Source organism: Pseudomonas sp. PvP100, assembly GCF_017833055.1.
In the GTDB taxonomy this organism is placed as follows: domain Bacteria; phylum Pseudomonadota; class Gammaproteobacteria; order Pseudomonadales; family Pseudomonadaceae; genus Aquipseudomonas; species Aquipseudomonas syringae.
In genome coordinates this window covers 1-230,686 of sequence record NZ_JAFIBO010000001.1, presented here as the reverse complement: position 1 = coordinate 230,686, position 230,686 = coordinate 1, and the positions used below count along the sequence as shown (strand labels likewise).

Sequence of the window (230,686 nt, the reverse complement as noted above, 5' to 3'; positions counted from 1 at the left end):
GGAAAACGAAGTTGCCTCGTGGCGCTGCTTGCTCCTGAACCAACAAACTCAACTTGTGCGCCACCTGAATCATCATTTCAGCTTCGCGTCTATGAAAATAATGCCGAACTGGCTCAATGATAGACATACGGTCAGCCCTCCTGAATTAGCGTGATAACGTATTTCTTACATTGGTAAGTAACGGCCATAACCGACAATGGTACGCATGCGCCGCCGGGGGACGTGGTGTCAACGAGCTGACGAACAGCCATAATCCTTCACGATTTCTAGCCGATAGCTTCAAGACCAGGCCTCTGGCCATCTTGCAGTGGGAAGTCCTATGCGGCTCAGAAATATAAACCTCGCTCCACGCGCCACCTTGTTTTTTTCGGCCATCATTTTGCTGGTCGTGGTCTTGGGCGTCATCGCCATACTGCAGATGGGCAAGCTTCGCGATACGGAAAAGGATGTCGAACTGAATTGGCTACCCAGTATTCGGCAAACCGCGATGATGAACTCCACCGTCCTTCGCGTCCGGTTGGAGACCCAGCGGGCCGTTGCCGATCCTCAAACCGTTCAGCAGACCATCGTCAAATTTCCTGCCTACCGGAAAGCCATGAAGGATGCGGTCTATAACTATGAGACCCTCATTGCGAGTGACCAGGAGCGACAGTTGTTCTTGGCCGTGAAAAAGTCCTACGACGATTACGCAAGCCAACTGGATCTGCTGGAACCTTTGTTGAAGGCAGGCGACACCGCTTCGATTGTCAAACTCGTCGCTACCGGTATACGTCCCCTCACGAACCAAATGGAAACTCAGGTCGAGGAATTAACACAATTCAATAACAAAGGCGCTGCGCTTGCCGGTGTTCAAGCGACGCAAGTTTATGATTCAGGTCTTTACATCGTCATCGGCCTGATTATCTTCGTCGCGCTCCTGACTCTTTGTTTGGCAACTCTTCTAACCAAAACGATTACGTCGCCCATCGGGAGCGCCCTTAGCGTCGCCGAACGCATTGCCTCAAGCGATCTGACGAAGGAGGTTGAGGTAAGCGGTACCGACGAGGCAGGCAGGCTTTTGAGCGCGTTGGCCACGATGCAGCAGAACCTTCGAAGCACGATCATGCAGATCGCTGACTCCTCATCCCAACTGGCTGCCGCCTCGGAAGAAATGACCGCGGTGACTGAGCAATCCAGCCTTGGCCTGGTGTCGCAGAATGATGAAGTAAATCAGGCTGCAACTGCTGTCACCGAGATGAGCGCTGCAGTGGACGAGGTAGCACGCAATGCCGAATCAGCTTCCGAAGAGTCCAGGAAAGGTCAGGGCTATACGGAGGTTGGTTTGGAGCGTGTATCGCAGACGCTTAAGTCCATCGAAAAGCTGTCGAGCAACGTGCGCGACACCAGCGAGCAGATCACTGGCTTGTCCAATCGTGCACAGAACATTTCCAAAGTGGTTGAGGTGATCAGAGCCATTGCTGAGCAGACCAATCTGCTTGCGCTCAATGCCGCGATCGAGGCCGCTAGGGCGGGTGAACAAGGCCGAGGCTTCGCAGTCGTTGCTGACGAAGTTCGAGCCCTCGCTCACCGCACGCAAGTGTCTACGCAAGAAATTGAGCAGATGATTCAGGCCATTCAGAACGATTCTGACCAGGCCGTGAAGGCGATGGCCACCAGCAGAGAACTGGCTGCAGAATCCCTAAGCGTCGCAGGCGATGCCAGCAGTTCGCTTGACCAGATCGCGACAGCTATTACGGGCATCAACGAGCGTAACATTCTCATCGCCACCGCTTCGGAAGAACAGGCGCACGTCGCCCGGGAAGTCGATCGCAATCTGGTTAGCATTCGCGAGCTGGCCTCCCAAAGTTCTGCAGGTGCAAGCCAGACTGCAAGCGCTTGCAACGAGATGTCGAAGCTTGCGGTTAGTCTGAATCAGCTGGTCAATCGTTTCAAGGTTTAAGGTATTCACGTACGTCAGCGGACTCGTCCGATGTCCTTGGATATCGGACCTAGACTGTCGACTGTGCCTTGGCGATATACCGTCCTCCCTGAGCGTGAGCCTGCAGGGATTGCACAGTCTATTGGCTATTGGGTTGATCGGCTGTTTGTGTTTTGTGGGGTGGGTGACGTTGCGGGCCCGTGAAGATGTCCCGTAGGATCGTTGATCTGAATTGTCTTCCCATGCTGCCATCCATCCGCACCTGGATCTGCTTTGGGGATCTGAATATCGGCTCGTTGAGCTTTGATTGCCGACTTGACGATTCCCAAGCGTTGGTTGCGTTGTTGCTGCATTGCGGGATCAGCCTGGCCGTCAGCTGTGAACCCCATCATCAGTTGTGGAACACCTAGGGGAAGTGTTTTGTCTTGATCGGTGTGCCAGGTGTGCCACGTCTTGCCATGGGTATGAGCCAGTCGCTCCACCCGGTCAGCAATCTGAGTGACTCCACAGCAATTGAGCTTCATGGCCTGAAGATTGGTTGATAACAGATCGGGGATTCGCCACTTGCCTTTAGGCCTCAGTGTGGACTAAACACTATGCCGCCATTGCCGGAGCTGGTGAGGTGATTCAAAGAGACGGAACTTAGGAACTTGGGGATTTTCCGAATAAGGGAACTTCGTCACATTCCGGGAAAGGAATTGCCCATGCCACACTCCGCTCATTATCGAATCGAGTACGTGCACAATGGTGCCGACAAGAGCTTTTACGTCAGCGCGGAAATCATGAGCAATGCTGAGGCCTGGCACTGGGCTGCAGTGGATTCGGGGGTAGCGCAGATCCCGAAATATCGCCGAGACAGGGTCCAGATCGTTAGCAAGCCACTCGCCAAGCGGCACGGTATTGTCCAGGTGCAGTGGTCGCACGCTTAGTAGTCAGCTCAGTCTCGCATGGTGTATCAATGCACCATTAGAGCAAGCTGGCGGGCTTTGACGGCTGCACTGAACAAGAACGAATAGTCATCTGACCCCGTTGGGCCCCTCCAGCACTTGCCTCACCTTCTTAGCCAGATCGATGGGCACGTAAGATTTGGATAACATCAAAATCCCCCCGCATCCGTAGGCTCTAGCGAGTTTTCGGAATAACCAGTTTTCAGCGACACCTTTGGAGTGGGGTAAAAGCGCTTGGCTTCCCGGGCCAGCGTCACGCCTTTCATTCCACCAGGAATTGATCAGGTCGTAAGCGTCTGCCGAACACATCTTGTACCAGCCCGTTTGGTGTAGACGGACGCTCGAAACACCCTGTCGAGGCTATCGCGCTATTCGGTTTCGATGGCAGCTTGCTCCCCCTATGCTCTTGACTCGTCTAGGAGCAGCAACCAGAGCGAACCCCAGCAGCAGGTTCAAAAAGTGACTCAACAATCGTGCAGTCTGGAGTGTTCGAACCTAAGCATGTTGACTCACACATACCTGCCATTGAGAGCAGCTCTACCCGGATTTGCTGAAGCTTTGCTACCTTCGACTCTACTTCCGCTAGGTGCTTCTTGACCACCGAAAGCGCGTCAGCGCACGGACGATCAGCATCTGCTGCGAGCGCGATGAGTTCTCGGATATCTTCGAGCGGGAAACCCAATTCACGATTCTGCCGGATGAAGACGAGTCTTGATCGATGCTTTTCAGTATAGATTCGATGACGCCCAGTCGACCGCAGGGCGGGAGGTAAAAGGCCTATTTTCTCGTAGTAGCGAATCGTTTCAATGTGGCAACCCGTTGATTTCGACAGCGCCCCGATTCCTGACATGCAAACTCCCCAAGCATTTTCTTGAACCTGTAGCAGCTACAGATATTAACCTGTCTTCAGAAAATAATTTCACGCGCTTGAAGGGCATTTTGTGGACAGAGAACAGCTAGAGACTAACCAGATTCCCATTTACTTCGTCGCGGTCATTGTCGCGGCCCTCGGAGGCCTGCTCGCCCCCAATGCGTCTGAAGCATTAGGGTCGACGGTGACACCCACCATCGCAGTGCTGATGTACGCCATGTTTCTACAGATCCCGTTCTTGGATCTCCGTAATGGCCTCGCAAATAAGCGTTTCATGGCGGCGCTGCTCACAGCCAACTTCGTGGCCATCCCCTTGCTGGTTTGGGCATTGACGATGGGGATAACCAATCACCCGGCGATTTTGGTGGGTGCCCTGTTGGTCTTGCTGACGCCTTGTATCGACTATGTGGTGGTTTTTACCCATATCGGTAAAGGCGACTCCAAACTCACTCTGGCGGCCACCCCATTGCTTCTTTTGATGCAGCTTGTACTGCTGCCGGTGTACCTGACCTTCATGCTGGGTAACGACTCAACAGTGGTCATTTCTATAGGCCCATTTGTTGAGGCCTTTGTGATGCTGATCGCTTTGCCTTTGGTCTTAGCGGTAGCAACAGCTGCCGGGGCAAAGAGATCACGCATCGTTGAAAGCTGGAACAACGCATGGGCCTGGATGCCTGTACCGGCTATGGCGGCTGTATTGGTCGTGATGGGTAGGCTGCCCTGGGCGCTAGGCTCAGTTTCACTACACGTCGTGGGCTCGCTGGTAATGACGGCTGCCGGGCTTCTGTCCTATCAAATAATCAACACGCGCTGAGGAGAGGAACATGAAAGCTTTTCTGGTGACCTTCTTTACTCAACAGAATCGTCGCTATCAGGGAAAGATGCTCGGCGACTGGGTCGTTGATTAGGCGAAAGAAATGGGACTGCGGGGTGCGACTCTGTCCACAGGTATCGAAGGCTTTGGGCATACCGGCCGGCTGCATTCCTCGCATTTTTTTGAACTAGCGGATCAGCCTACCGAAATTCGTATGGCCATTACCGAGGACGAATCTGAACAGTTATTCAAGCGATTGGAGCTTGAAGATATCTCGTTGTTTTACATAAAAACCCCAGTTGAGCTGGGCTTCGTCGGAACAGAGGTCACCTAGTTTGGCCCTCTTTCGTAAGCGGTGACTCGAAGACGCCTTCGCTTGCCTCGTACTCCGAAACACGATTTTACATTTTGGACAGACCTAGCTAAGATCGGCGCATTGGAGATGGCATTCCTCCATTAACAAACCGCTGCGCCCGTAGCAGCTGATGATGCCTACAGAAACCTGATCAAACCAGGTCTGTAGGCGTTCGCGCTTAGAATCCCTTCTTTGGTCAGGCCCACTTATTTTTTGTGGCTGGCCAAATGTCTAAATTTCGACGACCTGAACAACTCGACTTACTGCCCTATATAGCGAAATGGCTTGCGCTTGCTGGTCTTGTAGCTCTTTTGGCAGGCTCTGCTTCTGCGTTATTCCTGCTTTCTTTGGATCATGCCACCCAGTGGCGAGAAACCCATCCCTGGGTAATCTGGCTCCTGCCAGTGGCCGGCTTTGCTGTGGGACTTGCATATCACTTGATAGGCAAACCCGTTGATGCCGGAAACAACCTGATCATCGATGAGATCCATGATCCTAAGAAGATCGTGCCTTTGCGCATGGTGCCGATGGTGCTGATCGGAACCGTGGTTTCCCACCTTTTTGGTGCATCTGTGGGACGTGAGGGGACGGCGGTGCAAATGGGCGGTGCCCTTGCCGATCAACTGACGCATGTCTTCCGTCTGCGCCGCGAAGACCGTCGGGTGATTCTCATGGCCGGTATCAGTGCTGGCTTTGCGTCCGTCTTCGGCACCCCTCTTGCCGGGGCTTTATTCGGACTTGAAGTATTGGCCATTGGACGTATGCGTTACGACGCGCTTTTCCCTTGCGTGGTTGCGGCAATCGTTGCTGACCAGGTGGGGCAAGCCTGGGGCGTGGTTCACACGCATTACGTCATTGGCGAAGTGGTTCCGGTGCAGCTGTGGAGCGTCATGGCTGTGGTGGCAGCTGGGATTGTCTTTGGCCTTACCGGCCTGCTATTCGCGACTGCGACCCACAAGCTCGGAGCCTTCGTTAAGCGGCTTATCACCTATTCACCATTAAGACCCTTCGCCGGCGGCCTGCTGATCGCAGTCGCAGTGTGGGCGCTCGGTAGTAACCATTACATCGACGTTGATAAGTACATCGGGCTAGGCATTCCGAGCATCGTCCAATCCTTTCAAATGCCAATGGCCCCTTGGGACTGGCTTGGAAAGATGGTGTTCACCGTTGTCTCCCTGGGGACTGGATTCAAGGGCGGCGAAGTCACACCGCTGTTTTACATCGGTGCCACCTTGGGGAATGCGCTGGCTCCCCTCTTGCACCTTCCCTTCGGCATGCTGGCTGGTATCGGCTTTGTCGCCGTCTTTGCCGGTGCAGCTAATACGCCACTGGCAACCATCGTTATGGCCATGGAGCTCTTCGGGCCCGAAATTGCTCCGCTTGCAGCCATTGCCTGTATCGCAAGTTACCTCGTATCCGGACACACCGGGATCTATCACGCCCAGCGCGTCGGCCACAGCAAGCATCACCGTCCTCTTCCGGAGGAAATCCGGCTCTCTGATATCAAGCAATTTCATGCTCAAAGTGAATCCGCCAGCGAGCGGAAAGTGACTCTTGCGGGGGAAGAGAAATGATTGAACATCACCAAGATCGCCTGACAGCTTTGCAACTCTATTTTCCTGGCGCTAGCCGGGCTCGCGTGACCAGCTTCTGGCACCACCTAAGCGCACCTGCACTAGCCCAGCACCTCCTTAAAGTTGCTCAAAAAGCAAGAATTGAGCAGGTCATGCTCAAGACGATTTCTGCAGGTTATTTGCCAGGCCATCGCATCTCCCATCATCACCCGGAGCTTGGCGATATGCGTCATCCCCAGTGTCTGGAATTGCTAGATACAGAGGACAAGCTGCGCGCATACCTGCGCGACCACGCTGACGAGTTACGCAAGGTGCGAGCAGTTCTTCTCTTATGTGAGTTACCGCTCACTGACGCGTCGTAATTCAGTTTGAAAACAGCTCGGAAATGAAGAGGTAAGGCCGACCGAAGCGTCGGTCACTCGCGACATTAGAGGATGTAGCTATGAACGGCTTTCAACTGACGTTTTTCACCGAACAGAGTACCAACTACCAGCACCTTCCACTGGGAGAGTGGTTGGTCGAGTTCGCCAAGCGAGAGGGCGCGTTGGGTGCGACGTTGGTGAGCGGTACAGAGGGGCTAGATCATTTGGGGCATTTGCATACGGCGCATTTCCTCGGCGGTGCCGACCATCCCGTCACGGTGACTATATCCACTGATGAAATTGGGTGCGACAGGTTGCTGGAGGCATTGGCCAAGGAGTCGTTTTCACTGAGCTATATCAAATTGCCCATCGAATACGGTCGAGTGGGCCAGGCGAAAAACTAAAAAACGCACCTTGTTGGACAACCGATAAAAAGGATAAACGCCATGTACCGAGTTTATAACCTACGTCCACAGCCAGCCCCCGCTAACTGGGCTCATGACAACAGGCAGCTCCTCGTAGGACTGGTTTTTTGGTCGCTTTTTCTGGCGGGCATCGCAGACAATCAAAAGATTTCGAGCGAGGGGTGGTACGTCGTCACCCCGCTCGAAGGCGCATTAGTCACGATGCGTATGCCCAGTGAAAAGTCCTGCAAGGCCGACGTAGCCCAGACCTGCGTACCGGGCTACGAGCTGAGAGCACAGCAACATTGAGCGCGATGGCGGTTGGCAATCCAAAGATGAGATCGCGAAATGGAGCTCACCGACGTCGGCTCATCAAAATCATTTTAGAGAATTGGGAGACCACATGAGCGCAGTGACGCTGAGCATCGTATTCGGGCTTGTGATGGGCAGGTTTTTCACAGGATCCGTCTATGAGTTCGCCGCGCTTTTCATCGTAAGCGTTGGAGTGTCCTTGCTGACCTTTCATCTGCTAAATCAAAGGCGCGTCAGGCTACAAGCCCAGACGGCGTATTGCTGCTCTGTAATGGTTGCTTCAAACCAAATGATGGAGCTTTTCCAGATGGCAAAAAGAGGGCAGTTCATGCCCTTGGTGGGAGAGATTCCTGAACTAATTATTGGAGGCTTCTTGGTTCCCGCAATTGCGGTGTCGGCAGTGCAGCTGTTCAGGATACTCATGGAGAGCTGACGTCCGACATAGAGGCCTCTCAACGGATTCAAATGGTTAATGACGCTCCCGAATCGTTACTTGGAGAAGATCAATGAAAACGCAAATCCAGGCCATTCATGCACGTGAAATTCTCGATTCACGCGGTAACCCTACCGTTGAAGTCGACGTCACCTTGGAGTGCGGCGCCATGGGCCGGGCTTCAGTACCGTCCGGTGCCTCTACAGGCGCTCACGAAGCAGTTGAGTTGCGTGACAAAGATACACAGCGGTACTCCGGCAAGGGAGTGTTAAAGGCCGTTAGCAATGTGAATACCGAAATACTTGAGTCTCTGAGGGGCATGAATGCGATTGACCAGGAACAAATTGATCATTTGATGATTAAGCTGGATGGAACCTCTGATAAATCCAGGCTTGGAGGAAACGCGATCTTGGGCGTGAGCCTCGCCGTTGCCAGAGCGGCGGCTTCTGCGCTGAACTTGCCCTTGTTCCAATATCTGGGCGGCGAGCAAGCAGCAAGAATGCCCGTCCCGATGTTCAATATTCTCAATGGCGGTGTTCACGCCAACTGGCAAGGCCCTGACTTTCAGGAATTCATGATTGCACCTACAGGGGCTGGCAGTTTCAAGGAAGCCTTGCGATGGGGCTCCGAGGTGTACCACGAGCTGAAAGCGGTGCTTAAGGACGCCGGCTATTCAACAGCGGTCGGAGATGAGGGCGGCTTTGCGCCGGCCCTCAAGAAAAACTCAGACGCCATTGAGCTGATCATCAAGGCAATCGAGAGGGCTGGTTACACCCCTGGATCTCAGATCGAGATCGCTATCGATCCAGCATCCAGCGGCTTCTATGAAAACGGCCTTTACCATCTGCGCTCTGAGGGTCGTAAGGTCGATGCTCAAGAGCTGATTAATCTCTATTCCTCCTGGGTCGACAAGTATCCGATTGCGGTACTGGAAGATGGACTCGCGGAAGACGATTGGTCAGGCTGGAAGCTATTGAATGCAGCTCTGGGTGACCGGATCGAGTTGGTTGGAGATGACCTATTTGTCACCAATGTCGAACGGATTCAGCGAGGCATCACAGAAAACGTCGCCAATGCCGTATTGATCAAACCTAATCAAATCGGAACGCTGACTGAGACCAAAGCCGCCATCGAAATGGCCTATGGGGCAAATTGGGGGGCGATGGTTTCTCATCGTAGCGGGGAGACGGTGGACAGCTCCATCGCTGATCTGACTGTCGCGATGGGGACTGGCCATCTCAAGACAGGAGCTCCATGCCGGGGGGAGCGGGTCGAGAAATACAATCAGTTTCTGCGAATAGAAGAGGATCTTGGCAGCCGTGCGTTTTATGCAGGACATGATGCATTCGTGCGCTGACGGCCTATCGCCGGTAAACCTGTTGGACTGGTTACCGTAAAAAAACGAACCACGTATAGCTGTTGGCAAAAACGTCAGTGGCATTGGCCTTTCCTAGACGCTTGGAGATATGAGCATGAGCTACACGGATATTCCAGCTGGTAACGCGATCCCCGATGACTTCTTCACCGTTATCGAGATTCCTGCAAACCACTCGCCGATCAAGTACGAGGTGGACAAGCCAAGTGGACAGATCTTCGTTGATCGCTTCCTCAGCACGCCGATGTTCTACCCGGCTAACTACGGGTTCATTCCAAATACCTTGAGCGATGACGGCGATCCTTTGGACGTCCTCGTGATTTGCCCTTACCCGGTATCACCTGGCGTTGTCATCCGCAGTCGCCCAGTAGGTGTGATGTACATGACGGACGAAGCTGGTGCGGATGCCAAGGTAATCGCAGTGCCTCATGAAAAACTCAGCTCTATGTACAGCAATGTAAAGGAATGCTCTGACCTCCCTGCGTTACTCCTCGCACAGATTCAGCACTTCTTCGAAAACTACAAAGCGTTAGAGCCGGGTAAGTGGGTGAAAATGGGCCGCTGGGGGAGCGCAGACGAAGCGCGGGAAGATATTCGTAAATCGGTAGCGGCCTATAACCTGAAGAAGGAGGCTTCCAAGTAGTGTTACTCAATCAGAAAAGCGCAGAGCAGGAAATTTCTCTTAAGGTAAGAGAAGACTTTTTGCTGCTGCCGAAAACTGCTGAATTGACGCGCTGGGTAATGGCCCAGTCCACGGGCGAAAGAACATTACCGTATTTCGATCCACTGGATGGCGGCGTCTTCGCAAGGGTATTGATCTTGTTGGAATCGCCCGCTCGAACGGTCAGTCTTCCACGGTATGTCTCAAGAGACAATCCGGGGCCTGCACAACGCAACCTGAAAGGTTTCATTGAGCAGGTTGGACTGGCACGTCACAAAACCGTCCTTTGGAATTTGTACCCTTGGTTACCAGATCTCGATAAGCCCAAGGGTCCGCTCCGCAGAGCGCAAATTGAGGAAGGTATCGAGATGCTGATCACGCTACTGACGCTTTTCCCTGATCTCGTCACTATCGTGTTTGCCGGACGTGTTGCCCAGAAAGCCATACCGCGTGTTCGGCTCGCCTTCCCTAATTTTTCATTGCTGGAAATGCCACACCCAAGCCCCCTTTCCGTTTGCACTCACCCGAATGTTAGGCAGCGCATTTTGTCCACACTGCGTCACGCCAAACAGTCGATCAAGTAGCCAAAGGCTCAGGTTTTGCTCGCCTTGCTCAGCGAGTGGATACACGGCGAGACGAACAAGTTGCCGCGATAGGCACCAGCCAGGGTTTTAGCCGCGACGATCATCCACATGACAGTCAGCATCAACACCAGCACCACGCCAAAGAAGCTAAAGAACGTGAGGTGCAGCATAGAGCCCAATTTGAGGGTTGTTACGGCGTACACTCCCAGCGGAAAGGTGAAGCCCCACCAGCCGAGGTTGAAGGGAATGCCCTCCCTGAAGTAGCGCCCGGTAATTAGCAGCGCCAATACCATCCACCACAATCCCAGCCCCCAGAACAGCACACCACCGATCAAGCCAATGCCCTCGGCTACGCCGCCGATGCTTGCCATTCCATGGGCAGCAAAGATTGCTGGAGCATCGTTGCCCAGCAGCAACATCCCCAAAGCCCCGGTACCGATCGGCCCTAAAGACAGCCAGCTCGATGCTGCCATGCTTTCATGAGGTAGTTTGTGCAGAGCCATGCGCAGTAACAGGATCACCAGTATGCTCAAGGCGACGGGCACCGAGTAGGCCCACAGCACGTAGCTGGTGATGAGCATGGTGAACTGTGCGCTCGCATCAGCGAGGTGCGGAGCCAATAGACCGCCACTGGCGGCAGCCACCTCAGCCGCAACTACTGGCAGCAGCCATACCGCTGTCATCTGATCAATGCTGTGCTGCTGGCGAGTAAACATCATATACGGGATCAGCACCCCGCAGGCCAATGCCATGGTGACATCGATCCACCACAACACTTCGGCTAAAGCGACTACCCCACCCCCCCAGCGTGGCAAACCATAAAGGAGAAAACCGTTGATGATGGTCGCCAATCCCATGGGGATAGTTCCAAAAAACATCGATACAGTGGAGTGGCCGAAGATCTGTTTGGCCTCATCGAAGAACAATACCCAACGGCTCGCGTACATCAGCGTAAACAGGCAAAACAGCACGATATTAAAAAACCACAAGGCTTCCCCTAACGCTTTGGGCCACTGCGCAACAAAGGGCAGTTGGCCCAGAGCCAGCGCCAGAATCCCGGTGCCCATCGTGGCGGCGAACCAGTTGGGTGTGAACTGCCGGATCGCTTCTCGTGGATTGGACAAAGCCGCCAGTGGATGGCTGCCGCCCATTATAGCTGCGAGTCGTGTCTCACTCATTTTCGCGCTCCCGCTTCAGTGTGCCTTCGATATGACATGGTTGAAGTATAGCTTGATGGGAATAGCGGTAAAAACGGATAGTATAGGTTTATATGACCTATAAAGAAGGTAGATTACATGAAGCTAAGCCTACGCCAGCTACAAATTTTCTGCGCCGTCGCGCAGCACGGTAGCACCACCAGCGCCGCCATTTCGGTGTCACTGTCCCAATCTGCAACCAGCGCCGCACTGAACGAGTTGGAAAGCGCCTTGGATACCAGGCTGTTCGACCGTGTAGGCAAGCGTTTAGTGCTGAACGATAACGGCCATGCCTTACTGCCTCAAGCCAGAAGGATGCTTGAGAATGCACAACAGATAGAGGCCAGTTTCTTACCCGGCCATGCCGGGCTGAAGACACGCTTGCGGGTAGGATGCAGTACCACGATAGGCAATTATGTTCTGCCATTGATTCTCGGTGAGCTACGTCAATCAACACCACATTTGAGGGTCGATGTCGACATGGCCAACAGCATGGCTATCGCAAGAAGAGTCGCTGATTTCGAGATTGATATGGGCCTGATCGAGGGGCCTTGCCACCTGCCCGAACTCAGTGCCGAGCCTTGGCTAATTGATGAGTTGCTTATTGCCGCAGGCCAACGGCACCCCTTGGCACTAAAGCAGCAGGTCACACTTGATGATCTTCGTACCGCTGAATGGCTACTGCGCGAGCCAGGTTCTGGTACCCGTGAAGAAGTCGAACAATTGCTGCTGCGTCATTTGCACGATCTCGCCGAAACGCGCCAGATCGGCAGTTCAGAGGCCATCAAGCATACCCTCGCACAAGGCATCGGCATCAGTTGCCTGTCCCGCTGGGTCGTTCGGGATCTACTGGCCTCTGAAGTCTTGGTTGAACTGCCGCACGCGTTGCCTGCACTGACCCGACGTTTTTTTCTGATCCGTCACCGGGACAAATACATCTCGCCTGGGCTTGAGCGATTCTGGGAAAAATGCAGTCAATTCGTGAGCCAGGAGTAGCTAGACCTATTTATAAAACAGGTAAGAGCTACCAAAACAAGTTGTTTGCGGAATTTATCAACGACGCATAAAGTCAACTCATTGCCCTGCAGCGATGAACGAGTTGTATATGCCAAGGCGCGACTGGGTGCCTTGCTTACCCTATGAGGAAATTCTGATGAATGTGATAAAGAAAACCGTCACAGCCCTGACGTTGGGTGTTGCGTTGGCCGCATCGATGAGCGCGTGGGCCGCGCAAGATCGCTGGACGTTTGACGGCGATATTCACAACAACTCGCTGGCCGTCAGCCCTGATGAAACGACGGCGGTGGTCTCTTACAGTCAGCGTCCAGATGTAGTGGTTTATGATTTGAAAACCGGTAAGGTTCGCCAGGTTCTCACCGGCTACGTCACGCCGCGAAATATTGTGTTTTCGCCAACTGGCGATGTGTTCTACCTCTCCGACAGCAGTTTGGGGGTCGTGCGCAAGATTGACACCAAGACTTTAAAAGTGATCGCAGATATTCCGTTGGGCGCAGGTGCTTTTGGTACCACACTCAGCAAGGACGGAAGCCTGCTCTACGTCAACAATGAAGCGGCCAGCACGCTGTCGGTCATTGACCTTGATCACCAGCGGCCAGTAGCTGTGGTACCTGGCTTCTCCCAACCGCGCCAGGGCATCCGAGTAAGTCCTGACGGCAAAACCGTCTATGTCACCAACTTTCTTGGGGACAAAATTACCTTGGTCGACAGCAAGACCAATACGATTGAAGGTGAGATCACTGGCTTCAACAAGTTGCGCGCCATCTCCATATCGGCGGACGGCAATACGCTGTACGCGGCTAACAGCGGCAGTAACAGCATCGCAGTTGTCGACACTCAAAAACGCGCCATCACAACCACCGTCATTGTTGGCAAAGACCCCTACGGCGCAGCCCTCACTCCAGACGGGCTGCACGTCTACTCGGGTAACCTCGGTGACAACAGCCTTTCAGTGATCGACACCAAAACGCTGAAAGTGACCACCACTGTGACCGGTTTGAAGGCACCCCGCCAGGCCATTGTCTTCACCAAAGACAAGTCGAAGGCGTATGTCCTCAATGAGGACTTGAGTATCTCCACAGTCGATCTCGCCAGCAACAAGGTGGTGTCGACGCTCAAGGCCGACTGATTGAACAGCGCAGGCCTTCATGGGGGCCTGCTGATACTCCACGACCAAGTGAATAATAATGAGTGAAAATGATGAGTCCTGGATGATGGATCGCCGTCGCTCATTGAGATGAGCCAATGATGCTTGACCGTGAGCGTCGCTTTGCTCAATTGAGGAAGGCACAGGGTCCGGGGGGGGGGAGAGCCCAGCATTCCAGCAAAAAATGATATCGGGACGTTTTTTCTATGGAGTCGAATTAACCTGTTTGTGGCTCGTCTATTGTCTGATCGCTTGCCGTTTCAGAGGCAGGTGGGTCTTCTAAAAATTAAAAATGACCAAAGGAAATACATATGTTCAAAAAGATGATTCTCACCGTCGCTGTTGCCGCCAGCTGCATGTCGGGTTTGGCGCTCGCCGATGCGCCAGTCAAGCTTGCTGAAACGGACAAGGGAAAAGTACTCGTAGACGCAAAAGGTATGACTCTTTATACCTTCGGTAAGGACACCTCGGGCAAGTCGGTCTGCAATGGGCCATGCGCTTCAAACTGGCCACCTCTACCGGTATCCGCAGACGCGAAAGCGGGTCATGATTACTCTGTCATCACTCGAGACGATGGCACAAAACAATGGGCATACAAAGGCATGCCACTTTACAGCTGGGTCAAAGATACCAAGCCAGGGGATACAACCGGTGACGGCGTCAACCAAGTCTGGCACGTTGCCAAGCCGTAACGTCAAATAATTAATAGGCTGGCTTACGCCACTGGCTTTGTCAGTGGCGCAAACCAGAAGAATACACACCTGATATTTTCGCCAACATACAGCCGCCGCGCCTCATAAATCTTTGATGGATCATTTCAACGAAAAATGGGGCCGAGGTACGGTACACCTTGGACGTATTCCCGTAACGCCAGCCTGAGGATTTCGTTTGGCCGGGAGTCTGTGACGATGCGCATGGTGGTTCCATCCAGCCGCTAGTGGACCGATATTCTGAGGCAACGCCAATTAGAACGGTAGGGCATCGTAAATATGCGGGCGAAGGTCTGCTTATGGCCGAAAGCTGCCGTTAATAAGCCGACCAACAGGCGTCGCTTTGTTGGTTGGTGCGCATGGCTTACAACTCAAACAAGGGTATGGTTTTGGGCGTATCAAATCGGCCCGCACAGCGCTACCTTCAGCATCTAACAAACGTACGCTGAGGAGTCGAAACAGTGGAGACTGAACGAGGTGTTGAGGAACGGAACGGTCGATGGTCGATCGTTGCCGGACGTGCTGTATGCACTGGCTGCATGGAAAGCCAAGCGCTGGAAGACTGCGAAAGCCCCTTTCTACATGCCGACACCTGTCCAGCCAGCGATGTGGAAGGTCATCATCCATGGGCAGCGTTGCACCACATCCTTGGCAGTGCGCGTGGGTGAGCTGCCGCTTAGGCCTCGATCACTTCAATTAATACTTCACTTTATAGGTGGGTGAATCCTCCGGCCGGTTCTCCCGCCGATCGTAGATCTTGGTCGTGCTGATGTTGGCATGACCCAGCCAGGCCTGGACCTTGGCGATATCGGCTTCATGCTCCAAGGCGTTGGTGGCTGCCGTTGCTCGGAGTCCATGAACCCCAAGGCCGTCGACCTCAATCCCGGCCTTTTTCGCGTAGGCCGTGACGACGGCATAGATGCCGTTTGCCGTGATACCGGCGCCGGTCAATTTACCTCGCAGCGGCATGAACAGTGGCACCTTCCGTTCGGCCAGATGATGCTCTGAGTTTTCCAGGTACTGATGAATACGCCCGGCTGCGATCGGGTGCAACGGGAGGTATCGCACCTTGCCGCCCTTGCCGTGAACCTTCAGATGCTGAATACCGCGGCGCTCCTGAATGTCGCTCACCTGCAGCAGCGCCGCTTCTTCACGGCGCAGTCCGTGATAGAGAAGAACAGCCAATAGCGCCCGGTCGCGCTGCCCTTTAAGTGTTGTTTCATCCGGCGCCTCGAGCAGCGCCTTCGCCTGGTGGTCACCCAACGCCGGCGTCTTGCCTTCATTGCTTTCTATCCTGGGACGTTTTACCCCATGCACTGGATTGCCGCCGGCGATCGCATTGTTCTCCAGGAGGTGATCAAAGAGGCTGGCCAGCGCGGCCAATTTGCGCCGGATCGTGGCTCCGGCCAAACCGCGATGCTCGAGGTGGGCTCGCCAGGCTAAAACATGCGATCGGGTCACGACCCGAAATTCATCGGCCGAAGCCAAGCCGATAAAACTACAGAAGTCTTCCAGGTCGTTTTGGTAAGCACGTCGTGTTCGAGGGTTGTCCAGGTTGGCAAACCACTCGACCGCGGCTGGAACCTTGGCCAGCGTCTGAAATTCGACCGCCGTGAGCCGACGCTGATCATTCGTATGGTTTTTCGTCAGTTCCTGCATATCGTTCTCATCATTGGCTATCCTGCAATCGCTCTCAAAGCTTTCGGTCACAAAATCATCGCTATATCAGTCCGCCGTTGCTAAAACCGATAAACGGCAATAAGTGGTGATAACCTATTTTATCACCCCTTTATCGAAAATGGCCCGAGATGCTTTTTTTCCAACGAATGGCTGCTGCCAATGGACAAACCCAGTCATTACCTGCCAGCCGCTGAATCTCGAATTGCTAACCCACACATAACTGCTACGATCATTTTTCATCATAAAAGGGACTGCCGAAATGTCAGCTAGAGTTCAGGTAATTGAATTTGTAGAAGAAGGAGAGAATCCAGATGGATTGTTTTCGAAAGCGGATTGGACTTTGAGACTACCTGAGAAGATTCAAGGCGATGATGTACGGAGGATTGAATATGTTGTAGTTCGTGATGAACATGGTGGCGCTGAACTTTACGGTGTCACAGGATGGGTACGCACGGTTGAAACTAAAAGCGTGAAGAGCAAATGGACTTTGCAGCTGGGTATCAACGCCTGTTTACACAAACCCGATTTCGAAATTTTGATGAAGGACTATGCCAGCGGCCAAGACCTAACACCTACATTCGTCAAAAGATTGAAAGATCTATTATTAGAAGGTACTCAAGCTCCACCGCGTCCATATTTTGAAGGAGTGTTGAGAAGCTCCATGTCGTTGAGCGAAGCGAAGCTGGCGGTGTCAAAATTTTATAGAGTTGAACTGGAGCAGGTTCAAATTAGCATAATCGGCTAAATGATGGCCTCCTACTGCCCACAAAAGGCGGTTTCGATAACCCAGTTGCATCAATGTAGGGTTTTCTAAGGCGCGTTCCTTCTCAAGCAGGCAATGTTTCTCCTTTGAGTACAAGCCCTCATCGGAGTCATTATGCGTTTGTATCTGTGCGAGAAGCCCAGCCAGGGTAAAGACATCGCCGCCGTACTCGGGGCCAAGACTCGAGGTGACGGCTGCATCAAGGGCAATGGTGTGGCCGTGACCTGGGGAATTGGGCACTTGCTGGAAACGGCTCCACCGGATGCCTATGGCGATCACCTGAAAAACTGGAGCCTGGACACACTTCCAATCCTGCCTGCTGAATGGAAAGTGCTCGTAAAGCCGAAAACCTCCAGTCAGTTCAAGATCGTCAAGCAGCTTCTCAAGCAGGCTACCGAGCTCGTCATTGCGACAGACGCTGACCGCGAGGGGGAGATGATCGCGCGCGAACTGATCGAGTATTGTGGGTACCGCGGACCGATTCAAAGGCTATGGCTGTCTGCGCTCAATGAAGCATCCATCCGCCAGGCGCTCAACACCGTCAAACAAGGCTCTGAAACCTACCCGTTGTATCTCTCGGCGCTCGCTCGGTCCAGAGCGGACTGGCTCATCGGTATGAATTTTTCGCGGCTATTCACCTTGCTTGGCCGACAAGCAGGGTACAACGGTGTGCTCTCGGTGGGCCGTGTTCAAACGCCGACCCTTCGCCTGGTGGTCGACCGCGACCGGGAGATCTCAAACTTCATACCCAAACCGTTCTGGAGTGTCGAGGTTCAGCTCTGGACGGCAGGACAATCGTTCCTGGCGAAATGGGTCGCAGACGAGTACGTGGTAGATGAGGAAGGCCGTTGCCTTGATCAAGCCGCTGCAGCTGCAGCACTGGCCGCGCTGAAAAATAGTCAGGCTGCAACAACTGTTTCTGTTGATACAAAGCGTGGCAAGGATCCAGCTCCGCTCCCGTTCGATCTGAGCACCCTGCAGGAGGTGTGCTCTGCAAAGTTTGGGATGGGTGTGCAAGAGACGCTGGACGTAGCACAGTCACTTTACGAAACTCACAAGGCGACGACCTACCCAAGGACCGATTGCGGGTATCTGCCGGAGAGCATGTTCGATGAAGTGCCGATGGTCCTCGATGCTCTGAACCGAACTGATCCATCCATCGGCAAGACGCTGCAACTGATCGACCCGGAACAACGTTCCCGGGCATGGAATGACAAAAAAATCACTGGTCCCCACCACGGGATAATCCCCACGCTTGAACCTGCAAACCTTTCAGCAATGTCTGAGAAGGAACGCAAGGTCTATGAATTGATCCGCGCCCACTTCCTTGCGCAGTTCCTGCCTACCCATGAGTACGACCGGACCGTGGCCACCTTCGAATGCCATGCAGTTCTACTGCAAGCAGTGGGCAAGCGAATCGTGGTCCCAGGCTGGAAGGTTCTTTTTTCTGCATCGTCCGAAGAAGAGGCTGATGACAGTGGCGGCCGCTCTCAGATCCTGCCAGTGCTGCAAATTGGCACTCGGTGTGACGTTCAGGACCTGCATCTCAAATCGCTGAAAACCGAGCCGCCCAAGGCTTACACCGAAGGTACATTGATCAAAGCGATGAAAACCATTGCCAAGCTGGTGAAGGATCCACGACTGGCTCAAAAGCTCAAGGAAACCACCGGGATTGGTACTGAAGCAACTCGCGCAGGCACGATTCAGGGCTTGATAGACCGAGGGTCACTCATCAAGAAAGGTAGCGCGCTGCGAGCAACTGAAGCAGCATTCTCGCTAATTGATGCGGTCCCTCCTGCTGTGGCCGATCCCGGCACAACTGCGATATGGGAGCAAGCGCTTACGATGATCGAGCAAGGCACGCTGACGCTCGATGATTTTATCGCCAGACAATCGAGCTGGATCACCAGGCTCGTCGAACAATACAAAGGCACCACCTTGTCGATCAAAGTGCCCGAAGGTCCCAAGTGCCCTTTGTGCAGTGCGAAAACCTCGCAGCGTAAAGGATCCTCAGGCGTTTTCTGGGCGTGTTCCCGCTACCCCGAATGCAAAGGTACGGTGAACATTGGTACAGGGAAGAAAAAATCACCTGGCAAGTCAGCCAAGCCCCGAGCCGCTAATGTCAAGAGCAGCTGAGAGGCTGGTGATAGCGGGGTTACAAATGATGTGCCACAATGGGGCTATTACCAGTTCCACCCCGCTGGTCACTGACGGTCATCAGTGACACCCTGGAGAAGTCGGCCTTGCCTTCATTCTCCTCCCCCAAAGTACGCAAAGCATCGGGAGGGGCGTACAGATCTTGTTGTGAATTCTCCCTGTGTCTCCCTGTTCAGTAGCAGACACGCAGCCGTCTAACTCGTGAAAGCGGGTTCATAGGCACACAGAGTTCACAGAAGGTTCGATGCATAGTCGTCTCAGGGCCGCACTGGTGTTGCGGTCCACTTTTTTTTAAAAACGCTTCCGACTCTCTCGGCAGGTAACCTGGTCATCTCGCAACGCTGGATGACCAGGTTACCTTCCGAGGTAGCCACTTTTCGCTGCCGGCGCCCACCGGTGAAAAAACGGGTTCCCTTTGTGCGCGAATGCGTGCCTTTTGATAACTGGCCCAAGCCACGACAACGGGCCGGGTGATGTCGATGTAGCAATGCGTGCGATCAATGCCCAGGGATCCTCGCTGAGCTAGCGCTCACAGGTGGCAAACTTTACAAGTTGTTGCAAAGTACACATCGGCTGAGAGCTAGCGTCTTCAATGAGATAGCTCTCAGCACGATTCCCAGTGAGTCAGCGTTAGAACAACATTGTTTCTCCAGCCAGATAAAGCGTCTGTTCGCGTGAAATTCATCCAACAGGTTGTTCTTTCGCGTGAATAAAACAAGCTCTAATTACGCCTCGCTTTTGCGGGGCTGAGTCAGTAAGGAACGCTGTATTTTGCGTTCATCAATATTAGGAATTAACATGAGTGTGCTGAAGGGAGTGCTTGACTGGATGATCACTAAACTTGCGTCTAAGCAGTCTCCAGTAAGACCAGAAACAGTTGAGAACCAAGCGGCTCAGGCAGCCTTAGAACTCGCTGCGATTCTGAGAGTTGGGGGAGCCTTGGAGCATGATGAGATCCCGATGATCACACGTCGACTGCAGTCCGTGATTGATGCGACAAATGCCGTGGTTGCTGCCTGCGAACCAAGTCAAGCAGAAGGAAGATACTGTCGTAGAGAGCTCTGAAACAAGCATCTCACGCTGGTCGTGGCCAAACCCGACAGCTCGTGCTTGACAAGCCTTCAAAGAATTCACATTCTCAAGACATGTACCGCTGACGTTGTCAGCAACATGCCCGGGTAGTCAGGATCTCACGACTACGATGCGTCCCACGCATTGATCCCGCCCAAAGTTCGCAAAGCTTCCGGAGGCGCGTACGATCGGTATTGGTTACCGATGGATGCATATTTCACATCGCCCGCAACGCTGCACTCGGCTTGGCTGAGTCATGTCACACAACTCACCTGCCCTCGGGGAATACTTTCCCCTAGGGACAAGTGTCTCCGTTTTCTACTATTTGAACGGAGACTGACCATGTCGAATCGCACGGCTATGCACTCAGCATCTCAGAATGCTGAAATCACGAAACGCGTTGATATGCTTTATGGCGAGGCATGCCGTCAATTTCCGACATACGAAACAATGGTCTTTGAGCATTTCTGCTCTCAGATGATTGAGACTTTCGGCGATGACGAACTGGCGCTTGAAGCAGCAGATGCGTTTAGCTATGCACGCTTGGACTATGATTATCTTTCCCCGTCAGAAATCAAGGCGGCAAGGGAAGCTAATCGAAGCCATGGAATCTGCAGTCACGGCCTTACTGAAGACACCTGCCCATGCGGTTGTTTTGAGTTCACTGGGCCAGAGGTTTATGAGCACTATGGACCTGAAGATTGTGACCTTACTGATGCTGAAGTCTTTGAAATAAGTGATCCAGCCCTCGCGATGAGTGATGAGGAATGGGAGCTTATGAATGAACAATGGCGTCAACAAGAAATGTTATACGCAAGAAGACCTATCCGTAACTTCCTCAAAGCTTTGTGGATTAAGGCGTTGAAGTTATCAACTATTCGTCGAAGGTAGTCTGGATCTCACGACTACGATGCGTTCTACGCATTGATCCAACCTAAAGTTCGCAAAGCTTCCGGAGGCGCGAACGATCGGTGTTTCAAACGCCGATGGATGCACATTAAACGCGTCACTCACCCAGCGGGGAATCACTCCCCTCTCGGGCGGTGTTCTCCGTAATTTTCCCTGGAGAAACATCATGAGTACAGCAAGCTTTCGTTTTGGCGTTATGGTTGGTACAGCATTGCGTGAATGCATCCGTGCAGTCACTCATAAGCCTAATCCTGAACCAGTGCAAGTCGCACCACAGCAAGTCAGGACAATGCCTGAACCTGTGATGTCCAACGAACAGTGGGAACAATACCGCCTGCCGGCATTGGCTCGATGCAAACACGTCGATCTTGCTGGCTGGTATGATCACCACATGCAAGAAATTCAAGCCAAACCCGTAAAGAAACCCCGGAAATCTCGCGCATCGAAGGCGCTTGAAACATCCCAAAAGCAGGATGCTGAACCACCAGTCAAGGCCCCTGTCATGGGTCCTTTGGACCAGCTCATTGCCTAATACTCCCCACCCTTGGCAAGCCCCTCATGTATTGAGGGGCTTTTTTCATTTGGAGGGTTGACAAACTAATCGCCCTTAAAGGATTCTAAAGCCATGTACTGCTGACGTTGTCAGCAACATGCCCGAGGTAGTCTGGATTTCATGACTACGATGCGTTTTTCGCATTAATCCAACCCCCAGTTCGCAAAGCATTCGGAAGCGCGAACGGTTGACCAGTTTATCTGGTTGATGGATGCACAATGATTCTCTCACCCCATCGGGACCTTTCCCGTAGGGTTGGTCTCGTGCCCAGCAGGAGACCTTCATGAAAAGCAGTATTGCGCTGTACCAAGCATTGATTTCAATCGATGTTCCGGAAGACCGCGCCGCTGCAGTCGTCGATGCTCTGGAGTCGGATATGCAAACGCAACTCGCGACAAAAGCCGACATCGACACTCTCGAGTCTAGACTCGAACTGAAACTCACCATTCGTATGGCCGTCATGCTGACTGCTGCTGTAGGCGTTATGCTTACTGCGTTCAGATTCATGCATTGATTGTCGTAAAATTTCGCTTTACCACCCATGCGGGGAATACCTTCCCCCTGGGCGAAGTGTATCTCCGCTTTGAACACTCAAAACTGGAGATACATCATGAGCAATTCTACCAACGAAACCAAATACTTCGACCTGCACACCGTCGGCATTGGCTATCTCAACCGCATTCGTGAAGTGAAGCCTCGTAAGGGCGCTCCTTTCATGGCTGTGACAGTAGCTGCCCTCAAAGGCACATCTGAGAAACCTGAGTACGCCTACATCGACTGCAACGTGGTTGGTGCTGAAGCTGACAAGCTGATTCGCCGTTGCCAGGAAGCTGTTGCTGCCGAGAAGAAGGTTCTTGTCTCTTTCCGGATCGGCGATATCTGGGCTGATGTTTTTACTTACAGCAGTGGTGCTAAGCAGGGCCAAGCAGGTGTCAGCCTCAAAGGCCGTCTCTTGTACCTTGCCTGGATCAAAGTTGAAGGTGAATACGTCTATCAGGCTCCGCAGAAAGAAGAAGCACCTGCCTCTTCTGAAAGTTCAGAGTCCGAAGCTACCCCAGTCGTTCAATCCGAGGCGTCTGCCTCCAGCGAACCAACTGACGTGGCTACTCCAGCTGCTACTCCCCCTAAGCCAACACGAGCAAAACCAGCTCGCGCAGGACGAGGAGAGAAACAAGCCGCTTGATAGATTTTTACAACCTCAAGGCGCCCTGCAGGCGCCTTTTCTTTTCTCCACAAAGTAGGTAACGACTTCATGAAATTCGCTATCGCTACACTCGTGCTTACAGTGCTAAGCATATTTTTTCTGGAATTTGGACAACAGCTCTCCGCTCAACTACTGACACAGATCGGCGCAGGAGGACTGGTCGCCACTTTTCTTGCAATGGCAGGTATGGTGATCACTTCTTGACACTAAACCTTCTACTTTACCCTTAAGGCCCCCACCCTTAAGGGACCGGGGCCCTTATATTGGAGCTCCTATGGACAGTAATACTAATAGACTTACCTTGCGACTTGAGCTCGCTTTGCTGATCTCAAAAGCACACACTCAAGATAGTATCTATCAACAGGTTTTGAACAAAGATACGCCGCCGGATCGCTTTTCCAGTTTGTATTGGGAGGATGTCCTGGACAAGCTCGAAGACTTGGCCCTATTGGACCACGTTGAGAATTTCACACCGGACCACAGCTCGTATATTGAAGATGCTGCACTCCTCAGGTCTTACTGGACTCTTCGGGAATGGTGCGGGATAGATATATATCCTGATAGCCCATCCGCTGTAACAGAAAGACTCTAACCAAACGTTCTCAAGAACGAAAACCAACCTGACCGGGTAATTCACCACCCGGTCGGGCCAGGTGGTTACCCGCACCTGGAGAACTACTATGTCCACCGCCATAAACCACTTGCCATCCACTTTGCTGAAATTGCCAGTTGTGCTGACGCCTTCCGCATGGAATGAATCTGTTCACCTGGAAGCCCCATCACATATTGCAGAAGTCGGCACTCGCCTAGGCGACGTCGTACTCGAAGCGTATCGCGAACTCCACCTGCAACCCGATGAAACCCAGATAGACTTCGGTATCTATCGTTTCCCACCTAACGGTGACCGCTCAGGGCGTGAATGGCTGGAGCTAAAACTCCATCGCATTGATGCACACGGTAATTCGTACCTGTGTATTTCGCTGAGGGATGAAAAGCCGCTCTATCTTTGCTGACCCAGTTAGCAACCTGCAACCACGAACAAGCCCGAATATTCGGGCTTTTTTTTCGGGCTCCCATATTAGTGGCCTGCCCGATAATCCGGAGTAGTCATGATCAACCTGCCCGGCTATTTGGCCATACGCACCATCAGCGGTCGCAACGGCGCTTTCAACGTTGGGCGACTTTCGACGTCCATCGGTGAGTTCGTTATCAAGGACGCGCTGCTGGACCAGTACCACGAGGGCAAATATCGAGGTGATTTTGTTATCACCGAAATTCGTCCCTCCTACTACACAAACGGCGGCAGATTGGTGGTCGAAGTCCGCGCCAGGCTGGACAGCATGTCTTTGGACGATGTGGCCAACCTGAGCGCAGACGAGGCTGAGAGGCTGTCCAACAACGAAACTGACCCACTCGACGAAGAAGCCTCGGGAGGCTCGTCGTCAACCAAACCTCGCCCGACTATTCAAACAACTCCGAGAAGATCAGTTTCTGCTGGAAGTGACGCACCGTTCGGGATGACGAGATCCGAGCCTGAGAAACAGGTCACCGCACATGAGGCTGATGCAGAGCTGTTCGGCACGATCTGGCAGATTGGACCTTCAGTCAAGCTGGACACAACTGTAGACCGTAAGCGTCTGCGGCAACAATGTGTTCGCCTTGGCGAGCTCGGGTATGAGCTTGACTTCAAGCTGCAGATTTGGAATCTCAGCACTTATTGACCTTGCTCAGAACTGAGCGTTTTCTACTTTTACATCCCCTGAGGGCTCCCTCATGGGTGCTCCTCATTACTAACTGAAGGAGCATCACATGCATCCGCTTTTCATAAATATCAAGAAAGCGATCCTGGATATCATTGAGGATCAACTCACCAACAACGAAGAAGCGCCTGACTCAGAAATCTGGAACATTCTGGTCGACGAACTTGACTTGACCGTAGAACAGGCAGACGCGGCCATAGCAATGCGACCGCGCTTCCGATGCGAGATATTCATTGCTGGGCAAAGCCCGTTGTATCAAACAAACACCGTAACCTTCGATCCGCTTGAGAAAAAACTCGTGGCTGCTGAGCCTTTGAGTTTCGATCAGATCTTAGAGATATACACGATGCTGCTGAAGAGTCGACCGGGTTACCGACTCAAACTGGGGGCTCACTGGGCAGCCGGTTTGAATTCAGAGGGTGAGCTGTATTGCACCCATCTAAACCCATGCGACAAAAACGTCATGTTTGAAGTTTACGACTTCGACCGCGATGCATTCGTTGATGGTCGCTGGCAGTACGAGACAGAAGAACAAACTCGGGCGGCAATCTATAAACCCGAATTTATCCGCTAAACACATTGAATCCCGAGGGGCATCACCGCCCCTCAGGGCGGTTCCCCTCCTGTTTTGGAGGACCTAATGCCGAACCGCACTCAACTCTTTCACATCGAAGAATGCCCGGATCTGTACGTCGACGCGTGCGTCTGTGACGAGCAGCGAAACCTGATATTTCTATCAGCCTGGGGCCGCGACACGGCCATGCAGGAGTTTCTGGCCAGACTCACACTCGGTACCACCGAGAACGGCCTGGGCCAGTTCCACATCGTCATGAATGACCAACGCATCCCGGTGTTCCCTGATACGGATCTGTTGGAAAAACGCACCACTCGCCAGCTTCGCGGAACGCTCTTCGGCAGCCTGCTGCACTTATGGCTGTTCGATCAGCGTTGCTCGCAGCCGGATAGAGCAAACCATTCTGCTTACGCGCTCATCAATCAAGCCCAAGACCCGTTCGATAGGTTGTGGCCGCTGATCGTAGACACTTGCCCTCTTCCGTTCCTTCCACATTGGCGTGAGCCGGTGATGGAGGTCCTTACTGCGCACAACATGTTGCACCCGCTACCGGGAGCTATTGGCTCGGTGACAGCCTGGCGTTTGTCGCTGCAGCTGGACGTGCTCGAAAAAGCTCTCGGCGAACTCATTCGCGCAGGGAAACTCACCACTGACGTTACGGCGTAGTTCACGCCCACCAGTCCAAGGATCCAACCATGGCTTTGATGTTCTCACGGCTTGCCCGTAATTTTGCACGCAACGGCTATTACCCGACTGACGAACTGACTCTGGAGCGCACTCTGCAGGCATTGTTGCCGGCGACCTCCGGACGGATGCGGATTCTTGATCCGTGCTCGGGAGAAGGAGTGGCTTTGGCTGAGGTCGCACACCGACTGGAGCGAGACCGAACAGAGACGTATGCAGTTGAGTACGACAAAGAGCGCGCTGATCACTCGAAAACGTTGCTGGACCGAGTGCTGCAGGGTGACTTGATGGACACCATGATCTCTCGACAGTCCTTCGGACTGCTCTGGCTCAACCCTCCTTACGGGGATCTGGTCGCTGATCACTCTGGCGCTTCACAGTACCAGGGTAGCGGCCGCAAAAGGCTGGAGAAGGCATTTTACCAACGGTCATTGCCGTTGCTTCAGTACGGAGGAGTGATGGTATTCATCGTTCCTCACTACGTGCTGGACGACGAGCTGTGTGGCTGGCTCACCAATCACTTTACCGGGCTGCGGATCTGCGCCGCGGTAGACCGGACGTTCAAACAGGTCGTGATATTCGGAATCAGGGTACGGCGTCAGGATCTGGCAAGATCCCGGGAACTGGCGGCGATGCGTGAGTATCTGCGGGCAATCGGATCCGGGGAAGAAGCTGCTGATCTGCTACCCGCCAGTTGGCCATGGGAGCAATACGCTGTCCTACCGATCGCTAATGACTTGGAACACTTCTACCGAATCACTCTTGAACCCGAGCAATTCAGTGAAGAGGTTCTTCGTCTGAGAGGCCTATGGCCTGATTTCACGCTGCACTTTGGCCAGACTGGCGCTCAACCGCGGGCCCCGGTGAAGGCACTTTCACGGTGGCACTTGGCACTGGCACTCGCTGCTGGAGCCATAACTGGTGTAGTGACCTCTCGTTCCGGGCGTGTCCTGGTGCTCAAGGGCGACACTTACAAGGATAAGGTTCCCAAGACCGAATTCACTGAGGACGAGGACGGCAACGTTTTTGAGACTCGGATCTTGACTGATCGTTTTGTGCCCAGAATCCGGGCATGGGACATGACGCCAGGCTCATCCTATCTCGGGTGCGCACTGACCATCAGCTCGGATGCGACAACACCAGCGGCACACGAAACCACCTCAAACACTGAAGCACGTAGCCAGGACGCTTTATTTGAACTGGGCCGTGTGGTGCTCACGCATAGCGTTCAAAGTCTGCTCGAAAACAACTCTCTCGACGTGATGCAGTACCTAAAGCGTCACGCGACGGGCGATTGGGGCGAGATTTCAAACGACGACTGGGACAGCAATCAGCAAGCACTGAGTGCTGAAGGTCGATTGTTTTCAGGGTATGACATCGACGCAGAGGATGAGACCAGACTCTGGATCATTACCGAGTCTGATCGCTCAGCAACAACAGTCATGTTGCCATCTCACTACTAAGAAACTTTACCAAGACCTTTCAATCATCTAACCGCACCTCAGGGTATGAACAATACCCTTGGTGGTGTCGTGCATGCCCTGTTTAACCCTATAGTGGAGAAACATCATGAACGACCTGCCTTTGGCTGCGCCTGCAGGCCACCCTTGTGTGCCAACTTTGAACATCGGGCTCACTGAGTTTATCGAAGAGTTTGGCGACGAACTCCTGGAGTCACTCAACCGCTCCAACCCACCGCTCTACGCCGGCATCGACAATCCGGCTCGGCAGTGGGTGCTGGACGGCCTCAAACGACAGCCCTTCCCTGCCCAGGCTCAAGTGGTCCAGGCAATTGCCGCGCTTTTGCTCGATCAGAATGAGCAGGCTGGCATCATCAATGCCGAGATGGGGACAGGCAAAACAATGATGGCCATCGCTCTCGCTGCAGTCATGCATGGAGCTGGTTATCGCAGGACGATGGTCATCGCGCCTCCGCACCTGGTCTACAAGTGGCGGCGCGAGATCCTCGAAACCATCCCTGACGCTCGCGTCTGGGTGCTCAACGGACCGGATACCCTGGTCAAGCTGCTGAAGCTGCGCGATCAACTGGGTGATACCTACGACGGACGTCAGGAGTTCTTTATTCTCGGCCGCGTGCGAATGCGGATGGGGTTTCACTGGCGTCTTGCCTTTTGGCAGCGACGTGCCGGCGGTGGAAGGAGCCTGGCAGCGTGTCCAGATTGTGGACGTCTGCTCCAGGACCAGGAAGGCAATCTGATCACTGCTGAGGAATTTCAGCGTGAAGAGCGACGTCGACGCTGCGACCACTGTGATGCCGCTTTATGGACGCTGATGCGTCCGGGCAAATCGGATGGCGGCAGCCGCCGTAACACGATCCTAAAGTCGATGTGTCGCATCCCTACAATCGGACCTGTTCGTGCAGAACGGCTTTTATCTGACTTCGGCGAAGACTTTCTCGCCTCGATGCTTCTGGACAATGTCTCTGAGTTCATCAACCTGATGGACGCCAAAGGCAATTTCATCTTCAGCGACCGCCAAGCCAAGCGCATGGAGCGTGCGATGGCCAACATCGAGTTCGGGTTCGGCGAGGGGGGTTACCAACCCACCGAGTTCATCAAGCGCTACCTGCCTGATGGGTGCTTCGACCTACTGGTCGTGGACGAGGGGCATGAGTACAAAAACAGTGGATCGGCACAAGGTCAGGCTATGGGCGTGCTCGCAGCCAAAGCACGAAAGACTGTGCTGCTGACCGGCACTCTCATGGGCGGCTATGCGGACGATCTGTTCTACCTACTGTTCCGGATCCTCACCAGACGTATGATCGAGGACGGCTATCAGCCCAACGTGCGAGGAAGCATGGCGCCGGCGGCGATGTCTTTTATGCGAGATCATGGGGTATTGAAGGATATCTACACCGAGCGTGATGGCAGTTCTCACAAGACTGCCAAAGGCAAGAAACTCTCAGTGCGGACGGTCAAAGCTCCGGGGTTCGGCCCGAAAGGCATTCACCGCTTCGTTCTACCCTTCACTGTGTTCCTGAAACTCAAGGATATCGGCGGCAACGTGCTACCTGGTTACCGGGAGGAGTTCATTGACGTACCGATGTCTCCAGACCAGGAGGCGGCTCACCGTAAGCTTGCCCAGACATTGACCGTCGAGCTTCGGCAGGCGCTGGCCCGAAGAGATACAACGCTGTTAGGGGTGGTGTTGAACGTGCTGTTGGCATGGCCGGACTGCTGCTTTCGACCTGAGGTGGTAAAACATCCTCGATCCAGAGACACGTTGGCTTTCGTGCCGTCGGTCTTCGATGACGACGAGCTCATGCCGAAGGAACAGGCCCTTCTGGACCTATGTCTTGCTGAAAACGCCCGGAACCGCAAGGTTCTGGCCTACTCGGTTTACACGGGTACCAGAGACACCACGAGCCGCATGAAGCGGGTGCTCGAGCAATCGGGGCTGAAGGTGGCAGTGCTGCGTGCATCAGTGGACACCGCCAGGCGCGAGGACTGGATCCTCGACCAGGTTGATCGAGGTGTCGACGTACTGATCACCAACCCGGAGCTCGTAAAAACAGGTCTGGATCTGCTCGACTTTCCGACCATTGCCTTCATGCAGACTGGTTACAACGTCTACACGGTGCAACAGGCGGCAAGGCGCTCATGGAGGATCGGACAGAAGCAGGACGTCCGAGTGATCTTTTTCGGCTACATCGGCAGCTCTCAGATCACCTGCCTGCAGCTGATGGCCAAGAAGATCGCCGTATCGCAGAGCACTTCAGGGGATGTTCCAGAGTCTGGATTGGATTCACTGAACCAGGATGGCGATTCCGTAGAGATGGCACTCGCCAGACAACTCATCAACGCTTGAACATGGCCACCTTCGGGTGGCCTTTTCACACCGCGCTGTGCAAGGTACCGCATCGACGACCTGATGTGCTTTTTGAACGCACTACCTCCTACATTTTTTGGTATATATGTAGATGGATCAACCTTCAGGTGGCTCCAAGTTCATCGTGCGTATGACACATCTATTTGCGTTATAGGCTTTACGAGACGCCTTAGCCGGACTGCCAGCTAATGAATGCGTCAGTCTTTTTTATTAATCAATGACATTTGCACAATATTTTCAAATACACCGTCTTTTTTATAGTCGTCGACAAAAAGCCCATCAAAAGTCATGCCAGCTTTTTCGAGCACTCTTCTCGATGAATAATTTCTTTCAAAGCATTGTGCAAATATCCGGTGAATCGACAGTTCATTAGCCGCAAATTGGATTACGGCTTCCAGAGCTTCAGTGCAATATCCGTTCCCCCAGTACGGCGTAGAAATCCAATATGTCACTGCGCACCTCGAATGTTGATAAGAAATACCTACCAAACTCACTGCGCCAATAACTTTTTCTTCAAAGGTAATAGCCATTACCAACGACCGCCCTGACACTTCCATCTCCTCGTGAGATTCAAACCATTTAATAGCCTCTTCTTTTGGGTAGGGGTAGCTTAAGGCCCCCATACTGGTTGCTATTTTCGGTTCATTGATCGCAGTGTAAAACGATTCAAAATCTTCTGGACGGAACGCTCGAATCTTCAATCTAGGTGTAGTTAGCGTAGGCCGTAATATATTCATTTTTATATCCTTTTGAATTTCTCCACCCACAAGCCACTGTCAATACGTTTTGAAATAGCTAGTGCATAGTAGAATGCCATAAGCAGCATCAAACTGAAATAAACAACTTCAGTAAGCATGTCGCTGAGCGTTAGTGCATAGAAAAAAACGAGCGCCACGGCTCTGAATTTAACAAATCGAAAAGTCAGGTTCTTTTGAAAGCGAGCGTCCCCCCTTAAAATAGCTTTGGAAGTGTAGCTAGTAAAAAAAGCCGTACATACGATAAGCGAAGTTACAACGCTTATATAAATCAACTTAAGACCATCAAAATACTTTGTCAGGCCAAGTTGAACAATTAAGATGACAAGGCCACAAAGAAAAACAATTATAGTAAATATTTTTGCATATATCTTTATCGCTTCTGAAACTTCTAGACAATACGGTTCGCCGATTGCATTTGCTCTCGCCAAAGCTATGCCGCCGGATGTTCCCAAAGCAAGTCCCAGCGAGTTGAAAATATTGGACACGCTACTAACTGCTGCGTTAACAATAAGTATCGTAGGCGTCAAAGAGAGCACCAGAGCTTGAGTAAGGCTCAAGCCATTACTAGCGAGAGAAGCAGAAACATAATCAACTATGTCCGAAAATAAGTCTTTGCTTTTCTCATCACTTCTATTTGCGTCGACCGTTAGGTCATGCCAAACACTTTTCAGATATGTAAGAAAAATAATGGCGTAAGCCAAAGCCATTACGATTCTCCCATAAAGCGATGCAGCAGCCAGGCTGGGTATCTGTGCGTGCAAGATGAATACCTGGTAAAAGGCATATACTAATGTTACCACCGCACCAAAGATAGCAATCATCAAAATCAGTAAATTTTTCTTGAGCGCAAGTGCTAGTAAGTATAGTGGTACAGAAAGTGTAAGGATAGCAGAGTCAGCCCAGTAAATCTTCATGTACTGTGCTGAAACAGCCAAATCAACACTAGCCGATATGGGCTTTATAGTGTATGCGTGACAATACACCAATGCAAGCCATAGAATACCTATAAGTATTAACAAGTAAGGGTAAGCTCGCGCAATTGTTATCAATGCAGCTCTATGGTCTTTTTTAGCGACATGCGAGCTTACTCGGTATCCTACAGGATTAGTGACCGCTAGCACCATCGAGGTGTAAAATAACCCGATGCTTGCAGCATAAGTAAAAATAATTGCTTGGTGTGAAAGTAGTGATATGGATATTGCAAGTAGCACAAATGCTTGAGTGCTAGAAATCAAGTTTGCGAACAGTAACGGCGAGGAGACTTTCATGTGGCTGATAAAATCTAGCCTCTCATTTGCAAATCTTGCTCGAGACAAATAAAAGTTAATCATATTCAAGCCATACACTTACATGAATAGATGGCTCATCGAAGCATTGAGCCTTGTGAATGGTGCCCTTACCCATAAAAAAGTACGAGCCGGCTTCTAAAACATGCTCTTGCTCTTCTGAAAAATTGCCTGCATGCTCCATGGAAAGCACACTTATTTGATGAGCATCTAGCCCCTTACAAGCTACCTCAGACAGAGGTCGCCAGAAAGACCATTTTTTCTTGCCTGCGATTTGTATTGCTAGAAGATCATGGTCATCTGCGTGGGCAGTTAATGCACACGACCAAGGGGGTGTGAAGAATGCATTTAGTTGTATTGCACAGTTTGGAAATTCTTTTTCCAGCTCTGTTTTGAATTTAAAGAAAGAAGGGTCGTAATTTTCAATTTTCCTCAAGTAAAGCGTACATCCTTCGGCAAGGTAAAGTCTATCTATCAAGGAAAGCATTTCTTTTTTACAAGGCCTGATATAAACAGACTCTTTACATGTGCTGCCTTTCTTTATAACTAAAAAATCCCTTAAGTCCCAGTCTCGCTGAAGAATCAATTTAAGCCAATCTATGGAAATACATGGAATACTCCATTCGGCTCTATTTATTACTACTATTGGCGTTTCCTTGTCCATCATAGTTATCGACCGATTTGGAAGTCAAAATTCATTTCCAACTGAGGCAAGTGAAGCTGAAAAAAAGAATTTAAATGGCGTGAAAGAGTTTTAAGCTTGCCTGCCTCTGGCTGCATAAATATACTTTGAAACGCTTCTATAACTGCTTGCCCACCTTTGTTTTTATTCGTCTCGAAGGCTGCTGCGTGTTTGTAACCTCGAAACAGACTGAAATCAAGAGCATAATACACATGAATGAAAGCACGGTAAGTAAACAGCAACGTATCTGCCAATGTTGCGTAATCCCCTCGCTCAAGATATATTAAAAATCCGTAATCTCTAATAAATCGACAATTATCTTCGATAACCTTAGATCTGGCTTCTTCGTCAATACTCAAGTTTCTGGTTAGCCCTTTAACGTTCAGATCGTCTTTGCAATAACGCCCTGCTTTCAATGCAGACAAATAGAGCTGACCTCGGGGCGTTAGGTCATTTCGGGATATAAAATCCTCAACGCTATTAGTCAAGGTTTTTAAACAATCCAGCCTTAAATCAATTTTCTCACCTTTAAAATTAACGCTTGATTGAATCCCCTGTGGCGTTTTTAAAATCCTTTCTGCATTTGGAATATCCGCAATGCTAATATCCCCATCATGTATGATGCAGATATCTATATCCGAAAACTTGTCATGTTTATTTAAAGCTATCGACCCACCTACATATATTGAAAAACGCAAACCGTGTAGCGTACGTATTATTTCGTCACAAAAAGCAGTAGCTATTAATTCTGCATTATTCATATTTATCTCCAACGCGTCACCCGGTGGGGTGACGCGCCTGCATATGAAATTATGCAGCTTTCTGTATGCCGTTACCCATCCAGTCGTTGTCACCACGATCAATCATCATGGTTGTAGCGTGCTGGAATAATTCCATCTCTTCCTCTGAAGGGTAGGAGACCGTATCGGCTGTCAAAGTGTCTTCAGGCACGAGTGTCAGTTTTTTTGCATCCATATCAGCGTTCATAGATAATCCCTCTATCGATTGATTGATTGGTTGTTCTTGAAAACACTCATCTGCTATTAAGCCTCTAAGAAAATGAGCGATTCAAGAACTTCAGAATACCTTTTACTGATGTCTGTTTTCTTTACAAAATGTTACAATTTGAATTGCAGTCCATTGTGCTTCTTCCAATCCGTTGTAGGTGATGGTTTTGACTGCCAGACTTGGCGATTAAGTGTGACGGCTCTCCGCGGGACCTTACGAGGTGCTATCAGGGGAAAACTCATCCATTGGAGTCTTCTGAAGATGGCTTTGACGAGTCCGCGATTCATAGCAAACACTCTTCGGCTATACATCAAAACGGTGTCAATGCTCAAAGCCAGACCTGCCCCTCATGAAACCCCATCCGATAGGAAAAGGGTTTCCTAATGCTTCAAATCATGGTTTTTGCGAACGTACCTCACATCTTGAGTGAGGTCCTCCATGAAGCTGCCACTGCGCCCTTCTCTTTCCCGCGCCACCGTACTGCAAATCCTGGCCCTGATCGTCCTGATCGGCATGCTGGTCTACCAGCAGTGGCAGATTCTCCACCTGAAGACAGGTTTTGAATCAGCTGCGAACCTGGAAACCGTCAACGCCATTACCCAACGCATCAATGGCGTGGATGACCGGCTCGATGCTGCCAGCCAGCTGAAGTCCGTGACCATCGATGATTTCAGGGCTGGCCAGCAGGCTCTTTCCAACCGCATCGATGCCGTTCAAGCCCTCCTGAAGCAGGTGCAGGAGGCGGCGAAGGACGCTGCCCAACAGGGTGCCTCAATGCAAGAAGTTGTGGTCATGAACGCTCGGATCGAGGAGCTGCAGGTGAAACTTCAGGACCTGCGTGCGGCTAAACCAGCATCTGTTCAAATCTCGGCAGCCAAGCCAAAGACTCCACCCCCCTCCCGCAAATCAACAGCACAAAGCAAAGTTCCGGAGGCTCCTCCACCGTTTTCGGTAGTGGGTGTGGAGTATCGCGGAGGCGAACGTTTCTTGTCAGTTGCCCCGCCTGGCAGCACTCAACTGAGTCAACTGAACCTGATACGCCCGGGCGACATGGTCGCGGGGAGCAACTGGCAGCTCAACAGCCTGGATGATTCGCGCGCCCTGTTCAGCATCAACGGCTCAACCCGCATTCTGCCCCTGCGCCTTTAGAGGTTCACATGACCGTTTACAACCTGCGAATGTTCACAATGACGGGAGTCATCCTGATCACAGCAGCTGGCATGGCCAACGCTGCAACCAACACCTCCGCACAGTCCACCAGTAGAGAGCACCAGAGCGCTTTGCTGGACAGCCAGTCGCAATCGAGCGACGAGATGCTGGCACGAGACTGGAACCTGAGTCCTCAGGAATGGCAGCGCTATCAAACGCTGATGCAGAGTTCACGAGGTGTGTATTCCCCCGGGCTGGATCCGCTGACTGCATTGGGTATCGAAGCCCGCAATGATGAAGAGCGCCGGCGGTATGCAGAGCTCCAGGTCAAAGCCGAGGCGCAGCGCACGGCAAAAGAATTGGCGTATCAACGCGCATATGACGATGCCTTTAAACGCCTCTATCCCAATCTGATGCCCATCGCCAGTTCGGCGCCCCAAGGGGCGACCGCAAGCCCTGCTAACCAGGGCAATGGCCGATTGGCAGTGTTCGTCAAGGACGATTGCCCGGAGTGCTCAGTTCGGGTTAAGGCCCTTCAAGCTCAGAAGCAGCCGTTTGACGTGTACATGGTGGGTAGCCAGAACGACGATGAGCGAATTCGCAACTGGGCGATTGTCTCGGGGATCGACCCTGCGAATGTCAGAACCCGACAAATCACCCTCAACCATGACGGTGGACGTTGGCTTGGCCTGAGCTTGGGTGGCGAGTTACCGGCCGTTGTGCGAGAGGTGAATGGGCAATGGCTGCGTCAGTGACGTGGGCAGGCCTTGCCCTGCTGTGCTTCGTGTTGACAAGCCATGCAGCCGAGCTTCCCCCGCCGGCTTATCAGTTGGCTGCCCGCGCAGCGAACATTCCGTCGGAAGTGCTCTACTCGGTGGCACTGCAGGAAAGTGGGACCCCACTGCGGGGCCAACTGGTCCCGTGGCCTTGGACGCTGAACGTTGCCGGCGCTAGTTATCGTTTTGCAACCCGTGCCGATGCCTGCACCGCACTTATCATCGCACTCGCGCAGGCGGGTCCCAAGCGGGTCGACGTCGGATTAGGTCAGGTCAACATGGGCTGGAACGGCCAGAGATTTAAATCAAGCAATCCGTGCGACGCGCTCAATCCCTACAAGAACCTCGATGTAGCTGCACAAATGCTCGCCGAACTGCGCGCGCTTGGCGGTGACTGGATCACCGTAGCCGGACGCTATCACCGCCCTGCCGGCGGCGCTCCAGCAGCCAATTACCGCAAGGCCTTTGCCAAACATCTCAGTCGGGTAACCGGCATCCAAATGCTGGTGACCAATCCATGACCCGATCAGTGATCCTCGGCGCAGCGCTCTGCCTGCCATTTGTGATCTGCCAAGCTGCAGAGCTCACCGTGGTTGAAGACAAAGGTGGTGACTCAGCGCTGCCTTACTATCGATCTCTCAATCCCGAGCCGTCCTCTTCTGTCTCAAATGACCTGACCTCGCAACTGGATCCTGTAGCAGCACAGGGTTTGCCGGTACGCACCACTCGAATGACTCCGGGGACAGTTCAGGGCCGAATCATCAACGCGCCAGGCCTGCAGCCTTTGTTCCTGGTCGGGGACGATGAAACTTCACGCCGATGGCTACAAGAACGCGGTGCGGTGCTGAAGCAGATGCAGGCCGTAGGACTGGTGGTCAACGTGGCCACACAAGAACGACTTGCCGTAGTCAGGAGTTGGTTGCCCGACGCGCTGGTGTCCCCCGCATCAGGTGACGAGCTTTCTCAACGACTCGGCCTGAATCACTATCCGGTGTTGATCACCCCAACCGCCATCGAGCAATAGGAGGTCGGGTTATGGCTCACGATTACGCCATTGAATCACTTCTCAGACCCGCTGTAGAGCTGTACACCGTGTACGTGTGCGCTGCAGGTGCATTCCTGTGCGTGTTCGCTCCCTGGGCGTTTGCGCTTACTCCGCTGTTCGGCATCGTGACCTCCGCGGGCTTTCTCGCTTTGGGCTTAGTGCGTCTGAAACAAGCTTGGCAGGTGCTGCGCTATCGTCTAAACATCCGTCGACTGCCTCATTACACGATGACCAGTAAAGAAGTGCCGGTGAGCAATCAACGTCTCTTCATCGGTCTTGGCTTCCGTTGGCAGCAGCGCCATACCCAGCGGCTGATGGACACTTACCTGCCGAAGTACGCCAGCTACGTTGAGGCCACCTCACTGTTCCGCGCAGCGCGTCGCTTTGAGGAGAGAGCTGAGTTCGCTCCATACCCTGTCCGGCTTCTGGCCAGAGCAACATCATGGGACGTGCCCATCAATCCTGTGCGACCTCTGCCACCCGTAGGCGGCTTGCCAAGGCTGCACGGCATCGAGCCATACGAGGAGAACGTCTCTCTCCCGTTGGGCGAGCGAGTAGGCCATTCGATTGTTCTGGGCACCACCCGTGTCGGAAAAACGCGCCTGGCTGAATTGTTCATCACTCAGGACATTCGGCGGAAAAAGCACGGCAAGCACGAGGTCGTCATCGTCTTTGATCCAAAGGGCGATGCAGATTTGCTCAAGCGCATGTATCTCGAAGCCAAACGCGCCGGCCGCCTGAACGAATTTTATGTGTTCCACCTGGGCTGGCCAGATCACTCGGCACGCTACAACGCCGTTGGGCGTTTTGGGCGGATTTCAGAGGTGGCCACCAGGATCGCTGGGCAACTCTCCGGGGAAGGTAACTCAGCAGCATTCCGTGAATTCGCTTGGCGATTCGTGAACATCATCGCAAGAGCCCTCGTCGCGCTGGGCCGTCGACCTGACTACCTGCAGATCCAGCAGCACGTGATCAACATCGAAGGGATCTTCCAGGAGTATGCCTCTAAATACTTTGATGAATATGATCCAAAGGCCTGGGAGGCGATCGTCGCTATTGAAGGCAAGCTCAACGAAAAAAACGTACCGTTCAACATGAAGGGCCGGCCGTTCCGTGTGGTGGCCATCGATCAATACCTGTCTCAGACGCGCGTGGCAGATCCAGTGATGGATGGACTGCGCAGCGCGGTCCGCTACGACAAGACCTATTTCGACAAGATCGTCGCCTCGCTGCTGCCACTGCTTGAGAAGCTGACAACAGGCCGCATGGCGGAACTGATCTCGCCCGACTATCAGGACGTGAACGATCCTCGACCGATCTTTGACTGGATGCAAGTGGTCCGCAAAAAGGCCGTGGTTTATATCGGCCTGGACGCCTTGTCGGACACAGAGGTCGCCGCTGCCGTCGGCAACTCTATGTTCTCCGACCTGGTCTCGGTCGCTGGCCATATCTACAAGTTCGGTGTCGACGACGGACTACCGGACAGCGTCCCTGGCACCAAAGTGCCTATCAACCTCCATGCCGATGAGTTCAACGAGCTGATGGGTGAGGAATTCATTCCGATGATCAACAAGGGTGGCGGTGCCGGCATGCAGGTGACTGCCTACACCCAGACAATGAGCGATATCGAAGCGAAGATCGGCAACAAGGCCAAGGCTGGCCAAGTGATCGGTAACTTCAACAACGTGTTCATGCTGCGCGTCCGCGAAACGTCCACTGCCGAGCTGCTGACAAACCAGTTGCCTAAGGTTCAGGTTTTCACATCCACCCCGGCCAGCTCGGCGAATGACAGTGCAACGGGCAATACCGCGTTCACATCCTCCAGTCATGACCAGGTGCAGCAGGTCAGCGTGCCAATGATTGAGCCAGCGCATGTCGTCGGCCTCCCCAAGGGCCAATGCTTTGCGCTCATGGAAGGCGGCAATCTGTGGAAAATCAGAATGCCTTTGCCTGGCCATGATCCTGATGAAGTAATGCCGGCAGATCTGCAGGCCTTGGCGGAAAGCATGCGTCAGACGTATCAGGTGGGCAAGGTCGACGACACTGGCTGGTGGTCAGCGCCTGGTTATCAGACGCTCAACGAGTCGCTGCCTGCAGATCTGCTCGACGACTTCAAAAAAATCGCTGTTGCACCTGAGGATGTGGCATGACTCTCGGCGGTTTGAGCGATCGGCAAGGGGGCATCTGATATGGCTGACGTTGCCGATCGCGCGAAACAGCAACAAGACCACGAACAGTCGTTCATAGGATCTCTCTTCACCCTGCCATTCCGATTCGCTGCAGTTATGTTCCTCTCTCTGGGGGGAGCCATTATCGTCGAATGGATCTGCATGTACTTCTTCTGGCCGGAGGCCGGTTGGCAGCATGCTCGTGCGATGCTCAATCATGAACTCAGTTGGCTCTCCAAGGGGTTCCTGCAGAGTGTGGTTGTTCAAGAGCCAGGCCGAACAGCGACATGGCTGGTCCAAACCACATATGACTGGCTAGTGGTCAAGACTGGGCTTCAGGACTGGGTTCAACATACCGCTGATTATGCTGCGACAGGACAACGATCACGCGGTGTCGATATGCGCTACATGCTCGGCGTGGGAGTCAGCAAGTTTCAAGATTACGGCCTTGCGGCGCTCTACACGACACTGGTGTTTTGCGTGCGCCTGGTGATCCTGACCCTCGCAATCCCGTTATTTGTGATGACGGCGTTTGTTGGTTTTGTGGACGGACTGGTGCGCAGAGACTTGCGGCGGTTCGGTGCCGGCCGTGAGTCCAGCTACCTGTATCACAAAGCTCGAGCAACGATGGTGCCGCTGGTGATCATCCCCTGGAGCCTCTACCTGGCTCTGCCATTCAGCGTGAGCCCATTGTTGGTGCTCCTGCCATGCGCAGCACTGCTCGGCCTGGCGGTCAGCATTACGGCGTCCAGCTTCAAAAAATACCTTTAGGTGCCCTCCATGCAATGGACAGAAGAACAACTGCCAGCTATTCACTCCTTCGCAAAGAAGCTACTGGTCCAGGCGTTTGCCGGTACCGGGAAGACAACGACACTCGTCGGTTACGCCACACATAACTCGTCGGTCAAAATGCTGTACCTCTGCTACAACAAAGCCGTTGAGATCGCGGCAAAGAACCGTTTTCCACGCAATGTGACCTGCAAAACAGCTCACGGCCTCGCCTACGCTGTCTATGGCAGCCAGTACAAACACAAGCAGGCAGGCAATCTGCGTTTGACCGACGTCGCGAGGACGATCAATACCCAGGATTGGGAGCTGGCCAAAGACATCGTTTCTACCCTCAATGCCTTCATGGCCAGCAAGGATCTGGAGCTGCTTGAAGACCACTTTGTGCGATTCCAGAGCAACCGCACACTGACCTCGGTCCAGCAGCAGTACATGAGTAAAGCGCTCAACCTGACCAGAGACGTTTGGGAGAAGATGGTCGATATCAACGATCGCTCAGTCCCCATGACGCACGATGGCTATCTGAAGCTCTACCAGATGAGCCAACCAGATCTGAGCCAGCGCTTCGGTGCGATCCTGCTCGACGAAGGGCAAGACGTGAACCCGGTCATTGCGAATCTGGTCCAGATCCAAAAAATCACGCAAGTCACCGTCGGTGATCGACATCAGCAGCTCTATCGGTTCAGGGGCGCTGTTGATGCGTTAAACAGCCCCGCAATGAAGGACGCTGAGAAACACTTTCTGACCCAGAGCTTCAGATTTGGGCCGGCAGTTGCCTACGTGGCCAACGTCATCCTGTCCTTCAAGGGTGAAAAGATCCCCCTGCAAGGCCTGGGACAGCCAACATTGGTAAAACGAGCCCTACCGGAGGATCTACCTCACCGAACCTACCTGCACCGCACTGTGAGCGGTGTGATCGAGAACGCGCTGCGCCTGGTCAACCAAAACCACCGCATGCAGTGGATCGGAGGGATCGACAGCTATTCCTTGCGCGATCTGGAGGACCTGTTCTATTTCAGCCGGCACATGAATGACCAGATTCAGCAGCGAAAACTGCTCACTGATTATGCCGATTACGACCAGTATGTCGTGATCGCGAAGGCCACGCAGGATCCTGAGATGCTGCGTTCGATCAAAATCATCGAAAACTACCCAGACCTACCTCACCGAATCGAGCAGCTGCGTGCTGCTTCAGTCACGTCGGAGCTCGATGCAACCGTGACCCTCAGCACCGCGCATAGAGCCAAAGGTTTGGAGTGGGACTTCGTTGGGCTTTATGAGGATTTTTCTGCGGATCCGCTCTCGCCTGACATCGATGCCGGCAAGCGCGACGATGAGCTGAACCTTCTATACGTCGCTGTCACACGGGCCATGAAGATTCTGGCCGTCAACTCGCTGGTCATCGACATCATGCAACGCTTCAAAGACAACCGATCCGTAATCGCGGCCATAGCGTGAGGCTGACCCATGAGCACTTTTGAATACACCCAGACCTTCGTCCCCCTCCCTTACAAAACCGTGACCAGCGGCGTGTTTATGTTCAAGTCGACAGATGAGACAACTCAACCGGATGTTGAGAGGTATCTGAGCAACCCTGAAACTCTGGCCGTATTGAATCGCCATGGCAAAGAAGGATGGGATCTGGTGAGCGTTCAGCAGATCAACCGCGGCCATGAACAGATCGGCAACCAAAACGCGCAGGGCTGGGCGTTTGGCTACGCGATCAGCACCGGTTTTTTGTTCTTCTTCAAACGCTGCACCACACCGTTAACTTCATTGGACAAACCCCCTCAGACCTAAAAAGGGTTTCGTACTGATTCCATCCGGGCCGATGGGCATGCTGTGGACATAGATTCCTACAGCTTCCAAGGCCCGCGACGTGAAAATCAAACTCCCCGCGATCAGATCAACGTCTTCACACGTGCAGATCTGCTTGACCGCAGTCCTCCTGTGCACGCCGATGCTCTCCACGTATGCCCGGGCGGCCGGCACGGCTTCTGAACAGGCCAACGTGGAAGTAATGATTCGCCAGCTCAATGCGCTTGAGGCCGTAGCACAGCGCAGCGCTGACCTACCCAGTGAATCGGCCCAGCGCTATCACCTGGACTACTCCAGATTAGTCAGCGATATCGCACGCATTCGCCAAGGCCTGCAGGATTATCTGACTCCCTCTCGGGCACAGCCCCGCGACCCAGTCGAGATATCAGGCCAATACAACGTCAGCGGTGATCACACGCGATGACGATGTCCTCCACCCAGATCAGTGCCTTTCAGGCCGCTGCCGGCTTTTCACCGGCCAACAGCAACACGCTGTGGACCGGGCTTGCTATGGGCATCCTGATTCTGTGGGGCGTCTGGGTGTTTACAAGCATTTATCGCGGTTGGGCGACAAGAAATCTTGCAGCTCCAGCGGCTGCAGTAGCAGCTACTCGCTGGGCGGTGCTGTTCATGATTATGACTTTCATGCTGTTGAGTTGATTTTTCCAAGGAGACAAAGATGACGCTGTATCGATTACTTTCCCAGGCATTTGCCCTTTTTCAGTCCCGCCGCTCGATCGTCCTGATGGCGGTAACCCCAGGTAGTGCTTTTGCAGCGCTACCAGGCGCACAGGCTCCGACGCGCGGCACGGGGACCAGCTTCATACAGACGATTCAAAACTACGCGTTTGATGGCTTCACACTACTGGGGTTGTGTCTCTGCGCTTACGGCATCGTGATGGTCGGACGCCATGCGCTTGGCGTCTTCCACGAAATCCATATGGGCAAAGCCAAATGGGCTGACTTGGGCAGCACTGCCATAGTCGGTGTGTGCTTGATTGGCGTCACGATCTACCTGGTCACTACAGCTTCCAACATCCTTTGAGTCGCAGAGGCTTCCATGACTGAGCTCCAGCAAGATCAGCATGAAGACGGCACCCTGCGTTTTCTGCCAAGTCGATTGAACAATCAGCCAGTGGTGATTGGCGGTCTTACGGCGGACGAGATGTGGGTCACTGTATTTGGCTGTGGTGGGTTTGGCTTTGTGATTGGTCTGCCGCTGGCCTTCATGGTGACTCCATCCATGCCGGTGGTATGCGCCCTCATAGGAGGAGTATTGGGAATGCTCATCGCATCTAGGGTCTTGCGACGCCTTAAACGCGGTAGACCAGAGACATGGGTCTACCGCAGGTTGCAGCTACAAACGGCGATGCTCGGCCCGACCTCATTCAACAAAGCCAACCTGGTCCTTCGATCAGGCAACTGGACTTGCCGCCGGAGCGAGCACCGATGAGCCGTTTCTTGAAGTTGGCCGACTCACAACGCGCCCACATCACAAGCTTGAGAATAGCCATTGTATTGCTCGCGCTTATTAATGCCGGGCTCGGTGTCGGCTGGTGGAGCGCCCCCAAGCAATTGACCGTTCACGTTCCGCCAGATCTGAGGTCTGGAAGCACGCGAATGTGGTGGGATGTCCCTCCCCAATCGGTATACACATTCGGCCTGTACATCTTTCAGCAAATGAACCGGTGGCCGGTCGACGGCGAGCAGGACTACCAAGCCAATATCACCCGTCTGGATGCTTACATCACGCCATCTTGCAAGCATTACCTGCAGAGTGATTTTGAACTGCGCAGGTCCAGCGGTGAGCTACGCAAGCGCGTCCGGGGCGTGTACGAAATTCCAGGCCGAGGCTATGGAGATTCGCCAGAGATTAGGACGGTGACCAACTCTATCGACGATTGGACCGTGACGCTGGATATCACAGCAGACGAGTATTACGGCGGGCAGTTGGTCAAGCGTGCCCTCGCGAGATATCCGCTCCACGTTGTACGTATGGACGTCGACCCCGAAACCAATCCCTTCGGTTTGGCCTGGGACTGCTACAACGGCGCACCACAACGCATCGAGGGCAACGTTGAAGCTCCTGCAACTCCGTCAAAAGGAGTCTTCAAATGAGTGTTTTGCGAGTAATCACATGCTCGACATTACTGGCGGTGTTGGCTGGCAACGCCCAAGTCGCCTCAGCGGTCGAGATTCTGCGCTGGGAGCGGTTGCCGCTGGCCATTCCTCTGCGCATCAATCAGGAACGCATCGTCTTCGTTGATCAGAATGTTCGTGTTGGACTCCCGCGTTCGCTGACTGAAAAGCTGCGGGTGCAGAGTACGGGGGGCGCGATCTACCTATATGCGAAGGAAGCGATAGAGCCAACTCGACTTCAGCTGCAAAACGCCAAGACCGGTGAGATCATTCTAGTCGACATCGCTGCTACAGAGGCATCTACGGATCAAACGCCGCTCGAGCCGGTGAAGATAGTCGAAGGTGAAACATCATCAGCACGCTATGGAGGGGCTGCTACAGCACGCTCAGCCAACGCCACTACGAAGAACACGGACTCAACCAGCCGTTCAAGCGATGAAGACGATGAACCAGAGGAAGTGGTCAAGCGAGAAACGCCCGTCCCAGTCGTCCTCACCCGCTATGCAGCCCAGATGCTCTATGCGCCGTTGCGCACCGTTGAGCCTGTAGACGGCATCGCCCAGGTGAAGGTTGAGCGCAGCCTTGATCTGGCGACCTTGCTTCCCACTCTACCTGTGAAGTCCACACCCTTAGGCGCATGGCGTCTGGATGATTTTTGGGTGACTGCCGTGAAGCTGCAGAATCAGACGGCGCAGCGGATCACGCTTGATCCTCGAGAGCTCATGGGTGAATTCGTCACTGCAGCGTTCCAACATCCTTATCTTGGATCACGCGGCGATGCCAGTGACACCACGACCTTGTACCTGGTCACGCGGGGACACGGGCTGACACAGGCGGCCGTATTCTCGGCGACCCAAACAGATCCGCGTGCAGCGCAAGGAGCGAAGCATGAAAGGTAATCCGCTGCTCAAGTACCTGGTGATTCCATTCCTCCTGCTTGTGATTTTCGTCGGCATCAAATCACTGGGAAGTGCCCCCGCACCAAGTACCGAAACCCCTGCTCCAAAACTGACGGCTGAGCAAGCCAAAGCCCTGGGTGTGGAAGGCGACACGCCGAGCGACACGCTGCGCACGGTCGTCGCTGAAGGACGCGAGCTCAAGCAACAGATCACCGACGTCATCGCACAGAACACTGCGGTCAAACAGGATAACGAGACACTCAAACAACGACTGGCAAACATTGATCAGACCGTCGACCAGCGCCTTAAAAACGCCCAGGAGCAGTTCAAGCTGGATAGTCAGCAGCAACAGCAGAGCGTGTTGGAGGGCTTGCGCAAACAGATGGATGAACTGACCCGAATGGGACAAAACAGTAATTCCAATTCGGACCTACCGATTGGTTTGGGTGTTCAGCCTGGTGATGGCCAACAGTTCAAATCGGAAACAAGCGGTTCAGACATCGTGTGGATTGATCCACAGGACGCGACGGCCCTGGACAGTAACGGTAAACCGATCACTGCCGGCAATAGCGTCCCAGCCAGCGCCTACAGCTTTCCTACAGCCTTCGGCGAGTCCGTAGACCGAGGACAGAAAGCGCTCACGACAGGTGCTCAGTCTGTCCGCGATGACATGGGTGGCCAGCAACAGGAGCGTAAGAAGGTAAGACGTGCCTACACCCTCCCTCAAAACTCGACGTTGATGGGCTCGGTGGCCATGTCCGCATTGATCGGCCGGGTTCCTGTTGATGGGACGGTTAATGACCCCTACCCGTTCAAGGTTCTGATCGGTCCGGACAACCTGACTGCCAATGGCATCGACCTTCCTGACGTAGCCGGTGCGGTGGCCAGCGGTACAGCGTCCGGCGACTGGACCCTCTCATGCGTGCGGGGGCAGATCAAAAGTCTGACCTTCGTGTTTACCGACGGCACTGTCCGCACGTTGCCGGCACCGGTTCAGGGTGGCAATCAACAGAACAACAACCAGAACAACTCTGGAGACCAACAACCCATCCAGGGTGGTCTTGGCTGGATCAGTGATCCATATGGCATTCCCTGTATTGCGGGCGAGCGACGCAGCAATGCGCAGCAGTACATCGGTTCACAAGCCCTCATCACCGCAGCAGGCGCTGGAGCAGCATCGTTGATCAAGACCGAGGGAAGCACCTCCTCATACGTCTCGAACGCATCTGGGACGCTGGGTAGCACCGGTTTGTCTGGTAACGAGGCGATGGGGAAGATCCTGACCCAAGGAGTCACGGACGTTTCGAGCTGGGTTAACAAACTCTACGGACAAGCGTTCGCGGCCATTTATGTCCTGCCTGGTGCGCAAGTCTCACTGCACATCGATCAAGAGCTGGAAATTGACTACGAACTCAAAGGCCGCAAGGTCAAGTACGCCTCAGGAGCGAACCATGCCAATGCCAACCTGGATTGATCACTTGGGCTCAGCGCGCAGCGCGCTGTTGTATTGCGTTCTCACGGCGGGATTGCTGGCTGGATGCTCGACAAACAAAGAGCAAATGCTGCCGCATGGTCAAAACACCATGATGGACGTCTGGAATCAAGGCACGACCGGTTCGGCCGGCAGCGCTAGTGGCCGGCAGCTGCTCGATGCGCGTTCGGAGTTGCGCCGTCCAATCGATGTACGCGCAACCCAGCCCTTGCAGGACAGCGCGGCCTACACCCGTACCGCTCAAAACGAGATCTACAGCCAGTTCAAACGACTGCCCAATCCGGATCTTGTCATGTATGTGTTTCCGCACCTTGCGGGCTCCGATCCAGCACCAGTCCCTGGCTACACCACTGTGTTCCCTCTCTATCAGCGTGTGCAGTACGCCATGCCTGGCGAGCGGGTCGAGGACTACTGATGACTCTTTTTCAACGGCTCAAAAGCCGCGCGTCCCTCAATTCAGCTACGCAGACGGATATAGCGGGCGACCCTCTGCTGAGCGAGCCTCCAGCGGTCGAACTTGAACAGCCTGAGGATGATCTGGTTGGGGATTTGAAAGCTTCAGATCAAAACGATGTGGATGCTGCCCTTGAACGTTACCTGAAGCGACTGGAGGATCAGGGCATACCCGCGCCGGGCGATTGGAGAAACCCGAAGCAGAAGCCTGCCACAGTTGGCGACGTCGCCGCGCTGTACGACGTCAAGCCGAGCTTTGTCGACCTCCTTCCATGGATTGAGTACCTGCCAGCTGAGCAAGCGATGCTGCTTGAGGATGGCAAATCCTTGGCAGCATTCTTCGAACTGACTCCGATCGGCACTGAAGGCCGTGATCCCGAATGGCTTCGCAAGGTGCGCGATGCCCTGGAGAACGCGCTGCAAAACAGTTTTGACGAGCTCGATACTTCACCTTGGGTTGTGCAGTTCTACGCGAAGGACGAAACCAGCTGGGATGACTACCTTCGTAACCTGCGTGAATACATCCGACCACAGGCTAAAGGCAGCCCGTTCTCGGAGCTGTATCTGGATCTTTTCAAGCATCACCTCGATGCAATCGCCAAACCTGGTGGTCTTTTTGAAGACACCACAGTTTCAAAATTGCCTTGGCGTGGCCAGCAGCGCCGAGTGCGGGTAGTCGTATATCGCCGGGTAGTCGGTGATGCAGCGTTCCGTGGCCAAACCCCTGCCATGCACCTGGACAACATTTGTCAGCGTTTCACAGGAGGTCTGGCCAACGCCGGCATTGAAAGCAAACGGATGGACGGTTACGACATCCGACATTGGCTCCTGCAGTGGTTCAACCCTCACCCTGATCACCTGGGCACGACGCTCAAAGACTTTGATCGCTTCTTTCAACTGGTGAACAAACGCACAGAGGATGCAGGCGAGGATCTCCCACTGGTCACTGGCGACGACTTCGCCCAGGGACTCTTTTATCGAGAGCCAAAATCCGACAGTCAAAAAGGCTTGTGGTACTTCGATGGCCAGCCTCACAGAGTCATCATGCTGGATCGGCTGCGCGAAGCCCCGAAGACCGGCCACCTGACTGGCGAAACACGTAAAGGCGGTGATGCCTTGCATGCCCTGTTCGACAAGTTGCCTGAGGACACTGTGTTGGCCATCACCCTGGTCATCACACCTCAAGACGTGCTGGAGGCTCATCTTGAAAAGCTGGCACGCAAGTCGGTGGGTGACAACCAGGCTTCACTACTGACCCGCGAAGCGGTAAACGATGCCAGGAAACTGATCGGTCGTGAGCACAAGCTGTACCGAGGCAGCATCGCCTTTTACCTCAAGGGAAATGACGAAGCACAGCTCACCGCGCGCAGCATGCAGTTGACCAACGCATTGCTGGGTGCCGGTATGGAACCCGTAGCATCTGACGACGAGGTGGCCCCGCTCAACAGCTACCTGCGTTGGCTTCCCGGGAATTTCGACGTCAATCAAAAGCGAGCCATGGACTGGTACGTGCAGATGATGCTCGCCCAGCATGTTGCAAACCTGTGCCCGGTGTGGGGTCGCTCCAGTGGTACTGGGCATCCTGGCATCACGCTATTCAACCGTGGTGGGGCTCCACTGACATTTGATCCATTCAACAAGCTGGATCGTCAGATGAATGCCCACATGTTTCTGTTCGGCCCCACAGGTGCAGGTAAGTCCGCCACGTTGAATAACCTGCTCAACCAGCTCATTGCGGTTTACGCACCGCGCCTGTTCATCGTCGAGGCGGGTAACAGTTTCGGTCTACTCGGGGATTTCGCGAAAAAGCTTGGGCTGACAGTCAACAGGATCAAGCTGGCCCCGAACTCAGGCGTTAGCCTGGCTCCGTTCGCCGACGCTATTCGCTTGGTAAACACACCGAGCCAGGTCAAGACCTTGGACGCTGATGACTTAGAGAGCTCTGACGAGGACATGAATGCCAAGCCCGATGAAGACGATGATGAACGGGATGTCCTCGGCGAGATGGAAATCGTAGCCCGTTTGATGATCACCGGCGGTGAGGAAAAAGAGGAAGCTCGGCTGACCCGGGCTGACCGCAGCGTAATCCGACAGTGCATCCTTGCAGCGGCCAGAATTTGCTCCGACGCCGATCGCACCGTCCTGACGGAAGATGTCCGTAATGCGTTGCGCGCGGCCGGGGAAGACACCTCCATCCCGGAGGGCAGACGCAATCGGATGCTTGAAATGGCCGAAGCCATGGACATGTTTTGCATGGGCGCCGACGGGGAGATGTTCAACCGTACCGGTACGCCTTGGCCTGAGGCAGATCTGACCATCGTCGACTTGGCCACCTACGCACGTGAGGGCTACAACGCCCAGTTGTCGATCGCTTACATCTCGCTGATCAACACCGTGAACAACATAGCGGAGCGTGATCAGTACAAGGGCCGTCCTCTGGTCAACGTGACAGACGAAGGCCACATCATTACCAAAAACCCCCTCCTCGCCCCTTACATTATGAAGATCACCAAAATGTGGCGAAAGCTCGGGGCCTGGTTCTGGCTGGCAACACAGAACATGGATGACTTTCCTCCCTCGACTGCACCAATGCTCAACATGATCGAGTGGTGGATCTGCTTGAACATGCCGCCTGACGAAGTGGAAAAGATCTCCCGTTTCCGTGAGCTCACACCTGCACAGAAGGGCTTGATGCTGTCAGCACGCAAAGAGAGCGGTAAATACACCGAAGGCGTGGTTCTTTCGAAATCGATGGAAGTCCTGTTTCGCGCTGTTCCGCCGAGCCTGTACCTGGCATTGGCCATGACCGAGCCGGAAGAGAAAAAACAACGTTACGACCTGATGCAGTCCATGGGTGTCGACGAGTTGGGAGCTGCCTTGGAAGTAGCTGCAGATCTCGACCGGAAACGAGGTATTGAACCCCTGAACATTACATTCCCACCCCCCCCTGCATTGGAGAACCTGGCATGAGAGCCATGGATGCCCTGACTCAGAACCTGATCGACAGTCTGACTCAAATTCTTACGAACCCGCAGGAAGAATCCCTGATTGCATTGAAGATCTGCGCGCCGGTACTGATTGAGCACTTGCAAGTCGTGAAACATGTAGCGGTTGATCGTCGAGAGATCCAAACCCAACTGCACAAAGCACTGGATCAGTGGCTTGAGCATCACCCTCAGCCTGAAAGCGCTCAGAAAGCTCTTCTGACGCTGCTGGATCAGGAGCTGCTGGCAAAACAGATTTTCGACAAAGAGGCCTCCGCATGAAGCGACCGACGCGCCGGCAAATCCTCTACTGCATCGGTGCGGTCGCCTTGGCTATCTCAGCTTTTCTGCTGACCGAGCTGCAGAATAAGCCTGGCGTCACAGGTGGCCCCGTGGCGCCGGCAGCCGATCAGAAGAGACATAGTGGCGGATGGGTATACGGGAGCCGTGGCGCCCGTTTCACCATCGTCGAATATGCAGATCTGGAATGCCCCTACTGCAAGGATTACTTCCCACATCTCAAAGCCTGGGTTGATCAGCATCCAGACGTGAATCTTCAGTGGCACCATCTGCCCCTACCTATGCATGAGCCTGCAGCGGGCTATGAGGCCCGGTGGGCTGAGTGCGCGGGGATTGAGAGAGGCAATGACGCTTTTTGGCTCGCAGTCGAGCTCATTTATCAGCGTACTCGGTCGAACGGTGCTGGAACTGCTGGCAATCCGCAGATCCCTGGGCTCGAAGATCGACAGCACTTCATCGATACCTGTGCTGCGAGCAACCCGTCCGTGCAACAGGCAGTCATTAGCCAGGCTCACAAGGCAAGCCAGGACGGCATCACGGCCACACCTACGCTAGTCATCAAGGACAAACAATCTGGCCGCTCGATCAAGCTGCAGGGAGCACCTGACGGTGACGTGCTTCTTTCCGCAATGGACTGGCTGGCCACCACGAGATCAAGCGGCGTCACTGAGTGAGCGCTTATAATCCGATTCTCGGGCAGTTTAAGTGGCTAGGAGGGTAGGAGGTAACCGCTTTTTAAATTTTATGCGTTGTCGCTATAGTGAATTCGATCTCTCAGATACGCCAGTGCAAACCTAAAGCGTTACAGACGAAAATCCAAACTACAACCGGGAGACTAACCCTTAAGCGCCCGTGCAAAGTTTTTACCGCCGGGAACATCAGATGCTGTTTCAGAAAGCATTACCCGAGTTTGAGGGTCGTGGGACAGGGCAATAAAACTTTCGATAGGCCAATGATTTTTAATATATGCATTTAGAACCATCAATCTTAATCGCAGCCCTAAGTCCCAGTTGGAAAACCAACCTGACTTAGGTAACCAAGAATCCAAAATTTCGCAGGCTTTTCCGTGTAGACAGTTGTCCATGAGTTTTTCATGAACTGATTCAAAAAGCAACTCGACTCCTTTCTGTCCAGTGGCACTCGAAACTAGGGAAAGAACCAATAATGAACTGTTGAAAATGTCATCACGCTCGCCATTTAAGTCGATGGTAGCCCTTGAAAGAGCAACAACCCATGGCTCTGAGCCTACTGACAGAACCGCTTGGGAAGACAACCCCAGAAGCTGAAGAAAATCATACAACGTGCTTTTATGCGAGACAGCCCCCAAGACTTCGCTTGTCAAGAGTAGCTCTGGGCGACGGACCAATTCTGCACGCCACGCTTTTGCGCATGCAGCGCTGTTTTTATTCTCAGCCTTTATAACCTGCTTCGCTGCACGCAGTGGGAAGTAATTGAATATGGGTACAATCAGCTTCTCACTCCCCCTATGTATCAGGGATTGAATAAAGTCATCCAGCCTGGAATCCCGTTCATCGAAGAGGGATAGCTTGCTAGCTAAGTTTTCATCTTCTAGCTCAAGCGCACCAGTTTCAAATAACAGTTCTGGCCGCTCATCAAGCATACGGCCCTGCAGATCTGCAAAGTGTCGAGTCAACTCCCAAAACTCTGCAGAAGATATATTATCAGTCACGGATTTTAATATCTCGCTTTCGATGGGACCGTTTTTACTGGCAGATAGCTCCGCGAGCTCAAGCAATTGTTGAGAACAACTAGCCCAAAGCTCTTTAATACGCCTGACACCTTCAATAGAAGGATCTGGCAAAGATGGAATCTTGTTTTGCTGAACCCATCGACGTATTAGCGCAGGTTGCGCTGCAGGCATCAAAACACCATTTAAAAGGTCCAATTTAAGATCAAGTGCATCTTCCAGGTTCGGAAAATTCCTCTTCAACAGCTCACCTATTTTCTCCCCATCTACACTAGACATTCGAGTGGAATCGAGCCACAACTCAACAAGGGGTTTGAAAGAGCTTTTCTGCCGTCTGACGTCCAGCCCATAATGCCAAAGAAACTTACGTAGCTCTCCTCTTGAGAACTCCACTAAATCTTTACATGCTGCGGTCACCCACTCTGGATAGCGATCGCTAAGAGCACCTAGTGATTCTAGCGGGCTCTCGATTGAGGCCGTTATATCAAAACGAGCACTACCGATAGAAGAGGTGCTGCGGACTGCAGCAGTCTGAAAACGGAAATTCCTCCTCAGTCGCGGCCACTGTTGTGACCAAACGGCAAAAAGTGGTATATCCAGATCATCGGGCGCTGCTACATGAATTGATGAGTCTCCCCGGCCATACAGCGCATTGATTAATTTTTTGACCATATTATCGCTGGGGAGATTCGTAAGTTCACAAATTGGAATATCGCGGCTATGAAGCGCGTCGTTATATCGACCGAAATCTATACTTCCCCGTGGCCGTGAGAACAATCGCTGCAGTTTGGACAAATGATCTAATGATTCAAGAAGTGAGGGCTCAATTAACAAGGCATGTGTCCACACACATCCCGGCCGTGACATCTCAGGCGCTGTCCATGTGCGCATAAGCACATAGCGTCCTATGCTAGGCGCCGGAATCCCTGTCCAATAACCTTCAGATACCCCAAACATGGTGTTGGGCGCAAGATCGCTGAGCTCGGTGAGCAGGGATAACTCCCCTCCCAATGAAAGCGAAGATGACAGGAGTTTATGCCCATCGTCGTAGCCAAAGAGACATTGATCAATTTTCATTTTATAGCCGACATCAACCAGACCAAGGGTAAGGTAAGATCGTGCCCATCACCCTCTGGACCGACGATAGAGATTCGTCTGCTTGACTGGGGAAGCTTAGCCGCTGCATCAACGGCATCAGCATTTCGGAGATCAACTCCTTGGGCCGAGACTCCGTAAATCTCATGCTCAAAATATACATTATTAGTTTTCAAATATTGGTTGACTAATGGCATGTGACAGGCAAGCCAATCACGCGGAGTCATATTCATGCCCCTAGCCAAATCCCACGCTGAAATCATAATTGCGACACGCCTGCGGCGCTGAGTAAAGGGACTGCGCTGTAGATCGCTTAGTATTTGTACAATCTTTACCTGCCTTGGCAGATCTTCTCGCCGCCAAGCACGCCCATGGCCTGCTGGGCTAGCTCCAGAATTTCCGCTCTCATCATTTCTTTCCGCAGTTTGAGTTTGATCAGCATCTATGGGTGTCTCAGTCCCTGCAAACCCCAGTCGTGCATTTAACTCTGCAAGCGAAAGAAAATCCTCATACGTATTTGCAGTGATGAAGAACAAAACGCCATCATCTGCCGACACAGCATCAACAAACTCAGACCGACAACGACGCTCAATCACCTGCCTATCAAACACCTCGCCAGCAACATCAGGGAAGAATGCAATGCCACGTTCTCCGGTTTTTTGGTTGCGAAGGCCGATAGAGACATCGACCTCTTCTCCGTAGGTAGTTCGGGGCACGTGTTGAAATGTACGCCATGCCTCCGATATTTTGTTAAGGTATTTCAGATTACCTCTGTAACCATCAAGCGCTAAATTGCAGTCGGTGTCTCCAGCCTCAACCAGGTGCCAAAGAGCAGCTAGAAAGGTAGTTTTTCCCGACTCAGGTAGCCCCATCACAACAAATTTTGCGTTCATTACAGAGCTCTTCGTAATATCAAGCGATCAAACTCATCAGTTAACTCAGGTAGAGCCGGTTCGACCAGTTCGACTATGGGGGACGGCTCTAGCCAGCTGCGAAACAACGGTGCAATTCCAGTTCCTGCGGGTAGCCCTCCAGAAGGATCGCGAGCAGCTGTACGAAAAGACTCAACTCTGTATATTTCCCCAAACAGAGTCCGCATTTGATTCTCAAAGCCATCTAGAGCAGCACGCGCGTCGACAGCATCATCCCCATCTAATAAATCGTATTTCGTGGTCACAAATTGAAGTTTAACACCTGGCCTGATTGTGCCGGTCTCGATAAGAGCACGCACGATACTTCGCGCGGACGCAAACACTTCGGTTCGTTTCCGGTCGTTTAATATTCGTTCCCCGTCTACTACGAACGCGATTGCTTTGGCTAGTTGTAACTCCAACATCTCTGTGGCGCGAGCAGGAATATCTCTAACGTCACGATAAGTTTCGCCAGCGCGCTCTGAGATGAGCAAGTCTGTACGACTTTGAAGATTTTCTAGGTCCGCTACTGCAAGGTGGAAGAATCTGAGACCATCGCGGGCAGAAGTCCGAGGAGTATCCGGACGCTCTGCGCCCGATTCGGCACGGGATTGGAAATTTTTCATCTCAAAGCCAGACAAACTCCAACTTCCGGAGAAGCATGTGCCTGCAAAGGTTCCACGAAGAAACCTTTCATAAATCTCAGAGATTAACGTGGTCTTTCCGCCATTGCGCTCACCGACCACCGCGACAATCGAAGCAGCACGCCACCTCAGAAATTCGTTGGCGGTTTCAGCTGTCAACAGCTCAGAAGAAGGAAGCTGTATCCAATCGCTATCGGTGTCAGACGGTTCGTTGCCTTGAGACTGCTCAAAAACATCAATGTCCTCGTCCACATCCTCCAGCGCATCGACCTCGTCATGTTGGTCCATTACAGTAATTGTCCTAAGAGATGTTCATGGTACAGCTGGACGGCGAGCGAAATTGGCTCGAGCTCGATAGACGCATCAACGCCTGTCAAGGTTTTGAATCTTTGATGCCATGCCCCCTTCCCAAGAGTTCGAGCCAAATCGATGGCACTTGAAACGGGGGTAATTCTTGCCGGGAGTTCAGTACTGATCTCAAGGTTATTTAGGTCGCTCTGATCGAAGCTTTCAAGCGTCGCCAGCAACGACTTCGCCGATGGCGCTTTTTGTTTTTTTGAAGATGCGATGACTCGCTCAAGCATCGCAGGCGCCGCAATTGGGCCGAGTAGCGTAAAGGTTGTCAGGTTAGCTAGATCTACCGCGCCCACTAGCGCTGCTTGATAAGAATCTAGGCAGCTAAATCCTCGACAAAGAGACCTACTATGACCACCAAAAATCCACCACAGCATTTGGGATTCTTCGCGCATGAGCTTTACATGCCTATCAAGTTCAACAAGGGCACTAGTTGTCTGAGTAGCGTTAGATTTTACAAGTAACTGCGTCTCAGACCTCATGTCGCTCAGCACAGACAACAGTCCAGCCCAATCATTTATTGCCACCCCCTCCAATTGCTCCCCTAACGCTTTAGCGGGTGTAGGAGCGGTGATAGCAGTGGTAATTTTTTTCGGAGTACGATTGGCAACTGAAAATTTTGCGAGGGCGTCCTTCGCGACCGTAATCAACCAGTCAGCTTGAGCCGGACGAAACTTCCCAGCTACATGTGTGGTGTTTACAGCTAAAATTGCTCGAGCGTTGCCTTTGCTAATCAATTGGTCGAGTGCAATTGCCGCAAGAATGCAAGCTTCACGCGCCCCAGTCATAAGGCTAAATGTCGGATCGTCCTGGGCTACTTCGTCCCGGAACCAGCTCAAATCTATATCCGGTATTTCATAATAAGCTCCGACCAGGTCAAAAATACGTGCTGGTGTCGTGCCAGCCACAATGCGTTTGATTGACTCGCCCCGAGCATTAATGATCGGGCCAGTTGTTACCAAACCAGCCTCGGCGTACCGGTCCGCAAGTGTAGGTTGACTCATATTCCTTTATTTCATCCTTGTTCGGCGGAGTATACTGCGTCACGAAGGGCGTCAAGCTGACAACGCTCGTGCGCGCGAATAATGACAAGCCGGAATCGTTCATGGTCCGGAAGACGCATATCACTTTCTTGCAAAAGGTCAAGCCGACCAGCAATTTCAGACTTTTTGTTGAAAGACAGGCGATAAAAACGCAGTCCCAGGTCTCGGAGAGTATCCATGACGTCACCTTCCCCCACTGGAATTGCCTCCGATTCGATCGTGGAGGGAGTTCGCATGTCAGGAACGCTCGCTGGAGCGGCAGGCGGTCGCCAACTCCCTAGTGTTAGGGTATGGGCAAAATAATCAACGCCCATCTTGTCTCTTTTAGCAAAAAAACCATCTGGACCAGTCTGCCAAACTCTGACGTGCGCTTTGATGTCCAGCATTCTGCCTGTCGCCCTTGTCTGAACGGCTAATTCGACTAGATTGTAGCCCGGCTCCCAGCCTTGCTCGTGTCGGTCAGGGTTGGCAGCGCTTGCGGTTAGCCTGAAGTAGTCACGGTTCATCTCTACTCGATTGGTATGAACATGACCGAACATTTGCAGGCAAGCCACATGATTTAGATGATCTTCCAGCTCCCTCGCCTGAGCCAGCCAAGATAAATGATGATGCGCGATTACTAGGTTGACTACACCCGTCTCACGGGGAATCTGCATCGAAGCTGTGTCTACGAACAAACTTCTAGGTTGATCCCGGCTGCTTGATACGAACGAGGTATTCAGCCCCCAGAGGCGAAGGGTAGAACCATCATTCATCTTCAAGTCGCGTTTAGCGCGAGTTCTCTCAGGTGGAAGCAGGCTGCAAAAAAACTGACCTGCGAACTGGTTGTAATTATCCAGACTCCGATAAAGCAAGTTGCATGCTTCCGGATCTCTGAGCTGCCTAGTGATTTCAGCCGCAGGGTTGTCAGAACGCTTAATGCTTTCGTGAACCATCTGAACAAGATTGTGATCTGCAGATGAACGAACCACATCATGATTTCCAGGGACGACGAAAACAGCTGACGTCGGGCACCCGCAGGCATTACAAAGGTCCCGAAGCCAGTTGGTGGCGAAGGTGAACTCATCTGGATCCCCTGCAAAGGCGACGTCCCCAGAAATAACGATGGCGTCAGGGGGACCGAGACGATCACATTGTTCAACCACGTCAAGGACCAGCTCATGCCGAAGATGGAAATTCGGGTCTTGCACGGTTCCGACTTCTTGCTTGCGGAAATGGATGTCGGATAGATGAAGTATCAGCAAAATGCCACTCCCTGTGTTTTTTGTATCCTATGCCATGTCCATCCCAATAGAAATAGTCAGATAGAACGCTAATCACAATGGGTGACCTATCCATCTGAGTTCTAGGGACTGGGGTAATAGATCACTGGCGCGTGTGAGGTCAAATCGCACGTACGCAAACCCCAACCGTTCCGATAACGGTTGCTTAATGAAGACCGTTGATTAATCGCGTTTTCTGTACCTGACACCACCTGCAGGTACTGCCTCATGCCCCCATCCAGACCCTATAGCTTCAGTTGCAAAAACCGCGTGGCCTTCCTGATCTTGATTGCGGCCCCACAGGTGCCCCTCGCGAACGCGGAAACGTGGATCATTACTGACCGGAACCACCCAGTTCAGGCACCTGCACATGTCCGGGTGATCCTCCTGGACGAATCAGAACGACTTGAGGCCAAGCTATCTGAAGGACTGCCGGCAAATCAGCAACAAGCCATATCGATCATGCATAAACGCCTCAAAAGCAATGACGCGCAGCGCTTGCAACGAGATCTGGCTTTAGCTCAACAAGACCTCGTAGACGCTTGGAGCATGGGGGTAACTAAGGTGCCTGCAGTGGTGGTCGACCGCAAGTTTGTTGTGTACGGGGAAACCAACGCTACGGCAGCCGAAAATCGCATTGCCCATTGGCGCGCCGCCGCCAAACCTCAGAACGCATCTGGCCAGGGAGACGCCCCGCGATGAACCTGCGAAAGCCTCCAGCCTGGGCAGCCTTGGCCTTGTCGATCTCAACCTGGCCGGCAGCAGCGGGCACGGTGACATCTGCCACCCTGGTCGCCTCAACCCTGTCGCCTGACTGCCTGGAGTATAAGGTGGTCGGAATCTGCTACTGGCTGCTCTGCACCCCGTTTGGATGCAAGGTAAAGACGTCGACCAAGGTTCGTCACTTCGTTCCAGACGCCGTGGTCTCAAGCTACTCGAATACCGGTGAAAACCCGTGGATTGAGGTCTCTTCGTTGAGCTCATCAACTTCGTTTGCCCAGGACGGCGGTGACGGAACCACCAATCACAACAATGAAGATAGCCTGGCTAAATTCAAAAACGCTGACGTCATAGGCCACCCCGGAGGAGCAACATTCAGTAAGTTTGCCAGCGCCTCGGGCTATGCCTGCCAGGGTGCTGCCACGCCCTACATGCCCTACCTGCTGAGCACTTTGGACACTGTCGCCTGGCGTTACGGCGTTCCAGAATCTGCGTATCCGGAAGCTCTGATTCCCGGCCGGCGAGAGGTGGGTGGCCTCACCTCAGGGGACATGTGGGGAAGCGTCTACCCTCGCAGTGGCTTTATCCATCAAGCCGACGATTATAAGGCAGCATCCGTGATCGCGCAGCGTGCCGGTGATGTGGTCACTCGCAGCGGTCAGGTCCACGTCTATCAACCGCTTCTGGCACAGCCGCAGCCAGGCTACTGGCCGGCAGGAGAATTGATCGAGACCGACGCTACCACCGGTAAGTGGCAAGAGCTCACGCCGACCCTCAGTCAAAGCTGCGCGGTATTTCCAAACTCCCAACCCCGTGTGCAGGCAACCGATGGTGGTTACGCCTGGGCGTTATGGCGCCCGTATTCCTGCTGCAAGCGGGAAGGACAAACCTTTCTTGGCAGTACGGACTTTCAATGATGATCAAGAGGACTTCAACTATGCGCCGCGCTGCCTTTCTGACTATTGCATTCATGAGCACTCTGACAGCCCACAGTGCTTTCGCTGAGACCCCGGGAATCAATGCAAGCTCGTCAGGCAGTGTGATCGGTGACGATGTGCTGTACAGCGTTGGCGGCGGCAACGCAGTGACGATGGGTACGGCGGGGAATATGGATAGCATCAACATCGGCGGAGGTTGGAACAGCAACCTGGTCTGCGGAAACATGAGCATGAACAACACGCTCCAGAATCAGTTGAATGGAGCAACTTCTGGATTTCAGACGATCATGGGGTCGATGATTTCTAACGCAACCAGCGCCGTTTCATCACTGCCAGGACTGATTATTCAGCGTGCTAACCCGGCTTTGTACAACCTCCTCACAAACGGCATTCTGCAAGGTCGTCTTGACTTCGACCGCTCCAAAGGCACATGCCGCGCCATTGCCGACAAGATGCTCGATGTCGCTGGAGGTCAGATGGGCTGGAACAAGATCGCCGAAGGCCAGGCTATGAGTCAGGCGGTGAAAAACGGGAACACAGATGCTGTCTCAGCCGTTGCGCAGGTCGAAAAACAAGGAGGGAATGACGGGATCACGTGGCTCGGAGGAAATAAGGCCGGCGGATCTGGCCAGCAACCTATTAAGGTCGTAGGCGACGTTACTCGCGCGGGATACAACTTGCTGAACGGACGCAGTGCTGCCGATACATCCTCCATTAGTCCTTCGGCCTGCAACAACGGCATGGTGTGTTCCACCTGGTCCTCACCTCAGGCAGCTACCACGTTCGCCAACCGGGTACTGGGAGAGCAACAACAACGCACTTGTGAGGATTGCACCAAAACAACCTCCACTGCCGGCGTTGGCCTCACACCTCTCATACAGGAATCCTACGACTCCAAGCTCAAGGCGCTGCAGGAATTGATCTCGGGCAGCAAGGCCCTCACTTCAGAAAACTTGACTGCAGCGAGCAGCGATTCTCTGCCTGTTACCCGTGGAGTGGTCGAGGCACTCAGGACTGAGCATGACCAGGACATTCTCGCAAAACGTCTTGCTTCAGAGGTAGCGTTATCTGAGGTTCTCGGCAAAGCGCTACTGCTTCAGCGCACTATGTTCACCGGCAGCAAAGAACCGAACATTGCCGCCAACGATGTGGCCCTGCAGGCGGTCAGTCAGCAGAACAGCAGCCTGCAACAGGAAATTGATAACCTCAAGACCGAGTTGGATATGCGTCGCAGCTTGGCCAGCAACTCACCGACAGCCATCCTACAGAGGGCTCAGAGCCGCAAGGACAGCTCCAAAGGCATCTTTCAAGGGGATCCAACGCCCGACCGCCTCGATCAGCTGCAGAACCCTGAGAAAGGTAACTGATCATGAGTTCATTGCCGGTTGCCAAGGGATGGCTACGTAGGGGCGCAAAGGCGCTAGTGTCGTTCACCTGGCCGGTCTTGCTGACCATTGTTCTGGCTGTGATTTTCATGACAGCCATCGTACATTTCTTTGGAGATATTGAGCAGTTCAGGGAATGGCAAAAAGCGCACTACAACTACATGCTGGCCTGGCGGCTGTCGCTTTATGCGGCGATAGGGCTCGGCTGGTACATGCTAAGGCGCACCCTTAAACAGCGAGCATTAGACACTAATCTATTCCCCTCGGGACTTCGTCGCTGCGAGGTCATGGCCATCTTCGTCATCCTCCTTTTCGAGCTTCGGCGCGCCGCCAATGTAGCGGGAGTTGACCTGCCATGATCTTGCACACGAATGACTACCTTGAGTATTACCTGACGCTGGTCGGATGGCTCATCAACGGCGGCATCTGGAACATGATCGAGGACAGCGGACTCTTCGCAGCCCCCTTTGCCGCCATTGTCATCAGCGAATGGCTCAGAGCCCGCGGTGAGGGAGCTGATGAGGGCAACAAGGGCGTCCTCTCGTTGGCCCGAGTAGAAAACCGGTTCTACACGGCAATCCTAGTCATCATCCTGGCTTGCATGCCTCTGGTGAACGTCAGCATCGATACCATCCAGTTCGACCGAAGCCGCTCTGATCAATGCCAATACTCGATACCTAATCCAGCTGACACAGGCTGGGAAACCTCCTTCAGTACGCTGAACGGCAAAAGCGCCACCGTGCCCGTCTGGTGGCTATTTGTGCATGCGATGTCCAAGGCAGCAACTGCAGCCTCAGTTGCAGCTATTCCCTGTGGAGTGGACTTGCAACAGGTCCGGATGGACGTCAACAAGGCTCGTATTAACGACCCGCTGCTTGCCCAGGAGGTCGCTGACTTCACGAACAATTGCTACGCACGTGCGCGCGCAAAGCTGTTCATGACCCAGCCTACCCTCAGCAATGATCAACTCAACGACGTCAACTGGATCGGTTCGCACTTCTTTCTGCAAACATCCGGCTATTACAGCGATGGTTTCTCTGGGTTCAGGTCACACACTCCCCGAACCAAATGGCCCTATGACGCAACCCGGGACGCGGGCCTGCCACAAACCACTGGTGGTGGTGGGTTTCCTACATGCACTCAATGGTGGTCGGATGAAAGCGTCGGGCTCAGAACCAGGCTGCTGGAACAGGTCAGTCCAGATCTGCTGAGCAAGCTTGCTCAGTGGGCAAAATTCATGACCCAGACCGAAGTGAGCGACTCGGTCATCCGGGATCTGGTCTCTCCGAGGAAGCAGCAACTGACCCAGGGTCAGGTTTATTCAGACTATGGCGGTCAAGTCGGTGGCTCTGTGCTAAATGACTTCACACGCCTTGCAGCTACAGCTGGTCAGGCAGCAGGATCTCTTGTGATGTATCCAGCCATGGACAGTGTAAGGCAAGCAGCGCCCATGGTGATGGCCTTCCTAAAGATGGCTCTCATCATCAGCATTCCATTTGTCATGGTAATCGGAATGTTTGATCTGAAGGTCGTGATGACGATTACTTTTGCGGCGTTCGCTTTGATCTTTGTCGACTTCTGGTTCCAGCTGGCCCGCTGGGTGGACAGCACGATTCTAGACGCCCTTTATGGAAACGGGATCGGCAGCAACGTCCCCCACTCCAATTTTGACCCAGTGTTTGGGGCCAGCAATGCCCAAGGAGACTTACTGCTGGACTTTGTGATGGGCGCAATGTTTATAGCACTTCCGGGGTTTTGGGTAGTCGCGCTGGGCTGGAGCGGGATGCAACTTGGTTCACTCATGACAGGACTTACCATCGGCACCAACGGGGCTAAAGATGCAGGAGGTAAAGGCGCTGATGTCGCAATTGGAATCGCGAAGGGAAGGATTTAAAATCTTGGACGTGAGACTGGTGTTGATCAGGTCCAATGATCAACACCGGGATCAATCTACGCGGACATCGTCTACGTATAGACCGCACCCTTCATACCCATCCTGCAGCTCAGCGTTGGAAGACTTCGTCTGCAAGGATCCGGACCCTGAGATAGATCCTCTACTGCCAGAGAGCAAAGCGAATGCAACAGACACCATTGCAAGCAATCCTGCGGCGTAAAGAAGCCCCCATGCTGCGAATCCTACAGTGAGCACCATTGCTGAAGCGCGAGCGGCCCACTTTACTGGAGTCAAGATTGCATTAGGTACACCGGCTCGAACCAATGTGGTCCATATAGCTTTTTCAGTATGAAGAATCCCACCCACGCCTCGGCCGAGCACATGCCCTACGCGCATTGCAGCACTACCGTTTTTGCCAGCGTTTGTGGTCATAGCCCACCCCTTGAACCAGTCATAGAACATATCGTTCTGACATCATTTATAGACCTATCCCATCTTATATTCAACCTACTTCCCCTTAGAAATCAACCTCCCGGCGAATAGCCGACCAACTGATACAAACCGTTCAGATGTTCGGTTCGACAGTGTTTTCGAATGAAATACTGTCACAGTAATCCAAGTGCATCCGCGCCTTGATCCCTAACTTTACTGGAGATTTCCGCCAATTTCTGCCTGCGGATAACGTCCGCTTTGGGTCGATTGCAGCCCTTCGCGACAGGCAGTTATCGATCTCAAAGGGACACCGGAGCAGGTTTTCTACCAGCAGTGGGTTTGGAGGTGTGTATTGTTGAATTTGCCGTTACCCTTTTGGACATCACGCAATAAGGACTTGCACATGAATGTCGGAATGGCTCATGCGATTGAGGCCGCAGAAAGCGAGTATTTGTGTGCCCGCGTCGAGAGTTTGTCTCGGATAAGTGGAAACCCTTTTGGTGCTCGTGTGTTTTTCAACGAAGCTTTTCCATGCTTTCAGGTGAAGGCATCACCTAGCCCGATGCTCAATCGCATCTACGGCGATAGTACCGACAGCCCCAAGTCACTATTGAGCTTGCTCAAGGAATCAGCAGCCTATTCGACAGTAACGCCTCTTATCGGAAAGGCCTCGACTTTGGAACAGTACGCTTTGGTGGGTGAGAAGCGGCTGGAGCGTCTGAGGGGGTGGACGCATCTGCAACTCGCGTGCACCATCGAAAATGTGGTCTTGAATCACCACTCATTCGAAATCGAAGAAGCCACCTCACAAACGCTTCCTGAGTTCGCAGCCGTGCATGCGAGTGGATTTCATACCAAGCCAGAGCATCTTCAGTTGAGCCAGGCTTCGTTCGCAGGACTGATGTCAAATGATCGTCTGAAAATCTACGTCCTTAAAGTTGATGGAAAGGTCGTGTCAGGAGCGTTGATGTACTTGGCCTGCAATGGAGTTGCCTACCTAGGGACGGCTGCCACCCGAAAAAATGCACGAGGCCAAGGCTACCATGGAGCCCTGATATCTCATCGGATAGAGCAAGCAAAAAAACACGGCAGTCTTGTGATCGCCGCAACCGCGCTTCCCAGCTCGCAAAGTCGCCGAAATTTGCAGCTTACAGGGCTAGCGACATCCCACGCTCAAGCGCTATATCGCCTGGTAGATAGCTGAAGTCTGCTCTTGGCCGAAGCCCTCTGTGAGGCCCGGTACAGAACGCCTGAGTCGCAAAGGAGCTTTATACCGCCATGGAAATTCAGCAAATAAAGCAGCTCTTGGCCCGTCCCGCTGTAAAGTTCAGCGCCGGTGGCTTCCGCCCTGCCGGTACTGACGAAGAAAGCTGGCTAGGTCGCATCTTTCTGTTTCGTCCTGATGAAGATGTACCGACCAATCAAGCCGGGCAACCGATGCTTCCCTATGCACAGTTCTATCTGCCCAGCCTGCCCTTTACCAGCCCGTTACTGACAGGAATCAGTGTACTGACGGTGTTTATTTCAAACCCGTTTCCCGAGCATTTTGAGCCGATGGGACAAAACTGGGTCATCCGTGAATATGGGCCAGAGGACGTGTTGGTACGCAAGGCATTGCCCGTGGAAGGGTCGTTCCTCAAACCCTTCCCACTAAACGCAGAGTTGGTGGCGGAGGACTTTCCGCTGTGGGATGGCGGTGGTGTCCCGGCGGACCTTGAGCAAGAGATATTGAAGCTGGAAAGCAAGGGCGCGATACAAAGCTATTACGACCTTATCACCCACACCTACGAACATAAAATCGGCGGCTACCCCTCGTTTTGCCAATCAGGGGTTGATCCCGGTGAAGGCTTCAAATTTGTGTTCCAGATTTCGTCGGATGCGAAGATCAACCTGAACGTAATCGACAGCGGCAGCCTGATGTTCTGGAAGCATGTCGAAACGGGGAAGTGGGCGCTTTATTATGATTTTTACTAAAGGCAGGTAAGCAGTTCCCTTAGGCGATGAGGTCAGTGATGGCAGCTATGGGTCGCATAGCGACGGTATCCCTCCCGCCGCCAGCATAGGCAGAAACCGGCCAAAAGCAGACGTGATGGCGTTTGTGTAGTATCTGCCACTCTTCCCACCTGTATGAGATACACGATGTCTGGCCGCTACTCTCCGTCCCCATCAAGGGCTGTACAAGACCTTCAAAACGCACGCTCGCTTTTGGGAAAGCGCCTGAGCGAGCTGCTGCACGACCAGTATTATTTCAACGACGAGAAAGAACTGGGAGACATAGGTTCTCTAGAGTGGCATTTTGGCGAGCGAGAAGTTTTATCAATGTATCTCTTGAGTGACGGCGAGAGAGTAGGCGCGGACTGGTTGCCGTCCGATACGCCAACGGCTTTCGAGATAGAGCCGAACGCGACCTGCTCTTGGAAAAGGGAGAACCTGCTCGCAGGTTTATCAGCAACGCACCTTGGGAACACAAAAATTTGCGCAGTCGAGGGAATTCTTGACTCTTTCAGCGGACACGAGCCTTGGTTGGCCGGATTCAGAGTTACGTTCGAGACTGGTGACTTCTTGATTTACCTTAACCAAGGCGACGATGCCGTCGTGTTGATTAATGCCCTACCGCCAGTAAACGTGGGCCTCGAAACGCGCTTCGTTACCTCAATTTGATGAAAGCTTTGGGTCGAAAGGCGTCTTTCGGTAACGACATTGGGACCTCGCTACGCCGCGCGCGGACTGGGTAGCAGCGTGGAGATGGGAATCGCCTGAGTCGTTGCGCGTTTGGCAGGTCATCGCCATTCTGGAAGCGACCATTTTAGGGGAGATTGAAGTGGACATTGACCGTCTGTTAAAAAAGCGGCAAGTGAACGTGCAAGAGCAAAATGCTCTTGTGGCCCACAGGCTCATGCTAACCGCCAAAGTTTGGTTGGCCAGAGGTATTCCACTCGCCTTAAAAAACTATGGCGAGTCAAAAGGCATTATATGGTCAGAAACCGTCGTACTCGACCTTGAAGTCGACTTTCCCGGAATGCCAAGCCTTTATGGTCTTTTGCTCACTCACACAGAGCGGTTCCTAGAGTTTGAAATTGAAACCGATAGCTCTCATAGGTACGTGGAATCGGTGATTCAGTGGGAGGATGTTTCTGCTAATCAAGACTACGCGCCCCGCAAGCGTGGCACTGGAAAGGGCTTCGCAGCAATTGCTCTCCAGATGAGACGCGAAATTCTATGCGGCTTGTAGGTGTGAATCGCAGAAGCTGAAATCCCATTGTTGATCTGAAGCCGCTTTGGGCCGACTGCTTCCAGCAACTGGTGTCCGCTTTGGGTCGACTCCTGCCGGTCAAGGCGCGCCCATTGCGCGGGTCAGATCCGATGCAAACAATTGGTCAAGTCGAATGCAAATGGGTGGTCAAGTCCATGCGATTACGCACGTTACAGAGCTACTAGAGACTTTTCACCTCCCACAGCTGATCGAGCCTGGTCGTATAACTTTGACTCATCAGTACGCGACGCATAGCCCACTCCGGATTGGAAGGAACACTCCCAGCTCGTAAAGTCCCTCTGCCCCAGCGTGTATTGATCTCGTCCAGGACTCCCATCACCTTCTCTGAAGATGCCGGCTGCGAAGCTGCGAACATGTCATCCGTAAATTCGCCAGGCTGTCTCAGATCCAGCAACAGAACCTCAGCTTTGCTGTACTTGAACCCTGGTCGAAACAAACTATTCACTGCCTCAGTCGCCGCCCTGGTCATCAAGCGCACGTCGTTGGTGGGGTATGGCAATTCAACCAAAGCGCCGTTGGCGTACTTGGCTTCTTCCGGATTGAACATGCCGGTACGGATGCTGACGCGGATCTTCTTGCACAGCGAGTTTTGAGAACGGAGCTTCTCGGCCGCACGCTGAGTGTAGGTGGCCACCGCCTCTTTGATAGGCTGAATGGTGGTTAGCCGTTTGCCGAACATTCGGCTGCAACAGATCTCCTGCTTGGGTGGTGCAGCTTCGCCCAGCTCCAGGCACGAAGTACCTGCCAGCTCACGTGCGGTCTTTTCAATGACCACGCTGAACCGGTCGCGCAGAGTACGCGGGTCGGCGGTTGTAAGGTCCATTGCGGTGCGGATGTTCATAGCCTCCAGGTGGGCATTCATCTTCTTCCCTACCCCCCAGACCTCTGAGACCGCCGTATTACGCAGTACCCAGTTGCGGTTATGCAGGTCGCAAATGTCTACGACACCGCCTGTATGGGATAGCAGTCTCTTCGCAGTATGATTGGCCAGCTTGGCTAGCGTTTTCGTAGGACCGATGCCAACACCCACAGGAATGCCAGTGCATTTGAGAATGTTCGCCCGGATGCGTCGACCGAACGCTGTGAGATCGCCAGGGACCCCGGTTAGGTCTGCAAACGCCTCATCGATGCTGTAGACCTCGGAGGCTGGCACCATCGACTCGATGATCGACATGACACGCTCGCTCATGTCGCCATAGAGCGCGTAGTTGCTGCTGAACACCTTTATGCCGTTGCGGCGCAACACCTCTTTGATCTGAAAATAGGGAGCCCCCATTTTTACAAACGGCTTGGCATCGTAACTTCGAGCGATGACACAACCGTCGTTATTGCTGAGTACCACGATGGGCGTCTTCTCCAGATCTGGACGAAAAACACGCTCGCAGCTGGCATAGAAGCAGTTGCAATCGATAAGCGCGAAAATGGGCTCACGCTTTTCCATGACGGCGCATGCTGTAGTTCACTACGCCCCAGATGACGAGGTTGTCACCCTCAAGGATGTGCTTGGACGGGTAGGCACTATTTTCGGATTGAAGTTTGACAACCCCATCCATCATGAAGAGCCGCTTGCAAATAGGGTCCGAATTATTGAGGGCTGCAACGACAATCTCACCATGCTCGGCAGTGCGGCTGCGGTCTACGACGATCAGATCCTTATCAAAAATACCTGCCCCAATCATGCTGTCTCCGAGAATTTTCGCCAGATACACATGCGGTGCCCGTACCTCGGCCAGCTCGTCCAGGGACACGTGCTTCTCGATGTAATCGACAGCGGGAGAAGCAAACCCAGCTGGCACCTGAAATGAGTAGAGCGGTAGCTTGATACCCCCTTCAGACAACGGACCAAGAATGACTACGCTCATGATGAAGACCTTTCGATAAGTTATCTGTATAGATATACAGTTAACTCTTCGGCCCGCGCGCGGTCAATCGTACTGAAAGGCATTTTCGACGAGTGACATTAGGGGCGACATCATGTGCGGACGCTACTCGATCTACGAATCCATGGACCACTACCTCAAGGAGCTTGCACCAGAGCAGATCGTGATCAATGGGTACGACCTCCTGCCCATAGAGCGCTACAACGTGGCTCCTAGCACTCGGGTTGAGATCATCCGTCCCACCGAGGAGGGTCTGAGTGTCGACAAGGTTCGTTGGGGGTGGGAGCCTTTCTGGGCGAAAGACAAGCGACCAGCCCCAATCAACGCTCGAGTCGAAACCGTAATGACGGGAAAGTTCTTCAAAGAGCTCTGGCCTACCGGACGGGCAGTTGCCCCAGCGAACGGTTGGTTTGAATGGGTGAAGGACCCGGATGACCCCAAGAAAAAGCAGCCCTACTTCATCCGTCTCAAGAGTAAAAAGCCTATGTTCTTCGCGGCATTGGCTCAGGTCCACAGAGGGCTTGAGCCCCATGATGGCGACGGGTTTGTCATCATCACGTCGGCAAGCGACTCGGGAATGGTCGACATTCATGATCGCCGCCCGGTGGTACTGACGGCAGAAGATGCGCGGGCATGGCTTGATTCCGAAACTACACCGCAGAAAGCCGAAGCTTTGGCAAAAGAGCACTGCAGGATTGTTGACGATTTTGAATGGTTCCCGGTTGATCGCGCAGTGGGGAACGTGCGGAATCAAGGACCGGAGCTCATCCAGCCCGTTGAGCTTTGACTGCCCCACGCCTTTGACTTCGACCCGACCAACGGCTGTCCGTATTCGTCTGCCCCCTGTAGTCCGCACCGAAAGGGCGAAATGGACTGAAGCAAATGGCAAAGCGAAGGGTTTGAATGGAATGGGGGAATAAGGGTAAGTGCCTTACCCGAAAAGGCCGGCGAGTCCGCCGGAAATGGATGACGAAAGGGTTCGAAAGCGGCCTCCATAAAAATGTATTTCAAAAAAATGTTACTTAACAGGTACTTGGAGACTACATTTTTCGACGCAAGCGTGGCAACATCCGATTACTGGCACTGTTTGGATCCCAACCAATCAAGTGACAGCTTGTGTATATAACCTTTCCAGGATGGATATAGGTTTCGACTTGTCACGCTGAGCCATATAAAGCAAAAGGCCCACCAATGACTTCATCATGGGTGCCTACATGCTTAGTTTCTTCACGCGAAGAAAAGTGTCTCCGATCTCGTCCAATACTGCTGCAGGCTTTTTCAAACCAGAATCTCCCGACGCGTTGCTGTCGACTTCCCGACGGCGCCAGTTGATTGAAAACATCTGGCAGCGGACCTCTCTGCCCCGTGAGCAGTTCGAGACGCTTTACATGCAGGCATTCAAGAGCTACGCAGCCTTGGTGCAGCATCTCCCTGCCTCTGAGAATCATCACCATGCATATCATGGTGGCATGCTGGATCACGGTCTTGAGATCGTCGCCTACGCGCTGAAGATACGGCAAATGTATCTGCTCCCCATCGGAGCACCGCCCGAGTCGCAGGCGGCCCAGTCAGAAGCATGGTCTGCAGCATCCGCCTATGGTGCGCTCGTCCACGACCTGGGCAAGATTGCGGTAGACGTCAAGGTTGAACTCGCAGATGGCACTATCTGGCATCCATGGCACGGGCCTCTGGATCAGCCATACCGATTCAAGTACGTGAAAGGTCGAGACTATCGGTTGCATGGAGCCGCTTCGTCGCTGATCTACTCCAATGTGATTCCGGCGAAGGCATTGGACTGGCTCAGCGGGTTTCCCGAGCTCTGGTCTCAACTCGTGTTCGCGTTCGCAGGTCAATATGAGCATGCCGATATCCTTGGTGAAATTGTCTCCCAAGCTGACCAGGCTTCCGTGGCACAGGAACTCGGAGGCAATCCAGGCCGAGCTATGTCAGCGCCCAAGCAGTCTATCCAACGGCAGCTGGCTGAAGGCCTGAGAATGCTCATTGCGGATAAATTCAAGTTGAACCAGCCCGACGGTCCCTCAGACGGATGGCTGACCCAGGAAGGCTTGTGGCTTGTCAGCAAGCCGGCCGTAGATCAGCTCAGAGCTCTTCTACTGTCTCAGGGTATCGAACACATCCCCTCATCCAACGCCCCGATGTTCAACCTGCTCCAGGATCAGGCGATCATTCAGCCCAACGGAGAGGGAAAAGCCATTTGGAAGGCCAGCATCGACAATGGTCGCGGCTGGAAGAACACGTTCACGGTACTGAAAATAGCGCCGGCGCTGATTTGGCCGAACACCACTGATAGGCCTGAGACCTATACCGGCACTCTGACAGTGGAATCTGCACCAGCGGCAGATGAAAACGAGCCAGCTCCTGCTGGAGGCGAAGAGTCTCAACCCGTGAACAGCAAAAATACGCCTGCAGTATCAGCAGCGCCCCCGACACCTAAGCAAGCGCCTGCTGCAGCAAAAGATTTTGATGCACTGGACGAGCTGCTCGATCTGTTCCCCGACCCGGTAGCGACAGCACCGACTCAACCAGCACCCGAGCCGTTAGACGATGATGATCAGATTCCCTTTTTGCCCCCTCCTCCGGCAGCTACCAGTCTTAGCCAACCTCGGCAGCTAGTGGGTATCAAGGCAACGAACGACAAAGCTCCGGTCGAAGAGCCGGCAAAAGTCTCGCCGGAAGGTAGCTCAAGCCACGGCTTGAATTTCCTCACCTGGCTGAAGGGGGGCGTGATCTCCCACAGGATCATCATCAATGACGCCAAGGCTCGTGTGCATACCGTGGATGGCACTGCGTTCCTGGTTAGCCCGGACATATTCAAACGTTACGCACTTGAGCACCCAGACATAGAGCGTGAGGCTAAAGAGCGGGATCTGGAAGCTTGGCAGGTCGTTCAGCGTTCTTTTGAGAAACTGAAAAAACATCGCAAGACTGGCGCAGGCCTGAACATCTGGACATGCCTGGTCAAAGGACCACGAAAAAGCAAGCAACTGCGGGGCTATCTGCTCATAGAGCCTACCGACGTTTTCAGCGAGGTGCCCTATGACAACCCGGTCATCAGCTTGGCAGAATTGGTAGACAAGGACACATCTGAATGAAACCGATGACGCTTCCGGAACTGACCCAGGAGTACATCCTCACCCATGACCTTCGTCCTGACACAGTAAAGATTTACAGAGCGGCTACAAAAGCGTACGTGAACTTTTTTGGCGAATGCCTAGCCTGCGAAACCACTCATCGAGACATGCTCGAATGGCGCCGATCAGAACTGGCACGGATCTCCAAGCGGAGCTGGAATACTTACTCAAGCCATCTGCGTACGGTGTACAGGTACGCAATGGAGCACGGGCTTGTCGAGCTGAAAGTGAATCCGCTAAAGGATACCCGTGTCATGCCTACCAAACGTCCGAAGAAGACGATTGGCAACGACGTCATTGTTCGGGCACGCAACTGGCTAAGGTTTCTCGTACAAGAGGAACTATCGACTGGAAAACGATCAGAGATCACTCCGGCATGGTTCTGGCTGGCAGTGTTTGAAACCTTCTATTACACAGGCATAAGACTCAACGCGTTGCTGTGCTTAAGGTACCAAAACGTAGATCTGGGACAGAGACTGATAAGAGTGAGGGGAGAAACAGAGAAAACGCACCGGGAGTTTATGATTCCGATACCTGATGGACTGATGCCGCATCTAGTGCTGGTGATGGACACAGCCAAGAAGGTTGGCTTTTCTAGTACTGACCAGGTTTTCAATATCAACAGATTCTCTGGTCATTACAAGCGGGAGCATATGAACTCTGATCAGGTGGAGGCCATGTACAAAAAGCTGACCAATATGACTGGCACGCGCATGACACCGCACCGCTTCAGGCACACGATAGCCAGCGAACTGATGAGGCAGCCAGAGCGCAATATTCACATCACAAAGAATCTGCTGAATCATTCAAATATAGCAACGACGATGGAGTACATAGAACCAGACTACGATCTGATGCGAGAAGTTATGAATGAAAGAGGTCAACAACAGGCCAAAATCAATTATCTAGTTAGACCGATAATCCCCAAAAGTTCAGGCCCTGCGGCTGGCAGCGCAGTACCGGGGGTGAGCTTGGTATCCGGGACAGAGCTGCAACCGGCGACGACCGAATCGAGTGAGGCCAAAAAAGCCGACGATACGGCCTCCAATCCCCCTGTAGCGGAGCGTCTCGAACTGATGTCGACCGCACCTTTGGTCAATGTATTAAAATCCACACCAGTTTCTGTTCATAGCGAGCCCGTCACCTCAAACGAGGCCAAAGCGCAGGCATTGAGTTTGATATCGGACGCACCGGAGATGGAATATGAGTTCGGCGAATTGGAGGATATTGCTCGCTGGATCAGGGAAAATGCTGCTGGCGAGATGGTTGTTCAGATTGCAGCCGGAGAAGACATAGGCACAATCAGCGAAGGCAAGGCATCTATTCAATCGCCCGACGGCTATTACAGGATCCCTTGGAGCAGTGGATCTGTAAAGTGAGTCGACGGTGCGGCGGATCCCTAAATGCCATCATCATGAGCGCTCGCCAGAGCATGTATTCAGTTTCAGTAAACGTGCAAGATAGCCGATAACAGCCACGCACTGCGTCAGGATGAAAAAATATGCGTGGCCTCCAGTAGCTCTGAAGCTGCACTCCGCCTTGCAATTTGACATCACGGCTTGCCGGCGCTATGTTTCGCGACAGACGGCTGCTTGTCTGGGTGCGCATCGCGCTCAAACGGTATCGCCTGCCTTCAGCTTCGAAAGACTAGCCAGCTGCCTTACAGATCGTTGCCTCAATGCCGTGACGGAAGCCCAATCAGCTACCCCACCTCAGGCCGGATAATCTGCAAGGCAAAAAAAAATCTGGAAATCCGCATTTTCATGGGCCTTCCAGATTTTCGAAATGGTGGGTCGTGTGGGATTCGAACCTACGACCAATTGGTTAAAAGCCAACTGCTCTACCAACTGAGCTAACGACCCTCTGTTGTGTGGCGCGTATACTACTGATTTTTATCAGTAATTCAACACCTTTTTTAAAAAACTTTAAAAATAACGAGTCGGGTCTGCGATACCGGCGGCAGTAAAGCCCTCTGCGCGCAAGCGACAGCTGTCGCATTTGCCACAGGCACGGCCGTGGTCGTCAGCCTGGTAGCAGGAGACCGTCAGCGAGTAATCGACCCCCAACGCGGTGCCTGCCTTGACGATGTCCGACTTGCTCAAATTCTGCAGCGGCGCCCTGATGGTGAAGCCCTGCCCTTCCACACCGGCCTTGGTAGCCAGATTGGCCATGCGCTCGAATGACTCGACAAACTCGGGACGGCAATCCGGGTAGCCGGAGTAATCCACGGCATTGACGCCAATGAAGATATCCCGCGCCCCCAGGACCTCTGCCCAGCCCAGGGCGAGTGAGAGGAAGACGGTGTTGCGTGCCGGTACGTAGGTGACCGGAATGCCTTCAGAAGGCGACTCAGGCACCGCAATGGAGCTGTCGGTCAATGCCGAGCCGCCAATACCGTTGAGGTTCAGGCCGATGACCTTGTGCTCCACGGCACCGAGATCACCAGCAATGCGTGCAGCGGCATCCAGTTCGGCGCGATGACGCTGGCCGTAATCGAAGCTCATGGTGTAACAGACGTAACCCTCGGCGCGTGCCATGGCTACGACGGTCGCAGAGTCCAGGCCACCAGACAGGAGGATCACGGCTCTTTTTTCAGTCTTGGTCAATTCACTCATATCAGCGCCCCGGCTCGTCATCCCAAAGAATTTTATGCAACTGCATCTGCAGGCGTACCGGCAGGTTGTCAGCCACGATCCAGTCCGCCAGATCGCGACCCTTGAGCTCGTGGTGACTGGCCGAGAACAGAACTTCGCCCGCACGACGATCGAGGCCGTACTGAATCAGCTTGGAAACGGCCCAGTCGTAATCTTCACGCGAGCAGATCACGAATTTGACCTGATCGTTGGCCGTCAGCAGCTCCATGTTCTCGTAGCGGTTACGCGAGACTTCTTTTGACCCTGGGCTCTTGAGGTCGACTACGCGACTGACACGAGGATCCACCGCCGAGATATCCAAAGCACCACTGGTCTCCAGAGACACTTCATAGCCCGCGTCGCAAAGACGCTTCAGCAACGCAATGGCATTGGGCTGGGCGAGCGGCTCGCCGCCGGTGACGCAGACGTAGCGAGGGCGATAGGAGGCCACTTGCCCAAGAATGTCGTCCAGCGTCTGAATGGTGCCGCCGCTGAACGCGTAGGCACTGTCGCAGTACTGACAGCGCAAAGGGCAGCCGGTAAGGCGAACGAATACGGTGGGCAGGCCAGCCGTACGGGTTTCACCCTGCAACGAGTGAAAGATTTCGGTGATGCGTAATGTGTCTTGCATATCAGCCACGGGCGTAACAGCTAAACAGGCCGTCCGCCTCCGTCAGGCACTTCAAGGGACTCGGCAATCGCGGAATCCAGAAAAGCGTAAGGTGTACCGGAATTTCGGGTGCGAGATTCTAACGAAAAAAGCCGCGACTAGCGCGGCTTTCTTGATCAGCGGGTCAGAACATCAAAGGCGCTGGAGATCTCGTTGCGCCAATTGTGCAGCTGAAGTGCCCGGATACTGGGCAACGACCTGCTGCAATATGCCTTTTACCTTATCGGTATGACCCAGACGGCGTTCGACATCAGCCAGCTTGTACAGCGAATCAGGCACCTTGGCATGCTTCGGATACTGCTGACTGACTTTGGCGAACGCCTGACCAGCGCCCTGAAGGTCGCCTTTGGCCAGGTTTACTTCACCCAGCCAGTATTGGGCGTTGCCCGCATAAGAGCTGTTTGGGTATTTGCGCAGGAAAGCGGTGAAGGCCTGACTAGCCTTGTCGAAATCCTTTGCCTTGATCAAATCGAAGGCTGCTTCGTAATAAAGCTTTTCCTTCGCCGGATCAGGAGGCTCGGTGCCTGCTGCCGGTGCCTGCTGAGCCGCTGAGGCCGAAGGCGTCCCGCCGGCGTCGATAGCGCCACCAGCAGGTTGGGAATTATTGGTAGCCGGAGCGGCTGCGCCACTGGCTATACGTTGATCGAGTTCCTGATAACGCTCCAGAGCTTCCTGCTTCATGCGCTGGATGTCATTTTGCTGGACCTCGACAACACCGCGCAAACGCGCGATTTCGTCCTGCATTTGCTGCAGCTGCATGAACAGCTGACCTTGTGCCGAGGCAGGGGCCGTAACCCCTCCCCCGGCATAGGCGCCGGACGTGCCATAACCCGCTGGCGGATAACTGCTGCTGCCAGAGCCAGAATTGTTATCGACCACAGGTGCCGCACCCAACGCTGAAAGCGGAAGGGCGAGGGCCAAAACGGTTAGAGCACGTCGGCACGTTCGCATGTCAAATTACTTACGCAGTTCGACGCGACGGTTTTGAGCCCAGGACTGCTCGTCGTTGCCGGTAGCAACTGGACGCTCTTCGCCGTAGGAAACCAGTTCCAGCTGAGCTGGGGAAACACCTTGCAGTACCAGGTAGCGCTGAACGGCTTTCGCACGACGCTCGCCCAGTGCCATGTTGTACTCGCGAGTACCACGTTCGTCGGTGTTGCCTTCCAGAACAACGCGAGCGCCGTTAGCTTTCAGGTCTTTGGCGTGCACGTCCAGGGAGCGCATGGCTTCTGGCTTCAGGTCCGAACTGTCGTATTCGAAGTAGAAGGTGGTGATTGCGCGCAGAGCAGCTTCTTCGCTCAGGGAGCCGTCAACAGCACCCGAGTTGGCGCCGTAACCAGCGTTAGGATCAACAGCAGCACCGCCTGCACCGGCATTGTCGCCGCCTTTGGACGAGCAACCTACAGCTACAGCCATGGCCAGAGCCAGCGCAGCAAATTTACCAAACTTCAGCATTTCCATCTTGAAACTCCTAATGAACCCCAGTGTGTTAAGCAAATCGTGTAGCGCCGCGTCAGTTCAGGTAAGGGGACCAGGAAGGTTCTCTGACTTCGCCTTGAGCGGTAGGAAGCGGGAGCCTTACGCGTCCGTTAATGGACACGAGCATCAAGACTCCCCGGCCCTGCTGGCGGGTGGCGTAGATTACCATGGTGCCGTTGGGCGCAACAGTAGGCGACTCATCAAGGTTGCTATCTGTGAGGATTTTTACGCTACCGCGGGCCAAATCCTGCACTGCTACCTTGAAATTAGTGAAGCCGTCCTGCCGGTGAATCATTACCAGCGTCTTTTCATCGGCTGACAATTTCGGGTTGGCGTTGTAGTTACCCACGAACGTTACGCGTTCGGCACCGCCGCCATTGATATTGGTCTTGTAGATCTGTGGCTTGCCGCCACGGTCCGACGTGAAGTATAGCGTAGACCCGTCCTTGCCGAAGAAAGGTTCAGTATCAATCGAAGAATCGTTGGTGACGCGGCTCAATTGACGCGACGCCAGATTGATCACATAGATCTCCGGGTTGCCATCCTTGGACAGCACGAACGCCAGCTTGCTGCCATCCGGCGACCAGGCAGGCGCGCCGTTCAGGCCTTCGAAGTTGGTGATCTGTTCGCGACGACCGGTGTCGATGTGCTGAACAAAGATGCGTGGACGCTTCTGTTCGAACGAGACATACGCAATACGCTTGCCGTCCGGCGCAAAACGCGGCGACAGGATTGGCTCACGGGATTGCAACAGGGTTACCGCACGAGCACCGTCGTAATCCGAACGCTGCAGGGTGTAACGCGTGTTGTTCTCCGAGAAGCGTTCGGCCGTCACGTAAAGCATACGAGTGGAAAACGCACCCTTGATACCGGTGAGCTTCTCGAACGACTGGTCTGCAATGTAGTGCGCCATGTCGCGCAGCTGATCATTGGTACCCGACACGTTGCCGGTCAGCACTTGCTGCTCGGTGGCCACGTTGAACAGTGCGTACTGGATCTGCAGACGTCCGCCGGCAGGCGTGATGTTGCCGACCATGACGTACTGGGCACCCAGCGCTTTCCAGTCACGGAAAATGACTTCACTGGCCTGGGTCGGCAAGCTGATCATGTTCTGCTTCGGGATCGGCGCGTAGTAGCCGGAGTTGCGCAGATCGTTGCTTATGATTTCGGCCATGTCCTCAGGCAGGACGTTACCGCCCTGCCATCCGAAAGGCACAACAGCGATGGGCGCTGCACGGTCACTGCCGCTGGTGACCAGAATGTTCTTTTCTTCTGCCGACACCATTGCGGATGCGAAACAGAGAACGACCAGCAGTCCTCGAAAAAGGTTGATCACAAGGCTAGATCTCCAGGTGTGAATGTCATCTTGAATGAACGATAGGGCGCGAAGTCAGCCGGCTTCAGACCCTGCATTTCTGTCAAACGTCCAATGTTCTTCACCGCAGCAACCGCAGAGCTGTCAAACGGTCCATCGCCACTGGATTTGGCAATCGATACAGAGGCAATCGTACCGTCGGGCAACATCCCGATCTGCAACGTTACCGACATGTTGTTACGTGCCGATGGTGGACGACTCCAGCCTTCGGAAGCCCTGACACGAATCAGGTCATCAAAACTGCCAGCCGTTTCATCGCCCCGCTCGTCAGCCAAAGCCTGTTGCCGCTCCGGTTTGTCGGACAGCAAATCGGCCAGTGCCTGCGCCTTCTTGTCTTCAGCGGATTTACGAGCTGCTTCCTGCGCCTTCTTGGCGGAATCGGCAGCGGCTTTTTTCTTCGCGTCCTCGGCAGCCTTTTTCTTGGCGTCTTCTGCGGCCTTTTTCTTGGCCTCATCAGCAGCCTGTTTCTTGGCTTCCTCGGCAGCAGCTTTCTTGGCGTCTTCTTCGGCTTTTTTCTTCGCCTCTTCTTCGGCCTTTTTCTTGGCTATATCAGCCTGTTGCTTATCTTCAAGCTTTTTGGCGTCGGCGACCTTCTTGGCTTCATCGGCTTTCTTGGCATCGTCAGCCTTTTTGGCCTCCTCTGCTTTCTGTTCGGCCTTTTTGGCTTCGTCGGCAGCTTTCTGCTCTTCGGCTTTTTGAGCAGACTCTTCTTTCTTTTGTTCCGCAGCTTTTACAGCTTCCTGTTTTTGCTGCTCGATCTTTTTCTGCTCCAGCTGTTCGACTTCTGTTTGTCGCGCAGCGGTTTTCTTCGCCTCACCGGCAATCTTCTGGTTGGTCTGGGTAGTGGCCTGGCTCTTGGACTTGAGCTGATAGAGCGTTGCCTGAACGATAGGCTTGGCTTCGGGCAAATCCGGAGTCATGGCAAAGCTGACGAACAGCATGCCGAAAATCAGAATATGCAATGCCACGGCCCAGACACTGGGCCAGAAGTAGCTTTCCGAGGCGGACGGCTCTCGAATCGGCTGCATCAGGGTGCCTCGGTAATCAAGCCAACATTCCCGACCCCAGCCTTCTGCAGCCCGCCCATCGTGCCCATGACCGAGCCGTAATCGACGGTCTTGTCACCACGAATGAAAACCTGCGTCTGCTTGCCTGCGTCACGACCGGCGGCGACGATCTTGGTCACTGCGGCGGTCAGCTGTGGCAGGGTCATTGCCTTGTCCATCTGCTTGTCGGTATCGACTTCGCTGCCAAGGTTCCAGTAATAGGTCTTGTCAGCCTTGATCGAAATGGTCAGGACCTGATTGTTGTTGTCTTGCGGCAAAGCCTCGCTGGAGACCTTGGGCAAGTCGACTTTCACGCCCTGGTTGATCATGGGAGCCGTGACCATGAAAATCACGAGCAACACCAGCATCACGTCGATGTAGGGCACTACGTTCATTTCGGCGACCGGCTTGCGTTTTCTGCGACGATCTCGAGCGATTAAAGCCATGGGGAATTACCTGCTCACTCTTCGCTGGTGTGCACTTTACGGTGCAGGATGGCCTGGAACTCGTCAGCAAACGTGTAATAACGGCTGATCAAGGTCTCACTGCGCGCGGCGAAACGGTTGTAGGCAATAACGGCCGGAATGGCTGCAAACAGGCCGATGGCCGTTGCAATCAGTGCTTCGGCAATGCCCGGTGCCACGGTAGCCAGCGTTGCCTGCTGCGCAGTCGCCAGACCGCGGAAGGAGTTCATGATCCCCCAGACAGTACCGAACAGACCGACATAAGGACTGGTAGAACCGACGGTCGCCAGATACGGCAGACCGGCTTCGAGTTTCTCTTCCTCGCGGGATATGGCAACACGCATGGCGCGCGCCACACCTTCCATGACCGCATCAGGATCGACGCCGGACTGCTGACGCAGACGCGAGAACTCCTTGAAACCGGCACGGAAGATCTGCTCGACGCCCGAGTCCGGATCGGGATTGCTGCCCGCCTGACGGTACAGTTTGGACAGATCGATACCCGACCAGAAACGCTCTTCAAAGCTGTCCAATGCACGTCGACCTGCGCGCAGCATATTGCTGCGCTGAAAAATCACGATCCACGAAGTGACCGAAGCAGCTACCAGAATCAGCATTACCAACTGAACAACAATGCTGGCATTGCTGACCAAACTCCACATGGAGGAATGGTCGACGACGTTAGCTTCCACGCTTTATCTCCTGCTCTGAATGTATGCCCGCGCCGCCCTGGTCGGCGAAGGCCGCTCGCAGAGCTTCGGGAATGGCCCGGGGTTTAAAACTATCGGCGCGTACACACGCCACCAGAAACTGCCCTTCACAGAGCAGCGTTGCATCCGACGCCCGCCTGATCTGCTGTTTAAAGCGCAGGCTGACGCGATTCAATTCGGTTACTTCTGCACTGACGAGCAGCTCGTCATCCAGCCGCGCCGGCTTGTGATAACGAGCCTCACTGGAGTGCACGACAAATAAAAGGTTTTCCTGCGCCAGTTCGGATTGGGCAAAACCCAATTCCCGTAGCCGCTCGGTACGAGCCCGCTCCATGAATTTCAGATAATTGACGTAGTAGACGATGCCGCCGGCATCGGTGTCCTCGTAATAAACGCGACAGCGATGTGCGAACGACTGAACCCCGTTTTGCGCGCGCATACTCTAGAGCTTACTCCTCAGGTTGCCAATCGGGTCAGGCAACTGTTTTTCAACGTTTTGCCACTTAGTTACAGGTATCGGCGGCAGGACTGGCAATGTGACCACAGAGACCGCAAATAAATTGCAAGCCATCGCTATAAATCCACAGGCCCATCGCCAAAATCGTCCGGTACCGGTATCTCGCCCATCCTCGACGGGATATTCAGGCCGAAATGCAGATAAGCATGCCGGGTCACCACACGCCCGCGAGGTGTGCGCATGATATAGCCTTGCTGGATCAAATAGGGCTCGAGTACGTCTTCGATTGTATGACGCTCCTCGCTGATGGCCGCCGCCAGGCTGTCCACGCCCACCGGACCACCGTCGAACTTCTCGATCATGGTCAGCAGCAAACGCCTGTCCTGATGATCGAAGCCGTGCTCGTCGACGTCCAGCAGGTTGAGGGCCTTGTCGGCTGTCTGCCGGGTAATCTGCCCATTGCCACGAACCTCGGCAAAATCCCGTACGCGACGCAACAGGCGGTTGGCGATACGCGGCGTGCCACGGGCGCGCCTGGCAATCTCGAAAGCGCCCTGCGGCTCAATGACCAAACCCAGAATGCCTGCCGAGCGCGAGACAATCGTCGAAAGATCGGCGATGTTGTAAAACTCGAGTCGCTGCACGATGCCGAAACGGTCGCGCAACGGATTGGTCAGCATGCCGGCACGAGTGGTCGCGCCGACCAGCGTGAACGGCGGCAGATCAAGCTTGATCGAACGCGCTGCCGGACCCTCACCGATCATGATGTCGAGCTGGAAGTCTTCCATTGCCGGGTACAGCACTTCCTCGACGATTGGCGACAGACGATGGATCTCGTCGATGAACAGCACGTCATTGGGTTCGAGATTGGTCAGGATCGCTGCCAGATCGCCAGGCCGCTCGAGGACCGGGCCGGACGTACTCTTGATCGACACGCCCATTTCCTGGGCGATGATATTGGCGAGCGTGGTCTTGCCCAGGCCGGGCGGACCGAAGATCAGCGTGTGGTCCAGCGCTTCGCTGCGACCACGGGCAGCCTGGATGAACAACTCCATCTGCTCGCGCACGGTCGGCTGGCCGATATAGTCCGCGAGGCTCAGTGGCCGAATCGCGCGGTCCATCTGTTCATCACGATCACGGCCACCCGTGGCGGTTATCAGGCGGTCGGCGTCTATCACTTAACCCATCCCCTTCAACGCACGGCGAATCAGATCCGCACTGCTCAAATCTTTTTCCTTGATGGCGGAGACAGCCTTGCTCGCCTCCTGAGGTTTGTAGCCCAGCGAAATCAGTGCGCTGACCGCATCGGATTCTGCCGACGCTACAGGCTCAGCCTGATTGGGGCCATTGGAAACCAGCGTAAAGGTGCCTGGCAAGGACTCCCAGGCCTTGAAACGATCCTTGAGCTCGACCAGCAGACGCTCGGCGGTCTTCTTGCCCACGCCGGGAATGCGCGTCAGCGCCGACGTGTCCTGCGCCTGCACGCAACGCACCAGCTCATCGACTTCCAGACCGGACATCAGCGCCAGTGCCAGCTTGGGGCCGACGCCATTGAGCCGGATCAGCTCACGAAACAGCTCGCGCTCGCGCTTTTCGTAGAAGCCGTACAAAAGGTGCGCGTCCTCACGGACCACCAGGTGGGTGTGCAACGTCACCGTCTCGCCGACATGCGGCAACCGGTACAGGGTGGTCATCGGCACTTCCACCTCATAGCCGACGCCGTTGACATCCAGCACCAGATGCGGAGGCTGCTTTTCGGCGAGAGAGCCGCGTAAACGTCCAATCACGTTTCAGATCCTTTCGTGTTGCCTGTCGCTCGCGCGAAGAAGTTGAACACCGTCATCATAGAAAATATGCGGACACATAATGCCAGTCAGAGCCGCAAGCGGCCGCCGCGACTGCGCGCAGTGGCCAACCCGTGAGGAATCAGACTGGAGCGCGTATGCGCGTGGCACAGGGCGATGGCAAGGGCATCGGACGCATCGATTTGCGGCTTTTGGGTCAGCTTGAGCAGATGCATGACCATCATCATCACCTGTTCTTTATTGGCACCGCCGGTTCCTGCAACGGCCTGCTTGACCTGGGTTGCGGTGTATTCGGCAATTTCCAGCGCTTCTTCGGCACCCGCCACGATGGCTGCGCCCCTGGCCTGCCCCAGCTTCAATGCCGAATCGGCGTTACGCGCCATGAAAACCTTCTCGATGCCCATCGTCACCGGTCCGTAGGTCTTGATGACCTCCCGCACACCGCGATAAACGATCTGCAAACGCTCGTGCAGCTCGCCGCTGCCAGTGCGGATGCAGCCCGACGCAACATAGACACAGCCGCGTCCGGTGTCGCGTACCACGCCATAGCCGGTGATTCGCGAACCGGGATCGATACCAAGAATAAGAGTCATAACGCCTGCAGCTTGAGGAGGTCACGCAAAACAATAGGTGCAGCATAAAGGCAGAAGCCGGGGGCCGATAGCTGCGTGTTGCTCACAGCTTCGTTCCCCCGGCTTCCGACCTGGTGTTGCCTGTGAGCGATCAGCCCAGCTGTTCCATCACTTCGTCCGGGATTTCCGCGTTTGAATAGACGTTCTGCACGTCATCCAGGTCTTCGAGCATATCAATCAGCTTGAGTACCTTTTCAGCGGTTTCCAGATCAAGCACAGCGCTGGTGGTCGGCAGCATGACGATCTCTGCATCTGCTGCCTTGAAGCCTGCTGCCTCCAATGCGTTACGCACCGCATAAAACCCGGAGAACGAGGTGAACACATCGATCGAGCCGTCTTCGTTGGTCACGACATCGTCAGCATCGGCCTCCATGGCAGCCTCGATCAGCGAATCCTCATCGACACCGGCGAAGGAGATCTGGCCCTTGCGATCGAACAGGTACGCAACAGAACCGTCGGTGCCGAGATTGCCGCCGCACTTGGTGAACGCATGGCGTACAGCCGCCGCAGTACGATTGCGGTTGTCGGTCATGGTTTCAACCATGACCGCCACGCCGCCCGGACCATAGCCCTCGTAACCCAGCTCTTCGACATCATCACCGTCGGAGGCCCCTACTCCTCGCGCCACCGCACGATCAATGGTGTCACGGGTCATGTTCGCACCAAGCGCCTTGTCCAGCGCCAACCGCAGACGCGGGTTGGAACCGGGATCACCGCCACCCTGACGCGCAGCAACGGTCAGCTCACGGATCCACTTGGTGAAAATCTTGCCTTTCTTGGCATCCTGACGCTCTTTGCGGTGCTTGATGTTCGCCCACTTAGAATGACCTGCCATTTTTCGCTCCAGATTCTTTTTGAAACACCTTCACCTTTCGCCCTGAAAAACCGGGCAAAAAGCTTCACTCAATAAGGGCAGATACAGGGCGTATCGACGATACGCCCTGCCCGGCATCACTCGGCCTTCGGCTGCTCGCGCAGACGGATGTGCAGCTCGCGCAACGCTTTGGCATCGACAACGCCAGGCGCCTGGGTCATGACATCGGCCGCGCTCTGGGTTTTCGGGAACGCAATCACTTCACGAATCGATTGCGCGCCGGTCATCAGCATCACCAGACGGTCCAGACCGAAAGCCAGACCACCGTGCGGTGGCGCGCCGTATTTCAAGGCATCGAGCAGGAAGCCGAACTTCTCCTGCTGCTCGTCTTCGGCAATGCCCAGCAGACGGAAGACCGCCTGTTGCATTTCCTTGCGATGGATACGGATCGAACCGCCGCCCAGCTCGGTGCCGTTGAGCACCATGTCGTATGCACGGGACAGCGCGGTCGCCGGGTTGGCTTCCAGCTCTTCAGGCGTGCACTTGGGTGCCGTGAAGGGGTGGTGCAATGCGGTGAAGCTGCCGTCGTCGTTTTCTTCGAACATCGGGAAGTCAACGACCCACATCGGTGCCCACTCGCACGTGTGCAGCTTGAGGTCATTGCCGATCTTGATGCGCAGCGCGCCAAGGGCCTCGCTGACGATCTTGAACTTGTCCGCACCGAAGAAAACGATGTCGCCATCAACCGCACCAACGCGATCGAGGATGACGTTCAGGTTGTCTTCCGGAATGAACTTGACGATCGGCGACTGCAAGCCTTCCGGCCCCTTCGCACGCTCGTTGACCTTGATGTAGGCCAGACCCTTGGCACCATAGATGCTGACGAACTTGGTGTAGTCGTCGATCTGGCTGCGCGCCATACTGGCGGCGCCCGGTACACGCAGTGCGGCAACGCGCCCCTTGGGATCGTTGGCCGGGCCGCTGAACACCTTGAATTCCACGCCGGTGAGCTGATCGGCAACATCCACCAGTTCCAGCGGGTTGCGCAGGTCCGGCTTGTCGGAACCGTAGCGGCGCATGGCCTCTTCGAAAGTCATGTGCGGGAAATCACCGAACTCCAGGTCCAGAACTTCCTTGAACAGCTGACGAACCATCTTCTCGGTCAGACCGATGATGTCCTCTTCGTTGAGGAAGCTGGTTTCGATGTCGATCTGGGTGAATTCCGGCTGACGGTCAGCACGCAGGTCTTCGTCGCGGAAGCATTTGGCGATCTGGTAGTAACGGTCGAAGCCAGCCACCATCAGCAGTTGCTTGAACAGCTGAGGCGATTGCGGCAGGGCGAAGAAGCTGCCCGGGTGTGTGCGGCTTGGCACCAGATAGTCGCGAGCGCCTTCCGGGGTGGCGCGGGTCAGGATCGGCGTCTCGACGTCGAGGAAGCCGTTGTCATCCAGATAGCGACGGATACTGGTAGTGATGCGCGAACGCAGACGCAGCTTCTCGGCCATTTCCGGACGGCGCAGGTCGATGAAGCGATAACGCAGACGTGTTTCCTCGCCGACGTCGGAATACTCATTCAGCGGGAACGGCGGCGTTTCGGACTCGTTCAACACCTCGAGTTCGTAACCCAGAACTTCGATGGCGCCTGACGCCATGTTCGCATTCACGGCACCTGCCGGGCGAGCACGAACCTTGCCCACGACCTTGACCACGTACTCGCTACGCACGCGATCAGCGGCAGCGAAGCTGTCGGCACGATCCGGGTCGAACACGACTTGAGCCATGCCTTCACGGTCGCGGATATCGAGGAAGATAACGCCCCCGTGGTCACGACGACGGTGGACCCATCCGCAAAGGGTAATTTCCTGGCCTTCCAGACTCTCGTTCAGTTGGCCGCAATAATGGCTGCGCATCATGATGGTGTTTTCACTTCTCGTAATTCGAATTCGGTGGCGATTTCGCTCCTGGCTTGCGCTCAGAGGTACAAGGCACTGGCACAAGACTAAATCCAGCCCTGGCCCACGCAGAGTCACGCCCGCTAGCAAGACGGAGGATTATATAGAGTTAATTGGCACCGTGCAGCCGGACGAACCTATTAACGACCGGATAAGCTCATGATCACCCCGCGCAGCCGAGCCGTTCGCTCGCGCTGCGGGGGAAAGCGCAGGCCCACCTGAGCGAGCCCACAGAAATGAGGATAAGCCCACGCTAGACGTGAGAATTTTCCAGGCAATCGCCCTTCAAAAGATGCGCCACACAGACAACACGAATCAAACCACTGAAATTCTTCACGCCCCCGTACCGTAAGTGAACCTCCCGATCAATGTAGGACAGCACCGCATTGACGGAGCACTCATTACTACTGGCGATACCTGAAAGAATGTTCCAGTACACTTTCTCCAGACGCAGGCACGTCGCCAGGCCGTTAAGTCGAACGGATTTTGAGTGCGGCTGCGCCAGCGTCATATTGAAATCCTCGACAAAAGGATCATGGCGTATTTCCACCTCTCGGCGGAGCAACTTAAGCTCTCGCTCAGCACTTCGTAACATCATAACCGCCACCTTCGAATCATTGAATTTTAAGCATCAAAAGAAATATTCAAAAACAAATAAATGTCCCGATGTATAAAACATGATTGGCGATTTTATAGCCAGAAGCCCCTACACGTTGTCACTGTAGGAGATGGCTACAGGAAACAACGGAATATCGTTATTAACCTTGAAGGGGGCGCCAATAAAAGCGAGGAAAACTGCAGAGCAGCGCGCGACTGTTGGGCCTCGGCTTGCCCGAGCAATTGCGCGATGAAAGCAGGTGCAGGAAGTGACAGGTGTGACGGGCGAAGAACAACTCAGGAACGGGACGAGTGGCACTTGAAGCCACTCGTCCCTGGCCGTTACTTGGACTCGAGCATCGAGCGCAGCATCCAGGCGGTTTTTTCGTGCACCTGCATGCGTTGCGTCAGTAGGTCAGCCGTCGGCTCATCACTAACCTTATCCAGAAGAGGAAAGATACTACGAGCAGTACGGACAACAGCCTCTTGACCCTGCACCAGACTTTTGATCATATCTTCAGCACTGGGCACGCCTTCTTCTTCCTTGATGGAAGACAGGCGCGCATATGTCGAATAAGTACCCGGCGCCGGAAAGCCCAGAGCACGAATACGCTCGGCAATGGAATCAACCGCCAGTGCCAGCTCGTTATATTGTTCTTCGAACATCAAATGCAGCGTGCGAAACATCGGCCCGCTGACATTCCAGTGAAAGTTGTGAGTCTTGAGGTAAAGCACATAAGTATCCGACAGCAGATGCGACAGACCGTCCACGATCGATTTGCGATCCTCTTCACTGATACCGATATCGATTGCCATGTTTCATGCCCTTTTGGTGAGGATTGAAAAGCAGTAAAGACGACTACTCTATCAAGAGAACCCGAATGGCGCAGCTTTCCGTTGGCAGGATGCTATCTGCTGGCAGCGAACTACGCCTCTGCCAGGGCTATTCACACGGGGCTGCAGCGGGCGTCCGGACCAGAAAATACCTGCGCGCCTGAAGGAGTCGTCAGCAAAATCCGTGAGACGCTCTGTTTCGCGCATCTACAGAGCCACTAAAGGACAGCGGGCTGCCAGCGCCGGACAGGCACGCGCACCATTATCGATTGCTGATTTGAGTAGGATCAGGCTTTGCTGTTAAATACACGCCGTGTCGCCAACGAGTTGTGATCCAGCGCTGGCACATAGGCCGGCCCAGCGTCCGTGCATCACGCCTCATCTTTTTCAGAAGCGTACCGGGCGTTACCAGCTATTTCTTGTAATCCTTCTTGCATGTGAGCTTTTTAAAATGTTGAAAATTGTCCATCTGGTAACGGGAGCAGCAGCCCTGTTGCTTTCTTTCATACCGAGCCTGCGTAGTGAAGCGGCATCTCTCTACCTGCAAAATCCTGACGCGATCTGCCTGGCTTTTCTAGGGCTGCTTAACTTGATACTCGCTCCGGTCATTCCTTACTGGAATAGAGGTCCGCGTCATAATCTGCAAAATCTGGTCAGTGCATTGCTTGTCATTGCGGTAATCGTACAAACGCTAACCTTGCTTGTTCCTCTACCCGGCATCGCCGGTCAACCGGCTATTCTGGTGAGTCTGGCTGTCGCCATCGTAGCCGTCGCCCTGCACCTGAGCGTCAGCTTCTACAGGTCTTACACCCCTTCGTCCGCGCCACAAAGCCACGACATGGGAAATCGTGATACTGGCACCGTAAAGTGGTTCAACACCTCCAAGGGCTTCGGCTTCATCTCCCGGGATTCCGGCGACGATATTTTTGTGCATTTCCGAGCCATTCGCGGTGAGGGTCATCGCGTACTGGTCGAAGGACAGCGCGTCGAGTTTTCCGTAATGAACCGTGACAAAGGCCTGCAGGCCGAAGATGTCATTGCAGCCCTGCCCCGCCGCTGATTGTTTCAAGCAACAAAAAAACCGCGACCTCCTGACGGAGGTCGCGGTTTTTTTATGGCAGCCCATCAATAATGAGGTGGCGGCGCATCTTCCTCGAAGGTCTCGAACTGACTGCCCATTTCCTCCTGACGCTTGAGCATCGCAGCCATCTGCAGTTGCAGATGATCAAGCTCGCGCTGCTGCTTTACCAGCACGTCATTGAGTGCCTGAATCGTATCGTCCTGAAAGGCCATACGGCTTTCAAGCTCCATGACTCGCTCTTCAAGGCTCATGATTGCTCCTCCTCAAATCGAAAATCATTTGTCAGTACCGGCTTCAGTTGTCGACGGATTGCCGAGAGCTGTTCGTCAGTATAAGCGATGGCAGCATGCTTGCCCCACACAGGCGCAGGCCAGGCGGCATCGTCACGTTTGCGCACGATGACGTGCATATGCAGCTGGCTCACCACGTTACCCAACGCGGCAACGTTGATTTTATCCGCATCGAAGAGCTCGTTCAGCACCTTGGCCAACGCACTCGTCTCCTGCCAAAACTGCATCTGGTCTGCTGCACTCAGCTGAAAGACTTCGGTGATATCTGCGCGGCGCGGCACCAGAATGAACCAAGGGTAGTGGCTGTCGTTGGAGAGCAGCAACCGGCACAGCGGAAAGTCGCCAATCGGCAAGGTGTCTTGTTGAAGACGAGAATCCAGAACGAACACGATAAATAGCTCCTGACTGCCAGGTGAATGCACCTGCCCTGTCGGTAACAGGGTGCTGCGATAGGCAGTCAGGATACTAGGCTTCGCGTAAGGCTTCACCTGTGCACCAGAATGCACCCACCATAAAGGTCGCCGCACCGATTTGACGCCGCTGACTGGAGGCAGATCCCACTGTGAGCAGCCGCACCTTGAAAGACTGCCTTACGATTGCCTGCCTGACCTACATGAAAATGAAACATTCATTGCCTCACCATGACCGCCAGCCAGAGCAATGCTCCAGGTTCAGGCGAACCCGATGGGGAATGCACCAAAATCACACACTGCTGTTGCGTCAGCAACACAACGGATTCGTTTTCTACTCAATGTAAGCCTGTACCGGTAACGTTTTTGGGCGAGAGGGGCAGAGAACACCCTTGGCGCAGAAAAACCAGAGGTATTTTAAAAAAATAAAAATAGTCATTTAAAACAGATAGATGGAGCAAAAATGCGATCTTGATTCTGATTTTTCACAAAATTTTTTCATTTCCGGAAACTTTGTGCACGCTTGTTGCTTTATCACCCATATGATCACGACATCCCTGGCGGAAAACAGGGGTGACAGAATCAAGGGAAACAAGGCTTGCGACCCTGAGGGACGCTGTGACAGACCGCACCTTGACCGATCCGGCAAGGTTCAGAATGCCACTACAGGCTAGCTCGGCTGCGCGTCGTAAAGATTCTGAAAGGATAAGGCTGTAGCTATAGCAACCCAAGTCAGCGTGATATAGATTCCGCCGACAAAAATAGAAAGAGCCGCCCAGATAAAAAAACAGGTGGGACGGCAGACAAATCTTCTAAAAACCAAAGGAGCAATCACGATGAGAGTGATGAAGTGGAGCGCAATCGCACTGGCCGTTACGGCAGCCAGCGCCCAAATGGCAACAGCCGCACCTTTCGTCAGCGATCAGGCTGATGCCAAGGGCTTTGTGGAAGGCAGCACGCTTGACCTGAAGTTGCGCAACTATTATTTCAACCGTGACAACAAAAACGGCAATAGTGATTTGAGAGACTGGACCCAAGGTCTCTGGGCGAATTTCAGCACCGGTTACACTCAAGGCACCGTCGGTGTCGGCGCTGAAGCTTTTGGCTATTTCGGCATGCAGCTCTGGGCTCCGGACGCATACTCGGGCTCCACTAACCTGGCGTTCAACCGCAACACCGGTGAAAATGAAAACTCTCTTGGCAAGCTCGGTGGCGCTGTCAAATTTCGCATCTCGAAAACAGAGCTGAAAATTGGCGACATGCAGCCTACCAGCCCGGTATTCGCAGTTGGCGGCTCTCGCTTGCTTCCACAAACCGCAAGTGGTTTGAGCCTGCAAAGTAGTGAAATCTCAGGCCTCGACCTTGAGGCTGGCCACTTCTACTCCGGCACCAGCCAGAACGATACTAGCCATGACGGCGGAATTTTTGCCAACTATGCTGGCGTTGAAGCCAATAGCGCGGACTTCGCTGGTGGCAAATACGCAATTACCGACAGCCTGGGCGTTGCATTCTATGCCGCCAAGCTGGAAGACATCTGGGATCAATACTACGCCAACGTGAACTACGCCCTGCCACTGGGTGGAGATCAGTCTCTGGCATTCGATGCGAACATCTATCGCACCGTTGACGAAGGCAGCGCCAAAGCCGGCTCGATCAGCAACACCGCGTTCTCCGGTTCCGCAGCCTACTCGTTCCTTGCTGCGCATACCGTTACCCTCGCGCTCCAGAAGATCAACGGTGACACTCCGTTCGACTACATCGGTATCGGTGACAACAACCGCGGTGGCGACTCGATCTTCCTGAACAACTCGATCCAGTACTCCGACTTCAACGGTCCGGGTGAAAAATCCTGGCAGGTCCGCTACGACCTGAACATGACTCCGTACGGCGTTCCAGGCCTGAGCTTCATGACCCGTTACATCAAGGGTACTGACATCGACGGCACCAAAACACCTACCGGCAGCGCTTATGCTGGCCTGTACGGTGCAGACGGCGAGCACCACGAAACCAACCTTGAAGCCAAATACGTCGTACAGACTGGCCCGGCCAAAGACCTGTCCTTCCGTATGCGTCAGGCATGGCACCGCGCCAACGCCGACCAGGGCGAAGGCGACGTCAACGAGTTCCGCCTGATTGTCGATTACCCGATCTCGATCCTGTAATCACCGCTCAGCACTCGTTAATAGAAGAAGCCCGGCATATGCCGGGCTTTTTCATGAGCCCATGAAAGCGCTTCAACGCCACCTGCAAGCCAGCCGCGCCCTGTACGCGACCGGCACAGCGCCGTACAATGCCAGGTCATTTCCTGTCTCAGCAACCGACAACGGCCAACCATGCGCACCAGTCAATTTTTGCTCGCCACACAGAAAGAAACCCCTTCCGATGCGGTCGTGGTCAGCCATCAGCTGATGCTGCGCGCCGGCATGATTCGCAAGCTGGCCTCCGGCCTCTACACCTGGCTGCCCATGGGCCTGCGCGTGCTGCGCAAGGTCGAAGCCATCGTTCGTGAAGAAATGGACGCCGCAGGCGCACTCGAAATTCTGATGCCCGGCATTCAACCCGCAGAACTGTGGCAGGAATCCGGACGCTGGGAGCAGTATGGCCCGGAGCTGATGCGTCTGGTCGACCGCCACAACCGTGAGTTCTGCCTGGGCCCGACCCACGAAGAAGTCATCACCGATCTGGCACGCAATGAGCTCAACAGCTATAAACAGCTGCCGATCAATATGTACCAGATCCAGACCAAATTCCGTGACGAGATCCGCCCACGCTTCGGCCTGATGCGTGGACGCGAGTTCGTCATGAAAGACGCCTACTCGTTCCACGCCGATCACGAATCGCTGCAGGTCACCTACGACCGCATGCATCTGGCGTACAGCAACATCTTCACCCGACTGGGCCTGAAGTTCCGCCCGGTCGAAGCGGATAACGGCTCGATTGGTGGCGCCGGCTCGCACGAATTCCACGTACTGGCCGAATCCGGCGAAGACGATATCGTGTTCAGCGACGGCTCCGATTACGCAGCCAACATCGAAAAGGCCGAGGCGATTCCTCGCGAGAAGACGCGCCCTGCCGCTACCGAAGAGCTGCGTCTGATCGACACGCCGAACACCAAGACCATCGCCCAACTGGTCGAAGGTTTCGGTCTGCCAATCGAGAAAACCGTCAAGACGCTGGTGGTGCATGCTGCCGAAGAAGGCAAGCTGATCGCCCTGATCATCCGCGGCGATCACGAGCTCAATGAAATCAAGGCCAGTCAGCTGGAACAGGTCGCCAACCCGCTGGTCATGGCGTCCGAAGCCGAACTGCGCGACGCCATCGGCGCAGGCGCGGGCTCACTGGGCCCATTGAACCTGCCCCTGCCGTGCATCATCGACCGCTCTGTCGAGCTGATGAGCGACTTCAGCGTCGGTGCCAACATCGACGACAAGCATTATTTCGGCGTCAACTGGGAGCGCGATCTGCCGGTTCCGACCGTTGCCGACCTGCGCAATGTGGTTGCGGGCGACCCGAGCCCGGATGGCAAGGGCACGCTGGAAATCAAGCGCGGCATCGAAGTGGGTCACATCTTCCAGCTGGGCACCAAGTACAGCGAAGCGATGAAGTGCCAGGTGCTGGGTGAAAACGGCAAGCCGGTCAATCTGGCGATGGGTTGCTATGGCATCGGTGTTTCCCGAGTGGTTGCAGCTGCCATCGAACAGAACAGCGACGAAAACGGCATCATCTGGAACGATACCCTCGCGCCGTTCCAGATTGCGCTGGTCCCGCTGCGCTACGAGACAGACGCCGTTCGTGAAGCGACGGACAAACTGTACGCCGACCTGACGGCTGCCGGTTTTGAAGTATTGCTCGACGACCGCGACAAGAAGACCAGCCCGGGCATCAAGTTCGCCGACATGGAACTGATCGGTATCCCGCACCGCATCGTGGTGAGCGACCGAGGCTTGGCCGAAGGCAATCTGGAATACAAGAGCCGTACCGAATCGCAACCGCAAGCCATTGCAGTCGCGGACGTGCTGTCGTTCATCCAGGGCAAAGTGAACCGCTGAGTCAAAAGGCGCACCTGCTCGCAGGTGCGCCGCTCTTCACTCGCCCAATCCGCATCAGAGATCCCATGCTCAAACGAAGCACCTTAAGCCTCGGCAGCGCCGTTCTGTGCGGCTCATTTCTCGTCGGCGGCTGTGCCAACCAGCTCTCTCAGCGCAGCGAGCACGAGGAGCGAGTCGAACGCAAACTGCTCGAACATACCCTGCAAGTCGATATCGGCGAACCCAAGACACTGGAGTTGCCGCAACGCCGCGTGCGGATTCACGAGCACAAATCGTTCGAGGTCACCGACTTTGAAGTCACCCGCCACTATGACCGCTACACGCCTTACCAACCGTGGCGGGAGGTCTACGAGATCCCGCTCGGCGCAGTCGCTGTTGTCGCAGGTGTCGGGGCCAACGTGGTCAACGTGTTTGCGCTGGGCAATTTGCCGGAAAGCATGACCAAGGACTGGATTCACTATGGCGTGGCAGGTCTCAACCCGTTCATGAATGCCCCGTCCCACGGTCGCGCCGAGCAGAATCTGGCGAGCATCGACGAGGTTCAGAAAGACAAGCGAATCGAGAACTCCACCCTGCCCTGGAATGAACGCCCGGTGATGGTCAAGGCCGGCAATGAAACTCATGAAATGAGCACTGACCGCAACGGCATCCTGCGCCTGAACCTGCTGGACAGTCCGTTTGCCGAACAGGACCTCAGCCGCATCACTCGCATTTATATCAACGTCGAAGACGATCAGGACAGCGCGCACACGAGCGCCAGTTTGCCCATCAGCCATTCGCTACGCGGCAAGCTTCTGGAGGCGCACGCCCTGATCTACGACGACCTTGAAGATGATGAGGTCAGCCAGTGGGTGCATCGGGTCAAGCGTCTTTCTGATATGGGGCTGGAAGAAGAAGCCAGCGAGCTGGAACAGAACCTGATCGAACTGACGCGCAACGATCCACAGTTGCAGGGTGAATTTCTCAAGTCACTCGCCAGAGACGCTGGCCGCCTGGTCGCCGTTCCTGCCCAGAGCCAGTAACAAGTGCCTGTAACATGAAAGGCCGCGGCGTATAACCGCGGCCAGTCATTATCGAGAGAACAATTCCAGCTGTTCATGGGCTGCACGCAGATCGTGCAGACGCACGCCTATGCCCAGCAATCGCACCGGCTTGCCACCGCGGGCGAACGCCTGAGCCAGCAGCTGCTCATAACTGCCCAGATCCCTTCCGGCTCCGGATTGTTCGAGAGTCGTCTGCGTAAAGTCGTGAAACTTCACTTTGACGAACGGCTTGCCGGGCCGGTACTGCCCTTCCATTCTGGCCATACGGCCACTCAGGGTTTCCAGCAGGTCGGGCAGTTTTTCCAGGCAGGCCGCCAGATCGGGCAGATCCGTGTCGTAAGTATTTTCAACGCTGACTGACTGACGTCGGCTGTCATTCTGCACCGGTCGGTCATCGATCCCGTGCGCCAGACTCCAGAGGCGCTCGCCAAAGCTGCCGAATTCCCGAACCAGCGCGAGCTTGCTGCGGCTTCGCAGGTCGGCACAGTCGACGATACCCAGCCGGCCGAGCTTGTCTGCGGTGACCTTTCCTACGCCATGAAGCTTGGTGACCGACAAGGAAGCGACGAAATCCTCGACCTGATCCGGCGTGATGACGAACAACCCGTTGGGCTTTTTCCAGTCGCTGGCGATCTTGGCGAGAAACTTGTTGGGCGCAACGCCCGCCGACACGGTGATGTGCAACTGATTCGAGACCCGACGACGGATGTCCTGCGCGATGCGCGTGGCGCTGCCGGAAAAGTGCCCGGCCTCGGACACGTCCAGAAAGGCCTCATCCAGAGACAACGGCTCTATAAGGTCGGTGTAATCCCGAAAGATCGTGTGAATTTCCCGAGACGCTTCTTTATAAGCATCCATGCGCGGCTTGACGATGGTCAGGTCCGGGCAGAGCTTGAGCGCATGCCGGGAGGACATGGCCGACCGCACGCCATACGCGCGCGCCTCGTAATTACAGGTCGCAATCACCCCGCGTCGCTCCGCAGAGCCGCCTACCGCCAGCGGCTTGCCAGCGAGGTCGGGCTCGTCACGCATTTCAATGGCTGCATAAAAGCAGTCACAGTCGATGTGGATGATTTTGCGCTGCGTCATGACCTGATGGGATTTTGCAATCAATGGCCGCGCAGTATCTCATTCGTACCGCCAAGTAACATCCAATGATGCGAAAGGTCGCCATGAAAAGTAGTCAAACGCCCATCATGCATGACCGAAACAGCTGCAAAGCCCCGTCATGCAAGCGCCAATACCATGCAGACCGATCATCTGGATCCGCTAAGCGTTTGAAGAAAAAGCACTTTTTTGAAACTAACCATTGACACCTAGTCATCTCTCTGTAGAATGCCGCCACACAGACGCGGGATGGAGCAGTCTGGTAGCTCGTCGGGCTCATAACCCGAAGGTCGTCGGTTCAAATCCGGCTCCCGCAACCAAACATCAAAAAAGGCTACTCGAAAGAGTGGCCTTTTTTGTGCGCGCCTGAAAAGCACCCTTCCCAAGCCCGGACATCGGGCCATGCCTCGCGCAGATATACAGCGCTCTCCGGCACCCTGCGGCGAATCCTGACGGCCTGGCCGTACGCTTTCCTGATAATGCTCCACGCAGGCATGCTGCTCTGAAAACCGGTCACCCGACCCCAAACGTGCAAAATCTGCACAATCCGCTACTCATTTGCATGCTTTGCGGATTAAGGGTTGACACTTCAGCGTTCGGCTGTAGAATGCCGCCACACAGACGCGGGATGGAGCAGTCTGGTAGCTCGTCGGGCTCATAACCCGAAGGTCGTCGGTTCAAATCCGGCTCCCGCAACCAAACATCAAGAAAGGCTACTCGAAAGAGTGGCCTTTTTTGTTTCCGGTAGAAAAGCAGCGCGGGCAACGGCTAACTGTCTGACAAAAAAGACTATTTCCAAAGCCCTTTGAAACCCTATCATCACATCTGTAACGTAATACGTGCATTTACGACAGTTTTTGCGTGCGCTGCCGATAGGTGTTACTAAGCTGAATCACGACTGAACCGTAGCTGAACAGCATCACCCGGCTCGATTCGCCATTCGCTCGTTAGACGTTGACGCGCTAACATCCTGAAATATTTTCTGCGTAGGGATTGGTAACTTGGCTGCATACCTCCATCCTGTCGCGCACGATCCAAGGAGTGATTGATGCGCGACAACATGTCCGATTCCAATGAAACCATTGATGCAGAGCAACCCGTCAGCCCACCGCGCCATAACTGGCGGGAGCTGCTGAGCAAATACCGACAGCCCATAGGGCTGGCGGTGATGCTGCTGTTGTTCAGCCTGGCCCTTATAGCCTGCCGCCACATGCTGGTCGAAATGGACTGGTATGCGCTGCACGATTCGCTGTTCGCAGTCCCCCTGCCCGCCCTGGGCGGTGCGCTGCTCGCGGCAATCGTCGGCTATATCATCCTGATGGGCTATGAACTGTCCGCCAGTCGGTACGCCAATGTCGACCTGCCAATCAAGACGCTGCTTCTAGGCGGCTTCACCTCATTTGCCATCGGCAATGCGGTCGGCCTGTCGATGCTGTCCGGTGGCTCGGTGCGCTACAGGCTTTATTCACGCCACGGCGTAGGCGCAATCGAAATCGCCCGCATGACCGTGTTCGCCAGCCTGTCACTGGGTTGTGCGCTGCCGCCGCTGGCTGCACTGGCCACGCTGAGCAACCTGTCAGGCGCGTCACTGGCACTCAAACTTCCCGTGGACGTGCTGGCTGTAGTCGCTACAGCGGTGTTAATCGGCAGTCTGTTGCTGGCGGTGTTCGTCTACCGTCGGCGCCTGCCGGAACAGGACATCCCGCACAATATTCTGGTTCGTCTGGGTCGTCGCACCTTGCGCCTTCCGGATTTGAAGCTGACGCTGATTCAATTGGTGATCACCGCGCTGGACGTCGCCGCCGCAGCGATGGTGCTGTACCTGCTGCTGCCGCATGCGCCGCCGCTGGGTGCATTCATCCTTATCTACCTGCTGGCGCTCGCGGCTGGCGTGCTCAGCCATGTGCCTGGCGGCGTCGGCGTGTTCGAAGCGATTCTGCTTGCGGCCTTTGCCAACGAGCTGGGTGCCGCCCCGCTCGCCGCTGCGCTGCTGCTATATCGCCTGATCTACGTGATCCTGCCGCTGCTGCTGGCCTGCCTTACCCTGCTGTTTACCGAGGCCCAGCGCCTGCTGCCGACCCGGCAGGCCATGCGCGTCGCTTCAGGGCTGGCGGCACCGATTCTGGCACTACTGGTTTTCTTGTCGGGGGTGGTGCTGCTCTTCTCTGGTGCCACCCCTGAAATCGACACCCGTCTGGAAAACGTCGGCTTCATGATCCCGCATCGGCTGATCGATGCGTCGCACTTCGGGGCCAGTCTGGTGGGTGTGCTGTGCCTGCTGCTCGCCCAAGGCCTGCGTCGTCGACTGTCGGCTGCATGGATGCTGACCTCTATTTTGCTGCTGGTTGGTGCAGTGCTGTCGATACTCAAGGGCTTCGACTGGGAAGAAGCCAGCATGCTGCTGCTGACCGCCTGCCTGCTGCTGACCTTCCGCCGTTCGTTCTACCGTCCAAGTCGCCTGCTGGAACTGCCGTTCTCGCCGGTCTACCTGATTGCCAGCATCTGTGTGGTCGGTGCCTCGATCTGGCTGCTGCTGTTCGCCTATCAGGACGTGCCCTACAGTCATCAGTTGTGGTGGCAGTTCACCCTTGATGCAGACGCCCCGCGCGGCCTGCGTTCGGCGCTGGGCAGCGCAGTGCTGCTGGTCGTGGTTTCGCTGACCTGGTTGCTGCGTACCGCCAGACCGGTCATCAAGCTGCCCGACGCGGCAGACCTGGACAAGGCAGCCGAGATCCTCAAAGCATCCAAACAGCCGGATGGCGGCCTGGTGCTGACCGGCGACAAGGCAATCCTGTTCCATCCGGCCGGCAATGCGTTCCTGATGTACTCGCATCGCGGCCGCAGCCTGGTAGCGCTTTACGACCCGATCGGCCCCACACAGCAGCGTGCCGAGCTGATCTGGCAATTCCGCGACCTGTGCGACGTGCACCATGCGCGTCCGGTGTTCTACCAGGTACGTGCAGAAAATCTGCCGTTCTACATGGACATCGGTCTCACGGCCATCAAGCTGGGTGAAGAAGCGCGCGTCGACCTGCGTCGCTTCGACATCGACGCCAAGGGCAAGGAGATGAAAGACCTGCGTTACACCTGGAACCGGGGTGGCCGCGACGGTCTTTCACTGGAAATCTACGAACCGGGCCAGGCGCCGATCGACGAGCTGAAAGTGATTTCCGACGCTTGGCTGACGGGCAAGAATGTCCGTGAAAAAGGCTTCTCGCTGGGCCGCTTCAGTACTGAGTACCTGAAGTACTTCCGCATTGCCATCGTGCACTTCCAGGGCAAGCCGGTCGCGTTCTCCAACCTGTTGGAAACCACCAGCCCGGAACTGGCCAGCCTGGACCTGATGCGCTCTCACCCGGATGCACCCAAGCTGACCATGGAGTTCATGATGGTCGGCCTGATTCTGCATTACAAAGCCCAGGGCTACGCGCGCTTCAGCCTGGGCATGGTGCCTTTGTCGGGCCTGCAGCCACGACGCGGCGCGCCCATCACCCAGCGTCTGGGTTCGATGATCTTCCGCCGTGGCGAACAGCTGTACAACTTCCAGGGGCTGCGTCGCTTCAAGGACAAGTTTCAGCCCGATTGGGAACCTCGTTATATGGCCGTGCCTGCCGGACTCGATCCGCTTGTGGCACTGGCTGACACCGCCGCCCTGATTGCGGGCGGCCTGACTGGATTGGTGAAACGCTGATGATTCGACGCTCCTGGCGCCTTTTGCTCGCAGCTCTGGTAATTGTTCTTTTAATCGTGGCGCTGGGAGTCTGGGTCTGGACCCGCCCCGCTCCGCCCGCATCACTGGAACACTCTAACCTTGACGGTGGCGCGCCGCTGACCAGCGTAACGCCGGCCACCAGCATCAAAACCCGTATCGCACTGGCCGTTACTGCTGAAGACATGCTGAGCGACAAGCAATTGCTGGCGATCAGCAAGGATGCGTCGGCACGCATCATTCAGGTGGTGTTGCCCAAAGACGACTGCGTCCTGCAACAGAAGACCTTTCAGGACGCTCTGACGAAGCTCGACGGCCCTGCAAAGGTCGTCGGTGGCATAGGCCCTGGCGCGACACTGGCCTGGCGCTGGCTGGCCGGACAGACCGATGACAAGGCGCAGGCCATTTCGGTAGGTTTTGCGCTTGAGCATGCCTCGAATCCGCCGCCCGTTTTGGAAGAAGACGAGAAGCCGCCACAGATCTGCGACGTCCCCCTGCCGCAAAAGGCTGAGCACGGGCACTGGCTGGCCGCCTGGAACGACGCGCCGGATGATCCGAGCGCAGCGTTCGTGCGCGACCAGACCAACGCCGACACCAGCATCAGCGACTACGACATCCCGCTGCCCCAGGTGCTCAACACCGAACTTCGTCATCTGCTGCTCGGCGAAAATGACAGTGGCGGACTGGGCATACCGACGGTCGAAGTCCCGGCCAGCCAGCCTTCCGACACCGTGACGCTGTTCATGTCCGGTGACGGCGGATGGCGCGACCTGGACAAAGTCGTGGCCGGCGACATGGCCAAGATGGGTTACCCGGTGGTAGGCATTGACGTACTGCGCTACTACTGGGAACACAAGACGCCGGAACAGACCGCCGTCGACCTCACCGACCTGATGAACCACTACCGTCAGAAATGGGGCACCAAGCGCTTCATCCTGGCGGGCTACTCGTTCGGTGCGGACGTCATGCCGGCGATCTACAATCGCCTGGCCGCAGACGATCAGAACCGGGTGGACGCGATCATTCTGCTGGCCTTTGCGCGCACCGGCAGCTTCGAGATTCACGTTGACGGCTGGCTCGGCAACGCGGGCAAGGAAGCCACCACAGGACAGGAAATGGCCAAGCTGCCAGCCGCCAAGGTGTTCTGCGTTTACGGCGTCGAAGAGAAGAAAGACAGCGGTTGCACTGACACTACCGCCGTCGGCGAAGCGGTTCAGTTGCCAGGCGGTCATCACTTCGATGAGGACTATCCGGCGCTGGCCAAACGCCTGATCGACGCGATCAACAAGCGTCAGGGCAAGACTGCCGCTCAGTAACGCTGCAGTTTGCTACCAAAAAAAATCCCGGCACCGTGAGGTTGCCGGGATTTTTTTATCTGCGCTGCCGGACAGCCCGGTCAACGTTTACATCTCCACTTGGGTACCCAGCTCGATCACCCGATTGAACGGCAGCTTGAAGAAGCGCAGGTTGCCGTTGGCGTTCTTGAGCATGAAGGCGAACAACGCTTCACGCCAGCGCGCCATGCCATCCATCTTGGACGGGATCACCGTCTCGCGGCTGAGAAAGTACGTGGTGCGCATCGGACTGAAGTCCAGCTCCGGCAAGTGACACAGGGCTAGCGCAGCCGGTACATCGGGCTCATCGATAAAGCCGAAGTGCAGGATCACCCGATAGAAGCCTTCGCCATAGGATTCGACTTCGAAGCGCTGAGCGGACGGCACACGCGGCGAATCTTCATACACCACCGTCAACAGCACCACTTGCTCGTGCAACACCTGGTTGTGCAGCATGTTGTGCAGCAACGCATGGGGCACGGCGTCCGAACGTGCAGTCAGGAACACTGCCGTGCCCTGTACCCGATGCGGCGGCTGGACGCGAATACTGCCGATGAAGATCGGCAATGGCAGGCCGCCCTCGTCGATTCGCTCCGCGAGCAATTGCTTGCCGCGCTTCCAGGTGGTCATGAGGATAAACAGCACCGCGCCCGCCAGTACCGGGAAAGCCCCGCCCTGGAAGATCTTCGGCACGTTGGCCGCGAAGAACAGACCGTCCACCAGCAGCAGGCAGATCAGCAGCGGAACGGCCAGCAACGGCGGCCATTTCCAGAGCATCAGCATGACCGTGGACACCAGAATGGTGGTGCAGAGCATGGTCCCGGTCACCGCGACGCCGTAGGCAGACGCCAGCGCGCCAGACGATTCGAAGCCGATTACCAGCAGAATCACGCCCGCCATCAGCGCCCAGTTGACGGCACCGATGTAGATCTGACCTTGCGCGTCGCTGGAGGTGTGCTGGATGTGCATGCGCGGAATGTAGCCCAGCTGGATCGCCTGCAGTGTCATCGAGAAGGCGCCGGAGATCACCGCTTGCGAGGCAATGATGGTCGCCATCGTCGACAGACCGATCAGTGGCAGCAGCGCCCAACCCGGCGCCAGCAGGTAGAACGGGTTACGAACCGCTTCAGGGTTGCCCAGCACCAGCGCACCCTGACCGAAATAGTTGAGCAGCAGCGCAGGCAGCACGAGGATGAACCAGGCACGGGAAATCGGCTTGCGACCGAAGTGGCCCATGTCGGCGTACAGCGCCTCGGCCCCTGTCAGGGCAAGCACCACAGCACCCAGAATGGCCACACCGATGCCCGGATGGATGATGAAAAAATTCACACCCCATGCCGGGTTGACCGCTTTCAGCACTTCCGGCGACTGCATGATGCCGTAGACACCCAGCGCGCCGAGCACCAGAAACCAGATCACCATCACCGGGCCGAACAGCACGCCGATGCGCGCGGTGCCATGACGCTGAATCAGAAACAGGCCCACCAGCACAACCAGCGCCATGGGCACGATCCAGTGATCGAGACCATCGAACGCCAGCTCCAGCCCTTCCATCGCCGACAAGACCGAAACTGCCGGGGTGATCATGCTGTCACCGTAGAACAACGCGGCACCGAACAGTCCGAACACCACCATCATCATTTGCAGCCGGGGATGTTTGGCCGACGCTCGCCGCGCCAGGGCCATCAGCGCCATGATGCCGCCCTCGCCCTGGTTATCGGCACGCAGTACGAACGCCATGTATTTGAAGGAAACCACCCAGATCAGCGACCAGAAGATCAGCGACAGCACGCCGAGAATCGCGTCATGGGTCACGTCCACACCGTAACCACCCTGAAACACCTCCTTGAGGGTGTACAGCGGACTGGTGCCGATATCGCCATAAACCACCCCTACCGCGGCGATCAGCAACCCGATGGGCTTGGCAGCGCCGCCGGCCTCCGCATGACTGTTTGCTTGACTCATCCACTACTCCCGGAAACCAGACATGAGGTTCAACACTGAGAACATCACAAGGCGTAACAATTCAGATTCAGCCAGGCATTGACATGCCTCGGCGCGATGGCGCGAAGCATAACGCAGCACTCGTCGTAATTCTTGGTGAAACGCAGATCATCGCAACGATCCGGCTTGCCTCCCTGCCTTGATCACTGCCTGTTGAGGGAGTTTTTCGAGGCAATATTTCTCATGGAACGACAAAAATATCGGCCGGTCATTAGTTAAGCCTGCCGCATCAGGGGTCTACAAGAACCGCATCGACGCCCGGGCACCCTGATTACCTCTGACCGAGATGCCCTGATGACCACACAAAACCTGACTGTCCAGCCGCTGCCCTTCCAGCCCTCATTTGAAGTCGTCCCGGACGATGAAGCGCAGACCAGCAAAGAGCTGGTCGAAGCCATGCACTCCATCCTGGAGACCACGTATCAAGACACAGGGCACGCCATTCGCAGTGTGCACGCCAAGGCCCATGGCTTGCTCCACGGTCAGATTCAGGTTTACGACGACCTGCCCGAGCCGTTGGCCCAGGGTGCCTTTGCCAGGCCCGGCAACTTCCCGGTCGTCATGCGCTTCTCGACCAACCCGGGCGACATTCTCGACGACAAGGTGTCCACGCCCAGAGGCCTGGCCATCAAACTGGTCGGCGTCGAAGGCCCGCGCTTGCCTGGCAGCGCAGAGGCAACCACTCAGGATTTCGTCATGCAAAACGCCAAGGCCTTTACCGCCAAGGACCCCAAGGCCTTCCTGAAGACCTTGAAGCTGCTGGCCAAGACGACCGACAAGGCGCCGAGCATGAAACGCGCGCTGTCTGCCGTCCTGCGCGGCATCGAGTCGGTGATCGAGTCTGCCGGGGGCGAAAGTGGCACACTGAGAAGTCTCGGCGGGCACCCGATGACCCACATCCTGGGCGAGACGTTCTACACCGTCGTACCGTTTCTATACGGCCCCTACTACGCCAAGCTCAGCGTCGTGCCCGTCTCCGCCGAGCTGATTGCGCTGACCGACAAGGCTGTGGACCTGAAAGACAACCCGGACGGTCTGCGCGAAGCGGTCAAGGCGTTCTTTCTTGAACACGATGCCAGCTGGGAAGTCCGCGTCCAGTTGGCCACGGACTTGGAGAAAATGCCGATCGAGGACGCCTCGGCGATCTGGCCGGAAGACCTCAGCCCTTACGTAACCGTCGCTCGAATCGATGTGCCCTGCCAGTCTTCGTGGTCCGAGCAAAACATCCAGGAAATCGACGAAGCCATGGCATTCAGCCCATGGCATGGCCTTGAGGCGCATCGTCCGTTGGGCGGCGTCATGCGCGTGCGCAAACCGGCCTATGAACACTCGGCGGGCTTTCGCAGTCAGCACAATGGCTGCCCGATGCATGAACCGCGGCGCTAAGAGCATGTGAAAGTCAGTTCAGGCCTGCACAGGTGGGCCTGGACTTCATTCAAAATGTCACCGTCACCCGTTGCAACATCGGCCATCCTCCTCGATACACTGCGTGTAACCGACTTACTGTCGGTGGTGAAGCAATCGGCCAAGCACGCGCTGGCCCCGGCTGTGTCTCGCGTACGTCGTAATTCTCATGCAAACGCTGGTCATCCTGCCCACTCGCCGCTAGAATTGCGCACTTTTTGATCAGAGGCGCAGCAAGCGCCCAGTCAGCGCCTGCGCTTCGCGCCCGGGCGCCCTTCACGCCGAGGTTTGCCATGTCCACCGTCACCACGCCGTCCGCCCCCAAGGTTGGATTCGTTTCACTGGGTTGCCCAAAGGCACTCGTTGACTCTGAACGCATCCTGACCCAACTGCGCATGGAAGGTTACGAAGTCGTTGCGACCTACGAGGACGCCGACGTAGTGGTGGTCAACACCTGTGGCTTCATCGATACGGCCAAGGCCGAGTCGCTGGAAGTGATCGGCGAAGCCATAAAGGAAAACGGCAAGGTCATCGTGACCGGCTGCATGGGCGTCGATGCGAGTGTCATTCGCAATGTGCATCCGAGCGTCCTGTCGGTGACCGGCCCGCAGCAGTACGAGCAGGTGGTCAACGCGGTGCACGACGTAGTGCCGCCCCGCAAGGATCACAATCCGTTGATCGACCTGGTGCCGCCACAAGGCGTCAAGCTGACCCCGCGTCACTACGCGTATCTGAAAATTTCCGAAGGCTGCAACCACAGTTGCAGCTTCTGCATCATCCCGTCGATGCGCGGCAAACTGGTCAGCCGCCCGGTGGGTGATGTGCTGGACGAGGCCAAGCGCCTGGTCAAATCCGGTGTGAAGGAACTGCTGGTTATTTCCCAGGACACCAGTGCCTATGGCGTTGACGTCAAATACCGCACCGGTTTCTGGGACGGCCAGCCGGTCAAAACCCGCATGACCGAGCTGTGCCAGGCGCTGGGCTCGATGGGTGTCTGGGTGCGCCTGCACTATGTCTACCCGTACCCGCACGTGGACGAACTGATCCCGTTGATGGCCGCTGGCAAGATCCTGCCGTACCTGGACATCCCGTTCCAGCACGCCAGCCCGAAAATCCTCAAGCTTATGAAACGTCCGGCCTTCGAAGACAAGACCCTGGCACGCATCAAGAACTGGCGTGAGCAGTGCCCTGACCTGATCATCCGTTCGACCTTCATCGTCGGCTTTCCCGGCGAAACCGAAGAAGACTTCCAGTACCTGCTGGACTGGTTGACCGAAGCGCAGCTGGACCGGGTTGGCTGCTTCCAGTACTCGCCGGTTGAGGGCGCGCCTGCCAATCTGCTGGACGCGGCCATCGTGCCGGACGACGTCAAACAGGATCGCTGGGATCGTTTCATGGCTCATCAACAGGCAATCAGCGCTGCGCGCCTGCAGATGAAGATCGGCAAGGAAATCGAAGTGCTGATCGACGAAGTCGACGATCGTGGAGCCGTGGGCCGCTGCTTCTTCGACGCCCCGGAAATCGACGGCAACGTGTTCATCGGCCTGGAAGACGGCAGCACCGTTCAGCCCGGCGACAAGCTCATGTGCCGAGTGACCGATGCCGACGAATACGACCTGTGGGCCGAAATGCTCTAAGCGCTCTCCCTGGTCGCAAGCGAAAGCCCTGCCCTTTAACCGGCAGGGCTTTTTCGTCTCTGGCTGCTGTCTATCCAGGACAAGCTGAAAGGAGGACACGAGATGCCGTTGTATACGCCGGATACCCACGATTACCCGGAATTGACCGAGGTATGGGAACGCTCGGTGCGCGCGACCCATGACTTTCTGCCAGACGCCTACATCACCCGGCTCAAGGTGCTGCTGCCGCAATATCTAGGCAGTGTGACCCTGTTCTGTACCCGGGATGAGCAGCTCAACATCACCGGCTTTGCAGGCACGCGTAACAGCCGTCTGGATATTCTGTTCATCGAACCTGACCATCGCGGCCAGAAGCTGGGCACACAGCTGCTGAATCATGCAATCGAGCAGTTCAATATCCGTGAACTGGACGTCAACGAGCAGAATACGCAGGCGTTGGGATTTTACCGCAGGCATGGTTTCGAGGTTGTCAGCCGCTCTGAAGTCGATGGTCTGGGCCAGCCTTACCCCATGCTCAGAATGCGCCTGACCGGCCGTCACTGACACCGATTGCAGCGCAAATGCAATGTTGCCGCGATTAACCGTCGCCGGGCGGTTACAATGGCGACTTTATTTTAGCAAACGGCTTTTTTGTCATGACAGACCCCATTCGCCTTTCCAAACGCCTTATCGAGCTGGTCGGTTGCTCCCGCCGGGAGGCCGAACTGTTTATCGAGGGTGGCTGGGTCACTGTGGACGGCGAGGTCATCGAAGAGCCGCACTTCAAGGTCAGCACCCAGAAAATCGAGCTCAGCCCGGACGCCAAGGCCGACTCCCCGGAGCCTGTGACGATCATCCTGCACAAACCCGCCTCGGCAAGCGCCGAAGAGGCTTTGCAGATGATTACGCCGGGCACGCTTTCCGTAGAGCACAGCTACAGCAAGCGTCCGCTCAAGGGTCATTTCATGCGCCTTGAGGCGATTTCAAGCCTTCAGGCCAATGCCAGCGGCTTGATGGTGTTCAGCCAGGACTGGAAGATCCTGCGCAAGCTCACCGATGACCGCAGCAAGATCGAGCAGGAATACGTGGTGGAGATCTCGGGCGAGATGGTTGCTCATGGCCTCAACCGGCTGAACCACGGTCTGACCTACAAAGGCAAGGAGCTGCCAGCCGTGAAAGCCAGCTGGCAGAACGAGAACCGCCTGCGTTTTGCGATGAAAAATCCGCAGCCCGGCATCATCGCCCTGCTGTGCGAGGCCGTCGGCCTGAAGATCGTCGCCATTCGCCGCATCCGCATCGGCGGCGTGTCCATGGGCAAACTGCCCGAGGGCCAGTGGCGCTACATGACGGCCAAGGAAAAGTTCTGACCCTCGCGCCAACCACCTTATTACAGCGCGCATGACCACCGTCATGCGCTGCCCTACGACTTATCAGGAAATACGCCTCATGATGAACAACGATGTACTGCGCAGCGTGCGCTACATGCTCGATATCAGCGACAGCAAGGTTGTCGAGATCACCGCACTGACCGGTTTTGAAGTGTCGAAGAGCGATGTCATCGCTTTCATGAAAAAAGACGAAGAAGAAGGCTACCTGGATTGCAGCGATGAAATCATGGCGCACTTCCTTGATGGCCTGGTCTACTTCAAGCGTGGCAAGGACGAAAGCCGTCCGCCACAGGCGATCGATTTGCCGATCACCAACAATATCGTGCTGAAAAAACTGCGCGTGGCGTTCGAACTGAAAGAAGACGATATGCACGCCATCCTCAAATCGGTCGACTTCCCGGTTTCCAAACCAGAACTGAGCGCTCTGTTCCGCAAGGTCGGACACACCAACTATCGCGCCTGTGGCGATCAACTGCTGCGCAATTTCCTCAAGGGCCTGATCCTGCGCGTGCGCGGCTGAACCAGCCTCGATGAGCTACAACGTCTCCCCTGTCGGCTTCGTGCGCTCCTGCTTCAAGGAGAAATTCGCCATCCCGCGCCAGCCACAGCTGGCCCCGGCGGCACGCGGAGTGCTGGAGCTGGTGGCACCGTTCGATCAGGGTGAAGCCGTTCAGGGGCTGGAACAGGTCAGTCACGTCTGGCTGCTGTTTCTGTTCCACCTGGCGCTGGAAGACAAGCCCCGCCTGAAGGTGCGCCCGCCGCGCCTGGGTGGCAACCAGTCGATGGGCGTGTTCGCTACCCGCGCAACCCATCGCCCCAACGGCATCGGCCAGTCGGTGGTCAAGCTGGACAAGGTCGAGGCCGGGCGACTCTGGCTGTCCGGCATCGACCTGCTGGATGGCACGCCGGTGCTGGACATCAAGCCCTACGTACCCTACGCCGATGCAATTGGCGATGCGACCAACCACATCGCCAGTGCTGCCCCAGCCCTGATACCGGTGCACTGGCAAAACGCCGCGCTGCAACAGGCTCGTGAACACGCGCTGCGCCTGAATGAGCCGCTGGTCGAACTGATCGAGCAGTGTCTGGCCCAGGACCCGCGCCCGGCCTACCAGCTACCCACGCCGGAACGTCGCTATGGCGCTCAGTTCTGGGATCTGGACGTGCGCTGGCACTACCCGCAGGCCGGCGTGATTTGCGTGCTGGAAGTACTGCTCGCCTGAAGCTGCTGCTGGTCTGAACTGATTGGGGCGAAAAAATCCGCGCAACAAAAACCCGCCTGATCCACTCAAGGACGAGGCGGGTCTTGTGCAGCCGGCTTACTTCTCGACGAACGCACGCTCGATCAGATAGTCGCCCGGCTCACGCATACGCGGCGAAACGGTCAGGCCGAAGCTGTTAAGCACTTCGCTGGTCTCGTCGAGCATGCTCGGGCTGCCGCACAACATGGCACGGTCGTCCTGCGGGTTGATCGGCGGCAGGCCGATGTCGCTGAACAGCTTGCCGCTGCGCATCAGGTCGGTCAGACGACCTTCGTTCTCGAAGGGCTCGCGGGTGACCGTCGGGTAGTAGATCAGCTTGTCACGCAGCGCTTCACCGAAGAACTCATTCTGCGGCAGATGCTCGGTGATGAACTCGCGATAGGCGACTTCGTTCACGTAACGCACGCCGTGGCAGAGGATGACTTTCTCGAAACGCTCGTAGGTTTCGGGATCCTGGATGACACTCATGAACGGCGCAAGGCCGGTACCGGTGCTCAGCAGGTAAAGATGCTTGCCCGGCTTGAGATCGTCCAGCACCAGCGTACCCGTAGGCTTCTTGCTGATGATGATCTCGTCACCTTCCTTGAGGTGCTGCAGCTGGGAAGTCAGCGGGCCGTCAGGCACCTTGATGCTGAAGAATTCCAGATGCTCTTCCCAGTTCGGGCTGGCAATCGAATAGGCACGCATGAGCGGACGACCGTTTGGCTGCTGCAGACCGATCATTACGAACTGACCGTTCTCGAAACGCAAACCAGGGTCGCGGGTGCACTTGAAACTGAAGAGGGTGTCGTTCCAGTGGTGGACGCTGAGGACACGCTCGTGGTTCATGTTGCTCATGTACGTGAGGACTCCTGAAAAAATAGTGCGCGCAGAAGCACTGCGCTATTGCGCGACATTCTAGTGGCAGACACAATATCTGTTAAATGAATTATCAAGATATAGGTTATCGGTTATATAGATATGCGATTTACTCTCCGTCAGCTCCAGGTATTTGTAGCCGTCGCCCGGCAGGAAAGCGTCTCCAAAGCCGCGGTACTGCTTTCGCTTTCGCAGTCGGCTGCCAGCACCTCCATCACCGAGCTGGAGCGCCAATCGAGCTGCCAGCTGTTTGACCGCGCCGGCAAGCGCCTCAGCCTTAACGCCACCGGCAGGCAATTGCTGCCGCAAGCCGTCGCGCTGCTCGATCAGGCCAAGGAAATCGAAGACCTGCTCAATGGCAAGTCAGGCTTCGGCTCACTGGCGGTCGGGGCGACGCTGACGATCGGCAATTACCTGGCGACGCTGCTGATCGGCGGCTACATGCAGCGCCACCCGGAAAGCCAGGTCAAGCTGCATGTCCAGAACACCGCGCATATCGTGCAACAGGTTGCGCACTACGAGATCGATCTGGGCCTCATCGAAGGCGATTACAGCCACCCGGACATCGAAGTGCAATCCTGGGTCGAAGACGAACTTGTGGTGTTCTGCGCCCCGCAGCATCCGCTGGCCAAGCGCGCCCAGGTAACCCTGGAAGAGCTGACCCATGAAGCCTGGATTCTCCGGGAACAGGGCTCAGGCACACGCCTGACCTTCGACCAGGCGATGCGTCATCATCGTAACGGGCTGAATGTCCGACTGGAGCTCGAGCACACCGAAGCCATCAAGCGCGCAGTCGAATCCGGGCTGGGCATTGGCTGCATTTCCAGACTGGCGCTGCGCGACGCCTTTCGTCGCGGCAATCTGGTCGAACTGGCCACGCCGGAGCTGGACCTGGCCAGGCAGTTCTACTTCATTTGGCACAAACAGAAATACCAGACCTCGGCCATGCGCGAGTTTCTCGAGCTGTGCCGCGCGTTCACCGCCGGGGTGCAGCGCAGCGACGAGATCGTGCTGCCCAGCCTGTATTGACGAGTCTGTATGAAAGGCGTCAGCCCAGCAGAATGATCGCCCACACCAGACCGATCATGCTCAAGGCGATGAACTGGGCAGCACTGCCCATGTCCTTGGCGTTCTTGGACAGCGGGTGCAAGTCCAGGGAGATACGGTCAATGGCCGCCTCTACGGCCGAGTTAAGCAACTCGACGATCAGCGCCAGCAGGCACACGGCAACCAGCAGGGCATGCTCGCCCTTGCTTACGTGCAGGAAAAACGACAGCGGAATCAGGACCACGTTGAGCAGCACCAACTGGCGGAAGGCCGCTTCACCTTTGAAGGCTGCGCGCATACCGTCCAGTGAGTAACCAGCGGCGTTAAGAATACGTTTCAGACCGGTTTGGCCTTTGAAGGGCGACATAGAGAGGCTGCTGTGTAAAAAAGATGAGGAAAGCTAAGGCAATAAAGGTCAAAAAAGCGTGAATGCTCGCAACCTGAAAGCCGTCAGCTGGACGAAATGGACTCAAGCTGCTGTAACAACAATGCTGCCTGGGTACGCGTGCGTACGCCAAGCTTGCGGAAAATCGCCGTGACATGTGCCTTGATGGTGGCTTCGGACACGCTGAGCTCGGAAGCGATCTGCTTGTTCAGCAAGCCTTCACAGACCATCGTCAACACTCGAAACTGCTGCGGCGTCAGGCTGGCAAGGCCTGCGCTGGCAGCCTTTGCTTCGTCTGAAACACTGATCACTTCATTGACCTGCGGCGGCCACCAGACGTCACCGTCAAGCACCGTGCGTACCGCCTGCTGAATGACTTCCAGCGAGCTGGATTTGGGAATGAAGCCACTGGCACCAAACTCTCTGGAGCGCACCACGATAGAAGCCTCTTCCTGCGCCGAGACCATCACCACCGGTATCTGCGGGTACTGGCCACGCAACAGGACCAGCCCGGAGAAACCATAGGCACCAGGCATGTTCAGGTCCAGCAGAACCAGATCCCAATCAGCCTTTTCCCCCAGCCGCGACTCAAGCTGGGCAATGCTTTCTGCCTCGACCAGCCTTGCGTCAGGCCCCAGGCCGATGCTCAGCGCCTGATGCAGCGCACTGCGAAACAGGGGATGATCATCAGCGATCAGGATGTCGTAGGTCATGTAATGATCCTGTTTTTATAGTGAGGGGCCGAAGAATCGGCCGCCCAGCGAGGCTGGCGAACGCTCGGCGCGAAACCCGTAGCGGGCTCCGGCGCACTGCCAGACCAGATGAATCGGCTTCCAGGCGGCGCCAAGCATGCCCAGCATGGCCATGACGGTCAAGCGCGAAGCGTCGATACCCGGGAACATAGATGGCAATTAGCCAAACCCGCGCAGTTCGACCGCCACTGGTTATGAACAGCCTTCAAATGAAGGCCTTCAAATGGGTATGCGCCACGTCGTCGGGATCAATCGGGTTCTGATACTTGGCGCCCAGATAATGAGCGCTGAACACGTCCAGATAAGCATCCAGCACGCCGCTGGCACTGGCATCACCAGCCAGTTCCAGACAGAGGGCGGCCACTTCCGCCGTGCAGAAGTGGTCGTCGCGCCTGGATCGACGCAAACGGTAGCGCGAGATCTGCTCGGGTTCCAGACTCAAGACCGGAAACCGCTCCAGATAAGGACTCTTGCGAAACATCTTGCGCGCTTCGGTCCAGGTAGCATCCAGCAGAATGAACAACGGGCGCCTGCCATCCAGGCGCGAGACCTTATTGACCACGCGCTCCTCGGCGACAAATTCTCCGGGAAAGACGATGTAGGGCTGCCACTGCGGGTCGTCCAGCAAGGCGAGCAATTGCTCATCGACCTCTATCCGCGACCAGAGGAAGGCATGAGTGTCCTGGATGACATCGGCAATCAGCCAACCGGTGTTGGTCGGCTTCAAGGGCTCAGTGTCATACATCAGCAGGCAGATGCCTGAGTCGGCAGCGACGCTGGGTCGCCATTCGCACAGACAATAGCTGGAGATAACCCGACATTCCGGACAGCGCGGCGCGCGCGAGCCACGGGCAATAAAAGGCCTGGTACTGCGGGCCAGACGCTCATCGCGCAGGCGGGAAACGGCATGGCTCATTACAGGACATGCCTGCGGGGGAAATACATCGACACCACAAAGACTCGGCAGGATTAAAGTCCGCGCAGTTTATCAGAGGCCCGGCACTTCAACGCGCTTTCGGTACGGAGGCCTCTTTTCGCACAGAGCCTAGGCCCGATCAAGGCTCCTGCTCTATACTGCTGCGCCACAGCACCCCGCGCTATCGGTGGGCTGCCCGGAACGCACTTTGAAGTCGCTGGTCCAACGGCCAGTGACTTAATCAGGAGAGTTTAATGCTGCGCCTTATCGTACCCACCCTTACGCTTTTGCTCGTTGCTCCACTGTGCGCCCAAGCGGCGTCGAAACAGGAGTTCGAACTCAGCAAGATGCTGGAAAAAGTCGCTAAGGAAAGCAGTGTCGGCACGCCGCGAGCGATCAACGAAGACATCCTCGATCAGGGCTATACCGTCAGCGGCAACCAGTTGATCAACCACCTGAGCGTTCGTGAAGGCCAGGCTCAGCAGATGCGCGCTAATCCGGACGTGATGCGCAACCAGTTGGGTAATAGCGTTTGCCACAACAATGGTTTCCGCCAGTTGATGACCAAGGGGGCCGTACTCAAGTATCAGTTCACCGAGTACAAGACCAACCGCCCGGTTGTGACGCAGACCTTTCAGGCTTCCGACTGCACTGTAAAGCCCAAGCAATAAGCCACGCCCGACATGTAGCCGCCCCCCGCGCGCCTGTCCCTCAGGCGCGTCAGTCGAGCAATACTCAAGACATCCTGCAACTAATCCACCCTGGCAATGAACAGGCAATGGGTAGCCTTTCTCTGCAAACCGGGACATCATCGGTTCAACACGCCCCACTGGGCCATTGATCCTGCAGGAGGAAAAATCCCGAATGCCGTATGTACCTGACGATCTTCTATCCCGACACTTTCAAAGCGACGGCCTCGACCTGACCAGCAAGATTGAAGAGCACATCAATGAGGTGGCTCCGGGCACGAAAAACCTGCCGCTGTACCGCGACATGATGCTCACGGTGCTGCGCATGGCCCAGGATGACCGCAACCGCTGGGACGTCAAGATAACGCTGCAAACCCTGCGCGAACTGGACAAAGCCTTTCGGGTGCTCGAACGCTTCAAGGGCCGCCGCAAAGTCACTGTGTTCGGCTCCGCCCGTACACCAATGGAACATCCGCTGTACGCACAAGCCACAGAGCTGGGTGAAAAACTGGCCCGCGCCGACATGATGGTCATCACCGGCGCAGGCGGCGGCATCATGGCGGCAGCCCATGCCGGTGCAGGCTTGAAACACAGCCTCGGGTTCAACATTACCCTGCCTTTCGAACAGCACGCCAACCCGACGGTAGAAGGCAGCGAAAACCTGCTGCCCTTCCACTTCTTCTTCACGCGCAAGCTGTTCTTCGTCAAGGAAGCCGACGCGCTGGTGCTATGCCCAGGCGGGTTCGGAACTCTGGATGAAGCCCTGGAAGTGCTGACGCTGATACAAACCGGCAAAAGCCCGTTGGTGCCTGTTGTATTGCTGGATACGCCTGGCGGGAGTTTCTGGCAAGGTGCGCTGGACTTCATCAAGCATCAGTTGCAGGACAATCACTACATTCTGCCAGCCGACATGAAGCTGATGAGGCTGGTTTACAGCGCCGACGAGGCGGTGGAAGAGATCAACCGGTTTTATGCGAACTTCCATTCCAGCCGCTGGTTGAAAAACAAGTTCGTGATCCGTATGCATCATGCGCTGAACGAACAGGCCCTGGAGCACATGCAGGAAGCGTTCGCTGACCTGTGCATCAATGAAAACTTTCATCAGCACAGTTATCAGGGCGAAGAGCACGATGAAGCGCAATTCAGTCACCTGACACGACTGGCGTTCACCTTCACAGGGCGCAATCAGGGCAGACTTCGGGAACTGGTGGATTACATCAATCAACAGGAAAACTGGGAAGACGCTTCAGCGACAAGGGACGCAGCTCGGAACCGGACGCCACAGTAAGCCCCCGGATATATCAGTCATCTCCGCCACGGCCGCTTAACAAGCGGCCGATCATTTCCAGCGGATAGCCGCGATAACTCAGAAAACGCCCCTGCTTGGCTCGCTCGCGCGCATCGACAGGCAAAGTACCGGCAAACTTGCGCTGCCAGAGCTCGTGAAGCTTTTCCTGCCAATCAACGCCGCACTCTCTGAGCGCCTGCTCAATGTCGGCACGTTGCAAGCCACGCTGACCAAGCTCTTCGCGAATACGAACAGGACCGTAGCCCGAACGTGCCCGGTAAGAAACGAAGCTTTCGAGGTAACGGGATTCAGAGAGCAGTCCTTCCTCGACCAGACGATCAAGGGCTGCATCGATAAGCTCGGGGGGAGCGCCGCGCTGACGCAGTTTACGCGTCAGCTCGACTCGACCGTGCTCGCGACGTGCGAGCAGGTCCATTGCAGTGCGCCTGACGGCGACCGGTGTATCGAGCACGGCAGGCATGGCTATCAGATATCGACATCTGCTTCAGACATGTCATCGGCAGCCACTGCTTCACGGGAGCCGACAGCCTTGGTATCGACGCCAGGGGTCAGCAGCTTGTCGCGGATCTGCTTCTCGAGCGCTTTACAGATTTCCGGGTTATCTGCCAGGAACTTGGCCGAGTTGGCCTTACCCTGACCAATCTTGCTGCCCTGGTAGCTGTACCAGGCGCCGGACTTCTCGACAAAACCATGCAGAACGGCCAGATCGACGATTTCACCGTTCAGGTAGATACCCTTACCATAAAGAATCTGGAACTCGGCCTGACGGAACGGCGGAGCTACCTTGTTCTTCACGACCTTGACGCGGGTTTCGCTGCCGACAACTTCATCGCCTTCCTTGACCGCGCCTGTACGGCGGATGTCCAGACGTACCGAAGCGTAGAATTTCAGCGCGTTACCACCGGTGGTGGTTTCAGGGCTGCCGAACATCACGCCGATCTTCATACGGATCTGGTTGATGAAGATCACCAGGCAGTTGGCGTTCTTGATGTTGCCGGTGATCTTGCGCAGCGCCTGCGACATCAGACGTGCCTGCAGACCCACGTGCATGTCACCCATTTCGCCTTCGATCTCTGCCTTGGGCACCAGCGCAGCAACGGAGTCGACCACGATCACGTCAATGGCGTTGGAGCGCACCAGCATGTCGGTGATTTCCAGCGCCTGCTCACCGGTGTCCGGCTGCGAAACCAGCAGGTCGTCGACGTTGACGCCCAACTTGCCGGCGTATTCCGGATCCAGTGCGTGCTCGGCGTCGACAAAGGCGCAGGTAGCACCCATTTTCTGGGCCTGAGCGATGACCGACAGTGTCAGCGTGGTTTTACCGGAAGACTCAGGACCGTAGATTTCCACGATTCGGCCTTTCGGCAGACCACCAATACCGAGAGCGATATCCAGACCCAGCGAACCGGTGGAGATGGCAGGAATCGCCTGGCGATCATGATCGCCCATGCGCATCACGGCACCTTTACCGAACTGACGCTCGATCTGACCCAAGGCCGCAGCCAAGGCTTTCTTCTTGTTGTCGTCCATTGAAGTCCTCACGTAATCAAATTCAATTAGGGCCTTGATGGCCACAACACCTGTATAAGTAGACAGTATTATTCCACAGCAGTGAGCGCGCGCCTACCCCTGTTTTGGCATTTCTCCGCGTGCAAGCTGTATCAGCCCGTCCAGCGCAGCTTCAACCGTCTGTCGACGGACCTGATCACGGTCGCCATCGAAGTGGCAACGCCGGGCGATCAGCGCATCATCCTTGCCCCAGCACAGCCACACGGTACCGACCGGTTTGTCCGGCGAACCGCCGCCGGGCCCTGCGACACCGCTGACCGCAACGGCGAATCGCGCACCACTTTCACGCTGTGCGCCTCGCACCATGGCTTCGACAACCGCCTGGCTGACCGCCCCGACCTGTTCGAACAACATCTCGGGCACTCCCAGCTGGCGGGTCTTCTGGACATTCGAATAGGTCACGTAGCCCGCTTCGAACCACGCCGAGCTGCCGGCAATGCGCGTGATCGCTTCAGCGATTCCGCCCCCCGTACAGGATTCGGCAGTAGTCGCCTGCGCGTTCATTGCACCCAGAAGCCTGCCAAGCGTATCGGCAAGCCCGGTTATCTCATTCACGATGTAATCATTCATGCTGGAAAGCCTGTAAAGGTGAATCCTGAGGCGGCGCATCTGCCGCGCAACAGGGCTGAGCATGCTGCTTTACTTGTCATTTTTCCTGCGCCCGGGCTTTTTGACCGTTTCCACCGTGGTTTCTCTCGGCCTTTTTCTGGCTTCTTCCAAAGGGATGAAGCGCCCGCTCACAGAATCCCTTGCTCGTTTGTTCTTCATATAAAAGTCCTTTTTTATAAGTTACCGCCCGGTGATCGAGTGGCAGCGATGAAAGTCTATACGGCAAATCGGGATGCATGGCTGTCTGGAAACGCCCGGTCACCAATACGCGGGAAGCCACGCTGTCACTGCACCACCCGGTCGAGCGTGATAACCTTGCCGCCATCGCACATACCCGGCAGACGCCCCTTGTTTCAGACAAGGGCCACCCGTCGCGTCTCAAGGTTGCCTCACTCCTCTCAAGAACTTGCCTAAGCCACTGATGAATAAAGCAATTTCCGACCTCTCCGCACACACTCCGATGATGCAGCAGTACTGGAAACTCAAAAACCAGCACCTGGATCAACTGATGTTTTATCGCATGGGCGATTTCTACGAGATCTTCTACGAAGACGCGAAGAAAGCCGCCAAGCTGCTGGATATAACCCTGACCGCACGCGGCCAGTCGGCAGGTCAGAGCATTCCCATGTGCGGGATTCCCTACCACGCAGCCGAGGGTTATCTGGCCAAGCTGGTGAAACTGGGCGAATCGGTGGTGATCTGCGAGCAGATCGGCGACCCCGCCACCAGCAAGGGGCCGGTGGATCGTCAGGTGGTACGGATCATCACGCCAGGGACCATCAGCGATGAGGCCCTGCTCGACGAGCGCCGCGATAACCTGATCGCCGCCGTGCTGGGTGACGAACGCCTGTTCGGCCTGGCGGTACTGGATATCACCAGTGGCAACTTCAGTGTGCTGGAGATCAAGGGCTGGGAGAACCTGCTGGCCGAGCTCGAGCGCATCAACCCGGTCGAGTTGCTGATTCCGGATGACTGGCCACAAGGTCTGCCTGCCGAGAAGCGCCGCGGTTCTCGACGTCGCGCGCCCTGGGATTTCGAGCGCGACTCAGCCCATAAAAGTCTGTGTCAGCAGTTTGCAACCCAGGACCTCAAGGGTTTCGGTTGCGAAAACCTGACGCTGGCCATCGGTGCTGCCGGCTGCCTGCTCAGCTATGCCAAGGAAACCCAGCGCACCGCCCTGCCCCATTTACGCAGCCTGCGTCACGAACGTCTCGACGATACCGTGATCCTCGATGCAGCCAGTCGCCGTAACCTGGAACTGGACACCAACCTGTCCGGGGGCCGTGACAACACCCTGCAATCGGTGATGGACCGCTGCCAGACCGCAATGGGAACAAGGCTGCTGACCCGCTGGCTGAACCGGCCATTGCGCGACCTGACCATCCTTCAGGCACGCCAGACGTCAATCACCTGCTTTCTGGAACGCTATCGCTTCGAAAACCTGCAACCACAGCTCAAGGAAATCGGCGACATCGAGCGGATTCTGGCGCGTATCGGCCTGCGTAACGCGCGGCCACGTGACCTCGCCCGCCTGCGCGACGCCCTGAGCGCCCTGCCCGAACTGCAACAGGCGATGACCGATCTGGACGCGCCGCACCTGCAGCAACTTGCGCAGACTGCCAGCACCTATCCCGAGCTGGCCGACCTGCTGCAGCGCGCGATCATCGACAATCCGCCTGCGGTCATCCGTGACGGCGGTGTCTTGAAGACCGGCTACGACGCTGAACTGGATGATCTGCAGTCGCTGAGTGAAAACGCCGGTCAGTTCCTGATCGACCTGGAAGCCCGCGAAAAAGCCCGCACCGGCCTCGGCAACCTGAAAGTTGGCTACAACCGCGTGCATGGCTATTTTATCGAGCTGCCAAGCAAGCAGGCTGAGCAGGCGCCGGCTGATTACATACGCCGCCAGACCCTGAAGGGTGCCGAACGCTTTATCACACCCGAGCTCAAGGAGTTCGAAGACAAGGCGTTGTCGGCCAAGAGCCGCGCGCTGGCTCGGGAAAAGATGCTCTACGAAACACTGCTCGAAGACCTGATCGGTCATCTTGCGCCGCTTCAGGACACAGCGGCGGCGCTGGCCGAACTGGACGTGCTGAGCAACCTTGCGGAGCGCGCGCTGAACCTGGACCTCAATTGCCCACGCTTTGTCGCCGAACCTTGCATGCGCATCGAGCAGGGCCGCCATCCGGTCGTGGAACAGGTGCTGAGTACGCCTTTCGTTGCCAACGACCTGGCGCTGGACGACAGCACGCGCATGCTGGTCATCACCGGCCCGAACATGGGCGGTAAATCGACCTATATGCGTCAGACGGCGCTGATCGTGCTGCTGGCCCATATCGGCAGCTTCGTCCCCGCTGCCAGCTGCGAACTGTCGCTGGTCGACCGGATCTTCACCCGCATCGGCTCCAGCGACGACCTGGCGGGCGGACGCTCGACATTCATGGTGGAAATGAGCGAAACGGCAAACATTCTGCACAACGCGACCGATAAAAGTCTGGTGCTGATGGACGAAGTCGGGCGCGGCACCAGTACTTTCGACGGCCTTTCGCTGGCCTGGGCGGCGGCTGAGTGCCTCGCACAACTGCGCGCCTACACACTGTTCGCCACGCACTATTTCGAACTGACGGTGTTGCCGGAAAGCGAGCCGCTGGTGACCAATGTGCACCTCAACGCCACCGAGCATAATGAGCGCATCGTGTTCCTGCACCGCGTCCTGCCAGGGCCTGCGAGCCAGAGTTACGGTCTGGCCGTGGCGCAACTGGCCGGCGTGCCGGGCAAGGTCATCAGCCGCGCCAAGGAGCACTTGCAGCGTCTGGAAACCACCAGCCTGCCGCACGAGCAGCCGCGCGCCAAACCCGGCAAGCCCGCAGTCCCGCAACAGAGCGATATGTTCGCAAGTCTGCCGCACCCGGTGCTCGACGAGCTGTCGAAGGTCAAGGTCGACGATATGACCCCGCGGCAGGCGCTGGATTTGCTATACACATTGCAAACTCGCCTGTGACGCGAAGCGTTACATACTGTTAGAATCCCGCGCGGTTTGGGACGCTCTCGGCTTTTAGCCTGGTCGAGGCGTTTTTCGAGCCGCGTGAAAATGCAGCGAACCGCCGGTAGGTAGCAGGGACAGGTAGTAGACGACGCAGTCTTACTGCCTCAAGGCCACCCACCAAAAGCACGTGTTTTCATAGGGCCGGGAAACCTCCCGAACCTGGCACCCCTGTCTGGAAGGGCTCTGCCGCAGCCGCCTGAGGAGAAAATTAGAAATGACCTTCGTCGTCACCGACAACTGCATCAAGTGCAAGTACACCGACTGCGTAGAAGTCTGTCCGGTGGACTGCTTTTACGAAGGCCCGAATTTCCTGGTGATCCACCCGGACGAGTGCATCGACTGCGCGCTTTGCGAGCCAGAGTGCCCTGCCGTAGCCATCTACTCGGAAGACGAGATCCCTGCCGGCATGGAAAACTTCATCGAGCTGAATGCCGAGCTTGCCGAAATCTGGCCCAACATCACCGAGAAGAAAGATGCGATGCCGGATGCGGCAGAGTGGGACGGCAAAACAGGCAAGATCGCTGATCTGGAACGCTAGATTCCATACAGACAAAAGGCCCTCAAGAGGGCCTTTTTTGTCGGATACGATTTTCTGCAGACAAAAAAAGGGGCGGTGTGACCCGCCCACATTTTTCCTTGATCCCTGTATTCCCTTGTCATCATCCTGATGAATCGCATCCCGCGATGTCCTTGGCCGTCATCCTTGATAGCCTGTGCCGGTCCGTTGGCACAGCTCCGATATTAGAGATATCACGCGGGAGAGCAACACCCGAAACGCTCCAGAATATTTCCTGGACAATTGCCTTTCAGAATTAAAACTCATTCTAAAACAACATCTTGCGATAAAAAAACCGATGAATTGGCGACAAGCCTCACTCCGGTTACCTGAATGACTTACAGCAAGCGTGCGCAATGACTTACAGGCTTTGAGCTCTCTGAGTACAAGCATGCCGCTGCCGTCCAAGCAGAACTGCGTTGGCTGGCAGGGTGCTCAGTAAAGTTGAGATGACGAAAGACATATAAAAAGGCCGATATACACGCACTGTGTTATATCGGCCCTGGATGGATGCTGAGGAAGGGGACTACTGGAAGAGAGACTCGCTGGACAGACCGTTTTTCTCGAGGATCTCGCGCAGGCGCTTGAGTCCTTCGACCTGAATCTGCCTTACACGCTCACGCGTCAGACCGATTTCAAGCCCTACATCTTCAAGCGTGCTGCTTTCATGCCCGCGCAAGCCAAAGCGGCGAATCACTACCTCGCGCTGCTTCTCGGTCAGTTCAGACAACCATTGATCGATGCTCTGTGAGAGATCGTCGTCCTGCAGCAGCTCACAGGGGTCTGTCGGACGGTCGTCGGTCAACGTATCAAGCAGCGTCTTGTCCGAATCCGGTCCTAGCGAAACGTCCACTGACGAGACACGCTCGTTGAGGCCCAGCATGCGCTTGACCTCGCCTACCGGTTTTTCCAGCAGGTTGGCGATCTCTTCAGGAGAAGGTTCGTGATCCAGCTTCTGGGTCAGCTCTCTGGCCGCACGCAGATAAACGTTCAGCTCCTTGACCACATGAATCGGCAGTCGGATGGTCCGCGTCTGATTCATGATCGCGCGTTCGATGGTCTGACGAATCCACCAGGTGGCGTAGGTAGAGAAACGAAAGCCGCGCTCCGGGTCGAACTTCTCGACCGCCCTGATCAACCCCAGGTTGCCCTCCTCGATCAGATCAAGCAATGACAGTCCACGATTGACATAGCGTCTGGCAATTTTCACTACCAGCCGCAGATTGCTTTCAATCATGCGTTTACGCCCGGCCGGGTCTCCACTTTGCGATAGACGCGCAAAATGAACTTCTTCTTCCGGGGACAATAGAGGAGAAAAACCGATTTCATTGAGGTACAGCTGGGTAGCATCGAGCGCCCGCGTGTAGTCAATGTACTTGTGTTGTTTGAGCGATGTTGAATGCTTGACCTTGGTACGTCCCGAGACAGCGGCTGGCTGCTTCTCGTTTGACGCTTCCTTCAGGACAATGCCGGCTTCCATAAGGAGCACTTCATCATCGATGTCAAACTCCGGCGCTTCGTTGCCAAGAGCCATTGTTTTAGTCCTTTGGTGAGTTCGACCTCAAGCTCCAGCATCGCCTGATTCCATGGCAACGCTTGAGCCTGTTCCTACTACGCCAGGAACAGGCTGACAACTATCAACGACGTGGCAAGAATCCTAACGGATCTACAGGTTTCCCTTGGCGGCGAATCTCAAAATGCAGTTTCACCCGGTCAGTTCCTGTTGACCCCATTTCGGCAATCGTCTGCCCTGCCTTGACCTGTTGTCCTTCCCGTACCAAAAGCCTGCGGTTATGACCGTAGGCACTGACGTAGGTATCGCTGTGTTTGATGATGATCAATTCGCCGTAGCCCCGTAATCCACTTCCGGCGTAAACAACTGAACCATCAGACGCTGCCAAAACAGGCTGTCCCAAATCACCAGCGATATCAATTCCTTTATTCAAACTGCCGTTTGAGGAAAATTTTCCTATCAAAATGCCACTCGAAGGCCAGGTCCAACCCGTCGGAGACTTGCCGGCCGGGCCTGTCCCGGTGGTCGCCGACGGCGGTATAACCACAGGTACAACCGCAACAGGTTTGGACATGACCGTGGTTTTGACGGATCCGGAGCTGCTGGTGGTGGTCGATGTGGACGTCACTGGACGCCCGGCGCCCGACGTTGAAGCCACGCTCGGCGTTGACGAGGAGCGCCCGTCAAAGCGAATTGTCTGACCTGGCTTGATGGTAAACGGCTCAGGGATCTGGTTGCGGGCAGCCAGCGCCTTCCAGTCCCAGCCGTAACGAAATGCAATGGAAAAAAGCGTATCGCCGCGCCTGACCACATATTGGCCAGTGGTCACTGTCGGGCGCTGGGCCACGGCGTTGCCGTTGCGATCAACGACGCGAACGCCGCCTGAAGGCGAGCTGGAGCAGCCGACCAAAAGGACACTGAGAGCAATGCCAATCACCAGACGCTGATAACTTCTTGAAGACCTGAGCTGCTGAATGACTGTGAGACTCACCCGCCACTCCCTTTACTGGTGACTGAATTCAAAAAAGATGCCTATTGTGCCGTAATAGCGACGGGCAGCCAGTGATATCCGCTGAAAAACGCTGTTAAGTATCAATCAGCTGCATGGAAATGATGCCATCAGGCCATTTAACAGTTGTGGCCGCGCGCTGTAGACCGATGACTGACGCCAGAATTCATTGTTTACCGCAGACAATCTTCAAGCGATGGGTCCATTGAGCAGTGGCACGAAGCGCACAGCCCCCAGCACATGTCGGGAAAAACCGTTTTCTTCACGAATGATCAGCATCAACTGCTGAACCTCTCCCGAGCCCACGGGGATGACCAATCGGCCTCCCGGTGCCAGTTGATCGAGCAATGCCTGCGGCACATCGGTGGCCACCGCCGTAACGATGATGCCGTTATACGGCGCCAGGGCTGGCCAGCCCTCCCAACCGTCACCCCAACGGAACACCACGTTGCGCAGATTGAGCTCGACCAGACGCTCCTTGGCACGATCCTGAAGCACCTTGATGCGCTCTACCGAAAACACTCGCTCTACCAGCTGCGCCAGCACAGCAGTCTGATAGCCGGACCCTGTACCGATCTCCATGACCTTGTCCAGCGGCCCGGCTGCCAACAGCAACTCGCTCATCCGCGCGACCATGTAAGGCTGGGAAATCGTCTGGTTGTGGCCGATGGGCAATGCGGTGTCTTCGTAGGCGCGATGCGCCAGCGCTTCATCGACAAACAGATGCCGGGGCGTCTTGCGAATGACGTCCAGTACCCGCTGGTTGGAAATGCCCTCTTCGCAGAGGCGTTGAATCAGACGCTCGCGGGTACGCTGCGACGTCATACCGATCCCTCGACGCAATAGATCATCCTGCTCGCGTGACATCAACGAAGTCCCTCCAGCCAAGTGTTCAGGCTGCTGAATCCGTCCTGATAGGTTCTATCCAGCTGCAACGGCGTAATCGATACGTAGCCTTGTACGACCGCATGAAAGTCGGTCCCGGCACCGCCGTCCTCGACGTCGCCTGCAGCAGCGATCCAGTAGCCGGCGCGGCCACGCGGATCGACGACTCTGATCGGTGCCGCAGCGCGGGCACGATGCCCCAATCGGGTCAATTGAATGCCGCGGATATGCTCGAGCGGCAGGTTGGGAATATTCACGTTCAATACCGTGCGGGGTGGCAGGTCGAGTTGCTCATGGGCCTCGACCAGCAAGCGCGCGTAATGCGCCGCCGTCGCCAGATTATCCGGCTGACGTGACAGAAACGAAAAGGCAAACGACGGGCGCTGCAGAAAACGCCCTTCAAGGGCTGCAGCGACCGTTCCGGAATACAGTACATCGTCGCCCAGATTGGCCCCCAGATTGATGCCTGAAACCACCATGTCCGGTTGACGTTCCAGTAGCCCGTGAATGCCCAGATGCACGCAGTCGGTGGGCGTACCGTTGACACTGATGAAGCCATTTTCCAGGGTGTGCGGATGCAAGGGCCGGTCGAGTGTCAGAGAACTGCTGGCACCACTTTTGTCCTGATCAGGCGCAATCACCACGCAGTCGGCGTAGTTCGCCAACGCCGCATGGAGCGCGACAAGACCGGGCGCATTCACCCCGTCATCATTTGATATCAGAATACGCATGAGCTGTCCGTCTGCCCAACCGGCACCAGATCGATGAGTTCGCGGACCAAAACGGTCGCGAAACATCCGGGCGGAAGGACGAATTCCAGTTGCAGAATGTCAGACTCGGGATAATGCCACGTCAGCCGCCCAATGGGCAGTCGCAGGATGCGACGTTCGTGCTCCATGCCCGCTCTGACCAGCCAGTCACGCAATACAGATTCGTCGTCGGCAACGGTATTTTCCAGCGCTGCCGTCGCACCGCCAGCTGGCGAAGGGCCTTCACCCCATTGAGGTCCGGTGGGGTGCAGATCGAGGATCGCCAGACGAGGATCGCTGCATTCATCCACCCCGGCCGGGAAAAAGCTGCGGCTGTCGGTGAACGCGAGCAAATCACCGACCTGAGCCTTCTGCCAGCTGCCATCGACAACCCGAGCGGCCAGCACCCGATTGAACAGGTAACTGCGCGCCGTGGACAAGAGTCGCGAACGCACCGCGCGTTGCTCAGGCAGCGCCTTGCGGGCGGCGTAATCGCGTGCCTCGCCAAGATTTCCACCCTGATAGCCGAAACGCTGCGTGCCGAAATAATTAGGGATGCCCTGCAGGGCAATGGTTTCAAGACGCTGATTCAAGGCGCCCTTGTCTGCATCCAGCTGGGTCAGACGCAGCGTGAAGCCATTGGCCGCATGGGCGCCGCGTTGCAGTTTGCGTTTGTGGCGGCCGCTCTTGAGAATCTGCAGCGTGTCGTCCTGCGCAGCGGACAGGTCAGAATCGGCCTTGCCAGGCAATTGAATGCTGAACCACTGGCGGGTCAGTGCCTGACGATCCTTGAGCCCGGCATAGCTGACTGTGCGCAGTTGGACGCCCGCAGCCCTGGCCAGTCGGCGGGCCGCCTCTTCCGTGTTCAGACCGCGTTTCTCGACCCATAGCCACAAGTGCTCCCCATCCCCGGAAAGCGGAATGTCCAGCACTTCGTCGACCTGAAAGTCTTCGGCAGTCGCTTTGAGGACTGCACTCCCCAATGCCTCGCCGTAAGCTCGCGGGCCCAGCAGTTCACGTTCATTCATGCGCGTAGCAACAACGCAACGGCATGCACCGCGATGCCTTCTTCACGCCCGGTAAAGCCAAGCTTTTCAGTCGTCGTGGCCTTGACGTTGACCTGATCCAGCTCAACCTGAAGGTCTGCAGCGATCAATGCACGCATGGCATCGATATGCGGCGACATTTTCGGTGCCTGAGCGACGATGGTGGCGTCTACATTACCGACCTTCCAGCCTTTGCCATGGATCAGCGTGAGGACATGACGCAGCAGCACGCGACTGTCGGCGCCCTTGAACTGCGGATCCGTGTCGGGAAAGTGCTTGCCGATATCGCCCAGCGCTGCGGCACCCAGAAGCGCGTCGCTCAAGGCATGCAGCAGGACATCGCCATCGGAATGGGCCAGCAGACCGAACCCGTGTGCAATCCGCACGCCGCCCAAGGTAATGAAGTCGCCTTCAGCGAAACGGTGCACATCAAAGCCATGGCCAATACGCATAAAAAAACGCCCTGAAAAAAGTCAGGGCGTGATTCTACCTGCTTTGGCGCGCGTTAGCTGTTCAAGGCTGCTGCGTGATGCCTGAGATGGTCTTCAATGAAGCTGGCGATGAAGAAATAGCTGTGGTCGTAACCTGGCTGCATGCGCAGGGTCAGCGGATAGTCCGCAGTCTTGGCCGCCTGAACCAGCACCTCGGGTTTGAGCTGGTTGACCAGAAAATCATCACGATCGCCCTGATCGACCAGGGTCGGCAGCTTTTCGGACGCCTGCGCAATCAGCACGCTGGCATCCCACTCGCGCCAGCGAGAACGATCTTCGCCCAGATAACGGGAAAATGCCTTTTGCCCCCACGGGCAATCGATCGGATTACTGATCGGCGAGAACGCGGATACCGACCGATAGCGACCTGGATTGCGCAATGCGCAGACCAGCGCGCCGTGACCGCCCATCGAGTGCCCGCTGATGCTGCGCACCTGTGACGCCGGGAAATGCCCCTCGATCAGCGCCGGCAGTTCCTTGACCACGTAATCATGCATTTGGTAATGCCGCGCGTAAGGCTGCTCGGTGGCGTTGAGGTAGAAGCCCGCGCCTTGACCGAAGTCCCAGGCGCCGTCAGGGTCATCTGCCACGTCAGTACCGCGCGGACTGGTATCAGGCGCCACGATGATGATGCCCAGCTCGGCCGCCAGTCGATGGGCGGCAGCTTTCTGCATGAAGTTTTCATCCGTGCAGGTCAGGCCGGACAGCCAGTACAACACCGGCAGCTTGCCGCCCTGCTCCGCCTGTGGCGGCAGATAGACGGCAAACACCATGTCACAACCGAGCACCTGAGAATGGTGCTTGTAGCGCTTGTGCCAGCCGCCGAAGCTCTTTTGGCAGGAAATATTTTCCAAAGGCATATCGTGTCCTCTAGCTACAAGCCGCAAGCCGCAAGCTACAAGCATGTAAGAGACCTTCGTGCTTGCCGCTTGGAGCTGACAGCTTGCTGCTGCTCCTTAAAAATGGATGACCGTGCGGATGCTTTTGCCTTCATGCATCAGGTCGAACGCCTTGTTGATGTCTTCCAGGCCCATGGTGTGGGTGATGAACGTGTCCAGCGGGATTTCACCGGTCTGCGCCATGTCCACATAGCTCGGCAATTCGGTACGGCCACGCACGCCGCCAAACGCCGAACCGCGCCAGACGCGCCCGGTCACCAGCTGGAACGGACGGGTAGCGATTTCCTGACCGGCACCGGCCACGCCGATGATGACCGACTCGCCCCAGCCCTTGTGGCAGGATTCCAGCGCAGCACGCATCAGTTGCACATTACCGATGCACTCAAACGAGAAGTCGACGCCGCCATCGGTCATGTCGACGATGACTTCCTGGATCGGACGGTCGAAATCTTTCGGATTGACGCAATCAGTCGCGCCCAGCTGTTTGGCGATCTCGAACTTGGCCGGGTTGATGTCGATGGCGATGATGCGAGCCGCCTTGGCTTTGACCGCACCGATCAATGCCGATAGGCCAATACCGCCCAGACCGAAGATGGCCACGGTATCGCCAGGCTTGACCTTGGCGGTGTTGAGCACCGCACCGATGCCGGTGGTGACACCGCAACCCAGCAGGCAGACTTTTTCCAGCGGTGCCTGCTTGTCGATTTTGGCCACCGAGATTTCCGGCAGTACGGTGTATTCGGAGAAGGTCGAGGTGCCCATGTAGTGGAAAATCGGCTCGCCCTTGTAGGAAAAACGCGTAGTGCCATCCGGCATCAGGCCTTTACCCTGAGTGGTACGAATCGCCTGGCACAGGTTGGTCTTGCCCGAGCGGCAGAACTTGCACTGACGGCATTCCGGGGTGTACAGCGGAATCACGTGATCGCCGACCACCACCGAGGTCACGCCCTCACCCACCGCCTCGACAATCGCACCACCTTCGTGGCCGAGGATCGATGGAAAGATCCCTTCAGGGTCAGCCCCGGACAGTGTGTAGGCATCGGTGTGGCAGACGCCGGAGGCCACTACTCTGAGCAGCACTTCTCCCGCCTTGGGCATGGCCACATCGACTTCAACGATCTCCAATGGCTTTTTGGCTTCAAAAGCGACAGCAGCGCGCGACTTGATCATCAATCTTCTCCGACGGGTAAAAACAAGGATTGCAGTGTAGTACAGTGCCAATTGACGAGTAATACGGCTAAAAGCAAAACATTAATGCTGTACAGGGATAATCGATGTACACCAATCGCTGGGAAGGTCTGGATGAGTTCGTTGCCGTCGCGGAATGCGGGCAGTTCACCGCCGCGGCTCTGCGGCTCGGGGTCTCCTCGTCGCATGTCAGCCGTCAGATCGTGCGCCTTGAAGAACGCCTGCAGACTCGTCTGCTCTACCGCAGTACCCGCAAGGTCGCGCTCACCGAAGCCGGTCAGACCTTTCTGCATCACTGCCAGCGCCTGCAGGACGGCCGCGAAGAAGCACTGCGCGCGGTGGGCGATCTGGCCAGCGAACCCAAGGGGTTGTTGCGCATGACCTGCGCCGTGGCCTATGGCGAGCGCTTCATCACGCCGCTGGTCACACGCTTCATGGACCTGTACCCGCACCTGCGGGTCGATATCGAGCTGAGCAATGAAACGCTGGACCTGGTTCATGAAGGCATGGACCTGGCGATTCGTCTGGGTCGGCTGCAGGACTCGCGTCTGGTCGCAACCCGCCTCGCGCCACGGCAGATGTACCTGTGCGCCTCGCCGTCCTACATCGAGCGTTACGGCAGGCCGCACAGCCTTTCGGAACTCAATCGCCATAATTGCCTGATCGGAGGCAGCGATACCTGGCAGCTACAGCAGAACGGGCGTGAATTTTCCCAGCGCGTGCAAGGCAACTGGCGCTGTAACAGCGGCCAGGCCGTGCTGGATGCCGCGTTGCACGGCGTCGGTTTGTGTCAGTTGCCCGATTACTACGTGCAGAAACATCTCAACGACGGCACGCTGGTCTCATTGCTGGAGGCGCATCAGCCGCCCAACACGGCCGTGTGGGGGCTCTATCCGCAGCAAAGGCATCTGTCACCCAAGGTGCGCAAGCTGGTGGATTATCTCAAGGAAGGCTTGGCGATGAGGGATGAGTACCGCCAGTAGCGGGGCCTAGCGCCCGAACTCGCTGCGGCGCTGGCGCAGCCACTCCAGGTCTTCCGGGCGCGTGACCTTGATGTTGTCTGAGCGTCCCTCGATCAGGCGTGGAGATTGCCCCGCCCACTCGATGGCCGATGCCTCATCGGTGATGCTGACGTTAGAGACCAGGCTGTCCGCCAGGGCGCGATGCAGGGCCCCAAGACGAAACATCTGCGGCGTGAAGGCTTGCCAGATCAGGCTGCGATCCACTGTTTCCAGCACACGACCGCTGCTGTCGGCACGCTTGAGCGTATCGCGGGCCGGCACGGCCAGCAGGCCGCCAACAGGATCATCGGCCAGTTCGCCGAGCAGATTATCCAGATCACTGCGCGCCAGGTTCGGACGCGCAGCGTCATGAACCAGCACCCAGTCATTGTCACTGGCGCCCTGCGCATGCAGGTGCAGCAGCGCATTGAGCACCGAGCCTGAGCGCTCGCTGCCGCCGTCCACGCGCTGAATGCGGGTGTCATGCGCGCAGGGCAATGCAGCCCAGTAAGGGTCGTCCACAGCCAGACTGATCACCAGCCCCTTGAGCCGGGGGTGATCGAGAAAGCAAAGCAGGCTGTGTTCCAGAATTGTCAGGCCGCCCAGTGGCAGGTACTGCTTGGGACGGTCGGCTGCCATGCGAGCACCAATGCCCGCTGCAGGTATCACTGCCCAGAAGGCAGGAAGAGAGTCTTTCATCGCACCAACTTGATTATTGCGCGAGCTGGTAAAGGGTTTCGCCGTCCTTGACCATGCCCAATTCATGTCGGGCACGCTCTTCGACGGTTTCCAGACCTTTTTTCAACTCCATGACCTCGGCATCGAGCACGCGATTGCGCTCGAGCAGCACCTGATTTTCAGCGTGCTGGTCGGCAATCTGCTGAGTCAGGCTGGCCACTTGCGCGAGGCTTCCGTTACCGACCCAAAGGCGGTACTGCAAGCCAGCCAGCAACAGGAGCAGGACGAGGAACAACCAGTTAGGACTGCGCATTGAAATATCAGGTACCCAGTAAAAAAGACAGCAGAGCCAACGTGAACAACAAACGACTGAGAGCATTGAGCCTGACATAAGCCAGGCTCAATCACTCCAGATTACCGCGGAGCGTCAGCATCGGAGCTGCACAGGCGAGTCAGGGAACCCGAATCCGTGCAGCACTCTGCGTCTTTTTACCATCTATGGCTCAGCCGCGAAACTCGGCACGACCACGATACACAGCCTTGGAGCCCAATTGCTCCTCGATGCGCAGCAATTGGTTGTACTTGGACACGCGGTCGGAGCGGCACAGCGAACCGGTTTTGATCTGACCGGCAGAGGTGCCCACAGCCAGGTCAGCAATGGTCGAATCTTCGGTCTCGCCGGAACGGTGAGAGATGATTGCCGTGTAACCGGCAGCCTTGGCCATCTGAATGGCTTCCAGGGTTTCGGTCAGCGTACCGATCTGGTTGAACTTGATCAGGATCGAGTTGGCGATCTTCTTGTCGATGCCTTCCTTGAGGATCTTGGTGTTGGTCACGAACAGGTCGTCACCTACCAGCTGGGTTTTCTCGCCGATCTTGTCGGTGAGGATTTTCCAGCCATCCCAATCGGACTCGTCCAGACCGTCTTCGATGGAAATGATCGGGTGCTTGCGAGTCAGCTCGGCAAGGTATTCGGCGAACTCGGCAGAGCTGTATTCGCCCTCTTCGCTCAGCTTGTACTTGCCGTTCTTGTAGAACTCGCTCGCTGCGCAGTCCAGCGCCAGGGTCACGTCGGTGCCCAGCGTGTAACCCGCATTGGCAACCGCCTCGGCGATAGCGTCGAGCGCTTCCTTGTTGGATGCCAGGTTAGGCGCGAAGCCACCTTCGTCACCCACTGCGGTGTTCAGGCCACGCGCTTTGAGTACAGCCTTGAGGTGATGGAAAATCTCGGTGCCCCAGCGCAGGCCTTCAGCGAAGGATTTGGCGCCGACAGGCTGAATCATGAATTCCTGGATGTCGATGTTGTTATCGGCATGCTCGCCACCGTTGATGATGTTCATCATCGGCACCGGCATGGAATACACGCCCGGTGTGCCATTGAGGTTGGCGATGTGCGCGTACAGCGGCAGGTCCTGATCCTGCGCCGCGGCCTTGGCAGCTGCCAGAGAGACCGCGAGGATGGCGTTTGCGCCCAGGCTTGCCTTGTTTTCGGTGCCGTCCAGCTCGATCATCGCGTGATCCAGCGCCTTCTGGTCAACCGGGTCCTTGCCCAGAAGCAGGTCACGGATAGGGCCATTGATGTTGGCCACAGCTTTCAGAACGCCCTTGCCCATGTAACGGCTCTTGTCGCCATCACGCAGCTCCAGCGCTTCGCGCGAGCCGGTTGAGGCCCCGGACGGCGCACAGGCGCTGCCGATGATGCCGTTATCGAGGAGCACATCTGCTTCTACGGTGGGATTGCCACGGGAGTCGAGAACTTCACGACCTTTGATGTCGACGATTTTTGCCATTGTTGTAAACACTCCAAGATTGACGAAAACGACGCAGCTGGGGAAACAATGCTCGCAATCAGACGCAGAAAAAGGCAGGTCTGAATGCGACAACCCCGTCACGAATGACGGGGAACGGCACTTTACCGGAGAACCCTGTTCAAGCGGTCTCTACGATCGGAAAACTCTTTACAAGTTCATCCAGGGACTTGAGCTGGGCCAGGAACGGCTCGAGCTTGTCCAGACGCAGGGCACATGGCCCGTCGCATTTGGCGTTGTCAGGATCCGGATGGGCTTCAAGGAACAGGCCGGCCAGATTCTGACTGATACCGGCCTTCGCCAGATCCAGCACCTGAGCGCGGCGCCCGCCAGCAGAATCGGAACGACCGCCCGGCATCTGCAGGGCGTGGGTCACGTCGAACAGAATCGGATATTCGAACTGCTTCATGATGCCGAAGCCAAGCATGTCCACGACCAGATTGTTGTAACCGAAGCTGGAGCCACGCTCACAGAGAATCAACTGATCGTTACCGGCCTCTTCGCACTTGGTCAGGATGTGTTTCATTTCCTGGGGTGCAAGGAACTGGGCTTTCTTGATGTTGATGACTGCGCCGGTTTTCGCCATCGCGACGACCAGATCGGTCTGTCTCGAAAGGAAAGCCGGCAGCTGAATGATGTCGCAGACTTCAGCCACCACGGCGGCCTGATGCGGCTCGTGAACATCGGTGATCAGCGGCACGTTGAAGGTGCGCTTGATCTCTTCGAAAATACGCATGCCTTCTTCAAGGCCCGGCCCACGGTAGGAGTTCACCGAAGAGCGGTTGGCCTTGTCGAAGCTGGCCTTGAACACGTAAGGGATACCGAGCTTTTCGGTGACCTTTACGTATTCTTCACAGACCTGCATGGCCATATCCCGGGATTCGAGTACGTTCATGCCGCCGAACAGCACCATTGGCTTGTCGTTGGCGATCTCGATCGAACCTACGCGGATGATTTTCTGAGCCATGTCTGCAGTCCCTGTCAGGAATTTTTCTGATGTTGAGCCAGTGCCGCCTTGACGAAGCCGCTGAACAGCGGATGACCGTCACGGGGCGTGGAGGTGAATTCCGGGTGGAACTGGCAAGCGACGAACCATGGATGATCCGGCGCTTCGACCACCTCAACCAGCGCGCCGTCGCCGGAGCGGCCGGAAATCTTCAGGCCCGCCTCGATCAGTTGCGGCAACAGGTTGTTGTTCACTTCATAGCGATGACGATGACGTTCGACGATCACGTCCTTGGTGTAGCAGTCGTGGACCAGCGAACCGGCTTCAAGCTGGCACTCTTGCGCGCCCAGACGCATGGTGCCGCCCAGATCGGAGCTTTCGGTACGGGTTTCGACTGCGCCGGTGGCGTCTTCCCACTCGGTGATCAGACCCACTACAGCGTGCGCGCTGGTGCGATCGAACTCGGTGGAGTTGGCGTCTTTCCAGCCCAGCACGTTACGGGCGAACTCGATGACCGCGACCTGCATGCCCAGGCAGATGCCCAGGTACGGAACCTTGTTCTCACGGGCGAACTGAACGGCAGTGATCTTGCCTTCGACGCCGCGCAGACCGAAGCCACCGGGAACCAGGATCGCGTCCACACCTTCCAGCAGGCCGGTGCCCTGGTTTTCAATGTCTTCAGAGTCGATGTAACGCAGGTTGACCTTGGTGCGATTGGTGATACCGGCGTGGCTCATGGCTTCGATCAACGACTTGTAGGCGTCGAGCAGCTCCATGTACTTGCCGACCATCGCGATGGTCACTTCGTGTTCCGGGTTGAGCTTGGCGTCGACGACCTTGTCCCACTCGGACAGGTCGGCACCACCACATTGCAGGCCGAAGCGCTCGACCACAAAATCGTCCAGGCCTTGCGAATGCAGAATGCCCGGGATCTTGTAGATGGTGTCCGCGTCTTCGAGGGCGATGACCGCACGCTCTTCGACGTTGGTGAACTGAGCGATCTTGCGACGCGAGGAAACGTCGATCGGGTGGTCGGAACGGCAGACCAGCACATCAGGCTGCAGGCCGATGGAGCGCAATTCCTTCACCGAATGCTGGGTCGGCTTGGTCTTGGTCTCGCCGGCAGTGGCGATGTACGGCACCAGCGTCAGGTGCATCAGCATCGCGCGGCGTGCGCCGACTTCGAAGCGCAACTGGCGGATGGCTTCAAGGAAAGGTTGCGACTCGATGTCGCCCACCGTGCCGCCGATCTCGACCAGCGCCACGTCGGCATCGCCAGCACCCTTGATGATGCGGCGCTTGATTTCATCGGTGATGTGCGGGATGACCTGAATGGTCGCGCCCAGGTAATCACCACGGCGCTCTTTGCGCAGGACGTGCTCGTACACACGACCGGTGGTGAAGTTGTTGTTCTGGGTCATGGTGGTGCGGATGAACCGCTCATAGTGACCAAGGTCCAGGTCGGTCTCGGCGCCGTCGTGAGTGACGAATACCTCACCGTGCTGGAACGGGCTCATGGTGCCTGGGTCCACGTTGATGTACGGATCCAGTTTGAGCATGGTGACCTTGAGTCCCCGCGCCTCCAGGATGGCCGCCAATGAAGCCGAGGCAATGCCTTTCCCCAATGAAGAAACAACACCGCCCGTGACGAAGATGTAGCGCGTCATGAAAAACCCTAGAAGTCTGCGTTAAAGCGGTCAGAGCCGCCGGGGATAGCGAAGGAAGGCCGAAGCCCCCGATTACCGACAAAATTCACGGTGCACTCCCGAAACTGCTGCGTTGAAACCGACCGGCCGAAGCCCGTGTGGTGTGCGCTACATTTTAAGAATTACCCAGTAAATACTGGTTGGTAACCGGCAACTCGTGTCGTTTCAAAAGAGCCGACAGAAGCTGTATCAAGAAGGGAGCGTAGTCTACCTGAAAGGGCCTTTCAGCTCAAACTTTGGTCGCCGGTCGGCATAACCCAGCGCAAACGCCAGTTTTCATTGGGCGAACCGTCCAGTCCAGGCAGGTTGGCGACGGCCAGCAGCACGTTATCGAGGTACAGCAGCGGCAATCTGCCGCGCAGAAACGCCGGCACTGACTGCTCGTTGAGCAGACGCTTGAGATCACGGCTGCCGCGCCCGTCCAGGCGTAACACTTCACCGCCCTGCCGATAGCGGATTTGCAGACACCCCGACGGCGCGTCGCCTTCCAGAACCACGCAGCCATTACCCGGCAAGTCCAGCGGCACACCAGGGTCCGGCCAGTCCATTGCCTGACGACAGAGCGGCTCCCAGTCAGCGGGCACCCACCAGATACAATTCTGCGCCCTGTGCAGCGTCCCATCAGCAAGCCGCCACAACGGACCCGCGTCCTGCGCGGCATCGCGCAACGCCTCCCAGCCAGCCCAGTGATCGGTGTCCGGCAGGCGCGTCAGCGGCGCGAGCCAGTGACGCAGTGCATTGCGCTGCCGAGCTGCGGACAATGCGGCAATCGGCCCAAGACTCAACACCGGCAGGTCAACCCAAGCGAACGACGTTGCAGTCTGCGCGTTGGCAATATCCTGCAGCGCGAGCTCGTAGAGCAATTGCTGCGCTTCGCCGAGGTGGCGCGCAGTACGCGCCAGACTGGCCGCTGCCTGCGGCCATCTGGAGGTCAGCAACGGCAATACCTGACTGCGCAAAAAATTGCGCGAGAACTGCTGATCGTCATTGCTGGGATCTTCGATCCAGTTCAGGCCGTGCCGATGCGCGTAGTCTTCCAGCTGCTTTCGCGACACATCCAGTAGCGGCCTCAGCAGATGCCCACGCCCCAGCACGCGCTGATCGGGCATGGCAGCCAGACCGCGTACGCCTGCGCCGCGCAGCAGACGGAACAACAGGGTTTCGGCCTGATCATCGCGATGCTGCCCCGTCAGCAGCACCTCGCCCTCAACCAGCCGCTCACTGAAGGCGCTGTAACGCGCCTGCCGGGCAGCCTGCTCGAGACTTGCAGCGGGCTCGACCTGAACGCGAACAGACTCGAATGCCACCCCGAGCGTCTTGCAGACCTGCTGACAATGCTCTGGCCAGCCATCGGCAGCAGTCTGCAGACCGTGGTGCACATGGATGGCGTTGAGCGCAGGCAGGGTTTCGCGACTGGCGAGTTCAGCCAGAAGATGCAAAAGCACGGTTGAGTCGAGGCCGCCGGAGAAACCGACATGCCAGACAGGCGCATTGCGCCATGGGGCCAGAACTTGAAGAAGCCTGGCAGAAAGATCATGACCGGTGCGTGAGGGGGTGGTCATGGATGTTTTTCATCGGCCTGGCGGGTTCGCACACTAACGGCTGCAGTGCTCAAACCCACCCTTTCGCGAACAGGTTCGCTCCCACGCCTTTCGGGCAGAAGCCCGCAAGACGTGGAAACAATCGGGGCGACGCAGCTTACAGACCGTAGCTCATCAAGCGGTCATAACGGCGCGCCAGCAGCTCGTCGTTATCGAACTCCTTGAGCATCGCCAGCTGACTGCTCAGCTCTTCGCGAATCAAGGCAGCGGCAGCGACCGGATCACGATGCGCGCCACCCAGTGGCTCGGCGATGACCTTATCGACGATACCCAGACCTTTTAGGCGGTCAGCGGTGATGCCCATGGCTTCAGCAGCATCCGGAGCCTTCTCGGCGGTTTTCCAAAGGATCGACGCGCAGCCTTCCGGAGAGATCACCGCGTAAGTCGAGTACTGCAGCATGTTCAACTGGTCACAGACACCAATCGCCAGCGCACCACCGGAACCGCCTTCACCGATAACGGTAGCGATGATCGGGGTCTTGAGACGGGCCATCACGCGCAGGTTCCAGGCAATCGCCTCGCTCTGGTTGCGCTCTTCCGCGTCGATACCCGGATAGGCGCCCGGCGTATCGATAAAGGTCAGGATCGGCATCTTGAAGCGCTCGGCCATTTCCATCAGACGGCAGGCCTTGCGATAGCCTTCGGGGCGCGGCATGCCGAAGTTGCGGCGAACCTTCTCGCGCACTTCCCGGCCTTTCTGATGGCCGATGACCATGACTGGCTGGTTGTCCAGACGGGCAATACCGCCGACGATCGCCGCATCATCGGAGAAATGCCGATCGCCGTGCAGCTCATCGAACTCGGTAAAGATGTTTTCGATGTAGTCCAGCGTGTAAGGACGACGCGGATGGCGCGCCATGCGCGCGATCTGCCAGCTGGTCAGGTTGCCGAAGATGCTTTCGGTGAGCGTCTTGCTCTTGTCTTGCAGCCGGGAGATCTCGTCGCCGATGTTCAGCGAGTTGTCGTTACCCACCAAGCGCAGTTCTTCGATTTTGGCCTGCAAGTCAGCGATAGGCTGTTCGAAATCAAGAAAATTCGGGTTCATAGGCATCCGTCTTGGGTCGACGGCCAAGAGGCCGGCCGGTTGATCCGTCTGCGCCGTTCCTGTTCGGAACCGGCGCGTTCAGGTCGAAATTAAAATTCAGGGTTGAGCGCAAGTCGAGCCTGCGACGTTCAACGATACTGGAGAAAGACGTTCTCACGTCCGAACTGGTCACGCAGAGCTTGAATCAAGCTGTCCGCAGGATCAATCCGCCATGCTTCTCCCAATTGCAGCAATGCGCGGGCGTCCTGCCCCGTGTAGTCCACCGTGATCGGACAGGCACCGCGATGGCGCTTGCACAGATCGCCCAGCCAGCGCAGCCGGTCGCCCTTGAGCGCCTCGGCACGCACCGTCACACGCAGGCTCTCGGCCAGATTGGTGCGGGCATCCTCGATACTCATGACACGCTTAGCCCGCAAGCGCAGCCCACCGGAGAAGTCATCATTACTGACTTCGCCCTCGACTACCACCATAGCATCGGTCTGCAACAGTGACTGAGCCGAATGGAACGCTTCGGCAAATAGCGACGCCTCGATGCGCGCCGAGCGATCGTCCAGGGTAATGAACCCCATCTTGTCGCCCTTCTTGTTCTTCATGACGCGCAGGGCAATGATCAGGCCCGCGACTGTCTGGGTGTCTCTTGCCGGCTTGAGATCAATGATGCGCTGACGAGCGAAACGGCGGATCTCACCTTCATACTCATCGATCGGGTGCCCGGTCAGGTACAGCCCCAGGGTTTCCTTTTCACCACGCAGACGATCCTTGAGGCTCAGCTCGCGGGTCTTGCGATGGTTGGCGTAGACATCGGCATCCGCTTCGACGAACAGACCGCCGAACAGGTCGGCGTGACCACTGTCATGACTGCGTGCAGTCTGCTCTGCCGCCTGAATGGCTTCTTCCAGCGCGGCAAGCAGCACCGAACGGTTACGGTCGATATTGGCCTGATAGGCCTTGGGCTCCAGTTCGAAGTACGGCCCGAGACGATCCAGCGCACCGCTGCGAATCAGACCATCCAGAGTGCGCTTGTTGACCCGTTTGAGGTCGACGCGAGCGCAGAAGTCGAACAAGTCCTTGAACGGCCCGCCCTGGCGCGCATCGGTAATCGCCTCGACCGGCCCCTCGCCTACGCCCTTGATCGCGCCAAGGCCATAAAGAATACGGCCATCGTCGCTTACCGTGAACTTGAACTCCGAGGTGTTCACGTCCGGCGCGTCTAGGCGCAGCTTCATCGTGCGCACTTCTTCGATCAAGGTCACGACCTTGTCGGTGTTGTGCATATCCGCCGACAACACCGCCGCCATGAACGGCGCCGGGTAGTGAGTCTTCAGCCAGGCAGTCTGGTACGACACCAGCCCGTAGGCTGCGGAGTGGGACTTGTTGAAACCGTAACCGGCGAACTTTTCCACCAGGTCGAAGATGTTACCGGCAAGGTCCGGGTCGATGTTATTGGTCTTGCAGCCATCGATGAAACCACCGCGCTGCTTGGCCATTTCCTCGGGCTTTTTCTTACCCATGGCACGACGCAGCATGTCCGCACCGCCAAGGGTGTAACCGGCCATGACCTGGGCGATCTGCATCACCTGTTCCTGATACAGGATGATGCCGTAGGTCGGTGCCAGTACCGGCTTGAGGCCTTCGTACTGGTAATCGACGTGCGGATAGGACAGCTCGGCGCGACCGTGTTTACGGTTGATGAAGTCGTCGACCATGCCCGATTGCAGCGGGCCGGGACGGAACAGGGCCACCAGTGCGATCAAGTCTTCCAGACAGTCGGGCTTGAGCTTTTTGATCAGCTCTTTCATGCCGCGCGACTCGAGCTGGAACACCGCCGTGGTCTCGGCGCGCTGCAGCAACTGATAGGTCGGCATGTCGTCGAGCGGAATGAACGCGATGTCCAGCGGTTCTTCGTTGACCTTGGCGCGGTCGCGGTTGATGGTCTTGAGCGCCCAGTCGATGATGGTCAGGGTACGCAGACCGAGGAAGTCGAACTTCACCAGCCCCGCAGCCTCGACATCGTCCTTGTCGAACTGGGTCACCAGACCGTCACCGGCCTCGTCGCAATAGATCGGCGAGAAGTCAGTCAGCTTGGTCGGGGCAATAACCACACCACCGGCGTGCTTGCCGACGTTACGCACGATGCCTTCGAGCTTGAGCGCCATCTCCCAGATTTCCGCCGCTTCCTCATCCACCTTGAGGAAATCGCGAAGAATCTCTTCCTGCTCGTAGGCCTTTTCGAGGGTCATGCCGACTTCGAACGGGATCATCTTCGACAGACGATCGGCCAGCCCGTAAGACTTGCCCTGCACCCGCGCCACGTCACGCACCACCGCCTTGGCGGCCATGGAACCGAAGGTGATGATCTGGCTGACCGCGTTGCGACCGTACTTCTCGGCCACATATTCGATCACCCGGTCACGACCATCCATGCAGAAGTCGACGTCGAAGTCAGGCATGGAAACCCGCTCCGGGTTCAGGAAGCGTTCGAACAGCAGGTCGTATTCCAGCGGGTCGAGGTCGGTGATCTTCTGTACATAGGCAACCAGCGATCCGGCACCCGAACCACGACCCGGCCCCACCGGTACGCCGTTGCTCTTGGCCCACTGGATGAAGTCCATCACGATCAGGAAGTAACCGGGGAAGCCCATCTGGATGATGATATCCAGCTCGAAATTCAGCCGGTCGACATACACCTGACGCTTGGCTTCGTAATCTTCGGTCGCGTCCTTGGGCAACAGGACTGCAAGACGCTCTTCCAGGCCATCGAAGGAGACCTTGCGGAAATACTCATCGATGGTCATACCATCGGGAATCGGGAAGTTGGGCAGGAAGTGCGTGCCCAGCTTGACGTCGATGTTGCAGCGCTTGGCAATCTCGACGGTGTTTTCCAGCGCTTCCGGCAGATCGCTGAACAGCTCGGCCATTTCTTCCGGGCTTTTCAGGTATTGCTGATCGCTGTAATTGTGCGAGCGACGCGGGTCGTCCAGCGCACGCCCTTCACCGATGCATACGCGGGTTTCATGGGCTTCGAAATCGGCCTGCTTGATGAAGCGCACATCGTTGGTCGCCACCAGCGGGGCGCCGTGACGCTCGGCCAGGGCCACCGCAGCGTGCAGATGCTCTTCGTCATTGGCGCGGTTGGTACGCTGCACTTCGATATAGAAGCGGTCAGGAAAGACTTCCAGCCACTCGCGCAACAGTTCGTCGGCCTCCCCCGGATTGCCGCCAAGCAAGGCCATGCCGATTTCGCCTTCCTTGGCCGCAGAAAGCGCAATCACGCCTTCACTGGCCTGCGCGACCCACTGGCGCTGAATAACGATCTGACCGTTACGCTGGCCTTCGATAAAGCCTCGGGAAATCAGCTCGGTCAGGTTGCGGTAGCCCTGGGCATTCATGGCCAGCAGGCTGATGCGGCTGAGCGCGGCATCTTCGTCCCTGCCCGCCAGCCACAGATCGACACCACAGATCGGCTTGATGCCGGAGCCCTGAGCGGCCTTGTAGAACTTGACCAGCGAACACATGTTGTTCTGGTCAGTCACCGCCACGGCGGGCATGTTCATGCCGGTCAGCGCCTTGATCAACGGTTTGACCCGGACCAGGCCGTCAACCAGCGAATATTCGGTGTGCAGGCGTAGATGAACGAAAGAAGCCGGCATGGTGATCCTATAAAACGCGAAAATACAAAAAACGAAGGGCAGGATTGTAGCTGGCCCGGAGTGAAACGTCAGTCCTGCAGCAAACCGACTGACGGCGCAAGCGAGCCGCCCATCATTATCGTTGCACGCGCTTCGTGGGCTGCACGCACCGGTGCAAAGGAACGCCGATGAATGGGCGTAGGCCCGAGCCGGGCCAGTGCTTCCAGATGCACCGGCGTAGGATAACCCTTGTGCCCGCCGATGCCATAACCCGGATAGATGAGTTCAAGCGCCGCCATTTCCCGATCCCGGCTTACCTTGGCAAGAATCGAGGCGGCGGCGATGGCAGGTACCTTGGAGTCACCCTTTACCACCGGCGCCGAGGGCACCGACAACTGCGGGCAGCGGTTGCCGTCGATAAGCGCCAGTCTGGGCGTGATACTCAAGCCTTCGACTGCGCGCTGCATGGCCAGCATCGTGGCGTGCAGGATATTCAACTGGTCGATCTCTTCGACTTCAGCCCTGGCGATGAACCAGCACAGGGCCTTCTCCTGAATTTCGACGTAGAGCTTTTCGCGCTTGGCTTCGGTCAGTTTCTTCGAGTCATTGAGACCGAGAATGGGCCTGGTCGGGTCGAGAATGACGGCGGCGGTTACCACTGCACCGCACAGCGGACCGCGACCCACTTCATCAACACCCGCCACCAGGTCCTCGACGAGGGTAAAATCCAGACCTGTTTGCATCATGGGCGACCTCACAGTGAAGGCGACCGTCCGAGCAGGCTCAATACCGCATCGGCGGCCTGATTGGACGCATCGCGGCGCAGGATCCGGTGAATGGCATCAAAACCGGCGGTTTGCTCGCGACCGTCTTCGATCAATGGCAGCAGCGTACGCGCCAGGGCTTCTGGCGTAGCGTCGTCCTGCAGCAGTTCAGGCACCAGCAGACGCTGGGCCAGCAGGTTCGGCAGCGACACGTAAGGGCTTTTGACCATTCGCTTGAGGATCCAGAAGGTCAGCGGCGCCAGGCGGTAGGCAACCACCATGGGGCGCTTGTACAGCAGGGCTTCCAAGGTCGCGGTGCCGGAGGCGATCAGTACCGCATCGCACGCGGCCAGGGCAACGTGCGACTGGCCGTCGAGCAGCGTGACGGGCAGATCACGACCCTGCAGCAATTGCTCCACCTGAGCTCGCCGCTGTGGGCTGGCGCAGGGCAGCACGAAACGCAAGTCAGGGCGCCGGGCAAGCAGCAGCTCGGCCGTGTCGAAAAACAACCCGCCCAGACGCCCCACCTCACCGCCCCGGCTGCCCGGCATCAGCGCGACAACCGGCGTATCCTGCGCGAATCCCAGGCCAGCGCGAGCACCTGCACGATCGGACTCCAGGGGGATGGTATCTGCCAGTGGGTGACCGACAAAACGCACCGGTACGCCCTGCTCTTCGTAGAAACGCGCTTCGAACGGCAACAGGGTCAGCATCAGATCACAGCCTTCACGAATCTTCAGCACACGCTTCTGACGCCAGGCCCAGACTGACGGGCTGACGTAGTGCACGGTCTTGATGCCGGCGCGACGCAGTTGAAGTTCGATGTTGAGCGTGAAGTCAGGGGCGTCGATGCCGATGAAGACATCCGGCTTTTCATTGATCAGGGTCTGGACCAGCAACTTGCGCCGGGCCAGCAGCTCGCGCAGTCGCCCGAGCACTTCAACCAGCCCCATCACCGACAGGCGTTCCATCGGGAAGGAGGACTGCATGCCTTCGGCTTCCATCAACGGACCGCCGACACCGATGAAGCGGATATCAGGATGGCGCACCTTGAGGGCACGCATCAGACCGGATCCGAGGATATCGCCGGATGCTTCACCCGCGACCAGAGCGACACAGAGTGGACTGGTCATGATTAGCGAATGATGCCGCGAGTCGACGTCTGAATGGACTGAAGAAATACCGCCACTTCAGGAAACTGCGCTGCAGGCTCTGCCAGATCGGCCAGCGCCTGACCGATGGTCAGACCCTGGCGATAAACCGTCTTGTAGGCTCTGCGCAACGCATGAATGGCTTCTTCGGAGAAGCCGCGACGGCGCATGCCCTCGAAGTTCATGCTGCGCGCCTCGGCCGGGTTGCCAAAGACCGTGACGAACGCGGGTACATCCTTGCCGATCGCCGTCCCCATGCCGGAGAAGCTGTGCGCACCGATGTGGCAGAACTGATGCACCAGGGTAAAGCCGGACAGGATAGCCCAGTCATCCACGTGAACGTGGCCTGCCAGGGCGGTATTGTTGACCAGAATCACGTGGTTGCCGATCACGCTGTCATGCCCGATATGGGCATAGGCCATGATCAGGTTGTGATCGCCCAGCGTGGTTTCGGCACGGTCCTGAACGGTTCCGCGGTGAATGGTCACGCCTTCGCGGATCACATTGTGATCGCCGATGACAAGGCGGGTTTCCTCGCCCTTGTATTTCAGATCAGGCGTGTCCTCACCCACCGATGAAAACTGGTAGATGCGGTTGTGCTTGCCGATTCTGGTTGGCCCCTTGAGGACAACGTGAGGACCGACGACTGTACCCTCGCCAATTTCCACACCGGGTCCGATGATCGACCAAGGGCCGACCTCAACATTGTCGGCCAGAACGGCCGTCGGATCGATGATTGCGCGAGGGTCAATCAAACTCATAGTTTGCGTTCCGCACAGATGATTTCAGCAGAGCAGACTGCCTTGCCATCAACTGTAGCCTTACATTCGAACTTCCAGATCTGGCGCTTGCTGCTCAGAAATTTCGCCTCGAGAACCAGTTGGTCGCCCGGCAGAACCGGCTGACGGAAACGCAGTTTGTCCGAACCGACGAAATAATAGAGCGTGCCGTCCGACGGCTTGGAGTCGAGCATCTTGAACGCAAGAATACCGGCAGCCTGCGCCATCGCTTCGATGATCAGCACACCCGGCATGATGGGATGCTCAGGGAAATGACCGTTGAAAAAAGGCTCATTGACGCTGACATTCTTGTAGGCGCGAATGTTCTTGTTCTCGATATCCAGCTCGGTCACGCGATCCACCAGCAGGAACGGGTAACGATGAGGCAGGTATTCGCGAATTTCTTTGATGTCCATCATTTCGAGGGGAAGCCTGTAGTAAAGATTAGGAGTGCGTCGCGACTGCGCAGCACCCCTCTACATCAAGGAGGCAGTTTATCGACTGAGCACGCTTGATATTAAAAAGGTATCAGCCATCAGATGAGCGATTACCCGAGGAGGTCACCGTCTCTACAACCTTTTCGAGCTTTTGCAGACGTCGCGCCATGTCGTCGATCTTGCGCAGACGAGCTGCGCTCTTGCGCCATTCGTCCGCTGGTTGCATAGCCGTACCCGAGGAGTAAGAACCAGGCTCGGTGATGGAGTGCGTGACCATGGTCATACCCGTGATGTAAACACCATCGCAAATATCGATATGCCCCACCAGACCAACCCCGCCCGCCAGCATGCAATGCTTGCCGATTTTGGTGCTTCCAGAGATACCAACACACGCAGCCATCGCCGTGTGATCGCCGACCTGCACGTTGTGGGCAATCTGAATCTGGTTGTCCAGTTTGACGCCATTGCCAATTCGCGTATCAGCCAGCGCACCCCGATCGATTGCCGTATTGACGCCAACCTCGACGTCATCACCAAGGGTGACGCCACCGATCTGTGCAACCTTGTGGTAGATACCTTTATCCTGGGCAAAGCCAAAGCCTTCGCCACCCAGCACAGCACCCGACTGGATGACCACGCGCTTGCCAATGCGCACATCGTGGTAAAGCGTTACCCGCGGGGCCAGCCAGCCGCCTTCACCGATCTCGCAGCGAGCGCCGATGAAGCAGTGAGCACCGATGGTGACACCTGCTGCAATGCGCACACCGCTCTCGATCACAGCAAAAGCGCCAATGCTGGCAGCAGGATCAATCAGTGCATCTGCGGCAATCACTGCCGTCGGATGAACGCCTGCGCTACTTTTAGGCTTGGGATCGAAAAAATGCGAAATGCGCGCATAGGCCAGATAAGTATTAGGAACCACCAGCGCATTACCGGTATAACCTTCGGCGTCTGCCGGCTTGAGCAGCACGGCAGTGGCCTGGGTATCGACCAGCAATTTACGATACTTGGGATTTGCCAGGAAACTGACTTGACCAGGGCCGGCCTCTTGCAAAGTGGCCAGCCCGGTGATTTCGATATCCTTGTCGCCACGTAACGTAGCACCAAGGAACTCGGCCAACTGGCCGAGCTTGATGGTTATGCTCATGGTTACTTCAGCTGGTTCATGCGCTCGATGACCTGGCGAGTCACGTCATACTGTGGCTTGACGTCGATCACCGCACCGCGCTCGAAAACCAGGTCGAAACCACCTTTCTTGATGACTTCTTCTACAGCCTGATCCAGCTTAGGCTTCAACTGCTTGAGCATTTCGCGGTCAGCAACGGCCTTGGCTTCGTTCAGTTCCTTGGACTGGAACTGGAAATCACGGGCCTTTTGCTTGAATTCAAGCTCCAGACGCTCGCGCTCAGGCTGAGCCATCTTGTCGCCACCGCTGACCAGACGATCCTGAATGCCCTTGGCGCTGCTTTCCAGGCTTTTCAGCTTGGTCAGTTGCGGGCCGAATTTCTTCTCGGCGTCCACTGCGTAACGCTTGGCAGCGTCCGATTCCAGCAAGGCCATCTGATAGTTCAGTACCGCAATTTTCATGTCGGCGAATGCAGGGCTTGCGACCAGTACGGTTGCCAGCATTACCAGTTGAGTCAACTTACGCACAATACAACTCCTACAAAATTCGTTGCGTTATCAAAGATCAGACGCTTAGAAGGTCTGACCCAGGGAGAATTGGAAAACCTGCGTTTCGGCTTCGTCGTCCGGCTTCTTGATCGGCATCGCCAGAGCGAAGCTCAGCGGGCCGAGTGCGGTGATCCAGGTGACGCCGATACCCACAGAGCTGGCCATGCCGGAAAGGTCGATGTCGTTGCATTCGACTTTCTTGCCTGACGCGCTTGTTCTGGTCGAGTCGCACTTGGTATCGAAGACATTACCCACGTCCCAGAAAACAGACGTCCGCAGCGAGCGCTGATCCTTGACGAATGGCAGCGGGAACATGACTTCTACGCCACCCTGAACCAGGGCGTTGCCGCCGAACGGCAGTGGATCCTGATCCGGGTCCGCCAGTGTGCCCGGCTTGGAACCGTTACTTGGCGTACTGCGCGGACCAAGGGTGCTGTCCTTGAAGCCACGTACCGAGTTGAAACCGCCCGCATAGTAGTTCTCGTAGAACGGCAGACCCGAGGTCGAACCGTATCCGTCACCATAACCCAGCTCGGTGTGGAAACGCAGGGTGTAGTTATCGGTGATCGGGTGGAAGTACTGAGCACGGTAATCCAGCTTGAAGAACGACAGGTCGCTACCCGGCAAGGTGGATTCGAACACCAGGCTTTGCGAGTGACCACGGGTCGCCAATACACCCTTGTTCAGGGTCGATTCAGACCAGCCAACCGAGCCCTTGAAGTTCAGGTACTTGTCGCCTTCCTTCTCGACGAAGTCGAAAATCTCGTCAACGGTGTACTTGCCGGTCTTGATCTCGTCCTGCTGCACAGAAAGGCCGTAAGTCAGGCGCGAGGTCTCGCTGATCGGGTAGCCAAGGTTGATACCGGCACCCAGGCTGTCAACCGCATAGCTTGCAACATCAACGTCGAGGTCATCGTAGTTGGTGGTGCGATAGAACGCGCTGTAACCCAGGCTGACACCGTCCGGCGTGTAGTACGGATCGACGTAGCTAAAGTTGTAACGGCTCTGGTATTCGCTGCGGGTCAGGCCGATGCTGACCTTGTTACCGGTACCGAGGAAGTTGTTCTGGCTGATCGAACCACCGAGGATCAGACCGGCGCTTTGCGCAAAGCCCACGCTGGCGGTGATCGAACCGGACGCCTGCTCTTCAACGGCGTAGTTCACATCGACCTGATCGTCGGTGCCAGGAACAGGTGGCGTTTCGACGTTGACTTCCTTGAAGAAGCCCAGACGGTCCAGACGGGTTTTCGACTGGTCGATCAGGTAGGTCGATGCCCAGCCGCCTTCCATCTGGCGCATTTCGCGACGCAGCACTTCGTCTTCCGACTTGGTGTTGCCGCGGTAGTTGATACGGTTGACATAGGCACGCTTGCCCGGATCGACGACGAATGTGATATCGACCGTGTGGTCTTCATTGTTCGGTGTCGGTACGCCGTTGACGTTGGCGAAGGTATAGCCTTCGTTACCCAGACGGCGGGTGATCAGTTCGGACGTCGTGGTCATGACCTTGCGCGAGAATACCTGACCCGGTTGCACCAGCAGCAGGGATTTGACCTGGTCTTCAGGGACCTTCAGGTCACCGCTGAGCTTGACCGACTTGACGCTGTACTTCTCGCCTTCGTTGATGTTGACCGTGATGTACACGTTCTTCTTGTCGGGCGTGATCGACACCTGGGTCGAGGCGATATCCATGTTGATATAGCCGCGATCGAGGTAGTACGAACGCAGACGCTCAAGGTCACCGGACAGCTTTTCACGGGCGTACTTGTCGTCATTCTTGAAGAACGACAGCCAGTTGCTGGTCTTGAGCTCGAACAGGTCGGTCAGGTCTTCGTCGGAGAAGACCTTGTTGCCCACCACGTTGATGTGCTGAATGGAGGCTACGGTGCCTTCATTGATGTTGATCTTCAGGCCGACGCGGTTGCGCGGCTGAGGAACAACCTCGGCGTCAACCTCGGCAGAGTAACGGCCCTGGGCAACGTATTGACGTTGCAGCTCGTTACGCACGCCTTCGAGGGTGGCACGCTGGAAAATCTCACCTTCGGCCAGACCGGACTGTTTCAGCCCCTTCATCAGGTCCTCGGTGGAAATGGCCTTGTTACCCTCGATTTCGATACTCGCAACCGAAGGACGCTCGACGACGTTGATGACGAGCACGTTGCCGTCGCGACCCAGCTGGATATCTTGAAAGAAACCGGTTTTAAACAGCGAACGGGTAGCATCGACCAAACGACCATCGTCCGCCTGCTCGCCTACGTTCAGCGGCAGTGCACCAAAGACGCTGCCGGCGGAAACCCGCTGCAGGCCGTTGACACGGATATCGGAGATGGTGAAGGACTCGGCGTGAACTTCAGCGATCATCAGTGCGGAAAGAACCGCAGTTAGCAGCAGACGTTTCATGAAGTCCTTTCTTATTCCAACTGGCAATAAACAAACTGCCGCAAAATGCGGCAGATTCGCAACTCGGCAACGCTTTACAGTCGGCCCAGATCGTTGACCAGCGCGAGCAACATTACGCCCACTACCAGACTGATACCGATCTGCGCCCCCCAACCTTGAACCTTTTCCGAAAGGGGACGACCACGCGCCCACTCGATCAGATAAAACAGCAAATGCCCCCCGTCCAGGACGGGAATGGGCAGCAGATTCAGAACACCCAGGCTAATACTCAGATAAGCGAGGAAGTTCAGAAAATCTCCGATGCCCGACTGGGCCGAAGCGCCCGCCACTTTAGCAATGGTTATCGGTCCACTCAAGTTTTTTACCGAGAGCTCGCCGAACAACATTTTCTTCAGCGAGTCCAGGGTCAGCACACTCATGTTCCAGGTGCGCTTCACGCCCTCGGTCATCGCCGCGAAAGGCCCGTAGCTGACCTCGCGCAGCATTTCCGGTGGCCAATCGACAGCTTTCACACCAGCGCCGAGGTAACCTGCGGCAGCCTTGCCCTCGCCTTTGGCCGCGAGCGTCACCGGCACGTCCATTTGCACGCCGTCGCGCTCGATGCGCAGCGAAATCTTCGCTTCGGGGCGCTCGCGCACCCGATCGACAACCTGTTGCCACTCCTCGAGCGGCTGGCCGTCCATCGAAACGAGACGATCACCCGATTTAAGTCCTGCGCTCTGCGCCGGACCTTTCGGATCGATTTCTGCCAGCAACGGCAGCAGCGCCGGACGCCACGGGCGAATACCCAGCGATTTTATCGGATCAGGCTCTTCTGCCCCTCTCAGCCAGTCATTGAGTACCAGCTCACGAGATGTATCGACCGTAGACCCCTGATCCCTGACCTTGAAAGCGATGGTACCGCTTTCACCCAGGCGACGGACCAGCTGCAGGTTGACCCCGGACCACCCAGAAGTAGGCTCGCCATCGACAGCGACGATTTCCTGTCCGGCCGTCAGGCCAGCCTGCTGGGCGATACTTCCGGACTCGACTGCGCCGATCACCGGGCGCACCTGTTCGCTGCCCATCATCGCCAGCACCCAGAAAAAGGCGATGGCGAGAAGGAAATTGGCTGTCGGGCCGGCGATCACGATCGCGATGCGCTGGCCTACTGTCTTGCGGTTGAACGACTGGTCGGCGAGCTCGGGCGGCACATTGCCTTCGCGCTCGTCGAGCATTTTCACATAGCCGCCCAGAGGAATGGCAGCGACGACGTACTCGGTGCCCTGACGGTCATGCCAGCGCAGAAGAGGCGTACCGAAGCCTACTGAAAAACGCAGCACTTTGACGCCACAGCGACGAGCCACCCAAAAGTGGCCGAATTCGTGGAAGGTCACCAGCACGCCCAACGCAATCAGGGTGCCGAGAATCATGTATAAAGCGCTCATCAGCCTTCTCCGGGTACCGACTGGTCGGCCAGTGTGTTAATCATTGCAGACCTCCAGGCCCGCCCTTGACGCACCACATCAACCCTTTCACTCACATCTTGTCGGGTTGTCAGATCGCTATCGCCCGTTTCTTTCAAGCCATTGGCCCGCCAACAAACGCGCTTTGGCATCGGCGGCAAACACCGCATCAAGCCCTTCGACCGCGGTGACAGGCTCATGATCCAGAACCTCTTCGATAATACCGGCGATTTCCAGGTAGCGGATACGCCCGTCGAGGAATGCCGCAACGGCCACTTCATTGGCCGCGTTGAGCATGGCAGGCGCACTACCTCCAGCCTCTGCCGCCTGTCGGGCCAGCCGCAGGCAAGGGAATCGTTCCTCGTCCGGCGCCTGAAAATCAAGCTGGCCGATACGAAACAGGTCCAGTGGCGCAACGCCAGAGTCTACACGTGCAGGCCATGCCAGCGCATTGGCGATGGGCGTACGCATGTCGGGATTGCCCAATTGAGCCAGCACTGAGCCATCGACATAATCGACCAGCGAGTGGATCACGCTTTGCGGGTGAATGACCACCTCGACCTGATCCGGGCGCGCATCGAACAGCCAGCAGGCTTCGATCAGCTCGAGCCCCTTGTTCATCATGGTTGCCGAATCGACGGAGATCTTGCGCCCCATCGACCAGACCGGATGGGCACAGGCCTGCTCAGGCGTGACATTGTGCAACTGCTCCAGCGGCGTTTCGCGAAACGGCCCGCCCGAGGCAGTCAACATGATCCGCCGAACACCGACGGCACCCAGCCCGCGAGCGAAGTCGCCGGGCAGGCACTGGAAGATCGCATTGTGCTCGCTGTCGATCGGCAACAGCACAGCGCCACTTTGCCGAACGGCCTGCATGAACAAGGCGCCGGACATGACCAGCGCTTCCTTGTTGGCCAGCAATACCTTCTTGCCCGCCTCCACCGCAGCCAGCGTCGGACGCAAGCCGGCAGCTCCGACAATGGCGGCCATGACTGCGTCTACCCGAGGGTCTGCGGCTACTTCGCACAGACCGCCTTCGCCGACCAGCACCCGGGTATCGAGCCCGGCCGCCGCGAGGTCATCCTGCAGCTTGCGGGCGACCATCTGATCAGGCACTACGGCGTACTGCGGCGTGTGCCTGATGCACAAGGCCAGCAATTCGTCCAGGCGACTGAAGCCGGTAAGCGCGAACACTTGATAAAGCGCTGGATGACGGGCAACGACATCCAGAGTACTCAGCCCGATGGAACCGGTTGCACCCAGAATGGTGATTTGTTGCGGCCCACTCACATGACACCCCAGTCAGCGGCCCAGAGCAGCACCGCAAATACCGGGATGGCCGCCGTCAGGCTGTCGATACGGTCGAGCACCCCGCCGTGGCCAGGCAGCAGATTGCTGCTGTCCTTGACCCCGGACTGGCGCTTGAACATGCTTTCGGTCAGGTCGCCAATCACCGAGATGAATACGATCACCGCGGCACCAAAGAGCGCTGCTATGAACTGCGCAACCGTCCAGTCGCGGGAAACGCCCACTGCTGCCGTGATGCCCAGACTGACCACCAGACCGCCATATACGCCCTCCCAGCTCTTGCCAGGGCTTACCTTGGGTGCCAGCTTGCGCTTGCCAAAAGCCTTGCCGGAGAAATAAGCGCCGATGTCGGCGGCCCAGACCAGCACCATCACCGACAGAATCAGCCAGTTACCCAGCGGCCATTGCTTGATCAGGACCAGACCCTGCCATGCAGGCAGCAGAATCAGAAGGCCGATAACCAGCTTGCACGCTGCACTCGCCCAGTGGCTGCTCGAGTCCGGATAGGTAAGGACCAGAAAGGTCGCAACACTCCACCAGATGACCGCAGCAACCAGCACCCAGGGCTCCAGCCCCGGCAGCAGGTACATGAGAAATAGCAGAACGGCGACCACAGCCGCATAACCGATACGCATCGACTGCGCGGCGAAACCAGCGAGCCGCGCCCATTCCCAGGCACCCAGAACGACAACCACCCCGATGAACAGGGCGAAGTACATGCCGGTCAGCAGGAAAAACCCGCACAAGGCGATCGGCAACAGAATGAGTGCCGTGATGATCCGTTGTTTCAGCATTAAGCCCGGGCTCCAGCTTCTACCTGTTCGCTGGTTTTACCGAAGCGACGTTGGCGAGAAGCGAAATCTGCCAGCGCAGCGCGCATGGCATCGTGTTTGAAGTCCGGCCAGAACAGGTCGGAGAAGTACAGCTCGGCGTAGGCCAGCTGCCAAAGCAGGAAGTTGCTGATGCGATGCTCGCCGCCGGTGCGTATGCACAGATCCGGCAACGGCAAGTCGCCGGTGGCCAGGCAGGTCTGCAACAACTGGGGAGTAATGTCCTCCGGCTGCAGGTGTCCGGCCTGAACCTCACGCGCCAACCGTTGCGCAGCCTGCGCAATGTCCCACTGCCCACCGTAGTTGGCAGCGATCTGTAGTACGAAGCGGCTGTTGCCTGAGGTGCGCACTTCCGCCTCGCGCATGGCAGCCTGAAGCTCAGGATGAAAGCGCGAGCGGTCGCCGATGATCCGCAGGCTGATCTCGTTCTCGTTCAGGCGCTTGGTTTCACGGCGCAACGCCGTGAAAAACAGCTCCATCAGCGCGCCAACCTCTTCGGCCGGGCGCTGCCAGTTTTCACTGGAGAACGCGAACAGTGTCAGTACTTCGACCCGAGCTTCAGCGCAGACCTCGATAACGGCCCGCACAGCATCGACACCCGCCTTATGGCCTGCAACGCCTGGCAGCAGGCGTTTCTTCGCCCAGCGATTATTACCATCCATGATAATCGCGACATGGCGCGGCACCGAAGACGGCACGGCCGGTTTTATCTTTTCCATGAAAGCGTCCGAAACCTTAAACAGCCATCAGATCGGCTTCTTTCTGCTTGACCGCAACTTCGATTTCCGCAACGAACTTGTCAGTCAGCTTCTGTACGTCGTCAGCCGCACGGCGCTCTTCGTCTTCGCTGATTTCCTTCTCCTTGACCAGGTCTTTCAACTGGCTCAAGGCGTCACGGCGAATGTTACGGACCGCCACACGGGCATCTTCTGCGGCATCGCGCGCCTGCTTGGTGAAGCCCTTGCGGGTTTCTTCGGTCAGCGCCGGCATGGAGATCAGCAGCAGCTCACCCAGGTTGGTCGGGTTGAAACCCAGACCGGAGCTCTGGATAGCCTTGTCGACAGCCGCCAGCATGTTGCGCTCGAACGCCACGACCTGAAGGGTACGCGAGTCCTTGACGGTCACGTTGGCCACTTGGGCCAGCGGGGTATCAGCACCGTAGTAAGGAACCATGACGCCACCCAGGATGCTTGGATGCGCCTTGCCGGTACGGATACGGGTGAAGGCATGGGTCAGCGACTCCAGACTCTTCTGCATGCGGGTCTGAGCATCTTTCTTGATTTCGTTGATCATTATTGTGCTTCCTCGATCAGGGTCCCTTCGGCGCCACCATGGACGATATTCAGAAGAGCACCCGGCTTGTTCATGTTGAAGACGCGCAACGGCATCTTGTGATCGCGACACAGGCAGATTGCGGTCAGATCCATCACACCCAGCTTGCGATCCAGCACTTCATCGTACGTCAGATGATCGAACTTCTCGGCATTCGGGTCTTTGAACGGATCTGCGGTGTACACACCGTCCACCTTGGTGGCCTTAAGCACCACATCGGCGTCAATCTCGATCGCGCGCAGACAGGCAGCAGAATCGGTCGTAAAGAACGGATTACCGGTACCGGCAGCAAAAATCACCACTTCCTTGGCGCTGAGATGGCGCATCGCCTTGCGACGATCGTAATGATCGGTCACACCCACCATGGAAATGGCCGACATCACGATGGCGGTGATATTAGCGCGCTCCAGCGCATCGCGCATTGCCAGGGCGTTCATCACAGTGGCCAGCATGCCCATGTGGTCGCCTGTCACCCGATCCATGCCCGCAGCACTCAGGGCCGCGCCACGGAACAGGTTGCCGCCACCGATCACCAGACCGACCTGAACGCCGATACCGACCAGCTGGCCGACTTCCAGCGCCATGCGGTCCAGCACCTTGGGATCAATGCCGAACTCTTCTGAGCCCATGAGGGCCTCACCGCTAAGCTTGAGTAGAATGCGTTTATAGCGAGCCTGATAACCACTGCCCTGCTGAGCCATTGCGAATCTCTCCTGCGGCGTTTTCTGAAAAAAATCTGTGCGGGCTATTTCAAGCCTGCGCTTACTTTAGCTTGACGCTATGCGCGCGTCGGGAGAATGCAGCCTTGTGAGCACAATCTCCAAGGAAAATTTCCTTTTCTCTTTCGACAAAGAGGCCGCACGCGTGAGCGGGCAGCCTCTTTGGGGCGACAGTTGAAAAACCGTCTTACTGCTTGGCGGCAGCCAGTTGAGCAGCCACTTCGTCAGCGAAGTTATCAACTGGCTTCTCGATGCCTTCGCCTACTTTGAAGTAGGTGAAGGAAACGATTTCAGCGCCGGCTTTCTTGGCCAGATCACCGACCTTGACTTCCGGGTTCTTGACGAAGGCTTGCTCGACCAGGCTGGCTTCTGCCAGGAACTTGGTGATACGACCGCCAACCATCTTCTCAACGATTTCAGCTGGCTTGCCTTTGATCTTGTCTTCGTTCAATTGCAGGAAGACGTTCTTCTCGCGCTCGATCGCTTCGGCAGAAACTTCCGAAGGGAACAGGAACTCGGGGTTGCTTGCTGCTACGTGCATGGCGATATCTTTGGCCAGTTCGACGTTGCCACCCTTGAGGGTAACAACCACGCCGATCTTGTTGCCGTGCAGGTAAGTCCCTACCACGTCACCTTCGATACGCTTCAGGCGACGGATGTTGACGTTTTCGCCAACCTTGCCGACCAGTACCAGACGTGCAGCTTCCTGAGCTTCGATCAACGGAGCGACATCAGTCAGCTTGTCAGCGAAGGCTTTTTCGACGCTTGCAGCAACGAAAGCCTTGAAGTCGTCTTGCAGGGCCAGGAAGTCGGTCTGCGAGTTGACTTCGATGATGACAGCGGCTTTGCCGTCGTCCTTGATGGCGATAGCGCCTTCAGCAGCCACGTTACCTGCTTTCTTGGCGGCCTTGATGGCGCCGGAAGCACGCATATCGTCGATTGCTTTTTCGATGTCGCCGCCAGCCTTGGTCAAGGCCTTTTTGCAATCCATCATGCCTTCGCCGGTACGCTCGCGCAGTTCTTTGACCAACGCTGCAGTAATCTCTGCCATTTCAAAATCCTCTTGGATAGGTCTTCAACCATTCCACCCGGCAGGCCGGGCGTGCAATTCTTGAAAAATCAGGGTGGCAGCAACACATGACAGAGAGGTCATGGTTACAGACCGACAAATCATTTCCTAGGTGGCAAAAAGGGGGCTAAGCCCCCTTTTCGCGTACTGAGTAAACGCCAGGCGTTTGTACTCAGCCTTCTACAGCGGCTGCAGCTGGAGCTTCTTCGACGAAAACGTCGGTGCCGCCAGCAACATTGTTACGACCACGGATAACAGCATCAGCCATCGAACCCATGTACAGCTGGATGGCGCGGATTGCGTCATCGTTGCCCGGGATGATGTAGTCAACGCCTTCCGGGCTGCTGTTGGTATCGACGACGCCGATAACCGGGATGCCCAGCTTGTTGGCTTCGGTGATCGCGATGCGCTCGTGATCAACGTCGATAACGAACAGAGCGTCTGGCAGACCGCCCATGTCCTTGATACCACCCAGGCTGCGATCCAGTTTTTCCAGATCACGGGTACGCATCAGGGCTTCTTTCTTGGTCAGCTTGGCGAAAGTACCGTCTTCAGCCTGTACTTCCAGCTCGCGCAGACGTTTGATCGACTGACGGATGGTCTTGAAGTTGGTCAGCATGCCGCCCAACCAGCGATGGTCGACGTACGGCGAACCGCAACGTGCTGCTTCTTCAGCAACGATCTTGCCAGCGGAACGCTTGGTGCCGACGAACAGAATCTTGTTTTTGCCCGAAGCCAGGCGCTCAACGAAAGTCAGCGCTTCGTTGAACATAGGCAGGGTTTTTTCAAGGTTGATGATGTGAATCTTGTTGCGCGCGCCGAAAATGTATTTACCCATTTTCGGATTCCAGTAACGGGTCTGGTGACCGAAGTGGCAACCAGCCTTGAGCATATCGCGCATATTGACTTGGGACATAAATAGTTCCTTGATAAGTCGGGTTAGGCCTCCACGTATCCCAATGACCAACCAATGGCATCTGCCAAGGGCACCCAGGTCATCGTGTCGACACGTGTGTGGGTTTGTGCTTCCAAGGACGGACCTTGCAAAGCGGCGCATTTTATATCACAAAAGGGAAGAGAACGGAACTCCCATCAAGTGCTTGTTTTGCGGCGACTTTGCAGCTTCACGGACAGCCTATAGAAGGAAGCGATGATTACCCGGCACCGGTGGTCTGATAGAATTGCGCCTTTGCGCACCCACCGCGTGCCTGCCACGCCGAGAGAATTCGTATGACCATCACCCTCAAAACCCCGGAAGACATCGAAAAGATGCGCATCGCCGGTCGCCTGGCCGCCGATGTTCTGGAAATGATAGCGCCGCACGTCAAGCCCGGTGTGACCACCGAAGAGCTGGACCGCCTCTGCCACGACTATATCGTCAACGAACAGAAGGCGATCCCGGCCCCGCTGAACTACAAGGGCTTCCCAAAATCGATCTGCACCTCGATCAACCAGGTGGTCTGCCACGGCATCCCGAGCGACAAGAAGCTGAAAGACGGCGACTCGCTGAATATCGACGTCACCGTCATCAAGGACGGCTACCATGGCGACACCAGCAGGATGTTCCATGTCGGCACCGTTCCGGTATGGGCCGAGCGCCTGTCGAAGGTGACTCAGGAGTGCCTGTACAAGGCCATCGAAATCGTCAAACCCGGCACTCGCCTGGGTGACATCGGTGCCGTCATCCAGAAACACGCTGAAAAGAACGGTTTCTCCGTGGTTCGCGAGTTCTGCGGTCATGGCATCGGCAAGGTGTTTCATGAAGAGCCACAGGTCATGCACTTTGGCGAGGCCGGAACCGGTATCGAGCTGCAGGAAGGCATGACCTTCACCATCGAACCGATGATCAACCAGGGTCGCCCTGAGACCAAGATTCTCGGCGATGGCTGGACGGCGATCACCAAGGACCGCAAGCTCTCGGCGCAATGGGAGCACACGCTGCTGGTGACCGCCGACGGTTACGAAATCTTCACCTTGCGCAGCGATGACACCATTGCCCAAAAGGCTCCCTGACCCGATCATGCCCGGCTGAACACCCGCCCGTCGCTTGCACAGCCCGACACGAGGAATACTGCTCAATGCCGCAAGTAGATCCAGACTTGTTCGATCGTGGCCAGTTCCAGGCCGAACTGGCCTTGAAAGCCAGCCCCATCGCTGCGTTCAAGAAGGCCATCCGCAGAGCGAGAGACGTCCTTGATGAGCGCTTCAGGTCGGGCCGTGACATTCGACGACTGATCGAGGACCGGGCATGGTTTGTCGATAACATTCTGCAAAAGGCCTGGGATCAGTTCGAATGGAGTGAAGACGCCGACATCGCGCTTCTGGCAGTGGGTGGCTACGGGCGCGGCGAGCTGCATCCTTACTCGGACATCGATCTGCTGATCCTGCTGGACAGCGACGACCACGAAGTTTTCCGCGAACCCATCGAGCGGTTTCTGACGCTGCTGTGGGACATCGGCCTGGAAGTCGGGCAAAGCGTACGCTCGGTCAACGAATGCGCACAGGAAGGCCGCGCCGACCTGACCGTCATCACCAATCTGATGGAAAGCCGCACCATCGCCGGCCCCGAGCGCCTGCGCCAGCGCATGCTGGAGGTCACCAGCACCGAGCATATGTGGCCGAGCAAGGAGTTCTTCCTCGCCAAGCACGCTGAGCAGAAAAAACGCCACCACAAGTACAACGACACCGAATACAACCTGGAACCCAACGTCAAGGGTTCTCCGGGCGGCCTGCGCGATATTCAGACCATTCTCTGGGTCGCGCGACGTCAGTACGGCACGCTTAACCTGCATGCGCTGGCAGGCGAAGGCTTCCTGCTGGGCAGCGAAAACGCCCTGCTCGCCTCCTCCCAGGAGTTTTTGTGGAAAGTGCGTTATGCGTTGCACATGCTGGCCGGGCGCTCAGAGGACCGGCTTCTGTTCGATTATCAGGTGCGCATCGCCGGATTGCTGGGCTATGAAGACAATGATGCCAAACTGGCCATAGAGCGCTTCATGCAGAAGTACTACCGAGTGGTCATGAGCATCGCCGAACTCAGCGATCTGATCATCCAGCATTTCGAAGAAGTGATTCTTTCCGACGACAGCGGTACACCACAGCCGATCAATTCACGCTTTCAACTGCACGACGGCTATATAGAAGCCACCCATCCGCACGTCTTCAAGCGCACCCCGTTTGCCATGATCGAAATCTTCGTGCTCATGGCCCAGCACCCGGAGATAAAAGGTGTGCGCGCCGACACCATTCGCCTGCTGCGTGAACATCGGCATCTGATCAACGACGAGTTCCGCAACGATATTCGTAACACCAGCCTGTTCATCGAACTGTTCAAGTGCGAAATAGGCATTCATCGCAACCTGCGCCGAATGAATCGCTACGGCATTCTCGGCCTGTACCTGCCGGAGTTCGGCCATATCGTTGGCCAGATGCAGCATGACCTGTTTCACATCTATACGGTCGATGCGCACACGCTGAATCTGATCAAGCACCTGCGCAAGCTGCAGTACACCGAAGTGTCCGAGAAATTCCCGCTGGCCAGCAAGATCATGGGGCGCCTGCCCAAGCCGGAGCTGATCTACCTGGCCGGGCTTTATCACGACATCGGCAAGGGTCGTGGCGGTGATCACTCGGAGCTCGGCGCCGTCGACGCGCAGGCCTTCGGTACGCGCCATCATCTGCCTGCCTGGGACACCCGGCTCATCGTCTGGCTGGTGAGCAACCACCTAGTGATGTCGACCACCGCCCAGCGCAAGGATCTCTCCGACCCGCAGGTCATCCACGACTTTGCCCAGTTCGTGGGCGACGAAGTGCATCTGGACTACATGTATGTACTGACTGTCGCCGACATCAACGCGACCAACCCGACGCTCTGGAACTCATGGCGTGCCAGCCTGCTGCGCCAGCTGTACACCGAGACCAAGCGTGCCCTGCGCCGCGGCCTGGAAAACCCGGTCGACCGCGAAGAGCAGATTCGTCGCACACAGACTGCCGCGCTGGATATTCTGGTACGCAACGGCACTGATCCTGATGACGTCGAGCAACTCTGGTCAGCACTGGGCGACGATTATTTCCTGCGTCACACCGCCGGCGACGTGGCCTGGCATAGCGATGCAATCCTGCAGCAACCGGCCGACGGCGGACCGCTGGTGCTGATCAAGGAGACCACGCAGCGTGAATTCGAGGGTGGGACGCAGATTTTCATTTACGCCCCGGATCAGCATGACTTCTTCGCGGTGACCGTGGCGGCGATGGACCAGTTGAACCTGAACATTCACGACGCGCGCATTATCACTTCCAGCAGCAAATTCACACTCGACACCTACATCGTCCTCGACCATGAGGGTGGTTCGATCGGCAATAATCCGGAGCGCATTCAGGACATCCGCGAAGGCCTGACCGAAGCCCTGCGCAACCCGGATGATTACCCGACAATAATCAAGCGCCGCGTGCCGCGTCAGCTCAAGCACTTTGCCTTCGCCCCGCAAGTCACCATCCACAACGACGCCCAGCGCCCAGTGACGGTACTCGAGTTGCTGGCACCGGATCGTCCCGGGCTGCTGGCGCGCGTCGGCAAGATCTTCCTGGAGTTCGACCTGTCCCTGCAGAACGCCAAGATTGCAACGCTGGGCGAACGCGTGGAAGACGTGTTCTTCATCACCGACGCCAACAATCACCCGCTGTCCGATCCACAATTGTGCCGCCAGTTGCAGGATGCAATCGTCAAGCAACTGAGTGTCAACTCAGAGCAAGGCGGCGATTTGCGGATCAGCATATGAACATTCGCTCCTACGAATCGACTCAACGCAGCTCATTGAGGAACACGTTCCATGAATAACGCCATGCAACTGCTTCAGCCTTACCCTTTCGAGAAGCTGCGCGCTCTGCTGGCCGGCGTAACGCCCAACCCGGAAAAGCGTCCGGTAGCGCTGTCGATTGGCGAGCCTAAGCACCGCTCCCCCGATTTCGTCGCCAAGGCGCTGGCAGACAATCTCGATCAGATGGCGGTTTACCCGACCACGCTGGGTATTCCGGCACTGCGCGAAGCCATTGCCGGCTGGTGCAGCCGTCGATTCGGCGTACCACAGGGCTGGATCGATCCGGCGCGCAATGTACTACCGGTCAACGGCACGCGCGAAGCGCTGTTCGCCTTCACCCAGACCGTGGTCAATCGCAGCGATGACGGCCTGGTGATCAGCCCGAATCCGTTCTACCAGATCTATGAAGGCGCTGCGTTTCTGGCCGGAGCCCATCCACACTACCTGCCATGCCTGAGCGAGAACGGTTTCAATCCCGATTTCGATGCCGTCAGCCCGGACATCTGGAAGCGTTGTCAGATCCTCTTTCTGTGCTCGCCGGGCAACCCTACCGGGGCACTGATTCCGGTTGAAACCCTGAAAAAGCTCATTGCCCTGGCTGACGAACATGACTTTGTCATTGCTGCGGACGAGTGCTACAGCGAACTGTACTTCGACGAACAAACCCCGCCGCCGGGCCTGCTCAGCGCCTGCGTCGAGCTGGGCCGCAAGGATTTCAAACGCTGCGTGGTCTTCCACAGCCTGTCCAAACGCTCCAATCTGCCGGGCCTGCGCTCCGGTTTTGTGGCGGGTGACGCGGAGATCCTCAAGGCCTTCCTGTTGTATCGGACTTATCACGGCTGCGCCATGCCGGTTCAGACTCAACTGGCCAGCATCGCGGCCTGGAATGATGAGGAGCACGTACGCGCCAACCGTGATCTGTACCGCGAAAAATTCGCTGCGGTGCTCGACATCCTGAGCCCGGTGCTCGACGTTCAGCGCCCGGACGGTGGTTTTTACCTGTGGCCGAATGTCGGTACCGATGACGCTGCATTTTGCCGCGATCTGTTCGTCGATCAGCATGTCACCGCAGTACCGGGCTCGTACCTTTCCCGCGAAGTGGATGGCGTCAACCCTGGCGCAGGCCGGGTGCGTCTGGCGCTCGTGGCACCGCTGGCGGAATGCATCGAAGCGGCCGAACGTATCCGCGCCTTCCTGAGCAAGTAAAAGCCAAACCCAAAAAGATCGCCCCGCCGCATGCAATGTGCGGCGGGGTAATTAATTACCACCTCCCGCCCCGTGCGTGAACGTACTCTCAACCTTCATTTTTCATGCTTCCAGACACGAAGCGAACAACCATGAAGGCCAATCTCATGCCCGCATCCACTGCTCCAAAAGGCGTAAAACTGCCCGCATCCTGCTGCATGCGCAGCGCTGGAAATCACCAGGCTTCGTATGAAGCGGCGATTCGCGAAAACCCCGCTAACGCGGAAACCACCCCTGCTTACCCATCGGAAACCGGCAACAACACCGGCCAGTCAAGGCACCAGGCGCGCCTGCTGGTTTCGTTCAGCAAATACTGGGCTCGCGGGCGAACCCTGAAAGTTCTTTTCCTCAAGAACCCTCCAGCCACCCTCACAGCGCCCATCGTAGAAGCGGCAAGCAAATGGCTGCCTCATATAAATCTGAAATTCGAGTTCGTTACGGACGGGGCAAGCGATATCAGAATCGGCTTCAATGAACACCTGAACTGGAGCGCCATAGGCACCGATACCCTGCTGGCCGAGCCTGATGAGGCTACCATGGAGTTCAACCTCAAAGAGCTGTACACGGCGGATCTGAAACCCATGCCGGAACTGACGCGCATCGTGCTGCATGAATTCGGTCACGCCTTGGGCGCGGTTCACGAGCATCAGCATCCGCAGGCAAACATCCCCTGGAACGAACCGCTCGTGCGCTCACTGCTTTCGCAAACCGGATTGAGTGACGAAGAGATCAACACCAATTTTTTCGACAGGTACGAGGCCGCCGACTTCCACCACTCGGCTTACGACCGTGACTCGATCATGCATTTCGATATCCCCAACGGCCTGACCCTCGGTGACTTCGAGATCATCAATGTGGGCAAGACGCTCAGCAGCAATGACATCGCCGTGATGGGCGCTATCTATGCGGACCGTGGCAACTCGAAATTTGAAACGCACTGACGGAAAGCGTCCGGGCACGTGCTGATCATGCGGCAATCAACAGCGCCATACGTTTCCAACGTGTGGCGTGACCGCCCGAAAAAAGTGCTGATTACTCTCGGGTTCGCAGCTTTTCCGCCACCCAGCCGACCGCCCAACTGACCGGATCATGGGACTGCATGGGCAACAACGGCTTTCCTTCGCGGGCAGCCAGGCGGCCCTGGGCTTCAGCTTCACCGTGAATCCAGAGGGTACTCTGCTTGAATCCCTCGGCACGCTGACGCTCCCTGTAATAACGTTGCCGTACAAGCGCTTCCTGACGCTTCTTCTCTTGCTCAGACATAACGCACCCAAACTTCAAATGACGGGTAATAATTGCGCGCAGCAGCCAGCGACTCAAGCGTGAGCGGGTGAAGTTTTCTTAATGATGGTTAGCCTTATTATCTAATTTTCGTTCAGCCACCGTACTGGCGCTGTCACGACACTGAACGGACTGACGTGGCATAATAGCCGGCTAAATTGCGAGGAGAGGACGTGGGGAGTATCGAGCAAGATCAGCCACCCCACCTTAAACAATGACTTACACTCTATTTGGCATCAAAGCCTGCGACACGATGAAGAAGGCTCGTACCTGGCTCGACGAGCATTCGGCGAGCTACGAATTTCACGACTACAAGACCCAGGGCATCGACCGTGAGCACCTCGAGCAGTGGTGCAATGAACACGGATGGCAGGTTGTGCTGAACCGCGCAGGCACGACCTTTCGCAAGCTCGAAGACGGACAAAAGGCCGATCTCGACCAGGCGAAAGCCATAGAACTGATGCTCGCGCAGCCGTCCATGATCAAGCGTCCAGTGCTTGATCTGGGCGATAAAACCCTGATCGGCTTCAAGCCTGACCTGTATGCAGCGGCTTTACAGTAAGCCAGAGCGCTACTGAAAGCCCCTTGATAAAGCCACGAGGTATTTACATGTCCACCACCCTGTTCAGCCTGGCCTTCGGCGTCGGCACCCAAAATCGTCAAGGCGCATGGCTTGAAGTATTTTATGCTCAGCCTCTGATCAATCCTTCTGCGGAACTGGTCGCGGCTATCGCACCGGTTCTGGGTTACACCGGCGGCAACCAGGCAATCACCTTCAATGTCGACCTGGCCTACAAGCTGGCCGAAGCGGCCAAATCCGTGGACGCGACTCAAGCCGCACTGCTGACTCGTCTGGCCGAAAGCCAGAAGCCGCTGGTCGCGACCCTGCTGGCTGAAGACGCCACACTGACGTCGACTCCCGAGGCGTACCTCAAGCTGCATCTGCTGTCGCACCGCCTGGTCAAGCCGCACGGTCTTAACCTGGCAGGTATCTTCCCTCTGCTGCCAAACGTGGCCTGGACCAGCCAGGGCGCGGTCGACCTGGTCGAACTGGCCGAGCGTCAGCTCGAAGCACGCCTCAAGGGCGAGCTGCTGGAAGTATTCTCGGTCGACAAATTCCCGAAGATGACCGATTACGTTGTGCCGAGCGGCGTTCGTATCGCTGACAGCGCTCGCGTGCGTCTGGGCGCCTATATCGGTGAAGGCACGACCGTCATGCACGAAGGCTTCGTCAACTTCAATGGCGGTACCGAAGGCCCGGGCATGATCGAAGGCCGCGTTTCCGCTGGCGTATTCGTCGGCAAGGGCTCGGATCTGGGCGGCGGCTGCTCGACCATGGGTACGCTGTCCGGCGGTGGCAACATCATCATCAAGGTCGGTGAAGGCTGCCTGATCGGCGCCAACGCCGGCATTGGCATCCCGCTGGGTGATCGCAACACCGTGGAGTCGGGCCTGTACGTGACCGCGGGTACCAAGGTCGCGCTGCTCGACGAAAACAATGAGCTGGTCAAGATCGTCAAGGCCCGCGAGCTGGCGGGTCAGACCGACCTGCTGTTCCGTCGCAACTCTCAGACCGGCGCAGTGGAATGCAAAACCCACAAGTCGGCCGTCGAGTTGAACGAAGCACTGCACGCTCATAACTGATGCTGTGTGCGGGTTCAAGGCCGACGGCTTTGAACCCGCCTCCACACGCTGGACGAACAATGCCCCTCTTCTCTCCCTGGCGCGGCGACTTCCCCGCCATCGCTGCGCTGCAACGGCAAGGCCAGACCTATCTGGACAACGCCGCCACGACGCAAAAGCCTCAGGCACTCCTCGACGCCCTGACTCATTACTACGCCAACGGTGCCGCCAATGTGCATCGCGCCCAGCATCTGCCCGGCGCACATGCCACTCAAGCGTTCGAGGCCAGCCGTGGCAAGGTCGCCCGCTGGCTGAATGCCGGCGAGAACGGCCAGATCATCTTCACCCACGGCGCAACGTCTGCGCTGAACCTGCTGGCCTACGGGCTGGAACATGAATTCGCGGCGGGCGACGAGATCGCCATCAGCGCGCTGGAACATCACGCCAATCTGCTGCCATGGCAGCAACTGGCTCAGCGTCGAGGCCTGAAACTGGTGGTTCTGCCGCTGGACATCGACGGCGTGATCGACTGCGACGCGGCAGCCAGCCTGATCGGACCGCGCACACGCCTGCTCGCAGTCACCCAGCTCTCCAACGTGCTCGGCACCTGGCAACCCCTTGCCCGCCTCATCGCCCTGGCCAAGAGCCAAGGCGCACTCACCGTCGTGGACGGCTCGCAGGGCGTGGTGCACGGACGCCATGATGTGCAGGCGCTGGGCTGCGATTTTTATGTGTTTTCCAGCCACAAACTGTATGGCCCGGAAGGACTCGGCGTGCTCTACGGACGCAACGAGGCGCTGCCCAGCCTCGCGCATTGGCAGTTCGGCGGCGAGATGGTGCTGACAGCCGATTATCAGCACGCGAAATTTCGTCCGGCACCACTGGGTTTCGAGGCGGGCACCCCGCCCATTGCCAGTGTGATCGGTCTGGGCGCTACCCTGAGTTACCTGGACAGTCTCGACCATCAGGCGGTTGCAGAACATGAAGCCAGACTGCACCGTCGCCTGCTCGAGGGTCTGCAGCAGCGGGACGGCATTCAAGTTCTGGGCTCACCGGATCTGGCACTGGTCAGCTTCGTCGTCGATGGCGTTCACAATGCTGATGTGGCCCACCTGCTGACCGAGCAGGGCATTGCCGTACGCGCCGGCCATCACTGCGCGATGCCGCTGTTCAAGACCCTTGGCCTGCCCGGCGCGATTCGAGTGTCACTGGCGCTGTACAATGATTCGGACGATCTGCTGCAGTTCTTCAGCGCACTGGATCAGGCACTGGAGCTGCTTCGATGAGCCTGCCCCCGCTGGCGCAAACTGCACTCGACAGTTTTTCCCGGCCGCAAGGCTGGGAACAGCGCGCACGCCTGCTGATGCAATGGGGGGATCAACTTGCGCCGCTGAGTGACGAAGAAAGGACCGACGACAATCTGGTACACGGTTGTGAAAGCAAGGTCTGGCTGACCGGCGAAGTCAGCGACGACGCCTGGCTGTTTCGGGCCGGCAGCGACGCGCGACTGATTCGCGGCCTGGTGGCGCTGCTACTGGCGCGTGTCAACGGCCTGTCGGAACGGGAGCTGGCAGCCGTGGATTTACCTGACTGGTTCCATCAGTTGGGCCTCGCCCGCCAGCTCTCACCCTCGCGCAGCAACGGCCTGAATGCCGTACTGCAGAAGATGCGCCAGCTGACTCAAGCCTGATCGGGCGTTGCAGCCGCTGGCTTGACCCGCTCCGAAGGCCGTCGCGTGCCCGCCACCAGTTTGTCCACCGCACGGGTGGCGGCAACCATGCCAAAGGTTGCGGTCACCATCATCACTGCACCGAAACCACCGGCGCAATCGAGCTTTACGCCCTCGCCGACGAATTTCTTTTCCAGACAAATGCTGCCATCCGGCTTGGGGTAGCGCAGTTGTTCAGTAGAAAACACGCAAGGCACGCTGTAGTGACGGTTAGGCGTGCGTGAAAAGCCATAATCCCGACGCAGGGTCGAACGCACTTTGGAGGCCAGCGGGTCATTGAAGGTGCGGTTGAGGTCGGCGATCTGAATCAGGGTCGGATCGATCTGCCCGCCGGCGCCCCCGGTGGTGACCATCTGAATCTTGCGTCGTTTGCACCATGAAATCAGCGCAGCCTTGGCGTTGACGCTGTCGATGCAATCGATCACGAAGTCCATGTCCGGGGTAATGCACTCGGCCATTGTGTCGCGGGTCACGAAATCAGACACCGCGTGCACGATGCAATCGGGGTTGATCGCGCGGATACGCTCAGCCATTACATCGACCTTCGGCCGACCAACCGTGCTGTCCAGTGCATGCAACTGGCGGTTGCTGTTACTGACACAGACATCGTCCATGTCGAACAGCGAAATCTCACCCACGCCACTGCGCGCCATCGCTTCCGCCGCCCAGGAGCCCACGCCGCCGATACCGACCACGGCCACATGAGCCGCGCGCAGGCGTGCCAGCCCCTCGACGCCATAAAGACGGGCGATGCCAGCGAAACGTGGATCTTCTGCGCTCATGACCAATACCTCAAAAACCGGCGCGCATTATAGGGGTTTGTCGACGACAAGACACCTGACTTGACGCGATCCACGCTGACGGCTCGACAGCGCCCCTTTTCGAAGCCCTGCGAAGAAAGGACGCCAGGCATCGAAAGCCAAGGGTGGCGAGCGTGGATCACGAACGTGAATGGAAGCGGCCCCGCCACATCCACTGCCTGACATATCCACCGGGCGCGATAAACGACGGCCTCAAGTCGTCTTTTTGCTTTAAGATATCCGCCTTTTCGCGCCCAAAGTCTTGCTACCGGAGTTCTGTACATGACGGCCCCAGCCGACCTCTCGCCCACCCTCCAACTCGCCTGCGATCTGATCCGCCGTCCGTCAGTGACGCCGGTCGATGCCGATTGCCAGACCGTGATGATGCAGCGCCTGGGCGATGCCGGCTTCAAGCTGGAGCCGATGCGCATCGAAGACGTCGACAACTTCTGGGCCACCCACGGCACCACCGACGGCCCGGTACTGTGTTTCGCCGGTCATACCGACGTGGTTCCGACCGGGCCGCTGCAGAATTGGCAGAACGACCCGTTCGATGCGTTGATCGACGAGCACGGCATGCTTTGCGGACGTGGCGCGGCAGACATGAAAGGCAGTCTGGCGGCCATGCTGGTGGCGGCCGAACGCTTTGTCGCCGATCACCCTGATCACAAGGGCTCGGTGGCATTCCTGATCACCAGCGACGAAGAAGGCCCGGCGCATCACGGCACCAAAGCCGTGGTCGAGCGCCTCGCAGCACGCAAGGAACGCCTGGACTGGTGCATCGTCGGCGAGCCGTCGAGCACCACGCTGGTCGGCGATGTGGTCAAGAACGGTCGGCGCGGTTCGCTGGGGGCCACGCTGACGGTGCGCGGCAAGCAGGGCCATGTGGCTTACCCGCATCTGGCGAAGAACCCGATTCACCTGGCCGCTCCGGCCTTGGCCGAACTGGCCGCCGAGCACTGGGACCACGGCAACGATTTCTTCCCGCCGACCAGCTTCCAGATCTCTAACCTGAACGCTGGCACCGGCGCCACCAACGTCATCCCCGGCGATCTGGTGGCGGTCTTCAACTTCCGTTTTTCCACCGAGTCGACCGTCGAAGGCCTGCAACAGCGCGTGGCCGATATCCTCGACAGGCATGAACTCGACTGGCACGTGGACTGGGCATTGTCCGGCCTGCCGTTCCTCACCGAGCCGGGCGCGTTGCTGGACGCCGTGTCTTCCAGCATCAAAAGCGTAACGGGTCGTGAGACTAAAGCCTCGACCAGCGGCGGAACCTCCGATGGTCGTTTCATCGCCACCCTCGGCACCCAAGTGGTCGAGCTGGGTCCGGTCAACGCAACGATCCATCAGGTCAACGAACGTATTCTGGCCAGCGACCTCGATGTGCTGACCGAGATCTACTACCAGACTCTGGTCAAGTTGCTCGCCTGATGCTGACCTGCCCGATCTGCTCAGCGCCGCTCAGCACTGCCGACAACGGCGTGGTGTGCCCGGCCAATCACCGTTTCGACCGAGCCCGTCAGGGCTATCTGAACCTGTTGCCGGTGCAGCACAAGAACAGCCGCGACCCTGGCGACAATCAGGCCATGGTCGAGGCGCGACGCGACTTTCTCAATGCCGGGCACTACGCTCCGGTAGCCCGGCGTCTGGCTGAACTGGCCGCCGAGCGATCCCCGGCGCGCTGGCTGGACATCGGCTGTGGCGAAGGTTATTACACCGCGCAGATTGCCGAAGCCTTGCCCCATGCCGATGGCTATGCGCTGGACATCTCCCGCGAAGCGGTCAAGCGCGCCTGCCGTCGTGACCCGACGCTGACCTGGATGGTCGCCAGCATGGCCCGTGTGCCACTTCCGGATGCCAGTTGCCAGTTTCTGGCCAGTGTGTTCAGCCCGCTGGACTGGCAGGAAGCCAAGCGCTTGCTGACCCCGGGCGGCGGACTGATGCGGGTCGGCCCGACCAATGAGCATCTGATGGAGCTGCGTCAGCGGCTCTATAATGAAGTGCGCGATTACGCCGACGACAAGCACCTGTCGCTGGTGCCGCAAGGCATGCAGCTGCAACACAGCGAAACCCTGCGCTATACGCTGAAGCTGATCGACAGCCAGTCCCGCGCCGATCTGCTGGCCATGACACCGCACGGCTGGCGCGCCAGCGCCGAACGTCGGGCAGCGGTCATCGAGCAACCAGGACCTTTCAAGGTCACCGTTTCCATGCGCTACGATTATTTCGTACTGCAATAAGCATTCAACAGAGGCCCCCATGCGCCAACCCGATATCGAGATTTACCTGAAAGACGAAGACGTCGATCACAAGGCAATCGCCCAGTGGCTCGGCGACGCGCTGGGCTCCTGCAGCGACTGGAAGCAGAAAGGCCAGACCTGGAAATGCACAGCGGGCACTGTAGCCGTGACCTGGTTGCCCAGAGCAGTCGGCAAATGGAACAGCCTGCATCTGGACAGCGATCAGACCCCGTGGGAAGACGACATCGCCTGCGCACGCGCCGCATTCAAGGCCTTGAACGTCGAAGTACGTTGCGCACCGGGCACCTGGGTTGAAGAAGAAAGCGACGAAACTGCTGACCGCTGGATACGCGTCAGTGCCGACGGTGAGGAAGAGATTACCTGGCGAACCGCGTAAGACTTTTCGCCGCGACGTTCCTGATACGTGCCGTCGTCAGGTGAGCCCGGCTCGGCAAGCGGTCATTCGGACTTGATCCGTTCAGCGGGCACACCGGCGCTTTTGCCGATCGCTTCGGGATACGTCACACTGGCGCCCATCCAGGGCAGCCGCCCGCCCCTCACTCAGCAGAAGCCGTATGACCCGCTCTCCATTCCGTCGTCTTGTGTTCGGCACCCTACGCCGGTTGTTGTATCTCTGGGTTCGCTCGGAAACCATCAATCAATCGTCTTTTACGCTGAATCTGGACCGCAGTCGCCCGGTGTTCTATGCACTGCAATCGCCTTCAATCAGCGACCTGGCAGTGATCGATACAGAATGCCGTAAAGCCGGTCTACCTCGTCCGGTGCTGTCGGTAGCGGTTGGCAACCTGATCGAGCCCGCCGCATTCTTTTACCTGACCCCCTCCCCCGACTGGCTCGGTCGCCAGGACAAGCGTGGTGCGCCCCCGACGCTGGAGCGTGTGGTCGCAGCCGTCAGCCAGAACCCCGGCGAAGACGCGCAGATCATCCCGGTCAGCGTGTTCTGGGGCCAGTCACCTGACCGCGAATCCAGTGCCTGGAAGCTGCTGTTTGCCGACAGCTGGGCGGTGACCGGCCGGTTGCGCCGTCTGGTCAGCATTCTGATTCTGGGCCGCAAGACCCGCGTGCAGTTTTCCGCGCCAATTCACATGCGCGAACTGGTGGGTGAAAACAAAGGTTACGAGCTGACGCTGCGCATGACCCAACGTCTGCTGCGCGTGCACTTTCGCAACCTGAAAAGCGCCGTGATCGGCCCGGACGTGTCGCACCGGCGCACGGTGGTCAAAGGTCTGCTGGACGAACCGCTGGTCAAGCAGGCGATCATCGAAGAGGCCGAGCGTGAACACATCACCCAGGAAAAGGCCCGGGAACGGGCGCTGAGCTACGGCAACGAGATCGCCTCGGACTACACCTATTCGGTGATCCGTTTCATGGAGGTGGTGCTCAGCTGGTTCTGGAACAAGATCTACGACGGCATCAAGGTCAGCCACATCGAAGGCGTTCAGGAAGTCGCACCGGGACATGAGGTCATTTATGTGCCTTGCCACCGAAGCCATATCGATTATCTGCTGCTGTCTTACCTGCTATTTCGCAACGGCCTCACGCCGCCGCACATCGCCGCCGGCATCAACCTGAATATGCCTGTGGTCGGCGGCCTGCTGCGACGTGGTGGGGCATTTTTCATGCGCCGCACGTTCAAGGGTAACCCGCTGTATACGGCGGTGTTCACCGAGTACCTGCACACGCTGTTCATCAAGGGCTTTCCGGTCGAATACTTTGTCGAAGGCGGCCGTTCACGCACCGGGCGCATGCTACAACCGAAAACCGGCATGCTCGCCATCACCCTGCGCAGCTTCCTGCGCAACTCGCGGATGCCCATCGTCTTCATCCCGGTGTACATCGGCTACGAGCGTGTGCTGGAAGGCCGTACTTATCTGGGCGAACTGCGCGGCGCAACCAAGAAGAAAGAGTCGATCTTCGATATCTTCAAAGTCATCGGCGCGCTGAAGCAGCGCTTCGGTCAGGTCTCGGTGAACTTCGGTGCGCCGATCAAACTGGCCGAGTTTCTCGATGGCGAACAACCGGACTGGCGCGAACAGCAGCTGGCCCCGCAATTTCGCCCCGAATGGCTGAGCGAGACCACGCACCGCCTGGGTGAGCGTGTGGCCCAGCATCTGAACGAAGCCGCTGCCGTCAACCCGATGAACCTGGTTGCCGTGGCGTTATTGTCGACGCAAAGACTGGCGCTGGACGATCAGGCCATGGAGCGGGTTCTCGACCTGTACCTGACCTTGCTACGCGCCGTTCCGTACTCCCCGCACACGACACTGCCGGAAGGTGATGGCCGTTCGCTGATCGAGCACGTAAAAGGCATGGACCTGCTCGCCGAACAAAAAGACGCGCTGGGCAAAATTCTGTACCTGAACGAACAGAATGCGGTGTTGATGACCTACTACCGCAACAACGTCCTGCACATATTCGCCCTGCCCTCGCTGCTGGCGAGCTTTTTCCAGAGCTCGTCGCGCATGACCCGCGAACAGATCCTGCGCTACACACGTGCGCTGTACCCATTCCTGCAATCGGAACTGTTCATTCGCTGGCCGCTGAACGAGCTGGATGAAGTGGTCGATCAATGGCTGGCTGCGTTCGTGGAACAAGGTCTGTTGCGCTTCAAAAAAGACGCCTACGTGCGCCCGGAGCCCAGTTCACGCGAGTTCGTCTTGCTGACCCTGTTGTCCCGCGCCATCGCCCAGACCCTGCAGCGCTTCTACATGGCGATTGCCTTGTTGCTCAACAGCGGGCAGAACACGCTGAGCCCCGAGCAGCTCGAGGACCTGTGCACGGTGATGGCTCAGCGCCTGTCGATTCTGCATGGCCTCAATGCGCCGGAGTTCTTCGACAAGAGCCTGTTCCGGCACTTCATCCAGACCCTGCTGGACCTGGGTGTGCTGCGCAAGGACAGTGCCGGCAAGCTGAGCTATCACCCGATGCTGGGAGAACTGGCGGAAGGTGCGGCCAAGCGAGTGTTGCCTGCCGAAATCCGTCTTTCGATACGGCAAGTGGCCTTGCACAGCAATGAAGAGGAGCAGGATGTGGGAAGCGATCAAGAGAAAACGTAGGGCTTTTCCGTAACCTGGCAGGGATTTTTAGACAGCTGTTTTCTGCTCTCTGGCCCCTGCTAGGGTTTGGTGGGTACCAATGACTGGTACTTAATCAAATAAGGAAATTGAAATGTCCAGCGAACCCCTAGTACGCCTTCAGGGTGAAGTTTATTACCTGCCACGCATCGCATTGCCAACGGGCTGCAAGCTGATTGTTGCGCTGAATGACATCAGCCTTGCTGACGCACCGGCCCATGTGATTGATGTCAGCGAAACAGAGATTACTCACCAGGTGCCGCTGCCGTTTGAACTGGGCTATGCCGCAGATCGCTACCCCGTGCAGGGCCACAGCTACTCCCTGTCGGCACGAATCGAACACAACGGCACTCTGGTATGGATCAACGATACCGTTCACTCGGTCGAGCTGACCAACGAAGACCAGAAAGGCCTGCTGATCAAGGTCATTCAAGCAGCCGGCTGATCCGTTCAGCGCTGATTGCTCCCTTCAACGGTGCGCCTCGGCGCGCCGTTGTCGTTTCACAAGGCTTCCTCCCCCTCGACATCGATTGACGTCCATCGCTCACAGGTGCAAGTGCCTGTCGCGACTTCCTGATACGCTTGATCACGCACCGCACCATTATCGATCCGGGTTCAGGTCAGAACCCACTTCAACAAGGACGCTCTCATGCCTCGTTTTTCGTTCACCCTGGCCGGCCTGTGCGCAGGCCTTCTGCTGTCGGCCAACGTCTTCGCTCTATCGCTGGGCGACCTCTCGCAATCAGACGCGACCGGTGGGCTCAAGGATGCCTTGACTCAAGGCGCACAGGTCGCCGTCAAACAACTCGGCGTTCCCGGCGGTTTCAGCAAAAATGAAGAGGTGCGTATCGAGCTGCCGGGCAAACTCGGCCAGATCGCGAAAAAGATGAAAATGCTCGGCATGGGCGCTCAAGTCGATCAGCTGGAAACCAGCATGAACCAGGCCGCCGAAGCCGCCGTGCCTCAAGCTCAGGCACTGCTTGTAGATGCAGTGAAAAAGATGAGCGTAACCGACGCCAAGGCCATTCTCAGCGGCGGCAAGGACTCGGCCACCCAGTACCTGAGCAGCACCAGCCGCGAGCAGATACGCGCCAAGTTCCTGCCTATCGTCAAGAAGTCCACCGATCAGGTCGGTCTGGCGCAGAAGTACAACGCCTTTGCCGGCAAGGCGGCGGCGCTTGGCGCGCTTGACAGCAAAAGCGCAAATCTTGAAGGCTACGTGACCGAACAGGCGCTGAACGGGCTGTTCGAAATGATCGCCAAACAGGAAGAAAGCATTCGCGCCAACCCTGCTGCTGCAGCTACGGGCCTGGCGAAGAAGGTCTTTGGCGCGCTTTGAGTGCGGTGTTTGCGCCTGTATTCACAGGCGCATCTGCGTTTGACTCGGGCTGTCGACGATAGGCGCTATGTACCGCTCTCGTCTGTGGCTGCCTTGGGCTTCAAAGCCTTCTTCGGGTAGATGTCGTAGCGGCTGGATTTGCCGTCCAGCGCATAGCCCGGCTTGACGCCGTCGATGCAGGGGGCCTTGCGCGGGCGTTTGACCACCACGCGGTGGGTGGCAAGCGCCAGTGCGGCCTCCAGCAACGCAGGCGCGTCCATGTCATCACCGACCAGCGGCCGGAACAGACGCATTTCCTTTTTCACCAGCGCGGTCTTTTCCCGGTGCGGGAACATCGGGTCCAGGTAGATCACCTGGGGCGGCTCCCCTGTCCAGGCGCGGATGATGTCGATCGAGTTGCCGGTCAACAGGCGCATACGGACAATGATGGAGCCGACATCACGATCACCGCGCCCGCGAGCCAGACCGTCCTCCAGCAATGCAGCGATGATCGGCTGACGCTCGATCAGGCTCATGTCGCAGCCCAGACTTGCCAGCACGAATGCATCCTTGCCAAGACCTGCCGTTGCGTCCAGCACGCTGGGGCGAATGCCCGGCTGAATACCGACCGCCTTGGCAATCATCTGCCCGGTCCCGCCACCGAACAACCGCCGATGAGCCACCGCGCCCTCGACAAAATCGACACGTACGGCGCCCGGCGCATCATCGCCCAACTGCTGCAATTGCAGCCCGTGGTCAGTTAATTGCAGCGCAAAATCAGCGCACGCATCGCTCAACGGCAGGCCTAGGCGCTGCGCCCACTGCGCCGCCTGCTCCTGTTCGCCAACGGCCAGGGCTTCGACCCGGATACGACTGCCTGCTTGCTGATCAATCATTGCGCTTACACACTCAAAAATTGTTAATGATCGGCAAAATCTGCCGATAACCAAGTATCCGGCATTTTGCCAGACCCAAGGCCAGTACTGATCGCTATGTCAGAGATTGTTCAATCATCCATCGGCTATTTGTCGCACTCAGGCGACTTTAGCGTACGCAACAGCCGCACACTGGGTGGTGTGACGCAGCTGTGGTCGGATGCATTTGCCCGGGCGATGGCGGATCAGGTCAGTGAAAGCCCTTCAGTACCCGTGCATCCGACGGCTGTTGAGGTGGATGTAGAGACGGGCGAACCGGTCGCTGGTGCAAAAACCCTGAGCAAGATCGTCGAGCAACGTACCTGCCCGGTCACCGACACCGAGGTCAAGCCTCCAGAGCCGCTGTTCCTGCCGATTGCCGAATTCGACCTTGATCTGCTGCCTCCGCCTGCCGAGCCGTTCAGCATGGCTGAAATGATCGAACAGCAACGCCATCTGGAATTCGAGAGCCATTGGGTACGCCCTACCGTTCTGAACCCTTATGACGATAGCGTCAAACCAGGCCCTGGCCCGCAGCCACGCCCGCTGCATCTGCCGATTGCCGAATTCGAATGGGAACTGGCCGACAAGCCTGCCCAGCCGCTGGATGAGCAGACCATTGCCGCCCAACAGCGTCAGTTCGACTACGAGAACGGCTGGGCACGTCCGCTGATCCTGCAGAACCTGCGGATGGCGGCATAAGCCCCGAACGCTTACTTACACACCGACCAGCGCCCCATGTCGACGTGAAAATGATCGCGATGCGCCGCGTTGTAATCCGGCCCGAGCACCGTACTGAAGTTTTTGCAGGCACCGTCACGTAACAGCCTTAGAAAACGCCCCTTGTCCCCCTCATCGCCCCAATCCTTGAGAACACCGATGCGCTGACCGTCTGCCAGGCGAAAACCTGCCATGTCCAGCGCATTGGCCGTGGCGTGCTGGCTGAGCCGAGCATTGGCGCGGTTGTAGATGTTGCGGCAGGCAAAGCTGCCTAAGTGATCGATCCGCGCTACCCGCTGGCCGAAAACGGCCTGAGCCGCAGGTTGCAATGTGTGGATATCAAACAGCGCATAGGCGACCGCCAACGGGCAACTGGCCAGAAAGCTACTGCTCAGCGCCACGTCGCCACCCTGAATACGCAGTGTATTTTGCAGAGGGCAACGAGCAGAAGGATCACTGTCGGCCTGGCGACTGAAATGCAACCCCGACGAACTCAGTACCTGATCGCACAGTGCGGGATCGTTGCGCAGTCGCGACAGCTTGTAAGACGTCAGAAAGTTGGGCTCGGCCCGCACATCCAGCGGTGCCCATGGGTTCCAGCGCTCGGGGACATCGACCCAGCCACGCCAGACTGCGAATGCAGCCGTTGCACAGAGCAGCAGGAATACCAGCAGCACGCGCATGCTCAACCCTTGGACTGGGCAACAGATGCGAATCGGATGAAGCGTTTACAAACAGGGGCAAAACAGCGCAGTTGCGAATCCATAAGCGGGCTCTCCACAAGGTCGGACTTCATCAGCCCACACCTGGAAGACCTCAGAGCAAGCCCAACTGTTCCACCTGAGGCCCGCGATCCAGCTCGAACAATGCCGGCAAGCCAGGCAATCGCGCCATCAGTTGCTGATGAAAGCGCATGGCCTGCTCGGCAGCCCTGATGTTGTCAGGGGTGTGCAGGAACACATACGGCGTGCGCCCCTCTTCGATCCACACGGCGACCTTCTCAACCCACTGCAGCAGAAACTGATCGTTGGCCTCCAGGTCCGGACCGCCGATGAAGCGCACTTGGGGAAACAGGGTCAGCGCAGCCGGACGAGGCGGCACCTTGGGCTTTTTCGATTGGGCGTGCAGGACTGCAGGGTCAGTCGATACACAGCTGAACAATGCCCGGGAATCGAGGCAGATGCGCTCGACGCCTCGATCCAGCAACAGGCGATTGAGCATGCGCTCTTCGTCACCCTTCATGAAAAACGCCATATTGCGCACTTCCACGGCCAGCGGCACGTTGAGCTCGTCGAGAAAGCCGGCCAGCTCGGCCAGACGCTGCGGCGTGAAGCTGGCGGGCAACTGCAGCCAGAACGGCGCGATACGCCCGCCCAGCGGCGCAAGCAGGCGAATAAACTCTTCAGCGGCGCCCACCTGCTCACGAAGATCGCCATTGTGGCTGATGTCTTTATGGAATTTGGCGGTGAAGCGAAAATCGTCGGGCATTGTTTCTGCCCAACGCTGCACCGTGGTGGCGGCGGGACGGGCATAGAACGTGGTATTGCCTTCGACAGCGTTGAATACCTGAGTGTAGAGATTCAGGAAATCATTGGGGCGGGCATCTGCGGGGTACAGCGAATCTCGCCAGGCGTTTTCACTCCATGACGGACAACCGACGTAGTAAGGCAGAAGAGACACAATCAGACGTGCAGATCGAGCCCCGATACTTCAAGGTCCCAATCGACAAAACTGGCAGTGGCCATATAACTGGCCAGCGCATGGGCGACACGAGAGCTCATGGAGCGCGGGAAAATGATGTCTTGCGGACGCGCAGGCACGTTGGCAGTGCTGCCAATCGTTGAATCACCCGTTTCACGGCGAGCGCGCGCTGGAGGCGGCGGCAGCTCGGCATCAACTACGACTTCCTCAAAAGAACCTTCGACGGTCGAAGGCGTTTTCTGCGGCTTTCGCTTGATGGGATACGAGCGTGATGAGGTTCCGTCTATGCGCATCGATTATGTACTCGGCGTCGATAGTGGCAATTTAGCGTTACTGCCTTGTAGTTCGCAAATTGCGTAACGATAACTAGACCACATATATTGCAAACTGTTATCGCCAAATGAGATTAAAGACCATTTGCACGATAAACGGTAGATGGCAAACTGATATTTTTCAAAAACTGGCTGACTGGTTGGCGGGTATCGAAAAGACATCCTCATGAAAGCGGCAGGCTGCCGTGCAATCCCCGCCCCCCGTTCATTCAACGCGCCTTCGGCGTAGCCACCTTGTCACGCAGGTAAACCGGCTGAGCGTCATCTGCAGGCAGGGCCTCGCCGCGGTGCCAGGCAAAGGTCGCCAGCGTCAACAGATCCTGCGCGTGCGGCAGCATGGCTGCATCATGACCTGCCAGGCTGACCGGAATACGCTCTGCGTAGCCCCAGCCCGTACCGGCACCAAACCATTGACCGCTGGCCTGCGCAGGCAGCGTGGCCAGTTCGGGCGCCATCACAGCTTCGTCGCCCAACAGACGCATCTCGCCAGCGGTCTCGTGATAGCAGCCCCAGTACACCTCGTCCATGCGCGCATCGATGGCCGATGCCACTTGCGACACGCCGTGCTCGCGCCAGGCGCGCTGCGCCAGTACGGCGAGGTTCGAAACAGGCAGTACCGGACGTTCCAGGGCGAATGCCAAGCCTTGCACGACGCCGATGGCAATACGTACACCGGTGAATGCACCAGGCCCGCGTCCGAAAGCGATGGCGTCCAGCGCCGACATGGCAATGCCCGCCTCAGCCATCAGGGTTTTGATCATGGGCAGCAGCCGCTGGGCGTGCAGGCGCGGAATCACCTCGTAGTGGCTCAGCACCTTGCCGTCATGCAGCAAAGCGACCGAGCAGGCTTCAGTGGCGGTGTCCAGGGCCAGCAAGGTGGTCATCGGTGTTTCCGTCGTGGTCAATGTGAAAAAGTGCAGCAGTATAAATGACAAATGGCCCGCAAGCGGGCCATTTATTGTTCAGACCGAGAGCCTTACTTAAGAGCTTCCAGTACTTTTGCAGTGATGTCCTCAACCGAACCGACGCCCGGAATATGGCTGCACTTGGGCTTGCCGTTCTTCGCTTCCAGCTTGCTGTAGAACTCGACCAGCGGCTTGGTCTGGGCGTGGTACACCGACAGGCGATGACGCACGGTCTCTTCGACGTCGTCCTTGCGCTGCAGCAGCGGCTCACCAGTCACATCATCGATACCTTCAACCTTCGGTGGATTGAAGATGGTGTGGTAAATGCGCCCGGAACCTTCGTGAACCCGGCGGCCGGACATGCGCTTGACGATTTCTTCGTCATCGACGGCGATTTCCAGCACATGGTCGATTTCCAGACCGGCTTTCAACAGGGCTTCGGCCTGTGGAATGGTGCGCGGGAAACCATCGAACAGCACGCCGTTCGCGCAGTCCGGCTCGGCCAGACGGTCCTTGATCAGGCCGATGATCAGGTCATCGGAAACCAGACCGCCAGAGTCCATAACGCTTTTGGCCTTAAGGCCCAGCTCGGTTTCAGCCTTGACTGCAGCGCGCAGCATGTCGCCTGTCGAAACCTGCGGGATGCCGAACTTTTCAGTGATGAATTTTGCCTGAGTACCTTTACCGGCCCCGGGAGCTCCCAGCAGAATCACGCGCATCGTCATGCTCCTCAAATTTTTTATAGTGAAATCATCGGATTCGCCTCGGGGGCCAATCTAAAAAATGAATCAGGCCAATAGGCCGAAAGGCTGATCAAGATACACAGCAGACCGAGGCCGCACAAGCCGCCGAAAGTCGCAGTAACCGCAGGCGCACCGGCTTGTCAGCCTTGATTTCAGAGTGACATGACCTGTATCAAGGTTTACGGCAGGCCAGCCTGCAAATCCCGCGCTGGCCATCGCCGGACCAAAAAGGCCCGACGATGGCATCGGCCTGATCCATCAGCCCGTATTCCGCAGACCGGCAGCAATCCCCGCTACAGACACCAGCAGCGCCAGTTCCAGAGGACTGTCCAGACTGGCTTCACGATTACGCGAGCGCGACAACAGCTCTGCCTGAAGCAAATGCAACGGGTCAAGGTAGGTGTTGCGCAGGCTGATGAATTCCAGCGTTTCAGGGCTGTGGGCCAGCAGTTGCGTCTGCCCGGTCAGCCCCAGAACCACATTGCACGCCTGCGACAATAGGTCACGTAAATGTGCGCCCAAATGTTGCAGCTCGGCGCTGACCAGACGTTCGTCATAGAGTCGGGCGATGTCCGCATCGGCTTTGGCGAGGACCATTTCCAGCATGTCGATGCGCGTTCTGAAGAACGGCCACTGCTCACGCATCTGCGCCAGTACCTCGCCCTCCCCGCGCTCCAGTGCCTTGCTCAGCGCAGCCTCCCAGCCCAGCCAGGCGGGCAGCATCAGACGCGTCTGCGTCCAGGCGAAGATCCACGGAATGGCACGAAGACTCTCTACACCGCCCTCGCGGCGCTTGGCCGGACGGCTGCCAAGTGGCAAACGCCCCAGTTCCTGCTCGGGTGTCGCCTGACGGAAATACTCGACGAATTCCGGGTTCTCGCGCACCACGGCGCGATAGGCGCTGACCCCGTCGCCGGCCATCTGGTCCATCATCGTCCGCCACGCCGGTTGTGGAGGTGGCGGCGGCAACAGGGTCGCTTCCAGCACGGCGGCCAGATAGAGATTGAGGTTCTGCTCGGCGATGTCCGGCAGACCGAATTTGAAACGAATCATTTCCCCTTGCTCGGTGGTCCGGAAGCGCCCGGCCACAGAACCCGGCGGCTGCGACAGAATCGCCGCGTGCGCCGGACCGCCGCCACGACCGACTGTACCGCCGCGGCCGTGGAACAGCAGTAATTCAACCTGCTGCTCGCGGCAGATCTCCACCAGTCTTTCCTGGGCACGATACTGCGCCCAGGCCGCCGCCGTCGTGCCGGCATCCTTGGCCGAGTCGGAATAGCCGATCATCACCTCTTGCGGGCCGTGCAGACGCGAGCGATAGCCCGGCAGCCCGAGCAGTGTCTCGATCACCGGACCGGCGTTATCCAGGTCGGCCAGGGTCTCGAACAGCGGTACCACACGCATGGGCCGCTGCAGCCCGGATTCCTTGAGCAGCAGTTGCACGGCCAGCACATCCGAGGCCGAACCGGCCATCGAGATCACATAAGACCCCAGCGACGCCGCCGGAGCGGCCGCCACCTCCCGACAGGTTGCCAGCACCTCTGCGGTATCGGCTGCCGGCTTGAAGTAGCTCGGCAGCAGCGGCCTGCGGTTATTCAATTCACGCAACAGAAAGTCGATACGGGTCTGCTCATCCCACTCTTCGTAGCGACCCAGCCCCAGATAATCAGTGATTTCGGTCATCGCTGCGCAGTGACGGCTGGAATCCTGGCGAACATCCAGACGCACCAGGAACAGACCGAATGTGACGGCCCGACGCAAGCAATCCAGAAGCGGCCCGTCGGCGATCACACCCATGCCGCATTCGTGCAGCGACTGGAAGCACAGCATCAGCGGGTCGAGCAGTTCACGGTTGTCTTGCAGCACCGCTTCCGGCGCAGGCAGGGTTTCGCTTAGTGAGGCATTGGCCCAGTTGCGCGTCGCACGCAAGCGCTCGCGCAGGCGTTTGAGTTCCGCTCGATAAGGCTCGGCGCTGTCACCCACGCTGGCACGCAGAGCGTCGCTAGCCTGCTGCATCGACAGTTCTGCGGCGAGATTGTCCACGTCACGCAAATACAGGTCAGCCGCCATCCAGCGCGCCAGCAACAGCACTTCGCGGGTGACCGCAGCCGTGACATTCGGGTTGCCGTCACGATCGCCGCCCATCCATGAAGCAAAACGGATCGGCGCGGCTTCCAGGGGCAGATGCAGGCCGGTGGCTGCATGCAGCGCATGGTCAGCCTTGCGCAGGTAGTTTGGAATGGCGTGCCAGAGCGAGTGTTCAATGACCGCGAAACCCCATTTGGCTTCATCGACCGGGGTGGGTCGGATGCGCCGGATCTCTTCGGTGTGCCAGGCCTCGGCAATCAGCCGCTGCAGGCGCGAAGTAATCTGTGTGCGCTCGATACTGTTGAGATCGCGATGATCCAGTGCGGCGAGCTGCGCAGCGATGGCATCGTATTTCTGGATCAGCGTGCGACGTGCTACCTCGGTCGGGTGCGCAGTCAGCACCAGCTCGATTTCCAGCTTGCTCAGCTGGCGTGCCAGAGCGTCCGGTGAATGACCTTCGACTTTGAGACGATCAAGCAGCTCGGGCAGTACTCGCGATTCGAATGGCAGCGGCTGTTTATCGTCGCGGCGGTGCATGAGCTGATACTGCTCGGCAATATTGGCCAGGTTGAGAAACTGGTTGAAGGCACGCGCAACCGGCAGCAGTTCGTCATCACCCAGCCCGTCGACGCTGGAACTGAGCTGTTCAGCCCCTTCCGCCGAACCACGTCTGCCCGCTTTGGCGCCTTTGCGAATACGCTCGATCTTGTCGAGAAATTCAGCGCCTCGCTGCTCACGAATCGTATTCCCCAACAGCTCACCCAACAGGTGAACGTCTTCGCGCAGACGCGCATCGATATCGGCCATCGTTCCTCTCCCGTTTTTTATCTGGGCTCAGTTGCGTACCCGCTCGGCAGCACGGGCGTACGTGAATTCAAATCCGCTGTGCCAACAGTGCACCAAAAGCCTGCAATTGGACAAATGCTTCAGCAAAAACCTGAACGCCATCAGGGTCATTGATCGTGGCTCCACACCCCTTAATATGATGACCAACATATTGGCATTCATCTGAAGGCTTCTGAAAATTCCTGACCGGCCAGTAGATATTTATCTGAACTATTCAAAAACCGTGAAGGTCGGAACATTTAACCATTACAGGAAAGCCCGAAAGGCAGTAGGCGGTTGTAGAACCTGATGCCCGGACTTGATGCAACGACTGTCATGGATAACCACGTTGGAGTCAGACATTGGAGTTGATCAACATGAACACCTTAACTGCCAAAACCAAATTCAAAGGCCTGCGCGGCCTCAAGTTAGCTGCGCTGGCACTCGGTAGCACCTTTATCCTGGCCGGTTGTGCCGGTAACCCGCCTTCCGAGCAGTACGCGGTTTCGCAATCGGCCGTCAACAGCGCTGTCAGCGCTGGCGGTACCGAGTTCGCGGCGGTGGAAATGAAGTCGGCTCAGGACAAGCTCAAAGCTGCTGATCTGGCCATGCAGGATCATAAATACGAAGAAGCACGCCGACTGTCTGAACAGGCCGAGTGGGACGCTCGTGTAGCAGAACGTAAATCTCAGGCCGCCAAAGCTGCCAAGGCCGTGCAGGACGCTCGTCAAGGCGTCAACGAACTCCGTGAAGAAGGCCTGCGTCAGGTGCAGTGATTGCCCCGCACACCCTTCCGTTTTCATGAATTCGTAACTGATTAAAGGACGACCTTATTATGCGCAAACAATTGATGATCCCTGCTCTGCTGGCCATGAGCGTTGCCCTGGCAGCCTGTGCAACCAAGCCAAACCCTAACCTGGAACAGGCTCGCAGCAACTTCACCGCGCTGCAGACCAATCCTCAGGCCACCCAAGTCGCCGCCCTTGAAACCAAGGACGCCAGCGAATGGCTGACCAAGGCAGAACAAGCCTTCCGCAACGATGACGACGTACAGAAAGTCGACCAACTGTCGTACCTGACCAACCAGCGTATCGAACTGGCCAAGCAGACCATCGCCCTGCGGACTTCTGAAGCAGCGCTGCAAAACGCTTCTGCCGACCGTGCAAAAGCACGCCTGGAAGCACGTGACGCACAGATCGCCGCATTGAAAAACAGCCTGAACGCCAAGCAGACCGAACGCGGTACGCTGGTAACTTTCGGTGACGTGCTGTTCGACTACAACAAGGCCGAACTGAAGCCAACCGCCCAGGGCGACATTGGCAAGCTGGCTGGTTTCCTGCAGGAAAACCCGGACCGTAAAGTGATTGTCGAAGGCTACACCGACAGCACTGGTTCGGCTTCCTACAACCAGTCGTTGTCCGAGCGTCGCGCCAACTCGGTGCGTATGGCTCTGGTACGCATGGGTGTAGACCCAGCACGCATTGTGACCATGGGTTATGGCAAGGAATACCCGGTTGCTGACAACTCCAGCAACTCGGGCCGCGCCATGAATCGTCGTGTGGAAGTCACCATTTCCAACGACAACCAGCCTGTTGCACCACGCTCTTCGATGAAATAAGCGACTGAGCTGCTGCACCGAAGCCCCGCCTGCGCATACAGGCGGGGCTTTTTCATGGGCGAGGTTTTTTACGGCTGTCGTTATTGCCGAGGCGTTTGCTGGCCGAGGCAACGCACTGCCTGCCTGCGATCATCGATCAATACGCCCGACAGACCTTTCCGCGACGTATCGAACAACACCAGTACGCCATCAACGCACTGCGCGACCTCGGCGGCTGGCGTGGCAGCGACCTTGTAATCCTCGCCGGGGACGGTTTTGAGCAGGGTGAATTCACCGAGCAGCAGTGCATCCTCGGGCTTTGCGAAGTGCAGGTAGCCGTAAAACCACAGACAGCCCACCGTGCCGATGACGGCACCCACCGCGCTGAGGATCATGCCGTTGAGGTTACGCTCGCGGCTCATGGCGCTGGCGGTGTTGCAGGGGTCGGGTAGTTGGGCACTTCCGCGAGGCGGCGCAGGCCGTTGAAATGCGTCGGGTCGTCCAGATAGCGCAGCATGACCTGACGCCAGAGAGGGTCTGCGAACGTCTGTACGTGTTCGCCGCGGGTCAATTGCAATACGCGCGGTGGCGGCGCGGCCTTGTACAGCTCGATGCCGTTGGCGAGCGGCACCAGCGTGTCGTCCATGCTGTGAAAGATCAGCATCGGTGTGCCAGCCAGTTTTGGCAGGCCGTTGACCGCGCTGTCGGCCTCCGGGATCAGCCAGGACAAGGGCGCTTTCAATGGCCAGGTCAGCCACGACTTGCTCAGCGAGTTTCGCGCGACACTGCGGTAGCTGGCCGGCACGCTGTCCAGCACCAATGCCTTGATCCGCGAGCGCTCTTGCGGGTGTTCGGACAGGTAATGCACCGCCAGCGCCCCACCAATGCTTTGCCCCAGCACCACAAGCGGTTTGCCTTGCACTTGCGGCGCAGTGTTCAACCAGTCGAAAGCGGCCTGAACGTCCTCGTAGACCGCCGGCAGGCTCGGCTCGCCCTGCGACTCACCATAGCCCCGGTAATCCAGCATCAACACTTGATAACCCTGCTCGGGCAACCACCAGACGCCACCCAGATGCCAGGACAGGTTGCCACCGTTACCGTGCAGATGCAGCACCGTCCCCTTCACCGGCACGCCTTCCTTGGCGGGCAGCCACCAGCCATGCAGGCGCGTCCCGTCGGCAGCCGTGAGGTTCACGTCCTGATACTGCAGGCGCGCCTTGTCAGGGGTGAACGGAACACCCTGCTCGGGGTAGAACAACATCGAACTGCAACCGGTGAGCGCAAGGACCAGGGTGAAGATGCCGAGCAGTTTCAAATGAGCTTTCCTTGTTGTTTTCATCGCCACATCACTGCCGAGCTGGTGCGAGACTCAGATTCTCGTTCCCATGTTCCGCGAGCATTGGCCGATAGGCATAGTCATGAGCTTTCGGAGAATGTACCTCTCCTTCGCGAACAAGTTCGCTCCTACGGCCTTCGGCCAGAGTCAAAAACAGGCTGGCGTACAGCGAAGATCGCTGCCTACAAAATATTCGAGTAATCCGCTTCGATACGGTCCAGGCTCAGGTGGTTGAGGAAGTTGGAGAAGCACATCCAGGCTGACAGGGCGTTCATGTCACGGAACTGCTCGGGCAAGTACTTGGGTGCGACCACCAACCCTTCGTCCACCAGTTGGCGCAGGGTACGCATATCTTCCAGCGTGGTCTTGCCGCAGAACAGCAGCGGCACCTGTTCGAGCTTGCCCTTGCGCACGGCGAGCTGAATGTAGTTGTAGACCATGATGAAGCCCTTCAGGTAGGACAGGTCCTTGGTGAACGGCAGGCCGTTGGGCACCGAACCGCGGAAGACGCGACTGGCATTGCCGTAGCTCTCCGACATGCCAAAGCCCTGCTCCTGGTAAAACTCGAACACCTGCAGAAAATCGGCACCCTGCTCGGCCATGTGAATGGCGCGCGTGCGATTGGTCAGCTTGCGCAGGCGGCTCGGATAGGATGCAAAGGCGATGACTTCCATGAGAATCGCCAGGCCTTCCTGCGTCACCGTCGAGGATGGCGGGCCTTTGGACAAGAACGTACAGATCGGCTGGTTTTGCCCGTTCAGCGTGGTGCCCACGTGCACCAGCCCTTCGTGCACTTCCAGCGCGCGTACATCGCGTTCGTTGAACATCGCGTCGGTGCGGATCTTGATGTAGTCGGCACCGGCAGCCGCATCGGCGACGATCCCGTCGGATTCGAAAACCCGGATGGTCTCCTCGGCCTCACCGAACACGCGGTTCAAACGCGATTGCAGCAGCGAAACAGCGTCCTTGGCGGTGAGCGTTTTCGGCTCGTCCTTCAGGTCACCGCGCCCGGCAATGTTGTTCAGGTAATCCGAGAGCATCAAGCCGAGATCGGCCAGCGTCGGATCACCCGCATGAAAAGCGTCGGATGCCGCGCCGTACAATTCCTGAGAAATCAGCCCGAAGTCAGACGTACCGCGTGCCTCAAGCATACGCACCACCATGCGGTACTCACGGCACATGCGGCGCATGATCTGCCCGACCGGGTTGAACTGCCCCAGTTGACGCGTAACGTCGCGCTCGATGTTCTGAAACTCTTGCTTCAAGGCGGAAGAGTCGAAACCCAGCGGTCGGTTTTCGTAATAGGCGCGGTCCACGGCAGGCAGCGCCTTGCCCTTGGCGGCCAGAAACTCCTTGCGGACGTTCTCATCCCATTTAACTGCATCCAGAATGCGAATCGGCGTCTGTGCAACGACGATCCGATCCGATAAAGCACGAATAGTCTGTTGATACTCGTCCACCGGTACTCCTTGGCTGGCTGTCACGCTACTGCTTGGCGGCGCGGAACAACACGCCACCGCTGGAAAATATCGAAACTGGCAGGATCGTCAAACCGTCTGAACAGCCGATCCGGGGCACTCGCGCAGCAGTATAGTCACCCTCGAAGCGGCTGCGGGGTCCCCAGGACCAGACGCATCTGCCGGGTCAGGATACAGAGCATTTCTTCGTCGGCTTGACGCTGCGGCCCATGCAGCAGGCCTTGATACTCAATGCGACGGATAAGCCCCGTCAACACCTGAGCATCCTGATAGGGCTGCAGGGAACCGAGCACCTGGAAAAACTGACAACTGCCTTGCAGCAAAATTTCCTGGTGGGCCATGACCAATGGCGTCAGGCGCGGGTTGATCAGTGCTTCGTGGTAGAACGCCTGCTCGGCGATCAGATAGTCACGCCGGGTCAGCAGTTGATGGCGGATGTGCTCCATCACCATACGCGCGATGTCGTCCGCCAGACGAAAACGGTCGGTCGGACTACCGGAACTGCGGCTCATCATTTCGCGCAGAATGCCTTCGGTGTTCTGCCACAGCCGCGCCAGATAGTCAGCGCTGCGCTGTACATACTGGGCGAAGGCATCGGTCAGCAGATCATCAATGTCCTTGAAGTAATAGGTGGTTGCCGACAGCGGCACACTGGCTTCAGCGGCCACTGCGCGATGGCGCACGGCGCGTACGCCGTCACGCACCACGATACGCATGGCGGCATCGAGAATGACCTGCCTGCGCTGCTCACTGCCCTCGCGCGCAGCCTTGCGGCCCTGATACTTGACACTTTTGGCCACCGCGCTCGCTACTCCGGCGGCCCCTTCTCTGGCAATCGTCACGACAGCTTCCTTATAAGTCGCTCTGAAATGAGTCGATCTGAAAAACACCTAAAAAAAAGCCGCCCATTGAAGGCGGCTGTTTTAACACTGATTACGCTTGCGGGCGCATATGCGGGAAGAGAATCACGTCGCGGATCGACGGCGAGTCGGTGAGCAGCATCACCAACCGGTCGATACCGATCCCCTCGCCTGCCGTCGGCGGCATGCCGTACTCCAGCGCACGGACGAAGTCGGCGTCGTAGTGCATGGCTTCGTCGTCACCGGCATCCTTGTCGGCCACCTGAGCCTGGAAGCGTTCGGCCTGGTCTTCGGCGTCGTTGAGCTCGGAGTAGGCGTTGGCAATTTCGCGACCGCCGATGAACAGCTCGAAACGGTCGGTGACGTTCGGGTTTTCATCATTGCGACGCGCCAGCGGCGACACTTCGAACGGGTACTGGGTAATGAAGTGCGGCTGTTCCAGCTTGTGCTCGACCAGCTCTTCGAAAATCATCACCTGCAATTTGCCCAGGCCTTCGAAGCCCAGCACCTTGGCACCGGCCTTTTTCGCAATGGCGCGCGCCTTGTCGATGTCCTGCAGGTCGGCAGCGGTCAGCTCGGGGTTGTACTTGAGGATCGAGTCGAACACCGACAGGCGCACGAACGGTTCGCCAAAGTGGAACACTTTGTCACCATAAGGCACGTCGGTGGTACCCAGCACCAGTTGCGCCAGTTCGCGGAACAGTTCCTCGGTGAGGTCCATATTGTCTTCGTAATCGGCGTAGGCCTGGTAGAACTCGAGCATGGTGAACTCGGGGTTGTGCCGGGTCGAAACACCTTCGTTACGGAAGTTGCGATTGATCTCGAAGACCTTCTCGAAACCACCGACCACCAGACGCTTGAGGTACAGCTCCGGGGCGATACGCAGGAACATTTCCATGTCCAGCGCGTTGTGGTGGGTTTCGAACGGCTTGGCCGCCGCGCCGCCGGGAATGGTCTGCAGCATCGGCGTTTCGACTTCGAGGAAGTCGCGCTTCATCAGGAAGCTGCGGATGTGGGCGATGACCTGCGAGCGCACGCGGAAGGTCTCGCGCACTTCCTCGTTGACGATCAGGTCGACGTAACGCTGACGGTAGCGCTGTTCGGTGTCGGTCAGGCCGTGGTGCTTGTCGGGCAGCGGACGCAATGACTTGGTCAGCAGGCGAACGCTGGTCATCTCGACGTACAGGTCGCCCTTGCCGGAGCGTGCCAGCGTACCTTCGGCAGCGATGATGTCGCCCAGGTCCCAGGTTTTCACCTCGGCCAGGGTTTCTTCAGGCAGGGTCTTGCGGTTGACGTAGACCTGGATGCGCCCGGTCATGTCCTGGATCACCATGAACGAGCCACGGTTGAGCATGATGCGACCGGCAACCTTGACCGGAATCGCTGCCTCTGCCAGTTCTTCCTTGGTCTTGTCGACGTACTGCTTCTGCAGGTCGTTGCAGTAGCTGTCGCGGCGGAAGTCGTTGGGGAAGGCCTGACCCTTGGCACGGCCTGCAGCAAGCTTTTCCTTGCGCAAGGCGATCAGGGTGTTTTCTTCCTGTTGCAGGGCTTGCGGGTCGAGTTGTTGGTCGCTCATGTCTTTAAATATTCCATCACAGGTTCGCCCTCGCCTTGCGACGAGGGACTTGAGGTGTCGGCTGACGGTTTACAGCCCTTGCTTGAGGCTCGCGATCAGGTATTCGTCGATATCGCCATCAAGCACCTTGTCGCAGTCGCTGCGTTCGATGTTGGTCCGCAGGTCCTTGATACGCGAGGCGTCCAGTACGTAGGAACGAATCTGGTGACCCCAGCCGATATCGGACTTGGTGTCTTCGAGCGCCTGGGACGCCGCGTTACGCTTCTGCACTTCCTGCTCATACAAACGGGCCCGCAGCATTTTCATGGCGGTGTCCTTGTTCGCATGCTGGGAACGCTCGTTCTGGCAACTGACCACGGTATTGGTCGGAACGTGGGTGATACGCACCGCCGAGTCAGTGGTGTTTACGTGCTGACCACCGGCCCCGGAGGAACGGTAAGTGTCGATACGCAGGTCCGCCGGGTTGATGTCGATTTCGATGTTGTCATCGATTTCCGGCGAAACGAATACAGCCGAGAACGAGGTGTGGCGACGGTTGCCGGAGTCGAACGGGCTCTTGCGCACCAGACGGTGAACGCCGATCTCGGTACGCAGCCAGCCAAAGGCGTATTCGCCCTTGATGTGCACGGTAGCGCCCTTGATACCGGCGACTTCACCGGCGGACAGTTCCATGATGGTGGCGTCGAAACCGCGCTTGTCAGCCCAGCGCAGGTACATGCGCAGCAGGATATTGGCCCAGTCCTGCGCTTCGGTACCGCCGGAGCCGGCCTGGATGTCCAGGTAAGCATTGTTGGGGTCCATGTCGCCGCTGAACATGCGGCGGAACTCGAGCTTTTCCAGCGATTCGCGCAGGCGCTCGACTTCGGCTGCGACGTCATCGACGGCAGCCTGGTCTTCTTCTTCGGCAGACATCAGCAACAGGTCTTTGGCATCGGTCAGCCCCGAGGACATTTCGTCCAGGGTTTCTACGATCTGCGCCAGCAGGGAGCGCTCGCGCCCCAGTTCCTGGGCGTAGGCCGGGTTGTTCCAGACGTTTGGATCTTCGAGCTCGCGGTTGACTTCGGTCAGACGATCATGTTTGTGATCGTAGTCAAAGATACCCCCGAATGGTTTCGGAGCGCTCGGACAAATCCTTGATGCTGTTTAGGATCGGGTTGATTTCCATGGTAGGCAGCACTCGCAGGCGAAATTTTCAAAGCCGACGAGTATACCCCAGGCCGGGCCACGAAAGCAGCCCGTCGGGCAGGCGTTGTGAAGCCTATTTTATCGGCCGCTGCCGGCGTCAGCCAGCCGCGACCTGGTTGCGTCCGTTGTTCTTGGCCTGATAAAGCCCTTTGTCGGCATCCAGAATAAGCTGACGGCTTTGCATCCCGACCTGTGGCGTCATGGTTGCTACACCGATACTCACCGTCAGGCTGGAGCCGGGCACTGGCGCAATGTGCGGGATGTTCATGCCCGCCACGCTTTGGCGCAGCTTCTCTGCCAGCAGACGTGCGCCGCCGGGCGAGGTATTGGGCAGGACCATGGCGAATTCTTCACCACCGTAGCGTGCTGGCAAATCAGATGGACGACTGCAACTGTTACGGATGGCCTTGGCGACCTGACGCAGGGCCTCGTCGCCCTCCAGGTGGCCGAAGTTATCGTTGTAGGGTTTGAAGTAGTCGACATCGATCATCAGCATCGACAACTGGGATTGCTCGCGAATTGCCCGGCGCCACTCCAGCTCCAGATACTCATCGAAATGACGACGGTTCGACAGCCCTGTGAGGCCATCGGAATTCATCAGGCGCTGCAACACCAGGTTGGTATCGAGCAATTGTTGCTGGCTGACGCGCAGGGCCCGATAGGCCTCGTCGCGCTGCAACAGGGTCATGTACGAGCGCGAGTGATAGCGAATACGCGCAATCAGCTCGATGTTGTCCGGCAGCTTGACCAGATAGTCGTTGGCCCCCGCCGTAAACGCCGCGCTCTTGATCAGCGGGTCTTCCTTGGTGGACAGCACGATGATCGGGATATCGCGGGTCAACGGGTTGCTGCGGTACTCACGAACCAGCGTCAACCCGTCGAGGCCCGGCATCACCAGGTCCTGCAGAATCACCGTCGGCTTAAGCTGCACGGCCTGGGCAATTGCCTGATGCGGGTCGGCACAAAAATGAAAGTCGATAGACTCATGGCCAGCCAGGCCGCGCCGTACGGCTTCACCAATCATGGCCTGATCATCCACCAGAAGCACCATTGCGCTGTTTTCATCCGGTGTCTTGAGCTCATCCGTTTGCAGGTCATTCATGATCTTTCTCCTGATCGCCGACTGCCGCTGAGTTCAGCACTGCAGTCATTGAGTAAATACCTCGATCAAGCGAGGTGCTATGGCGGGCAACGGGCAGATTTCCACGGCAGCATCAATGGCTGCGGCAGCCTTGGGCATGCCATACACAGCAGAACTGGCCTGATCCTGAGCGATGGTCAGAAACCCCCGCTCTCGCATGGCCTTGAGTCCCTGTGCACCGTCGCGCCCCATCCCGGTCAGCAGAACGCCGACCGCCTCGCCATTCCAATAACGGGTAACGCTCTCGAAAAACACATCGATCGAGGGCCTGTAAACTTCATTCACCGGCTCCGCCGTGTACGCCAGCGTGCCGTCCTTGAGCAATCGAATATGATGATTGGTGCCCGCCAGCAACACCACACCCGGCTGTGGCGTTTCACCTTCCCGTGCCAGACGCACCGGCAGGCCGGAGGCAGAGCTCAACCAGTCGGCCATACCGGCGGCGAAGACCTGATCGACATGCTGCACAAGGACGATCGCCGCCGGGAAGCTCACCGGAAGCCCCTTGAGCAGAATCTCCAGCGCCGCAGGCCCGCCTGCCGAGGAGCCGATCGCGACGAGCCGGTCACGTCTCGACGGCGCGGAAACCGGTGCAGCCGCGCCCCGTTCAAAGCCGACACGCTGGCCGATCAGCCAGTCGATATTGAGGATCTTGCGCAGCAGGGGCGCCGCCGCCTCTTTTGGATTGGGACCGCCAATGGCCGGTGTGTCCACCACATCCAGCGCGCCGTGCCCCATCGCTTCGAACACGCGGCGCATGTTCTGCTCGCGGTCGACGGTCACGATTACGATAGCGCAAGGTGTTTCGGCCATGATCCGGCGCGTGGCTTCCACACCATCCATCACCGGCATGATCAGGTCCATCAGGATCAGATCCGGGGTCTGCTCGACGCAACGCTGCACGGCGTCGGCACCATTGGACGCCACCCAGATGATCTGATGTGCGGGCTCGAAAGCCAGCGCACGGCGCAGGGCTTCGATGGCCATGGGCATATCGTTGACGATGGCAATCTTCATCCTTGCGCGTCTCCTATCAATTCGACGACAGCGTCGAGCAAGGCATCATCGTGAAAACTGGCCTTGGCCAGGTAATAATCGGCGCCGGCGTCCAGACCGCGACGCCGGTCTTCTTCGCGGTCCTTGTAGGACACGACCATGACCGGCAAGGACTGCAAGCGGGTATCGCGGCGCAACAGGGTCACCAGCTCGATACCGTCCATACGCGGCATGTCGATGTCGGTAATCAGCAGGTCGAAGTCCTCGGCGCGCAGGGCGTTCCAGCCGTCCATTCCGTCCACGGCCACCGACACCTGGTAGCCGCGACTGAGCAGCAGCTTGCGTTCCAGTTCGCGCACGGTCAACGAATCATCGACCACCAGCACGCGCTTGCGTGATACCTGGTCTACCTGGCGATTGCGTCGATCAATGCGTTCCAGGCGGCCGGTATTCAGCAGTTTTTCCACCGAGCGCAGCATGTCTTCGACATCGATGATCAGCACCACCGAACCGTCGTCGAGCAAAGCCCCTGCCGACACGTCCTGCACCTTGCCCAGGCGCGTATCGAGCGGCATCACCACCAGCGTACGCTCACCAATGAAGCGTTCGACGGCGACGCCATAAACCGCATCGCGCTCGCGAATCACCACGACCTTGAGCGTCTCTCCGGCCTTCTGCGCAGGCGGCCGGTTCAGCAATTGACTGGCCGAGACCAGGCCTACATGGCGCTCTTCATCCCAGAAATGCTGACGCCCTTCCAACTGCAGAATGTCGTCAGGCTGCAGGTCGCGCATACGTTCGATATGAGCCAGCGGAAAGGCGTAGGCTTCACCGCCCACTTCCACGACCAGGCTGCGCACCACTGAAAGCGTCAGCGGCATTTCAATTCTGAAGCGACTGCCCTCGCCCGCCCATTGCTGCAGCTCGACGCTGCCGTGCATCTGGCGAACCATATGCTGCACGGCATCGAGGCCGACACCACGGCCGGAAATCTGCGTGACCTTGTCGCGCATGCTGAAGCCCGGCAGGAACAGAAAACTCAGCAGTTCTTCCTCGCTCAACTGCGCAGCGGTCTCGGCAGGCGAAAGCTTGCGGTCGACGATACTCTGGCGCACACGTTCAAGGTCCACGCCGCCACCGTCATCGCTCAACTCAACGACCAGCAAGCCGGCCTGATGCGAGGCCTGCAGACGAATCAGGCCTTCCGGATCCTTACCGGACGCCACGCGCTGCTCGGGCGATTCGATGCCATGGTCCACGGCGTTGCGCAATAAATGGGTCAGTGGTGCATCGAGCTTTTCCAGCACATCGCGATCGACCTGCGTCTTCTCGCCTTCGATCTGCAAGCGGACCTGTTTGCCCAGCTCACGCCCGAGGTCGCGGACCATGCGCGCCTGGCCGTTCAGCACATCGGCGAAAGGCCGCATGCGGCAGGCCAGTGCTGTGTCGTATAACAGTTGCGCACGTTGTGCCGACTGCCAGCCGAATTCATCCAGCTCGGCAGTGTGCCGGGCCAACACCTGCTGCGCCTGGGACAAGAGATTGCGTGCGTCTTCCAGGGCTTTTTGCACATCGGCCGAAGGGCCTTCCTCGCCAAAACTGGCGCCCAGCACTTCCAGCGCACGGTCGCTGCTGCTTTGCAGACGCTTGAGCCGCTGCATACCGGCCAGCAGCGGTTTGAGGCGCTGAGTCTCGACCAGCGATTTGCTGGACATGTCCAGCAACCCGTTGAGGCGCTCGGCAGTGACTCGCAACACGCGCTCGCCACCTTCGGCCACACGCCGTTCACGCAATGGCGTGAACGGCGCTTCAGGTTCCGGCATGACGGCTGGATGAGCGGGCGCAGGCGATGCTGCGACCAAGGGCTCGGGCACAGCCGCACCGCTGGAAGTCTCAAGCTGAAGCATCGCGCTGGCGAGCAAAGCGTCCGAGGCCGGGTCTGGCAGCGGCGTGCTCACCGTGCGTGCTGCGCCAGCGCCGGAAGTCAGCAACGTATTGAGCCTTTCGACATAACTGTCGATATCAGGCTGACCAATACTGTCGCTGCCTGGCGTGGCGATACGCATCAACAGATCGGTCCCCGACAGCAGCGCGTCGATGTGCTCGGCCTGAAGCAGCAGACGGCCTTCCTGGGCGCTGACCAGGCAGTCTTCCATGACATGCGCGACGCTCACGCCGAAATCGACGCCGACAATACGCGCTGCGCCCTTGAGCGAATGAGCGGCCCGCATGCAGGCTTCCAGCTGATCCGCCTGGGTCGGGTTACGTTCGAGTGCCAGCAGGCCCGCACTCAGTACCTGAGTCTGCGCGTCGGCTTCCAGCGTGAACAGTTCGAACAGCGAGGCGTCACGCATTTGATCTGGCGTCATGTGAGGCTCCGATACACCGCCGACAACAACTCATCTTCGTCCAGCCAGCGCAGGCTGCGGCCCTTCCATTGCAGAACGCCACGAGTGAAACGGGCATTGGCGTGCGAGCCGGACGCCGAAGCGGCTTCCAGCTCGCGCTCGTCAATGGCGTGAATGCCGTCCACCTCGTCGACCGGCACCACCACAGGGCCGCCTTCGGCGCTTAAGATCAGCATGCGCGGCACAACACGCGTAGACGGGGTGCTCACCGCTGTGCTGTCCAGGCCGAGCAGCTCGACCAGTGAGATGCACGCTACCAGAGCGCCGCGTACATTGGCGACACCCAGCAACGCACGCGAGCGCTGGTGTGGCAGTGAATGGATGGTCTGGCTGGGGGCGACTTCCGAGAGGCAGCGCGACGCCAGCCCCAGCCACTCTTCGCCAAGACGGAATACCAGAATCGAGCGGGTCTCGAGGTCGCGCAGCAACACCGAGCCCTGAAAATGTTCATGCGACTCCTGGGCCAGCGAATAGCGGTCCAGCAGTCGGGTGGCGGCGGCAGAATAAACCGCGCAGTTGCGGCAGTGGATGTGCTCTGCAAGCAGCGGGCAGGAGCGATCGCCATGAATGCCGATGCGGTTCCAGCAATCATCGATATCCTGGGCCTGATCATGGGTCAGACTGGAAAAACCGGACACGCCCGTCATCAGTGGTTTCCTTGTTTATTCGCGCCACGCGCAGCGCGGTCCTGCAAGCGGCGCGCGCCGGCAGTGTCACCCTGGGCCGCCAACAATGCCGCCAGTTGGGCCAGCGACTCGGAGTGCTGCGGTTGCAGATACAGCGCCTTGCGGTAGAAGCCCTGCGCCTGTGGCACACGGCCCTCCACTTCACTGAGCAGACCCAGCCAGTAAAACACCTGCGCGACCGGCTCATGCTGTTGCAGGTAACGCTCGCATGCAGCCCGCGCTTCGGCAGTTTTGCCTTCGTTGGCCAGCCCCGCAATCTTGTCGAGCACTGCCGACACCTCGCTATTGGCCTGCGCAGCGACTGGTTTTGCAATAGGCGCAAATGCAGCTGATGTGCGCGGCGCAGGTCGTGGCGCGACCGCTCTGGCAGGCGCCTCGACGACAGGACGCGGGGCAACGGGTGCAGCGACCTGTTTTGGCGCTGGGGCCGGCACCGCAGCATCGACGGACGCGTGCCGAAAAGCGAATGACTGAGCGATCCCCGTCGAGCGCATGCCGATAGCGGCCAGCAGATTGCCCTCCGCCGGACCGATAAACAGCAGGCCGTCTTCACGGGTCAGTTGTTTGAGCACCTTGAACACATGTTGCTGGGTCTGTCGATCGAAATAGATCACCAGATTGCGGCAGAAAACGATGTCATAGGCCACGTGCGAGGCGAGTTTTGGGTCGAGCAGGTTGCCCGGCTGAAAACTCACACAGGCGCGCACACTGTCAGCGATTTCAAAGCCGTCAGCGACCGGATGGAAATACCGCTCGCGATAACTGATGTCGCTACCACGGAAGGAGTTTTTCCCGTAAACGCCGTGCTCGGCCTTGGCAATCGAAACAGGGCTGATATCGATGGCATCGACCTTGAATTGCCTGGCGTCGACCCCGGCGTCGAATAACGCCATGGCGATGGAATACGGTTCCTCACCGGTCGAGCACGGCAGGCTGAGAATGCGCAAGGGGCGCGCACCGGCAAGGCTGGCGATACGCTCACGGGCCAGCATGCCCAGGCTGAGAAACGATTCGGGATAACGAAAGAACCAGGTCTCGGGAACGATCACCGCCTCGATCAGCGCCTGCTGCTCCTGTGGCGACGAGACCAGAAGATGCCAGTAGGCATCGCTGTCAGCGCAGTGGGCGGCCGCCGCCCGCTGACGCAAGGCACGCTCGATAATAGCCTCGCCGACGGACGTCACATCCAGGCCGATACGCTCCTTGAGAAAGCTGAAAAAGCGCGAATCATCCACCTTCATTGCGCGTCCTCAAGCAATTCGAGGTCAATCGGCGGCACCGGGTACAACAACTCGCGGACCGGCTCGCTCAACAGCTCGTGGACATGAATCCACTGCAACAGGCCCTGCTCATCCTCACGCACCGGCCCCAAGTAAGGTGACAGGCGATTGTCCAGCCCGTACGCCTTGAACTGCGCAACAGGGCAGCGCAGCGTCTCGGTGGCCTGTTCCAGAATCAGCCCCAGCAACTGCGCCGGGTGCGCGTCGTCGTAGCGATAATGCACCAGCACCATGCGCGTACTGGTCCGCGAGCGGGCCGGTTGACCGGAATTCAGCGCACTGATGTCGATCACCGGGACGATCTCGCCGCGGTGGGCAAAGATTCCCGCCACCCAGTGTGGTGCCTGGGCAATCGCCTTGAGTTTTACCCGCGGCAGAATTTCAGCGATCTCGGTCGCGTCCAGTGCATAGCGGTCTTCGCCGATACAAAACAGCAGAAAGAGCTTGCTGGCGGTCAGTGGCGTGCCATTGCGCCTCGGCGATTGATCGCTCATTGATCCTTCAGACCTTGAAACGCGAAACGCCACTGCGCAGCCCGACCGCGACCTGACTCAACTCGTCGATGGCGAAACTGGCTTGACGCAGTGAGTCGACGGTCTGGCTGCTGGCATCCGCCAGTTGCACCAGCGCCTGGTTGATCTGTTCGGCGCCGGTGGCCTGGGCCTGCATGCCTTCGTTGACCATCAGCACACGGGGTGCCAACGCCTGAACCTGATGAATGATCTGCGACAATTGCTCGCCGACCTGAGTGACCTCGAACATGCCGCGGCGCACCTCTTCGGAAAACTTGTCCATACCCATCACGCCAGCAGACACCGCCGACTGGATTTCCCGCACCATCTGCTCGATGTCATACGTGGCAACGGCAGTCTGGTCGGCCAGGCGACGCACCTCGGTGGCCACCACTGCAAAACCGCGACCGTACTCACCGGCCTTCTCGGCCTCGATGGCGGCATTGAGCGACAGCAGGTTGGTCTGGTCGGCGACCTTGACGATAGTGACGACGACCTGATTGATGTTGCCGGCCTTCTCGTTGAGGATCGCCAGCTTGGCGTTGACCAGATTGGCAGCGCCCATCACCTGATGCATGGTGTCTTCCATGCGTGCCAGGCCCTGCTGACCGGAGCCGGCGAGAATCGACGCCTGGTCTGCCGCCGAAGTGACTTCGGTCATGGTCCGCACCAGGTCCCGCGAGGTAGCGGCGATTTCCCGCGACGTAGCGCCGATCTCGGTGGTGGTTGCAGCGGTTTCGGTGGCGGTGGCCTGCTGCTGACGTGACGTTGCAGCGATCTCGGTGACCGAGGTAGTGACCTGTACCGAGGAGCGCTGCGCCTGCGCAACCAGCGCGGTGAGCTCGGTGACCATGTCGTTGAAACCGGTCTCGACCGCATTGAACTCGTCCTTGCGCGACAGGCTCAGACGGGTGCTCAAATCCCCCTTGCGCATGACGTCCAGGATACTCACGATCAATTGCATTGGCGCCATGATCGAACGCATCAGTAACAGACCGCAGGCCGCAGCCGCCAGCACAGCAACCAACAGCGACAGGATCATGCTGATCTTGGCAGCCAGCACGGCGTTGACAATGTTGGTGGTGGCCTGATCAGCCAGCTGTTTGTTGGCCACGATAAGCTCATTGAGCTGCTTGCGGCCGGCGAGCCAGACCGGGTTGACATCGCCATAGAACTCGGCACGCGCGCCTGCGTAGTCGCCGCGATCGTACTTGGCGTGAACCTCGGCGAGCATGCGCGAATAAGCTTCGCGGCGCTTTTCGAAAAGCGCGAAGCTGTCTCTGTCTGCATCATCGAAAATGGACTTCTTGTAGCCGTCCATCTGGGCCTGCAGGTTTTCGTCAAAGCCCTGAAACTGGTCTCGTTCCTGCTTGGTCAGCGGCCGCCCCTGCCCTTCGGCAATCAGCTCAAGCGTGCGGATGTAACTCTCGCCCCAGGCACTGCGCACCAAGGTGCTGTAGTAGACACCGGGCAACGCATCGAGACGTACATCTTCCTCGCTGGACTCGATGGACAACAACCGTGAATAAGATACAACGACCATCAGTAGCATGATTGCGATGATGACGGCGAAACTCGCCAGAATCCGTTGGCGCAAGGTCCAGTTCTTCACAGTCAGCCCTCAAGAGTTCAACGACGGCGTCGGGCCGTGTTCAAGAAGCGGACCGACGGACGGTCCAAACGGCGTGAGTATAGCCCAGCCGTCAAACGTTACATGGGTAATACAAAATGAAGTCACGGCCGCTATCGAACGCCGCTCTTTCACCCTTCTTCATGTCTTGTCGGCCATCGCGACCACTACTTGAGCAATGGCCTTCAGAAACAGCGAGAGTACATAGATAGTTAGCACTTGCACGGCAAGTCGCGGCCGTAAGCTTTGTCGCCTGTTCATTCACGACAAGGCACTTAAATGCTGGATCTATCTCTGACGGGCAAGGCTCCTGAGCCCCCGCATCTGCAACTGATAAAAGACAAATCCCCCGAGTGGCTGCTTCACGCAGCGCCGGCAACCCATGCAACCTTGCGCAAAGCCCTTCGGCGCCCGTTGCGATGGCTGGCAGGCGCACGCAAGTCCAGCCCTGATCAGCTCGCCGAGCTGCAGCGCCTGTATGCCGAGCATCGCGAGTACGAACAACAGGTTCGTCCGACGCTGGACAGTCTGTCGACGCTGGAGAACTTCGCAAGGCCCCTGCTGACAGCTGCCATCAAGGATCGCTTCGGGCTGGAAGTGGACGTCGCCAACACCTGGCTGTTCCACGCCAGCCGTGCACGGGTCGACCAATCATTCAATACGGCATCCAGAGACCCGATAACGCAGGCAAACATTGCCCTGAGGGCGTCGACCCAGAGCCTGCTAAAGGCCGCGTTGCAGAATTTCGAAGCCTGGGAAACAGCTCCGGGCGCAATGGACTCCAGCACCGGGATCAAGGCCCAGGTGTTCTCTTCGTTCGAAATCATCGGCCAACAGATCAGCGGCACGTCCTTGCCGATTCCCCCGACCGGCTTTGCGGCGCTGTGCCGTGAGCTGGATCTGGGCGGCCAATATCAGGCGCATATTCAGGCCGCCTTCAGCAGGCCTTCGACACCCGACGAAACGGCAGACGCTGCGGCATCGAGACTGCGCCAGAGCTTCATGCAACTGGAAGCATCGTCGATCCGGCTACAGTTGCAGATTGCGTCATTGCAACAGCTGATCAGCCGGGGTTTGCAAGGCGCCTTACTGGAGCTTCTCGACGGCAAACAGCATGTCCGACTCGATAACCGGCCGGTCAGTTGCAGCGTACTGTGCCTGGGCGATATCGAACTAACCGGTATTCTGGTGATTGGCAAAGACCGGGAGATGGCCACGCAGACAGAACGGATTGTGGTGTATATACCGGATGATCCGGTTGCGCCGCTGAAGGAGTACGACTCGGTCGAAGTGTTTATAAACGCATTGCGCGACCGGATGTTCATTAACGGCTACCTGAACTTCTTCATACGCTTCATACCTGCGCGCCATCGAAGTGCCTTGTTTGAAAAGTTGTCCGAGCGCCTGCACCCCAAAGTCAAGAAAGGCGGCATTTTCGAGCGTCAGTGGCTGGAGCGTGAGGCGGATAGAAACGCCCGACTCGACCTGAGAGAAACCGTGCTGCAAGGTCCGCTGCTGGACAACCTGTACGAGCGCAAACGCGCAGCCTTGCGCGACGACGCACTGTTTCATGGTGTGCCTACTGCGGCACAGGACCAGAAGACCTTCGATGAGCGCGTGCAGTACTTCATGGACACCGCCTTCAATGTTCTGAATATTGCAGGCTTCGTGGTTCCGGTATTGGGCGAGGTGATGATGGCGGTCACCGCTATCCAGCTGGCTCACGAAGTGTATGAGGGCGTGGAGAGCTGGGCCAGGGACGAGAAGCAGCAGGCGTTCGCCTACCTGTTCGATGTGGTCGAGAACGTTGCGCTGATATCGGCGCTTGGCGCTGCGGCGACGAGCGCAGCAGGCATCCCGGCGGTACAGGCGCCCGAATTCGTGAACAGCCTCAAGCCCGTGGATTTGCCGGGCGGCATGACCCGCCTGTGGAAGCCTGATCTGACCCCCTTTGCCCATGACATCGTCCTGCCCAAGGGTCTGCAGCCCGACGCTACAGGCCTGTACACATGGCAGGGTAAACAATGGTTGCCACTTGAAGGACGCACCTATTCGGTCAGCTCTGCCGCCAACGGCGACGGTTACCTGATCGAGCATCCGACCCGCGCGGACAGCTACCGGCCCGCCTTGCGACACAACGGCGCCGGAGCATGGCTGCATGAGCTCGATCAGCCGCTGGCGATGGAAGGACTGAACCTGTTTCGACGGCTGGGCTATTCCAGCGATACGTTTTCCGACAGCACCGCCAGGCGCATCGTCAATGTCAGCAACACGCCTGAATCGGTGATGCGCGAGGCACTGACCGATCAGCGTCGCCCTCCCGCATTGCTTGAGGACACTGCGTGCCGGTTCCAACTGGACCAGGAGATCGAGGGTTGCATAGAGCAACTGGAAGCCAACGATGTAAACGCGGCGGCACCGCTTCAACTTGAACTGCTGAGCCAGGACCGTGGCTGGCCTGGCAATCGCGCGCTGGTGCTGGTGGATGCCGAGGGCCAAAAGCTCCAGACATTCGCCCCGGCGTACCAGCCGGTCGCGGCTGACACCCTCGACATCACTGTACATGCCGATCAGCCGGATGCCCTGCGTCAGGTGCTGGAAAAGCTCAGCAACAACGAAATCCGCACCCTGCTCAATGAAGAGTTCGGCGCAGGTCAGCTTGGCATGTCACCGCGACTGATCACGCTACGGGCGCAATTGGCGGCACGCGCCCGCGCCACCAGAGGCTGGCTGTTCGAGTCCCGTTACCGCGCATTGAACGTCGCCGAGGCGGACGGAGCGCAAACCTTGCAGAAGGCATTTCCCGGCCTGCCACCTTTGGTCGCTCAGGAGCTGGCCAGCCACGCCTCGTCGGCAGAGCGACTGCAACTGACGACGGAACGCCGTGTGCCACTGCCCATTGCCGAAGAGGCCAGCGTCTATTTACAACAAGTGAGGCTGGCGCGGGCCTATGAGGGGCTTTATCTGACCTCGGTCTCCAGCGCCGACAGCGACTGTCTAGCGTTGCACAGCCTTGAAGCCCTGCCGCAATGGCCTGCACAGGTCAGGCTTGAGGTCCATAACCGGTATTTCGGTGGCCGTTTGATCGACAGCATTGGCCCGACGGATGCGCCGGTACGCAAAGTGCTGATCAAGGACGGCAATCGCTACGAAACCCGTGACGCCGACGACCGGCACCTGCACGGGCTCGACGATCTTTACTCGTCCGTGCTGCACGCCCTGCCCGATGCCGAGCGCAACCAATTGGGCTTTGCCCACCCCGGCCAGGGTCAGGCGCTGGCAGCGCTGATCCAGGAAAACCCCCTGCCCCGCCGGCACCTCGCGCCATTGCTGAACATGCAGGCGATCAAGCCAGGCACGAAATCTCCCATGCGCCTGGCCGACGGTCGCCTTGGCTATCCGTTAAGCGGCGGCGCCAGGGTCGACTGGCACATGACCGACGAGAGCCTGCTGGACAAGATCCGCATGCTTGAACTGGAAGACGCCTTTCCCGACGACATTCTCAACCGCCTGCGCCACACCGGCTGGGACAACAGAACCATTGATGCGCGCCTCAACGACCTGCTGGGCGAGCAAATGCTGTTGCGCGCAAGTCTCGATGCCTGGGCTTATGAATCCGTGGCAATGCCCGCTATGAGTCAGACTCATATAGACAGTCGCAGGCGTCTCAACGACGCGATCTGGAGCCACTGGCGCCTCAACAATCTCCCCGAGATAGGACGCACGCTTGAGCCGCTGCGCCTGCAGCAGGTCTCGTTGAGTGACTTTCCGCGACATCTGCCGGATTTCTTCTTCAGCCGCGTTACCGCGCTGCATCTGGAAAACATAGCGGTCGAGCCGGATGCAATTGACCTGGCGCCTGCCGGCATGAACCTGCCCCGGCAACTGAACAACAGCGCCGAACTGGGAGTCTTCCTGCAACGCTTCCCGCATACCCGGGCACTGAACCTGGTCAGTGAGCCATCTGCCGGGCTCGCCCCCGAGACCTCGGTCTTTTTCAACCTGCCTCAACAAGTGTCCCGTGTGCTGCCACAACTGACCGAACTGGGGTTGATCAACCAGGGGATTTTTCTGGATCAGGCGCAGATGAATCATTTACGCAACATGCCCGGACTGAGGATGCTGGACCTCAGTGGCAATCGACTGATAAGCGTATTGCCCATGGACCTGAGCTGGCTGCACCTCGATCGGCTGGTGCTGGAGCGGGTCGGCATGCACCGCTGGCCGTCCTGGTTGACCGACATGATCCCCAACAACATCCGCGAACTGTCGGTGGCCCACAACAACCTGACGGAACTGCCCGGGTGGATCCTCGACAATCCCCCCAGCGCAGAGCATCGAACCGTGATTGACTTGCGCGGCAACGCCTTGTCCCGACACACCGCAATACACGCACGTATCAACGAAGCGGTCGCTGGCAGTTCCTTCAGTTTTGTCATGGACACTCCGCTTGCCGTGAGGGCCGCTGTAAACAGGCAATTGACACAAGGCGCCGAACTATTTGCCGCCGTTGATCAGTGGACGCATGCCTCCAGCTCAATGGCCGCACCGAGCGAGCAGCTCATCGAATCGCGCCGTCAGATCGGCAGGATCCTGATCAATCACTGGCGAACCTTCAGCCTGGGACAAATCCACAGCCCCCTGCGCCTTGCAGACATTGCGTTGACCGACTTTCCGCGCCAACTGCCGGATTTCTTTTATCGCCAGGTACGCTATCTGCATCTGAGCAGAATCACCGGCACGGCCGCTGATCTTGATCAACTGTTGCGCCGCATGACTGACCTGACCTCGCTGGAATTGAACGGGCATGTCGCGCCCCTGCTGCAACTGCCACCGGCACTGCTCGAGCTTCGATCACTTCGTTCGCTATCGCTGATGGATCAGGGAATGCTGGTCGATCAACAGCACATCGATTTCTTCGGCCGGATTGCCACGCTTGAGCGGCTGGAGCTGGATGGCAACCGGATAGGCGCCATCAACAACCTGAACAGCCTCGGTGGCACAGCGCTCAACTGGCTGTCACTGAACAATGCAGGGCTGGTCGAATGGCCAACCTGGGTGGAGAGCATGGTGCCGGCGCAAATCAGGACACTGTTGCTGGAGGGCAATCTGATCAGCGAATTGCCAGAGCACATACTCGCCAATCCCGGCAGCGAGTTTGCGCACACGGAAATAAGCCTGCTGAGCAATCCGCTTTCCGAAGACACCATGCGGCGGGCGCATTTGTCGGAGCGTTATGGACGCTCATTCACTTTCGACATGGACCTGCCGCCCGAACTCAGCGCAATGGACTGGACGGAACACCATGATTCGGACTCATCGATATCAGATTACGAGTCATCAGAGGACAGCCGGGCAGCGACTCCGGAACCCGTCACGGTAGAGCCCTGGCTGGACGACAGCAACCCGTTGAGCACCGGACGGCGCGAGATTTGGGAGCAGCTGGAAGCGAGAGAGCACACCCGCCACCTGCTCGACCTGATCGATTCGCTGCGTCACAGCGCCGATTATCGCAACATCGCCAGCCGTGCAGCGCTGCGCGAACGCGTCTGGCGAGTACTGGCGACCGTGAGTGAGGACCCTCAACTGGCACTGACCCTCAACGCCATCGCCGAGGAACCGCTCAGGCTGTTTCATCACAACGACACTTGCTCGGACGGCATCCTTCTGGAATTTAACCAGATGGAGGTGCTGGTGTTCATCCGCCAGTCGTTGCAGGACGTCGTAACGGAGCAGCGTGGAGCCCTGTTGTATCGACTGACCGTGCGGCTGTATCGCCTGTCGGAGCTGGATGTCGCAGCCCGCGAACAGGCCGGAAACCGTGATGAAGCCGAGGTACGTCTGGCGTATCGCACGCACTGGGCCAGCACGCTGGACTTGCCCGTGCCGCCGGAAGGCATGATGTACCCGGCCCACGCCGCCATCAGGCCGGGGGAGTTCGAGACGGCACTGCTTCGCGTGCAAATCGGTGAACGCGGCGAGCCCTTCCTGCGCTTTGCCGGGCAGCAGGATTACTGGATCAACTACCTGCGCGAAACCCACTCTGGACGCTTCGAAGCACTCGAACGTAACTACAGGACTGAACTGCATCGACTCACCGACGAGTTCGAGCAACGCAATATCAGCCTTGACGACCCGGAATACGAAGGACGGATTCTAGAATTCGAAGCCACATTCAAAGAGCAGCAGACAGCGCTGATCAGGGAGCTGACCAACGCCGAAGGAATGGAACATCATTGATTGATCGAGTTGCCTGGCACGCAAGGCGTGCCGGGCAGCCGGCGGCCGGAGCGCCAGTTTACTGAGCGTTCCGCACCTGGCCCTCAAGCTCGGTCTTGAGGCCGGGTTCAAGTTTCAACTCACGCGCCAACTCATCAAGGTAGGCGCGTTCCATGAAGTGCTCTTCATCCACCAGCATCACACTGGCAATGTACATCTCCGCGGCCATTTCCGGCGTGGTCGCGGCCCGGGCCACCTCGGCCGGGTCCAGCGGCTTGTTCAACTCGGCATGAAGCCACTGCTGAAGCGTCTGATCGTTGTTCAGCTTGGTGAACTCTCCCTCGATCAGTTCGCGCTCGCGCTCATCGACATGGCCATCGGCCTTTGCGGCGGCGACCAGTGCGCGCAGGATCGCCTGGCTGTGCTGCTCGGCTTCAGCCTCGGGCAGCCGGTCGATGGTTTGCGGTTCGCGCTGAGCGGTGAGTCCCTGACTGGCCTGCCAGTTGTTGTACGCCTTGTAAGCCAGTACCCCCAGCGCCGCCAGACCTCCGTAGGTCAACACCTTGCCGCCCATCCCGCGTGAGCGTTTGCCGCGCAGAAGGCTCATGGCACCTGCGGCCAGCGCACCACCACCGGCGCCAGATAGCAGACTGCCCAATCCATTCTGGGAAACGCCCTGCCCTTTGCCACCGCCAAGCAGGCTGCCGAGACCGTTGATCAGTGAATCGCCGCCCGACGATTGCTTGCCGGATTTGCCTTTGTTCTTGTCCTGCAACATGCTTTGTCCGGACTTGAGCAATTGATCGAGTAAACCACGCGTATTCACAGGAAGCCTCCTACAAGGTTTGTCAGATAGTTCATTGACCCACAAGTTGAAGAGAAGTCACTGCCTGGCTATTACCGGTTTGCTTCCGGATGTTACGGCTAAAAGCACTACCCGTTCGTCAATCTGCCCTGCGCGACAGCGAAATGCTTGAAACCCGCACCTGTAGCAAAGAGTCAATAATGTACAAGCTGCAGGTAAAAGCAGGTATACAGTCCCTTTTCTGAATTGACCCAATACACACTTACATTCATATGAATGCCATTGCACTCCGATTCAGATTTTCAGGAGTTTGTCTGACGTGACATCGCCCACTGGTTTCCCGACCGCCAACGGCAAGGCTGCCGGGATTATCCGATCCAGGGACTGGAGCCAGACACTACTCGGACCGATCGAGCACTGGCCGGTGTCGCTGAAAAACACCCTGAATCTGATCCTCAATTCCCCGGAATCCATGTACCTGCTCTGGGGGCCGGAGCTGGTGTTTTTCCACAATGACGCTTACACCCCGATCCTCGGACCGCGCAAGGACCACGCCATCGGTGCGCTGATCCCGGATCTGTGGGCGGACGTATGGGATCAGGTCGCGCCGCTGGTGATCGATGCGTTCGCCGGCAAGCCCTGCCGCTACACGGATATGCCGCTGAGCATGGCGCGCTACGGCGAGATCGAACAGACATGGTGGTCATTCTCGTTTTCACCGGTAATCGATGAGCACGGCGTGGTGGTTGGCATGTTCTGTATCACCAACGAAACCACCGCGCATGTCCTCAATCAGCAAGCGCTGCAGGAAAGCGAGCGCAAACGCCTGAAACTGATCGATGACCTGGTCAACCTGGAACGACAGCAGACCGCCAGACTTGAACAACGCACACTGGAGCTGGACACGTTTTGGGAGATTTCTCCTGACCCGCTGGCGATACTCGATTTCAACGGTATTTTTCTGCGGGTAAACCCGGCCTGGACAGCGCTGCTGGGCCACCCGGAACACGAGCTGCTGGGCACGTCAATCATGACCCTGCTGCATCCGGATGATGTCAGCAGCACCCAGAACGCCTTGAAACACACCATCAACCACGTACTGCCGCTGTTTGAAAATCGTTACCAGCATGTCGACGGCAGCTACCACTGGTTCGGCTGGACCGCTGCGCCTGGCAATGGAATCATTTTTGCGCTGGGCAAGCACCTGACCCACGAGAAGGACCGCATCAAGGCCCTGCGTATTGCCGAGGAGGCCTTGATTCAATCGCAGAAAATGGAAGCGGTCGGGCAATTGACCGGCGGGCTGGCCCATGACTTCAACAACCTGCTGATGGGCGTCACCGGCAACATGGAGCTGCTGCTGTCGAGGATCAGACAGGAGCGCTTCACTGAACTGGATCGCTATATCAACGCAGCCCTGGAAGGCTCGAGACGCGCGGCATCCCTGACACACCGATTGCTGGCATTCTCGCGCCGTCAGACACTGGCGCCCAAGGCTACGGATATCGACCTGCTGGTCGCGGGCATGGACGAGCTGATCCGGCGCACCGTGGGCCCGGCGATCGACATGCAGGTCAATGCCTCGCACGGGCTGTGGGCGACCCTGGTTGATCCGCATCAACTGGAAAACTCGCTGCTCAACCTGTGCATCAACGCCAAGGACGCCATGCCCGATGGTGGAAAACTGCTGATCCAGACGGGCAACCGTCACCTGACTGCCGCCACTGCGACCAGGTATCAGTTGCCCGCAGGCCGCTATGTGGAACTCTCCGTCAGCGACACCGGCACGGGCATGAGCAACGACGTCATGGCGCGGGCCTTCGACCCGTTCTTTACCACCAAACCGTTAGGCATGGGCACCGGGCTGGGGCTGTCGATGATTTACGGGTTTGCACGGCAGTCAGGCGGCGGCGTGCACATTACCTCGAAGCTGGGTGAGGGTTCGAAGGTCTGCGTTCTGCTACCGATGCACGAAGGTGAAGCTGAAACGGTGGCCTTCGATGACAGCCCGTTGCAAGTCCCTGCCTCAAGCACCGGCGACGAAACCATTCTGGTTGTCGATGACGAACCCGCAGTGCGCTTGCTCATTGCAGAGTTGCTTGAAGACCTTGGTTATATCGTTTTGCAGGCTGAACGAGGCGCCGATGCGCTGACCATACTGCAGTCCAAAGCGGCCATCGACCTGCTGATTACCGACGTCGGTCTGCCGGGCGGCATGAACGGTCGTCAGGTCGCAGACGCGGCTCGTGACGTCCGGCCCGACCTGAAAATCCTGTTCGTGACCGGTTATGCTGAAAACGCTGTATTGGCGCATGACACGCTTGAGCCGGGCATGCATGTGCTGCCCAAGCCGTTTGCGATTGCCGAACTGATCAGCCGTGTCACCGAGCTGCTGGAAGGCGAGTAACAAAAATGAGCGCCGTGCGGCGCTCGTTTGTCGGTATTGCCAGCAGCGAAGCGATTGGCGATCAGTCGCGCAGGTCAGACTCATGAATCGGCTGATCACGGTGCGTCGCGCGTTGATACTGCGCAGGCCAGGTTGCCAGGCGGCCACCCAGGTCTTCATCGGCGCGCAGAGGCCAGTACGGATCACGCAGTAGCTCACGCGCCAGCAGGATGATATCGGCCTGCCCGGTACGCAGAATGTGCTCTGCCTGCGCCGGATCGGTAATCATGCCCACCGTGCCTGTCGCGATGTCGGACTCCTTGCGAACCCGCTCGGCGAAGCGCGTCTGGTAGCCCGGACCGACCGGAATTTCCGCGTTGGCTGACGTACCGCCCGACGATACATCGATCAGATCGGTCCCGATGGCTTTCAATCGACGCGCCAGCTCGACCGTTTCATCGGCGTTCCAGCCGTCTTCCACCCAGTCGGTGGCGGACACACGAACGAACACCGGCAGCTCTGCAGGCCACACCGCGCGTACGGCTTCGGTGACTTGCAGCGTAAAGCGAATGCGGTTCTCGAATGAACCGCCATACTCGTCGGTACGCTGGTTGCTCAAAGGCGAGAGGAACTGATGCAGCAAATAACCATGGGCGGCGTGAATTTCCACCACTTTGAAGCCCGCCTCCAAGGCACGCCGTGCGGAATCGACAAACGCCTTGATCAACTCCTGAATCTGCGTTTCGCTCAGTTGCACAGGGGTGGTGTGCTGCGGATCGAAAGCAATTGCCGAAGGTCCGACCGGGGTCCAGCCGCCTTCATTCAGGGAAATACTGCCGTGCTTGCCAAGCCACGGGCGCCAGGTGCTGGCCTTGCGGCCGGCGTGCGCCAGCTGGACGCCTGCAACCGCACCCTGAGCGTTGATAAAACGGGTGATGCGTTGCAGCGGTTCGATCTGTTCGTCGTTCCACAACCCGAGGTCTTCGGGAGTGATGCGCCCGTCCGGCGTCACCGCCATCGCTTCGGTGATGACCAGGCCGGCGCCGCCAACGGCACGGCTTCCCAAGTGAACCAGGTGCCAGTCATTGGCCAGGCCGTCAACACTGGAATACTGGCACATCGGCGACACTGCGATGCGATTGCGAAGGGTCAATTGGCGCAGGGTATAGGGTTCAAGCAGCAGGCTCATGGCAACCTCTCGTAATGAAAATTCAGGTGTCCAAGTTCCGTTCATTCAAAGAACAGGTTTGGCAGACTGTGTAGTGTCGACAACCCGGTAGCGAGAGGGGTTCCTGCTATCGTCAGCGTGGCGCGATATGCACCACCATCAGTTGCACGGTTTCGTTGCCGCGAAACTCGTTGAGGTCGAGTTTGTAGGCCAGCTCGACCCAGCGAATATTAGGGTTGGGCCAGATATCCCGGTCGACGCCAAACGCAATGCCATCGAGTTTGACGCTGCCGCACTCGGTCTTGAGCACCATCTTCAAGTGACGCTCGCCCACCACTCGCTGCTCGACCAGCTGAAACACGCCATGGAACAAGGGCTCGGGGAAGTGCTGCCCCCAGGGACCGGCATTGCGCAGCGCGCGGGCCAGTTCCAGATGAAATTCCTCGACGGCCAGCGAGCCGTCGGACAGCAGACGCCCGGTCAGGTCCTGCTCGTCGAGCTGACGACGTACCTCCTGGTCGAATGCTTCGGCAAACGCCGGAAAGTTCTCTTCAGGCAGCGAGAGGCCTGCCGCCATGGCGTGACCACCGAACTTGCTGATCAGATGCGGATGACTGGCCGCCACGGCGTCCAGCGCATCGCGAATGTGAAACCCCGGTACCGAACGGGCCGAACCTTTGAGCACGCCCTCCCCGGCGCTGGCGAACGCGATGGTGGGACGGTGGTAACGTTCCTTGAGCCGCGAAGCAAGGATGCCAATGACACCCTGATGCCACTCGGCGTCGAACAGGCAGAGGCCGAACGGCATCGACTCCAGCGGCAGGTCCTTGAGCTGGGCGAGCGCCTCACGCTGCATGCCCTGCTCGATGGATTTGCGATCCTGGTTCAACTCGTCCAGTTGCACGGCCATTTCCCGCGCCAGGGTCGGGTCGTCGCAAAGCAGGCATTCGATGCCCAGGCTCATGTCATCCAAGCGCCCTGCCGCGTTCAGCCGTGGCCCGAGAATGAACCCCAGGTCGGTGGAGGTGATGCGCGAAGGTTCACGCCGGGCCACTTCCAGAATGGCGCGCAGCCCCGGTCGGGCACGGCCGGCACGGATGCGCATCAGCCCCTGGTGAACCAGAATGCGGTTGTTGGCATCCAGCGGCACCACATCGGCCGCACTGCCGAGCGCGACCAAATCCAGAAGCTCGCCCAGATTGGGCTGGGCACGCTGATTGCTCTCGAACCAGCCGGTCTCGCGCAGACGCGCACGCAAGGCCATCAGTACATAGAAAATGACCCCGACACCGGCCAGCGATTTGCTGGGAAAGGTGCAGCCTGGCTGGTTCGGGTTGACGATGGCGTCTGCAGCCGGAAGCTCGTGGCCAGGCAAATGGTGATCGGTCACCAGTACTTGCAAGCCGGCCGCCTTGGCCGCCGCCACGCCCTCGACGCTCGAAATACCGTTATCCACGGTGATCAACAGCTGAGGTTCGCGTTGCAACGCCACTTCGACGATTTCCGGCGTCAGGCCGTAGCCATATTCGAACCGGTTGGGCACCAGATAATCCACATGCGCCGCGCCCAGCAGACGCAGACCCAGAACACCCACGGTGCTGGCAGTCGCGCCATCGGCGTCGAAATCGCCGACGATCAGCATACGCTGGCCCTCGCGCAGCGCAGTGACCAGCAGGTCTACTGCCGCATCGATCCCCTTGAGTTGCTGATAGGGGATCAGCCGCGCCAGGCTTTTGTCCAGTTCGGCCTCGCAGGCCACACCTCGTGCTGCGTACAGACGTGTGAGCAGGGGCGGCAGGTCGCCAAGGAACGGCAAGGTGTCGGGCAATAGACGAGGTTCGATGCGCATGCGGGTCAGCTGATTCTCTTTGCAGTGTCGATGAATGTGATTTCGATCGGAACCGGCGGCTGTCAGCCGCGCTCGCCCGCAAGCCATTGCAACTGGACTTCATGCTGGCCGCGGTCGTCAGTGACGAACACCGTCCCTTCACTGATCATCACATCCCACTTGATGACCCGCGGCATATCCTTGGCCAGCACTTCCAGCACTTCCTGCGGGACGGCGGCGATATTGACGTTTTTCAGGTTCTTGATCGCCGGGATGACCTTGCCTTCCCAGACGCGCAGGCTGCCGTAGGCCAGCAGGCTGGTGCGTTCGGTACGGCGCGAGCACCAGGTCAGTCGGTCGGCGTCCGGCTGGCCCACTTCGATCCAGTGCAGAACCCGGTCATCCAGGCTTTTTTCCCACAGAGCGGGCTCGTCGACATCAGACAGGCCGCGACCGAACGACAACTGTTCGTTGTACCAGAAGGCATAGGCCAGCAGACGCACGGTCATGCGCTCTTCGGTTTCCGAAGGATGGCGGGCGATGGTCTGCTTGACGCTCTCGTACACGCCGCGATCAAGGTCGGTGAGGTTGAGTTCGAATTTGTAGGTCGTGGACGGCTGGGCCATGAACGGGCTTCTAGAGTCTGGAGGGAAGACGGCAAGTCTACCCGATGCCGGGCCTGTGAACGAACTTGCTCGCGCAAGGATGTGTTTGCCCCCCATTTGCAGGACGAACAAAAATCGATAGTTTGAAACAAATTTCTGATACATATCTGTGCTATTGACGATATGCGGCGAGCACCCGGACTCCCAACCGGGGCACCTGAATGTGACGCCACTGGCGCAGCGCCATTCAAAGAGCTGCCAACCCCACCTCAGACTGTTGAACCCTTTTCGAGGATGACACCCGCGAATGCCCCTTCCTGCCTCGTACTGTACAACGGCTCGATTGATGCTCGCCCTGTCGCTGGCTGCCATGCCGTGTGTCAGCCAGGCCAGGGAGACGCTGACCTGGCTGATGCGCGACATCCCTCCTTCGACGATTTTTTCCGGATCCATGCGCGGGCAAGGAGCAATTGATCAGCTGATGCCCTTGCTGACCGCGCAAATGCCCGAATACGATCATGTGCTGATGCGGGTCAACCGCGCCAGGGCTCTGCAAATGCTGAGCGACGACACGTCTCTCAGTTGTGATCCCACCATGCTGTGGACGGCAGAAAGAGCCAGAACCCTGCTTTTTTCCATACCGATCGGCGCCATCCTCAGCAGCGGTCTGATTGTGCGCAAGGAGGAAATGTCGAAGTTCGAGCCCTACGTCGAGGACGGAAAAATCGACGTCGCGGCCTTGATGGCCAGCCGGACGATCAAATTGGGCATCGTTGCCGAACGCAGCTACGGAGAGATGATCGACCACACGTTGCACGACGTCGATGAGGGCACCCTCGTCCCGCACTACGGTAACGATGCCGTCGGCAGCCTGCTGCAAATGGAGCGTCTGGAGCGTCTGCAAGCCTTTATCAGCTTCTGGCCGGAGGCGCGCTATCATGCCATGCAACAAGGCATAAGGCCGGAGGAACTGGCCTTCTTGCCGATCAAGGGCAATCCTGCATACCAGTTCGTCTACGTCAGCTGCAGCAGCTCGCCCGAGGGCGAGCAGGCCATCGCACTGGTCAACCGCGTGATGCGCGTGCTGCGCGAAACCAGCCTGATGGGCTTTTATGCGCAGTGGCTGGAGCCTGCGCAACGGGCCGGCTACCTGGAGGACGTCAAGGCACTGCTGGACAAGGAATGATCAGACAAAAGAAACCCCGGGCAGAGGGGGACCTGCTCGGGGTAAACATGACCATTGTGGTCAGTACGTCAGCCCTTGATCACCGGAGCACAATGATCAAACCTGACGTAATCGATAGGAGTGCAGCGAACCCGTCAGGTTCCGGTATCGGAGACGTCGGTTAAGCAACTGTTAAGCAAATGATGGAGTGCCGACAAACGTGCGGCTGATTGCAGCATTGCGCATGGCGGCAATGACGCAGGGTTCGATTCGACCCTCCGCAACCATCAGATCGCGGCGCAGACCGTCTACCACGTCGGTGAGCTGACGCTTGTCGCTCAGTTGATCAGCGCCAAATGCGCGTTCGATCACACTGGTGCCCGATTTGTCTTTCAGAGTCACCAGACGTTCGCCCCGAGAGCCGGCCGGGCCAATACTGGCCTGATAGGGAGCCAGCGCTTCGCTTAGCAGTAAGCTGATATTTTCCATCCGGATCACCACTCAACAGTTTGAATGCAAAGGTGCTAACCAATGACCATCGGCGACAGCAGAAAGTTCTTTCTATCGCCGAATCGCAGCACCTGTCTGTCATTTCGAGCATGCCTGTTGAATGTGACAAGGAAAAAACCGGACGCCAATGACAACAGAAAGCGAGCTTGTAGGAAGAATCCAACATAATTTCGCTACGCGTCCTACAAGGTGCCTATGCTCTTGATCACTGCGCTAAACACCTCCAGCGCGTGCAATACCCGTATAGCCTTTTTCACGGAGCCACCTCTTGAGCGAGTCCGCTGATCGCCCGCTGCGGGTCATCGTGGCTGATGACCACCCGATTTTTCTCATCGGCCTGCGCGTCGTCCTGGAGCAGGACAATCTGGCCAGCGTCGTCGCCGAGGCCTGCAATCCGGACGAACTGCTCCAGGCACTCGAACGCCACGCATGCGATGTGCTGGTGACCGACTTCATGATGCCCGTCGAACGGCAGAACGATGGCCTGCGTCTGCTGCAGCGCATCCGCCGGGACTTTCCGACGCTGCCGGTGATCGTTGTCACAACCCTGAGCAATGCCGGACTGTTTCAGTCCATGCTCGACCTGGATGTCCGAGGTCTGTTGAGCAAGGCCAGCCTTGCCGGAGAGCTGCCTGCTGCCATCAAGGGGGTCAGGCGCGGTGAGCTTTTTGTCGCCGATTCGGTACGCAGCGTGCTGAGCGAAGCCCGTCAGCATGGCCCCGATGCGCTACTGCCGGCAGATCGCTTGTCGCCAAGGGAGCTGGAAGTGTTACGCCTGCTCTCGGCGGGCCATACGGTTGGCCAGATCGCTGCGCAACTCAATCGCAGCAAACAGACCGTCAGCGCTCAGAAAGTCGCCGCCATGCGCAAGCTCGGACTGGCCAATGACGCAGCCCTGTTCATTTATTTGCAGGAAAGCGGCATGTCCTGAAGCGGGTCGTCTCTGCAAACGGCGTGCAGGTGGCCGCTGTCACGCTCGGCGACCCAGCGCATGAACGCCGAGGCCGACATCGGGCGAGCGATGAAATACCCTTGAATGGCGGGGTCGCCCAACGCCAGCAGACTGTGGACGTCTTCAATCGTCTCGACACCTTCAACCACGACCGACATCGACAGCCTCTGCGCCATCAGCAAGGCACCGGCCACCACCGCCGATTTACGCGCGTCGTCGGCCATGCCGCGCACGAACTCGGTCGGTATTTTCAGCTCGCTGAAAGGTAATTGCAGAAGACGGTCGATATTCGAGGCGCCCATACCAAAGTCATCGATAGACAACTTGCAGCCCTGCATGCATAACCTCAGCAGGCCTTCGAGCTGCCAGGTTTCCGGGCGCGCGGCGTCCTGCTCGAGAATTTCCAGGGTCAGCGCGGTGGCCGGCACGCCATGACGGGCAAGCGCTTGCGTGATCTGCTCGGCGAAATCCAGCTGTTGCAGCACTTGTGGGTCAATGTTGACGGCAACCGACAGCGCCTTACCCTGCTCGCGCATGGCCTGCGCAGAAAACTGCAGCGCCTGATCAAGCACCCGCCAGGTCAACGCAACGGTGAGTCCTTCAGCCTCGATGGCCTCGATAAATCGCCCGGGTGCCAGCAGGCCGTACACCGGATGCTGCCAGCGAACCAACGCTTCGGCGCCCAGCAACTCGCCCTGCAGACTGACCTTGGGTTGAAAATAGGTGATCCATTGTTCGGCGATGGACGCCACGTCTATCGGTCCGCTGCCGGTCGGGTCAAACAATTCGATGGCGCAAAGAGCGCTGAACGTGCTGCCCGACGCTGCCTGCTCTATACAGTCTGAGCGGCCGGGTCCATACGCCTCGAGCAGCTCGTACAACGCCCCCGCGGAGGCCGGTTTCTGCATGTAGCCCAGAACGTTCAGGCCTTGGGCGAGCGCCAGTTGCGCCACCCCTTCCAACACGCAGGCGGCAGAACAGCTGACAATGATCAGCGCGCGCGCCAGGCCGTTCTCAGCCATGAAGCGGATCAGCTCCAGACCATCAGGCCCTTCCATCTGCAAGTCACAGATCGCGATGTCGACAGGGCCGCGGCTTTGCAGGGAAAGCCTGGCGACCTCGACGCTGTCGGCCGCCAGCACATCGAACACCTGATTGGCGTTGAGCATCTGATGCAGAGCCATCAGTTGGAAAGGATGGTCTTCGAGAATGAGAACCTTGAGTGAGTGCACGATCACGCCTGCGGAGTCAGAGCCATCGGCCCGGGATAACGCCAACTGTAGCTCGTCCCGGACATCCGCCCCATAGGACATGTCCTAAACCCGCCACACTGTGTCGCTGGATTCAATTGCCTGGCCCTGCGGGCTCGGGCACGGCCACCAGTTGCAATTCGATATCCGCGCGCAGACCGGTCATGGCCACTTCCAGTGCCTGCCAGCGTTCGGCCAGGCTGGCCGTGCTCTGCAGCCGAACACTGTCGTCCAGCGCGGCACAGGCCTTGGCAAGCGGCACTGCGTCAACCAGACTCGCAGCGCCCTTGAGCCGATGCAGACAGGCGCTCAGGGTCTCCCAGTCACTGGCCGACACCGCGGGCTCCAGCAACGCGTGCTCATGCCTGAGGTTCTTCCATAATTCGCTTAGCAACCGTTGCATCTGTTGCGGGTTGGCCTGAGTCATGGTTTGTAGCGTGCCGATGTCGAACGTCGGTTCACGTACCCGATCCGCCAACTCATGGGCCAGACGCGCCAGTGACAGCGGCTTGATCAGCAGGCCATCCATGCCTGCCTGCTCGCAACGTGCCGCCTCGTCACTCATTGCGTTGGCGGTACAGCCGATCACCGGGCAGCGCTGACGTTGCTCTTTCTCTTCGATCTGGCGAATGGCCTGGGTCAATGCATAGCCGCTGATACCCGGCATATTGCAGTCGGTGATGACCGCGTCGAACACACCTTCGCACCAGCTCGACAACGCCGCCTTGCCGTCTTCGATAGCCGTTACCTGATGGCCAAGAAACTCCAGCTGCCGGGTCAACACCAGACGATTGGCGGACATGTCATCAACCACCAACAGATGAAGGCTACGCGTGTCGACAAGCACATCCGTTACATCGTCCGCGGGCAAAACCGGCTCGCTCACCCTGGTCAACGGCAGATCGATGGTGACCAGGGTCCCCTTGCCCGGCTCGCTGTGCAGGCTGATGTCGCCCTTCATCAGCTCCACCAGTTGCCGGGTAATACTCAACCCCAGCCCGCTGCCTCCGTAGTGTGCGGCCGTGTCATCGCTTGCCTGGGTGAAAGGTTGAAATACCTGCTGCTGACGCTGCGGATCGATACCTTCGCCGCTGTCCTGAATAACAATGCGCACACGCGTGGACTCAGGCGAGTCATGGGTCACGTCGAGCGTCACGACTACCGCACCTTGCCGGGTGAACTTCAAGGCGTTGCCCAGCACGTTATGCAGCACCTGACGCAATCTAAAGGGATCCAGCCAGTAGTCGCCGCGCGCCTGCCCGGAGAATTCCAGGCGCAGTTCCACGCCCTTTTCCCCAGCCTGCGCGGAAAAAAGCTCAATCACGCCGTCGAAAAGTTCTTGCAGGGACGTCACAGCCAGTGACAACTGCATGCCGCCCGCTTCGATTCTGGCCAGATCAAGACTTTCGCCAATCAGCGCGACCAGTTCCGTAGCCGAGCGGTGAGCCACTTGCAGGCCCTGCGATGGAATCTTGCCCAGGCGCAAGGCTTGTTCGCATTCCAGTTCCAGCAAACCAATGATTGCCCCCATCGGCGTGCGAATTTCATGGCTCATGCTGGCCAGAAAAGCACTTTTTGCCTCATTGGCCTGATCGGCCAGGCGCATGGCTTCCTGAAGCTGCTGTTCCAGTTGCTTGCGCTCTGTGATATCGATCCAGCCGCCGAGCAGCCCCTGCAACTGTCCATCGGCAGCGAAGAAAGGCACCGTCCATTGCCAGACGTCCATACGTTTGCCCGGCAGTTCGATGGTGCGATCAGAAAAGACCGGCTGATGATTCTCCAGCAGAGTGAGGTAATCGGTATGCATCTGCTCGGCCAACGCACGCGGGATCAGATTGACATCCGTGAGGCGTCGGCCATTCATCTGTTCGAAACTGATGCCCAGGCTCTGCTCGTAGCTACGGTTACAGGAAATCAGGCGCCCTTTGAGATCGCGCACATAAATCGGATTGGGGATACCGTCGAGCAGAGCGTGTTTAAAGGCCAGTTGATCATTGAGCTGCCTTTGCACCCTTTGGCGCTGGCGAATCTGTACCTTGAGGCGACTGCTCCAGGTCAGCGACACCAGCCCGATCAGCAAAGCCAGAGACACGACCCAGAACACCCACGGCGGTATGCGCCCCCAGAGCGACGGCTGAGGCAGCGCCGAGCCCAGCCACTTCAGACGGATCGAGCGCAACTCGGCCACCGGAAACTCCTCCAGCGCCTTGTTCAGAATCCCCAGCAGTTCGGGCTGAGTCTTGATCACTGAAAATCTGTCGGGCGACCACTGGCCTTCGACACTTCTGGCAACTTTCAGTTGTCCGGACGGAAACAGGTAAGCCCCCACTTCATTCTGAATGGTCGCGTCGGCGGCACCACTTTCCACCAGCGCACGGGCCTGATCGTAGGTGTCCACCAGACGCAGCTGGATCAAGGGGTGCTCGCGCCTGATCAGGTCCTCGAGCGCATGCCTGGCCGGCAGTGCCAGTACTTTCCCGGTCAGACTGTCGAGCGATATGTGCGACGAGCGGTCGGAGCGCACTACGAACATCCAGCTATTGCCGCCGAACGAATAGGTAAAATCCAGGAACCGTCGGCGCTCGGTATTTTCCGCGAGCGTCGTGTTCATGTCGGCCTGACCGGCGCGCAGCATGTCGATACTCAGCTGCGTGGAGGGCAGTTCCTGATGGACGAACTGCAAGCCGGTCATACGCGAGATACGTGACAGCACATCTGCGTTCAACCCCACCCAGTGGCCGTTCTTGTCTTTGTAGATATACGGTGGGTGCTGCACGGTCGCGATGGTCACACTCGGATGCTTGAGCAGCCAGCGTCGCTCGGCACTGGTGAGGCGAATGCGTTGTCCTTCAACGTCAGCGCCCAGCCCCATAGTCCAGCGGCCGAGCACTTCACGACTGGTCGAGGGTGCAATGCTGTCCAGGGCGCGATTGATGAAGGTCAGCAAGCGCTGCTCGTCACCCCGCACCGCAAAGGAAAACCCCACCGGGGGCAAACGACTTTCGAATTTGATCTGCAAACCGAGGTAGGGCCGCAGGGCGGTGTAGGCACGGACTATGACTTCGTTGCCGATGAAAACGTCCACTTCACCCTGACTCAAGGCTTCCAGAGCACTGTAGAGGTTAGGCGCAATAATGATCTGGCTGTCGGGATAAACGCGGTGCAGCACCTCCGAATCGGCATAGCCGTCAAGCAGCACGACCTTCTTGCCAGCCAGGCTCGACGGCGGGCTCAGATCGTTACCGCGGCCAACGACTACCGATCGATCGGGCATGTATTCGGTTGAGAAGGACAGCCCCTTCACACCCCGCTCGAAACCATTGGCACTGGTCAGCAGGTCTATCTTGCCGCCGCGAAGCGCTTCGATAGCCTCGTCACGCTTGGCGTACCCGGTGACCTGCACCGGGAGGTTCAACTGGTCGCTGACCAACCCCAGGTAATCGGCACTGATGCCCTGATAACGGTTGCGATCACTGGTGATATCGATCGGCTCGTAGTCTGCGATCGCAATGCCGACCCGAAGTACCTTGCGCTGGTCGAGCCAGGCACGGTCCTGATCTTTGAGCGCCAGATCCGCGGAAACCACAAAAGGGGCTGTCAGTGAAAACGGCAAGCTTTGCGCCGCATTGGCTGCTCCGGCAAAAATCAGCGCCAGCAATACCCATACCTTGCGCCATGCGCTGCATCCCGATGTACTGCCTGCCTCCCTGACTACGCTCTGCATACTTGCCTGCTTCACTACGAATGACTCAACTCTATGGTTCGAAAAACCAGCGAAGTTTGGCACGTAGAAACAGAAAGGCCCGCCAGATGGCGGGCCTAAAGTTGTTACACGACGCTTCTGTCAGAGCGGTTTACCGCGATTACCATGCTGGCTGACAAACGCCTGTATGGCTTTCAGGTCATTTGGCAGAACCGTACAGCGCTCGTCCCGCTCGAACAAATCAGACAAATGTGCAGGCAGTTCAAGCGCTTTTCCTACACCGGCTTTCTCCACCGCCTCCGGAAACTTGACCGGATGCGCCGTGCCCAGAATCACCATCGGCGTGTCCAGACTGCGGCGGCATTCGCGCGCAGCCTTCACCCCGATAGCAGTATGCGGGTCGAGCAACTCGCCGGTGCTGGCGAACACTTCGGCGATGGTCGTGCAGGTGTCTTCATCACTGACCGCCAGCGAATCGAACAGTTTGCGGGTCTCGGTCCAGCGCTCTTCTTCGACGCTGAAACCGCCGCCCTGGCGGAACGTGCTCATCAACTCGGCAATGGCAGCGCCGTTACGACCGTGCATGTCGAACAGCAGGCGCTCGAAGTTGGACGACACCATGATGTCCATGGAAGGCGACAGCGTGGCGTGCAGCGTTTCCTTGACGTACTGATTGCCGCTCATGAAGCGGTGCAGGATGTCGTTGCGGTTGGTGGCGACGATCAACTGGTTGATCGGCAGCCCCATGTTGCGCGCCAGATAACCGGCAAAGATATCGCCGAAGTTACCGGTCGGTACCGAGAACGATACCGAACGCGCAGGTCCGCCCAGCTGCAGCGACGCGTGGAAGTAGTAAACGATCTGGGCCATGATCCGCGCCCAGTTGATCGAGTTGACCGCGACCAGCGGTGTGCCCTTCAGGAAGCTTTGGTCAGCGAAGCTGGCCTTGACCATTTCCTGGCAGTCGTCGAAGTTGCCTTCGACTGCAATGTTATGAATGTTGTCGCCGAAGATGGTGGTCATCTGCCGACGTTGTACATCCGATACCCGGTTGTTCGGGTGCAGGATGAAAATGTCGACGTTATCGCAGCGACGGCAGCCTTCGATTGCCGCAGAACCGGTGTCGCCCGAGGTCGCGCCGATGATCACGACACGCTGGCCACGCTTGGCCAGAATGTAGTCGAGCAGGCGGCCAAGCAGTTGCAGTGCGAAGTCCTTGAAGGCCAGTGTCGGACCATGGAACAGTTCGAGCACCCACTCGTTGCCTTGCAGCTGGCGCAGCGGCGCAACAGCACTGTGGGCAAACACGCCATAGGTCTCTTCGAGAATCTTTTTGAAGTCGGCATCCGGGATGCTGCCAGCCACGAAGGGGCGCATCACCCGGAAGGCGAGTTCGTGATAAGGCAGACCTGCCCACGAAGCGATCTCTTCCTGTGTGAAGCGCGGCAGGTTTTCCGGCACGTAGAGGCCGCCATCGCTGGCCAGACCAGTCAACAGCACGTCTTCGAAATTCAGGGCCGGCGCCTGGCCGCGAGTACTGATATAGCGCATGGGATCAAACCTTTGGTCTGTGCTGAAAGCCAGGGCTCCAAGGCTGCAAGGTCGAAACGACCGGCTTGCAGCCTGGAGCTGAGAGCTTGCAGTTGATGTTAATTAAGGTGCTCGACGCGGATACGAACCACCGGGCCAACCACGTCCTGCAGGGCTTCCAGGGCTTGAATGGCGTCATTGATACGCTGCTCCACTACCCGGTGTGTCAACAGGATCATCGGCACCAGGCCATCGTGTTCTTCGACATCCTTTTGCATGATCGATTCGATGTTGATACCACGCTCGGACAGGATGCTCGCGACCTGAGCCAGCACGCCCGGGTGATCCTTGGCCTGAATGCGCAGGTAATAGGCGCTCTCGCAGGCTTCGATCGGCAGGATCGGGTGGGCGGACAACGAATCTGGCTGGAAGGCCAGATGAGGCACGCGATTTTCGGGGTCGGAGGTCATCGCACGAACCACATCGACCAGATCGGCCACCACCGAAGATGCAGTGGGCTCCATGCCGGCACCTGCACCGTAGAACAGCGTCGAGCCAGACGCATCGCCATTGACCATCACAGCGTTCATGACGCCGTTGACGTTGGCGATCAGGCGATCGGCCGGGATCAACGTCGGGTGTACGCGCAGTTCGATGCCTTGAGACGTGCTGCGTGCAACGCCCAGGTGCTTGATGCGATAGCCCAGCGCTTCGGCATAATTGACGTCTGCAGTCGTCAGCTTGGTGATGCCTTCGGTGTAGGCCTTGTCGAACTGCAGCGGAATGCCGAAGGCAATGGAGGCAAGGATGGTCAGCTTATGCGCTGCGTCGATACCTTCGACGTCGAATGTCGGGTCGGCCTCGGCATAACCCAGCGCCTGAGCTTCAGCCAGCACATCCGGGAACGTACGGCCCTTCTCGCGCATTTCGGTGAGGATAAAGTTGCCAGTGCCGTTGATGATGCCGGCAACCCAGTTGATGCGGTTTGCCGACAGGCCTTCGCGGATGGCCTTGATGACCGGAATACCACCTGCAACAGCTGCTTCAAAAGCGACGATAACGCCCTTCTCACGCGCCTTGGCGAAGATTTCGTTGCCATGCACAGCGATCAGCGCCTTGTTGGCGGTCACCACGTGCTTGCCGTTTTCGATGGCCTTGAGCACCAGGTCGCGGGCAACGGTATAGCCGCCGATCAGTTCCACGACGATGTCGATTTCAGGGTTGGTCGCAATGGCAAACACATCGCTGGTGGTCGGCGTACCGGTAATCTGGCAATTGGGGTTTGGTGTACGAACCGCAATTTGCGCAACTTCGATTCCACGCCCGGCACGGCGGGCAATCTCCTCGGCGTTACGCTGAAGTACGTTGAAAGTACCGCCACCGACAGTACCCAGCCCACATATGCCTACTTTGACCGGTTTCACTGATGAACTCCCCGAAAAACAGCCGAACCTGAATCGGCTGTGGAAAAACGGCCGCATGGCGCCATGCGGCTGAAATTTTGACGACACTCCGGCTGCTTGCGCCCTGTCTGCACAAGGCGCGTCTGAAAACACCGGCTTATTTGGCGCCCAGTGCCAGCTTGGCAACCTGCGCCGCAGGCTGATAGCCCGGAATCACCTGACCGTCGGCCAGGACAATCGCAGGCGTGCCGTTGACGCCGATCGACTGGCCGAGCTCATATTGCTTGCTGACCGGATTGTCGCATTTGGCGGCCTTGATGTCCTTGCCATCGACCATGCGGTCCATCGCGCCTTTGCGGTCCTTGGAGCACCAGACGGCCTGCAACTGCTCGTCACCCGGAGAGCCAAGCCCCTGACGCGGGAAGGCCAGGTAACGGACTTCGACACCCATCTTGTTCAACTGAGCGACTTCCTGATGCAGCTTGTGGCAATACGGGCAGGTGGTGTCGGTGAATACCGTGATGTGCGACTTGGTCTCGCCCACCGCCGGATAGATCACCATCTCGGAAGCAGGAATGGCATTGATGGTCTTGGAAATGGCCAGACGCTCGGTCTTCTCGGTCAGGTTGACCGGCTTGCCGTTCTGCACCTGAAACAGGTAACCCTGCACCACGAACTGACCGTCGGCGCTGGCGTACAGGACGCGGCCGCCCTTGAGCTTCACTTCATAGAGGCCATTGAGCGGGCTCGGCGAAATACTCTCGACCGGCAGCTGCAATTCCAGCGAGTCGAGCGTCTTGCGGATGGCCTGATCGGGGGCTGCATCCGCCAGGGCAGAGATACTGAAGGTGCCGGCCAGCATCAAAGCGGCGGCAGCGAAAATCTGTGGCAAACGCATGAAAACTCCTATGACGGCGGACAGGCTGGCAACTGTCGAAAAAAGGCGTGCCAGCCTTGATAGGCGAAACCGGCAAAGCCTACCACATAAGGCTCGCGGGGCCGACTCGGAGCGACGTAAGAAGCTTCGCAAAATACGTCGTGAATCAACCGCGCGGATGATGCTTGGCATGCAATTCCTGCAACCGCGCCCGCGCCACATGGGTGTAGATCTGGGTCGTCGACAGATCGCTGTGCCCGAGCAACATCTGCACGACACGCAAGTCAGCGCCGTGATTGAGCAGATGGGTGGCGAAGGCATGGCGCAGGGTGTGCGGTGACAGGGATTTGCCGATGCCGGCAACCGTCGCCTGATGCTTGATACGGTGCCAGAAAGTCTGGCGGGTCATCTGGTCGCCGCGGGTGCTGGGGAACAGTACGTCGCTGGGCTTTCCGCCCAGCAACTCGTCGCGGGCACCGCGCAGGTAACGCTCGACCCAGACGATGGACTCTTCGCCCATGGGCACCAGTCGCTCCTTGCTGCCTTTGCCCATCACGCGCAGCACGCCCTGACGCAGATTGACCTGCTCCAGGGTCAGGCTGATCAGTTCGGTCACGCGCAGACCGCAGGCATACAGCACCTCAAGCATGGCGCGGTCACGTTCGCCGATGGGTTCGCTCAGGTCGGGAGCAGCAAGCAATGCTTCGACATCGGCTTCGGAAAGCGATTTGGGCAACGGTTTGCCCAACTGAGGCATGTCGATCTGCAGGGTAGGATCGACGGAAATCAGCTTTTCGCGCAGCAGATAGCGGTAGAAGCCACGTGCGCCGGACAGGAAACGCGCCGTGGAGCGAGGCTTGTAGGCATTCTCAACGCGCCAGGCAAGATGATCGAGGATGACTTCGCGCCCGGCACTGATCAGGTCAACGTTGCGCTCCTGCAGCCAGCCGTTGAACAGCGCCAGATCACTGCGGTAAGAATCCCGGGTATTGTCGGACAGCCCCTTCTCAAGCCAGAGCGCGTCCAGAAACCGGTCAATCAGCGGGTGGTCGATGGCAGCCATGTTCACTCAGTGCATGTGTCGGTAGACAAGGGATGAATCATCAAACAACAGACAGCAAAAAGGCAGCCCTGAGGCTGCCTTTTTTATGCATCGAAAAACTGTATCAGGACAGTTTTTCCTTGATGCGCGCTGCTTTACCGGACAGGTCACGCAGGTAGTACAGTTTGGCCTTGCGAACGTCACCGCGACGTTTCACAGCCATGCTGTCGATTTGCGGGCTGTAAGTCTGGAAAGTACGCTCAACGCCAACGCCGTTGGAGATTTTACGAACAGTGAAAGCACTGTTCACGCCACGGTTACGCTTGGCAATTACAACGCCTTCGAATGCTTGCAGACGAGCGCGGTCGCCTTCCTTCACTTTAACCTGGACGACGATGGTGTCGCCTGGTGCAAAGGTAGGGATCTCTTTGGTCATCTGCTCTGCTTCGAGGGCAAGAATGATTTTGTTAGTCATGCTGGTGCTCCTAAGGTAATCCGTCTGGATCGACCATCGATACGTTAACTATCGTCCCGCTCGCGGATGTATTCCGCCAGCAGCTTCTTCTCTTCTCCAGAAAGCGAGCGGCTTTCCAGAAGATCAGCGCGTCGTTCATAGGTCCGCCCAAGGGACTGCTGTAAACGCCAACGCCGGATGTGCGCGTGATTGCCACTTAGCAACACGTCGGGAACACGCTGATCCGCATACACCTCAGGTCGGGTGTAATGCGGGCAATCCAGCAGACCGTCCGTGAAGGAATCTTCCTCCGCGGAGTCCACATGCCCTAAAGCTCCAGGCAGCAGCCGCGTAACCGCGTCAATCAGGACCATCGCCGGCAGCTCGCCACCGGAAAGAACATAGTCACCAATCGACCACTCTTCATCGACATGAGCATCAATAAAACGCTCGTCAATGCCTTCATAACGACCGGCGATGAGGATAATCGCTTCCTCCTGCGCCAGTTCGCGTACCGCAGACTGATTCAGCTGGCGGCCTTGTGGCGACAGGTAAATCACCTTCGCCGCATCCCCTGCCGCTTGCCTGGCCTGAACCAGAGCATCTTCAAGGGGCTTGATCTTCATCACCATGCCCGGACCACCGCCAAATGGGCGATCATCCACAGTGTGATGGCGATCAGTGGTGTAATCCCGCGGATTCCAACAAGTGAGCTGCAACAGCCCTTGTTTCACCGCACGGCTGGTAATGCCGTATTCGCTGATGGCGGAAAACATCTCGGGAAACAGACTGATGACTTCTATGCGCAGGCTGGCCATGGCATTCAGAAGTCCGCGTCCCAATCCACCTTCATCTCGCCAGCAGCCAGATCGATTGCCAACACGCATTGCTCTGTATAGGGCAACAGGCGTTCACGATCATCCAGGCTACCCGCGCAGGGCTTTACAACCATTACATCGTTCGAACCGGTTTCGAGCAGGTGATCGATTTTCCCGAGCAATTGCCCGAGTTGGTCGATGACCTTCAGGCCTTCAAGCTGGTACCAGTAGTACTCGCCATCGTCCAGATCAGGGAACAGGTTACGCGGCACGCAGATTTCGTAACCGGACAGAAGACGTGCTTCTTCACGATCATCGAGACCCTTGAGCTTTGTGACCAGAAACTTGCTTTGCAAGCGTCCGCTGACCAGCTCCACCTGTTTATCAACGCTGCCTTCGCGCCGAAGCGTCCAGGTTTTGTAGTCCAACAGGTTTCCAATCGGATCAGTAAAGGAATAAACCTTCACTTCGCCGCGAACGCCATGAACCGAGTAAATCTTGCCAATGACGATCAGATCGTCGGCAGATGCAGGCGTCGCGCTCATAAGACTCAGGCCGCGGCCTTGGTCTTGTTGTGCTCTTTGAGCAGCTGGGCAACGCGCTCGGAAGTTTGTGCACCCACGCTCAACCAGTAGTTGACGCGTTCTTCGTTAACGGACAAACGGATTTCCTGACCACGGGCAACCGGGTTGAAGAAACCAACCTGTTCCTTGTGGGAACCGTCACGAGCGTTGCGGCTGTCGGTTACGGTCAGGTGGTAAAACGGGCGCTTTTTGGAGCCGCCAAGGGCAAGACGGATGGTTAGCATTGAACATCGTTCCTGTAGTCGGTGCTGCAAATCTAAGATGCACAGCGGGCATAGGTGCCCGAAAGGCCGCATATTCTAAGGAATATCCCGACTTTTGCAAATGTCTTTTTCCGGCGCCTATCGGCATGCCTTCCAGATTTGCGAGGGAGCTGTCGGTATGACAGCCGGCAAAAGCCCGCATAGTGCGGGCTGACTGGGGGTCACCCCCCAGATGGGACGCGTGCAAAGCCTCTTGCACGCGACGCAATTACATTTTTGGCATGCCGCCGCCGGGGAACATTCCACCCATGCCGCGCATCATTTTGGCCATTCCGCCCTTAGCGGAGAATTTCTTCATCATCTTCTGCATCTGCTTGTGCTGCTTGATCAGACGCCCGATGTCCTGAACCTGAGTGCCCGAACCCATCGCAATGCGGCGCTTGCGCGAACCACTGACCAGATCCGGATCACGGCGCTCGGCAGGGGTCATCGAGTTGATGATGGCTTCCATCTGCTTGAACTGTTTTTCCGCTGCGCCCTGGGCGTTGCCCATCTGCGACAGGTTGACGCCGCCGATGCTCGGCAGTTTGTCCATCAGGCCGCCAAGGCCACCCATGTTCTTCATCTGCTGCAGCTGGTCGCGGAAGTCTTCGAGGTCGAAGCCCTTGCCCTTCTTGAGCTTTTTCGCCAGCTTGTCGGCCTTGTCCTTGTCGAGGGTCTGTTCGGCCTGCTCGATAAGGCTGAGCACATCGCCCATGCCGAGGATGCGCGACGCGATGCGGTCCGGGTGAAACGGCTCCAGCGCGTCGCTCTTCTCGCCCATACCGATGAACTTGATCGGCTTGCCGGTAATGGCACGCACCGACAACGCCGCACCACCGCGCGCATCACCGTCGACCTTGGTGAGGATCACGCCGGTCAGCGGCAGTGCGTCACCGAAGGCCTTGGCGGTGTTGGCAGCATCCTGGCCGGTCATGGCATCGACCACGAACAGCGTCTCGGCCGGTTTGACCGCCGCGTGCAGCGCCTGAATCTCGCCCATCATCTCGACATCGACGTGCAAACGACCGGCAGTGTCGACGATGACCACGTCAATGAACTTGAGCCTGGCTTCTTTAATGGCCGCCTGGGCGATGTCCACCGGCTTCTGGCTGATGTCGGAGGCGAAGAACGTCACGCCGATGTCGTTGGCCAGGGTTTCGAGCTGCTTGATGGCCGCGGGACGATAAACGTCGACCGACACCACCATCACGGTTTTCTTCTTGCGCTCTTTAAGGAAGCGCGCCAGCTTGCCGGCAGTGGTGGTCTTGCCCGCCCCCTGCAAACCCGCCATCAGGATGACGGCAGGCGGCGTGACGTTGAGCACCAGGTCTTCGTTGGCCGCACCCATCAGGCTTTCGAGTTCGGCCTGGACGATCTTCACGAACGCCTGACCCGGGGTCAGGCTGCGCGACACCTCAGTGCCGACGGCGCGTTCCTTGACGTTGTTGACGAAGTCTTTGACCACCGGCAAGGCGACGTCGGCTTCGAGCAACGCCATACGCACTTCGCGCAAGGTATCTTTGATGTTGTCCTCGTTCAGCTTGGCCTTGCCAGTAACATGGCGCAGCGTCTGCGAGAGGCGGTCAGTCAGATTTTCAAACATGCGCGATCCTTTCAGGCTCTCGTCGAACCCCGGTTGATGCGGCCCGGCCCGTAATGCAGAAATGGCGCTCGGCGAGCCTGCGGCTTGAGCAGGTCGCAGATTATAGCGAAGACTCCGTCGCACGGACACCACGCAGACTGCTTCTGTGGTCTTTCGTGATTTACCGGTTCTATGCCAAACTCAGCGTCTTTTCAGGCCCGTCCATCAGGATCTATGTCCCCTTTGCCACCCAGCCTGCTTCCCAGCCTCGCCGCCGCCATCATTTATGCCGCTGCGACCGTCTATCAGAGCCTGCGCCTGAGCCAGGCCGTCAAGCCCGACAAGCGGCTGCTTTGCCTGCTCGGTACGCTGGCGGTCATCGCACATGCCATTGGTCTGTTTTCCCAACTGACGCACTCGGTCGGCCTTGGCCTGGACTTTTTCAACTCCGCCAGCCTTATCGCGGCTTCGGTGATCGTCGTCACCCTGATCGCCACGTCGCGCATCCCGGTGGAAAACCTGCTGGTGCTGTTGTTCCCGCTGGGCATGGTTACTGTATTGCTCGCCCAGTTCGCCCCTAGCGGCACCGTGCAGCCGATTATGGAAGAGCCCGGCATACTCAGCCACATCCTGCTGTCGCTGCTGGCTTACGGGATGTTTACCATTGCTGCATTCCAGGCATTGCTGCTGCTGTTGCAGGACTATCGCCTCAAGCACAAGCACCCTTCCGGGCTGATCAAGAACTTCCCGCCGTTGCAAACCATGGAAAGCCTGCTGTTCGGCTTCCTGTGGGCTGGCTGGTCGTTGCTCTCGCTGTCGCTGATTTCCGGCTGGCTGTTCGTCGAAAACCTGTTTGCCCAGCATCTGGTGCACAAGACCCTGCTGGCCTGCCTGGCCTGGATCGTGTTCAGTGTGCTGCTATGGGGCCGTAACCGCCTTGGATGGCGTGGGCACAAGGCTATTCGCTGGACCCTGGGCGGCTTCTGCCTGCTGATGCTCGCCTATTTCGGCAGCAAGCTGGTACGCGAATTCATCCTGCACATCTGACGGGCCCTGATCATGGATAATCTGCCCCTGGGCCCGTTGCTCGGTGTCCTCGCTCTACTGCTGCTGTGGGCCGGCCTGCTGACCGCGGTCGAGGCCGCTCATCATCAGGTCAAGGCGATGCGCGCCGCCAGCCGCCCGGAAAAGTCGGCGCCGCTCCCCGAGCTGGCGTTCAACCTGAACAGTCTGATTCTGGGCAATACCCTGATCAGGGTACTGATCACCGTCATCGCGACGCTTATCGCCGCCAATTACTGGTTCTACAACGGTCCGACCGTGGCCTGGCTCGCTACCATGAGCGTCATGCTGGTCTTCGCTGAATACATGCCGCGTCGCTTGGCGAACCGCCACCCCGTCTCGACACTGCTGCTGGGCAACAGTGTGCTGCGCATTCCGATGAAGATCGTCTGGCCGCTGGCCTACGTGTTCAATGTTCTGGCCAAGACGCTGCTGCGCCCCTTCCTGTCACGTGCTGTACAGCAGCAGGATCAGGCCTTCGAAGACGATACGCAAAACACTCCACGCAACGATGCTGCCCAGGAATATTCGCCACGCGCCAGCGTGCTCTCAGGGATTCGTGCGCTGGACAGCATTACGGTCAATGACATACTGATCCCGCGCAACGAAGTGGACGGCGTCAACCTTGATGACCCCATGGAAATGATCATCGAGCGCCTGATCATTTCACGGCACACGCGCCTGCCGGTTTATCACAACGACATCAATCAGGTGCAAGGCGTCATCAATACCCGTGACATCAGCCACCTGCTGCCCAAGGGCACCTTGACCAAGGAGCAGTTGCTGGCGGTCTGCTACGAGCCTTATTTCGTGCCGGAAAGCACCCCGTTGCAGTTGCAGTTGCTGAATTTCCACAAACAGCAACGGCGTCTCGGCGTGGTGGTCGATGAATACGGCGAAGTGCTGGGCATCGTCACCCTCGAGGATATTCTCGAAGAGATTGTCGGCGAGTTCGAAAGCGAGCAGCGACTGGATAACCCGCACGTCAAACAACAGGACGACGGGCGTCTGGAAGTCGAAGGCGCAGCGTCCATCCGCGATTTGAACAAGAGCCTTGGCTGGCACCTGCCCTCAGACGGTCCGAAAACTGTCAACGGGCTGGTTACCGAAGCACTCGAGACCATCCCGGACGCTCCGGTGTGCTTGAAGATAGGACCTTACCGACTGGAAATCCTCGAGACCGAGGACAACCGCGTCAAGCGTGTCGCCATGTGGCAGAACACGCTGGTCCGCACCTTCAAATAGCTAAATAGCTGTCTGCCTTCAAATAGATTCCTGCACCGCCCTTGCCTCTCGACCCATTCGGGTTAATCTGCTCGACGCTGTAACCACAATCACAATAAATGCACGCTTGCCGGAGTACGGTCGTTGCCGACCGGCGAGTCGACTGTCAGGAAATCCGCATGACCAGCACCCTGCTCTCTCGCGAAGACCAAGACGCGCCCGCAAATCCGGTGAATTCGACAACCCGCGTCGCTACGGCCAGCTTCATCGGCACAGCCATCGAGTTCTACGACTTTTACGTTTATGCCACCGCCGCCGCTCTGGTGATCGGTCCGGTATTTTTCCCACAGACCTCGGGCACCGCCCAGATGCTGTCGTCATTTCTGACCTTCGGCATCGCCTTTCTCGCTCGCCCCCTGGGGTCGGCGCTGTTCGGTCACTTCGGCGACCGGATCGGACGCAAGTCGACGCTGGTGGCCTCGCTGCTGTTGATGGGTATCTGCACCACGCTGATCGGCGTATTACCCGGTTACGCGACGATCGGGGCATGGGCGCCGATTCTGTTATGTGTGCTGCGTTTCGGTCAGGGACTTGGCCTGGGTGGCGAATGGGGTGGCGCGGCGCTGCTGGCGACCGAGAATGCCCCGAAAGGCAAGCGCGCCTGGTTCGGCATGTTTCCGCAACTGGGCCCTTCGATCGGCTTCCTCGCCGCCAACGGCCTGTTTCTGGCGCTGGCCATGACCCTGGATGACGAGCAGTTCCGTTCGTGGGGCTGGCGGATTCCATTTCTGCTCAGTGCCGTACTGGTCATGGTCGGGCTTTACGTGCGCCTGAAGCTGGAAGAAACACCCGTGTTCGCCAAGGCCATGGCTCGTCACCAACGGGTCAGCCTGCCAATCGTGGAGACCTTCAGCCAGCACTGGAAACCCATGCTGCTCGGTGCAGCGTCGATGGTGGTCTGCTACGCGCTGTTTTATATCTCAACGGTGTTTTCGTTGAGCTACGGCGTGGCCACTCTGGGCTATACCCGTGAGACATTCCTGGGGCTGCTGTGCTTTGCGGTGCTTTTCATGGCGGCGGCAACACCACTGGCCGCACTGGCGAGTGATCGCTTCGGGCGCAAGCCAGTGTTAATTGCGGGTGGTGTGCTGGCGATCCTGTCAGGTTTCACCATGGAGCCGCTGTTGACCCACGGCAGCACCTGGGCTGTGGCGCTGTTTCTGTGCATCGAACTGTTTCTGATGGGCATCACGTTCGCCCCGATGGGCGCGCTGCTACCGGAGCTGTTCCCAACGCAGGTCCGCTACACCGGGGCATCGGCGGCCTACAACCTGGGTGGAATCGTCGGAGCGTCGGTCGCCCCCTTCTTCGCCCAGAAACTGGTGGCGATGGGTGGCCTGAGTTGGGTGGGCGGGTATGTGTCTGCAGCAGCGCTGATCAGCGTGCTGGCGGTGTTGAGCCTGAAAGAGACGAGAGATAGAGAGCTTTGAGCTGCAAGCTGCAAGCTGCAAGCCTCAAGAAAAAGCGTGGTGCTCTTTCTTGTAGCTTGAGGCTTGAGGCTTACCGCTGCGCCCCTACAGTTCTACGTTTACCGCCTGCGATGCCCTGGTCGCTTTGGCCCGGGCCTCTTCGATGGACTCGTCACGCGCCAGGGCAACGCCCATGCGCCGTTGACCGTTGACTTCCGGCTTGCCAAACAAACGCAATGCAGTATCAGGCTCGGCCAGTGCAGCGCCGAGGTTGGCGAAAGCGGTTTGCGTGGAGTGGCCTTCGACCAGAATCACTGCCGAAGCCGACGGGCCGAACTGGCGGATCAACGGAATCGGCAGGCCAAGAATCGCGCGCGCGTGCAGAGCAAACTGCGACAGGTCCTGAGAAATCAGTGTCACCAGACCGGTGTCGTGCGGGCGCGGCGAGACTTCGCTGAACCACACCTGATCGCCCTTGATAAACAGTTCGACGCCAAACATCCCGCGCCCACCCAATGCCTCGGTCACCGCCTTGGCAACCCGCTCGGACTCTGCCAGTGCAACCGGGCTCATGGCCTGCGGCTGCCAGGATTCCTGATAGTCGCCCTTTTCCTGACGATGCCCAACCGGCGCGCAGAACGTGGTGCCACCGATGTGACGCACGGTCAGCAGGGTGATTTCGTAATCGAAGTCGATGAACCCTTCGACGATGACGCGCCCCTTGCCAGCGCGACCGCCCTCTTGCGCGTAATCCCAGGCTTTCTGTACGTCATCGGTGCTCTTGAGCAGGCTCTGCCCTTTGCCCGAAGAACTCATGACCGGCTTGACCACACACGGGAAACCGAGGTCTTCGACCGCCTTGCTGTACGCCTCGAAGGTGTCGGCAAAGTGGTAAGGCGAGGTCGGCAGCTTCAGCTCTTCGGCTGCCAGACGACGAATGCCTTCGCGGTTCATGGTCAACTGCGCGGCACGTGCGGTCGGGATCACGGTGAAACCTTCGGCCTCAAGCTCGACCAGCGTCGAGGTGGCGATGGCTTCGATTTCCGGAACGATGAAATGCGGCTTCTCGGCCTCGATGACTGCGCGCAGTGCCGCACCGTCGAGCATGTTGATCACATGGCTGCGATGAGCGACCTGCATGGCCGGCGCGTTCTCGTAACGGTCAACAGCGATCACTTCAACGCCGAGGCGCTGCAGCTCGATCACGACTTCCTTGCCCAGTTCGCCGCTGCCGCAGAACAGTACGCGCGTCGCGGTGGGCGACAGTGGAGTTCCGATTTGAGTCATCTCAGGTCCTCGTGAAGCAGATGTCGAGGGCTGCCCGCCGTATGCAAGCAACCGCTGTGAAGAAAGGCGCGCAATTTACCACGAAGCCCCGGCAAATGGGCGCTCAGCCTGGACAGGCACTGTTGCGCGCCCGCCAGGCCATGATCATCCAGACAATGGTAACGCCGGCGAACTTCGATGCCAGCGCGGTGAGCACGACCGGCGCCGTCAGGGCGTCGATCATGCCGAAGAAGATAAAGGTATCCAGTGGAATGCTGAGTGCCGAGCTGATCCACAACCGATCACGTAACGGGCGTCTGGTAATGCTGAACACCAGCCAGTCAATGCATTCGGAAACCGCGAACGCCGTAGCGCTGGCCAGGGCGATGGTGGGGTCGCTGGTGACATATGACAGAACCAGCGCCACCAGCATGGCAATGATCGCGCCGTGGCCAAAGCGAATCTGCACCATGTCCCGCAACACGAACACCAACCCGCCCCAGGCAGACCAGATCATGTCCAGATGCGGCGCACTGGAAAAGGCGAAGTTGATCAGCACGACACTGCTGATGTAGGCGATCAGGAAAAGCATAGAGGGTTTGGGCCTGTGCAAGCGAGCGGCAATGATAGCAAACGCGGACAAGAGCCGCGCCCAAGCGAAAACGAAAGCATTATTTCTGACGCAGGAAATGCATCGACTGCACCACCCTCTTCGCGAACAAGTTCGCTCCTACAAAAGCTCGCGGATACCCCCTGTAGGAGATTCTATGGTTTTGGGAAAGCCCTCAAGCCACTTTTGTTTGATATTCGCTCTGGTTCTTTAACAGAGCGAAGACTACTCGAGCCAACTTTCGGGAGAGCATGACCAGCGCTTGAGTTGTACTAAAGCCACGCTTTCTCTGCTCTTCATAAAAAGGCTTCCAGGCCGGCGTACGGCTCCCGGACATAGCCGCGTTGTGCAGCAACCGTCGGGCTTCTGGATCGCCGCGTTTGGTCAATCGACGAGGTCCATCACTTTGCCCTGATTTGGATACTCTCAGGTCCAGCCCAAGAAACGCGATAAAGGCGTTCGCTCCGCTGAACTCGCCTCGCTGAAAAGAAGTGACCAAGCGAGCTGCAGTCAGAAAGCCGATCCCTTCTACTTTCATACAGCGGT

General features: G+C 57.3%; 217 protein-coding genes, 3 tRNA genes, 4 pseudogenes and 1 riboswitch (1 of these 225 cut by a window edge). Of the genes and pseudogenes, 104 read left to right on the top strand and 120 right to left on the bottom strand.

From position 1 onward, the window contains the following. Positions 1–127 carry the beginning of a GNAT family N-acetyltransferase gene (locus tag JOE39_RS01120; RefSeq protein WP_003425019.1) on the bottom strand. The gene continues 434 nt to the left of window position 1, outside the view, so only the first 127 of its 561 coding nucleotides appear in the window; the start codon lies at positions 125–127; the stop codon falls past the left edge of the window. Positions 128–319: 192 nt separating this feature from the next. On the opposite strand from JOE39_RS01120, the gene JOE39_RS01115 reads away from it, so the two are divergent. Beyond that, complete coding sequence (locus JOE39_RS01115) at positions 320–1,939, top strand: methyl-accepting chemotaxis protein (protein ID WP_003425021.1); 1,620 nt, start codon at positions 320–322, stop codon at positions 1,937–1,939. Positions 1,940–2,064: 125 nt separating this feature from the next. Here JOE39_RS01115 and JOE39_RS01110 read toward each other — a convergent pair. After that, positions 2,065–2,400: pseudogene (locus JOE39_RS01110) on the bottom strand (DUF1264 domain-containing protein); the annotation flags it as partial. Between the two features lie 222 nt (positions 2,401–2,622). Between JOE39_RS01110 and JOE39_RS01105 the strand changes: the two are divergent. Then, positions 2,623–2,847 (top strand): DUF6555 family protein, encoded by a 225-nt coding sequence (locus JOE39_RS01105; protein ID WP_003425025.1) that lies wholly within the window; start codon positions 2,623–2,625, stop codon positions 2,845–2,847. 87 nt (positions 2,848–2,934) lie between these two features. On the opposite strand, the pseudogene JOE39_RS26240 reads toward JOE39_RS01105, so the two are convergent. Further along, a pseudogene (locus JOE39_RS26240) lies at positions 2,935–3,143 on the bottom strand (hybrid sensor histidine kinase/response regulator); the annotation flags it as partial. Between the two features lie 663 nt (positions 3,144–3,806). Between JOE39_RS26240 and JOE39_RS01095 the strand changes: the two are divergent. From JOE39_RS01095 to JOE39_RS01050, 10 genes and pseudogenes are all read left to right on the top strand, one after another. Continuing rightward, positions 3,807–4,445: pseudogene (locus tag JOE39_RS01095) on the top strand (arsenic resistance protein); the annotation flags it as partial. A gap of 115 nt (positions 4,446–4,560) precedes the next feature. Further along, a pseudogene (locus tag JOE39_RS01090) lies at positions 4,561–4,884 on the top strand (DUF190 domain-containing protein). Between the two features lie 95 nt (positions 4,885–4,979). Continuing rightward, positions 4,980–5,052, top strand: a riboswitch (Fluoride riboswitch). An 80-nt stretch (positions 5,053–5,132) separates the two neighbouring features. Continuing rightward, entirely contained in the window at positions 5,133–6,479 is a 1,347-nt protein-coding gene (locus tag JOE39_RS01085) for a voltage-gated chloride channel family protein (RefSeq protein WP_011267047.1), read from the top strand. Beyond that, on the top strand, positions 6,476–6,841 hold the full coding sequence (locus JOE39_RS01080) for a hypothetical protein (RefSeq protein WP_003317538.1): 366 nt from the start codon (positions 6,476–6,478) through the stop codon (positions 6,839–6,841). Before JOE39_RS01085 ends, JOE39_RS01080 begins: the two co-directional genes overlap by 4 nt. An 80-nt stretch (positions 6,842–6,921) precedes the next feature. After that, positions 6,922–7,245, top strand: a complete 324-nt coding sequence (locus JOE39_RS01075) for a DUF190 domain-containing protein (protein ID WP_003425060.1) — start codon at positions 6,922–6,924, stop codon at positions 7,243–7,245. A gap of 42 nt (positions 7,246–7,287) precedes the next feature. Beyond that, positions 7,288–7,554, top strand: a complete 267-nt coding sequence (locus JOE39_RS01070) for a hypothetical protein (protein ID WP_003317536.1) — start codon at positions 7,288–7,290, stop codon at positions 7,552–7,554. A 94-nt stretch (positions 7,555–7,648) separates the two neighbouring features. After that, positions 7,649–7,990, top strand: a complete 342-nt coding sequence (locus JOE39_RS01065) for a hypothetical protein (protein WP_003317535.1) — start codon at positions 7,649–7,651, stop codon at positions 7,988–7,990. A gap of 73 nt (positions 7,991–8,063) precedes the next feature. Then, the gene (gene eno / locus JOE39_RS01060; protein ID WP_003317534.1) at positions 8,064–9,347 is read left to right on the top strand and encodes a phosphopyruvate hydratase; all 1,284 of its coding nucleotides are present in this window, start codon (positions 8,064–8,066) and stop codon (positions 9,345–9,347) included. Between the two features lie 115 nt (positions 9,348–9,462). Then, positions 9,463–10,008, top strand: coding sequence for an inorganic diphosphatase (gene ppa / locus JOE39_RS01055; protein WP_003317533.1), 546 nt, complete (start codon positions 9,463–9,465; stop codon positions 10,006–10,008). After that, a complete protein-coding gene (locus JOE39_RS01050; RefSeq protein WP_003317532.1) occupies positions 10,008–10,610 on the top strand; it encodes a uracil-DNA glycosylase in 603 nt (200 codons plus the stop codon). Before ppa ends, JOE39_RS01050 begins: the two co-directional genes overlap by 1 nt. Positions 10,611–10,618: 8 nt before the next feature. Here the strand turns inward: JOE39_RS01050 and JOE39_RS01045 are convergent, their stop codons facing one another. After that, positions 10,619–11,788, bottom strand: a complete 1,170-nt coding sequence (locus JOE39_RS01045; protein WP_010428856.1) for a TDT family transporter — start codon at positions 11,786–11,788, stop codon at positions 10,619–10,621. Positions 11,789–11,905: 117 nt separating this feature from the next. Between JOE39_RS01045 and JOE39_RS01040 the strand changes: the two genes are divergently transcribed. The 3 genes from JOE39_RS01040 to JOE39_RS01030 all read left to right on the top strand — a co-directional run bounded on the left by JOE39_RS01040 (position 11,906) and on the right by JOE39_RS01030 (position 14,662). Further along, positions 11,906–12,802, top strand: coding sequence for a LysR family transcriptional regulator (locus JOE39_RS01040; protein ID WP_003317531.1), 897 nt, complete (start codon positions 11,906–11,908; stop codon positions 12,800–12,802). A gap of 157 nt (positions 12,803–12,959) precedes the next feature. After that, a complete protein-coding gene (locus JOE39_RS01035; protein ID WP_003317529.1) occupies positions 12,960–13,952 on the top strand; it encodes a YncE family protein in 993 nt (330 codons plus the stop codon). A 329-nt stretch (positions 13,953–14,281) separates the two neighbouring features. Continuing rightward, complete coding sequence (locus tag JOE39_RS01030) at positions 14,282–14,662, top strand: hypothetical protein (RefSeq protein ID WP_003317528.1); 381 nt, start codon at positions 14,282–14,284, stop codon at positions 14,660–14,662. Between the two features lie 714 nt (positions 14,663–15,376). Here JOE39_RS01030 and JOE39_RS01025 read toward each other — a convergent pair. Beyond that, positions 15,377–16,339 (bottom strand): tyrosine-type recombinase/integrase, encoded by a 963-nt coding sequence (locus JOE39_RS01025; RefSeq protein WP_003425065.1) that lies wholly within the window; start codon positions 16,337–16,339, stop codon positions 15,377–15,379. 280 nt (positions 16,340–16,619) lie between these two features. Between JOE39_RS01025 and JOE39_RS01020 the strand changes: the two genes are divergently transcribed. The 14 genes from JOE39_RS01020 (at position 16,620) to JOE39_RS00955 (ending at position 29,863) form a co-directional block, all read left to right on the top strand. Continuing rightward, positions 16,620–17,105, top strand: a complete 486-nt coding sequence (locus JOE39_RS01020; RefSeq protein ID WP_058444030.1) for a hypothetical protein — start codon at positions 16,620–16,622, stop codon at positions 17,103–17,105. A 132-nt stretch (positions 17,106–17,237) separates the two neighbouring features. Next, a complete protein-coding gene (locus JOE39_RS01015) occupies positions 17,238–19,259 on the top strand; it encodes a DNA topoisomerase III (protein ID WP_058444028.1) in 2,022 nt (673 codons plus the stop codon). 819 nt (positions 19,260–20,078) lie between these two features. Beyond that, positions 20,079–20,345 carry a hypothetical protein gene (locus JOE39_RS01010; protein WP_017699420.1) on the top strand — a complete coding sequence of 89 codons (267 nt, stop codon included), beginning with the start codon at positions 20,079–20,081 and terminating at the stop codon, positions 20,343–20,345. A gap of 348 nt (positions 20,346–20,693) precedes the next feature. Next, positions 20,694–21,242: a regulator gene (locus tag JOE39_RS01005; protein ID WP_074996487.1), complete on the top strand. Its 549-nt coding sequence runs from the start codon at positions 20,694–20,696 to the stop codon at positions 21,240–21,242. 184 nt (positions 21,243–21,426) lie between these two features. After that, entirely contained in the window at positions 21,427–21,792 is a 366-nt protein-coding gene (locus JOE39_RS01000) for a hypothetical protein (RefSeq protein ID WP_074294742.1), read from the top strand. A 304-nt stretch (positions 21,793–22,096) separates the two neighbouring features. Beyond that, positions 22,097–22,327, top strand: a complete 231-nt coding sequence (locus JOE39_RS00995) for a hypothetical protein (RefSeq protein ID WP_003425076.1) — start codon at positions 22,097–22,099, stop codon at positions 22,325–22,327. A 96-nt stretch (positions 22,328–22,423) separates the two neighbouring features. Next, positions 22,424–22,996, top strand: a complete 573-nt coding sequence (locus tag JOE39_RS00990; RefSeq protein WP_004409789.1) for an STY4534 family ICE replication protein — start codon at positions 22,424–22,426, stop codon at positions 22,994–22,996. Positions 22,997–23,065: 69 nt separating this feature from the next. Beyond that, positions 23,066–23,221 carry a hypothetical protein gene (locus tag JOE39_RS00985; protein WP_005895444.1) on the top strand — a complete coding sequence of 52 codons (156 nt, stop codon included), beginning with the start codon at positions 23,066–23,068 and terminating at the stop codon, positions 23,219–23,221. A gap of 476 nt (positions 23,222–23,697) precedes the next feature. Further along, positions 23,698–24,030 (top strand): hypothetical protein, encoded by a 333-nt coding sequence (locus JOE39_RS00980; RefSeq protein ID WP_054994224.1) that lies wholly within the window; start codon positions 23,698–23,700, stop codon positions 24,028–24,030. A gap of 96 nt (positions 24,031–24,126) precedes the next feature. Further along, positions 24,127–24,738, top strand: a complete 612-nt coding sequence (locus JOE39_RS00975; protein ID WP_058444024.1) for a DUF3275 family protein — start codon at positions 24,127–24,129, stop codon at positions 24,736–24,738. A gap of 88 nt (positions 24,739–24,826) precedes the next feature. Next, a complete protein-coding gene (locus tag JOE39_RS00970; RefSeq protein WP_044311781.1) occupies positions 24,827–25,351 on the top strand; it encodes a hypothetical protein in 525 nt (174 codons plus the stop codon). 66 nt (positions 25,352–25,417) lie between these two features. Next, on the top strand, positions 25,418–26,017 hold the full coding sequence (locus tag JOE39_RS00965) for a hypothetical protein (RefSeq protein WP_044311782.1): 600 nt from the start codon (positions 25,418–25,420) through the stop codon (positions 26,015–26,017). Positions 26,018–26,046: 29 nt separating this feature from the next. Continuing rightward, positions 26,047–27,498: a DUF6094 domain-containing protein gene (locus JOE39_RS00960; protein WP_058444022.1), complete on the top strand. Its 1,452-nt coding sequence runs from the start codon at positions 26,047–26,049 to the stop codon at positions 27,496–27,498. 106 nt (positions 27,499–27,604) lie between these two features. Beyond that, entirely contained in the window at positions 27,605–29,863 is a 2,259-nt protein-coding gene (locus JOE39_RS00955; protein WP_058444020.1) for a DEAD/DEAH box helicase, read from the top strand. Positions 29,864–30,081: 218 nt separating this feature from the next. On the opposite strand, the gene JOE39_RS00950 is transcribed toward JOE39_RS00955, so the two are convergent. From JOE39_RS00950 to JOE39_RS00930, 5 genes are read right to left on the bottom strand one after another with little or no spacing between them, the layout of a single operon-like run. Then, entirely contained in the window at positions 30,082–30,621 is a 540-nt protein-coding gene (locus tag JOE39_RS00950) for a GNAT family N-acetyltransferase (protein WP_044311785.1), read from the bottom strand. Positions 30,622–30,623: 2 nt separating this feature from the next. Further along, positions 30,624–31,979 carry a hypothetical protein gene (locus JOE39_RS00945; protein WP_161937020.1) on the bottom strand — a complete coding sequence of 452 codons (1,356 nt, stop codon included), beginning with the start codon at positions 31,977–31,979 and terminating at the stop codon, positions 30,624–30,626. Next, positions 31,966–32,595 (bottom strand): cupin domain-containing protein, encoded by a 630-nt coding sequence (locus tag JOE39_RS00940; protein ID WP_011267033.1) that lies wholly within the window; start codon positions 32,593–32,595, stop codon positions 31,966–31,968. The genes JOE39_RS00945 and JOE39_RS00940 overlap by 14 nt, the downstream gene beginning before the upstream one ends. A 2-nt stretch (positions 32,596–32,597) precedes the next feature. Continuing rightward, on the bottom strand, positions 32,598–33,371 hold the full coding sequence (locus JOE39_RS00935; RefSeq protein WP_058444015.1) for a nucleotidyltransferase domain-containing protein: 774 nt from the start codon (positions 33,369–33,371) through the stop codon (positions 32,598–32,600). Positions 33,372–33,420: 49 nt separating this feature from the next. Then, a complete protein-coding gene (locus tag JOE39_RS00930; RefSeq protein WP_154292353.1) occupies positions 33,421–33,597 on the bottom strand; it encodes a hypothetical protein in 177 nt (58 codons plus the stop codon). A gap of 459 nt (positions 33,598–34,056) precedes the next feature. Between JOE39_RS00930 and JOE39_RS00925 the strand changes: the two genes are divergently transcribed. From JOE39_RS00925 to JOE39_RS00835, 19 genes are all read left to right on the top strand, one after another. After that, complete coding sequence (locus JOE39_RS00925) at positions 34,057–34,767, top strand: hypothetical protein (RefSeq protein ID WP_044311788.1); 711 nt, start codon at positions 34,057–34,059, stop codon at positions 34,765–34,767. Positions 34,768–34,775: 8 nt separating this feature from the next. Continuing rightward, entirely contained in the window at positions 34,776–35,522 is a 747-nt protein-coding gene (locus JOE39_RS00920; protein WP_011267030.1) for a TIGR03759 family integrating conjugative element protein, read from the top strand. After that, entirely contained in the window at positions 35,507–36,064 is a 558-nt protein-coding gene (locus JOE39_RS00915; RefSeq protein WP_011267029.1) for a transglycosylase SLT domain-containing protein, read from the top strand. Before JOE39_RS00920 ends, JOE39_RS00915 begins: the two co-directional genes overlap by 16 nt. Further along, complete coding sequence (locus tag JOE39_RS00910; protein WP_058444013.1) at positions 36,061–36,567, top strand: integrating conjugative element protein; 507 nt, start codon at positions 36,061–36,063, stop codon at positions 36,565–36,567. Before JOE39_RS00915 ends, JOE39_RS00910 begins: the two co-directional genes overlap by 4 nt. 11 nt (positions 36,568–36,578) lie before the next feature. Next, on the top strand, positions 36,579–38,738 hold the full coding sequence (traD, locus tag JOE39_RS00905; protein WP_058444011.1) for a type IV conjugative transfer system coupling protein TraD: 2,160 nt from the start codon (positions 36,579–36,581) through the stop codon (positions 38,736–38,738). Between the two features lie 39 nt (positions 38,739–38,777). Beyond that, on the top strand, positions 38,778–39,527 hold the full coding sequence (locus JOE39_RS00900; protein ID WP_058444009.1) for a TIGR03747 family integrating conjugative element membrane protein: 750 nt from the start codon (positions 38,778–38,780) through the stop codon (positions 39,525–39,527). A 9-nt stretch (positions 39,528–39,536) separates the two neighbouring features. Continuing rightward, positions 39,537–41,000 carry a UvrD-helicase domain-containing protein gene (locus JOE39_RS00895; protein ID WP_058444007.1) on the top strand — a complete coding sequence of 488 codons (1,464 nt, stop codon included), beginning with the start codon at positions 39,537–39,539 and terminating at the stop codon, positions 40,998–41,000. Positions 41,001–41,009: 9 nt separating this feature from the next. Next, positions 41,010–41,342 carry a DUF4177 domain-containing protein gene (locus JOE39_RS00890; protein ID WP_058444005.1) on the top strand — a complete coding sequence of 111 codons (333 nt, stop codon included), beginning with the start codon at positions 41,010–41,012 and terminating at the stop codon, positions 41,340–41,342. A gap of 79 nt (positions 41,343–41,421) precedes the next feature. After that, entirely contained in the window at positions 41,422–41,784 is a 363-nt protein-coding gene (locus JOE39_RS00885) for an RAQPRD family integrative conjugative element protein (protein ID WP_080397498.1), read from the top strand. Then, entirely contained in the window at positions 41,781–42,020 is a 240-nt protein-coding gene (locus JOE39_RS00880; protein ID WP_005783177.1) for a TIGR03758 family integrating conjugative element protein, read from the top strand. The genes JOE39_RS00885 and JOE39_RS00880 overlap by 4 nt, the downstream gene beginning before the upstream one ends. 19 nt (positions 42,021–42,039) lie before the next feature. Continuing rightward, a complete protein-coding gene (locus tag JOE39_RS00875) occupies positions 42,040–42,405 on the top strand; it encodes a TIGR03745 family integrating conjugative element membrane protein (protein ID WP_058444003.1) in 366 nt (121 codons plus the stop codon). Between the two features lie 15 nt (positions 42,406–42,420). Continuing rightward, on the top strand, positions 42,421–42,813 hold the full coding sequence (locus JOE39_RS00870) for a TIGR03750 family conjugal transfer protein (RefSeq protein ID WP_058444001.1): 393 nt from the start codon (positions 42,421–42,423) through the stop codon (positions 42,811–42,813). Next, the gene (locus JOE39_RS00865; protein ID WP_054994239.1) at positions 42,810–43,478 is read left to right on the top strand and encodes a PFL_4703 family integrating conjugative element protein; all 669 of its coding nucleotides are present in this window, start codon (positions 42,810–42,812) and stop codon (positions 43,476–43,478) included. The genes JOE39_RS00870 and JOE39_RS00865 overlap by 4 nt, the downstream gene beginning before the upstream one ends. Beyond that, entirely contained in the window at positions 43,475–44,398 is a 924-nt protein-coding gene (locus JOE39_RS00860) for a TIGR03749 family integrating conjugative element protein (protein WP_058443999.1), read from the top strand. Before JOE39_RS00865 ends, JOE39_RS00860 begins: the two co-directional genes overlap by 4 nt. Next, positions 44,388–45,872, top strand: coding sequence for a TIGR03752 family integrating conjugative element protein (locus tag JOE39_RS00855; protein ID WP_011267022.1), 1,485 nt, complete (start codon positions 44,388–44,390; stop codon positions 45,870–45,872). The genes JOE39_RS00860 and JOE39_RS00855 overlap by 11 nt, the downstream gene beginning before the upstream one ends. Further along, complete coding sequence (locus tag JOE39_RS00850; protein WP_074321243.1) at positions 45,850–46,305, top strand: TIGR03751 family conjugal transfer lipoprotein; 456 nt, start codon at positions 45,850–45,852, stop codon at positions 46,303–46,305. Before JOE39_RS00855 ends, JOE39_RS00850 begins: the two co-directional genes overlap by 23 nt. Then, entirely contained in the window at positions 46,305–49,313 is a 3,009-nt protein-coding gene (locus tag JOE39_RS00845; protein ID WP_210078035.1) for a conjugative transfer ATPase, read from the top strand. The genes JOE39_RS00850 and JOE39_RS00845 overlap by 1 nt, the downstream gene beginning before the upstream one ends. Next, positions 49,310–49,609 carry a hypothetical protein gene (locus JOE39_RS00840; RefSeq protein WP_058443991.1) on the top strand — a complete coding sequence of 100 codons (300 nt, stop codon included), beginning with the start codon at positions 49,310–49,312 and terminating at the stop codon, positions 49,607–49,609. The genes JOE39_RS00845 and JOE39_RS00840 overlap by 4 nt, the downstream gene beginning before the upstream one ends. Further along, positions 49,606–50,301 (top strand): thioredoxin domain-containing protein, encoded by a 696-nt coding sequence (locus JOE39_RS00835; protein ID WP_058443990.1) that lies wholly within the window; start codon positions 49,606–49,608, stop codon positions 50,299–50,301. Before JOE39_RS00840 ends, JOE39_RS00835 begins: the two co-directional genes overlap by 4 nt. A gap of 161 nt (positions 50,302–50,462) precedes the next feature. Here the strand turns inward: JOE39_RS00835 and JOE39_RS00830 are convergent, their stop codons facing one another. Genes JOE39_RS00830 through JOE39_RS00810 form a run of 5 tightly spaced genes read right to left on the bottom strand, consistent with a single transcriptional unit; the run spans position 50,463 to position 56,626 of the window. Further along, complete coding sequence (locus tag JOE39_RS00830; RefSeq protein WP_153000351.1) at positions 50,463–52,412, bottom strand: hypothetical protein; 1,950 nt, start codon at positions 52,410–52,412, stop codon at positions 50,463–50,465. Beyond that, positions 52,409–53,323: a hypothetical protein gene (locus tag JOE39_RS00825; RefSeq protein ID WP_080397496.1), complete on the bottom strand. Its 915-nt coding sequence runs from the start codon at positions 53,321–53,323 to the stop codon at positions 52,409–52,411. Before JOE39_RS00825 ends, JOE39_RS00830 begins: the two co-directional genes overlap by 4 nt. Next, a complete protein-coding gene (locus tag JOE39_RS00820; RefSeq protein ID WP_058443986.1) occupies positions 53,323–54,273 on the bottom strand; it encodes a hypothetical protein in 951 nt (316 codons plus the stop codon). The genes JOE39_RS00825 and JOE39_RS00820 overlap by 1 nt, the downstream gene beginning before the upstream one ends. Then, positions 54,273–55,343 carry a GTPase-associated system all-helical protein GASH gene (locus tag JOE39_RS00815; RefSeq protein WP_058443984.1) on the bottom strand — a complete coding sequence of 357 codons (1,071 nt, stop codon included), beginning with the start codon at positions 55,341–55,343 and terminating at the stop codon, positions 54,273–54,275. Before JOE39_RS00815 ends, JOE39_RS00820 begins: the two co-directional genes overlap by 1 nt. An 11-nt stretch (positions 55,344–55,354) precedes the next feature. Next, positions 55,355–56,626, bottom strand: coding sequence for a metallophosphoesterase (locus JOE39_RS00810; protein WP_058443982.1), 1,272 nt, complete (start codon positions 56,624–56,626; stop codon positions 55,355–55,357). A gap of 246 nt (positions 56,627–56,872) precedes the next feature. Here JOE39_RS00810 and JOE39_RS00805 point away from each other — a divergent pair, with 246 nt between their 5' ends. The 5 genes from JOE39_RS00805 to JOE39_RS00785 are packed head-to-tail and all read left to right on the top strand — an operon-like array spanning position 56,873 to position 61,581. After that, complete coding sequence (locus JOE39_RS00805) at positions 56,873–57,346, top strand: TIGR03757 family integrating conjugative element protein (RefSeq protein ID WP_058443980.1); 474 nt, start codon at positions 56,873–56,875, stop codon at positions 57,344–57,346. Beyond that, positions 57,343–58,281, top strand: a complete 939-nt coding sequence (locus tag JOE39_RS00800) for a TIGR03756 family integrating conjugative element protein (RefSeq protein WP_058443978.1) — start codon at positions 57,343–57,345, stop codon at positions 58,279–58,281. Before JOE39_RS00805 ends, JOE39_RS00800 begins: the two co-directional genes overlap by 4 nt. After that, complete coding sequence (locus JOE39_RS00795; RefSeq protein ID WP_058443976.1) at positions 58,278–59,669, top strand: integrating conjugative element protein; 1,392 nt, start codon at positions 58,278–58,280, stop codon at positions 59,667–59,669. Before JOE39_RS00800 ends, JOE39_RS00795 begins: the two co-directional genes overlap by 4 nt. A gap of 2 nt (positions 59,670–59,671) precedes the next feature. Beyond that, positions 59,672–60,046, top strand: a complete 375-nt coding sequence (locus tag JOE39_RS00790; protein ID WP_058443974.1) for a hypothetical protein — start codon at positions 59,672–59,674, stop codon at positions 60,044–60,046. Next, positions 60,043–61,581 (top strand): conjugal transfer protein TraG N-terminal domain-containing protein, encoded by a 1,539-nt coding sequence (locus tag JOE39_RS00785; RefSeq protein ID WP_058443972.1) that lies wholly within the window; start codon positions 60,043–60,045, stop codon positions 61,579–61,581. The genes JOE39_RS00790 and JOE39_RS00785 overlap by 4 nt, the downstream gene beginning before the upstream one ends. A 51-nt stretch (positions 61,582–61,632) precedes the next feature. Here the strand turns inward: JOE39_RS00785 and JOE39_RS00780 are convergent, their stop codons facing one another. Then, the gene (locus JOE39_RS00780) at positions 61,633–62,013 is read right to left on the bottom strand and encodes a DUF3742 family protein (RefSeq protein ID WP_044312025.1); all 381 of its coding nucleotides are present in this window, start codon (positions 62,011–62,013) and stop codon (positions 61,633–61,635) included. 403 nt (positions 62,014–62,416) lie between these two features. Between JOE39_RS00780 and JOE39_RS00775 the strand changes: the two genes are divergently transcribed. The 4 genes from JOE39_RS00775 (at position 62,417) to JOE39_RS00760 (ending at position 65,245) form a co-directional block, all read left to right on the top strand. Continuing rightward, on the top strand, positions 62,417–63,217 hold the full coding sequence (locus tag JOE39_RS00775; protein ID WP_058443970.1) for a GNAT family N-acetyltransferase: 801 nt from the start codon (positions 62,417–62,419) through the stop codon (positions 63,215–63,217). A gap of 74 nt (positions 63,218–63,291) precedes the next feature. Next, a complete protein-coding gene (locus tag JOE39_RS00770) occupies positions 63,292–63,987 on the top strand; it encodes a DUF1963 domain-containing protein (protein WP_058443968.1) in 696 nt (231 codons plus the stop codon). Between the two features lie 165 nt (positions 63,988–64,152). Beyond that, a complete protein-coding gene (locus tag JOE39_RS00765) occupies positions 64,153–64,674 on the top strand; it encodes a hypothetical protein (RefSeq protein WP_058443966.1) in 522 nt (173 codons plus the stop codon). Positions 64,675–64,777: 103 nt separating this feature from the next. Continuing rightward, complete coding sequence (locus tag JOE39_RS00760) at positions 64,778–65,245, top strand: hypothetical protein (protein ID WP_235592811.1); 468 nt, start codon at positions 64,778–64,780, stop codon at positions 65,243–65,245. A gap of 202 nt (positions 65,246–65,447) precedes the next feature. Here JOE39_RS00760 and umuC read toward each other — a convergent pair whose 3' ends face one another. Beyond that, complete coding sequence (umuC, locus tag JOE39_RS00755; protein WP_058443964.1) at positions 65,448–66,728, bottom strand: translesion error-prone DNA polymerase V subunit UmuC; 1,281 nt, start codon at positions 66,726–66,728, stop codon at positions 65,448–65,450. Then, positions 66,715–67,149: a S24 family peptidase gene (locus JOE39_RS00750; RefSeq protein ID WP_044311809.1), complete on the bottom strand. Its 435-nt coding sequence runs from the start codon at positions 67,147–67,149 to the stop codon at positions 66,715–66,717. The genes umuC and JOE39_RS00750 overlap by 14 nt, the downstream gene beginning before the upstream one ends. A gap of 112 nt (positions 67,150–67,261) precedes the next feature. Here JOE39_RS00750 and JOE39_RS00745 point away from each other — a divergent pair, with 112 nt between their 5' ends. The 3 genes from JOE39_RS00745 (at position 67,262) to JOE39_RS00735 (ending at position 71,698) form a co-directional block, all read left to right on the top strand. Continuing rightward, a complete protein-coding gene (locus JOE39_RS00745) occupies positions 67,262–67,954 on the top strand; it encodes an SOS response-associated peptidase family protein (protein WP_058443963.1) in 693 nt (230 codons plus the stop codon). A gap of 415 nt (positions 67,955–68,369) precedes the next feature. Further along, entirely contained in the window at positions 68,370–70,280 is a 1,911-nt protein-coding gene (gene mobH / locus JOE39_RS00740) for a MobH family relaxase (RefSeq protein WP_058443962.1), read from the top strand. Next, a complete protein-coding gene (locus tag JOE39_RS00735) occupies positions 70,277–71,698 on the top strand; it encodes a site-specific integrase (RefSeq protein ID WP_058443961.1) in 1,422 nt (473 codons plus the stop codon). Before mobH ends, JOE39_RS00735 begins: the two co-directional genes overlap by 4 nt. Before the next feature lie 407 nt (positions 71,699–72,105). Here JOE39_RS00735 and JOE39_RS00730 read toward each other — a convergent pair. From JOE39_RS00730 to JOE39_RS00650, 17 genes are all read right to left on the bottom strand, one after another. Beyond that, positions 72,106–72,181, bottom strand: a tRNA-Lys gene (locus tag JOE39_RS00730). A 63-nt stretch (positions 72,182–72,244) separates the two neighbouring features. After that, complete coding sequence (gene queC, locus JOE39_RS00725; protein WP_024692506.1) at positions 72,245–72,934, bottom strand: 7-cyano-7-deazaguanine synthase QueC; 690 nt, start codon at positions 72,932–72,934, stop codon at positions 72,245–72,247. Position 72,935: 1 nt separating this feature from the next. Further along, entirely contained in the window at positions 72,936–73,583 is a 648-nt protein-coding gene (queE, locus tag JOE39_RS00720) for a 7-carboxy-7-deazaguanine synthase QueE (protein ID WP_210078037.1), read from the bottom strand. Positions 73,584–73,754: 171 nt separating this feature from the next. Beyond that, positions 73,755–74,573 carry a tol-pal system protein YbgF gene (ybgF, locus tag JOE39_RS00715; protein WP_004418664.1) on the bottom strand — a complete coding sequence of 273 codons (819 nt, stop codon included), beginning with the start codon at positions 74,571–74,573 and terminating at the stop codon, positions 73,755–73,757. 6 nt (positions 74,574–74,579) lie between these two features. Next, complete coding sequence (gene pal, locus JOE39_RS00710; protein ID WP_003314369.1) at positions 74,580–75,083, bottom strand: peptidoglycan-associated lipoprotein Pal; 504 nt, start codon at positions 75,081–75,083, stop codon at positions 74,580–74,582. Between the two features lie 52 nt (positions 75,084–75,135). Beyond that, a complete protein-coding gene (gene tolB, locus JOE39_RS00705) occupies positions 75,136–76,386 on the bottom strand; it encodes a Tol-Pal system beta propeller repeat protein TolB (protein ID WP_210434907.1) in 1,251 nt (416 codons plus the stop codon). A gap of 47 nt (positions 76,387–76,433) precedes the next feature. Then, positions 76,434–77,504, bottom strand: a complete 1,071-nt coding sequence (tolA, locus tag JOE39_RS00700) for a cell envelope integrity protein TolA (protein WP_003314366.1) — start codon at positions 77,502–77,504, stop codon at positions 76,434–76,436. After that, complete coding sequence (tolR, locus tag JOE39_RS00695; protein ID WP_161420636.1) at positions 77,504–77,959, bottom strand: protein TolR; 456 nt, start codon at positions 77,957–77,959, stop codon at positions 77,504–77,506. The genes tolA and tolR overlap by 1 nt, the downstream gene beginning before the upstream one ends. A 23-nt stretch (positions 77,960–77,982) precedes the next feature. Continuing rightward, positions 77,983–78,678 carry a protein TolQ gene (tolQ, locus tag JOE39_RS00690; RefSeq protein WP_002554655.1) on the bottom strand — a complete coding sequence of 232 codons (696 nt, stop codon included), beginning with the start codon at positions 78,676–78,678 and terminating at the stop codon, positions 77,983–77,985. Next, complete coding sequence (gene ybgC, locus JOE39_RS00685) at positions 78,668–79,135, bottom strand: tol-pal system-associated acyl-CoA thioesterase (RefSeq protein WP_003314364.1); 468 nt, start codon at positions 79,133–79,135, stop codon at positions 78,668–78,670. The genes tolQ and ybgC overlap by 11 nt, the downstream gene beginning before the upstream one ends. Before the next feature lie 134 nt (positions 79,136–79,269). Continuing rightward, a complete protein-coding gene (gene ruvB, locus JOE39_RS00680) occupies positions 79,270–80,331 on the bottom strand; it encodes a Holliday junction branch migration DNA helicase RuvB (RefSeq protein ID WP_024650274.1) in 1,062 nt (353 codons plus the stop codon). Continuing rightward, positions 80,332–80,940 (bottom strand): Holliday junction branch migration protein RuvA, encoded by a 609-nt coding sequence (ruvA, locus tag JOE39_RS00675; RefSeq protein WP_003364731.1) that lies wholly within the window; start codon positions 80,938–80,940, stop codon positions 80,332–80,334. An 86-nt stretch (positions 80,941–81,026) separates the two neighbouring features. Continuing rightward, positions 81,027–81,551 (bottom strand): crossover junction endodeoxyribonuclease RuvC, encoded by a 525-nt coding sequence (ruvC, locus tag JOE39_RS00670; protein ID WP_003314361.1) that lies wholly within the window; start codon positions 81,549–81,551, stop codon positions 81,027–81,029. A gap of 130 nt (positions 81,552–81,681) precedes the next feature. After that, positions 81,682–82,425: a YebC/PmpR family DNA-binding transcriptional regulator gene (locus JOE39_RS00665; RefSeq protein WP_032658485.1), complete on the bottom strand. Its 744-nt coding sequence runs from the start codon at positions 82,423–82,425 to the stop codon at positions 81,682–81,684. 116 nt (positions 82,426–82,541) lie between these two features. After that, the gene (aspS, locus tag JOE39_RS00660; protein WP_002554661.1) at positions 82,542–84,317 is read right to left on the bottom strand and encodes an aspartate--tRNA ligase; all 1,776 of its coding nucleotides are present in this window, start codon (positions 84,315–84,317) and stop codon (positions 82,542–82,544) included. 292 nt (positions 84,318–84,609) lie between these two features. Next, positions 84,610–84,954: a ribbon-helix-helix domain-containing protein gene (locus tag JOE39_RS00655; protein ID WP_024692510.1), complete on the bottom strand. Its 345-nt coding sequence runs from the start codon at positions 84,952–84,954 to the stop codon at positions 84,610–84,612. Positions 84,955–85,295: 341 nt separating this feature from the next. Beyond that, positions 85,296–85,769 carry a Dps family protein gene (locus JOE39_RS00650; RefSeq protein ID WP_003314356.1) on the bottom strand — a complete coding sequence of 158 codons (474 nt, stop codon included), beginning with the start codon at positions 85,767–85,769 and terminating at the stop codon, positions 85,296–85,298. A gap of 469 nt (positions 85,770–86,238) precedes the next feature. Between JOE39_RS00650 and JOE39_RS26455 the strand changes: the two genes are divergently transcribed. Continuing rightward, complete coding sequence (locus tag JOE39_RS26455) at positions 86,239–86,847, top strand: cold-shock protein (protein WP_003422106.1); 609 nt, start codon at positions 86,239–86,241, stop codon at positions 86,845–86,847. 65 nt (positions 86,848–86,912) lie between these two features. Here the strand turns inward: JOE39_RS26455 and JOE39_RS00640 are convergent, their stop codons facing one another. Further along, positions 86,913–87,119 carry a SlyX family protein gene (locus JOE39_RS00640; RefSeq protein WP_003304583.1) on the bottom strand — a complete coding sequence of 69 codons (207 nt, stop codon included), beginning with the start codon at positions 87,117–87,119 and terminating at the stop codon, positions 86,913–86,915. Next, positions 87,116–87,547, bottom strand: coding sequence for an HIT domain-containing protein (locus JOE39_RS00635; protein WP_016567431.1), 432 nt, complete (start codon positions 87,545–87,547; stop codon positions 87,116–87,118). Before JOE39_RS00635 ends, JOE39_RS00640 begins: the two co-directional genes overlap by 4 nt. An 857-nt stretch (positions 87,548–88,404) precedes the next feature. Here JOE39_RS00635 and JOE39_RS00630 point away from each other — a divergent pair. The 3 genes from JOE39_RS00630 (at position 88,405) to JOE39_RS00620 (ending at position 92,639) form a co-directional block, all read left to right on the top strand. Then, positions 88,405–89,730, top strand: coding sequence for an OprD family porin (locus tag JOE39_RS00630; protein ID WP_004418667.1), 1,326 nt, complete (start codon positions 88,405–88,407; stop codon positions 89,728–89,730). 171 nt (positions 89,731–89,901) lie between these two features. Then, positions 89,902–91,617: a proline--tRNA ligase gene (locus JOE39_RS00625; RefSeq protein ID WP_004418668.1), complete on the top strand. Its 1,716-nt coding sequence runs from the start codon at positions 89,902–89,904 to the stop codon at positions 91,615–91,617. Between the two features lie 65 nt (positions 91,618–91,682). Continuing rightward, on the top strand, positions 91,683–92,639 hold the full coding sequence (locus JOE39_RS00620; RefSeq protein ID WP_003390980.1) for a lipoprotein: 957 nt from the start codon (positions 91,683–91,685) through the stop codon (positions 92,637–92,639). Positions 92,640–92,687: 48 nt separating this feature from the next. Here JOE39_RS00620 and dinB read toward each other — a convergent pair whose 3' ends face one another. Next, positions 92,688–93,749 (bottom strand): DNA polymerase IV, encoded by a 1,062-nt coding sequence (dinB, locus tag JOE39_RS00615; protein WP_046265651.1) that lies wholly within the window; start codon positions 93,747–93,749, stop codon positions 92,688–92,690. A 261-nt stretch (positions 93,750–94,010) separates the two neighbouring features. Here dinB and JOE39_RS00610 point away from each other — a divergent pair. The 4 genes from JOE39_RS00610 to JOE39_RS00595 all read left to right on the top strand — a co-directional run bounded on the left by JOE39_RS00610 (position 94,011) and on the right by JOE39_RS00595 (position 98,792). Then, positions 94,011–94,087, top strand: a tRNA-Met gene (locus JOE39_RS00610). Positions 94,088–94,389: 302 nt separating this feature from the next. Next, a tRNA-Met gene (locus JOE39_RS00605) sits at positions 94,390–94,466 on the top strand. Between the two features lie 349 nt (positions 94,467–94,815). Continuing rightward, positions 94,816–97,458, top strand: a complete 2,643-nt coding sequence (gene mprF / locus JOE39_RS00600) for a bifunctional lysylphosphatidylglycerol flippase/synthetase MprF (RefSeq protein WP_003409381.1) — start codon at positions 94,816–94,818, stop codon at positions 97,456–97,458. After that, positions 97,458–98,792, top strand: a complete 1,335-nt coding sequence (locus JOE39_RS00595) for an AcvB/VirJ family lysyl-phosphatidylglycerol hydrolase (protein ID WP_017278890.1) — start codon at positions 97,458–97,460, stop codon at positions 98,790–98,792. The genes mprF and JOE39_RS00595 overlap by 1 nt, the downstream gene beginning before the upstream one ends. Positions 98,793–98,879: 87 nt before the next feature. Here the strand turns inward: JOE39_RS00595 and JOE39_RS00590 are convergent, their stop codons facing one another. Further along, entirely contained in the window at positions 98,880–100,775 is a 1,896-nt protein-coding gene (locus JOE39_RS00590; protein ID WP_003390988.1) for a potassium transporter Kup, read from the bottom strand. Positions 100,776–101,108: 333 nt separating this feature from the next. On the opposite strand from JOE39_RS00590, the gene JOE39_RS00585 reads away from it, so the two are divergent. From JOE39_RS00585 to tsaA, 6 genes are all read left to right on the top strand, one after another. Continuing rightward, on the top strand, positions 101,109–102,200 hold the full coding sequence (locus tag JOE39_RS00585) for a catalase family protein (protein WP_210078039.1): 1,092 nt from the start codon (positions 101,109–101,111) through the stop codon (positions 102,198–102,200). 311 nt (positions 102,201–102,511) lie between these two features. Beyond that, entirely contained in the window at positions 102,512–103,855 is a 1,344-nt protein-coding gene (gene rimO / locus JOE39_RS00580) for a 30S ribosomal protein S12 methylthiotransferase RimO (RefSeq protein ID WP_032658470.1), read from the top strand. A 102-nt stretch (positions 103,856–103,957) separates the two neighbouring features. Continuing rightward, positions 103,958–104,398, top strand: a complete 441-nt coding sequence (locus JOE39_RS00575) for a GNAT family N-acetyltransferase (protein WP_003390997.1) — start codon at positions 103,958–103,960, stop codon at positions 104,396–104,398. A gap of 92 nt (positions 104,399–104,490) precedes the next feature. Next, positions 104,491–105,201 carry an rRNA pseudouridine synthase gene (locus tag JOE39_RS00570; RefSeq protein ID WP_003339519.1) on the top strand — a complete coding sequence of 237 codons (711 nt, stop codon included), beginning with the start codon at positions 104,491–104,493 and terminating at the stop codon, positions 105,199–105,201. Positions 105,202–105,280: 79 nt separating this feature from the next. Next, positions 105,281–105,742, top strand: coding sequence for a DUF1456 family protein (locus tag JOE39_RS00565; protein ID WP_210078040.1), 462 nt, complete (start codon positions 105,281–105,283; stop codon positions 105,740–105,742). A gap of 10 nt (positions 105,743–105,752) precedes the next feature. Further along, on the top strand, positions 105,753–106,445 hold the full coding sequence (tsaA, locus tag JOE39_RS00560; RefSeq protein WP_016567424.1) for a tRNA (N6-threonylcarbamoyladenosine(37)-N6)-methyltransferase TrmO: 693 nt from the start codon (positions 105,753–105,755) through the stop codon (positions 106,443–106,445). A 96-nt stretch (positions 106,446–106,541) separates the two neighbouring features. Here the strand turns inward: tsaA and fpr are convergent, their stop codons facing one another. Beyond that, complete coding sequence (gene fpr, locus JOE39_RS00555) at positions 106,542–107,321, bottom strand: ferredoxin-NADP reductase (protein ID WP_002554680.1); 780 nt, start codon at positions 107,319–107,321, stop codon at positions 106,542–106,544. 123 nt (positions 107,322–107,444) lie between these two features. Here fpr and JOE39_RS00550 point away from each other — a divergent pair, with 123 nt between their 5' ends. Further along, positions 107,445–108,371 carry a LysR family transcriptional regulator gene (locus JOE39_RS00550; protein WP_210078042.1) on the top strand — a complete coding sequence of 309 codons (927 nt, stop codon included), beginning with the start codon at positions 107,445–107,447 and terminating at the stop codon, positions 108,369–108,371. 19 nt (positions 108,372–108,390) lie between these two features. Here the strand turns inward: JOE39_RS00550 and JOE39_RS00545 are convergent, their stop codons facing one another. The 4 genes from JOE39_RS00545 to JOE39_RS00530 all read right to left on the bottom strand — a co-directional run bounded on the left by JOE39_RS00545 (position 108,391) and on the right by JOE39_RS00530 (position 110,442). Then, positions 108,391–108,756 carry a diacylglycerol kinase gene (locus tag JOE39_RS00545; RefSeq protein ID WP_003314336.1) on the bottom strand — a complete coding sequence of 122 codons (366 nt, stop codon included), beginning with the start codon at positions 108,754–108,756 and terminating at the stop codon, positions 108,391–108,393. Between the two features lie 83 nt (positions 108,757–108,839). Next, positions 108,840–109,487, bottom strand: a complete 648-nt coding sequence (gene erdR / locus JOE39_RS00540; protein ID WP_003319664.1) for a response regulator transcription factor ErdR — start codon at positions 109,485–109,487, stop codon at positions 108,840–108,842. A gap of 15 nt (positions 109,488–109,502) precedes the next feature. Beyond that, positions 109,503–109,685: a hypothetical protein gene (locus tag JOE39_RS00535; RefSeq protein ID WP_004418676.1), complete on the bottom strand. Its 183-nt coding sequence runs from the start codon at positions 109,683–109,685 to the stop codon at positions 109,503–109,505. Between the two features lie 46 nt (positions 109,686–109,731). Continuing rightward, entirely contained in the window at positions 109,732–110,442 is a 711-nt protein-coding gene (locus JOE39_RS00530) for a tRNA-uridine aminocarboxypropyltransferase (RefSeq protein WP_032658468.1), read from the bottom strand. 254 nt (positions 110,443–110,696) lie between these two features. Here JOE39_RS00530 and JOE39_RS00525 point away from each other — a divergent pair, with 254 nt between their 5' ends. Further along, positions 110,697–111,113 carry a quorum-sensing-regulated virulence factor family protein gene (locus JOE39_RS00525; protein ID WP_003314332.1) on the top strand — a complete coding sequence of 139 codons (417 nt, stop codon included), beginning with the start codon at positions 110,697–110,699 and terminating at the stop codon, positions 111,111–111,113. 193 nt (positions 111,114–111,306) lie between these two features. Next, positions 111,307–112,419 carry an LOG family protein gene (locus JOE39_RS00520; RefSeq protein WP_003422071.1) on the top strand — a complete coding sequence of 371 codons (1,113 nt, stop codon included), beginning with the start codon at positions 111,307–111,309 and terminating at the stop codon, positions 112,417–112,419. Positions 112,420–112,432: 13 nt separating this feature from the next. Here JOE39_RS00520 and recX read toward each other — a convergent pair whose 3' ends face one another. The 4 genes from recX to JOE39_RS00500 all read right to left on the bottom strand — a co-directional run bounded on the left by recX (position 112,433) and on the right by JOE39_RS00500 (position 114,898). Continuing rightward, complete coding sequence (gene recX / locus JOE39_RS00515; protein WP_004418679.1) at positions 112,433–112,900, bottom strand: recombination regulator RecX; 468 nt, start codon at positions 112,898–112,900, stop codon at positions 112,433–112,435. Between the two features lie 5 nt (positions 112,901–112,905). Continuing rightward, entirely contained in the window at positions 112,906–113,970 is a 1,065-nt protein-coding gene (recA, locus tag JOE39_RS00510) for a recombinase RecA (RefSeq protein WP_002554688.1), read from the bottom strand. 93 nt (positions 113,971–114,063) lie between these two features. Beyond that, positions 114,064–114,579, bottom strand: a complete 516-nt coding sequence (locus tag JOE39_RS00505; RefSeq protein WP_245227462.1) for a nicotinamide-nucleotide amidohydrolase family protein — start codon at positions 114,577–114,579, stop codon at positions 114,064–114,066. Positions 114,580–114,655: 76 nt separating this feature from the next. Beyond that, positions 114,656–114,898 carry a damage-inducible protein CinA gene (locus JOE39_RS00500; RefSeq protein WP_158497986.1) on the bottom strand — a complete coding sequence of 81 codons (243 nt, stop codon included), beginning with the start codon at positions 114,896–114,898 and terminating at the stop codon, positions 114,656–114,658. 153 nt (positions 114,899–115,051) lie between these two features. Here JOE39_RS00500 and mutS point away from each other — a divergent pair, with 153 nt between their 5' ends. After that, positions 115,052–117,619, top strand: coding sequence for a DNA mismatch repair protein MutS (mutS, locus tag JOE39_RS00495; protein ID WP_161420914.1), 2,568 nt, complete (start codon positions 115,052–115,054; stop codon positions 117,617–117,619). Positions 117,620–117,878: 259 nt separating this feature from the next. After that, on the top strand, positions 117,879–118,202 hold the full coding sequence (gene fdxA / locus JOE39_RS00490) for a ferredoxin FdxA (RefSeq protein WP_003314327.1): 324 nt from the start codon (positions 117,879–117,881) through the stop codon (positions 118,200–118,202). A gap of 544 nt (positions 118,203–118,746) precedes the next feature. On the opposite strand, the gene rpoS is transcribed toward fdxA, so the two are convergent. From rpoS to JOE39_RS00450, 8 genes are all read right to left on the bottom strand, one after another. After that, complete coding sequence (gene rpoS / locus JOE39_RS00485; RefSeq protein ID WP_003314325.1) at positions 118,747–119,754, bottom strand: RNA polymerase sigma factor RpoS; 1,008 nt, start codon at positions 119,752–119,754, stop codon at positions 118,747–118,749. Positions 119,755–119,857: 103 nt separating this feature from the next. Continuing rightward, the gene (locus JOE39_RS00480) at positions 119,858–120,724 is read right to left on the bottom strand and encodes a peptidoglycan DD-metalloendopeptidase family protein (RefSeq protein WP_003391034.1); all 867 of its coding nucleotides are present in this window, start codon (positions 120,722–120,724) and stop codon (positions 119,858–119,860) included. A gap of 207 nt (positions 120,725–120,931) precedes the next feature. Next, entirely contained in the window at positions 120,932–121,567 is a 636-nt protein-coding gene (locus JOE39_RS00475) for a protein-L-isoaspartate(D-aspartate) O-methyltransferase (protein WP_002554702.1), read from the bottom strand. A gap of 41 nt (positions 121,568–121,608) precedes the next feature. Continuing rightward, the gene (surE, locus tag JOE39_RS00470) at positions 121,609–122,358 is read right to left on the bottom strand and encodes a 5'/3'-nucleotidase SurE (protein WP_003314323.1); all 750 of its coding nucleotides are present in this window, start codon (positions 122,356–122,358) and stop codon (positions 121,609–121,611) included. Beyond that, complete coding sequence (gene truD / locus JOE39_RS00465; protein ID WP_210078044.1) at positions 122,346–123,404, bottom strand: tRNA pseudouridine(13) synthase TruD; 1,059 nt, start codon at positions 123,402–123,404, stop codon at positions 122,346–122,348. Before truD ends, surE begins: the two co-directional genes overlap by 13 nt. Continuing rightward, a complete protein-coding gene (gene ispF, locus JOE39_RS00460; protein WP_210078046.1) occupies positions 123,401–123,874 on the bottom strand; it encodes a 2-C-methyl-D-erythritol 2,4-cyclodiphosphate synthase in 474 nt (157 codons plus the stop codon). The genes truD and ispF overlap by 4 nt, the downstream gene beginning before the upstream one ends. 53 nt (positions 123,875–123,927) lie before the next feature. Further along, entirely contained in the window at positions 123,928–124,773 is an 846-nt protein-coding gene (gene fghA, locus JOE39_RS00455) for an S-formylglutathione hydrolase (RefSeq protein ID WP_017278897.1), read from the bottom strand. A 96-nt stretch (positions 124,774–124,869) separates the two neighbouring features. Next, entirely contained in the window at positions 124,870–125,982 is a 1,113-nt protein-coding gene (locus JOE39_RS00450; RefSeq protein ID WP_003339560.1) for an S-(hydroxymethyl)glutathione dehydrogenase/class III alcohol dehydrogenase, read from the bottom strand. A gap of 104 nt (positions 125,983–126,086) precedes the next feature. On the opposite strand from JOE39_RS00450, the gene JOE39_RS00445 reads away from it, so the two are divergent. After that, complete coding sequence (locus tag JOE39_RS00445; protein WP_003339561.1) at positions 126,087–126,983, top strand: LysR family transcriptional regulator; 897 nt, start codon at positions 126,087–126,089, stop codon at positions 126,981–126,983. 6 nt (positions 126,984–126,989) lie between these two features. Here JOE39_RS00445 and ispD read toward each other — a convergent pair whose 3' ends face one another. The 23 genes from ispD to rpsB all read right to left on the bottom strand — a co-directional run bounded on the left by ispD (position 126,990) and on the right by rpsB (position 153,238). Next, a complete protein-coding gene (ispD, locus tag JOE39_RS00440) occupies positions 126,990–127,700 on the bottom strand; it encodes a 2-C-methyl-D-erythritol 4-phosphate cytidylyltransferase (RefSeq protein ID WP_065088540.1) in 711 nt (236 codons plus the stop codon). A 13-nt stretch (positions 127,701–127,713) separates the two neighbouring features. Next, the gene (gene ftsB / locus JOE39_RS00435; RefSeq protein WP_003314315.1) at positions 127,714–127,992 is read right to left on the bottom strand and encodes a cell division protein FtsB; all 279 of its coding nucleotides are present in this window, start codon (positions 127,990–127,992) and stop codon (positions 127,714–127,716) included. A gap of 190 nt (positions 127,993–128,182) precedes the next feature. Then, positions 128,183–129,469: a phosphopyruvate hydratase gene (gene eno, locus JOE39_RS00430; protein WP_003339565.1), complete on the bottom strand. Its 1,287-nt coding sequence runs from the start codon at positions 129,467–129,469 to the stop codon at positions 128,183–128,185. A 139-nt stretch (positions 129,470–129,608) separates the two neighbouring features. Continuing rightward, positions 129,609–130,454 (bottom strand): 3-deoxy-8-phosphooctulonate synthase, encoded by an 846-nt coding sequence (gene kdsA, locus JOE39_RS00425; protein WP_003314314.1) that lies wholly within the window; start codon positions 130,452–130,454, stop codon positions 129,609–129,611. A 14-nt stretch (positions 130,455–130,468) separates the two neighbouring features. Further along, complete coding sequence (locus tag JOE39_RS00420) at positions 130,469–132,100, bottom strand: CTP synthase (RefSeq protein ID WP_003364819.1); 1,632 nt, start codon at positions 132,098–132,100, stop codon at positions 130,469–130,471. A 263-nt stretch (positions 132,101–132,363) separates the two neighbouring features. Then, complete coding sequence (gene tilS / locus JOE39_RS00415) at positions 132,364–133,701, bottom strand: tRNA lysidine(34) synthetase TilS (protein WP_210078048.1); 1,338 nt, start codon at positions 133,699–133,701, stop codon at positions 132,364–132,366. 136 nt (positions 133,702–133,837) lie between these two features. Next, positions 133,838–134,785 carry an acetyl-CoA carboxylase carboxyl transferase subunit alpha gene (gene accA, locus JOE39_RS00410; protein WP_003364825.1) on the bottom strand — a complete coding sequence of 316 codons (948 nt, stop codon included), beginning with the start codon at positions 134,783–134,785 and terminating at the stop codon, positions 133,838–133,840. A 128-nt stretch (positions 134,786–134,913) separates the two neighbouring features. Next, positions 134,914–138,435: a DNA polymerase III subunit alpha gene (dnaE, locus tag JOE39_RS00405; RefSeq protein WP_210078050.1), complete on the bottom strand. Its 3,522-nt coding sequence runs from the start codon at positions 138,433–138,435 to the stop codon at positions 134,914–134,916. A gap of 68 nt (positions 138,436–138,503) precedes the next feature. Continuing rightward, positions 138,504–139,157: a ribonuclease HII gene (rnhB, locus tag JOE39_RS00400; RefSeq protein WP_032658553.1), complete on the bottom strand. Its 654-nt coding sequence runs from the start codon at positions 139,155–139,157 to the stop codon at positions 138,504–138,506. An 11-nt stretch (positions 139,158–139,168) separates the two neighbouring features. After that, positions 139,169–140,311, bottom strand: a complete 1,143-nt coding sequence (gene lpxB / locus JOE39_RS00395; RefSeq protein WP_024650253.1) for a lipid-A-disaccharide synthase — start codon at positions 140,309–140,311, stop codon at positions 139,169–139,171. A gap of 2 nt (positions 140,312–140,313) precedes the next feature. Then, positions 140,314–141,090, bottom strand: a complete 777-nt coding sequence (lpxA, locus tag JOE39_RS00390) for an acyl-ACP--UDP-N-acetylglucosamine O-acyltransferase (RefSeq protein WP_003314305.1) — start codon at positions 141,088–141,090, stop codon at positions 140,314–140,316. Further along, positions 141,087–141,527, bottom strand: a complete 441-nt coding sequence (gene fabZ / locus JOE39_RS00385; RefSeq protein ID WP_002554719.1) for a 3-hydroxyacyl-ACP dehydratase FabZ — start codon at positions 141,525–141,527, stop codon at positions 141,087–141,089. The genes lpxA and fabZ overlap by 4 nt, the downstream gene beginning before the upstream one ends. 109 nt (positions 141,528–141,636) lie before the next feature. Beyond that, positions 141,637–142,692: a UDP-3-O-(3-hydroxymyristoyl)glucosamine N-acyltransferase gene (gene lpxD, locus JOE39_RS00380; protein ID WP_210078052.1), complete on the bottom strand. Its 1,056-nt coding sequence runs from the start codon at positions 142,690–142,692 to the stop codon at positions 141,637–141,639. 2 nt (positions 142,693–142,694) lie between these two features. Continuing rightward, positions 142,695–143,198, bottom strand: coding sequence for an OmpH family outer membrane protein (locus tag JOE39_RS00375; protein ID WP_003314303.1), 504 nt, complete (start codon positions 143,196–143,198; stop codon positions 142,695–142,697). A gap of 45 nt (positions 143,199–143,243) precedes the next feature. Beyond that, complete coding sequence (gene bamA / locus JOE39_RS00370; RefSeq protein ID WP_210078053.1) at positions 143,244–145,619, bottom strand: outer membrane protein assembly factor BamA; 2,376 nt, start codon at positions 145,617–145,619, stop codon at positions 143,244–143,246. Positions 145,620–145,693: 74 nt separating this feature from the next. Continuing rightward, entirely contained in the window at positions 145,694–147,046 is a 1,353-nt protein-coding gene (rseP, locus tag JOE39_RS00365) for a sigma E protease regulator RseP (RefSeq protein ID WP_024664752.1), read from the bottom strand. Between the two features lie 117 nt (positions 147,047–147,163). Then, on the bottom strand, positions 147,164–148,354 hold the full coding sequence (ispC, locus tag JOE39_RS00360) for a 1-deoxy-D-xylulose-5-phosphate reductoisomerase (protein WP_024664753.1): 1,191 nt from the start codon (positions 148,352–148,354) through the stop codon (positions 147,164–147,166). Further along, on the bottom strand, positions 148,351–149,166 hold the full coding sequence (locus tag JOE39_RS00355) for a phosphatidate cytidylyltransferase (protein WP_003422045.1): 816 nt from the start codon (positions 149,164–149,166) through the stop codon (positions 148,351–148,353). The genes ispC and JOE39_RS00355 overlap by 4 nt, the downstream gene beginning before the upstream one ends. After that, positions 149,166–149,921 carry a polyprenyl diphosphate synthase gene (gene uppS, locus JOE39_RS00350; protein WP_003314296.1) on the bottom strand — a complete coding sequence of 252 codons (756 nt, stop codon included), beginning with the start codon at positions 149,919–149,921 and terminating at the stop codon, positions 149,166–149,168. The genes JOE39_RS00355 and uppS overlap by 1 nt, the downstream gene beginning before the upstream one ends. A gap of 16 nt (positions 149,922–149,937) precedes the next feature. Continuing rightward, on the bottom strand, positions 149,938–150,495 hold the full coding sequence (gene frr / locus JOE39_RS00345) for a ribosome recycling factor (RefSeq protein ID WP_003314295.1): 558 nt from the start codon (positions 150,493–150,495) through the stop codon (positions 149,938–149,940). Next, the gene (pyrH, locus tag JOE39_RS00340) at positions 150,495–151,235 is read right to left on the bottom strand and encodes a UMP kinase (protein ID WP_003339591.1); all 741 of its coding nucleotides are present in this window, start codon (positions 151,233–151,235) and stop codon (positions 150,495–150,497) included. Before pyrH ends, frr begins: the two co-directional genes overlap by 1 nt. Before the next feature lie 205 nt (positions 151,236–151,440). Further along, positions 151,441–152,304, bottom strand: coding sequence for a translation elongation factor Ts (gene tsf, locus JOE39_RS00335; protein WP_003391086.1), 864 nt, complete (start codon positions 152,302–152,304; stop codon positions 151,441–151,443). 190 nt (positions 152,305–152,494) lie between these two features. After that, positions 152,495–153,238: a 30S ribosomal protein S2 gene (gene rpsB / locus JOE39_RS00330; RefSeq protein ID WP_003314293.1), complete on the bottom strand. Its 744-nt coding sequence runs from the start codon at positions 153,236–153,238 to the stop codon at positions 152,495–152,497. 314 nt (positions 153,239–153,552) lie between these two features. Here rpsB and map point away from each other — a divergent pair, with 314 nt between their 5' ends. The 4 genes from map (at position 153,553) to JOE39_RS00310 (ending at position 159,322) form a co-directional block, all read left to right on the top strand. Further along, the gene (gene map, locus JOE39_RS00325) at positions 153,553–154,335 is read left to right on the top strand and encodes a type I methionyl aminopeptidase (protein ID WP_003391089.1); all 783 of its coding nucleotides are present in this window, start codon (positions 153,553–153,555) and stop codon (positions 154,333–154,335) included. Positions 154,336–154,400: 65 nt separating this feature from the next. Then, positions 154,401–157,097 carry a [protein-PII] uridylyltransferase gene (locus JOE39_RS00320; protein ID WP_210078055.1) on the top strand — a complete coding sequence of 899 codons (2,697 nt, stop codon included), beginning with the start codon at positions 154,401–154,403 and terminating at the stop codon, positions 157,095–157,097. 51 nt (positions 157,098–157,148) lie between these two features. Continuing rightward, positions 157,149–158,342 (top strand): succinyldiaminopimelate transaminase, encoded by a 1,194-nt coding sequence (gene dapC, locus JOE39_RS00315; RefSeq protein WP_004418696.1) that lies wholly within the window; start codon positions 157,149–157,151, stop codon positions 158,340–158,342. Between the two features lie 131 nt (positions 158,343–158,473). Then, positions 158,474–159,322 (top strand): matrixin family metalloprotease, encoded by an 849-nt coding sequence (locus JOE39_RS00310; protein ID WP_210078056.1) that lies wholly within the window; start codon positions 158,474–158,476, stop codon positions 159,320–159,322. Between the two features lie 91 nt (positions 159,323–159,413). On the opposite strand, the gene JOE39_RS00305 is transcribed toward JOE39_RS00310, so the two are convergent. Beyond that, positions 159,414–159,644, bottom strand: coding sequence for a hypothetical protein (locus tag JOE39_RS00305; protein WP_003314288.1), 231 nt, complete (start codon positions 159,642–159,644; stop codon positions 159,414–159,416). A gap of 232 nt (positions 159,645–159,876) precedes the next feature. Between JOE39_RS00305 and JOE39_RS00300 the strand changes: the two genes are divergently transcribed. The 4 genes from JOE39_RS00300 to JOE39_RS00285 are packed head-to-tail and all read left to right on the top strand — an operon-like array spanning position 159,877 to position 162,975. Further along, positions 159,877–160,224 (top strand): ArsC family reductase, encoded by a 348-nt coding sequence (locus JOE39_RS00300; protein ID WP_003314287.1) that lies wholly within the window; start codon positions 159,877–159,879, stop codon positions 160,222–160,224. Positions 160,225–160,271: 47 nt separating this feature from the next. Next, positions 160,272–161,306, top strand: coding sequence for a 2,3,4,5-tetrahydropyridine-2,6-dicarboxylate N-succinyltransferase (gene dapD, locus JOE39_RS00295; protein WP_003339600.1), 1,035 nt, complete (start codon positions 160,272–160,274; stop codon positions 161,304–161,306). Between the two features lie 59 nt (positions 161,307–161,365). Next, positions 161,366–162,571, top strand: coding sequence for a cysteine desulfurase (locus tag JOE39_RS00290; protein WP_057445468.1), 1,206 nt, complete (start codon positions 161,366–161,368; stop codon positions 162,569–162,571). Next, positions 162,568–162,975 (top strand): SufE family protein, encoded by a 408-nt coding sequence (locus JOE39_RS00285; protein WP_003314282.1) that lies wholly within the window; start codon positions 162,568–162,570, stop codon positions 162,973–162,975. Before JOE39_RS00290 ends, JOE39_RS00285 begins: the two co-directional genes overlap by 4 nt. On the opposite strand, the gene tcdA is transcribed toward JOE39_RS00285, so the two are convergent. Beyond that, positions 162,966–163,796, bottom strand: a complete 831-nt coding sequence (tcdA, locus tag JOE39_RS00280) for a tRNA cyclic N6-threonylcarbamoyladenosine(37) synthase TcdA (RefSeq protein ID WP_003391110.1) — start codon at positions 163,794–163,796, stop codon at positions 162,966–162,968. The two genes, JOE39_RS00285 and tcdA, sit on opposite strands and share 10 nt — an antisense overlap. 300 nt (positions 163,797–164,096) lie before the next feature. Here tcdA and dapE point away from each other — a divergent pair, with 300 nt between their 5' ends. The 6 genes from dapE to JOE39_RS00250 all read left to right on the top strand — a co-directional run bounded on the left by dapE (position 164,097) and on the right by JOE39_RS00250 (position 170,491). Continuing rightward, entirely contained in the window at positions 164,097–165,248 is a 1,152-nt protein-coding gene (gene dapE / locus JOE39_RS00275; protein WP_003339604.1) for a succinyl-diaminopimelate desuccinylase, read from the top strand. Further along, entirely contained in the window at positions 165,248–166,057 is an 810-nt protein-coding gene (locus tag JOE39_RS00270; RefSeq protein ID WP_210078058.1) for a putative RNA methyltransferase, read from the top strand. The genes dapE and JOE39_RS00270 overlap by 1 nt, the downstream gene beginning before the upstream one ends. Positions 166,058–166,076: 19 nt before the next feature. After that, positions 166,077–166,454 (top strand): hypothetical protein, encoded by a 378-nt coding sequence (locus JOE39_RS00265; RefSeq protein ID WP_003306646.1) that lies wholly within the window; start codon positions 166,077–166,079, stop codon positions 166,452–166,454. 178 nt (positions 166,455–166,632) lie between these two features. After that, positions 166,633–169,134 (top strand): glycerol-3-phosphate 1-O-acyltransferase PlsB, encoded by a 2,502-nt coding sequence (gene plsB / locus JOE39_RS00260; protein ID WP_210078059.1) that lies wholly within the window; start codon positions 166,633–166,635, stop codon positions 169,132–169,134. A 112-nt stretch (positions 169,135–169,246) separates the two neighbouring features. Further along, positions 169,247–169,597, top strand: a complete 351-nt coding sequence (locus JOE39_RS00255; protein ID WP_004418703.1) for a YbaY family lipoprotein — start codon at positions 169,247–169,249, stop codon at positions 169,595–169,597. Between the two features lie 204 nt (positions 169,598–169,801). After that, positions 169,802–170,491: a DUF4197 domain-containing protein gene (locus JOE39_RS00250; protein WP_003391124.1), complete on the top strand. Its 690-nt coding sequence runs from the start codon at positions 169,802–169,804 to the stop codon at positions 170,489–170,491. Between the two features lie 65 nt (positions 170,492–170,556). Here JOE39_RS00250 and JOE39_RS00245 read toward each other — a convergent pair whose 3' ends face one another. Next, complete coding sequence (locus JOE39_RS00245) at positions 170,557–171,366, bottom strand: class I SAM-dependent methyltransferase (RefSeq protein WP_210078061.1); 810 nt, start codon at positions 171,364–171,366, stop codon at positions 170,557–170,559. 96 nt (positions 171,367–171,462) lie between these two features. Between JOE39_RS00245 and JOE39_RS00240 the strand changes: the two genes are divergently transcribed. Next, a complete protein-coding gene (locus JOE39_RS00240) occupies positions 171,463–172,086 on the top strand; it encodes a hypothetical protein (RefSeq protein WP_010416207.1) in 624 nt (207 codons plus the stop codon). An 11-nt stretch (positions 172,087–172,097) separates the two neighbouring features. Here the strand turns inward: JOE39_RS00240 and JOE39_RS00235 are convergent, their stop codons facing one another. The 6 genes from JOE39_RS00235 to ppc all read right to left on the bottom strand — a co-directional run bounded on the left by JOE39_RS00235 (position 172,098) and on the right by ppc (position 178,680). Next, a complete protein-coding gene (locus tag JOE39_RS00235; RefSeq protein WP_210078063.1) occupies positions 172,098–172,787 on the bottom strand; it encodes an extensin family protein in 690 nt (229 codons plus the stop codon). Between the two features lie 133 nt (positions 172,788–172,920). Beyond that, a complete protein-coding gene (locus tag JOE39_RS00230) occupies positions 172,921–173,784 on the bottom strand; it encodes a DUF72 domain-containing protein (protein WP_057405574.1) in 864 nt (287 codons plus the stop codon). A gap of 2 nt (positions 173,785–173,786) precedes the next feature. Beyond that, on the bottom strand, positions 173,787–174,098 hold the full coding sequence (locus JOE39_RS00225) for a hypothetical protein (RefSeq protein WP_003314268.1): 312 nt from the start codon (positions 174,096–174,098) through the stop codon (positions 173,787–173,789). A 248-nt stretch (positions 174,099–174,346) separates the two neighbouring features. Continuing rightward, positions 174,347–175,021, bottom strand: coding sequence for a tRNA (adenosine(37)-N6)-threonylcarbamoyltransferase complex dimerization subunit type 1 TsaB (gene tsaB, locus JOE39_RS00220; protein WP_003339614.1), 675 nt, complete (start codon positions 175,019–175,021; stop codon positions 174,347–174,349). 92 nt (positions 175,022–175,113) lie between these two features. Next, positions 175,114–175,761 carry an adenylate kinase gene (adk, locus tag JOE39_RS00215; protein ID WP_003314266.1) on the bottom strand — a complete coding sequence of 216 codons (648 nt, stop codon included), beginning with the start codon at positions 175,759–175,761 and terminating at the stop codon, positions 175,114–175,116. A 282-nt stretch (positions 175,762–176,043) separates the two neighbouring features. Beyond that, complete coding sequence (gene ppc, locus JOE39_RS00210; protein ID WP_003422016.1) at positions 176,044–178,680, bottom strand: phosphoenolpyruvate carboxylase; 2,637 nt, start codon at positions 178,678–178,680, stop codon at positions 176,044–176,046. A gap of 380 nt (positions 178,681–179,060) precedes the next feature. On the opposite strand from ppc, the gene JOE39_RS00205 reads away from it, so the two are divergent. Further along, complete coding sequence (locus JOE39_RS00205; RefSeq protein ID WP_003314262.1) at positions 179,061–179,474, top strand: DUF4398 domain-containing protein; 414 nt, start codon at positions 179,061–179,063, stop codon at positions 179,472–179,474. 59 nt (positions 179,475–179,533) lie between these two features. Next, the gene (locus tag JOE39_RS00200) at positions 179,534–180,316 is read left to right on the top strand and encodes an OmpA family protein (protein ID WP_003314261.1); all 783 of its coding nucleotides are present in this window, start codon (positions 179,534–179,536) and stop codon (positions 180,314–180,316) included. Positions 180,317–180,396: 80 nt separating this feature from the next. Here the strand turns inward: JOE39_RS00200 and JOE39_RS00195 are convergent, their stop codons facing one another. The 13 genes from JOE39_RS00195 to JOE39_RS00135 form a co-directional block, all read right to left on the bottom strand. After that, complete coding sequence (locus JOE39_RS00195) at positions 180,397–180,717, bottom strand: hypothetical protein (RefSeq protein WP_003314260.1); 321 nt, start codon at positions 180,715–180,717, stop codon at positions 180,397–180,399. Then, on the bottom strand, positions 180,714–181,610 hold the full coding sequence (locus JOE39_RS00190) for an alpha/beta hydrolase (RefSeq protein ID WP_024664762.1): 897 nt from the start codon (positions 181,608–181,610) through the stop codon (positions 180,714–180,716). Before JOE39_RS00190 ends, JOE39_RS00195 begins: the two co-directional genes overlap by 4 nt. A gap of 203 nt (positions 181,611–181,813) precedes the next feature. After that, the gene (locus JOE39_RS00185) at positions 181,814–183,091 is read right to left on the bottom strand and encodes a flavohemoglobin expression-modulating QEGLA motif protein (RefSeq protein ID WP_003339622.1); all 1,278 of its coding nucleotides are present in this window, start codon (positions 183,089–183,091) and stop codon (positions 181,814–181,816) included. 134 nt (positions 183,092–183,225) lie between these two features. Further along, a complete protein-coding gene (locus JOE39_RS00180; protein ID WP_004418716.1) occupies positions 183,226–183,951 on the bottom strand; it encodes a TetR family transcriptional regulator in 726 nt (241 codons plus the stop codon). A gap of 91 nt (positions 183,952–184,042) precedes the next feature. Beyond that, entirely contained in the window at positions 184,043–185,545 is a 1,503-nt protein-coding gene (gene lysS, locus JOE39_RS00175; protein WP_003415497.1) for a lysine--tRNA ligase, read from the bottom strand. Between the two features lie 69 nt (positions 185,546–185,614). Then, a protein-coding gene (gene prfB, locus JOE39_RS00170; RefSeq protein WP_096114110.1) for a peptide chain release factor 2 occupies positions 185,615–186,710 on the bottom strand; the annotation gives its coding sequence in 2 pieces (ribosomal slippage) (positions 185,615–186,637 and positions 186,639–186,710; 1,095 coding nt in all). A 117-nt stretch (positions 186,711–186,827) separates the two neighbouring features. Further along, positions 186,828–187,832: a PleD family two-component system response regulator gene (locus JOE39_RS00165; RefSeq protein ID WP_003314254.1), complete on the bottom strand. Its 1,005-nt coding sequence runs from the start codon at positions 187,830–187,832 to the stop codon at positions 186,828–186,830. 45 nt (positions 187,833–187,877) lie between these two features. After that, entirely contained in the window at positions 187,878–188,888 is a 1,011-nt protein-coding gene (locus tag JOE39_RS00160) for a chemotaxis response regulator protein-glutamate methylesterase (protein WP_003314253.1), read from the bottom strand. After that, complete coding sequence (locus JOE39_RS00155) at positions 188,885–191,236, bottom strand: hybrid sensor histidine kinase/response regulator (RefSeq protein ID WP_003391158.1); 2,352 nt, start codon at positions 191,234–191,236, stop codon at positions 188,885–188,887. The genes JOE39_RS00160 and JOE39_RS00155 overlap by 4 nt, the downstream gene beginning before the upstream one ends. After that, a complete protein-coding gene (locus JOE39_RS00150) occupies positions 191,233–191,922 on the bottom strand; it encodes a chemotaxis protein CheW (RefSeq protein WP_003391161.1) in 690 nt (229 codons plus the stop codon). Before JOE39_RS00150 ends, JOE39_RS00155 begins: the two co-directional genes overlap by 4 nt. Next, positions 191,922–193,202, bottom strand: coding sequence for a protein-glutamate O-methyltransferase CheR (locus JOE39_RS00145; RefSeq protein ID WP_024662078.1), 1,281 nt, complete (start codon positions 193,200–193,202; stop codon positions 191,922–191,924). Before JOE39_RS00145 ends, JOE39_RS00150 begins: the two co-directional genes overlap by 1 nt. Beyond that, positions 193,199–193,735 (bottom strand): chemotaxis protein CheW, encoded by a 537-nt coding sequence (locus tag JOE39_RS00140; protein WP_003314250.1) that lies wholly within the window; start codon positions 193,733–193,735, stop codon positions 193,199–193,201. Before JOE39_RS00140 ends, JOE39_RS00145 begins: the two co-directional genes overlap by 4 nt. Before the next feature lie 7 nt (positions 193,736–193,742). Then, the gene (locus JOE39_RS00135) at positions 193,743–195,365 is read right to left on the bottom strand and encodes a methyl-accepting chemotaxis protein (RefSeq protein ID WP_024662079.1); all 1,623 of its coding nucleotides are present in this window, start codon (positions 195,363–195,365) and stop codon (positions 193,743–193,745) included. 297 nt (positions 195,366–195,662) lie between these two features. Here JOE39_RS00135 and JOE39_RS00130 point away from each other — a divergent pair, with 297 nt between their 5' ends. Beyond that, positions 195,663–201,623 carry an NEL domain-containing protein gene (locus JOE39_RS00130; RefSeq protein ID WP_210078065.1) on the top strand — a complete coding sequence of 1,987 codons (5,961 nt, stop codon included), beginning with the start codon at positions 195,663–195,665 and terminating at the stop codon, positions 201,621–201,623. A 58-nt stretch (positions 201,624–201,681) separates the two neighbouring features. Here the strand turns inward: JOE39_RS00130 and JOE39_RS00125 are convergent, their stop codons facing one another. Beyond that, positions 201,682–202,428, bottom strand: a complete 747-nt coding sequence (locus JOE39_RS00125) for a tellurite resistance TerB family protein (RefSeq protein WP_010416083.1) — start codon at positions 202,426–202,428, stop codon at positions 201,682–201,684. 298 nt (positions 202,429–202,726) lie between these two features. Here JOE39_RS00125 and JOE39_RS00120 point away from each other — a divergent pair, with 298 nt between their 5' ends. Next, a complete protein-coding gene (locus JOE39_RS00120; protein ID WP_096133414.1) occupies positions 202,727–204,814 on the top strand; it encodes a response regulator in 2,088 nt (695 codons plus the stop codon). A gap of 61 nt (positions 204,815–204,875) precedes the next feature. On the opposite strand, the gene JOE39_RS00115 is transcribed toward JOE39_RS00120, so the two are convergent. From JOE39_RS00115 to JOE39_RS00105, 3 genes are all read right to left on the bottom strand, one after another. After that, positions 204,876–205,982 (bottom strand): NADH:flavin oxidoreductase/NADH oxidase, encoded by a 1,107-nt coding sequence (locus tag JOE39_RS00115; RefSeq protein WP_003391177.1) that lies wholly within the window; start codon positions 205,980–205,982, stop codon positions 204,876–204,878. A gap of 112 nt (positions 205,983–206,094) precedes the next feature. Next, a complete protein-coding gene (gene recJ, locus JOE39_RS00110) occupies positions 206,095–207,810 on the bottom strand; it encodes a single-stranded-DNA-specific exonuclease RecJ (RefSeq protein ID WP_210078067.1) in 1,716 nt (571 codons plus the stop codon). Positions 207,811–207,872: 62 nt separating this feature from the next. Further along, positions 207,873–208,415, bottom strand: coding sequence for a YaeQ family protein (locus tag JOE39_RS00105; protein WP_003314240.1), 543 nt, complete (start codon positions 208,413–208,415; stop codon positions 207,873–207,875). A 325-nt stretch (positions 208,416–208,740) separates the two neighbouring features. On the opposite strand from JOE39_RS00105, the gene JOE39_RS00100 reads away from it, so the two are divergent. Continuing rightward, a complete protein-coding gene (locus JOE39_RS00100; protein WP_044311841.1) occupies positions 208,741–209,580 on the top strand; it encodes a TIGR02285 family protein in 840 nt (279 codons plus the stop codon). Between the two features lie 171 nt (positions 209,581–209,751). On the opposite strand, the gene JOE39_RS00095 is transcribed toward JOE39_RS00100, so the two are convergent. Beyond that, positions 209,752–210,048 (bottom strand): DUF3509 domain-containing protein, encoded by a 297-nt coding sequence (locus JOE39_RS00095; RefSeq protein WP_003314237.1) that lies wholly within the window; start codon positions 210,046–210,048, stop codon positions 209,752–209,754. 289 nt (positions 210,049–210,337) lie between these two features. Between JOE39_RS00095 and JOE39_RS00090 the strand changes: the two genes are divergently transcribed. Continuing rightward, complete coding sequence (locus JOE39_RS00090) at positions 210,338–211,000, top strand: response regulator transcription factor (RefSeq protein WP_057405593.1); 663 nt, start codon at positions 210,338–210,340, stop codon at positions 210,998–211,000. On the opposite strand, the gene JOE39_RS00085 is transcribed toward JOE39_RS00090, so the two are convergent. From JOE39_RS00085 to ffh, 11 genes are all read right to left on the bottom strand, one after another. Continuing rightward, the gene (locus tag JOE39_RS00085) at positions 210,973–212,334 is read right to left on the bottom strand and encodes an EAL domain-containing response regulator (RefSeq protein WP_044311842.1); all 1,362 of its coding nucleotides are present in this window, start codon (positions 212,332–212,334) and stop codon (positions 210,973–210,975) included. The genes JOE39_RS00090 and JOE39_RS00085 overlap by 28 nt on opposite strands. A 31-nt stretch (positions 212,335–212,365) precedes the next feature. Next, entirely contained in the window at positions 212,366–215,995 is a 3,630-nt protein-coding gene (locus JOE39_RS00080; protein ID WP_245227460.1) for a transporter substrate-binding domain-containing protein, read from the bottom strand. A gap of 120 nt (positions 215,996–216,115) precedes the next feature. Beyond that, positions 216,116–217,525, bottom strand: a complete 1,410-nt coding sequence (thrC, locus tag JOE39_RS00075; RefSeq protein ID WP_210078069.1) for a threonine synthase — start codon at positions 217,523–217,525, stop codon at positions 216,116–216,118. Positions 217,526–217,623: 98 nt separating this feature from the next. Continuing rightward, positions 217,624–218,928 carry a homoserine dehydrogenase gene (locus JOE39_RS00070; RefSeq protein ID WP_003314229.1) on the bottom strand — a complete coding sequence of 435 codons (1,305 nt, stop codon included), beginning with the start codon at positions 218,926–218,928 and terminating at the stop codon, positions 217,624–217,626. A gap of 136 nt (positions 218,929–219,064) precedes the next feature. Next, positions 219,065–219,805: a bifunctional protein-disulfide isomerase/oxidoreductase DsbC gene (gene dsbC, locus JOE39_RS00065; RefSeq protein ID WP_010416035.1), complete on the bottom strand. Its 741-nt coding sequence runs from the start codon at positions 219,803–219,805 to the stop codon at positions 219,065–219,067. Positions 219,806–219,950: 145 nt separating this feature from the next. Then, the gene (gene xerD / locus JOE39_RS00060; protein ID WP_003391200.1) at positions 219,951–220,847 is read right to left on the bottom strand and encodes a site-specific tyrosine recombinase XerD; all 897 of its coding nucleotides are present in this window, start codon (positions 220,845–220,847) and stop codon (positions 219,951–219,953) included. A 103-nt stretch (positions 220,848–220,950) separates the two neighbouring features. Next, positions 220,951–221,301, bottom strand: a complete 351-nt coding sequence (gene rplS, locus JOE39_RS00055; protein WP_002552524.1) for a 50S ribosomal protein L19 — start codon at positions 221,299–221,301, stop codon at positions 220,951–220,953. Positions 221,302–221,345: 44 nt separating this feature from the next. Then, the gene (gene trmD, locus JOE39_RS00050; protein ID WP_002552523.1) at positions 221,346–222,098 is read right to left on the bottom strand and encodes a tRNA (guanosine(37)-N1)-methyltransferase TrmD; all 753 of its coding nucleotides are present in this window, start codon (positions 222,096–222,098) and stop codon (positions 221,346–221,348) included. A gap of 5 nt (positions 222,099–222,103) precedes the next feature. Beyond that, positions 222,104–222,643 (bottom strand): ribosome maturation factor RimM, encoded by a 540-nt coding sequence (gene rimM, locus JOE39_RS00045; RefSeq protein ID WP_210078071.1) that lies wholly within the window; start codon positions 222,641–222,643, stop codon positions 222,104–222,106. Positions 222,644–222,648: 5 nt separating this feature from the next. After that, positions 222,649–222,906, bottom strand: coding sequence for a 30S ribosomal protein S16 (gene rpsP, locus JOE39_RS00040; protein ID WP_002552521.1), 258 nt, complete (start codon positions 222,904–222,906; stop codon positions 222,649–222,651). 247 nt (positions 222,907–223,153) lie between these two features. Continuing rightward, on the bottom strand, positions 223,154–224,530 hold the full coding sequence (ffh, locus tag JOE39_RS00035) for a signal recognition particle protein (protein ID WP_003314224.1): 1,377 nt from the start codon (positions 224,528–224,530) through the stop codon (positions 223,154–223,156). A 213-nt stretch (positions 224,531–224,743) separates the two neighbouring features. Between ffh and ccsA the strand changes: the two genes are divergently transcribed. From ccsA to JOE39_RS00020, 3 genes are all read left to right on the top strand, one after another. After that, the gene (gene ccsA, locus JOE39_RS00030) at positions 224,744–225,556 is read left to right on the top strand and encodes a cytochrome c biogenesis protein CcsA (RefSeq protein ID WP_003314223.1); all 813 of its coding nucleotides are present in this window, start codon (positions 224,744–224,746) and stop codon (positions 225,554–225,556) included. Positions 225,557–225,568: 12 nt separating this feature from the next. Next, positions 225,569–226,816, top strand: coding sequence for a transporter associated domain-containing protein (locus JOE39_RS00025; RefSeq protein ID WP_003314221.1), 1,248 nt, complete (start codon positions 225,569–225,571; stop codon positions 226,814–226,816). A gap of 158 nt (positions 226,817–226,974) precedes the next feature. Then, positions 226,975–228,285, top strand: coding sequence for an MFS transporter (locus tag JOE39_RS00020; RefSeq protein WP_096133411.1), 1,311 nt, complete (start codon positions 226,975–226,977; stop codon positions 228,283–228,285). 84 nt (positions 228,286–228,369) lie between these two features. Here JOE39_RS00020 and purT read toward each other — a convergent pair whose 3' ends face one another. From purT to JOE39_RS00005, 3 genes are all read right to left on the bottom strand, one after another. Then, positions 228,370–229,551 (bottom strand): formate-dependent phosphoribosylglycinamide formyltransferase, encoded by a 1,182-nt coding sequence (purT, locus tag JOE39_RS00015; RefSeq protein WP_024664774.1) that lies wholly within the window; start codon positions 229,549–229,551, stop codon positions 228,370–228,372. Positions 229,552–229,654: 103 nt separating this feature from the next. Next, positions 229,655–230,122 (bottom strand): preQ0 transporter, encoded by a 468-nt coding sequence (locus JOE39_RS00010; RefSeq protein ID WP_003391204.1) that lies wholly within the window; start codon positions 230,120–230,122, stop codon positions 229,655–229,657. Between the two features lie 193 nt (positions 230,123–230,315). Further along, on the bottom strand, positions 230,316–230,686 hold a 371-nt coding region (locus JOE39_RS00005), incomplete at its 5' end, for a transposase (protein WP_210080206.1).

Bases quoted from the DNA above. Each gene is read 5' to 3' on its own strand.
- JOE39_RS00235 (WP_210078063.1), bottom strand. From the start codon at position 172,787: ATGCGCGTGCTGCTGGTATTCCTGCTGCTCTGTGCAACGGCTGCATTC.
- JOE39_RS00830 (WP_153000351.1), bottom strand. From the start codon at position 52,412: ATGAAAATTGATCAATGTCTCTTTGGCTACGACGATGGGCATAAACTC.
- ppc (WP_003422016.1), bottom strand. From the start codon at position 178,680: ATGGCCGATATCGATGCGCGTCTGCGCGAAGACGTTCACCTGTTGGGT.
- aspS (WP_002554661.1), bottom strand. From the start codon at position 84,317: ATGATGCGCAGCCATTATTGCGGCCAACTGAACGAGAGTCTGGAAGGC.
- JOE39_RS00785 (WP_058443972.1), top strand. From the start codon at position 60,043: ATGATCTTGCACACGAATGACTACCTTGAGTATTACCTGACGCTGGTC.
- fpr (WP_002554680.1), bottom strand. From the start codon at position 107,321: ATGAGCAACATGAACCACGAGCGTGTCCTCAGCGTCCACCACTGGAAC.
- JOE39_RS00775 (WP_058443970.1), top strand. From the start codon at position 62,417: ATGAATGTCGGAATGGCTCATGCGATTGAGGCCGCAGAAAGCGAGTAT.
- dinB (WP_046265651.1), bottom strand. From the start codon at position 93,749: ATGACGCAGCGCAAAATCATCCACATCGACTGTGACTGCTTTTATGCA.
- erdR (WP_003319664.1), bottom strand. From the start codon at position 109,487: ATGACCTACGACATCCTGATCGCTGATGATCATCCCCTGTTTCGCAGT.
- JOE39_RS00160 (WP_003314253.1), bottom strand. From the start codon at position 188,888: ATGAAGATTGCCATCGTCAACGATATGCCCATGGCCATCGAAGCCCTG.
- thrC (WP_210078069.1), bottom strand. From the start codon at position 217,525: ATGCGCTATATCAGTACTCGCGGCCAGGCGCCGGCCCTGAATTTCGAA.
- JOE39_RS00950 (WP_044311785.1), bottom strand. From the start codon at position 30,621: ATGAATATATTACGGCCTACGCTAACTACACCTAGATTGAAGATTCGA.
- JOE39_RS00995 (WP_003425076.1), top strand. From the start codon at position 22,097: ATGAAAAGCAGTATTGCGCTGTACCAAGCATTGATTTCAATCGATGTT.
- tsf (WP_003391086.1), bottom strand. From the start codon at position 152,304: ATGGCAGAGATTACTGCAGCGTTGGTCAAAGAACTGCGCGAGCGTACC.
- JOE39_RS00155 (WP_003391158.1), bottom strand. From the start codon at position 191,236: ATGACGCCAGATCAAATGCGTGACGCCTCGCTGTTCGAACTGTTCACG.
- JOE39_RS00575 (WP_003390997.1), top strand. From the start codon at position 103,958: ATGCCGTTGTATACGCCGGATACCCACGATTACCCGGAATTGACCGAG.
- JOE39_RS00850 (WP_074321243.1), top strand. From the start codon at position 45,850: ATGCCAATGCCAACCTGGATTGATCACTTGGGCTCAGCGCGCAGCGCG.
- plsB (WP_210078059.1), top strand. From the start codon at position 166,633: ATGACCCGCTCTCCATTCCGTCGTCTTGTGTTCGGCACCCTACGCCGG.
- JOE39_RS00665 (WP_032658485.1), bottom strand. From the start codon at position 82,425: ATGGCAGGTCATTCTAAGTGGGCGAACATCAAGCACCGCAAAGAGCGT.
- JOE39_RS01115 (WP_003425021.1), top strand. From the start codon at position 320: ATGCGGCTCAGAAATATAAACCTCGCTCCACGCGCCACCTTGTTTTTT.
- queE (WP_210078037.1), bottom strand. From the start codon at position 73,583: ATGCAAGACACATTACGCATCACCGAAATCTTTCACTCGTTGCAGGGT.
- JOE39_RS00530 (WP_032658468.1), bottom strand. From the start codon at position 110,442: ATGAGCCATGCCGTTTCCCGCCTGCGCGATGAGCGTCTGGCCCGCAGT.
- lpxA (WP_003314305.1), bottom strand. From the start codon at position 141,090: ATGAGTTTGATTGACCCTCGCGCAATCATCGATCCGACGGCCGTTCTG.
- JOE39_RS00815 (WP_058443984.1), bottom strand. From the start codon at position 55,343: ATGAGTCAACCTACACTTGCGGACCGGTACGCCGAGGCTGGTTTGGTA.
- JOE39_RS00225 (WP_003314268.1), bottom strand. From the start codon at position 174,098: ATGCGCATAGACGGAACCTCATCACGCTCGTATCCCATCAAGCGAAAG.
- lpxD (WP_210078052.1), bottom strand. From the start codon at position 142,692: ATGAGCATAACCATCAAGCTCGGCCAGTTGGCCGAGTTCCTTGGTGCT.
- JOE39_RS26455 (WP_003422106.1), top strand. From the start codon at position 86,239: ATGTTGAAAATTGTCCATCTGGTAACGGGAGCAGCAGCCCTGTTGCTT.
- ybgC (WP_003314364.1), bottom strand. From the start codon at position 79,135: ATGCGCGCGCAAAACGGGGTTCAGTCGTTCGCACATCGCTGTCGCGTT.
- dnaE (WP_210078050.1), bottom strand. From the start codon at position 138,435: ATGCCGGCTTCTTTCGTTCATCTACGCCTGCACACCGAATATTCGCTG.
- ftsB (WP_003314315.1), bottom strand. From the start codon at position 127,992: ATGCGCAGTCCTAACTGGTTGTTCCTCGTCCTGCTCCTGTTGCTGGCT.
- JOE39_RS00875 (WP_058444003.1), top strand. From the start codon at position 42,040: ATGACGCTGTATCGATTACTTTCCCAGGCATTTGCCCTTTTTCAGTCC.
- umuC (WP_058443964.1), bottom strand. From the start codon at position 66,728: ATGGAAAAGCGTGAGCCCATTTTCGCGCTTATCGATTGCAACTGCTTC.
- mprF (WP_003409381.1), top strand. From the start codon at position 94,816: ATGCGCGACAACATGTCCGATTCCAATGAAACCATTGATGCAGAGCAA.
- JOE39_RS00525 (WP_003314332.1), top strand. From the start codon at position 110,697: ATGCTGCGCCTTATCGTACCCACCCTTACGCTTTTGCTCGTTGCTCCA.
- rseP (WP_024664752.1), bottom strand. From the start codon at position 147,046: ATGAGCGCTTTATACATGATTCTCGGCACCCTGATTGCGTTGGGCGTG.
- JOE39_RS00270 (WP_210078058.1), top strand. From the start codon at position 165,248: ATGCTGACCTGCCCGATCTGCTCAGCGCCGCTCAGCACTGCCGACAAC.
- uppS (WP_003314296.1), bottom strand. From the start codon at position 149,921: ATGGAAAAGATAAAACCGGCCGTGCCGTCTTCGGTGCCGCGCCATGTC.
- JOE39_RS00990 (WP_004409789.1), top strand. From the start codon at position 22,424: ATGAGCAATTCTACCAACGAAACCAAATACTTCGACCTGCACACCGTC.
- purT (WP_024664774.1), bottom strand. From the start codon at position 229,551: ATGACTCAAATCGGAACTCCACTGTCGCCCACCGCGACGCGCGTACTG.
- JOE39_RS00010 (WP_003391204.1), bottom strand. From the start codon at position 230,122: ATGCTTTTCCTGATCGCCTACATCAGCAGTGTCGTGCTGATCAACTTC.
- JOE39_RS00250 (WP_003391124.1), top strand. From the start codon at position 169,802: ATGCCTCGTTTTTCGTTCACCCTGGCCGGCCTGTGCGCAGGCCTTCTG.
- JOE39_RS00985 (WP_005895444.1), top strand. From the start codon at position 23,066: ATGAAATTCGCTATCGCTACACTCGTGCTTACAGTGCTAAGCATATTT.
- JOE39_RS01025 (WP_003425065.1), bottom strand. From the start codon at position 16,339: ATGCAGGAACTGACGAAAAACCATACGAATGATCAGCGTCGGCTCACG.
- JOE39_RS00820 (WP_058443986.1), bottom strand. From the start codon at position 54,273: ATGGACCAACATGACGAGGTCGATGCGCTGGAGGATGTGGACGAGGAC.
- JOE39_RS00200 (WP_003314261.1), top strand. From the start codon at position 179,534: ATGCGCAAACAATTGATGATCCCTGCTCTGCTGGCCATGAGCGTTGCC.
- JOE39_RS00930 (WP_154292353.1), bottom strand. From the start codon at position 33,597: ATGAACGCTGATATGGATGCAAAAAAACTGACACTCGTGCCTGAAGAC.
- JOE39_RS01065 (WP_003317535.1), top strand. From the start codon at position 7,649: ATGAGCGCAGTGACGCTGAGCATCGTATTCGGGCTTGTGATGGGCAGG.
- JOE39_RS00195 (WP_003314260.1), bottom strand. From the start codon at position 180,717: ATGAGCCGCGAGCGTAACCTCAACGGCATGATCCTCAGCGCGGTGGGT.
- JOE39_RS00565 (WP_210078040.1), top strand. From the start codon at position 105,281: ATGATGAACAACGATGTACTGCGCAGCGTGCGCTACATGCTCGATATC.
- JOE39_RS00795 (WP_058443976.1), top strand. From the start codon at position 58,278: ATGATGATCAAGAGGACTTCAACTATGCGCCGCGCTGCCTTTCTGACT.
- JOE39_RS00105 (WP_003314240.1), bottom strand. From the start codon at position 208,415: ATGGCCCAGCCGTCCACGACCTACAAATTCGAACTCAACCTCACCGAC.
- JOE39_RS00475 (WP_002554702.1), bottom strand. From the start codon at position 121,567: ATGACGTCGCAGCGTACCCGCGAGCGTCTGATTCAACGCCTCTGCGAA.
- dsbC (WP_010416035.1), bottom strand. From the start codon at position 219,805: ATGCGTTTGCCACAGATTTTCGCTGCCGCCGCTTTGATGCTGGCCGGC.
- JOE39_RS01040 (WP_003317531.1), top strand. From the start codon at position 11,906: ATGAAGCTAAGCCTACGCCAGCTACAAATTTTCTGCGCCGTCGCGCAG.
- JOE39_RS01075 (WP_003425060.1), top strand. From the start codon at position 6,922: ATGAACGGCTTTCAACTGACGTTTTTCACCGAACAGAGTACCAACTAC.
- JOE39_RS00770 (WP_058443968.1), top strand. From the start codon at position 63,292: ATGGAAATTCAGCAAATAAAGCAGCTCTTGGCCCGTCCCGCTGTAAAG.
- JOE39_RS00735 (WP_058443961.1), top strand. From the start codon at position 70,277: ATGAAACCGATGACGCTTCCGGAACTGACCCAGGAGTACATCCTCACC.
- JOE39_RS00300 (WP_003314287.1), top strand. From the start codon at position 159,877: ATGACTTACACTCTATTTGGCATCAAAGCCTGCGACACGATGAAGAAG.
- adk (WP_003314266.1), bottom strand. From the start codon at position 175,761: ATGCGCGTGATTCTGCTGGGAGCTCCCGGGGCCGGTAAAGGTACTCAG.
- xerD (WP_003391200.1), bottom strand. From the start codon at position 220,847: ATGGCTGCCATCGACCACCCGCTGATTGACCGGTTTCTGGACGCGCTC.
- JOE39_RS00505 (WP_245227462.1), bottom strand. From the start codon at position 114,579: ATGAATGATTACATCGTGAATGAGATAACCGGGCTTGCCGATACGCTT.
- JOE39_RS00975 (WP_058444024.1), top strand. From the start codon at position 24,127: ATGATCAACCTGCCCGGCTATTTGGCCATACGCACCATCAGCGGTCGC.
- JOE39_RS00150 (WP_003391161.1), bottom strand. From the start codon at position 191,922: ATGACGGGCGTGTCCGGTTTTTCCAGTCTGACCCATGATCAGGCCCAG.
- ybgF (WP_004418664.1), bottom strand. From the start codon at position 74,573: ATGCGAACGTGCCGACGTGCTCTAACCGTTTTGGCCCTCGCCCTTCCG.
- JOE39_RS00865 (WP_054994239.1), top strand. From the start codon at position 42,810: ATGAGCCGTTTCTTGAAGTTGGCCGACTCACAACGCGCCCACATCACA.
- JOE39_RS00550 (WP_210078042.1), top strand. From the start codon at position 107,445: ATGCGATTTACTCTCCGTCAGCTCCAGGTATTTGTAGCCGTCGCCCGG.
- JOE39_RS00265 (WP_003306646.1), top strand. From the start codon at position 166,077: ATGCGCCAACCCGATATCGAGATTTACCTGAAAGACGAAGACGTCGAT.
- JOE39_RS00320 (WP_210078055.1), top strand. From the start codon at position 154,401: ATGCCGCAAGTAGATCCAGACTTGTTCGATCGTGGCCAGTTCCAGGCC.
- rpsP (WP_002552521.1), bottom strand. From the start codon at position 222,906: ATGCTAACCATCCGTCTTGCCCTTGGCGGCTCCAAAAAGCGCCCGTTT.
- JOE39_RS00570 (WP_003339519.1), top strand. From the start codon at position 104,491: ATGACAGACCCCATTCGCCTTTCCAAACGCCTTATCGAGCTGGTCGGT.
- JOE39_RS00825 (WP_080397496.1), bottom strand. From the start codon at position 53,323: ATGAACGCAAAATTTGTTGTGATGGGGCTACCTGAGTCGGGAAAAACT.
- JOE39_RS00835 (WP_058443990.1), top strand. From the start codon at position 49,606: ATGAAGCGACCGACGCGCCGGCAAATCCTCTACTGCATCGGTGCGGTC.
- JOE39_RS00960 (WP_058444022.1), top strand. From the start codon at position 26,047: ATGGCTTTGATGTTCTCACGGCTTGCCCGTAATTTTGCACGCAACGGC.
- lpxB (WP_024650253.1), bottom strand. From the start codon at position 140,311: ATGACCAGTCCACTCTGTGTCGCTCTGGTCGCGGGTGAAGCATCCGGC.
- JOE39_RS00980 (WP_054994224.1), top strand. From the start codon at position 23,698: ATGTCCACCGCCATAAACCACTTGCCATCCACTTTGCTGAAATTGCCA.
- dapC (WP_004418696.1), top strand. From the start codon at position 157,149: ATGAATAACGCCATGCAACTGCTTCAGCCTTACCCTTTCGAGAAGCTG.
- JOE39_RS00870 (WP_058444001.1), top strand. From the start codon at position 42,421: ATGACTGAGCTCCAGCAAGATCAGCATGAAGACGGCACCCTGCGTTTT.
- kdsA (WP_003314314.1), bottom strand. From the start codon at position 130,454: ATGGCTCAGAAAATCATCCGCGTAGGTTCGATCGAGATCGCCAACGAC.
- tilS (WP_210078048.1), bottom strand. From the start codon at position 133,701: ATGACCACCCCCTCACGCACCGGTCATGATCTTTCTGCCAGGCTTCTT.
- surE (WP_003314323.1), bottom strand. From the start codon at position 122,358: ATGCGTATTCTGATATCAAATGATGACGGGGTGAATGCGCCCGGTCTT.
- JOE39_RS00940 (WP_011267033.1), bottom strand. From the start codon at position 32,595: ATGATGGACAAGGAAACGCCAATAGTAGTAATAAATAGAGCCGAATGG.
- ispF (WP_210078046.1), bottom strand. From the start codon at position 123,874: ATGCGTATTGGCCATGGCTTTGATGTGCACCGTTTCGCTGAAGGCGAC.
- accA (WP_003364825.1), bottom strand. From the start codon at position 134,785: ATGAACCCGAATTTTCTTGATTTCGAACAGCCTATCGCTGACTTGCAG.
- JOE39_RS01035 (WP_003317529.1), top strand. From the start codon at position 12,960: ATGAATGTGATAAAGAAAACCGTCACAGCCCTGACGTTGGGTGTTGCG.
- JOE39_RS00805 (WP_058443980.1), top strand. From the start codon at position 56,873: ATGCCCCCATCCAGACCCTATAGCTTCAGTTGCAAAAACCGCGTGGCC.
- pyrH (WP_003339591.1), bottom strand. From the start codon at position 151,235: ATGGCTCAGCAGGGCAGTGGTTATCAGGCTCGCTATAAACGCATTCTA.
- JOE39_RS00895 (WP_058444007.1), top strand. From the start codon at position 39,537: ATGCAATGGACAGAAGAACAACTGCCAGCTATTCACTCCTTCGCAAAG.
- fghA (WP_017278897.1), bottom strand. From the start codon at position 124,773: ATGCCTTTGGAAAATATTTCCTGCCAAAAGAGCTTCGGCGGCTGGCAC.
- JOE39_RS00745 (WP_058443963.1), top strand. From the start codon at position 67,262: ATGTGCGGACGCTACTCGATCTACGAATCCATGGACCACTACCTCAAG.
- JOE39_RS00840 (WP_058443991.1), top strand. From the start codon at position 49,310: ATGAGAGCCATGGATGCCCTGACTCAGAACCTGATCGACAGTCTGACT.
- ppa (WP_003317533.1), top strand. From the start codon at position 9,463: ATGAGCTACACGGATATTCCAGCTGGTAACGCGATCCCCGATGACTTC.
- JOE39_RS00130 (WP_210078065.1), top strand. From the start codon at position 195,663: ATGCTGGATCTATCTCTGACGGGCAAGGCTCCTGAGCCCCCGCATCTG.
- ruvC (WP_003314361.1), bottom strand. From the start codon at position 81,551: ATGACTCTTATTCTTGGTATCGATCCCGGTTCGCGAATCACCGGCTAT.
- JOE39_RS01020 (WP_058444030.1), top strand. From the start codon at position 16,620: ATGTCAGCTAGAGTTCAGGTAATTGAATTTGTAGAAGAAGGAGAGAAT.
- JOE39_RS00965 (WP_044311782.1), top strand. From the start codon at position 25,418: ATGCCGAACCGCACTCAACTCTTTCACATCGAAGAATGCCCGGATCTG.
- tolA (WP_003314366.1), bottom strand. From the start codon at position 77,504: ATGCAGCCGATTCGAGAGCCGTCCGCCTCGGAAAGCTACTTCTGGCCC.
- JOE39_RS00925 (WP_044311788.1), top strand. From the start codon at position 34,057: ATGAAGCTGCCACTGCGCCCTTCTCTTTCCCGCGCCACCGTACTGCAA.
- trmD (WP_002552523.1), bottom strand. From the start codon at position 222,098: ATGGCCAGCCTGCGCATAGAAGTCATCAGTCTGTTTCCCGAGATGTTT.
- map (WP_003391089.1), top strand. From the start codon at position 153,553: ATGACCATCACCCTCAAAACCCCGGAAGACATCGAAAAGATGCGCATC.
- tsaB (WP_003339614.1), bottom strand. From the start codon at position 175,021: ATGACCACCTTGCTGGCCCTGGACACCGCCACTGAAGCCTGCTCGGTC.
- JOE39_RS00750 (WP_044311809.1), bottom strand. From the start codon at position 67,149: ATGAGCGTAGTCATTCTTGGTCCGTTGTCTGAAGGGGGTATCAAGCTA.
- JOE39_RS00655 (WP_024692510.1), bottom strand. From the start codon at position 84,954: ATGATGTTACGAAGTGCTGAGCGAGAGCTTAAGTTGCTCCGCCGAGAG.
- JOE39_RS01030 (WP_003317528.1), top strand. From the start codon at position 14,282: ATGTTCAAAAAGATGATTCTCACCGTCGCTGTTGCCGCCAGCTGCATG.
- JOE39_RS01005 (WP_074996487.1), top strand. From the start codon at position 20,694: ATGTCGAATCGCACGGCTATGCACTCAGCATCTCAGAATGCTGAAATC.
- JOE39_RS00115 (WP_003391177.1), bottom strand. From the start codon at position 205,982: ATGAGCCTGCTGCTTGAACCCTATACCCTGCGCCAATTGACCCTTCGC.
- JOE39_RS00165 (WP_003314254.1), bottom strand. From the start codon at position 187,832: ATGAATGACCTGCAAACGGATGAGCTCAAGACACCGGATGAAAACAGC.
- rpoS (WP_003314325.1), bottom strand. From the start codon at position 119,754: ATGGCTCTTGGCAACGAAGCGCCGGAGTTTGACATCGATGATGAAGTG.
- JOE39_RS00245 (WP_210078061.1), bottom strand. From the start codon at position 171,366: ATGATTGATCAGCAAGCAGGCAGTCGTATCCGGGTCGAAGCCCTGGCC.
- JOE39_RS00780 (WP_044312025.1), bottom strand. From the start codon at position 62,013: ATGACCACAAACGCTGGCAAAAACGGTAGTGCTGCAATGCGCGTAGGG.
- rpsB (WP_003314293.1), bottom strand. From the start codon at position 153,238: ATGTCCCAAGTCAATATGCGCGATATGCTCAAGGCTGGTTGCCACTTC.
- JOE39_RS00545 (WP_003314336.1), bottom strand. From the start codon at position 108,756: ATGTCGCCCTTCAAAGGCCAAACCGGTCTGAAACGTATTCTTAACGCC.
- JOE39_RS00630 (WP_004418667.1), top strand. From the start codon at position 88,405: ATGAGAGTGATGAAGTGGAGCGCAATCGCACTGGCCGTTACGGCAGCC.
- lysS (WP_003415497.1), bottom strand. From the start codon at position 185,545: ATGAGCGACCAACAACTCGACCCGCAAGCCCTGCAACAGGAAGAAAAC.
- tsaA (WP_016567424.1), top strand. From the start codon at position 105,753: ATGAGCTACAACGTCTCCCCTGTCGGCTTCGTGCGCTCCTGCTTCAAG.
- JOE39_RS00095 (WP_003314237.1), bottom strand. From the start codon at position 210,048: ATGGAAAATATCAGCTTACTGCTAAGCGAAGCGCTGGCTCCCTATCAG.
- JOE39_RS00650 (WP_003314356.1), bottom strand. From the start codon at position 85,769: ATGGCAATCGATATCGGTATCAGTGAAGAGGATCGCAAATCGATCGTG.
- JOE39_RS00255 (WP_004418703.1), top strand. From the start codon at position 169,247: ATGTCCAGCGAACCCCTAGTACGCCTTCAGGGTGAAGTTTATTACCTG.
- JOE39_RS01000 (WP_074294742.1), top strand. From the start codon at position 21,427: ATGAGTACAGCAAGCTTTCGTTTTGGCGTTATGGTTGGTACAGCATTG.
- JOE39_RS00625 (WP_004418668.1), top strand. From the start codon at position 89,902: ATGCGCACCAGTCAATTTTTGCTCGCCACACAGAAAGAAACCCCTTCC.
- JOE39_RS00765 (WP_058443966.1), top strand. From the start codon at position 64,153: ATGTCTGGCCGCTACTCTCCGTCCCCATCAAGGGCTGTACAAGACCTT.
- JOE39_RS00085 (WP_044311842.1), bottom strand. From the start codon at position 212,334: ATGTCCTATGGGGCGGATGTCCGGGACGAGCTACAGTTGGCGTTATCC.
- JOE39_RS00880 (WP_005783177.1), top strand. From the start codon at position 41,781: ATGACGATGTCCTCCACCCAGATCAGTGCCTTTCAGGCCGCTGCCGGC.
- JOE39_RS00915 (WP_011267029.1), top strand. From the start codon at position 35,507: ATGGCTGCGTCAGTGACGTGGGCAGGCCTTGCCCTGCTGTGCTTCGTG.
- JOE39_RS01010 (WP_017699420.1), top strand. From the start codon at position 20,079: ATGAGTGTGCTGAAGGGAGTGCTTGACTGGATGATCACTAAACTTGCG.
- JOE39_RS00305 (WP_003314288.1), bottom strand. From the start codon at position 159,644: ATGTCTGAGCAAGAGAAGAAGCGTCAGGAAGCGCTTGTACGGCAACGT.
- eno (WP_003317534.1), top strand. From the start codon at position 8,064: ATGAAAACGCAAATCCAGGCCATTCATGCACGTGAAATTCTCGATTCA.
- bamA (WP_210078053.1), bottom strand. From the start codon at position 145,619: ATGAAACGTCTGCTGCTAACTGCGGTTCTTTCCGCACTGATGATCGCT.
- JOE39_RS00920 (WP_011267030.1), top strand. From the start codon at position 34,776: ATGACCGTTTACAACCTGCGAATGTTCACAATGACGGGAGTCATCCTG.
- JOE39_RS00640 (WP_003304583.1), bottom strand. From the start codon at position 87,119: ATGAGCCTTGAAGAGCGAGTCATGGAGCTTGAAAGCCGTATGGCCTTT.
- JOE39_RS00310 (WP_210078056.1), top strand. From the start codon at position 158,474: ATGAAGGCCAATCTCATGCCCGCATCCACTGCTCCAAAAGGCGTAAAA.
- JOE39_RS00140 (WP_003314250.1), bottom strand. From the start codon at position 193,735: ATGAGCGATCAATCGCCGAGGCGCAATGGCACGCCACTGACCGCCAGC.
- JOE39_RS00620 (WP_003390980.1), top strand. From the start codon at position 91,683: ATGCTCAAACGAAGCACCTTAAGCCTCGGCAGCGCCGTTCTGTGCGGC.
- JOE39_RS01015 (WP_058444028.1), top strand. From the start codon at position 17,238: ATGCGTTTGTATCTGTGCGAGAAGCCCAGCCAGGGTAAAGACATCGCC.
- JOE39_RS00845 (WP_210078035.1), top strand. From the start codon at position 46,305: ATGACTCTTTTTCAACGGCTCAAAAGCCGCGCGTCCCTCAATTCAGCT.
- JOE39_RS01070 (WP_003317536.1), top strand. From the start codon at position 7,288: ATGTACCGAGTTTATAACCTACGTCCACAGCCAGCCCCCGCTAACTGG.
- recA (WP_002554688.1), bottom strand. From the start codon at position 113,970: ATGGACGACAACAAGAAGAAAGCCTTGGCTGCGGCCTTGGGTCAGATC.
- rplS (WP_002552524.1), bottom strand. From the start codon at position 221,301: ATGACTAACAAAATCATTCTTGCCCTCGAAGCAGAGCAGATGACCAAA.
- JOE39_RS00900 (WP_058444009.1), top strand. From the start codon at position 38,778: ATGGCTGACGTTGCCGATCGCGCGAAACAGCAACAAGACCACGAACAG.
- JOE39_RS01045 (WP_010428856.1), bottom strand. From the start codon at position 11,788: ATGAGTGAGACACGACTCGCAGCTATAATGGGCGGCAGCCATCCACTG.
- JOE39_RS00240 (WP_010416207.1), top strand. From the start codon at position 171,463: ATGTCAGAGATTGTTCAATCATCCATCGGCTATTTGTCGCACTCAGGC.
- traD (WP_058444011.1), top strand. From the start codon at position 36,579: ATGGCTCACGATTACGCCATTGAATCACTTCTCAGACCCGCTGTAGAG.
- frr (WP_003314295.1), bottom strand. From the start codon at position 150,495: ATGATCAACGAAATCAAGAAAGATGCTCAGACCCGCATGCAGAAGAGT.
- queC (WP_024692506.1), bottom strand. From the start codon at position 72,934: ATGAGTGAATTGACCAAGACTGAAAAAAGAGCCGTGATCCTCCTGTCT.
- truD (WP_210078044.1), bottom strand. From the start codon at position 123,404: ATGAATGAACGTGAACTGCTGGGCCCGCGAGCTTACGGCGAGGCATTG.
- ispD (WP_065088540.1), bottom strand. From the start codon at position 127,700: ATGAAAGACTCTCTTCCTGCCTTCTGGGCAGTGATACCTGCAGCGGGC.
- fdxA (WP_003314327.1), top strand. From the start codon at position 117,879: ATGACCTTCGTCGTCACCGACAACTGCATCAAGTGCAAGTACACCGAC.
- dapD (WP_003339600.1), top strand. From the start codon at position 160,272: ATGTCCACCACCCTGTTCAGCCTGGCCTTCGGCGTCGGCACCCAAAAT.
- tcdA (WP_003391110.1), bottom strand. From the start codon at position 163,796: ATGAGCGCAGAAGATCCACGTTTCGCTGGCATCGCCCGTCTTTATGGC.
- JOE39_RS00520 (WP_003422071.1), top strand. From the start codon at position 111,307: ATGCCGTATGTACCTGACGATCTTCTATCCCGACACTTTCAAAGCGAC.
- dapE (WP_003339604.1), top strand. From the start codon at position 164,097: ATGACGGCCCCAGCCGACCTCTCGCCCACCCTCCAACTCGCCTGCGAT.
- pal (WP_003314369.1), bottom strand. From the start codon at position 75,083: ATGGAAATGCTGAAGTTTGGTAAATTTGCTGCGCTGGCTCTGGCCATG.
- recX (WP_004418679.1), bottom strand. From the start codon at position 112,900: ATGCCTGCCGTGCTCGATACACCGGTCGCCGTCAGGCGCACTGCAATG.
- JOE39_RS00955 (WP_058444020.1), top strand. From the start codon at position 27,605: ATGAACGACCTGCCTTTGGCTGCGCCTGCAGGCCACCCTTGTGTGCCA.
- JOE39_RS00355 (WP_003422045.1), bottom strand. From the start codon at position 149,166: ATGCTGAAACAACGGATCATCACGGCACTCATTCTGTTGCCGATCGCC.
- JOE39_RS00585 (WP_210078039.1), top strand. From the start codon at position 101,109: ATGACCACACAAAACCTGACTGTCCAGCCGCTGCCCTTCCAGCCCTCA.
- JOE39_RS00970 (WP_044311781.1), top strand. From the start codon at position 24,827: ATGCATCCGCTTTTCATAAATATCAAGAAAGCGATCCTGGATATCATT.
- ccsA (WP_003314223.1), top strand. From the start codon at position 224,744: ATGTCCCCTTTGCCACCCAGCCTGCTTCCCAGCCTCGCCGCCGCCATC.
- rimO (WP_032658470.1), top strand. From the start codon at position 102,512: ATGTCCACCGTCACCACGCCGTCCGCCCCCAAGGTTGGATTCGTTTCA.
- JOE39_RS00890 (WP_058444005.1), top strand. From the start codon at position 41,010: ATGAGCACTTTTGAATACACCCAGACCTTCGTCCCCCTCCCTTACAAA.
- JOE39_RS00285 (WP_003314282.1), top strand. From the start codon at position 162,568: ATGAGCCTGCCCCCGCTGGCGCAAACTGCACTCGACAGTTTTTCCCGG.
- fabZ (WP_002554719.1), bottom strand. From the start codon at position 141,527: ATGATGGACATCAAAGAAATTCGCGAATACCTGCCTCATCGTTACCCG.
- JOE39_RS01080 (WP_003317538.1), top strand. From the start codon at position 6,476: ATGATTGAACATCACCAAGATCGCCTGACAGCTTTGCAACTCTATTTT.
- JOE39_RS00290 (WP_057445468.1), top strand. From the start codon at position 161,366: ATGCCCCTCTTCTCTCCCTGGCGCGGCGACTTCCCCGCCATCGCTGCG.
- JOE39_RS00445 (WP_003339561.1), top strand. From the start codon at position 126,087: ATGTACACCAATCGCTGGGAAGGTCTGGATGAGTTCGTTGCCGTCGCG.
- JOE39_RS00020 (WP_096133411.1), top strand. From the start codon at position 226,975: ATGACCAGCACCCTGCTCTCTCGCGAAGACCAAGACGCGCCCGCAAAT.
- JOE39_RS00855 (WP_011267022.1), top strand. From the start codon at position 44,388: ATGAAAGGTAATCCGCTGCTCAAGTACCTGGTGATTCCATTCCTCCTG.
- mobH (WP_058443962.1), top strand. From the start codon at position 68,370: ATGGGTGCCTACATGCTTAGTTTCTTCACGCGAAGAAAAGTGTCTCCG.
- JOE39_RS00100 (WP_044311841.1), top strand. From the start codon at position 208,741: ATGCTCGCCCTGTCGCTGGCTGCCATGCCGTGTGTCAGCCAGGCCAGG.
- JOE39_RS01085 (WP_011267047.1), top strand. From the start codon at position 5,133: ATGTCTAAATTTCGACGACCTGAACAACTCGACTTACTGCCCTATATA.
- eno (WP_003339565.1), bottom strand. From the start codon at position 129,469: ATGGCAAAAATCGTCGACATCAAAGGTCGTGAAGTTCTCGACTCCCGT.
- JOE39_RS00420 (WP_003364819.1), bottom strand. From the start codon at position 132,100: ATGACGCGCTACATCTTCGTCACGGGCGGTGTTGTTTCTTCATTGGGG.
- JOE39_RS00860 (WP_058443999.1), top strand. From the start codon at position 43,475: ATGAGTGTTTTGCGAGTAATCACATGCTCGACATTACTGGCGGTGTTG.
- JOE39_RS01105 (WP_003425025.1), top strand. From the start codon at position 2,623: ATGCCACACTCCGCTCATTATCGAATCGAGTACGTGCACAATGGTGCC.
- JOE39_RS00450 (WP_003339560.1), bottom strand. From the start codon at position 125,982: ATGATCAAGTCGCGCGCTGCTGTCGCTTTTGAAGCCAAAAAGCCATTG.
- rimM (WP_210078071.1), bottom strand. From the start codon at position 222,643: ATGAGCGCGACGCCTGCATCTGCCGACGATCTGATCGTCATTGGCAAG.
- ffh (WP_003314224.1), bottom strand. From the start codon at position 224,530: ATGTTTGAAAATCTGACTGACCGCCTCTCGCAGACGCTGCGCCATGTT.
- JOE39_RS00145 (WP_024662078.1), bottom strand. From the start codon at position 193,202: ATGAAGGTGGATGATTCGCGCTTTTTCAGCTTTCTCAAGGAGCGTATC.
- JOE39_RS00590 (WP_003390988.1), bottom strand. From the start codon at position 100,775: ATGAGTCAAGCAAACAGTCATGCGGAGGCCGGCGGCGCTGCCAAGCCC.
- recJ (WP_210078067.1), bottom strand. From the start codon at position 207,810: ATGCGCATCGAACCTCGTCTATTGCCCGACACCTTGCCGTTCCTTGGC.
- JOE39_RS00595 (WP_017278890.1), top strand. From the start codon at position 97,458: ATGATTCGACGCTCCTGGCGCCTTTTGCTCGCAGCTCTGGTAATTGTT.
- JOE39_RS00935 (WP_058444015.1), bottom strand. From the start codon at position 33,371: ATGAATAATGCAGAATTAATAGCTACTGCTTTTTGTGACGAAATAATA.
- JOE39_RS00910 (WP_058444013.1), top strand. From the start codon at position 36,061: ATGACCCGATCAGTGATCCTCGGCGCAGCGCTCTGCCTGCCATTTGTG.
- rnhB (WP_032658553.1), bottom strand. From the start codon at position 139,157: ATGCAAACAGGTCTGGATTTTACCCTCGTCGAGGACCTGGTGGCGGGT.
- JOE39_RS00790 (WP_058443974.1), top strand. From the start codon at position 59,672: ATGAGTTCATTGCCGGTTGCCAAGGGATGGCTACGTAGGGGCGCAAAG.
- JOE39_RS00800 (WP_058443978.1), top strand. From the start codon at position 57,343: ATGAACCTGCGAAAGCCTCCAGCCTGGGCAGCCTTGGCCTTGTCGATC.
- JOE39_RS00080 (WP_245227460.1), bottom strand. From the start codon at position 215,995: ATGCAGAGCGTAGTCAGGGAGGCAGGCAGTACATCGGGATGCAGCGCA.
- tolB (WP_210434907.1), bottom strand. From the start codon at position 76,386: ATGGTGTCGGCAGAAGAAAAGAACATTCTGGTCACCAGCGGCAGTGAC.
- JOE39_RS00025 (WP_003314221.1), top strand. From the start codon at position 225,569: ATGGATAATCTGCCCCTGGGCCCGTTGCTCGGTGTCCTCGCTCTACTG.